The organism is Kitasatospora sp. NPDC056731 (genome assembly GCF_040687675.1).
Taxonomy (GTDB): Bacteria; Actinomycetota; Actinomycetes; order Streptomycetales; family Streptomycetaceae; genus Kitasatospora.
The window spans coordinates 1-212,127 of sequence record NZ_JBFBNR010000012.1; the positions used below are offsets into that span (position 1 = coordinate 1).

Sequence of the window (212,127 nt, forward strand, 5' to 3'; positions counted from 1 at the left end):
CCGGGAGGATGCGAAGGGCGCCGAGCGGGTCGTCGCGGGCATCACCGCCGAGGGCGGCCGGGCGATCGCGGTCCGGGCCGACGTGGCCCGCAGCGCCGGTCACCGCCCCCCTCGGGGTTTGCGGGGCCTACCGCAGCGCGGCGAGCACCGCGTCCGCCATCACCTTCTCGCCGGTGGCGTTCGGGTGGAACGGCACGGCGGGCGAGCCGGGCAGCGCGCCCTCGATCCAGCGGTCGTCCGAGCACACGTCGTGCCCGGCGGTGGGCGTGGCGGTGTCGACGTACGTCGCGCCGCCGGCCGCCGCGGTGGACTTGAGTGCGGCGTTCAGCTTGTCGAGCACGCCGTGCATGTACTCGACGTCGCCCGGGGTCACGGGCTGGCGCAGGATGCACGAGCGGCCGTCGGCGGGCAGCACGGACGGGTAGCCGACCAGCAGCACCCGGGCCCGCGGCGCCTTGGCGCGGATGCGCCGCAGCGTGTCGGCGACCTGCGGCGCGATGCTGCTGGTGATCCGCTCGGCCAGGTCGTCGTTGCCGTACTGCCAGGACCAGCTGCTCCAGTCCCAGTAGCCGTGGTGGTAGACGTCCTTGCAGGGCGTGCCGAGCGGGTTGACGACGGCGCCGGCGATGCAGGTGGCGACGAGTTCGCCGAGGCCGAGGTCGCTGGCCGCGAGGTCGTTGCCGCCGATGCCGAGGGTGACCAGGTCGGTGTCGGGGGTCACCGCGTCCAGCTGCGGGTCGTTGACCCGGATGAAGGCGTCGTACTGCGGCTGCGTCATGGCCTTGACCTTGGCGGCGGCGCAGGTGACGTCGGTGTAGGCGCCGGCCTTGAGGGCGGCGGCGACCAGGTGGCCGTAGTTGCGGTCGGAGCGCAGGCACAGGCCCGCCGACTGGCCGGGCACGCCCGCGCCGGCGGCGTAGGAGTCGCCGAGCGCCACGAGGTGCTTGGGCGCCGGGGTGGCGGCCTGGGCGCTGGTGGAGGTGAGCGCGAGGGCGGCGCCCAGGGCGACGGAGGCGAGCGCGGTGGAGCTGCGCAGGCGTCGGGGTTTCCGGGCAGGGCGGAGCACGGTTCCTCCTGGGGGGAGAGAAACGACGGGTGGGGGTCGGGCCGGGCCGCGGCTACTCGCAGGTAAGTTACTTGTTGGTTTCGTGGACGTCCATGCCGTGCGCGGAAATTTCCGAAATTCCGTCAGATCGCATTTCGCATTTCGCTCCACCGTGTATCGAAGACATTTCCGAAACGGTGTGGAGCGGAATTGCCGCACTCGGTTGTTACCGGCCGGTTGACCGGACGTCACCGCAGGCCGCAGTATCGGGCGCACAGCGACGGCGCCCACCCCGCGCGCGCCGTCCCGCCCGCCGCGACGGAGGACTGCGCATGGCCCTGGACGCCGACGTCATCGTCATCGGAGCAGGACTCGCCGGACTCGCCGCCACCGCCGAACTCGCCGACGCCGGACGGAAGGTGATCCTGCTCGACCAGGAGCCCGCGGCCTCGCTCGGCGGCCAGGCGCACTGGTCCTTCGGCGGCCTCTTCCTGGTCGACTCGCCCGAGCAGCGCCGGATGCGGATCCGCGACTCGCACGCCCTCGCCCGCCAGGACTGGTTCGGCACCGCCGGCTTCGACCGGCCCGAGGACGCCTGGCCGCGCCGCTGGGCCGAGGCCTATGTCGACTTCGCGGCCGGCGAGAAGCGCTCCTGGCTGCACGGCCTGGGCGTCCGGTTCTTCCCCGTCGTCGGCTGGGCCGAGCGCGGCGGCCTCCTCGCCGACGGCCCGGGCAACTCGGTGCCCCGCTTCCACATCACCTGGGGCACCGGGCCCGGACTGCTGGAGCCCTTCGTCCGCCGGGTCCGCTCCGCCGCCGCCCGCGGGCTGGTCGACCTGCGCTTCCGGCACCGGGTCACCGGCCTGGCCGCCACCGCGGGCGTCACCGACACCGTCACCGGCGAGGTGCTGGTGCCCAGTTCGGCGGCCCGCGGCGAGGCCAGCTCGCGCGAGGCCGCCGGACGGTTCGAACTGCGCGCCCAGGCCGTGATCGTGACCTCCGGCGGCATCGGCGGCAACCACGACCTCGTCCGCAAGGCCTGGCCCGCCCGGCTCGGCACCCCGCCCGCCAAACTGCTCTCCGGCGTCCCCGCCCACGTCGACGGGCTGATGCTCGGCATCGCCGGCGACGCCGGTGCCAGCCTCATCAACGGCGACCGGATGTGGCACTACACCGAGGGCATCGAGAACTGGGACCCGATCTGGGCCCGGCACGGCATCCGCATCCTGCCCGGCCCGTCCTCGCTCTGGCTGGACGCGCGCGGCAACCGGCTGCCCGTCCCGCTCTTCCCCGGCTTCGACACCCTCGGCACGCTCGACCACATCATGTCCACCGGGTACGGGCACACCTGGTTCGTGCTCAACCAGCGCATCATCGAGAAGGAGTTCACCCTCTCCGGCTCCGAGCAGAACCCGGACCTGACCGGGAAGTCCGTGCGCGGCGTCCTCGGCCGCGCCCTGCCCGGCGCCCCCGGTCCGGTCCAAAGCCACCTGCGGCACGGGCCCGACTTCGTCGTCGCGGGCAACCTCGCGGACCTCGCCCGCGGCATGAACGCCAGGACCCGCGAGGCGCTGATCGACCCCGCCGAACTGCGCCGCACCGTCGAGGCCCGCGACCGGCAGTTCGCCAACCCCTTCGCCAAGGACCTCCAGGTCACCGCCGTCCACGGCGCCCGCCGCTACCTCGGCGACAAGCTGATCCGGGTGGCCCCGCCGCACCGCATCCTCGACCCGGGCGCCGCCCCGCTGATCGCCGTCCGGCTCAACATCCTCACCCGCAAGTCGCTCGGCGGCCTGGAGACCGACCTCTCCGCGCGCGTCCTGCGCCCCGACGGCGAACCCCTCCCGGGCGTCTACGCCGCGGGCGAGGCCGCCGGCTTCGGCGGCGGCGGCGTCCACGGCTACCGCTCCCTGGAGGGCACCTTCCTCGGCGGCTGCCTCTTCTCCGGCCGCACCGCCGGCCGCGCGGCGGCGCAGGCCACGGCCTAGTGGACGCGGGCGGGTGCGGCCTCAGCGCTCGTCGGTGAGGCCCAGCCGCAGGTGCTCGACGTGGTACACGGCCTGGTCGAGGAGGGCGGCGACGTGGTCGTCGTGCAGGGAGTAGACCACCGAGCGGCCCCGGCGCTCGCCGACGACCAGGCCGAGGTTGCGCAGCAGCCGCAGCTGGTGGGAGCAGGCCGACTGCTCCATGCCCACGGCGTCGGCGAGTTCGGTGGCCGCGCGCGGTCCCTCGCGCAGTTCGGCGAGGATCAGCAGCCGGGAGGGGGTGGCCAGCGCCTGGAGGGTGGTCGCGACCTTGGCCGCGTTGGAGGCGTCCAGGCGCATCCGCGGTACGGCTTTCTCGGTGGTCGCGTGTCCCATGGGGGCATCCTACGGACCGCCGCCGAACCCCGGCACCCGGTACCCGGCAGTGCCTCTTGGCATGCCAGGTAGGCTGCGCGTGCAGCGTGCCCCGTGACCAGGAGGAGTTCCAGAGCCGATGAGCCGCCGAGACCGGGACCGCAAGCAGGCGGCCGCCTCCCCGGTGACCGTCACCGTCTGCCGGGGCTGCTGCTGCGGCACCGAGGCCAAGCACCCGGGGGTGGACCACGCCGGGCAGTACGAGCGGCTGCGGGCGGCGGTGGGTGCGGCGGGCCGGGTCCGCGCGGTCAAGTGCCTGGACGTGTGCACCCAGTCCAACGTGGTGGTGGTCGGCCCCTCCGGGGAGGGGCGGGCGGCGGGCGGGCGTCCGGTCTGGCTGGGCTTCGTGCTGGCGGACGACATGATCGACGAGATAGCCGCCTGGGTGCACGCGGGCGGCCCCGGGCTGGCCGACCCGCCCGGGCTGCTCGACCTCCAGCTGATCTCGGTGTCCCGCCGGGTCCGCGAGGGCCTGGCGGAGTAGCGGACGGTGGAGTCGATCCGTCCTCATCACGGTTGGGACGCAGCGGGGTTGGCCGATCCGGCGGCCGAGCAGGATCCGCTGGACGCCGCCCTCGGCGGTCCCACTACCATGACCGGTGGCTGCCAGCGGTTCCGCCCAGGGAGGACGACGATGACGACGGTCTGCCGGATCTGCGCGGGCACCGGCCGGACCGCCGGCCTCAGCTGCCGGACCTGTCAGGGCACCGGGACCACCGAGGTGGGCGGCGGGGGCGGCAACTGCTTCCTCTGCGACGGCACCGGGGTGTACGTCCGCTACCGGGTGGACGCGACCGGCGCCAAGCACGCCTACCGGGACGAGATCTGCCGCACCTGCGACGGCACCGGAAACCGGTCCCCCTCCACCTGGGACGAGCCCTCCGGCTGAGCGCCCCCGTCCGCGGCGGCGCCGACGGTGGCTCAGGCCGCGCCGCCGGCCGGGGCCATGATCCGGGGTCGGTCCGGTGCGGGCGCGCTCCTTTACCTGATCATGGTCGAACATTGGCGTTCGAATGGGCGGCGCGCTGCGGCCCGTTCACCCCGCGTCCGTGTGCGGTCAACACGCCGCTGGAAGAGTCCCGCGCATGGATATCCCTCACATGGGCGTACCGGCCAAGCTCGCCGACCGCATGAGCACGGCCGAGCAGCACGAGTACCTGCGGGCCCGCTTCTCCCGCCGCCGGATGCTGCGCGCCGGCGCCGTGACCGTCGGTGCCGTCGCCGTCGGCGGCGCGCTGGGCAGTGGAACGGCCTTCGCCGCGCCGGCGAGCCCGCAGCTGCTGACCGGTGCCACGACGGCCGGTGTCGACGGTTCGCTGGTCGCGCCGATCGGGCGCCACCTCCAGTTCGGCCCCGAGCCCGACACCCAGTTCCGCATCTCCTGGCAGGTCCCGGCGCCGGTCAAGAAGCCGTTCCTGCGCTTCGGCAAGACCCCGTGGGAGCTCAGCCACAAGCTCCAGGCCGAGGTCCGCACGCTGCACACCCCGGCGCTGAGCCCGAACAGCCAGCCGGTGGACCAGTACTACCTGCACGTGGCGCTGGAGGACCTGCACCCCGACACCACCTACTACTACGGTGTCGGCCACGAGGGCTTCGACCCGGCCTCGCAGCAGCAGATCTCCACCCTGCACACCTTCCGCACCGCGCCCTCCCGCGACCACCGCTGGGGCAAGGTCTACGAGCCGTTCACCTTCACCGCCTTCGGCGACCAGGGCGTCAGCTCGCACGCGGCCGGCAACGACCACGTCATCCTGGCCCAGAAGCCGTCCTTCCACCTGCACGCCGGCGACATCTGCTACGCCGACCCGGCGGGCTCCGGCACGGACCCCGACAAGTCCGTGTACAACGCCAGGACCTGGGACGACTTCCTGGTCCAGACCGAGACGGTCGCGGCGACCGTGCCGTGGATGGTCGCCTACGGCAACCACGACATCGAGGCCTGGTACTCGCCCAACGGGTACGGCGGCGAGAACACCCGCTTCTTCCTCCCGGACAACGGCCCGGACCCGCGCAAGGTCCCCGGTGTCTACACCTTCCGCTACAAGAACGTCGGCGTCATCTCGCTCGACGCCAACGACGTCTCCTACGAGATCCCGGCCAACCTGGGCATCTCGGCGAACAAGCAGACCAAGTGGCTGGAGCGCACCCTCAAGGACCTGCGCAACGACGAGACGATCGACTTCGTCGTGGTCTTCTTCCACCACTGCGCCTTCTCCACCACCGTCGCGCACGCCTCCGAGGGCGGCGTCCGCGAGGCCTGGGTGCCGCTGTTCGAGAAGTTCCGGGTGGACCTGGTCATCAACGGCCACAACCACATCTACGAGCGCACCGACGCGATCCTCGGCAACAAGGTCTCGAAGCAGGTGCCGAGCGGCGCCACCATCGAGCCGGCGAAGGACGGCGTCGTCTACGTGACCGCGGGCGCGGCCGGCCGCAGCCTGTACAAGTTCGACGTGCCGGACACCTACGAGGGGCACGAGAACCACCAGGACGAGGTGAAGACCTACTACTGGGGGAAGGGCAAGGTGAAGGTCCCCGAGACCATCCAGTGGTCGCGGGTGCGCTACACCGGCTACTCCTTCATCAAGGTCGACGTCACCCCGGCCCACCTGGGCCAGAAGTCGTCCATGAAGGTGACCGCGCTGGCCGAGGACGGCACGCAGATCGACAACTACACGATCCTGCGCAAGGTCGGCGAGGGCTGGGACTCGGACCACGACGACGACGGTCAGGGCGGCGGCTGGGGCTGGTAGTCCCCGAACCGGCTTGCCGGGCCCCGGCGTCGAGGAGTCCGCACCTCGATGCCGGGGCCCCGTGCGTGGAGGGCCCGGTGCGTAGGGGGCTCAGCGCCGGGGCCCGTACATGATCACCGCGACCCCGGCCAGGCAGACCAGCGCGCCCACCACGTCGTAGCGGGTCGGCCGGAAGTCGTCCACGACCACGCCCCAGAGCAGCGACCCGGCGACGAACACCCCGCCGTACGCGGCCAGCACCCGGCCGAAGTGGCTGTCCGGCTGGAGCGCCGCGACGAAGCCGTACCCGCCGAGCACCACCACCCCCAGCCCGGCCAGCCACCACGGCCGCTGCTCGCGCACGCTCTGCCAGATCAGCCAGCAGCCGCCGATCTCGGCGAGCGCGGCGACGACGAACAGGGCGACGGAACGCAGGACGGTCATGGCCGACAAGCCTAGGACGTGTCGTGTGCGCTCAGCTCTGCCGGTACGTCGCGAGGAAGCGGCCGATGCGGTTGATGGCCGTCTCCAGATCGTCGGCGCGGGGCAGGGTGACGAAGCGGAAGTGGTCCGGGCGGGGCCAGTTGAAGCCGGTGCCCTGAACGACGTGGATCTTCTCGCGGAGCAGCAGGTCCAGCACGAACTGCTCGTCGTCGACGATCCGGTGCACCGCCGGGTCGAGCCGGGCGAAGGCGTACAGGGCGCCCTTGGGCTTGACGCAGCTGACGCCGGGGATCTCGTTGAGGGCCTTGTAGGCGACGTCACGCTGCTCGGTGAGCCGGCCGCCGGGCAGCACCAGGTCGTTGATGGACTGGTGGCCGCCGAGCGCGGCCTGGACGGCGAACTGGGCGGGCACGTTGGGGCACAGCCGCATGCCGGAGAGCATGGTCAGGCCCTCCAGGTAGTCGGTGGCGTGCTGCTTGGGCCCGGAGACGACCAGCCAGCCGCTGCGGAAGCCGGCCACCCGATAGGCCTTGGAGAGGCCGTTGAAGGTGAGGGTGAGGACGTCGTCGGCGAGGGCGGCGAGGCAGTGGTGCTCGGTGTCGTCGTAGAGGATCTTGTCGTAGATCTCGTCGGCCAGGACCATCAGCTGGTGGCGGCGGGCCAGGTCGAGGATGCCCTCCAGCAGTTCCTTCGGGTAGACCGCGCCGGTGGGGTTGTTGGGGTTGATGACGACGATGGCCTTGGTGCGGGCGGTGATCTTGGCGGCGATGTCGTCGAGGTCCGGGTACCAGTCGGCCTGCTCGTCGCACAGGTAGTGCACGGCCTTGCCGCCGGCCAGCCGGACCACGGCCGTCCACAGCGGGTAGTCCGGCATCGGAACGAGCACCTCGTCGCCGTCGTCGACGAGCGCGGTGACGGCCATCTGGATCAGCTCGGAGGCGCCGTTGCCGAGGTAGACGTCGTTGACGCCGACCCCGGTCACGCCGCGCTGCTGGTAGTACTGCACCACCGCGCGGCGGGCGGGCAGGATGCCGCGCGAGTCGCTGTAGCCGTGCGCCTTGGGCAGGTTGCGGATGATGTCCTGGATGATCTCCTCGGGCGCCTCGAAGCCGAACGGCGCCGGGTTGCCGGTGTTCAGCCGCAGCACGCTGTGCCCGGCCTCCTCCAGGGCGTTGGCCTGGTCGACCACCGGGCCGCGGATCTCGTAGCACACGTTGTTCAGCTTGCTGGACTGCCGAAACTCCACTTGCGGCCTCCCGACCGTCACCACCGCATCGTTGCTGATGCTTTGTTCTACCAAGTTGTCACTTGGAAAGTCCAACCTTTTGGCTATGCTGATCCACATGTCACGCCGAAGCTACGACCAGTACTGCGCCGTCGCCCGCGCCCTGGACGCGGTGGGGGAGCGCTGGAGCCTCCTGATCGTCCGTGAACTCCTCGGCGGCCCGCGCCGCTACACCGACCTGCACGCCGACCTGCCCGGCGTCTCCACCGACATCCTCGCCGCCCGGCTCAAGCAGCTGGAGGGCGACGGCCTGGCCCTGCGCCGCCGGCTCGAACGGCCCGCCAACGCCACGGTCTACGAGCTCACCGAACGCGGCCGCGAACTGCGCCCGGTGATCGAGGCGCTGGGGGAGTGGGGCCTGCCCGCCCTCGGCGAGCAGCGGCCCACCGACGCCGTCCGCGAGCACTGGTTCACCCCCCGCACGGCGGACGACGGGGCGCCCGTCGCGGGTTAGGGTCCGGTGCCGGTGCCGGTGCCGGTGCCGGGGTCCGATGCCGGGGCCCGGACCGGCCGCGCGTAGCATCGTCGGGCCACGGAGCCATCGGAGGAGAGCGGAGACCGCCCGTGCCCACCACCTACCGCAGTTACGTCGCCGTCGGGGACTCCTTCACCGAGGGCATGTGCGACGACCTGCTGCCCGACGGCCACTACCGGGGCTGGGCCGACCGGGTCGCCGACGCGCTCGCCGCCGAGGCCGGCGGTGACGAGGTGTTCCGCTACGCGAACCTCGCCGTCCGCGGCAAGCTCATCGGCCAGATCCACGACGAGCAGCTCCCCGCCGCCACCGCGATGGGCGCCGACCTGGTGACCCTCGTCGGCGGCCTCAACGACGCGCTGCGCCCCGGCTGCGACATCGCCCGGGTCGAGCGGCTGCTCGGCCGCTGCACCGAGGAACTGCGCGCCACCGGCGCCACCGTGGTGCTGTTCACCAGCACCGACCCGACCCGCAGGATGGCGGGCAGCGCCCGGCTGCTCCCGGCCATCCTGCGGATGAAGGCCTTCGTGCACGAGCTCGGCCAGGACGAGGGCGTCGCCGTCGTCGACCTGTTCGCCGCCCCCTGCTTCGACGACCGCCGGCTCTGGGGCGAGGACCGCCTGCACCTGTCGCCCGAGGGTCACCGCCGGGTCGCCGAAGGGGTGTTGGAGGCGCTCGGCCGCCCCGCCGCCTTCGACTGGCGCGCCCCGCTGCCGCCCGCCGCCCCGCCCGGCCGGGCCGAGCGGCTGCGCGCCGACGCCCGCTGGCTGGGCGGCCACCTGGGGCCGTGGATCGGCCGCCGGCTCACCGGGCGCTCCTCCGGCGACGGCCGGCCGCCGAAGCGGGCCGAGCTGCTGCCCTACTCGGCTCCCGGTCCGGCGGCGGACTCGGTGGCGGGTTCGGGCGCGGGCTCGACTGCGGGCTCGTAGAACAGGCTCGCCATCGGGGAGCGGGTGGTCCAGCCGAGCGCGGTGTAGAGCGCCCGGCCGTCCGGGGTGCCGACCAGGACGGCGGTGTCGGCGCCCGCCTGGTGCCCGGCGTTCTGCAGGGTCCGCATCACCAGGGCGCCCAGGCCCCGGCGCCGGTGCTCGGGCGCGGTCAGGATCTGGTCCGGGACGGCCACGGGGCCGGCCAGACCTGCCTGGCCGCGTGCGGCGAGGTGTCCGGCCTCGGTGCGGACCAGGGTCCGGACGATCCCGCCCCGGGTCCAGGTGGTCACCGTGTAGCCGGCCGGCACCTCGGGCCGCTCGGCGCCCAGCGGGGCGGTCATCAGGTACCCCGGCTGGTCGAGCCGCCACTGCGGGCCCAGCCAGGGCCGGACGACGGCCTCCTCGGTGAACAGCTTCAGCCAGGTGCCCGGTGCGGTGGTGGCCTCGGCGATCTTGCGGACGTCGGGCTCGGCCGGCTCGAGCAGCACGTGCCGGGCGACGTGGCCGACCACGCCGACGTCGATCGTCCAGCCCCAGGGCTCGTCCACCGCTTCGGCCGCGCCGCGCGAGACGCTCCAGCCGGCGATCCACATCCGGACGAGTTCGTTGATGCTCGGGTCCTGCACTCCTACCCCCGTATGCCATGGGCGCACTGCGCCATGGGTGCACCTCGTAATAGGCGCACTGCCGATTGACACCTTACCGGGGGTGGGGTGGGTGTGACCAGCGCCCAGTAGGCTTGGCGGTTCGACGCACCGGACGGCCGGTGCCCACGCTGGAAGGACCACGCGACGTGCGCGAGACCGAGCCGCCGCAGCACCCCACGGCGGCTCAGCCGACCGAGCTGCGTTCCGACTGCACCAGCTGCTTCGGCCTCTGCTGCGTCGCCCTGCCCTTCGGCGCCGGTACCGACTTCGCCGTCGACAAGGCCGCCGGCAGCGCGTGCCGCAACCTGCAGACCGACTTCACCTGCGGCATCCACGAACGCCTTCGCGACCGGGGCTTCCAGGGCTGCACCGTCTACGACTGCTTCGGCGCCGGGCAGCGCGTCTCCCAGGTCACCTTCGGCGGCCGCAGCTGGCGCGAGGCGCCGGCCGACGCCAAGCCCATGTACGACGTCTTCCCGGTGGTGCGCCAGCTCCACGAACTGCTCTGGTACCTCACCGAGGCGCTCGGCTACGCCCCTGCCCGCCCGGTCCACGCCGACCTGCGGCAGGCCCTGGAGGAGACCGACCGGCTCGCCGGCGGCACCCCCGAGGAGATCCTCGCCGTCGACGTCCCCGCCCACCGGCAGCGCGTCAGCGACCTGCTGCTGCGCGCCAGCGAACTCGTCCGCGCCGCCGTCCCCCGCCGCCGCGAACACCGCGGCGCCGACCTCTTCGGTGCCCGCCTGCGCGGTGCCGACCTGCGCGGGGCCAACCTGCGCGGCGCCCTGCTCGTCGCCGCCGACCTCAGCGGCGCCGACCTGCGCCTCGCCGACCTCGTCGGCGCCGACCTGCGCGACGCCGAGCTCTCCGGCGCCGACCTCACCGAGGCGCTTTTCCTCACGCAGGCCCAGCTGAACGCGGCCCGCGGCGATGCCACCACCCGCCTGCCGGCCACCCTCACCCGGCCCACCCACTGGCCCGCCACGGCCCCCGCCCCGGCGGCCGCCGCCACCGGCGCGCGCGGCCCCCGCAAGCCGCGCAACGGCGGCCGCCCGGGCGGCCCGCGCCGCCGCTGAGGCCCGCCGCGCCAACGGTCGAGCCCGCCCGGCAGGTGTCTGCCGGGCGGGCTCGGTGTGCCTGGTGCCTGGTGCTAACAGCTGTGCGCGGCGGAGGGGCGCTTCGCCGCGATGTACGGCTTGCCCATGTGCGCGACGACGTCGGCCGGGCAGGTCTTGATCCAGTTGGAACCCGCGGTGTGGTTCTTGACCTTGGCGTCGCTGCAGTACTCGACGCGGTCGGCGGTCTTGAAGCACTGGTAGCCGGGGTACCCCGCCGCCGAGGCGGTGTTGACGCCGGTGAACAGGCCGGCCGCGGCCAGCAGGGCGACGGGCAGAACGGAACGCATCCTCATGGGTTTCTCCCGTTGGTTCGTCTGGGCAGTGGCCCGATCCTGGCAGCGCGGCGGAGGCGGGGGCAATGCGACATGACATGTTTAGGTCAACCTGTGTTCGAGTGAACTCCATTCACCTTCTTGGCCGTTGACGATCTATCAGGCAAGGTCAGGCCGTGAGCAGGCGGGAGCGGAGGGCGGCTATCCGGGCGGGGGAGAGGCCGAGGGCGCCGGTGGCGTAGTCCTCGACCGAGCCGTGGCGGGCGGCGAGGTCGGCGAGGGCGAGGCGGATGACCGTCTCGGGGGCGCGTCCGTAGCCGGGCCAGCGAAGGGTGCGGCCGGGGTGGGCGGCGTGCCACTCGGCGATGAGGTGCGGGGTGGCCAGCTCGGTGAGGGCGAAGTCGGCGGCGATGTCGTCCTCGGAGACGCCGAGCAGGGTGAGGACGAGGGCGGCGATGAGCCCGGTGCGGTCCTTGCCGGAGGCGCAGTGGAAGGCCACGGGCTCCTCGGCGGCGGTGATCACCTCCAGGGCCTCGCGGATCTCCTCCACCCCGTCCTCGGCGACCTCGGCGAAGCGGTCGGCGAGGTACCGCCAGGGGTCGACGTCCGGGTCGATCTCGGCCTGGTCGTAGGGGCGGTGCTCGATCGAGAGGTTGTGGTAGACCAGCCCTTCGTAGTCGGGCACCCGGCCCTTGGCGGCGATCTCCCAGGGGTAGCGGAGGTCGATCACGGTGCGCACGCCGAGGGCCTGGAGCCGGTCGAGGTCGGCGGGCGAGGTGAGCTTGCCGAGCGAGTCGGAGCGGTAGAGCAGGCCCCGGCGGACGGACCGGCCGTCGGTGGCGGGGTGGCCGCCCAGGTCGCGGAAGTTGTGCAGCCGTTCGAAGGTGAGCTGACGCATTGTCATGCGCGGCACTCTAACCAGCGGTGCCCGTGGGGCCGGTGGGGCCTCCGTGTCAGGCGGGGCCCCAGCGCCCGGTGGGCCCCGGGTGCCCGGCGGTGCCTTCGTAGCCGGCGGTGAGGAGTTCGAAGGCGCGGTCGGCGTTGGTGGCGGCCTCGAAGTGGAGTTCGTCGGCGGTCTGGCCGTCGTCCCGGATCCGGTGCCAGTTGTGTTCGGCGAGGACCCGCTGGGTGGCGGTGACCTGGGCGGCGAGGAGGGGGGCGGTGAGGCGCCGGGGCGGGGCCAGGTCGGGGGCCTCGTGCAGCGCCCGGGCGAGGGACTGTTCGGCGCGGGCGAGGTATTCGGCGCCCCGGGCCTTCAGGCTCGGCGTGGAGTACACCAGATCGCTGAACGCCAGGACCCGGGGGTCGTCGTTGAGCCCGGTGATGGGGTCGCGCCGGGCGAGCCCGTCCAGGAAGTCCCGGTGCAGGGCGGCCAGCACCGTCTCGCCGGCCGCCCGGCCGCGGACCACGCCGGCGGCCTGGTCCTGGTGGTCGGCGAAGCGGTGGACGACCAGGTCCTCCTTGGTGGAGAAGTAGCTGAACAGCGTCGGCTTCGACACCTCGGCGGCGGCCGCGACGTCCGCCACCGGGACCGGGTCGAAGCCGTGCTCCAGGAAGAGCGCGATCGCGGCCTCGGAGATCGCCCGCCGCGTCCGCTCCTTCTTCCGTTCCCGCAGTCCGCTCATGGCGTCAGGCTAGCAGGATTCCTTGACTGAGGAAGGTCTCTGACCCGGTGTGACTTTCGGGCCTGGCCGCCCGCCGTCGCTCAGGAACTCAGCGAGTCCAGGATGCGGCGAATCGACTCCACCACCGGGGCGCCGGCGGCGGCGAGGGTGGCGACGCCGGAGATGTTGCGCAGGGCGCGGCGCAGGGTGGCGGGCGGGGTGGCCTGCCCGTTGCCGAGGTCCGCCAGCGACTCGTCCAGCACCTCGCGGTCCTCGGCCGGCACCTGCTCGCGCAACTGGCGTACAGCGGCGATGAGTTCGCGCATCGCGGCCTGCGGGTCGGCCGGGCCCTGGTGCTTGATGATGCCGATGTTGTGGTCGCCGTGCTGGGTGACCGAGTCCCCGAAGTGGATGCCGCCGCTCACAGGCTGACCTTCTTTCCGGTGTTGTGGTCGCCGTACTGGTTGATCTGGTCGCCGATGTGGACGTTCTCCACCTGGAGCGCGAACTCGGCCAGCGGGTTGTCGATCGCTTCCATGATCAGCTGGATCAGGTTGCCGACCTGCTGGGCGTCGTGGCTGACCACCGCCGTGTTCGAGGAGCTGGAGGTCTCGATGATCAGCTGGTAGACCGTGCGCATCTGCAGCCGCTTGACCAGCCGGTAGAGGCTGGCCGCGAAGAGCGCGAGCGCCACCAGGCCGATCACGTTCTTGGTCGTCTCCTGGTTCGCGCCGCTCCCGAGCAGCGAACCGAGGAGGGCGGTGGCCACCAGCAGGCCGATCACCTGCCGGACGAACCGGATGATCACCCGCGCGCGCTTGGGCGGCAGCAGCTGGAACTGCCGGGCCCGGGCGATGTTGTGGAGCGGATAGGCGTCGCCGCCCACCCACAGCACCCGCCGGCTCACTCTGACGTCGATCACACTGCTTCTGCGTGCCAAGTCGTCCCCCTACCCGTAGTGGCGGGGAGAACCATAGCAACGGCCGCCGCTGGTGGCAGCCCCCGTCAGTGCAGTCGGCCGGTGCGGACGGCGTCGATGAAGGACTGCCAGGCGACGGGGCTGAAGTCGAGGACGGGGCCCTCGGGGTCCTTCGAGTCACGGACGAGCCGCCCGGGGCGGGTGGTCGCCACCTCGACGCAGTTGCCGCCGTTGTTCCCGCTGTAGCTGGACTTGCGCCATGGGGCGTCGGTCTTGGTGGCGATCATGTTGAGAAGTCCTTCCCTGACGCTGCGGATCCGATCGGCGCTCTCACGCGGCGACAGCGCGTTTGCCTGGAGCAGATCATAGGCCCGCTGCTTGCGCTGGACTTCCATGGGATCTTCGATGAAGTGTCCCTGGTCCAGGCTCTCGGAATAGAGCCTCGTCCGGCCGTCGGGGGAGGTGAGGAAGGAGACGAGAGTGTCGAACGGGATGCGTTCGCCGAGGCTGAACGGCGCGATCTGAATGACGACATTCGGCATCCGACCAACCGTCAACAGGTGGCCGAGCTGCTCGTACATCACCTCGGGACCGCCGATGAGCGAGTGCAGTGCGGCCTCGGAGTGGACGACCATGAGGAGCGGGCCCCCAGGGGCCGTCAGTCGGTGCTGGCGGGCGATACGTGAGGCCACCAGCTCCTCGACAAGTTCGGGGTTGCCCGCTGCGTCACCCGATCCAAGCAGTGCGCGGGCGTACTTCTCTGTCTGGAGGAGTCCTGAGATGAGGGCCACCTGGAACTCGCCGATCTTCGAGGCCTTGTTCTCGTAGCCCGCGTAGCGTCGGAACCAGTCGGGGTGTTCCACCCGTGCGTACCAGTCGATCTCCTTCCAGAGATCGATCAACTGGCCGCCCGTCTCCAGCAGTCGGTCCGCTGCGAGGACGAAGTCCTCCTGCGGGTTGCGGGTGCCGGCCTCGATGCGGGAGATGTGCGGGCGGCTGCACGGGATGAGGACCGCCAGCTGACCCTGTGACATCCCCTTCGACTCTCTCAGCTGCTTCAGCACCGCGCCGAACACGGCGCCCGCACTCGATCGCAGGTTTGGGTTCGTGAACTTCTTGCGGGTCACGGCGCAGGCCCCCTGTGTCAGGACGTTCCCTGGAACCGGCTGATCACTCGTCACCAGCACGGTGACCGCCGATGCTTAATCATGGAACTGATCGCGCAATCGCACTAGTGAGTGCACGAAGCGGCCTGCCCGCGCGCGAAATCCTCAATGCATCCAAAGGTGGCACCGCTATGCCCGAAGCCCTTGACAGAGCCCTCGCCGATCAGCTGTGCACGCTCCCGCGACATCCTTCCTCGCCGACCGCCGCCCGGGTGGTGCTCCGGGGGTTCCTCTCCGACCTCAAGGACGGTGAACACTACGCGGGCGACGGCGAGTTGATCGTCACCGAGCTGGTCGCCAGTGCGGTCCGGACTCCCCCCGCACACCACCTCATCGACGTGCTCTTCGAGTACTCCGCCCCCGCCGGCCTCTGGATCGAGGTCACCGCCATCGGGCAGTCCGACCGCGCGGGGCCGGACTGCCCGGGTCTTCGGCTGGTGCGGCGGCTCTGCGCCGCCTGGGGGTGCGACCCCGCCGAGGGCCGCTCGTGGGCCCGGTTGGCCCCGCCCGTCGCTCAGTAGCCGATGGTGAAGCGGCGCTGGACGAACCGGGGGAGTTCGGCCTCGTCGACGAGGGCGACGGCGGCGTCCTCGGCGGAGATCCGACTGAGGCCGTCGGCGTCGAGGACGGGCTGGTCGCCGCCGATGCGGAAGCGGTCGGTGCGTTCGCCGGGGGCGATCTGCTCGGCGGGGCTGAAGTAGGTCCAGAGCCGGTTGGAGGTGCGCAGGACGTTCAGGGCGTCGCGGTGGCCGCGGACGGCGGCGGCGTACTCGCGGGGGATGCCGATCTCGTCGAGTGACTCGTGGATGAGGTCGTCGTGGTCGGCGCGGGCGACTCCGGGGGCGATTTCGAGGCTGCCGGCGCCGCCGATGACGATGAGCCGGGTGCGGGGTTGGCCGTTCAGGGCCTTGAGCAGGGCGCGGGCGGCGGTGGCGTAGACGGTGGGGTCGGCGATGGAGCGCTGGATGGTGTCGGCGATGTCCTTGGCGCCGTTGCCGGGCTGGAATCCGCTGATCAGGACGTCGAGGCCGGGCAGGGCGGCGGCGATGCTGTCGGCGTCGAGGGCGTCGATGCTCGCCCAAGTGAGGTTTTCGCGCTGGTCGTGGATGGCGGAGGCGTCGCGGCTGAAGGCGGTGACGCGGTGTCCGCGGCCGAGGGCTTCGGTGACGATCCGGCTGCCGATGGTGCCGGTGGCTCCGATGACTCCGATGTGCATGGTTCTCCCCTTGGTCATGCTGGTGGGCGGCCCGAGAATCTCACGCCGTGCGAAAACTATACGGTGTGAAGTTTTCATACGGCAATCGGCATGGTGACGCTGTAGAGTGAGCGCATGGCAGGCACCCGAAGCACCGGGCGGCGTGAGCGGCTGCGGGCCGAGACGACCGCCGAGATCAAGAGCACCGCCCTGGAGCTGATGGGCTCGGGCGGGCCCGACGCGATCACCCTGCGGGCCATCGCCCGCGAGATGGGCATGACGGCCAACGCCATCTACGGCTACTTCGCCACCCGGGACGACCTGGTCACCGCGCTGATCGCGGACGTCTACACCGCGCTCGCGGACGCCGTCGAGGCCGCCTGGAGCGCCGCCCCGGCGAAGGATCCGGCGGCCGGGATCCAGGCCTGGGCGCACGCCTTCCGCGACTGGGCGCTGGCCAACGCCGAGGGCTTCCGGCTGATCTACGGCGACCCCGTTCCGGGGTACCGCGCCCCGGAGGGCGGCGCCGCGCCCGACGCCGCCCAGCGCGTCTGCGTCGGTATCGCCGGCCTCGCGGCGACGGCTTGGCCGAAGGTCGGATCACCGGGCGCGGACGGCGACTTCGTCTGGGCGGACTTCGACCCCGGCCTGCTCGACAAGGTCCGCCCGGCCTTCCCCGAACTGCCCCCGGCCGGGGTGGCGCTGGCCCTGCGGATCTGGGGCCGCCTGCACGGCCTGGTCTCGCTGGAGGTCTACGGCCACCTGCGCGCCCAGACCGCCAGCCCGGACAAGCTCTTCGGCTCCGAACTGGCCCAGCTGCTCGGCTCGTTGGGCCTCAAGGCGGACTGATCAGGTGCTGCGGTCGGCGAGCACCTCGCGGACGACGTGACGGGCGTTGGCGGTGAGGCCCGGATTGGTGTGACGGTAGTAGGGGATCGTCACCAGCGCGATGGAGAAGGCCCAGGCGCGGCCGCGGGCCCACATGGCGTCATCGGCGCGGAGGGCGGCGCGGAAGGCGGGGCGGGCGGAGGCGGGCAGCAGGTTCCAGGCGACGATCAGGTCGGCGGTGGGGTCGCCGACGCCCATCAGGCCGAAGTCGAGGACGGCGCCGAGCCGGCCGGACCGGTCGAGCAGGAGGTTCCCGGGGGTGAGGTCGCCGTGCATCCAGGAGGGCGGGCCGGCGTACTCGGAGAGGCGAAGCGCCTTGTCCCACAGGGCGGTTGCGGCGTGGGTGTCGACCGCTCCGGCGAGTTGGGCGATGGCCGCGCGGGTGGCGCCGTCGCGGGAGGCGAGCGGGACGCTCCGGTGGCCGGCCGGGCCGCCGGCCGGGTTGACGGCGCGCAGGGCGTTGACGAAGGCGGCGAGGTCGCGGGCGAGTGCGCCGGGAGCGGCGAGGGCGCCGGCGACCGGGTTGGCGCCCTCGAACCAGCGGAGCACCGACCACTCCCAGGGGTAGCCGGCGGCGGGCCGGCCGACCGCGACCGGGGCGGGTATCGGCCGCGGCAGTCGGGGGGCCAGCGCGGGCAGCCACTGCTTCTCGCGGCGGACGTCCCCGGCCGCCCATTCCACCCGGGGGAGCCGGACGGCGAGTTCGGGCCCGAGGCGGAACATCGCGTTGTCCGTCCCGGTGGAGGTGACCGGCGTGACCGGCAGGCCGACCCAGTCCGGGAACTGGGCGGAGATCAACCGCCGTACCAGGGCCGCGTCGATGACCAGTCCGTCGGGGTGCATCCGGGTGGCAGCGCACATGCCCGGCAGCGTACAGCGCGGATCGGTGCCCTTCAGCGGATTCCCGGAATGCGTACGGCCGGCCTCAGTTCAGCGTGACCCGCACGCCGATCGTCCCGCCCTTGCCGAAGCGCAGCACGTTCGCGGTCAGCGCGATCGCGCACAGCAGCCCGTACTTGCGGCGCAGCAGCTTCCGGTAGGCGGGCGCGCGGCCGGGGTCGAGGACGGCGGTGGCCGGGACCTGCTCGCCGAGCAGGGTGCCGCGGATGTCGCTCGGCCCGACCAGCACGTCGGAGCGGTTGCGCAGCCGCTTGACCTTGCCGGTGCGGGTGACGGTGGTGAAGACCAGCGCGTCGCCGTCGCGCGCCACCCAGACCGGCGTGGGCACGGGGGTGCCGTTCTTGCGGTGGGTGGTGAACAGCAGGTACTTGGCGGCGGCGAGTTCGCTCAGCCGGGCGGCGGCGTCCGGCGAGGGGCCGGCGTTCGGGGCGGGGGAGGCGTCCAGTGCGGGGGAGGTGTCCATGCGCGTCAGCGTAGGAAGGTGCAACGGGGCACTGCTTGAGTCTGGTTGGGGCCGCGGGCGGACGGCGCCACGCCCGGCCGCCCCGGGTGCGGCCGGGAGCTGTCCCCGGCACCTGCCAGAATGCAGGGCGTACGGCGAAAGCACTGAAGGAGAAGGTGACCGGCTTCGTGACCACGCCAGTCGAACAGGTGGCCCGGCAGGCCCAGCAGGCGATCGAGCGCAAGATCGCCGAGGAACTGGGCGTTCGCGACGGGCAGGTGAAGTCCGCGGTCGAGCTGCTCGACGGCGGCGCGACCGTGCCCTTCGTGGCCCGCTACCGCAAGGAGGTCACCGGCTCCCTGGACGACGCCCAGCTGCGCACCCTGGAGGAGCGGCTGCGCTACCTGCGGGAGCTGGAGGAGCGCCGGGCGGCCGTCCTGGAGTCGATCGGGGCCCAGGGCAAGCTGGACGACGCGCTGCGCGCGCAGGTGCTGGCCGCCGATTCCAAGGCCCGGCTGGAGGACATCTACCTGCCGTTCAAGCCGAAGCGGCGCACCAAGGCGCAGATCGCCCGCGAGGCGGGCCTGGAGCCGCTGGCCGAGACGCTGCTCGCCGATCCCTCGCAGGACCCGGCGGCGCTGGCCGCCCGGTTCCTGAACGAGTCCGTCGCCGAGCCGGCCGCCGCGCTGGAGGGCGCCCGGGCGATCCTGGTGGAGCGCTTCGGCGAGGACGCCGACCTGGTCGGTTCGCTGCGCGAGCGGATGTGGACCCGGGGCCGGCTGGTGGCCACCGTGCGTGACGGCAAGGAGCAGGACGGCGCCAAGTTCGCCGACTACTTCGACTTCGCCGAGCCGTACACCAAGCTCCCCTCGCACCGCATCCTGGCGATGCTGCGCGGCGAGAAGGAGGAGGTGCTGGGCCTAGACCTCTCGCCGTACGACGGCGAGGAGGGCGATCTGCCCGGCGAGAACGACTACGAGCGGCGGATCGCCGCCCGCTTCGGCATCGCCGACCACGGCCGCCCGGCCGACAAGTGGCTGGGCGACACCGTCCGTTGGGCCTGGCGCACCCGCGTCCTGGTCCGGCTCGGCATCGACCTGCGGTCGCGGCTGCGGGCCGAGGCGGAGGAGGAGGCGGTGCGCGTGTTCGCCGCCAACCTGCGCGATCTGCTGCTGGCCGCGCCGGCCGGCACCCGCGCCACCATGGGCCTGGACCCGGGCTTCCGGACGGGGGTGAAGGTCGCGGTGGTGGACGCCACCGGCAAGGTCGTCGCGTACGACACGATCTACCCGCACCAGCCCGCCAACAAGTGGGACGCCGCGCTCGCGACCCTGGCCGCGCTGGCGAAGAAGCACGGCGTCGACCTGGTGGCGATCGGCAACGGCACCGCCTCCCGGGAGACGGACAAGCTCGCCGAGGACCTGCTCAAGCGCCACCCCGAGCTGAACCTCACCAAGGCGATGGTCAGCGAGGCGGGCGCCTCGGTCTACTCGGCCTCCGCCTTCGCCTCGCAGGAGCTGCCGGAGCTGGACGTGTCGATCCGCGGCGCGGTCTCGATCGCCCGCCGCCTCCAGGACCCGCTGGCCGAACTGGTCAAGATCGACCCGAAGTCGATCGGGGTCGGCCAGTACCAGCACGACCTGAGCGAGGTGAAGCTCTCCCGTTCGCTGGACGCGGTGGTCGAGGACTGCGTCAACGCCGTGGGCGTGGACGTCAACACCGCCTCGGCGCCGCTGCTGACCAGGGTCTCCGGCATCACCGGCACGCTCGCCGACAACATCGTGGCCCACCGCGATGCCAACGGCCCGTTCCGCACCCGCCGGCAGCTCAAGGACGTCTCCCGGCTGGGCCCGAAGGCCTTCGAGCAGTGCGCGGGCTTCCTGCGCATCCCCGACGGCGACGACCCGCTGGACGCCTCCAGCGTGCACCCCGAGGCGTACCCGGTGGTGCGCCGGATCCTGGCGTCCACCGGCGGGGAGCTGAGCGGGCTGATCGGCAACGGCGAACGGCTGCGGGCCCTGCGCCCGGGCGACTTCGCCGACGAGGTCTTCGGCATCCCGACCGTCACCGACATCCTCGGCGAGCTGGACAAGCCGGGCCGCGACCCGCGCCCGGCGTTCCGCACCGCGACCTTCAAGGAGGGCGTCGACAAGATCGGCGACCTGGAGGTCGGGATGGTGCTGGAGGGTGTGGTCACCAATGTGGCCGCGTTCGGCGCCTTCGTCGACGTGGGCGTCCACCAGGACGGACTGGTGCACGTCTCGGCGCTGTCGAGGACCTTCGTCAAGGATCCGCGCGAGGTGGTCAAGCCGGGCGACATCGTGAAGGTCCGGGTCGTCTCGGTGGACGTGCCGCGCAAGCGCATCGGGCTGACTCTGCGGCTGGACGACGAGGTCGGTCGCGACCGGGGCGGCGACCGCGGTGACCGGGGCGAGCGCGGCGGTGACCGTTCCCGGGGCGGCGAGCGCGGTGAGCGGCAGGCCCGCCCGCCGCGCCAGGAGCGCCGGGGCGGCGGCCAGGACCGGCGCGGTCAGGGCGGCGGCTCCGGTGGCTCCGGTGGCTCCGGCGGTTCGGGCGGCTCGGGCGGTTCCGGCGGCGGCGCGTCGCTGGCGAACAGCGCGATGGCGGACGCGCTGCGCCGGGCGGGCCTGACCGGCGGCGACGCCTCGGGTGACCGCCGCTCCGGGCGGCGCTGAGCGGCTCAGTGGCTGAGCGGCTGAGGCGCTGAGACGCTGAGCGGCTGGCCGCCGCGGCCGGGGCCGGTGGACGTCTGCGCGTCCGCCGGCCCCGGCCGCCGTGCGGGTCGGGCCGGGTCAGGTCAGGCCAGGAGCTTGTCCTTGGCCTTCTGGTACTCCTCCTCGGAGATGGCGCCCTTCTCCTTCAGGTCCGCCAGTCTCGCCAGGTCGTCGACGTGGCTGCCGCCGCCCCCGGGTGTGCCGGTTCCGGCCGCGTCCCGGATGTAGGCCTTGACGGCGGCCTCGCTCTGTCGGACCTGGGCGGCGTCCCGCTCGCTCATCGACTTCCCGCGGGCGATCACGTAGGCCAGCACACCGATCAGCGGCAGCACGATCACCAGGAGCAGCCAGCCGGCTTTGGCCCAGCCGCCCAGGTCGTGGCTGCGGAAGATGTCCGTGATGATCTTGAACAGCAGGAAGAACCAGAGGATCCAGAGGAACAGCTCCAGCATCGTCCAGAAGATGTTGAGCACCGGGTAGTCCACGGCCAGCATGTTGGTGTCCATGGCCGAGTCATATCACCGTAAAACGGACAATGCTCTCTGTTGTTCGGCCGTTCCAGTGGTCTTCCGGCCCGGCGGGAATATCTCGGAGCGGGGGCTCGGAGGGGCGGGGGATCAGCCCCGCCCGGCCCGCCGCCGCAGCTCCACGGCCAGCCCGATCAGCTCGCCCCACCAGGCGTCGTGCCCGGCCAGCAGCAGCCGCTGCGCCTCGTGCGCCGGCACCGCCCGCACCTCGACCACCTGCTCGCCGTCCGCCGGGTTGGTCGGCGTCGAGTCCACCGCGACCTCCGCCCAGCCCCACAGCCACGCCTTCTCCGGGTGCGGCTGCCACGGCCGGTACGGCGTCGGGTCCTCGGTGCGGCAGCGGTGCGCGCCGAGCCAGTCCGGCTCGCCGAGCAGCCGGGCGCCGGCCTCCTCGCGCAGCTCGCGCGCCAGGCAGGTGGCGATGCTCTCGTCCTGCTCCCGGGTGCCGCCGGGCAGGAACCAGTGGTCCCGGTCGTCCCGGCAGAGGACCACCTGGTCGTCCGCGAAGCCCACCAGGTGGATGTTGGTCACCAGCTCGTCCGGCGGCAGCACGGTGGAGAACAGTGCGTCGTACCGGCCCCAGGTCCAGTACTGCGGGGCGTGCAACGCGGGGAAGAGGGTGGCGAGTTCGGCGGATCTGTCGTCGGTGTCCGCCTGGTGCGTGGTGTCAGTCATTCGGTGATCGTAGTGCCGGCCGGGAAACGCCGGGGGGCGCTCGGATGGACGAGTGTGATGTCCGAGGTGGAGATGGCCCGCGGCCGTCGGCGGGCGGCCTCGACCGGCTCGCCGACCCAACTCCCCAGCGAGATCTCGGCGGTGATGCCCGGACCGAAACCGGCGATCAGGCCGGTGGTGCCGTCGGCCACGCCGCCGTCGGCGAACAGTCGGGCGAGCGCGTCGAAGACGACGGCGCTGGCGATGTTGCCGCGCTCGGTCAGCGTCGCGCGGCTGTACCGGAAGGTGGCCGGCTCCAGGTTGAGGAAGTGGCAGAGGTCGTCGAGGATGCGCGGGCCGCCGGCGTGCACGATGTAGAAGCCCAACCCGGAGACGTCCCAGCCGTGTTCGACGGCCAGGCCGCGCAGCGCCGGGGCGAGCATCTCCATGGTGCCGGGCACCCGCTTGTCCAGCTGGAAGTGGAAGCCGGTGTCCTTGACCCCGTAGGAGATCCAGTTCTCGGTGTCCGGGACGAGGTGCGAGCCGTTGCGCTCGACGTGCACGCCGGTGCCGCCGTGTCCGCGCATCACCACGGCGGCGACGGCGTCCCCGAACAGGCCGTTGGAGAGCAGTGAGCCGACGCCGAGGTCGGTCGGCTGGTAGCAGAGCGAGCAGAACTCGCAGGAGACGATCAGCACGTTGGCGCCCGGGTAGGCGCGGCAGAAGTCGTGCGCGCGGTTGACGGCGGCGCCGCCGGCCGCGCAGCCGAGCTGGGCGATCGGCATCTGGCGGGTGTCGGAGCGGAAGCCCAGGGCGTTGATCAGCCAGGCGGTCAGCGACGGCATCATGAAGCCGGTGCAGGACACGTAGATGATCAGGTCGATGTCCCGGGCGCCCAACTCGGCGTGACCCAGGGCCCGTTCGACCACCTCGGGGACGCGGAGCTTGGCCTCCCGCTCGTAGACCTCGTTGCGCGCGGTGAATCCCGGGTGGGTGAGGGTCTGCTCGATCGGCTGGACCAGGTGCCTGGTCCGCACCCCGGTGTTCTCGATCAGCCGCAGGGCGAGGCCGAGTTGGGGGTGGCCGGCGTGCAGGCTGCGGGCGAGGTCGAGGGTCTGGTCGAGGGTGATGACGTTCTCGGGTACGGCGATGGCCGGGCGGCAGAGTGTTGCCATGGTGCGGGTCTCCCCTGGGTGGCCTGGCCGGGCGGGCTGGTGAGCGGCCCGGGCAGGCGGCCTACGGATGCGTCGGACGGGCGCCGCGCGGTGCTCCGTGGCGGAGCCGGTGGCGCGGGGAGGAGGTCACCAGGCGAGCGGCAGGGTGCGGGGGTAGCGCCAGATCGACCCGGTGTGCCAGTCGAGTTCGGACGGCGGGACGGCGAGCCGCAGGCCGGGGAAGCGCCGCAGCAGGGTGCCGATGGCGACCTGGAGCTCCATCCGGGCCAGGTGCGCGCCGGGGCAGTGGTGCTGGCCGTAGCCGAAGGCCATGTGGGTGGGGGCGCCGCGGTCGAGGTCGAGTTCGTCGGGGCGCTCGTACATCGCCGGGTCGCGGTTGGCGGTGAGGTAGGAGACGTGGACGGCCTCGCCGGCCCGGATCAGCACGCCGCCCAGCTCGACGTCCTCGGTGGCGACCCGGGCGATGCCGACGCCCTGGCGGAACGGGATGAAGCGCAGCAGCTCCTCCAGCCCGCGCGGCAGCAGGTCGGGCTGGGCGCGCAGCTTGGCGAGCTGTTCGGGGTGGGTGAGCAGGGTGTAGGTGATGTTGCTGAGCTGGTAGGTGCTGGTGTCGTGGCCGGTGACCAGCAGGACCATCGCCATGACGGCCAGCTCCTGGTCGTCCAGCAGTTCGTCGCCGTCGCGGGCGGTGGCGAGGGCGCTGATCAGGTCCTCGCCGGGGTGGGCGCGGCGGGCGGCGGTCAGTTCGGTGAAGTAGCCGCGCAGCGCGGCCTTGGCGGCTTCCTGGCCGGCCCGGCTGCCGGGGCCCATCGTCATCATGGCGACGGCGTGGCCGCGCAGTTCGGCGCGGTCCTGCTCGGGGATGTCCAGCAGCTCGCAGATGGTGGTGAGCGGGAGCCGGCTGGAGAGGAAGTGCACCAGGTCGGCGGGGGAGCCGTGTTCGGCCATCTCGTCGAGGTAGCCGTCGACGATCCGCTGGGTGGCCGGGCGCATCCGCTCGACCTGGCGGTTGGTGAAGCCCTGGGCGACGAGGCGGCGCAGCCGGTTGTGGCCCGGCGGGTCCATCAGGTTGATCGCCTCGGCCTGGGCGATCGGGGCGGGCGTCATCCGGGGCAGGTCGCGCCCGATGCCGGCGGCGCGGCTGAACCGCCGGTCGGTGGTGACGATCCGGACGTCCTCGTAGCGGGTGGCGAGCCAGGCCTCGCCCTCGCCGTGCGGCAGCCGGATCCTGGCGATCGGGGCCTCGGTGAGCAGCCGCTTGAGGAGCGGGTCGAACTCCAGGCCGTCGGTGTGGTTGAAGGGGCAGTCCCACACGGGGGCGGAGGTAGTCACGGGCCTGTCCAAATGTCTTGAAAATGCCGCCCGAACGGTCATTTCTCGTTCGGGCGCGGACAGAGAGATGTTCCCCCATGAACTGGCAAAAATGTGAATCGGACCGGGAGTTACCTCTAACGAGTTAGCTAGATGATTGTCATGCGAATCAAGGGAGTTGACTGAACATCAGTTGACACTGCCCCCTGGTGAGACCAGCCCGGTCTCGTACGCGAGGACGACCGCCTGGGCCCGGTCGCGCAGGTCGAGCTTGGCGAAGATCCGGGCGACGTGCGTCTTCACCGTCGACTCGCTGAGCGTCAGTTCGGTCGCCAACTCGCTGTTGGACAGCCCGCGTCCGAGCAGCGCCAGCACCTCCGCCTCGCGCGGGGTGAGCGGGGCGAGGTTGCGGTGCAGCGGCGGGCCGTCGGCGCCGGGGGCGGGGCGCGGGGCGCCGGCCGCGAAGCGTTCGACCAGCCGCCGGGTGATCGAGGGGGCGAGCAGGGCGTCCCCGGTGTCCACCAGGCGCACGGCGGCGGCGAGATGGGCGGAGGTGACGTCCTTGAGCAGGAAGCCGCTGGCCCCGGCGGCGAGGGCGGCGTAGACGTAGTGGTCGAGGTCGAAGGTGGTCAGCATGATCACCCGGCAGCCGGGCGCCCGGGCGAGGATCCGGCGGGCGGCCTCCAGGCCGTCCATGCCGGGCATCCGGATGTCCAGCAGCGCGACGTCGGGTCGGTGCGCGACGGCGGCCGCCACCGCCTCGGCGCCGTCGGCGGCCTCGGCGACCACGTCGATGCCGCGCGCGGTGAGGATCATCCGGAAGCCGGTGCGGACGAGCTCCTGGTCGTCGGCGATCACCACCCGGGGGCGGCGCTCCCGCTCCGGCTGCTGCTCCGGCCCCCGCTGCACCTCGGCCCCGGTCACGGCCGGTCCAGCGGGATGCGGGCGCGGACCCGGTAGCCGCCGCCGAGCCGGCGCCGGGCGTCGAGGTCGCCGCCGTACACGGCGACGCGCTCGCGCAGGCCGAGCAGCCCGCGCCCGGCGCCGTCGGCCGTCCGGGCGGGCGCGGCGCCGGCGGGCTGCGCGGGCGCGGCGGGGGCGCCCGCCAGCACGCTCGGCCCGCTGTTGAGCACTTCCACCCGCAGGTAGTGGTCCGCGTAGCGCACCGTCACCTCGGCCGTCACCCCGTCCCCGTGTTTGAGCGCGTTGGTCAGCGCCTCCTGGATGATCCGGTACGCCGTCACGTCGACGCCGCCGGGCAGCGGTCTCGGCTCGCCCGAGATCCGCACCTCCACCGGCAGCCCGGCGAAGGCGAACCGGTCGATCAGCGGCCCGAGCCGGCTCAGGCTGGGCTGCGGCGCGAAACCGTCCGCCGCCTCCTCCTCGGTGCCGTCGGCGGCCGGGGCGAGCAGCCCGAGCAGGTGCCGCAGCTCGGTCATCGCGTCGCGCCCGGCGGCCTCGACGGCGCCCATCGCCGCCGCCGCCTCCGCGGGCATGGTGGCGATCACCTCGCGCGCGGCCCCGGCCTGGACCACCATCAGACTCACGTTGTGGCTGACGATGTCGTGCAACTCGGCCGCGATGCGCGCCCGTTCGGCGTCCACGGCGGTACGGGCGGCGCTCTCCCGCTCCCGTTCCAGCAGCCAGCCGCGCTCGCCGATGGCCGCCCGGTGCAGCCGCCGCGCCCGGGCGAGCGCGACGCCCAGCCAGCCGGCCCCCGCGACCGCCGTACCCGCTACCGCCGCACTCGCCACCGCTATGGCGGCCCAGTTCGTCCCCGTTCCCCACACACCGCCAGTTTCCCAGCCCACGCCATGATCGACATCATCCGGGGGTGCCGCCCGCGTACATCCCGGGTACTACGGCCGCCCCGGCTACACCCCGGGTGGGACGCCCGGCCCGGGGGCCCGCGCCTACCGTCGTCCACCATGAGCAACGACCACGACGGGACCACCCCGCCGAACGACGCACAGGCCGTCGTCGAGCTGTCCGGGGTCCACAAGGAGTTCGGCGACGCCAAGGCGCTCGACGGCGTCGACCTGCGGATCCGGGCGGGCGAGGCGGTCGCCGTGATGGGCCCCTCCGGGTGCGGCAAGTCCACCCTGCTGAACATGGTCGCCGGGCTGGACCGGCCGACCTCCGGCACCGTCCGGGTGCACGGCCAGGACCTCGGGCAGCTGAACGAGACCGGGCTGGCCCTGTTCCGCCGCCGCCACATCGGCATGATCTTCCAGTTCTTCAACCTGATCGACGACCTGCCCGCCCTCGACAACGTCGCCCTGGCCGCCCAGCTGACCGGCACCACGGCCCGCCAGGCGCGCCGCCGCGCCCTGGAACTGCTGGACGAACTCGGCGTCGCGCACCGCAAGGACACCTACCCGGCCGCGCTCAGCGGCGGCGAGCGCCAGCGGGTCGCGGTGGCCCGGGCCCTGATGAACCGCCCGGCGCTGCTGCTCGCGGACGAGCCGACCGGCGCACTGGACAGCCGCTCCGGCGAGCAGGTGATGGACCTGCTGATCGACCTCAACCAGATCGGCCAGACCCTGCTGATCGTCACCCACGACCCCAACCTGGCCACCCGCTGCGCCAGCCGCCTGGTCGAGGTCGCGGACGGCAAGGTGGCGCGCGAGCGGGCCCTGGAGGCGTCCGCATGACCGGCGCCGTGTGGCGGGCCTCCCGGGCGGCCGTGAAGCGCCGCCGGGTGCAGACCTTCGTGATCGGCCTGGTCGTCTTCTGCTCCACCACGACCGTGCTGCTCGCCCTCGCCGTGATCAGCGCCGCCCGGGCGCCCTTCGACGACGCCTTCACCGCCGAGCGCGGCGCCCACGTCGTCGCGGCCTTCGACCCGGCCAGGGCCTCGGCGGAGCAACTGGCCGCCACCGCCCACCGGCCGGGCGTCGAGGCGGCCGCCGGGCCGTTCGACCAGGCCGTGGTGGAGATCCCCACCGACTGGGTCGGCCGCCCGCCGGGCCCGCTGACCCTGGTCGGCCGGGCCGACCCGGCCGGGCCGGTGGACCGGGTGCAGCTGCTGGGCGGCCGCTGGGCCACGGCGCCCGGCGAGGTGGTCATCCAGCAACCGGGCGGCGGCGCCGCGACGACGTTCCTCGGCACGTCGCTCACCACCGCCACCGGGCTGAAGCTCACCATCGTCGGCTTCGCCAGCGGCATGAGCCAGTCCGCCGGCGGCTGGGTCGTCCCCGAGCAGGCGGCCGCCCTGCACCCCACCGGCCGTCAGATGCTCTACCGCTTCGCCGACGCGGACACCGAGCAGCAGCTGACCGCCTCCCTCGGCACGGCCACCGAGGGCCTGCCCAAGGACGCGCTCGCCAGCGCGCAGTCGTACCTGGTGCTCAAGCAGGCCTTCTCCGCCGGCGCCGACGCCTACCTGCCGCTGATGACGGTCTTCGGCGTGCTCGGCCTGGTCGTCGCGGCACTGATCGTCGGCAACGTGGTGAGCGGCGCGGTGGTCTCCGGCTACCGGCACATCGGTGTGCTGAAGTCGATCGGCTTCACCCCGCGCCAGGTGGTCACGGTCTACCTGACCATGGTCTCGGTGCCCGCGGTCGTCGGCACGGTCCTCGGGACGGCGGCCGGCTGGGCGGGGGCGTACCCGATCCTGGAGACCGCCTTCAGCGGCATCTCGACCGGCACCGCCGTGATCGAGCCGGCCGGCTGGCTGCCCGCCGCCACCCTGGTCGGCGTCCCGCTGCTGGTCGTCGCCGCCGCGTTCGTCCCGGCCTCGCGCGCCCACCGGCTCTCCGCCGCCCAGGCGATCTCGGCTGGCAGCGCGCCGCGCACCGGGCGCGGGCTGAAGGTCCAGCGCCGGCTGAGCGGCACCCGGCTGCCGCGCGCCGTCAGCCTCGGCCTCGGCCAGCCCTTCGCCCGCCCGGGCCGGACGGCGCTGACCATGGCGTCGATCGTGCTCGGCGTGGTCACCGTGACGGTCACCACCGGCCTGAGCAGCACCCTGGCCAGGAGCATGGCCCCGGTAGACGACAAGATCCACGTCAACGTGCAGACCGGCCACTTCCAGGGCAACACGGTCGAGCCGCAGCTGACCCCGGCCCAGACCGAGGCGATGCTGCGCGCCACCCCCGGGGCCGCGCAGGTCGTCACCCGGGGGCTGGTCCGAGTGGGCGTGGTCGGCCACACCCAGCCCGTCTTCATGGACTTCTACGGCGGCGACGACATCGCCGGCACCAGGTGGCTGCGGGTGGTCAAGGGCCGCCCGGCGACCGGGCCGGACGAGGTCCAGGCCGGGCCGGCCTTCCTCGACCAGCGCGGGCTCAGGCTCGGCGACCGGATCACCCTGACCCTGGAGGGCCGACAGCGGGCCGTCACCATCGTCGGCGAGGAGATCCAGGGCAACGCGAACGCGATCACCTCCAACGACGCCACCCGGGCTGCGCTCACCCCCGACCCGCACACGGTCGAGTACGACGTGCGGCTCGCCGACGGCGCCGACGCCGCCGCGTACCAGAAGGCGGTCGGGGCCGCCGACCCGAGCCTGACGCCCTCGGTGGTCGTCGAGAGTTCGGCGGGGCCCGTCGTCGCGATCCAGACCTTCAGCACGACCTTCACCGTCCTGCTGTCGGTGGTCGCCTCGCTGGGCGTCTTCAACACCCTGCTGCTCACCATCCGCGAGCGCCGCCGGGACATCGGCATGCTGAAGTCCATCGGCATGACGCCCCGCCAGGTCGTCGCGATGACGGTCACCTCGGTGGCCTGGCAGGGCGCGCTCAGCGGCGTCATCGGCATCCCGCTCGGGATCGTGGTGCACCGGCTGATCGCCGAGAACGTCCGGATCCTGGCCTTCCCGGAGCACATGATCGACGTCTGGGGCGCCCCGCTGCTCGCCGGGCTCGCACTGGCGGGCGTCGCGATCGCCGTCCTCGGCGCCCTCGTCCCGGCCCGCTCGGCGGCCCGGCTGCCGATCGCCGAGGTGCTGCACAACGAGTGAGCGCGGCCGACACGCGGGCGGCACACGGATGGTCGGACGGTTCTTCGCCCGGCCGTCCGCGCGCCGTCCGGGTGCCGTCCGACGGGCCTTCGGCCGCATGGCTGACGCCGGGTCAGGGCCCGGCGTTCGAGCGCCTATCATCGCGCCATGGCCACCGCTGAGCTGATCCGCATCGTCTCCCGCTCCTCGCCCATGGCGCTCGCCCAGGTCGAGCGGGTCCGCGCCGAACTCGCCGCCCTGCACCCGGGCCTGCGCACCGAGGTGGTGCCGGTCACCACCTCCGGCGACCGCTGGATGGGCGACCTCGCCCGGCTCGGCGGGAAGGGCGCGTTCACCAAGGAGGTCGACGCCGCGCTGCTCGCCGGGGAGGCCGACGTCGCCGTGCACTGCCTCAAGGACGTGCCCGCCGACCGCCCGCTGCCCGCCGGCACCGTCTTCGCCGCCTACCTGCGCCGCGACGACATCCGCGACGCCCTCGTCCACCCCGGCGGCCTGACCCTCGCCGAACTGCCGCCCGGCACCCGGATCGGCACCTCCTCCGTCCGCCGGGTCGCCCAACTCGCCGCCTCCCACCCGCACCTGGTGTGCGTGCCGATCCGCGGCAACGCCAACAGCCGGCTGGCCAAGCTGGCCGCCGGGGAGGCCGACGCGCTGCTGCTCGCCGCCTCCGGGCTGGAGCGGATCGGCGAGCAGGCGCGGATCACCGAGATCCTGGACCTCGACGCGATGTGCCCGCCGATCGGCGCCGGCATCCTCGTCCTGCAGTGCCGCGAGGACGACGTCGTCACCGTCGACGCGGTCGCCGCGCTCGGCCACCGCGACACCTGGCGCGAGGCGGCGGCCGAGCGGATGTTCCTGCACGTCCTCCAGGGCCACTGCAACAGCCCGATCGCCGGCTACGCCAGGGCCGAACCGGACGGCCGGCTCTCGCTGCGCGGCCGGGTCTTCAGCCCGGACGGCAAGCAGGTGCTGGACGCCCATGAGTGGGCCGGCGCGCTCAGCCCCGAGGACCTCGGCACCTCCACGGCGCTGGCGCTCAAGCGGCAGGGCGCACAGGAGCTGATCGCGGGCATCCCGCACTGATCTCCATCTCTCCGGCCTTTACTGGAACAGCAGTTCGGCGAAGCGGTCCACCTGGTCCACCTCGGGGGACCAGCAGTACAGCATCACCTCGTCCGCGCCGATGGCCGTGAAACCGGCCACGGCGGCCCGGATCGCCTCCGGCGTGGTGAGCAGGCCCTCCTCCATCCGGTCGGCGCGGCCGCTGGACTCGTAGTACGCGCGGATGTTGCGCCGGGCCTGCTCGACCGTCTCCGCCGGGCCGAGGACGGCGTTCGCCTGGGCGACCAGCCGGGGCCGGCCGTCCCGGCCGTGCCGCTGCCAGGACTTCTCGACGTCCTGGAACAGCCCGGCCATCGCCTCCGGCGGCACTCCCGCGCCGAGGAAGCCGTCCCCGAACCGGCCGACCCGGTCCAGCGCGGCCGGGGCGAAGCCGCCGAACAGCACCTCGGGGCCGCCCGGCGTCGCCGGCGCGGGTCCGACCGGGCCGACCCCCTCGCCGAACGGCTCACCGGCCCAGAGGCGGCGCAGCACCGCCATCCGCTCGTCCAGGAGCCGGCCCCGGCGGCGCGGGTCGATGCCGGCGGCCAGGAAGTCGTCCTCCCGGCCGCCGACGCCGAGGCCGAGCGTGAACCGCCCGCCGGAGAGCAGGTCCAGGGTGGCGGTCTGCTTGGCGAGCAGCGCGGGGACGTGGTGCGGCGCGAGCAGCACCTCGGTCTGCAGGCGGACGCGGGACGTGGCGCCGGCCAGGGCTGCCAGCGTCACCAGCGGTTCGGGGTTGTCGAACACCACCCGGTCCGCCAGGCCGAGCGTGCTGAACGGGCCGGCGTCGGCCCGCCGGGCCCACTCGAACAGCAGGACGGGGTCGTGGAGGGGCAGACCGAGGCCGATCTTGACGGCCTGCGGGGCGGCTTGCGGGGCGGGCTGCGAGGTGGGCTGAGGGTCGGGCTGCATGGGGATCATCCTCCGGAGGGCAGGCCGCATACGGGCGCCGCCCCTCCGCGGGCCCGCGCGCGGTGCGCGGCCCTGCTCCCCGTCCTGCGGCTCGTCGTTCCGGGGAGCGTGCTCGTCGGAGTGCGGCGACGGTTGCGCGAGGTGTTCCCCGGGTCCAACGCCGTTCCCCGCGCGTCCGTGCCTGGAATGATGCCCGGGAATCGCCGGGCAACTGACGATTCATCAAGATTCCCGGCGGCGTGCCGGAGTCGGGCGCGGCGCCGGAGAGCTCCCACCCGACCCGGCCCTGGGGGCGGATCGACCGCTACGCCCGGTGCTCGGGCAGCCAGTGCTGGGCGTAGGCGACGGCGTCGCGGAGGCGGAAGAGGCGGGTGGTGGCGGCGCCGACCGTGGCGTGGCGGACGGCCTTCGGGTGGTCGGCCTCGAAGGCGGTGCCGAGTTCGGCGAAGTCGTCGGCGTTGATGGCCCGGTCGCGGACGGTGAGCCATTGCCGGCCCTCGGGGGTGAGGGCGGCGAAGGAGACGTCCTCGCTCGGGCCCGGGACGCGGTACTCGGCGAGGTGGAAGCAGGTGCAGGAGCCGAAGTCGGCGCCCAGCAGCAGGACCTGGGCGTCGCGGTCCTCCAGCCGGGCGAGCGGGCTGGACTCGCCGAGCAGGCAGTCGAGGGCGTGTCCGTCGGTGGTCTCGGCGGCGCCCGGGCCGAGGGCGGCGAAGGAGGTCTGCGGGTGGGCGCTGCGCCGGGCGCCGGGCCAGATCCGGACGGCCTCGGGGATGGCGCCCATCCCCAGGGTGGGGCTCACCTGCGGGTCGTACGCGGGCCAGGACGCCCGGATGTCGGGCCACCAGGCCTCCGGGACCGGCGGGTTGGACCAGCCGGCGGGGTCGGAGTTGTCCCCGGTGTGGGTGGGGACGGCGAGGGTGCCGGTCGGCCCGAGGGCGTCGAGCAGGGCCTGGACGACGGTGACCGGCCCGCCGGAGACCCAGCCGAGGGAGCGCAGCGAGGAGTGCACGAGCAGCGTGCCGCCGGGTTCGACCCCCGCGGCACGCAGGTCGGCGGCGAGGGACTGGCGGGTGCAGAGGGGGCCGTTGACGCGCATCAGGCCAGCTTGCAGGTCGGCGGGCCGGGTGCGCCAGCGGGTTTATTTCCCTCGCCTGGACACCGCCCGCGTGCCGTCTCTGACGCGTCGCCAAATTGGTCTTGACCATTGCTTGGGGTTCGGGAGTGGAGGAGGATCACCGCGAAGCGCCGGGCGGCCTGACCCCGAGTTCCCTGTGAAGGTTGACGGTCGCGGAGCAGGAAGTCGGTCCCGCCGACTTCCGGCTCCGTCTGTGTGCGGCCCTGCCTCTCGGCGCCCCCCGGCGCCCCTCCGCGCCCGTCAGTGCTCGTCCGGGAGGAGCGGGAAGAGGCGGGCCACGGCGGCGACCGGGCGGGCGCCGGCAGGACGGCCGGCCGGGTCGGCCTCGCGGTCGCGGTAGCGGGCCAGCACCTGGCGCACGGCCTCGCCGACGGCGGCCAGTTCGGCGGGGGTCAGGTAGAGGACGGTGCTGAACGCCTCGTCCTGCCGCCAGTCGGCCGGCGCCGTGTCGCGGCGGGCGAGCCAGCGCTGGTAGCTCTCGTCCTCCAGGCCGCGCGCGAGTTCCCCGAACTCGTCTTCTGCGGCTGGCTGGTGGGGTTGGTGTGGTTGCTGCGGGAGTCGCCAGGGGCGGGCGCGGCCGTCGGTGGAGGGGGCCTCCTCGATGAGGCCGTGGCGGGCCAGTTGCCGCAGGTGGAAGGAGCACAGGCCGGAGCTGTACCCGGTGGCGGCGGCGGCCTCGGTGGAGGTGAGGGCGGCCTTCTCGGCGAGGAGGCCGAGGAGCGCGGTGCGTACGGGGTGTTGGGGGAGGGGGCCGGTGGCGGGCGCGGTGAGGCCTTTGGCGTCCTCGGCGGCTTTGGCATCTTCGGTCACTTTGCAAAGTCTGCTACTTTGCAAAGTCGATGACAAGCCGTCATCCGTGCCGTCGTGTCGACGGTGTCGACGAGGGAGCGCCGATGTCCGAACTGCGTGAACGCCCGACCGTCCTGCGGATCACCGAGGTGGGGGAGGACATCCTCCGCCGCACCTGCCGCCCGGCGACCGGGGAGGACTACGGCAGCGAGCGGCTGGCCCGTCTCATCGAGGACATGTTCGCCACCATGCAGGTCGCCGACGGCTGCGGGCTCGCGGCCAACCAGGTGGACGTGAACCTGAGCCTCTTCGTCTACGACTGCCGCGACGACCAGGGCGTCCGGCACGTCGGCCACGTCCTCAACCCGGTCGTCGAGCCCCGCGAGCCCGGCCGCCGGCTGATCGAGGACACCGAAGGCTGCCTCTCCGTCCCCGGCGCCAGCACCGAACTCGCCCGCCCGGCCGAGGTGGTGGTGCACGGCTTCGACCAGTTTGGCGCCGCCGTCACCATCGAGGGGGCGGGCTACTTCGCCCGCTGCCTCCAGCACGAGACCGACCACCTGAACGGGCAGTTGTACATCGACCGGCTGTCCGGTCGGGACCGCAAGCGCGTCCTGCGTCAGACCGCCGACCGCCGGGAGGACGTCTTCGCCCAGCGGGCCCGGCGCGCCGCCCGCCCGTCGACCCGCTGACCGCGCCCGACCAGGACCTCGGGTGCGGGCCGCTCCGGGGGCGGCGCACCCGGACAGCTGGGGACTGTCGGCATTCGGCGTCGACGTGTCGGGTGAGATGGCCGCGTTCCTCTGCGGCCCCCATCCCGACCGGCCGCAGCCGCACCCGCAGGGCTGTCGGCGCGAACTGGCGTTCAGTAACATGAACTCGCCAACGCCCGTGGCTCCGAAGGGACGAGTGACAGTCGAGTGCCTACCGTGACCGCAAGCAGCCTGGCCTTCGACGTCGTCGACATCGACGTGGACGCCGATCTCGCGCTGGACGCCGACACCGCCGCGGACCGGCCCTTCCGCCAGGTCGGCCGGACGGACTTCGACCTGGCCGGCCCGATCCTGACGGAGCCCACGCCGCAGATCACCCAGATGGACTTCGAGGTGGACGCCCCGGGCCTGATGGAGCCCACGCCGCAGATCACCCAGATGGACTTCGAGGTGGACGCCCTGGTCCTGATGGATCCGCCGCCGCAGGTCGTCCAGCTGGACTTCGCCGTCGACGTCGCCTGACGCCGCCGACACCGACTGACGCCGCCCGATGGACCCGAACCGCCCGTACGGCCGCCCCTTCGACCGCTTCCCGACCCGCCGCGAGCATGAGGACCGCTGGGCGGAGCTGGCCCGGGCCATCGCCGCCGCCGCCCCCGCGCCGCGCCGCCCCGAGCGGGACGGCGAGCCCGCCGAACCGGCCACGCCCAAGGGCGAGTTGACCGTACTCGGCTCCGGCATCGAGGCGGCCGGGTTCACCCGCGCCGACGAGCGGCTGCTCCGCGAGGCGGACCACGTCTTCCACTGCGTCGCCGACCCGGTGACGGTGGTGCGGATCAAGGCCTGGCGGCCCGACTCCTACGACCTCGGCGTCCTCTACGACGACGCCAAGGACCGCTATCTGACGTATGTGCAGATGTCCGAGGCGATCCTGCACTTCGTCCGGGCCGGGCGGCGGGTGGCGGCGGTCTTCTACGGCCACCCGGGTGTGTTCGTCCTCTCCAGCCACCGCGCCGTCCGGATCGCCCGCCGCGAGGGCCACGCGGCCGTGATGCGTCCGGGGATCAGCGCGCTGGACGTCCTGTGCGCCGACCTCGGCGTGGACCCGAGCAGCCCCGGCATGCAGACCTTCGAGGCCTCGGACCTGCTGATCCGCGGCCGGCGGATCGACCCGGGCCTGCACCTGGTGCTCTGGCAGGTCGGGCTGGTCGGCGAACTCGGCTACCAGCGGACCGGGTTCTTCAACCACCGGCTGCCCGTCCTGGTCGACCGGCTGGAGGAGGTCTACGGCCCGGACCACCCCGTGGTCAACTACATCGGCGCCCGCTACCGGGGCACCGCCCCCGTCACCGACCGGCACACCGTCGCCGGGCTCCGGGACCGGGCCGTGCAGCGGACCGTCACCAGCGCCTCCACCTGGTACCTCCCACCGGCCGTCGCCGCCCCGGCCGATCCGCGGATGCTGGAGCGGCTGGGCCTGATCCGGCCCGGCCAGACCGTGCGGCCGCCCACCGGCCCGGTCCGGAACATCGACGAGTACGGGCCGCGCGAACTCGCCGCCCTCGACGGCTTCACGGACTTCCACGTCCCCGGCGGCTACCACTGGCAGGAGGACACGCCCGCCGCCCGCTTCGTCCTCGCCCTGGGGGAGGACGGCGCCCTGCGCGAACGCTTCGTCCGGGAGCCGGAGGCGGCGGTGGCGTCCTGGGCGCCGCCGGACCTGGCCGACGCCGAACGCGCCCTGCTGGCCCGCCGCGAGGACGCGGCCATGCAGGCCGCCGCCAAGGGCCGCTACCGGCGGCCGACCCCGGAGGCGGCGCGGCGGCTGCGCACCCTGCTCACCCGCAAGTCCGAGGCGCGCGCGCTGCTCCGATCGGTGCGCGACGGCGGGCACGGGGGCGGCGAGCTCGGGGGTGGCGGGCTCGCGGGCGGGGGGAGCAGCATCCGGCGCGACCTGGACACCGTCCTCGCCGAGGCCCTGTATCCGTGGACGGGCCTGTACGGCACACCGGACGGCGACCTCGACGTCTACGTCCTGGGCCGCGCCACCGACCCGCCCCGGCACCGGATCCACGTCAACGGGCGGCGGATCACCGCCCCGCACCACGCCCACGGCGTGCTGCGTTGGCGGGTCGAGGACGGCAACGACTGCGGCGGCGAACTGCGCACCGAGGTCGGCCGGGACGGGCGGCGCCGGCTGGTCGGCGCGGTGTGGCCCGCCGGGCGGGTGGCGTCGGCGGAGTTCTCGGTGCAGCTCGCCGAGTACGCCCTGCCGGACGTGCCGCCGCTCGCCGACCTGGTCGGCGACTACCGGGCGGCGGACGAGGCCGGGCGCGAACTGGTCGTCTCCGTCGGGCCGGGCGAGGACGGACCGGCGTTGCGGGTCCGCGTCACGGTCGGCGGCGTGCCCACGGCGGCCGCCGTCGTGGTCGGCCCGGCGGGCTTCGAGGTGGACGGCGTCGCCGTCCCCTACGCCCAGGCCGTGGCGGCATCGACCGTGCCGCCGTATCTGTACGGCTGCTACCGGGTGCAGCTGCCGGGCGGCCGCGGCGCGGAGCTGAGGGTGGCCGAGGACGGCATCACCCTCGACGAACAGCCACTCCTCCACACGGAGTTCACCGGCAGGCGCCTCACCTGGCGCGACGGCCCCGCACCACTGCCGTCCGCCGAACTGACCTTGCTGCTCGACCCGATCACCCTGCACCCGATGCTCACTGGCACCGGCACCATGTCGACCACCGGCACCGTGCCGACCACCGCCCCCGCCCCCGGCCGCGCGCCCGGCGGCCCACGGCTGCCGGTGGTCGGCATGGTGCCGGTCGCCGCCGAACAGGCCGAACGCCTGGCCGTCCGCCCGCAGTTCGGCCTCCCGGCCGGGCCGTGGGCGCACCTGACGGCGCTCGCGGCCGAGGCGAGCCACGGCGGGGGCCTGTTCTGGTGGCACGGCTGGGAGCAGTCCGCCACCGCCCTGCACACGGTGCGGCGCGCACTCTGGGAGGCGGGCCTCTAGCCTCGCCGGCGAAGCCCTGCCCACGGACGTCCGAGCAGCCGCCGCGATCACCCCGAGGGCGGCGGCAGTGCTGCCCCGGGGCTCGATCGGGTATCAGCGGCGGGTTTCGACCTTCAGGTCGCCGTGGGTCACCGTGCGCATCCTGTCGCTGGCGAGCAGGTCGTGCGGGAAGCCGAGTTCGATCGCGCCGGCCTCGTCGAGGCGGGCCAGTTGGGAGGCCGTGAAGTCGACCTCGAGGGCACCCAGATTGTCCTCCAGCTGCGCGAGAGTGCGGGCGCCGATGAGCGATGCCGTCACATCCGGGTTCTGCAGGGTCCAGGCCAGCCCGACCTGGGCGGTTGTGCGGCCCAGCTCCGCGGCGACCTCCTTCACGACATCAGCGATGTCCAGGTTGTGTTCGGTGAGCCCGCCGTTGGCGATATTGAAATTTTTACGGGTGCCGTCGTCGACCGCGGTGTTCGTCGTGGTCAGGTCGTCGCGGCTGTACTTGCCGGTGAGCACCCCGCCGGCAAGTGGCGAGTACGGCACCACGCCCAACCCCATCTCGCGTGCCATCGGGATCAGGTCACGTTCCCCGGTACGCTCGATCAGGTTGTATTCGATCTGCAGGGCGACCAGCGGCGACCAGCCGCGCAGGTCGGCGATCGCCTGCATGCGCGACACCTGCCAGGCCGGGGCGTTGGAGATCGCCACGTACAAGACCTTGCCCTGCCGGACCAGATCGTCCATGCCACGCAGGATCTCCTCGACCGGTGTCGTGAAATCCCACACGTGCAGGTAGAGCAGATCGATGTAATCCGTATTCAGCTGTCGCAGACTGGCTTCCACCGACGCGAACAGGCTCTTGCGGTGAGGGCCCCCGGAATTCGGGTCGCCGGGCCGGCGCAGCGTGGTGTATTTCGTTGCCAGCACCAGGCTTTCGCGGTTGTCGCGGGTGAATTCGCCCAGCAGGCGCTCGGAGCTGCCATTGGTGTAGGTGTTGGCGGTGTCGACGAAGTTGCCGCCGCGCTCGACGTAGAGGTCGAACAGCTTACGCGCCTCGTCCTGCTCGGTACCCCAGCCCCACTCGGTGCCGAAGGTCGCCGCGCCCAGCGCCAGCGGTGAGACCCGCAGCCCGGAGCGGCCCAACAGCCGGTAGGTGTCGAGGGTGAGCGACATCGTGTCCTCCTGTGCTTGTCATCCGTTGTCGAGAACAAGTCTGTGACCGCCGCGAGCCGGGGATAAGGGAAAGAAGTTCCTGGGAACACCAGTCCTACCCTGGCTGTTGGGTCGAACATGATGACCCGCACCGTGGACACGGCAAAGGAGCTGGCCGCGTTCCTGCGGACCCGGCGCGAGCGCCTCGACCCGAAGGACTTCGGCCTGCCGTCGCGTCAGCAGGCCCGGCGGACCCCGGGGCTGCGTCGTGAAGAGGTCGCCGAACTGGCCGGGGTCAGCATCGACTACATCGTGCGGCTGGAACAGGCCCGGGGACTGCGGCCCTCGGCGAACGTGGTGGAGGCGTTGGCCCGGGCGCTGCGCCTGGCCCCCGACGAACGCGCCTACCTCTTCAACCTGGCCCGGCAGCGCCCCCGCAACGCCGACAAGCCCGCCACCACTGCAGCACCCCCGCTGGCCCGGCTGGTCGCCGACCTGTCGCCGCTGCCGGCCGTGCTGATGAACCACCGCTACGACATCCTGGCCTGGAACGGCGAAATGGCGAGGCTGCTGCTGGATTTCGACACCCTGCCGCCGTCGCAACGCAATGCCATGTGGCTGTGCCTGGTACACCCGGAAATACGCGAGTTCTATGTCGACCGCGAGCGCGTCGTGCGGGAGGGAATCGCCCACCTGCGCGCAGCGTGGGCCGCGCACCCGGAGGACCGGGCGTTGACCGACCTCATCACCGAATGCACCACCCGTAACGAGGAATTCGCGCGATTGTGGGCCGAGGGAGACGTGAAGGTCAACGGCCGCGGACACAAGGTGATGCGGCATCCGGACGCAGGTGTGATCGCCGTGAACTTCGAAGTACTCATGCCACTCCAAGATCCGGACCAGCGGTTGATGATCTGCCGTGCCGCGGACGATGAGAGCCAGTCGGCATTGAACCGGTTGTGCTCACGGTGACGTCGAACCCTCATTCCGGCGTGCCTCGGAGTCCATCGGTGAGATCCGGGCCGAAAGCATGCCGGGTGCCCGGACGGCGCGGTGTCCATGACGCTGGTCGCCTTGAAGGCGACCCCAGGGGTCCACGGCGGTCAGCATCGGGAGCGTGAACTCGCCCTGGGCGGTCTCCGGCCGGTCTGCGAGGAACGCGCGGATCCGGCCGAGTCTGGCCTCCCGCTCCTGCTCCGGCATGACGAGCAGGCCCGCCCCTTCACCGTCGAAATCAGGGACTTGTCGGGGGTCCACCCGGATGCCGCGCCCCCGCGCCGGTGGAAAGAATCGCCGTCATGAAGACAATCCGGTGGGCAACCAGATACGCGGTGAGCTGCGCCACCGCTGTGGTGCTCATCCCCCTGAGCGTGTCGGCCCCAGCTGTCGCGGCACCCGCCGCGGCACCGTTGACGGCGTCCAGTGTGCCGAAGGCCCAGACGGCGAGTGCGTTGTCGTTGCCTCGGCCGACCGGACCGTACGCGGTCGGTCGTGACACCCTGCACCTCGTCGACGACCAACGCGCCGATCCGTGGGCACCGCAGTCGGGACCGCGACAGTTGATGGTCGACCTCTACTACCCCGCCCGCACCAACAGCGGCACGCCTGCCGCGTACATGAGCACCGCCGAGGCGTCGGCGTTGATCACCTATGCCGGTCTGTCGGGGGCCCTCGAACCGGCCCGCCTCGCCGACACCCGGACCTGGGCCCGGGCCGACGCGGCACCGGCGCGGGGCCGCTACCCGCTCGTCGTGCTGTCGCCCGGTTTCACGGTGCCCCGCTACACCCTCACCGCGCTGGCCGAGGAACTGAGCAGCCGGGGCTTCGTGGTGGCGACCGTCGACCACGCCCACGAATCGGCGGCCACCCGGTTCCCGGACGGCATCCTGCCCTGTACGGCGTGCGACGCGTACAACTCCGGCGCGGCCACCCAGGAACAGATCGCCGCGGGCCGCGCCCGGGACGTGTCCTTCCTGCTCACCGAGCTCACCGGTCCGCGCCCGGCGTGGCGGTACTCCACACTCATCGATCCGGCGAGGATCGGCATGGCCGGACACTCCATCGGCGGCGATGCGACCCTGGCCGCCATGGGCGCGGACCGACGCGTGCTGGCCGGCGTCGACCTCGACGGCGCCATCACCCCACCGGTTCCCGCGACCGGCATCGGGGGCCGCCCGGTCCTGCTGGTCGCGGCCGCGGACCCGAGCGGCCCGGACATCGTGCCGTCCTGGACCAGCAGTTGGCCGAACCTGGACGGATGGAAGCGGTGGCTCACCGTCGCCGGCGCCGACCACTACACCTTCACCGACCTCGACTACCTGGTCAACGAGAGCGGCGTGCTGCCCATCCCGAACGCTCCCCGGTCGATCGCGATCACCACCAGCTACGTCGGCGCCTTCTTCGAACGCCAACTCAAGGGCACCTGCGAGCCGTTGCTCAACGGCCCCAGCCGGGACTTCCCCGAGGTGACCTTCACCCGCCCCTGACCGGCACGGACGGCAGAAAGGGCTCCGGCGCCACGGAGGCGGCCCGCCCGCATCAAGGCGCGAGGAACGCCGACTCCCTGCGGAGCTCCGCCCAGCAGTTGAGCGCGCGGACGCAGCAGGCCCAGGCCGTCATCTCGAAGGACGGCGCCGCCGGCTGGAGACCGTCTTCAGAGGTCAGGTCCCGCCCCCTGCCCCGCCCCCCCAGAGGTCGGTGGCGACGGGCAGAATGTTCGTCATGTTCGACGGACTCCACGACATCGACTGGTCGCAGATGCATCACGCCTACGGCACCGCGGAGGAGGTGCCCGGGCTGCTGCACGCGTTCGCCTCCTCCGACGAGGAGGAGCGCAGGAACGCGCTCGACAGGTTCTACGGCGCCGTCCACCATCAGGGCGATGTCTACCAGTGCACGGCCGCAAGCGTGCCGTTCCTCTTCGAGCTGGCCGGCGACGCCGCCGCGCCCGTACGGGCGGCGGTGGTCGAACTGCTGGTCGGCATCGGCAGCGCGGCGCTCGCGTACGGCGCGACCGAGGAGAACAGCTGGGACTTCTCCGGCCACTACAAGGCCGCGGCGCTGATGCGGGAGCAGGCCGAGACGTTCATCGGGTTCGCCACGGACTCCGACCGGCTGGTGCGGCAGGCGGCGATACCCGCGCTCGGGCTGTTGGCCGACGATGCGGAACGCGCTGCCGCGGTGCTGCGGGAACGGCTTCCCGCAGCACCGGGGGTGGTCGAACGGCTGCTGCTGGTCGAGGCGATGGCCGAGCTGGCTCTGCCCCGGCCGGACATGCTGGCGTCCGCATCGGCCTGGCTCACCTCCCTCGCCGACGACACCGCGCTCGATCCGACCACCCGGCTGGCGGCCCTGATCCAGCACGCCCGGTGCACACCGGACTTCCACGCCCAGGAGGCGACCCGCACCGCGGTCGCCCTGCTGCGTGAACAGACGGCCCCGACCGGCGACTGGTGGCTCACCCCCACCCCGGCGACACCGGCACCCACGATCGAGCCGGGCAGCGCACCGGTCGAGGTCATCGCCGCGTTCGAGGACCTCGACCGGCACGCAGCGGTCCACTCACCGGTCACCGGGCTGCTGCGCACCTTCCACGAGGTTCTGGGCGCGCGGGTGCCCGAGCGCACGATGCTGCTGGCGGAACAGCTGCGCAGCGCTGACCCCGGTACCCGGCTGGACGCCCTGCGGATGGGCTCGGAGATCATCAGGTCCCGGAGCGGTGGCCACGGCCCGCTCGTCGCGCTGATCGGCGCCCAACTCGCGGACCCGTACCTTGAGGTCGTCGCCGAGGCCGCCTCCGCCCTCGGCGCCTGCCATCCGGTCCCCGAGCCGGCCCGCCCGGTGCTGGTCGCCTTCGTCGCCGCCCAGCACGCGCAGTACGGACCACAGGCGTGGGCCTCCCCGCAGCGCCATCTGCGCCGGGCCCATCAGGAGGCCGTCCTCGCGTTGGCACGTCTCGGTGACGAGCGGGCGCTGCCGAGTCTGCTGGTGGCGCTGGACGGCGGGGTCGACGCCTGGCGGGCGGTCCAGGCCGCGAAGTGGCTTCCGGGTGCGGCAGGGCAGTTGGTGCCCAGTCTGGTCGAGCGGCTGCTCGGCTTCGACCTGGACCAGCAGTGGATCGAAACGGAGGTGAACTCGACGCTGCAGGCGCTGGGGCACCTCGGGGGCACGGCAGCGCTCGGGGCGGTCGAGGAGGTACTCGATCGGGCAGTGCGGGCGGAGAAGTGGGGGATCGTCTGCTCGGCACTGGCGGCGTTGCGGCAGTTCGGCCCGGCGGCGGCACCCGCACTGCCGGTGATCCGTGAGCTGGCCGCACTCGGCGCGGCCGTGAACTCCCATGTGGCGCCCGCCGCGGTCGCCGCGCTCCGGGCAATCGAGGGCGACGCACAGGAGGGGACTGCCACTGCTTCCGGGCCTACTGGATGACGCCGACTCGTTCCGGGCCTACGAGGCCGCGGACGCCCTCCCGCGCGGCCCCTCCTGTTCGTCGGCCCGGTCGGCAGCCGGTCCGCCGAGCCCGAGCGGTGCGCCCTGGCGGCCCTCAGGCGGCCGTCGGGGCGAAGTCGACGAAGGCCTGCCAGGCGGCGGGGGAGAAGGTGAGCTGGGGGCCGTCCTTGTCCTTGGAGTCACGGACGTGGACGGCGGCGGTCGTCTCGGCGACCTCGACGCAGGCGGCATCCTCGTTGCTGCTGTAGCTGCTCTTGCGCCAGGCGACCTCGACGCATTGGGCGCCTTCGTTGGTGCTGTGGCTGCTCTTGAACCAGACGAGTTCCATGCTTTCTGACGGTACGCCAACGGCCCACCGCTGCCTAGCGGTGGGCCGTTGGGGGACTGCTCAGACCTCGGCGGTCGCGGCGAAGCCGACGAACGCCTTCCACGCGGCGGGCTCGAACGCCAGCTGCGGGCCGCTCTTGTCCTTCGAGTCACGCACGTGGACGACGCCGGGCGTCTCTGCCACCTCGACGCACTCGGCGCCCTCGTTGCTGCTGTAGCTGCTCTTGAACCACGCCAGCTCGGCCATGCTCACCGCTCTCCCAGGATCATCTCGATCAAGGCCAAGGACTCCCTCATGTTGAGCGCCTGCCCCCTGAGGGTGCCGTACCGTGCGGCCATCTTACGGACTTCCTCCGGGTCCGTGATCAACCTGTTGACGTGCTGGACCTCCACGTACGCGATCTGCGCGCGTCCGGGCGGGGTCAGCAGCGTGAACGGACCACCCATGCCGGCGTTCTCCGTGCTACTGAGGGGCATCACCTGCAACTCAAGGCCGCGGATCTCGGCGACCTTGAGCAGGCGTAGAAGCTGCTCTTGATGGACATCCCAACCGCCGAGTGGCCGACGGAGAACGCTTTCGTCGATCACCCAACTCATGGTTGGCAGCGGCCACCGCGTCAGGATCTCCTGGCGTGCCAGTCGAGCTGCCACCCACTGGTCGATCTGTTCGACGGAGAGCCAGGGCCTGCGCATCTCGTACAGCGCTCGCGCGTGGGCCTCCGTCTGCAGCAAGCCGGGGATGAACAACGTGCTGAAGCCGTGGATTTCCACGGCCCGTCCTTCCTCGTACGTGAAGGCCTTGGAGAACGCAGGGTGCCGCGTGCTGATCCGGATCTTCGCCTTCATCACGTCGTCGGCGACGATCCTCAACGCGCCACCCGCGTTGAGGACTTCCTCCGCCCTCGTCAGGATCTCGATTCTCGGCGTCCGCTTGCCGCGCTCGACCGCTCCCAACTGGTCCTCGCTGTACCCGAGCTTCTCGGCCAGCTCGCGCTGGGTCAGCCCGGCCCGCTCCCGGAAGAGCCTGATCAACTTGCCCACCGCCGCATAGAACTCCGCGACCCCGTCGGAGTTCTCCGCCGTCTCGCCGTCATCGAAGACCGTGCGCTCGACGCCACCCACGACAATCACCCACCCTTTCGACCGATTGATCTGGGCCGGCCGACAGGCCAACCCTCCGCATCCGCACAGGCACTCTCAGTGCTCGCCGAATCCGTGGTCAGCGTACGTCCGGGGCGCCACGATTTTTTCCATGACGACCGACATCCCCCTCGACAGCCCCCGCCGTCACACCAGCACCCTCGCCGCCACCCCCAAGGGCGCCGCCATCTGCCGGCGCATCGCCAGGCGTCAACTCACCACCTGGGGGCTGAACTTGTCCCACACCGAGCCGTACTACTCGGCGCTCCTGATCGTCGCGGAGCTCGCCGCTAACGCGACTACCCATGGCCGCGTTCCGGGGCGCGGCTTCGAGCTTCACCTCTGTCTCACCACCACCGTGCGCCGGGGCACAACCTTGCGCATCGAGATCTCGGACTGCAGGGGCGACCGTTTCCCCGCCCTGCCCGCCGTCCTCGCCCCCAACTCCCAGTCCGGGCGCGGCCTCACCCTCATCGACGCCCTCGCCGACCGCTGGGGCACCATCCCCCGCCACCCCAACGCGAAGACCGTCTGGGCCGAGCTCGACCTCCCCATCGCCCCCGATGCGTCCTGACGTGACCCCGGGCGCCGCGACCGCCTACACCCTCCTCCCGTTCGCACTCCTCCTCGCTCTCCTCGCCTGGATCTACCCCCTCACCGCCCATCACCATCCCCGCCCGGGCCCCAGGCCCACCGCAACCCCAACCCCTGTTCGCTGACTGCGGCATGGGAAGTCGGCCCCACCGACTTCCCGCGCCGAACCTGTCCCGGACTCAGCTCCCCGGCAGCCGCCCCTGGCACGAATACACCGGCGGAGCGCCGTCCGTGAGGACGGGCTCCTCGTAGCACTCGACGCGCAGGTCGCCGTGCAGGTCTTCGAGTTCGTAGAGCGCCTCCTCCAGGAAGGCGTCGGCCCAGGCCTCGATCGACATCGTCGTCAGCGCGTGGTTCGAGACCGGGGTGAGCGGTCCGCGATCCATCGGCTCCCACTCCGGTGCGACGTCCGAACGGAACGTCAGTCGCCACCAGTACGGCTGCCAGTACGGCTTCTTCCGCTGCAACGAGACCAGCTCCCGGTGTCCTTGAGGCGAGGCGGTCGTGCCCCGACATCCGTGAAATGACGGGTTCCGCAGCCGAACGGTTGCTCTGGCATCCGCCCGTGCCAGATATATGGGCCCCTGGACGGTATATGCCTATGAACGGTATATGTATCCGCATGACATTACGCTCCATGCAGGAGCCCACGTTGCTTCTGCTCACCGCACTGGCCGACGCGCCTCGGCACGGCTACGCCCTGATCCAGGAGGTTGCCGCGCTCTCGGACGGTCGGGTCAAAATGCGCACCAGCACGCTCTACAGCGCGTTGGACCGCCTGCTCCAGCAGGGGCTGATCGAGGTCGAGCGTGACGAGGTGATCGACGGCCGTGCCCGCCGGACGTACGCACTCGCCGACGCGGGACGAGACACCCTCGCCGCCGAGGCCGACCGGCTGCGCGCGGTAGTGGCCGAGGCCGACCGGCGCCTGCGCGCCACCCGTTCGACGGCCAGGGGGGCCCTCGCGTGAACACCGCCGCCAGCGCCACCAGCAGCACCACCGGCACCGCCTTGCGAGGACTGCGACTGGCCCTGCGGGCCTACCCCGCCGCCTACCGGGCCGAGTGCGGCGAGGAGATCACCGCGGTCCACGCCGACTCCACCGCCGGCGCCGGCCGACTGGCCGTCATCCGCGAGACCGTCGGCGTCGCCGCGTACGGCCTGCGGGTGCGCACCGGCATCACCGCGAGCAGCACCGCCGGACGCCTGCTCGCCACCACCGCCCCGCTGGCCGCCGCCATGGCGCTCGGCCAGCAGCTGACCGCCCTCGTGTTCCTCCCGGAGAAGTGGCGGCAGGCCACGGCCAACCACTCCTACGCGTTGCAGCACCCCGGAACCGCTTTCGTCGACTGGCACTCCCCGCTGATCGCCCAGACCGTCACGCAGGTGCTCTGGTTGCTGGTCGTGGTAGCCCTGTTGTTCCGCCGGTGGACCACCGTCCGGACCCTGGCCGCCCTGGCCGGAGTGGCCGCCATCGCCCAGTGCTTCGTCCAGCAGCATGAGATATGGACCGTGGTGCCGGGCTTTCCGCCGGACTACACCCTCCTGATCATGTCGTCCGGCGCGAACGTGTTGTGGTCCCTGCTGCTCTTCGCCGCCCCCGGCGACCTGCTGGAGAGTACGATCGCCCGCCGACCGCGCGCCGCCGTCCCGCCCGTCCTGGTGCTGGTCGCGAGCCTCATGGTGTCCAACCTGGGCCGCCTCAGCGCACTTCTTTACGAGAACACCCTCCCCGTACTTCCCCAGCCCGTGCTGACGTTGATGGGGGCCTGCATCCCGCTGGCCCTGCTCTCGCTCGCATTCCTCCGCTGGGGCCGGCTGCTGCCGGCCGCGACCGCACTGGCCGTCCTCCCGCCGGTCCTCAGCCTCGGCCTCACCAGCAACGAGCTCTTCAGCTGGTACGACAACGAGCTCGGCAATCTCGGCCTGCTCTGCCAGTACCTCCTCACCGTCACCCTGATCGCCCTGGTGACAGCGGCCGCCGTCCGCTACCTGAAGCCCGCCCCGGGAGCCCCGAGCCGCCTCGGCGCGGCGTAACCCGCCCCCGCACTCTCTCGACGCTCTCGACGCTCCCGACGCTCCCGACGCTCCCGACTCTCCCGGCGAACGCCGCGCATGACCTCCCCGGTCGGCGCGGCGTTCCGCTTCGCGGACGTTCCCGGCGGTGCCGCGTCGTGCAGTGGGCTTGTTAGGCCATGTGGGTGACGGTGGATCAGGCCGTTCCGGTTGCCGGTGGGACGCGTGTTCGGGTGGGCAATTCGGTCCAGGCGGGACGTAAGGCGGATCGGTTCGCGCCAGCGGTCGCGTGCCGTGGGTGGTGGTGGGGCCGGTGGTCCCGCCGGGCCGTTGATCATGGCGGGCGGTCCTGCCGCGTCGTGCGGCGGGCCGCATCCGTGTCCCGCCTGTGAGGAGCGCCCCTGTGCCCGACGCCACGATCGACCTGCCGATCAGCTTCCAAGTCCCGGAGGCGTTCACCGACCTCGACTTCTCCGTGTCGGCGGAGGTGAACACCAACCGGCTGATCGAGCGGCTGAACATGGTCGACCCGAAGCCGTCGCAAGAGGAGATAGCGGCGGCCGTCCTGACCCAGCAGACGATGTACGAGCTGCTGTCCGCCGCCGGCGCCGTCTACGCGGGCACGCTGCTGTACGGGCCGACGAAGGAGAAGCCCGAGGAGAAGCTGGCCTCGGCGATCCTGACCGTCACCGCCCGCCCCAGCGAACTGTCCAACGAGCAGACCGTCCACCGCCTGGCCCGCACCATGGGCGCCATCTACCCGGACGCCGAGGTCGGCGTGGTCCGGCTCGAAGCCGGCCCCGCGGTGCTGCTGACCGAGGAGCGCAAGGTCGAACGCCCGGTCAACCTGCTCGGCGACGGCGGCGGGCCGACCGTGGTCCGTCAGCTGCACGTGTTCGTGCCGATCCCCGGCCGCCTGGCGATGGCCGACTTCGCCATCGCCACCGAGAACCTCGCCGAGTGGGACTCCTGCGTGGAGATCCTCGCCGAGGTCTGTCGCACCATCGCCTTCGACACCGCCGCCGCGGCCTGACCGGGAAAAGGGGACAACCCATGAAGATCGAGTACGGGCTCGACGTCAGCCTGCCGAACCTGGGCTACGGGCCGGGCCACGACAAGATCGTCTTCAATGTTCAGAGCGAGCTGAACATGTACACCACCAACAGCAAGGACGCGATGAAGATCTGGGGGTGGGACCCGTCGGCCCTGCGCCCCGAGGACCACTACCGGATCGATCAGCTCCTGCGCCTGTACGTCTTCCAGCGCGACCAGGTCATAGCCGCGCTCAAGCGCCTGGATGTGGAGCTCGGCACGTACACGGGGGCCCAGCAGAGGCTGAAGGCGCTGGGTCTCGACGCGGGAAATCTCGGGGCGCTGGGTCTCGATGCGCTGGATCTCGTGGCCGACTTTGAGCAGACGGCGGAGGCCGGGTCCGCCGCCCCCTCCCCGGAGTCCGAGATCTCGAAGCAGTTGAAGGCCTTCAAGACCTTCCTGCGCGAGAACACGTGGCAGGACCTGGAGAAGTGGGCGAAGGAGAACGACCTCTACGTCGAGCGTCCGAGCGACCCGCTCGCCGCTGCCCTGATGAGTGGCTTCGAGGGCCAGGCGTACGAGGACGGATTTCCGGATGCGGAGGGCGTGATCGCCTTCAAGCATCCCGTCGTCGCCCGCTACCTCGGTCCGATCTCGTCCCTGGCCATGGGCGGGCGTTCGGGTGAGGGCGTCTACTTCCGGCTCACCGACAGCAGCTACCCCCGGGAGTGGATCAAGGACGGGCGGCTGTACGACCTGGTCGACATGGCCCTGGCCCTCCAGGCCGAGCTCCAGCTGCAATGCCTGCTCACCGACCGCGAGTTCACCCGGGTCATCCAGACCCGGGGCCAGGAGTTCGAGTACCTGAAGGCCGAGGCCGCCCGGAAGGCGGCCGAGGAGCAGGGCAGCAGCTTCTGGTCCGTCTTCGGGGACATCCTCGGCATCGTGTCCGCCGTCGCGGGCGTCCTGGCCCTCATCCCGATCCTCACGCCGATCGCCGGCCCGGTCGCCGCCGTCACCGCCATCGCCGCGCTGGGCGCCCACACCGTGGACGCCGCGATCAAGGGCGACTGGGACGCGGCCACGATCGTCGGCCTGGGCGCGGACGCGCTCGCCGCCCTGCCCGGTGTCGGCGCGGTCGCCAAGAGCCTCAAGGCGGGCAAGGCCATCGTCAAGACGATCGGCACCGGCGCCAAGGCCTCCTACAAGGCCAGCGTCGGCGTCCGCAGGGCCGGGCTCACCTTCCTCGCCGAGACCGGCGGCTCCGGAGCCTCCGACGCGACCAAGGTGTTCAACTACCTCGGCACCAAGGGCGCCAAGGTCGTCGGTGCCACCGAGAAGTCCGGGAAGATCGCCGGCAAGGTCCTCCAGGGCTCGGTCAACCTCGCCACCCAGGTCCCGCTGGTTGTCGAGATGTCCACCGGCAGGGACATGTCCCAGGCGAAGGAGGGTGCGAGCGGCGCCGCGCTGACCGCCAACTACGGTCAGAGCATCGGCAGCTGGGGCATCGTCGGTGATGCCGCCAAGAAGACGGGTACCGTCTCGCTCGCAACGTTCTCCAAGATCATCGGCCGCCGCTGACCTCCAGGCTGCCGTTCAAACCCGCCGCCCGGCCCTCCCGGGCGGCGGGCCGGCGGCCCCGTGCCGGTCGGTGCCGCCTGCTCAGCCGATGTGGTGCCGGTCGAGCCAGGTGAGGGAGTGGTCGGCGAGTTCGGTCCAGCCGTGGTCGACGGTGAGGGAGTGGCCGCGGTCGTCGAAGCGGTGGTAGTCGGTGACGGCGGACGACTTGCGGTACTGCTTGTGGGTGGAGCGGGTCAGCACGTCGGGCACGGTGTGGTCGAGCTTGCCGGACAGGAGGAGGAGCGGTCCGCGGTCCTCGTTGCGGGTGTCGACCTTGGCGGGGGAGTGGGGGGCGAAGTTGCTGAGGGCGAGCTGGAACAGCGGGCGGGCGGGGCTGGGGATGGTCCACTCGTCGAAGAGCTCGTCGGATTCCTGCTGGGGGACGGCGTTGGCGAACGCGTAGCGGAACTGCTCGGGGTTGAGCGAGACGGCGCGCTTGGTGTTGGCCGGGTTGCGCAGGAACGCGAAGGCCGACTTGGCCTGGGCCGGCCCGACGGCCTTGACGCCCTTGATCTGGCCGGGGCCGATCGCGACGGCGGCCCGGGCGAGGTTCTGGCCGAGGAGGTGCTGGGCGATGAAGCCGCCGACGGAGTGGCCGACGAGGACGGGCGGGGTGTCGAGGTCGCGGATGATCCGGGCGTGGTGGGCGGAGATCTCGGCGAGGCCGATGCCGCCCTGGGGGTCGGGGTTCCTGCGGGCCTGGGCGACGGTGGTGGGGACGCCGGGCCATTCGGGGAGGATCGGCTCGTAGCCGGCGTCGCGGAACCGGTCGGCCCAGCCCTGCCAGCTCGTGGAGTGCAGCCAGAGGCCGTGGATGAACATGACCGGGGTGCGGTTGCTGGGCATGGCGGGGTCTCTCCTGGTGCGTGAGGGTTGGGGGCCGGATCGGGATCGGCGGCCGGTCGGGGCGCGGTCGTCCGGTCCGAGAAGTAGAAGGATCGTTCTCTCTACTTCTCCAAGGTAGAACGATCCTTCTGTTAGCGTCAAGCCATGACGACGAGAGACTCCGCGCCACCGCGCGCTCGCATCCTGGCCGCGGCGATGCGGCTCTTCTACGCCCAGGGCGTGCGCGGGGTGGGCATCGACCAGCTGATCCGCGAGTCGGCGGTCGCCAACGCGACCTTCTACCGGCACTTCCCGTCCAAGGACGACGTCGTGCTCGCCTACGTCCACGAGCACGACCGGCTCTTCCGCGCGGCCGCCGCCGCAGTGGCGGACCTTCCTCCGCGCGAGGCCGTGACGGCCCTGTTCACGGGCATCGCCGACGAGTTCTGCGCCCCCGGCTTCCGCGGCTGCCCGTTCATCAACGCCGCCGCCGACTACCCGGACCCCGACCACCCGGTCAGCCGCGCGATCCAGGAGCACATGGACTGGTTCCGCGCCCTGCTGGCCGGCCTGCTCGCCGCCGCCGGCCACCCCGACCCCGACCGGGCGGCCGACACCCTGCTGATCCTGCGGCACGGCGCGATGAACCAGAGCCGCTTCACCGCCCCCGCGGCGGTGCGCGAGGCGCTGGCGGCCGCCGTGGACTCCGTCCTCGGCTAGGCCCTGTCCGGCCGAGAAAGCAGGCAGAGTGCGCCACCACTGGTGGCGCACTCTGCCTGCTTTCTCGGCCGCTACGCCCGGCGCGTGCGGCGCGTGCGTTGCGTGCGTCGCCGGGGCCGGCCCGGGTGGTGGAGGGTGGTCACTCTCCGGAGCGGTCCTGGCGCAGGCGGGCCGAGGCGAAGGCGGCGATGAGCCAGCCGAGGCCCAGCAGCGCGCCGCCGCCGAGGCCGGCCATGGCCACCGGGGATCCGGCGTTCGCGAGCATCAGGGCGGGTTCCTGCACGGCGGTGTCGCGCGGGGGAACGGGCGCGGGGCGGGTGCCGGCGGGGTGTTCGGCGGCCGACGTGCCACCGGGGGCGGTGCCGCCGGGGTGGTTGTCCCACTGGCCGGGGCCGGGGTGGCGGTCGCCCCAGCCGCCGTGGCCGCCGGAGTTGTTGCCGTCGCAGCCGCCGTGGTCCTGGTCCTCGCAGGGGGTGCAGGCCACGATGGTCACGGTGTTGCTGGTCGCCGTCACCCGGGTGCCGTCGGGGGTGGTGCCGGTGACGGTCGCGGTGTCGGTGATCCTCCCGGCCTGCACGTCGGCGTCGGCGGTGGAGTACGTCGCGGTGCAGGTCGTGGACGCGCTCGGGGCCAGGGTGGTCACCGGGCAGGAGACGGCCGGGGTGCCCGGACCGGAGTCCGTCACGGCGAGCGAACTCAGCGCTGCATCACCGGTGTTGGTGACGGTGAAGGTGTAGTGCAGGGCCTGGCCGGCGGCGGAGAACGAGGTCTCCTGGACGGCCTTGACGATCTTCAGGCCGGCGAAGGGCACGGTCACCTTGTTGCTGGTCGAGGTGACGGTCCGGCCGCCGGGGGCGGTCCCGGTCACCTGGGCGGTGTCGACGACCTTGCCCGCGGCGACGTCGGCGTCGGTGGTGACGTAGGTCGCGGTGCAGTTCTCCGAGACGCCCGGTGCGAGCGGGCCGGGCGGGCAGGTGACGGTCGGGGTGCCGGGGCCGTTGTCCACCACGCCGATGTTGGTCAGCGGCTGGGCGCCGGTGTTGGTGACCGTGTAGGTGTAGTGGATGGTCTGGCCGGCGGCGGTGTACTGCGCCTCGGCGGCCTTCTTGACCACGGTGATCGCGACCAGCGGGGTGTTCACCTTGTTGCTGGTCGTGGTGACGCTCTGGCCGCCCGTGTCGGTGCCGGTGACCTGGCCCTGGTCGGGCACGTTCTGGGCGGCTACGTCCGCCGCCGTCGTGACGTAGGTGGCCTGGCAGGTGGTGGACTGGCCGGGCGCGAGCTGGTTGGTTCCGCAGCCCGAGACGGTGACGCCGGGCGTCAGGTCGGTCACCGTCACACCGGTCAGCGCGATCTGGCCGGTGTTGGTGACGGTGTACGTGTAGTTGAGCGTCTCGCCCGGGGCCTGGAAGTTCGGCTGGACGGCCGACTTCGTGATGGTCAGCGCCCGCAGCGGCACGACGACCTGGTTGCTCGTCGAGGTCACCGTCTGGGTGCCCACGGTGGCCGTCAGGTTCGCCGAGTCGGTGATCGTGCCCGCCGCAGCGTCCGCGGCCGTCGCGGTGTAGGTGGCGGTGCAGTTCTCCGTGGCGCCGGCCGCGAGCGGGCCCGCCGGGCACATGACCGTCGGGGTGCCGGGGCCCGTGTCGGTGACCGCGATGTTCGTCAGCGGCACCGAGGCGTTGTTGGTGACGGCGTAGGTGTAGTGGATCGTCTGCCCCGCGACGAACGAACTCTCCGCCGCGGACTTGTCGATCTCGGGGGTGGGGACGTTGACCAGCACGGTGGTGGTGCAGCCCGTCGCGGTCGCGCAGGTGCCGCCGGCGATCGTCGGCGCGACGTTGTTGGTCAGCGCGAAGTTGCCGGTGTCCGGGCTGTTGACCGTCACCTGGTACTTCACGGTCACGGTGGACCCGGCGGCGGGCGGCGCCGTCAGCGTGCCCGACCAGGTCAGGGTGTTCCCCGTGACGGCGGCCGTTCCGGAGGTGGCCGTGACGGAGCCGGCCACCAGCGTGCCGTCCGTCAGCACGGCCGAGAGGTCGTCGCTGAAACCCGCGAAGGTGGCCGGGTTGGTACCGGTGTTGGTGACGGTCTCGGTGTAGGTCAGGGTGTCGCCCTGGTCCACCGGGCCGGTCGGCGACACCGACTTCGCGACGGTGTAGGAGGTGCCGGTCGGAAGGTTGCAGTTCCCGCTGTCCTGGGTGGAGGAGGCGCCGTAGAAGGGGTGGCCCGTGTTGGCGACGACGGTGGTGGGGATCACCGCGGTCGAGGGACCGGCCGGGATCGAGTTCAGGGTCTCGATGGTGCCGTTCGCACGGAAGACGTACACCTGGCCGCCGGACTGGGCCAGACCGTACGTGGAGCCCGGCACGTTGCCGATCTCGGTGATCGTGTTGTCCGGGTGGATACGGAAGTAGAAGGTCGGGTTCTGGAAGAACGAATCGAACGCCGCCCCGAGGATGTCACCGTCGGGCAGGGTGATGAAGTCGCCCGAGGAGACGAGCGTGGCGGGGTAGGCGGCGGGGAACAGCGTGCTCACCCCGGTGGTCGGGTTGAGCGTCCAGATCAGGTTCGAGAAGAACGACCCGATGAACAGGGTCCCGTCGGGCCGGGAGCTCAGCGCGTTGAAGTCGAATCCGTCGACCGCGGCCGGACCGGTGATCACCACCGAACTCGTCTCCGCACCCGTGGCCGGGTTGATCGTGTACAGCGTCGCCGGGCTCTCGTGCCAGGACACCCCGTACAGCGTCGTACCGTTCGCACTCCACGCGATGTCCCCGTAATCCCGCACCAGCGGCACGTCGGACAGCTGCGTACCCGTCGGGCTGTACGAGTACAGCTGGTCACCGCCGCCGCCGGTGTTCGCCCACACCGGGACCGGCGGACAGGTCAGCGCCCGGGGGCCTGACTTTCCGTCCGCGCGGTCCGCACCGTTCGCGTCGTTCGCGCCGTTCGCGCCGTTCGCGCGGTCCGCGCCGTCCGCGGGTGAGGCGGCGGCAGGTCTGACGGATGTCGTCTCCCGTGCAGGGAAGGCGTGCGCCGGGAAGGCCTGTGCCGAACCTCCTCCCCAACCCGCCGTCATGCCGATGACCGCCAGTCCGATCGCTGCGGCGAGCCTGCCGCGCGACCGACCGCGTCTGATCCCTGCCATACCGTCTCCGTTCCAGTCGGGCGTGGTCACCGCAAGACGCCACGCCGCAGCATTGGGACAACACAAGGTGTTTTTGTGAACACTTTGAGTAACGTGGCATGGGTTGGCTCGGGCCGCCATCCGGACCCGAACCGCTTGCGACCGCTGGGTGTCGGCCACCTGGCCCCATCGCGCCGAGCGTCCGCTACTTCGGCACGCCCGTCGTCCTGCTCTCCACGGAGAACGCGGACGGCAGCGCCAACTCGCACCGCTGAAACCGCCGAAGCTGCTGAAACCGTTGAAACCACTGAAACCGTTCTGTCGCCTGCGCGAGAGAGTGTCAGACCCAGCTGCCAGGGTGACGGGCATGGACCTCGACACCTTCTGGCAGATCATCGACGACACCCGCACCGGCGCCGCCGACGAGAGCGAACACGCCGACGCGCTCACCGAGTACCTCGCCGGCCTGGCACCCGATCAGATCGCGGACTTCGACCGGCACTACGCGCAGCAGAAGGCCCGCTCCTGCACCTGGCTGCTCTGGGGCGCGGGCTACCTCGTCAACGGCGGCTGCAGCGACGACGGCTTCGACTACTTCCGCGACTGGCTGATAGGCGCCGGCCGCACCCTCTTCGAACAGGCCCTCGCCGACCCGGACAGCCTCGCCGAACTCCTCACCCCCGACCAGGAGGAACTGGAGGCCGAAGACCTCGCCTACGCGGCCACCCACGCCTACCGCCAACTCACCGGCGCCGACCTCCCCTCCAGCGACATCACCTCCGTCCCCCCGACCGGCGAACCCTGGGAGGACGAAGACCTCCCCGCCCTCCTCCCCCACCTGTCAGCCCGCTTCGCCGACTAGCCCCCCGCCCACCGGACGTCACGCGCCGTCGTTTCCATCTCGGGGAATTATGTAGACCGACCGTCATATTCCTCGCCCCCCAGCCCGCCAGCCTGGGGGGCGCGGCGCAGGAAGTCGACCAGGCCGACTTCCTGCGCGCACCGGAGGCGGCGGCACCGCTCGCCGCGCACGCAACTATGTAGACCGACCGTCATCGAAGGTGGTCGGCGGATGGTACGTGGGAGAGAGTTCTGCTGGCCGTCCTAGCCGACGCCGATGCCGAGGGCCGAATCGACTGGAGCATGGTCGGCGTCGATTCCACGACTTGCCGCGCTCATCAGCATGCGGCCGGCGCCTCCATTCCTGCCCCGAGGGTTCCGGGCCGGCGAAGGAGACTGGCGCGTCACCGTTCTGATGAGGCCCTGGGACGCTCGCGAGGCGGTCGCACCTGCAAGATCACCTTGTGGGGGGAAGGGGACACTCCGCAGATGATTTCCGTGTTGGAAGAGATCCGTGTGTCCCGGCAGGCTGGTGGGCGACCGCGCACCCGGCCCGACCGTGTCGGGGGCGATGAGGCGTGCTCGTCACGCCGCAACCGGCTTCACCTGCGCGGGCGCCAGATCAAGCACACGATCCCCGAGTCGAGAGACCGGCGGGCCGACCGCCAGCGCCGCGGCCGCCGAGGCGGCCGGCCGACCGGGTTCGACAAGACGGCTTACCGCCGCCGCAACGAAGTCGGGCGAACCATCAACCGGCCCAGGGACTTCCGAGCCGTCGCCACGCGCTACGACAAGAGGGCGCATGTCTTCCATGGGACGGTCACCATGGCCTCGATCCGCCTATGGCTCCGCCCGGCGTGAGAGGCCCCGCTCAGAGGTCTGTTGCACCCGGATAGTGGCGGCGAAGTTCGCTGAGTACGCGCTCGTCGACAGCCCTGACGTCCCACTGCGAGCTGTCCACTTCGGTCAGGGCGACCATCACCCCGTCCCCGGCGAACCCAAGCGCTTCGGCGTCGATCAGCTGGAGGAAGGGGGCCGTCAGCGACAACAGCGTCAACGTGTCCATGCCGCCGTCGGCAGACTGCCTCTCCATCTCGACGCAACGAGGATCGACGATTTCGTCGAACTCGACGCGCCACTGCAGGTCCAGGCCGAAGCTGCCCAGGCGGACCAGTAGCTCAGCCAGCGTCACGTAGTGCTCTCCGTGCCAGGCAGGAAACGTGATCCCCTTCATCCCCGCCTCTGCTTCGGCTGTATTGCGTGACAAGCGACCCCCTTCGTTCAACAGCAAACACTAGGGCGCGGCCCTGACCAGCTCACACGACCCATCGCACAGACCCCTAGCCCCCGCCTGCTGGACGTCACACGGCGCCCCGCCCGACTCCCTGCGCCGGCACCGTTTCCATCTCGGGGAATTATGTAGATCGACCGTCATATTCCTCGCCTCCCAACCCGCCAGCCTGGCGGGCGGCGCAGGAAGTCGGCCAGGTCGACTTCCTGCGCGTGGGGGAGGGCGCTCACGCCTGCCGTCGGCCGGATATGTAGACCGACCGTCATATTCTGCGCTGCGCACGGTGGATTCCGCACAGGAAGTCGATCAGGCCGACTTCCTGTGCGCACCGGAGGCGGAGGCGCCGCTCGCAGCGCACGCAACTATGTAGACCGGTCATCATATTCGGTCCCGTGCTGGATGGGTGTCGCGCAGGAAGTCGGGCCGGCCGACTTCCTGCGCGAGGTGCGAGGTGCGAGGTGGGTGGTGGGTGGTTGGCGCGCAAGGGTGTGAATCAGTAGACCGGTCGGCATATTTTTCCGAGGCGGCGCCGGGCGGTGCCTGGTTAGTGGGTGTGGTGGTAGGTGGCGAGGGTGGTGAAGGCGGCCTTGGGGTCCCAGGGGAGGTCGGGGTAGGTGGTGCCGGGGCGGTCCTCGTAGACCTTGACGATGCCGTAGCTGGCGAGGTCGAGGTCGTCGCGGGGGTCGGCGTCGGGGCGGTGTACGTGGTCGTAGAGGGCGAAGGTGAAGACGAAGGTGGCGTCGATGCCGCCGGCGTCGAAGGCCTCCAGCAGTTCGCGCAGGTAGGCGGCCTGGCCGGCCTCGTCGCGCTCGTGCGCGGCCTTCAGGCGGACGGGGCCCTCGGCGTCGTACTCGACGATGTCCAGGCCGAGCGCGCCCCGGTCGCCCGCGCCGAGGTAGCCGGCGGAGCCGAACTCGGTGATGGCGACGGGCTTTCCCTGCGCGGCCAGCTCGTGGACGCCGTCGGCGAACCGGTCGGCGGTCTCTGCGGAGCGGTAGAGGTCGAGGGAGATGAGGTCGAAGGGCGTCCAGTCGACGCGCTCCAGCGGTACGGCGGCGTAGGTGACGCGCCCGCCGAAGTGTTCGCGGACGGTGGCCACGGCCCGGTCGAGGAACGCGTTGACCCGGCCGCTGACCGGTCCGAGGTGTTCGCGGACGAGCTCGGGTCGGCTGAGCAGGGCGATGCGCTCGTCCGTGGTGTCGCCGGGCAGGAATCCCGGGTTCATCAGGCTGAGTTCGGCTCCGGTGACGAACACCACCTCGGCGCCGCGCCGCCGCAGCCGTTCCGCGCGCTCGGCGCAGTCGGCGAACAGGGCCAGCAGCTCGTCGGCGGTGAGTTCCAGCGGGTACGGGGAGTACCAGACCTCCAGTCCGAGGTCGGCGGCGAGTCCGGCGGCGAGTTCGATCCGGTCGGGGTCGCCGCCCATGATGCGGACCGCGTTGCAGTGCAGGTCGTCGCGGATGATGCGCAGTTCGCGTTCGACCTCCTTCGGGTCGAACCGGCTGCGGGAGTACGACCCGTTCCTGACGAATCCGGTGTCGTAGCTGATGCCTTTGGCGCGCACGGTGTCCTGCCTTCCTGGGGGTGGGGCGGGGCGGGGCGGAAAATACGGTACGGCCAGTACCCTAGTTGGCGCGGGCCGGAGAGGGCAAGAAGGATGGGAGGGTAGGGGCGGTATCAACGGCGGTATCAACGGCGGTACCGGCGACGGGATCGGACTGGATCGGACGGGACGAGGGCCATGGCCGGGCAGACACGGCGGCGCGGGGCGGCACTGGAGGAGGCGATCCTCCAGGCGGCGGTGGCGGAGCTCACCGAGTCCGGATTCGCCGGGCTGACCATGGACAAGGTCGCCGCCCGCGCCGGCACCAACAAGAACGCCCTCTACCGCCGCTGGCCCAACCGCCTGGCCCTCGGTCTCGCCGCCTACAAGCAGCTGGCCACCACCGCCGTGCCCCCCGACACCGGTGAACTACGCGGGGACGCCCTGGAGTTGCTCCGCGAGGCGAACCGGCACTGGAGCTCCCCGCTCGGCGCGATCCTGCGCGAACTCCTGGCCGCGGCCGGTGGCGCGGCGGAGTTCCTGGCGCAGCTCCAGGACCAGTCCGGCGAGGCCGCGGCCGCCCCCTGGCTCACCGTCCTGGGGCGCGCGGTCGCCCGTGGTGAAGCGGCCCCCGAGGCGCTCCACCCCAGGGTCGCCACGGTGGCGGTGGTGCTGCTGCGCAACGAGTTCGTGGTGCGGGGCGTGCCGACCGCGCCCGACGACGTCCTGGTCGAGATCGTGGACGAGGTCTACCTGCCGTTGATCCGGCGCCGCGGGCCGGCGGACGTCTGAACGGGCACGGCCCCGGAGTGGCGCCCGGCGGGGCTCGGCGGACGGACTGAGGACGGGCGAGGTCGGGCTGAGGGCGGCGCGGGTCTCCGGGGTCAGGAACCGCCGAGGTGGCGCGCCTCCAGGTGCGCCGTCCGCCCGGTCTGCCCGGGGTCGGCGAGGAAGCGGTCCACGCAGTCCTTCGGAGCCTGGAAGCTCAGGTTCAGGACCTCCCCGGGGTACTTCGCCGATGCGTGGAACCCGGCGCCCTGAAGGTCGCACGCGGGCAGGTCCAGCCCGAACGCCTTCGTCACCTTTTCGAGGGTCTGCCCCTTCGGGCTGCCCGGGTATGTCCTCGGGTCGGGAACCGGGCCCCGGCCGGGATCCGAACGGCCGCGCTGTGCCTCGCCCTTGCGTGAGTGCCCCCTCGTCGGACGGCGCCGTCCCGCAGGGAGGGCCCCACGGGGCGGCGCCGAAGGCGGATCGGGTGATCAACCGGCTCGGGTGCCCGGCAGGATCCGCCGGACGGGTCCTAACTGTTCCCGGTGACCAGGGAGTTGGTGAGCCGGTCGGCGACGGTGGCGTCGAGGGGGGCGTGGCCGAGGAGGAAGCGGTACCAGAAGACGCCGTAGACCTGGTCGACGATCAGATCGAGGTCGGTGTCGTCGGCGAGTTCGCCGCGTTCGCGGCCGCGGGCGAGGAGGTCGTGCAGGGCGGTGCGGCGGGTGGCGGTGAAGGTCTGCATGAGGTCGGCGAGGTGGGGGTCGCGGGCGGCTTCGCGGACGAGGGTGCGCAGGGCGGGGGCGGTGGTGTCGCGCTGGGAGCCGTCGAAGGTGGTGGCGATGAAGGCGTGGAGGTCGGTGCGCAGGGTGCCGGTGTCGGGGCCGGGGGCGTCCTGGTCGGCGCGGTCGGTGAGGGCGTCGAGCAGGACGGCGCCCTTGGAGGGCCACCAGCGGTAGACGGTCTGCTTGCCGACGCCGGCGGTGCGGGCGATGGCGTCGATGGTGACGGGGGTGCCGTCGGATTCGGCGAGCAGGTGCAGGGCCGCGTCGAGGATCGCCTGGTGGGCGGCCTCGTTGCGGCGGCGTCCGGTGTGCGGGCGGGCTTCGGTCATCGTGTTTCCTTTCCTCTTCCCCCACTTGACAAGACTAGCAGTCTCGATAACATTATTGACGGAACTAGCGGTCTCGACAAGATGAAGGACACGCCACCATGAGCACCACGTCAAACCTCTTCACCGGACAGCGCGTCGTCGTGATGGGCGGCAGCTCGGGCATCGGCGAGGCCGCGGCCACCGCCTTCGCCGCGGACGGCGCCGAGGTCGTGATCACCGGTCGCGGCCGGGACCGGCTGGACGCCGCCGTCGCCCGGATCGGCGGCAAGACCACCGGCCACCAGCTGGACGCGGCCGACCCCGAGGCCGTCGCGGCCTTCTTCGCGCAGTCCGGCACCGTCGACCACCTGGTCGTCGCGGTCAGCGGCGCGGCCGGCAGCGGCCCGTTCGCCCAGCTCGACCTGGCGGACCTCGCCACCGGGTTCGACGCCAAGTTCTGGCCGCAGGTCCGCGTCCTCCAGGCGGCGCTGCCGCACCTGCGGTCGGACGGATCCGTCACGCTGATCACCGCCGCCTCCGCCCGCGCCGCGATCCCCGGCACCGCCGGACTCGCCGCCATCAACGGCGCGCTGGAGGCGATGGTCCCGCCGCTGGCCGTCGAACTCGCCCCGCTGCGGATCAACGCCGTCTCGCCCGGCGTCATCGACACCCCGTGGTGGGACCGCGTCCCGGCCGAGCAGCGGACGGCACTGTTCGACGGCCTCGCCGCCACCACCCCGGTCGGCCGCGTCGGCCGGGCCGAGGACGTCGCGCAGGCTATCCACCTGCTGGCCGCCAACACCTTCGTGACGGGCGTGGTGTTCGACTGCACGGGCGGGGCCAACCTGCCCACCGGGCGCTGAACGAACCGTCGGCCGACCGGGCCCGGCCGAAGCAGCGCCCGGCCCGCAGCCGTCTCCGGGCCGGGGGTTGTCACAGCTCGGCCGTACGGTTCGGTCATGAGCGTTCCCGACCTGATCCCGATCCGGTACGAGCCCGACTACCGCACCCGCACCATCGGCCGGTGCGAGGGCGGCCAGTTCCTCGCCTCCGTCACGGCGGCCTTCCCGGAGGTCGGGGCCGACGTCGAGAACTGGCAGGCGCAGAAGCGCTGGTTCGCGGTGCTCCACCGCTTCGACGACGCCGGCCGGCACCTCGACTCGCGCATCCGCTCGACCGGCACGACGGCGGACGGCGAGAAGGCAGCCGTCGAGGCCGCCCGCGCACTCCTCGCCGACTGGCTCGACGCCCTCCCCGGCCGCGCGTACGGGGACATCGCCATCGCGCCGTTCGCCGTCCGGGTCGAGGGGGCGCTGTTCGGGCTGGTCATCGAGACGGACGAGGAGGACGAGGAGGACGAGGAGGAGGAAGAAGAGGGCGAGGACGGCGAGGGCGGGGTCTGGGCCGAGCTCTACCCCGACGGCCTCGGCTTCCACGCCCCGTGGGACGGCTGCTACGACACCTGAGCCGCGGCCGCCGTCACCACTTCGCCTCCTGGCGGTCCTTGAGGAACACCCCCGACCGCCGGGCCGACCCCCGCCCGCCGAGGCGGGGGTCGGCCCGTGTGGCGCGGTCAGCCCGCGTACTGGGCGAAGATCTTCGCGAACTCGTACGGCTGCTGCGCGATGTTGGTGCACTTGGAGAGCGAGCCGCCGGTGCAGGCGTTGGCGTCGCGGGTGGCGTCCCAGAAGGCCAGCAGACCGAGGTGGTTCTGCCGGGCGAAGGTCACCAACTGCTGGGCGGCGGCCTGGTTGTAGATCTGGTGGTCGTCGTTCTCGCCGATCATCGGGGTGACGCCGACCATGGCCCACAGCTGGGCGTCGGTCTTCGCCGGGTAGAGCGCCTTGAGCTGGCCGAACAGGGCCTGGGCGGCCTGCACGGCGGCGTTGCCGTAGTCGGTGCCGGTCCGGTAGTAGTCCATCGCCATGATGTTCACCAGGTCGACGGCGACCCCGGCGTCGCGGGCGGACTTGACGATGGCGACGCCTTCGGAGGTCAGGCCCTCGGGCAGGACGGGCAGGGTGAAGGAGACCTTGAGGCCGGGGTGGGCCTGCTGGAGCTTGGCGAGCGCGGCGGAGCGGCGGTCGTTGGAGGCGGTGTCGGCGATGGCCGCGCCCTCGATGTCGAAGTCGACGTAGCGCAGGTTGTAGGCGTTGACGACGGCGTCGTACTCGGCGAACAGCGAGTCCACGGTGGTGCAGGCGGCGGCGAGTTCGGTGCCGCTGGCGCCGCCGAAGGAGAGCTTGACGTCGCCGCCGGCCGCGCGCAGCGCGTCGATCTGGTCCTTGGCCCAGCCGGTGCGCGGGTCGTAGGCGTTGAACCAGCTGGCCTTGCAGCCGACGCCGGTCACGAAGCCCATGGTGTAGGCCTTGAGGTTGCCGGACTTGGCCATGTCGGGCATGGACGGGGTGGGCCAGGCGCCCATGTCGATGTAGGGCGCGACGGGGACGGCGACGTTCGGCGGCGGGGTGCTCGGGCCGCCGGTGGGCGTGCCGGTGGGGCCGCCGGTCGGGGTGCCCGAAGTGGGCGGCGGGGTGGTGGGGTTGCCGCCGCCGGGGCCGGTGAGCGTGATGTCGTCGGCGAGGTAGGCGCCCTGCCCGTACCAGCCGTGCAGGTAGACGGTGACGCTGGTGGTGGCCGGGCCGGTGGTGAAACTGGTGGACAGCTGCTGCCAGTTGGCGCCGCCCGGCGTCCAGGTGGCCGGGTCGGTGACGCCGCTGCCGGTGGCGCCCAGGTAGACGTACTGGCCCTGCACCCAGGCACTGAGGTTGTACGTGGTGTTGGGCTGGACGGTGACGGTCTGGCCGCACTGTGCGGTGTCGCTCGCGCCGACCGCCCCCTTCAGTGCGTAGCTTCCGCTGTGCGCGCCGGAGTTGACGACGCTGCCGGTCCCGCCGGAACAGCTCCAGGGGCTGAGCGCGCCGCTCTCCAGGCCGGGGTTGGCGAGCAGGTTGCCGTCGGCGGCGCCGGCGTTCCCGGCGAGCGTGGCGAGGCCGCCGGCGGCGAGCGCGGTGGCGGCGGCGAGGCTCAGCAGCTTGGTGCGACCGGCGGGGCGGCGGTGCGTGGGGGCGGGCTGGGGCGCGCTGGGCATGGGGGTGCCTCTCGGGACGTGGGGCCGCCCGCGCCGCGAAGGGGGAAACGCGGGGCGGGCGGCAGCATGGGGGCTGGTCCGGTGCGGGGGAGGAGCGCGGTGCTGAGCATCAAACTGGACTAGACCAGCTGTGCACGTCAAGCACTTCCGGGGCATCGGAAGCCCGCTGTGGGAAGGTTTTAGGAACGGTTTAAGGCTCTGGAACCCCGTTCTCGGAACACCGCTTCGCACCTTCGGGTGGCACCCCTGTCGACCTTCGGCACCCTGGCAGGAGGATTTTCGGCTCCCGGCAGGCGGCGGCCGTGAAAGCGACGGCGGCGAAGACCGGACCGGCAGCCCCTCCGGGGAGGAGGCTGCCGGCCCTCATGGCGTCAGAAGCAGGCGTCAGAAGCAGGCGTCAGAAACAGCCGTCAGAAGCAGGCATCAGAAGCAGCCGTCAGGAGCAGGTGTAGTTCACGGGTCGGGAGTTCTCGTTCCCGATGAGGGTCTTCTCGTCGGTGCTGATCGCCCTGATCGTGAACGAGTCCGAGACTGCGGACAGCGAGTCCGCCACCACGCCGTCACGCCACAGGACAGGCCGTCGAATCGACCCGACGAACGCCGTCCCGCCCACGATTCCGTTGCCGCCGATGGCATTTGCCGAGATGGCGCCCGCGCCGATGGTCCGGATCAGCGAACCCTGGGCGTCCCATTCGGCTTCGGCGTAGCTCGTGTCGTTCTGCGTGCCGCCGACGATGCGCCCGTCCCGGACCGCCACAGGATCGCTGTAGGCGTTGGAGCCCTGCGCGGCGAGCGCGTGCCACTGGCCGTTGATGTCCGAGACGAAGCCGAACGCGGCGGTGGACCCGACGATCCTGCCTTGCTCGTCGATGCCGTTGAGGAGGAGGAAGCTGCTTGCCGGGAGGGGCAGTTCGCGGTACGTTCCCGGCGCGTTCGCCGGCCACACCACCAGGATGAAATTCGTTCCGACTTTGGCCATCCCGGCGATGTCACCGGCGTTGTTGACCACGCTGGCGGACGAGCTGTTCCAGTTCGGATTGAAGGGCAGCGCAGTCGTCGTCCCGGTGTGGCTCACCGTCACGGCCCTGAACTTGTTGTTGACGAGGTCGTCGCCGACGATCAGGCCGGCCGCGTTGACGCCGGACAGGTTGGGATTGCCCGCGGGGAGCCGCAGCACGACCTTCCCGTTGTCCCACAGCGTCCCGCGCCCGTTCGTGATGTCGGTGGGCCAGCTGGGGGACCGCGTTCCGGTGACGCCGACTGCGTACCGGCCGCCGTCGCTCGAGTACACCGTGCCGACCGTCGTGGTGGGCGGCAGCTCCCACGCCGTCTTCTGCCATTGACAGGCCGCCGCCTGGGCGGTGCCGACCGGCACCAGACCGAGTGCCGCCGTGAGCGTCGCCACGGCGAGCGCGGAGGCCTTTCGTCGGTTCAATCGGTTCAATCGGTTGAACAAGGGATCCACCCTTCCTCACAGGGAGTGCACCTTCCGGTAACTGACCCTGTCAGGGCTCGCCGTGCGGGGTGAAGCACTTTAAGCGAGGGGGAAACAACGGTCGGCAAGGAGGGGGAGGCCCGCCCGCTGGTCCCGGACCGGCGGGCGGGCGGTTCAGCGGATCACCCGCAACACGGCTTGCACTCCTTGACCTGGACGTCGTCCACGACCGGGCCGGCCGCGCCCGCGTTGGTGCTGGCGAAGGTCAGCGTGGTGGAGGCGCTCCGCGCGACGAAGCTGAACTGGCGCCCCACGTAACCCATGTTGGTCGGCGTCTTGCCGGTGATGTCGAAGGAGAAGTCCTGGAAGTCCTGGCCGTCGACGAGCACGCGGCCGGTCTTCACGGTCGGCGCGGCCGCCGTGTTGCCGGCCAGCGCGTACGTCACGGAGTAGGTGGTGCCCGGGACGGTGGCGAAGGTCTGGGCGACGGCGCCGGTGGTGGCGCCGTTGAGGTCCACCGACTGGTCGCCCTCGGCGGCCTGCCAGAATCCGGCGCCGATCAGGTCGACGCTGCCGCTGGTGACCGTCCACGGGCCGATGGTCTGTCCGGCGTTGAACTCGGCGAAGCTGTTCGCCGGGGCCTTGGGCGACTCGAAGCTTCCGTCGTCGAAGCGGCTGAGGGCGCGGTGGCCGCCGGCGGCCTGCGCCGGGACGGTCACGGCGGTGGCGGCGGCCACGATCACGGCGACGGCGGCGAGGCGGGTGCGCGAGAACGTCATGGGTTCCTCCCCAACGGAATACCGACTGGATGAGCCGATGATCGGCTGTGCCCAGAGGGTCCGCCGTCGCCGTGAGCCCTGCCAAGACCGGGCGGATGGCGCCCGGTGGTGCGGAGGTCTCGTCGACGGGCTCCCGCACGCCGGTTTGACGGGTGACCACCCGGTGCCGGCCGGGCGGCCGGCCTGCGCCCGCCCGGCGGCGGGCCGTGGTGCGGACGCACGGTTCAGACGGTCGTGTCCGCGCGCATGGTGGTGAAGTCCGACGTACGCGCTCCACCTGCGCCTCGGGCGCATCCCACCTCCGGGTGAGCCGAGGGCCGCTCATACGATCAACGCCCCCTCTGGCGGTCGGCGGACCGGAGGCGGATCGGAGGTGGACCCGAAGCGGGTCCGAAGCGGATCCCAAGCGCGTCCGGACGGGCTTGACCTTGAGTGCACTCCAAGGTGAAAGCTGGACGCGTTGATCCACCGCAGCACCCCGCGAGCGGGCAAACACACCACCACGATCGGAGCACCGTCATGCGCAACGCCACGTTCGGTACCAACGGACCGGAGACTGGCGTCATCGGCCTCGGCTGCATGGGGATGACCTGGGCCTACGACGTGCAGAACCGGGACGACGAGAACTCCGTCCGGGTGATCCGGCAGGCGCTGGACCTCGGCGTCACCCTGATCGACACCGCCGACATGTACGGCCCCTACACCAACGAGGAGGTGGTCGGCGCCGCGCTGGCCGGCCCGTACCGGGAGCGCGCCTTCCTCGCCACCAAGGTCGGCATCGTCCCGGGCGGGTCCGGCCAGTCGGCCCGCGACGGCAGCCCCGAGCACGTGCGCCGCTCGATCGACGACAGCCTGCGCCGCCTCGGCACCGACCACGTCGACCTCTACCAGCTGCACAGGGTCGACCCGGCCGTCCCGATCGAGGAGACCTGGGGCGCCCTCGCCGAGACCGTCGCGGCCGGCAAGGCCCGCCGGATCGGGCTCTCCGAGGCGACCGTCGAGGAGATCAAGCGGGCCCAGTCGGTGCACCCGGTGGCGTCCGTGCAGTCCGAGCTCTCGCTCTGGACCCGGGACGTGCTGGCCGAGGTGCTGCCGTACACCGAGGAGCAGGGCATCGCCTTCCTGCCGTTCTCGCCGCTCGGCCGGGGCTTCCTGACCGGCAGCATCGCCTCCTTCGACGAGCTGCCCGCCGACGACTTCCGCCGCCGGCTGCCGCGCTTCCAGCAGGACGCGCTGAAGGCGAACCTGGCACTGGTCGGCAGGGTCAAGGAGGTCGCCGAGCGGATCGGCGCGACGCCCGCGCAGGTCGCGCTGGCCTGGGTGCTGGCACAGGGCCGGTACGTCTTCCCGATCCCGGGCACCAAGACGCCGCGCTACCTGGTGGACAACGCGGGCGCGGCCGAGGTCGTGCTCTCGGCGGCCGACCTGGCCGACCTGGACGCGCTGCCGACGCCGACGGGCGAGCGGTACTGAGCGGCGAGGGGTGCTGAACGGCGGAGGTCGCCCGGGCCCCGGCCCAGGTCACCGGCCCCGCCTCGGAGCGCCGTCACGCCTCCCGGACCCAGATCAGCTGCCGCCCCGTCTCGGCGGGAGCCCGGACGGCGGCCTCGGCGACCCGGTCGAGCCGGTAGCCGAGCTTGCGCGGGACGGCCGCGCTGGCGCCGTTCGCCTCGTCGCAGTGGATCTCCACCCGCGCGATGCCGGGCAGCGCCAGGGCGGCCTCGGTCAGCGCCCCGGCCGTGGTGGTGGCGATGCCGCGGCCGGCGTGCCGGGCGGCGACCCAGTAGCCGATCTCCAGTGCGCCGGGGCCGATCCGGCCGTGCAGGCCGAGGGCGCCGACCACACCGCCGGGTTCGGCGTCCAGGCCGACCAGGTACATGAAGTCGGTGCCGGCCTCCCAGGCGAGGGAGCCGGCCCGGGCCAGCTCGGCGGTCTGCGCCCGGGTGGGGGGCTCGGCCGCCCACTCCATCCAGGGCCGCAGGTGGTCCAGGTTGGCGCGGACGGCCTTGTTGAGCGCCACCGCGTGCGTGCTGCGGCGGCGCAGCAGCGAGATCCCGCCGGGCAGCCGCAGTTCCTCGGGCGGCCGCCCGGTGGTGACGGCGGTGGGGCCGGGCACGTGGAGCGGGGCGGGCGGGTACTTGCAGGACCGTGACTGCGGGTGGCTCATGACCGCGATTATGTCCTTGGCCGGGACCTGTCACCAATGAATTCCGGACGGCCTCCCACCAGGCCTCTCACCAGTCCCCGCCGCACCCCGGCGCGCCCGGCCGCACTCCCGGCGCACCGGGGCGCGCACACGCCCGGCGGTCAGAGCCTGATCAGCACCTCGTCCAGCTCCTTGCGCCGCAGATCCGGCACCCGCGCCCCCTCGGCCGGGTAGCCGACCGGGATGACGTACGCGGCGCGCTCCTCCAGCGGGCGCTCGCAGACCTCGTTGAGGAACTTCATCGGGCTCGGCGTGTGGGTCAGCGTCGCCAGCCCGGCCTGGTGCAGCGAGGCCAGCAGCAGTCCGACCGCGATCCCCACCGACTCCTTGGTGTAGTACGGGCGCGGCGAATCGGGCCCCTTGTGCACCTCGAACACCACGATCACCGCCGGCGCGTCCTCCAGGAACGGCTTGCGCCAGTCGGTGCCGATCGGCGCCAGCGCGGCCAGCCACTCCTCCGACGCCCGGTGCGCGTAGAACTCACGCTCCTCGGCCTCGGCGGCCTCGCGCAGCCGCCGCTTGCGCTCCGGGTCGGTGATCACCACGAACCGCCAGGGCTGGACGTGCGCGCCGCTGGGCGCGGTGTTGGCGGTCCGGATCGCCCACTCGACGACCCCGTCCGGGATCGGGCGGGTCGCGTAGTCGCGGACGGTCCGGCGCTGCGCCATCACGTCGTGGAAGGACTTGCTGCGGGCCTCGGCCTCGTGGGCCGGCACCGTCATCGGGGTGAGGGGGACGGTCGGGTAGGGCGTCCCTGCCACTGCACTGTCAACCATGGCCGACAGCACAGCACATGACGGCCGCGCCGGGAAGAGGTCGAGACCAATCCGCAGATCAGGTCCATCCGGCGGGGCCGCTCGGCGGGTCCGTCCGGCAGGGCCGCCCGGCGGGGCCGCCCTGCCGGACGGGACTACAGCTCGTGCACCCGCCCGTCCCGGACCTCGATCCGCCGGTTCACCGTGACGGTGTCCAGCATCCGCCGGTCGTGGGTGACCAGCAGCAGGGTCCCGGTGTACGAGCCGAGCGCCGCCTCCAACTGCTCGATCGCCGGCAGGTCCAGGTGGTTGGTGGGCTCGTCCAGCACCAGCAGGTTGACCCCGCGCGCCTGGAGCAGCGCCAGCGCGGCCCGGGTGCGCTCGCCGGGGGAGAGGGTGCCGGCCGGGCGCCTCACGTGCACCGCCTTGAGGCCGAACTTGGCCAGGAGGGTGCGCACCTCCTCCGGAGTGAACTCCGGGACGGCGGCGGCGAAGGCGTCCGCCAGCGGCTCGCCGCCGAGGAACAGCCCGCGCGCCTGGTCCACCTCGCCGACCACCACGCCGGAGCCCAACGAGGCGCTGCCGCCGTCGAGTTCGAGCCGGCCGAGCAGGGCGGCCAGCAGCGTCGACTTGCCCGCGCCGTTGGCGCCGGTGATGGCGACCCGGTCCGCCCAGTCGATCTGGAGGTCCACCGGGCCGAAGGCGAAGTCGCCGCGGCGGGCGACGGCCGCGCGCAGGGTGGCGACCACCGAGCCGGAGCGCGGCGCGGTGGCGATCTCCATCCGCAGCTCCCACTCCTTGCGCGGCTCCTCGACCACGTCCAGCCGCTCGATCATCCGCTGGGTCTGCCGGGCCTTGGAGGCCTGCTTCTCGGTGGACTCGGCGCGCTGCGCCTTTCCGATCTTGTCGTTGTCGGAGGACTTGCGGCGGGCGTTGCGCACGCCGTGCTCCATCCAGCCGCGCTGCATCCGGGCCCGGGCCTCCAGCCCGGACTTGGTGTCGGCGTACTCGTCGTACTCCTCGCGGGCGTGCCGGCGGGCCACCGCGCGCTCCTCCAGGTACGCCTCGTAGCCGCCGCCGTACAGGTTGACCTGCTGCTGGTGCAGGTCCAGCTCCAGCACCTTGGTGACGGTGCGGGCCAGGAACTCGCGGTCGTGGCTGATCAGCACGGTGCCCGCGCGCAGGCCCTTGACGAAGGCCTCCAGCCGCTCCAGGCCGTCCAGGTCGAGGTCGTTGGTGGGCTCGTCGAGCAGGAAGACGTCGTAGCGGGAGAGCAGCAGCGAGGCGAGGCCGGCCCGGGCGGCCTGGCCGCCGGACAGCGCCGTCATCGGCAGGTCGAGCGAGACCTTCAGACCGAGCGAGTCGGCGACCTCCTCGGCGCGCTCCTCCAGGTCGGCGCCGCCCAGCTCCAGCCAGCGGTCCAGGCTCGCCGCGTACGCGTCGTCGGCGCCCGGGCGGCCCTCGACCAGGCCCTCGGTGGCCTCGTCCAGCGCGGCCTGCGCGGCCGCCACGCCGGTGCGGCGGGCCAGGAAGTCGCGCACCGACTCGCCCTCGCGCCGCTCCGGCTCCTGTGGCAGGTGGCCGATGTTGGCGGTCGCCGGGCTGAGCCGCAGCGAACCGCCCTCGGGGGTGTCCAGCCCGGCCAGCAGCCGCAGCAGCGTCGACTTGCCGGCGCCGTTCACGCCGACCAGGCCGATCACGTCACCGGGGGCGACGACCAGGTCCAGGCCGGAGAAGAGGGTGCGTTCGCCGTGACCGGCGGCGAGGTCCTTGACTACGAGTGTGGCGCTCATGATGAGCCCGATTGTAAGAGGAGCGGGCCGGGTGGCGGAAAAGCCCGGGGCCGCGGCGCGGCTGCCGCGGCCCCGGGGACCGGCCACGCGGGCCGGTCAGGACCTACCGGACCCGGGAGGCCACCCGGGCCTCAGTGGTGCTCCGGGCCTCAGTGGTGCTCCGGACCTCGGCAGTGCTCCGGGCCTCGGTGGTCACTTCGACTTCTTCGAGAAGTAGTCGAACATCCGGGCCGCCACGTCGTCCAGGTACGGGCCGGCCTCCCAGGTGCTGGCGCCGTTGCCGATCGAGGTGTCGCTGACCAGGGCCGGCTTGCCGTCCTTGGTCGCGACCCAGCCGCCGCCGCTGCTGCCGCCGGTCATGTTGCAGCCGATCATCAGCATCGCCGGGCGGCTCGGGTCGCCGGTCTTCTTCGCCGGCTTCCCGCTGTCGCAGTGGTCCAGCTCGACGCCGTCGAACGGCTTGCCGGCCGGGTAGCCGTAGGCGCTGACGCTGTTGAACTGCTCACGCGGGGCGTTGAACCAGATCGGCACGGAGCCGCCGACGGTCTCCTCCAGCGACTTGCCGTTGCCGCTCGGGTTGGCGACCTTGATGATCCCGAAGTCGTACTGGCTCCACGGGCCGCCGTGCTCCGGGTCGGCCTCGGCCGACCACTGCGGCGAGACCATGCCGGCGGTCGCGCCCCACTCGCCGTACGGCTCGGCGTCGGTCTCGTTGGCCTGCTTGCCGCCGCTCAGCAGGCCGTTGCTGTTGTAGGCCGGGGCGAAGGAGATGTTGGTGTAGTACTGGCCGCCCTTGCCGCCGTTCAGGCAGTGGCTGGCGGTCCAGACCAGGTTGCTCTTGCCGGGGTTGGCCGGGTCGGAGACGACGGTGCCGGAGCACACGTAGTCCTCGTTCCCGTCCTTGAAGAAGAGCTTGCCGTTGACGTGCAGGTTCTTCGCGAACGGGTGCTGGGTCGGCTTGGCCTCGATGACGGTGGGCAGCGCGTCGCCGGTGCTCGGGGGCTGGGCGGTGGTGGGCTGCGCCGGGGCCGGGGTGGCCGGCTTCGAGGTCGGCTGGGCCGGTGGCTGCGTCGGGTCGGGCTGCGGCTGCGGCATCGGCTTGGGCTTGGCGTTCAGGATCCGCTGCAGGGTCCAGTAGCCCTTGACCGCCGGAGTGATCACGTTCTGCTGGGCCCACTTGTCCCAGTCCTCGAACTTCCAGGTCTTCAGCTCTTCGGCGGTCGGCAGCTTGATCGGCGCCGCGCCCGGCTTGCCGGTGGCGCCGGCCGCGACCGCCGGAGCCGTGGTCTGGGCCACGACCGGGTCGCTGTTGTCCGGGCCGCACGCGGTCGCGGCCAGCACGGTCAGCGCGGCGACGGAGGCACCCAGGACGGCACGGTTCGGCCGGTACATCGGTGACATGAGTTCAAATCCCCCTGTGAATAACCGCCATGCGACCCCTTCCTCGGGTACGGCTCCGGGGAGCCGCAGGCATGGCAGGGGAGGAGTCTGCCATGCGGATAAAGGCCTCCTTACGCACACCCCCGGACTGGGGCGGGGCCGTCACCGGATCGGCACCGGACCGGCACCCGCCCTCCTCCGGGCGCCCGGAATCCGGCCGGGTCCCGCTCCGGGCGGCCGCTTCCCGATGCGGGTCCAGAGCAGGTGCATGCCCAGGTCAGGTGCGCGTCCAGGGTGCTGCCCGGTGCGCCGAAATTCGGTTGCCCACGTCCGGCGCCGTGCGTAGCGTGGACGGAGTCGCCCGCCAGACAAGGAGAAGGCCGTTGCTCTACTGAGGTCCCGAGACACCGCCCCCGCCGCGCAGGCCCTTCGCCGCGCGGTGTGCGAGTGTGCGACCTCAGTCACGGCCCCGTGGCGAGCCCGATCCGGCTGATCCGGATCCGCCCCGCCCTCCCCCCGGCCGTACCGGCCCGCACCCGCGGTGTCTCCCCGTGTTGCTCATCGTTCCCTTCGGCAACCACCCGGGAGGCCCTCCATGGCACAACCCACCACCGCCGTCCTCTGCACCGATCTCACCTTCGAGTGGCCCGACGGCAAGCCCGTCCTGGACGGCTTCCACCTCGCCGTCGGCCCCGGCCGCACCGGCCTGATCGGGCTCAACGGCGCCGGCAAGTCCACCCTGCTGCGGCTGATCGCCGGCGAGCTGACCCCGACCGGCGGCACCGTCCGGGTCGACGGCGAACTCGGCTACCTGCCCCAGGGGTTGACGCTGGACACCACCGTGCGGGTGGACGAGGCGCTCGGCATCCAGGCCACCCGCGAGGCCCTGCACGCCATCGAGTCCGGGGACTCCGACCAGCGCCACTTCGACGCCGTCGGCGACGACTGGGACGTCGAGGAGCGCGCCCGCGCCACCCTCGACCGGCTCGGCCTGCACCGCCTCGGCCTCGACCGCACCACCGGGGAGCTCTCCGGCGGCGAGGCCGTCCTGCTGCGCCTCGCCGCCCTGTTGCTGCGCCGCCTCGACGTCCTGCTGCTCGACGAGCCCACCAACAACCTGGACCGGACGGCCCGGGAGCGGCTCTACGAGACGGTCGCCGGCTGGCACGGCGTCATGCTGATCGTCAGCCACGACCGCGAACTGCTCCAGCACGTCGACCAGATCGCCGACCTGCGGGACGGCGCGGTCACCTGGTACGGCGGCAACTTCGCCGAGTACGAGCGCACCCTCGCCGCCCAGCAGGAGACCGCCGAGCGGCTGCTGCGCAACGCCGAGGCCGACGTCGAGCGCCAGAAACGGGACTTGACCGAGGCCCGCACCCGGCTGGACCGCAGCGCCAGCTACGGCAAGAAGCGCTCGGTCACCCGCAACGACCCGCACATCTTCGCGGGCAAGCTCAAACGCCAGGGCCAGGAGACGGCCGGGCGGCTCCAGGGCATGCACACCGAGCGGTTGGAGGAGGCCCGGCAGCGGCTCACCGCCGCCGAGGAGGCGGTGCGCGACGACGCCGAGATCCGGATCGACCTGCCGCGCACGGCCGTCCCGGTCGGGCGCACCGTGCTCACCCTGCAGAAGGTTCGGCTGCCCTACGGCACCACCGCCGACCTCGACCTGCGCGGCCCCGAGCGGATCGCCCTGGTCGGCCGCAACGGCTCCGGCAAGACCACCCTGCTGCGCACCATCGCGGGCGAACTCGCCCCGCTGGAGGGCGAGATCAGCACCCCGGTGCCGTTGCGCCACCTGCCGCAGCGGCTCGACCTGCTGGACGACAAGCTGACCGTGGCGGAGAACGTCAAGCTGTTCGCCCCCGCCGCCGGGGACAACGCGATCCGTGCCCGGCTGGCCCGCTTCCTGTTCCGCGGCGGCCGGGCCGACCAGCCCGCCGCGACCCTCTCCGGCGGCGAGCGGTTCCGGGCCACCCTGGCCGCGCTGCTGCTGGCCGACCCGCCGCCGCAGCTGCTGCTGCTCGACGAGCCGACCAACAATCTGGACCTCGCCAGCGTCCGCCAGCTCACCCAGGCGCTCGCCGCCTACCAGGGCGCGCTGATCGTGGCCAGCCACGACGTGCCGTTCCTGCGCGGCCTGGGCCTCACCCGGTGGCTGGAGCTGGACGGCGAACTGCGGGGGGTGGATCCGATGTAGCCGGTACGGCGCGGGCAGCCGCTGCCGCCGGGGTGGCCGGTACGGCGCGGGCGGCCTCGCCCGCGATGCGGCCGCTACTGCTCGCCGAGGACGCGGCGGGCCGTGCTCAGGGCGGAGTCCTTGAGCCCGGCCGGCTCGTCATCGGTGAACACCGGCGTGCGGATGTCCGGCGGGATGCCGGGGCCGTCGAAGGTGCTGCCGTCGGGCGTGAGGTACTTCTCGTTCGGCAGCACCACCATGAAGTCCGGCGAGAGGGTCTTGATCAGCACGTCGGAGAAGACGCCCTGGGTGTTCTCGCCGATCCGGACGACGTGCGGGGAGCGGCCCATCAGGGTCTGGGTGAAGGTCTCGGCGGCGCTGATCGACAGCGAGGAGGTGAGCAGGGCGACGGGGCCGGTGAAGTGCTCGGTGTGCGCGGGCCGCACCACGACCGGCTGCGGCCGGGTGAACTTCGTGGGGTCGGCCGGGTCGTCGCGGGCCACCTTGCGGTAGGCGACGTACGGGCGGTCGGTGAGCCGGGCGGCGATCTGCTGCCCGAGCGCGTCCGAGCCGCCGCCGTTCAGCCGGACGTCGATCACCAGGCCGTTGAGCCGGTCGGGGTCGGCGAGCAGGGCGTCCAGCGCCCGGTCGAGCTCCTTGGCCTGGGCGGCGAACCCGCCGGTCGCGTAGCCGTCGAAGCCGCTCACCCGCAGGTAGCCGACGCCGTCCGGGAGCCGGCCCACGCCCAGCCGGCTCACTCCCTGGTCGTTGACGGCGAACTCCTGTTCAGGGCCGGTCAGTTGTGCGTCGACGGCCTTGCGGGCCGCGTCCCGCAGGGCGGGCGTCGACTTCAACGAGCCGTCGCGCCGGCCGGAGTAGACGCCGGTCGGGCCGGTACTGGTCACCCGGGCCAGACCGGTGTGCGCGTCCTTGAGCGGGGTCAGCAGGTCGATGAAGATCTGCTGGAGCTGGTCGGTGGTGGTCGCCGGAGTGATCTTCGCGCGCTGCTCGTCGCGGGCCGCGTGCCAGTCGATCCCCTTGGCGGCGAAGAAGGGGTAGTTCTCCTCGAAGGTCTCCCAGAACCGGTCGAAGACCGCGAGCGGGTCGTTGGGGGCGGGCCGGGTGCACAGCGCCGGCAGCGCGTCCAGGCGGCGCAGCGTCTTGCTGCCCGTCCCGCCCTCCTCGGCGTCGATCGCCCGGCGCCCGCCCGGCTGCGGGGTGAGGGTGAGGGCGTTGTCGCCCAGGACGTACCGGACGGTGCCGTCCCGGCCGGGGGCGCCGTCCTGCGTCCCGGTGACCCACCCCGGCACGCAGCTGTGCGTCGTCACGTCGTAGGTGGCCAGGCTGCTCCCGGAGACCACGGCCACCAGGCCGTACCCGTCCATCTGCCAGACCCCCTGGAGGGACCTGCCCCGCCTGTCCTGGCCGTCGGCCTGCGTCGCGGCCACCCCCGGCGCCGCCACCGCGACCGTCGTCGCGAGCGCCACCGCCGTGGCCGCCACCGTCCTGCCCACTGCCGCTCTGCTTGCCGTCGTCGTGCCCACTGCGGTCCTGCCCACTGCCCTGCGCGTCATCTCCGGCCTCCGCCGAACCGCCCGGCCTCCCCCGCGGAACCGCTCCGCCGCCTTGCCCCAGACGCTACGGCGGCCCCCACCGCCCCGGCGTCATCCCGCGCGCCCGACCCCCGCCCGACTTGGGGGCTACCCGCGGCTGCGCCGAAACCACTCCGCGGGGGTATCGACAGCAAACCCTTTTGACGGCGGGTGAAAATCCTCCGTTGGTGGTCCCAACTCCGGTGCGCTCCAGTACCATCGGCGCCATGCCTGCGCTCAACATCGAGTACACGGAGCACGAGCTCGCCGCGATCCGCGAGGCCGCCGCCGCGGACGGTAAGAGCATCAAGGCGTACATCCACGACCTGAGCGTGCGGGAGCAGCAGCGGCGGGTGTTCGTGGACCACGCGGTGGCGTTCTGGAAGTCGCACCGGGCGGAGTTCGACGCCGCGTTCCCGGAGGACGCGCCGGCGGCGTGAACGGCGCGGCGGGGGTGCGGGGATGATGCTGTTCCACGTCGACCTGCGCTGGCTGCTCGATGTGCAGGAGCTGGCCTCGCCGGAGGACCTCAGCGTGCGGGACTACTCCGCGCTCCAGGCCGCCGTCGCCCGGCACCGGGTGAACACCGCGCAACTCGGCCACGACGCCGACGCCGCCTGGTGCGCGGCCACCCTGATGCACACCATCGTGCTGCTGCGCCCCTTGCCGGTGCGCAACAACCTGTACGCCTGCATGACGACGGCCGCGTACATGCACGCGGCCAAGGAGGGCGTCGACCCGCCGTACGGGGCGCTGGTCGAGCTGGCCCGCGACATCGCGGCGGGCGGGGCGGACGTGTTCGCGGCGGCCGACCGGATCCGCTCCTGGCGGATCTGAGGCCGGCCGCCGCGCGGACGGTCACCCGGGAAAGGGCGTCCCCGGAAAGCGCCCCGGCGAAAGGGCAGCCCCGGGGAGGCCGTCATCCGTGCCCGGGCGTTCAGGACTTGGCGGACCTCAGCTTGCCCGCGACCAGCGTTCCCAGCCGGTCCAGCCCGACCACGGCGGCGGCCAGCACCACGAACTCGACCGTCAGCAGGGCTATCTGGCCCCAGACGTAGCCGTAGCCCTTGGTGGTGGGGTCGAAGAAGAAGTAGGGGTAGGGCGTCGGGTAGTCGTCGAACAGCGCGTTCCGGGCGAGCACGATCGCCGCGTAGCCGAGCGGGAAGGCCAGCCAGAGCGGGATGTCCTTCCAGGCCGCCGCGTTGCGCGGCTTCAGCACCAGCCAGTCGGCGATCACCATCACCGGCGTCACGTAGTGCAGGAAGAACGACGACCAGTGCGCGAGCTTGTCCGGCCCGCTGACCAGCCCGGGCAGCGGGTTGGCGCCGTGCTGGAGCAGGACGTGCGAGACCAGACCGGTGATCAGGATGTACAGGGTGGCGGCGCCGCGCAGCCGGGGCGCGGGCGCGTCCACGGTGTCGCGCTTGAGCATCCAGTACACGGCGCCGATGAAGTAGCCGAGCACGATGACGTTGCTCTGCACGGTGAAGAACACCAGCGGCGCGGTTCCGAGGGTCAGGCCGAGGCCCGCCGAGAGCACGATGCCCATGCGCCACCACAGCGCGGGGCGGGTCCGGACTGTCATGCGGCCACCAGTTCGTTTCAGGCGATACGGGAGGTATCGGACGGCTAAGGGGGAACGCCGCACTCTACTCGCAGGTAGCAGCGGGACGGAAGAAACGGTCCTGCTCGGGGCGGTGGCCAGGTCGGCCCCCCGGCTCAGGCCATCCGGTGGATCAGCCGGTCCTCGTCGTCGGTGCGGCCGTCCGGGTCCGGCAGCAGCCCGAGCCGCTCGGCGAGCCGGCGGGACGGCACGTTGTCCGGGTGGATCAGGGCGACCACCGGCACGCCGGGGAAGCGCGGCAGCGCCTCCGCCATCGCAGCCCGGGCCGCCTCGGCGGCGTAGCCCAGGCCCCATGCGGACGGCCGGAAGCGGTAGTAGAGGTTGAACACCCGCTCGCCGTCCAGCGTGTGCAGGTAGAGCCCGGAGAACCCGATGACCGCTTCCGGCTCCTCCCGGGTGGACACGGTGCAGTACCCCACCCCGTCCCGCGCCCAGTCGGCGACGAAGCCGTCCAGCATCTCCCGGCTCGCCGCCCGGTCGCGGTGGGGCCCGTTGGGGTTGTACCGGTTGGTCTCCGGATCCCCGTGGATCGCGAACACCGCCTCCACGTCCCCCTCCTGAGGCCGGCCGAGCACCAGCCGCTCGGAGGCGGTGACGATCGTGCGGGTGGCGTGTCCGGTGGCGTGTCCAGTGGTGGTCATGGCGCTTCCCCCGTGTCGTGCGTAATAGGTCTACCGCACCATAGGCCATTACCCTGACAGTCGCCCGACCATTTCCGCCCACCCGCCCCGGCTACGGGATCGGTTCACACCCGGTCGCCTTGCCCCCGGCGGTGATGAACCGGCGCAGTCGCTCGGGCGGCAGGCGGCGGCGAAGTCCTCGGCGGCGGTGTTCATGGTGGGGGAGGAGGTCTTGTTACCGGCGGGTCGCTTCTCTATCATCGCGGGTGTTACAGCTTTACTGTCAAACCCAGAAGGGTTCTGCAGCCAGTGCGTGACACGAGCAGTCCGCCGGGCGTCACGGCCACCGGCCCCGGCCCGTTGGCGGGGGTGCGGGTGGTCGAGCTCGCGGGGATCGGGCCGGGGCCGTTCGCGGCGATGCTGCTGGCCGACCTGGGCGCCGACGTGGTGCGGGTGGACCGGCCGGATCCGTCGCCGCTGGGCATCGATCCGGCGTACGACGTGACCAACCGGAACAAGCGGTCGGTGCTGGTCGACCTCAAGTCCCCGGCGGGGCCCGGCCTGGTGCTGGACCTGGTCGAGCGGGCGGACCTGCTGATCGAGGGCTACCGGCCCGGGGTCGCGGAGCGGCTCGGGGTCGGGCCGCAGGACTGCCTGGCCCGCAACCCGGCGCTGGTGTACGGGCGGATGACCGGGTGGGGGCAGCAGGGGCCGCGCGCCGCCAGTGCCGGGCACGACCTCGGGTACGCGGCGGTGGCCGGGGTGCTCGGCCTGGTCGCGGGGCCGGGCGGGCCCGAGGAGGCGCCCGGCATCCCGGCCAACCTGCTGGGCGACTACGCGGGCGGCTCGCTCTACCTGGTCGTCGGCCTGCTCGCCGCGCTGCACCACGCCAGGAGCACCGGCGCCGGCCAGGTCGTCGACGCCGCGATCGTGGACGGCGCGGCGCACCTGTCCAGCATGCTGTGGGGGCTGCTCGCGGCCGGCCACTGGCAGGACCGCCGGGGCGCCAACCTGCTGGACGGCGGCGCGCCGTTCTACGCGGCCTACCGGGCGTCCGACGGCGGACACCTGGCTGTGGGGGCGCTGGAGCCGCAGTTCTACGCCGAGTTCGCCCGGCTGCTGGAACTCGGCCCGCAGGCGCCCGGGCAGTACGACCTGGCCCGCTGGCCCGAACTGCGGGCCCTGATCGCCGACCGCTTCGCCACCCGGACCAGGGCCGAGTGGGAGGCCGTCTTCGCCGGCTCCGACGCCTGCGTGGAGCCTGTGCTGACGATGCGTCAGGCAGCCCGGGAGGAGCACCTGTTGGCGCGCGGCACCTACGTCGAGGCGGGCGGTGTCACCCAGCCCGCCCCCGCCCCGCGCTTCTCCGCCACCCCCGGCGCGCTGCGCCGCCCGCCGGCCCGGCCGGGTGCGGACACCGCCGAGGTGGCCCGCGACTGGGCCGTCCCGTCCCTCAACTCCGACAACTCCGATGCAGGACAAGGAGCGTAGCGTTGCAGCGCGAGATCTTCACCGAGCAGCACGAGGACTTCCGGGCCGCCGTGCGGGCCTTCCTCGCCAAGGAGGTGCTGCCGCACTACGACCGCTGGGAGAAGGCCGGCATCGTCGACCGCTCCGCCTGGCTGGCGGCCGGCCGCCAGGGCCTGCTCGGGATGGCCGTCCCCGAGGAATACGGCGGCGGGGGCGCCCCGGACTTCCGCTACGCCGCCGTGCTGGCCGAGGAGTTCGCCCGGGCCGGCGCCTCCGGGCTGGCGATCGGCCTGCACAACGACATCATCGGCCCCTACCTCACCTCGCTCGCCACCGAGGAGCAGAAGCGCCGCTGGCTGCCCGGCTTCTGCAGCGGCGAGCTGATCACCGCGATCGCGATGACCGAGCCCGGTACCGGCTCCGACCTCCAGGGCATCCGCACCCAGGCCGTCGACCGAGGCGACCACTACCTGCTCAACGGCGCCAAGACCTTCATCTCCAACGGCATCCTCGCCGACCTGGTGGTCGTGGTCGCCCGCACCACCCCCGAGGGCGGCGCGCACGGGCTGAGCCTGCTGGTGGTCGAGCGCGGCACGCCCGGCTTCGAGCGCGGCCGCAACCTGGACAAGATCGGCCAGAAGTCCCAGGACACCGCCGAGTTGTTCTTCGAGGACGTCCGGGTGCCGAAGGAGAACCTGCTCGGCGAGCTCAACGGCGGCTTCGTCCACCTGATGCAGAACCTCGCCCAGGAGCGGCTGACCATCGCGGCCGCGGCGATCGCCGGCGCCGAGTACCTGGTCGAGATCACCACCGACTACGTCAAGCAGCGCGAGGCCTTCGGCCGCCCACTGGCCAAGCTCCAGCACGTGCGCTTCGAGATCGCCGAACTCGCCACCGAGTGCGCCGTCACCCGGGCCTTCGTCGACCGCTGCATCACCGAGCACAACCGCTACGCGCTCACCCCGGCGGACGCCTCGATGGCCAAGTGGTGGGCCACCGAACTGCAGAAGCGCACCGCCGACCGGTGCCTCCAACTGCACGGCGGATACGGGTACATGAGCGAGTTCCCGGTCGCCCGGGCGTTCACCGACGGCCGGATCCAGACCATCTACGGCGGCACCACCGAGATCATGAAGGAGATCGTCGGCCGGTCCATCCTCGGCTGAGGCCTCCCGCGAACCCCCCTGCCCCGAAAGGCGTTTGACCGTGACCACCGAAGCGTACGTCTACGACGCGATCCGCACCCCGCGCGGCCGGGGCAAGGCCACCGGCTCGCTGCACGGCACCAAGCCGATCGACCTCGTCGTCGGACTGATCCACGAACTGCGCAACCGGCACCCCGAGTTGGACCCGGCGGCGATCGACGACATCGTGCTCGGCGTGGTCAGCCCGGTCGGCGACCAGGGCTCCGACATCGCCCGGATCGCGGCCATCGCGGCCGGCCTGCCCGACACGGTGGCCGGCGTCCAGGAGAACCGCTTCTGCGCCTCCGGCCTGGAGGCCGTCAACCTGGCCGCCGCCAAGGTCCGTTCGGGCTGGGAGGACCTCATCCTGGCCGGCGGCGTCGAGTCGATGTCCCGGGTCAAGATGGCCTCCGACGGCGGCGCCTGGTTCGCGGACCCGATGACCGCGTACGAGACCAACTTCGTCCCGCAGGGCATCGGGGCCGACCTGATCGCCACCATCGAGGGCCTCTCCCGTACCGACGTGGACGCCTTCGCCGCCGAATCCCAGGCCCGCGCCGTCAAGGCGCAGGCGGACGGCCTGTTCGACCGCTCGGTGGTCCCGGTCCGCGACCGCAACGGCCTGGTCGTGCTGGAGCGCGACGAGTTCATCCGCCCCGGCACCACCGTCGAGACCCTGGCCGGCCTCAAGCCCTCCTTCGCCGGCATCGGCGAGGCCGGCGGCTTCGACGCCGTCGCCCTGCAGAAGTACCACTGGGTCGAGGCCATCGACCACGTCCACCACGCCGGCAACTCCTCCGGCATCGTCGACGGCGCCGCGCTCGTCGCCATCGGCAGCCGGGAGATCGGCGAGCGGTACGGGCTGCGCCCGCGCGCCCGGATCGTCTCCGCCGCCGTCTCCGGCTCCGAGCCCACCATCATGCTCACCGGCCCCGCCCCGGCCACCCGCAAGGCGCTCGCCAAGGCCGGGCTCACCGCCGCCGACATCGACCTGGTCGAGATCAACGAGGCCTTCGCGGCGGTCGCCCTGCGCTTCATCCGCGAACTGGGCTTCCGGCCCGAGCAGGTCAACGTCAACGGTGGCGCGATCGCCCTCGGCCACCCGCTCGGCGCCACCGGCGCGATGCTGCTCGGCACCGTGATCGACGAGTTGGAGCGGCGCGACCTGCGCTACGGCCTGATCACCCTGTGCGTGGGCGGCGGCATGGGCGTCGCCACCATCGTCGAGCGCATCTGACCCACTGTCCCTCGGATCCCCTCGGAGACCCTGAACTCATGAGCGACACCACCACCATCCGCTGGGAGCAGGACCAGGACGGCGTGGTCACCCTCGTCCTCGACGACCCGACCCAGTCCGTCAACACCATGAACGAGGCCTTCACCGCCGACCTCGACGCCGTCGTCGACCGGCTGGCCGGCCTCGCCGCCGACGGGCTGCGCGGCGTGATCGTCACCTCCGGGAAGAAGACCTTCTTCGCCGGGGGAGACCTCCGGCTGCTCTCCGCCGCCCGCCCCGAGGACGCCGCCGCCGTCTTCGAGAAGTCCCAGCGGATCAAGCGCGCGCTGCGCAGGCTGGAGACCCTCGGCAAGCCGGTCGTCGCCGCCGTCAACGGCAGTGCGCTCGGCGGCGGCCTGGAGATCGCCCTCGCCTGCCACCACCGGATCGCCCTGGACAACCCCGCCAGCCGGCTCGGCCTGCCCGAGGTCACCCTCGGCCTGCTGCCGGGCGGCGGCGGAGTGGTCCGCACCGTACGGCTGTTCGGCATCACCGACGCCCTGCTGAAGTTCCTCCTGGAGGGCCGCCAGTACCGCCCGGCGCAGGCCCTGGAACACGGACTCGTCCACGAACTCGTCGCCACCCCGGAGGAGTTGACCGCCCGGGCGCGGGCCTGGATCGAGGCCAACCCGGCCGCCGTCCAGCCCTGGGACGTCAAGGGCCACAAGATCCCCGGCGGCACCCCCGCGACCCCGGCGTTCGCCGCCAACCTGCCCGCCTTCCCGGCCAACCTGCGCAAGCAGCTGAACGGCGCGCCCTACCCGGCCCCGCGCAACATCCTGGCCGCCGCCGTGGAGAGCGCCCAGGTCGACATCGACACCGCGATGGCGATCGAGGCCCGCTACTTCACCGAGCTCGCCTGCGGACAGACCAGCAAGAACATGATCCAGGCGCTGTTCTTCGACCTCCAGGCGGTCAACTCCGGCGCCGGCCGCCCCCAGGGCGTCGAGAAGCGACTCGTCCGCAAGGTCGCCGTGCTCGGCGCCGGGATGATGGGCGCGGGCATCGCCTACACCTGCGCCAAGGCCGGCATCGAGGTCGTGCTCAAGGACGTGAGCATGGCCGCCGCCGAACGCGGCAAGGCCTACTCCGCCGGGCTGCTGGACAAGGCGATCGCCCGCGGCCGCTCCACCGAGGCCAAGCGGGACGCGCTGCTCGCCCGGATCACCCCCACCGCCGAGGCCGCGGACCTGGCCGGCTGCGACGCGGTGATCGAGGCCGTCTTCGAGAACACCGAGCTCAAGCACAAGGTGTTCCAGGAGGTCGAGGGCGTCCTCGCCCCCGACGCGCTGCTCTGCTCCAACACCTCCACCCTGCCGATCGGGCTGCTCGCCGAAGGCGTCGAACGCACCGCGGACTTCATCGGACTGCACTTCTTCTCCCCGGTCGACAAGATGCGCCTGGTCGAGATCATCCGCGGCCCGCAGACCGGCGACGAGGCCCTCGCCCGCGCCTTCGACCTGGTCCGGCAGATCGACCGGACCCCGATCGTGGTCAACGACTCGCGCGGCTTCTTCACCTCGCGGGTCATCGGCCAGTTCCTCAACGAGGGCGTCGCCATGGTCGGCGAGGGCGTCCCCCCGGCCAGCATCGAGCAGGCCGCCGCCCAGGCCGGCTACCCCGCCAAGGTGCTCTCGCTGATGGACGAGCTCACCCTCACCCTGCCGCGCAAGATCCGCGACGAGTACCGGCGCGCGGTCGAGGCCGCCGGCGGCAGCTGGACGCCCCACCCGGCCGACGCGGTGGTCGACCGGATGGTCGACGAGTTCGGCCGCCCCGGGCGCAGCGGCGGCGCCGGCTTCTACGAGTACGGCGAGGACGGCAAGCGCGGGCGGCTCTGGCCGGGGCTGCGCGAGCACTTCGGCGAGCCGGCCGCGGACGTCCCCTCCGAGGGCCTCCCCTTCGAGGACCTCAAGGAGCGGATGCTGTTCAGCGAGGCGCTGGACTCGGTGCGCTGCCTGGAGGAGGGCGTGCTGACCTCGGTCGCCGACGCCAACGTGGGCTCCATCCTCGGCATCGGCTTCCCGGCCTGGACGGGCGGCGTGTTCCAGTACATCAACGGGTACGAGGGCGGCCCGGCCGGCTTCGCGGCCCGGGCCCGCGAACTCGCCGCCGCCTACGGCGAACGGTTCGCGCCGCCGGCGCTGCTGGAGCGGATCGCGGCGGAGGGGCGCACCTTCACCGACTGACCGTCAGTCCTGAGCGGGTGGGGGCCGGGTGCCGGACGGCCCCCACCCGGCTCCTCCTGCGGTTCCCGGCCCAGGTCCTTGCCGAGTTCCTTGCTCGGCTCCCCGCTGAGCTCCCGTTCAGCTCCCCGCCGAGTCCTCCCGCAGTTCCTCGCCGAGTTCCTCCCGCAGTTCCTCGCCGAGTTCCTCCCGCAGCGAGCGCTGGAACGCCGTGACCAGTGCCTGCGCCACCATCGGCTGGATGTGGTCCGTCAGCGCCCTCATCAGGGCCAGCTCGTCCGGCGCCGGCTCGCTCTCCCGATAGGGCCGCCACACCGTCTCCCGGAACAGCCGCTGCAACTCCCGGGCCGTCGCCCGGCTGTGCTCCAGCACCACCGCCCGCGCGGCCAGCAGCGTCTCCAGCGGGATCGGCACGTCCAGGATCCGCACCCCCAGCGGCAGCAGGCCCGGATCCACCCGGAACAGCTCCGGATCGGCCGTCCGCTCCAACGCCCCCATCGCGACCAGGCGTTCCACCTGTTCCTCCGACAGCCCTCGCCCGGCCCGCCGCTCCAACTGCGCCCGGCCCAGTTCCTCCGCCGCCTCGGGCGTCCAGGACGCCACCAGCGCCCGGTGGATCGCCAGGTCCAGCGGCGTGCTGTCCTCCGGCAGCCGGGCCAGGTACCGCTCGATCGCGGCCAACGTCAGCCCCTGGCGCTGCAACTCCTCGATCAGCTCCAGCCGGTCCAGGTGCGCCGCCCCGTACAGCCCGACCCGGCGCGGCCCCAACTCCGGCGGCGGCAGCAGGCCTTTCGTCCCGTAGAACCGGACCGTCCGGACCGTCACCCCGGCCCGCGCCGCCAGTTCATCGACCGTCAGCCGCACCCCGCCCCCGTCTCCCACGGCCCCGAGCTCCCCCATCTGCCGCCTCCTGCACTGGCACACTTCCACTGTGACAGCAGCAGTGTGACAGTGCCCGTCCCCCTGGTCCACCGGCTGCTCCACCGGCGACGGTGGCCCGCCGCACACGTGAGTCCGCCCCGCCGCTGGGGAGCGGCGGGGGCGGACTCGGGGTGCTGGTGCCTCTGGCCGGGGCCGGCTCTGGCCGGTGCTGCTTCTGGCCGGGGCCGGCTCTGGCCGGTGCTGCTTCTGTGCTGCGGCGCGACTGGTCTCGGCCTCCGGGGTGTGGGGCTACCGGGAGGCGGCGTCGGCCAGGTCGGCGTGGTGGCGGCGGGTGACCTCGGGGTGGGCCCGCGTGTAGCCCTTCCACTCGTTGAGGCCGAACTCGGCGAACAGCGGGTTGTCCGGATCCTCGGTGGCGCCGGGGGCGTGCCGGGCGAGCGGGAAGTCCAGCGGCTCGATGTGGGCGTCGAGGCGGGGGTTGTAGAAGAACGGGACGGAGAAGCGCTCGCGGGCGCCGACCGGGCTGACCACGCGGTGGTTGGTGGCCTTGAGGTAGCCGTCGGTGGCCACCTCCAGCAATTCGCCGAGGTTGACGACGAAGGCGCCCGGCATCGGTGGGACCTCCAGGAATGTGCCGTCCGGGCGCTCGACCTGGAGGCCGCCGACGGTGTCCTGGAGCAGCAGCGTGATGAAGCCGTAGTCCTTGTGGGCGCCGACGCCCTGGCCGGCGCCGTCCGGAGCGGTGCCGGGGTAGCGGACCAGCTTGAGCCGCAGGTGGGGGTGGCCGGCGAAGGCCTCGTCGTAGAAGTCGGGGCGGGCGCCGATCGCGGTGAGGAGCTCGTGCAGCAGCCGGCGGGCGGTGTCGCTGAGGTGGTCGATCCAGCCGAGCGCGGCGGTGCGCAGATCGGGGAGTGCCGCGGGCCACTGGTTGGGGCCCTCCAGCCACCAGTACGGGGGCTCGCCGGTGCCGGGCACGTGCGGGGGCAGCTCGGCGCCGATGTCCAACTGGTCGCGCCAGTCCTGGCTGCCGCCGGTGCGCTCGTCGCCGGTGCGGGTGTAGCCGCGGTAGTGGGGGGAGTTGAGGTTGCTCACGGCGAGCCGGTCGGCCTCGGGGAGGGCGAAGAAGGCGCGCATCGCGTCGGTGAGCGCGGCCGTCTCCTCCGGGGTGATGCCGTGGCCGACGAGCTGGAAGAACCCGACGTCGGTGGCTGCGGCACGGAGTTCGTCGTGCAGTCGGCGGCGGTCGTCCGGGCCGCCGTCGGCGAGCGAGAGGTCGATCACCGGGAGGGAGTCGGATATGGGGGTGTACTGCTGCGACATGTGTGACATCCGCTGGTCTCGTCCCGGCCTGTCCCGGTGATCGACCGGGGGATGGCCGGAGTGGCCGCCTGGTGCGGCGGGTGCTCCGGGAGCCGGGAGGTGGAGGCGGCCGGGTGGAGGCTGCCCTTGAGGGTGGGTGGCGCGAGGTTCAGCTGGAGCGTCGACAGGACATGCTTGTCACGCGGAGCAGGTCCACGTGGCGACGGCGAACAAGGATGAGCACGTCACCAGCGTAGATGACCTTGACCGGAGCGGGCGAGCCCCCTGCAGCGGAGGGCGGTCTCTCACTTGGCGGTGGCCCTTCAAGGGGTGGATAGGGTGGAAAGCCTTGGTGTGTCGCCCCTCTCAGCCGTTGTTGAGGTAGGCCAGCACGGCCAGGACGCGGCGGTTGTCGTCGTCGGAGGGCTGGAGGTCGAGTCGGACGAAGATCGACGCGGTGTGCTTGGCGACGGCCCGCTCGGTGATCACCAACTGCTGGGCGATCGCCGCGTTGGAGCGCCCCTCGGCCATCAGCGCCAGCACCTGCCGCTCGCGGGGGGAGAGGGTGGAGACCGGGCCGGCCGAGGAGTTGTGGGTGAGCAGCCGGCTGATCACTTCCGGGTCCATCACGGTGCCGCCCCGGGAGACCCGCTGCACCGCGTCGATGAACTGGGCGCCGTCCAGCACCCGGTCCTTCAGCAGGTAGCCGATCCCGCCGGTGCTGCCGGCCAGCAGCTCGCGCGCGTACAACTGCTCCACGAACTGCGACAGAACCAGGACGGGCAGCCCCGGGTGCGCCTGGCGGGCGGCCAGCGCCGCCCGCAGCCCCTCGTCGGTGAAGCCGGGCGGCAGCCGGACGTCGACCACGGCGATGTCCGGCCGGTCGGCGGCCACCGCGGCGAGCAGTTCGTCGCCGGTCTCGACCGCCGCGGTGACCTCCATGCCGCTGGCCTCCAGCAGCCGGGTCAGGCCGTCCCGGAGGAGGAAGAGGTCTTCGGCGATGACAACGCGCACGGGATCTCCAGGTTCACAATGGTCGGGCCACCGGAGGGGCTGCTGATCGCGAGCACCCCGTCGAAGGCGGCCAGTCGGCGTTCGGTTCCGCTGAGGCCGGTCCCCCGGGACGGGTTGGCGCCACCGCGCCCGTCATCGGTGACCGATATCCGCAGCAGCCCGCCACTGTGCCCTATCTCGATCCACACGTGCGAGGCGCCGGCGTGTTTCACCACGTTGGCCAGCAGCTCGCTCACCGCGAAGTAGACGGCGGACTCCACCGGGGCGGGCGCCCGGCCGGGCAGCCCGCCGGTGAAGGTGACCGGCAGCGGGAGGTCCAGCGCGGTCGCCTCGACCGCGTCGGCCAGGCCGCGGTCGGCGAGCACCGGGGGATGGATGCCCCGGACCAGGTCGCGCAGCTCGCTCAGGGCCTTGACCGAGGACATCCGGGCCTCGACCAGCAGGGGTTGCAGGGCCTTCGGGTCGTCCTTCACCTGCTCGGCCACGGTCAGCAGCATGCCCAGGGCGACCAGCCGGGCCTGCGCCCCGTCGTGCAGGTCCCGTTCGATCCGGCGCAGCTCGGCCGCCCCGGCGTCGATGGTGTCCGCCCTGGTCCGGGCCAGATGACTGACCTGGCGGGCGAGTTCGCTCCGCCGGGACGGGCCGAGCAGGGCGCGGGCGGCCCGCTCGTGCACCCGCAGGACCGGCGGCGCGGCCCACAGGGCGGCCAGCGGGGAGATGTAGAGCCCCATCATGTAGACGGGCCCCAGCGGGAGGAACGGCCCGTTCCGGCCGAGTACCTGGAGGGCGATCGGGGTCAGCACGACGATCACGGCGGTGATCGGGACGGCGCAGCCGGAGACGAGCACCCAGAGGAGGTCCCGCCAGGTCGCCGGATCGGCCAGCCAGCCGCCGGCGCGCATCCGCTGCCACGGCCCGGCGTCGACGCGGTGGTACGGCACCGGGATCGGCCGGCCGCTCCACCGGCCGACGATCCGCCGGTTCTCCGTCGCGATCCAGCGCGTGCCGAGCAGGCCGAGCACCAGCATCGCCGGCCCCAGGCAGAGCGATCCGGACCGGCCGCCGGGCGGGGCGCCGCCGTAGAGGTCGGTGGCCATCAGCGCGAGCGCGCCCGGCGCGAACAGGACGGCCCCGGCCGCCCGGCCGCCGCCCCCGGTGGCCCAGCAGAGAGCCCAGAGGGCGACCGGCGTCAGCGGCACCAGCAGGATCAGCGGCCCGCCCGGACCGTGGGCGAACGGCTCGGCGTCGTCGGGGCCGAGCAGGGCGGCGGCCAGCAGGACCGGCCCGGCCAGCAGCGCCATCAGCCCCGTGACGGCCAACGTGACCATGTAGAGCGCCCGCACGCCGGCCACGACGGCACCCTCCAGCTGCGTGACGGCCCTGGACACTGCGCTCGTCCTCATCCCGCGCCTCCCCTCCGGTCGGTGGCCCCGCGGCCCCGGTTGATCATCCGGCGTCAGTCTGCCGCGCCGTGACGTGCAGCGCTCTAGGTCTGCGCCCCCAATCCGGGGTGTACCTGGATACACCCCCGAGAGGCCGTCCAGACGGCTGTCCGCGCCCCGCCCCGAATTCGTAGCGTCATGTCCCGTCAGCCGGCCCGGACTTCCGGTGCCGGACCTCGAATCGTGGAGGGCCCGTGAACGCGCCGATCATCCGGATCCGCGGCGTCAGCAAGACGTACGACCGATCCGACGCCGCCCACCCCGCGCTGGCCGGGCTCGACCTGGAGGTCCGGGCCGGCGAGGCGCTGGCCGTGCTCGGCCGCTCGGGCAGCGGCAAGTCCACCCTGCTGAACCTGGTCGCCGGCCTCGACCGCCCGAGCGAGGGCACCGTCGAGGTGGACGGCGTGGCCGTCCACGAGCTCGGCGAGGCCGCCCTGGCCGAGTACCGGCGGAAGCGGATCGGCATGGTGTTCCAGTTCTTCAACCTGCTGGACGATCTGAACGTCGAGGACAACGTGCTGCTCCCGGCCCAGCTCGCCGGGATGCGGCGGGAGCAGGCCCGGGCCCGGGCCGGCGAGCTGCTGGAGCGGCTCGGGGTCGCCCGGCACGCCAAGGCCTTCCCCGGCCGGCTCTCCGGCGGCGAGCGCCAACGCGTCGCGGTGGCACGGGCCTTGATGAACCGTCCGCCGCTGTTGCTCGCCGACGAGCCGACCGGGGCGCTGGACACCGCCTCGGCCGCCGACGTCCGCGACCTGCTCCGGGGGCTCAACGCGGAGGGCCAGACGATCCTGCTGGTCACCCACGACACCGCGCTCGCCGAGGCCTGCGCCGACCGGACCATCGAGCTGCTCGACGGCCGGCTGGTCCGGGACACCGCGGCCGTGCCGGCCCCCGGCGGTGTGCGATGAGCGAACGCCGTGCGATGAGCGAGTGGTGGGGGTGCCCCCGGCCGGAGGCCGGGGGAGAGCGGATCACGGGAGGGCGCGTGTGGGCGAACGCCCCCGCCGGGCGAAGGGAGGCGGGCGCATGAGCGTACTGGGCAAGGTGGTTCGCGCCGGCGTCGGCCGCAAGCGGGTGCAGACCCTGGTCATGGTGCTCACCACGATGGCGGCCGTGACGGCGTGCATCCTCGCCACGGGCCTGCTGGTCGCCTCCCAGGGCCCGTACCAGCGCACCTTCGCCGACCAGCGCGGCGCGCACCTCAACGTGCTGTACGACCCGGCCAGGGCGAGCCCCGCCCAACTCGCCGCGACCGCGCACGCCCCCGGCGTGACGGCCTCGGCCGGTCCCTACCCGGCGCTCACCGTCCAGCCGCGCGCCGGCGACGAGCTCCGGATCCCGCCGGCCGGCAGCCTGCTCCCGCCGGTGACGCTGGTCGGCCGGGCGAAGGACGGCCCGCTGGACGGCCTGCGGATCACCATGGGCCGCTGGCTCGCCGGCCCCGGCGAGGTGGTGTTCCTGGACGGCCACTCGCCGCTGGGCGTCGGCGACAGCATGCAGTTCCCCGACCTCCCCGGGCACCCGACCCTCAAGGTCGTCGGCCTGGCCGCCTCCCCCTCCTGGAGCGCGGACGGCTGGATCGCCCCCGAACAGGTCGCCGGGCTCACCGCGCCCGGTGCGGCGCCCGCCGCCCAGTACCTCTACCGCTTCGCCCACGCCGACACCGACGCCGAGGTGGAGGTCGACCGCGCGGCGCTCGCCGCCGCAGTGCCGGGCGGCGCCCTCGCCAGGGCCACCTCGTACCGGCCGGCCCAGACGGAGGCCAACCGGACGGCCGCGACCTTCGTCCCGTTCGTGACGGCCTTCGGGGTGCTCGGCCTGGCCATGTCGGTGCTGATCATCGGCGTCGTGGTCAGCGGCGCCGTCAGCGCCGCCACCCGGCGGATCGGCATCCTCAAATCGCTCGGCTTCACCCCGTCCCAGGTGGCGCGCGCCTACGTCGGCCAGGCACTGATCCCGGCCGGGGTCGGCACGGCGCTCGGCGTGCTCGGCGGGAACCTGCTGTCCGTACCCGTCCTCGGGGTGGCGCACAAGGCCCTGCGCGGCGGCCTGCTCGGCATCCCGCTCTGGGTGGACGTCGCCGTTTCGGCGGTGGCCCTGGCAGCCGTGGCGGGCACCGCCCTGGTGCCCGCGCTGCGGGCCGGCCGGCTGCGCACGGTGGAGGCGCTCGCGGTCGGCCGGACGGCGCCGGGCGCCCGGCGGGCAGCCTCCCGCGGCGGCTCGGGCCGTCCGGGGGCTTCCGGTCAGGCGAGTGCGTCTGGTCGGGTCGACACGTCGGGCCCGGCCGGGGCGTCGGGTCCGGTCGCCAGGGTCCAGCAGTTCATCGGCCGCCTACCGGTGCCGCGCGCCCTGAGCCTCGGGCTGGCGACCCCGCTCACCCGGCCGGGCCGCTCGGCGACCACGGCCGCCGCGGTGGTGCTCGGCACGGCCGGAGTCACCCTGTGCGTCGGCCTGACGCTCTCGCTCGGCTCCTTCCAGGACGGCCTCCAGGCCGGGCGCTCCGGCAAGGTCGTGGTCCAGGCCCCGATCGAGAGCTCGACGAAGGCCCCCGACCACGTGGACGAGGCCGCCGCGACCAGGGCGATCGCCGACCGCCCCGGTACCCGGGCCTGGTACAGCACCGCTCCGACACCGGTCGCCGTGGCCGGGAACACCGGGCGCACCGCGGTGATCGCCTTCACCGGGGACGCCTCCTGGGGCGGCTACCAGCTGATCTCCGGCCGATGGTTCCAGGGCCCCGGCGAGGTGGTCGTCGCCACCGCCTTCCTGCGCGCCAACCAGGTGCGCGTCGGCGACACCGTCACCCTCACCGACCACGGGCGCAGCACCCCAGTGCGGATCAGCGGCGAGGTCCTGACCACCAGCGACCAGGTGTTCGTCGACCGGGCCGCACTGGCCCCGCTCGGCACCGCCGTCCAGGCCGACACGGTCGCCTTCCAGATCGACCTCACCCCGGGCACGGACGCGCAGGCGTACGCGGACGGGCTCGACGACGCCGTCCGGCCGCTGGGCCTGAGCGCCGAAGCGGGCCGGCAGCAGATCAGCATCGTGATGCTGGCCATGAACACCCTCGCCGGGACGCTCACCCTGCTGCTGGCCGTGGTGGCCGGCCTGGGCGTGCTCAACACGGTGCTGCTGGACACCCGGGAGCGGGTACACGACCTCGGAGTGCTCAAGGCGCTGGGGATGTCGCCCCGGCAGACGGTCGGCATGGTGCTCACCTCGGTCTGCGGCAGCGGGCTGGTGGCCGGGCTGATCGGGGTCCCGATCGGGATCCTGCTGCACCACCAGGTGATGCCGGCGATGGCCCGCGCCGCGGGGGTCGGGGTGCCGGAGGCGGACCTCACCGTGTTCCACCCCTCGGTGGTGGGGCCGCTGATACTCGGCGGCCTGGTGCTGGCGCTGCTCGGCGCCCTCCTCCCCGCCGCCTGGACCGCCCGCACCCGGACGGTCACGGCGCTGCGCACCGAGTGACGGCGGGGCGAGGCGGGGCGGGCCCTCCCTGCCACCCCGACTGGGGCGGCAGGGAGGCCGGGCCCTGCCGCCCCGCCCCGCCGGTGGCTCAGGCCAGTCGCGCCTCCGCGTACGCCTCCATGGCGGCCCGCTGGTACGCGGCCAGGCCCGGGGTGATGGCCTCGTACACGGCGCTCCACTGGGCGTTCTCCGTGCAGGAGCGCGCGATCGTGCGGAACTCCTCGACGGAGACCGTCCGGAGGGAGGTGAGCGCCAGGTATTCGGCGTCGATGTGGCTCTGCACGGGCTCGGCGTCCGCCGGGTGGCCGGCCGCCAGCAGCTCCGCCAGGCGGATCATCCGCGCCGTCCGCTCGCGCTGTCCGGCCTCGACGTCGGCCTGGCTCATCGCGGCGGTGGCGCGCCGCGCCGCCTCGGCGTGCTCGGGGAAGTCCCGCAGGCTCTCCTCGACGTCGCCGGGCTGGATGCCCTCGAACAGGTTCTCCGGGCGGTTGATGCTGGTCATGGATGTGCCGTCCTTTCGGGAACGTTCCAGGTCGGCGATCGTGCGGGAGACGGTGGCGGCCAGGGTGTCCAGCCGGTCGCGCTCGGCGAGCAGCCGGTGCCGGTGGTCCCGCAGGGCCTCCAGCTCGTCCACCTGGTCGCCCAGGATCCGGGCGATCCCGGTCAGCCCGACCCCCAGCGCCCGCAGCACGAGGATCTGTTGCAGCTGGAGCAACTGCCGCTCCTCGTAGTAGCGGTGGCCGTTCGAGCCGATCCAGGCCGGGGGCAGCAGCCCGATCTCGTCGTAGTGCCGCAGGGTCCGGGCGGTCACGCCCGACATCCGGACGACTTCCGCGATCGGCCAGGCCGTTGCCATGCGCCGTCTCCCTCGTTCACGTTCGCGTGGACCAGGGCCGGTTCCTCCGGCCCTGGTCACGACGGTAGAAGCTGCCGCTGCGGCAGCTTCAAGCCCCGAGACCGTCCCGGGACCGGAACCAGTGGAGGGACTGCCCGTGCGGTCCGGTGAAGGCCACCGGCCGCTCGTCCAGAGCGAGCGCGAACAGCCCGGATCCGGCGGGCGCCGGACGGGGGAGTCGCCGCTCGACGGTCGGCAGCACCGAGACGGCCTCGTTGGAGATCCAGTGCCCGGGCAGGCCGCGCATGGTCACCGCGAACTCCTCCCGCGCCTCCGGGGACAGGTAGGCGAGCACCGCGCTGTGGAACACCACCGGCGTGGCACCGGCAGGCACCTGCGCCACCAACTCCCGTACTGTCGCGTTGAGATCGCCGCGCACCAGGTGCGGCGGCTCGGCCCGGGCGACCTGGACGGCGCCGCGCAGCCGCTCCAGCCGGTGGGCCTGCTCGGGCCAGACCAGCGACTCCAGCCAGCGCACGTCCTCCTCGTCCCGGACGTCCAGCGGGTTGAGGTCGATCCCGGCGCGCCACACCACCTCGGGCAGCCGCTCCCGCAGCGACGCCGGCAGCGGTACCGGCCCGCGCACCGCGCACTCCAGCGTCACCGGGCTCTCCTGGGCACCGAACTCGACTGCCGGGTCGCCCACTTCGCCCGCTTCGCGCACGTCGCCCACGTCAACCGTGTACCGATACCGGTACCGGTCGGGGTAGAGGCAGAGCCCCGCCGAGGCCCCCACCTCGATCAGCGCGAGCGGCTGCGGCAGCGCCGACAGCAGCGGCAGCAGGGTGGCGCACCGGCCGGCCTCGTTGGTCTGCGTCCGCCGTCGCAGCATCGTCGCCGCGACCTCGTCCCAGTGCGCCGATACCCACGTGCGGAAGGCCGGATAGCCGGCCGTCACCGGTCCACCGAGGTGGCGGACCGAACCGAACAGCAGGTTCGGCTGCCGCTTCGCGACCGGCAGCCCGTCCAGCAGGGCGCACAACTCCTCGTCCCCGGCGACGCGTTCGGCGAGGTCCTGGTAGCTCGCCGAGTTGCCGCGGGCCTCCCGCTCCGCAAAGGCCCGGTAGAGGTCCCCGGTAGCACTGTCCACGTTCCGCACTTCCTTTCCCTTCAGCTCTCTTCGACTCTCTTCAGCGAATTGGCGCAGCCTTGTCCGTGCCTTGTCCGTGTCCTGTCCGTGCCTTTGCCGTCCGCTGTACGGGCGCTAACCCGGCCCCACGAGAGTGAGATCACACCGCCACCGCCCGGAGGCGGCCGGGCCGGTGGTGCGAGGTCCTGTCCGGTCGGTCTTCGCGGGCCCGGCAAGATCGGCCGGTGGTACTACGGCTGCGCCGCCGCCCGCAGCGCGGAGACCAGCGCGCCGAGCACCGGCTGCCCCCAGGCACCCTCGCGTACTGCGGCGTGCAGTGCACGGACCGGCTCCGGGCCGCGGAGCCGACGCACGGTGATGCCCGGGTGGCGCTGGGCGAGTCCCAGGGCGGGGACCAGGGCGACGCCCAGTCCGGCCGCGACGAAGCCCTGCGCCGTCGCGTAGTCGGCGCTGTCCACCGCGACGGACGGCCCGAACCCGGCCGCGTCGCAGGCCCCCCGGACGACCTCCCGGCACGGGCCGGGCGGCTCGGCCCCCACCCAGGGCTCGTCCGCGAGCTCGGCGAGGTCCAGGACGCGCTTCGCGGCGAGCCGGTGGCCCCTGGGCAGCACCGCCCGGTACGGGTCGTCGCGCAGGTGGACCAGCCGCAGGCCGGGGTGCGCGGCGCCGTCGGACCGGACCACCACCGCGAGGTCGGCCCGGCCGTCCAGTACCTCGGTGAGCGGGTCCTCCGGGTCGGTCATGCCGAGGTCGAGCCGTACGCCCGGGTGTGTTCGGCGGAACGCGGCCACCGCCGGGGCCACCAACGCGGCGCCGGCCGTGGCGAAGTAGCGCACGGTCAGGCTGCCGCTGCGCCCGGCCCGCAGGTCGGCCAGCGCCGCGCCGGCCTCCGCGACCTGCCGCTCGATGACGGCGGCGTGCCCGGCGATCAGCAGTCCGGCGGCGGTCGGCCGCACGCCGCGCCCGACGCGTTCCAGCAGGGCCGTCCCGGTCTCCCGCTCCAGCACCGCCACCTGCTGGCTGACGGCGGACGGGGTGTAGCCGAGCGCGCCGGCCGCCGCGCTCACCGAGCCGTGGTCGACCACGGCCCGCAGGACCTGCATCCGTCGGACGTCGAGTACCTCAGTCATGTAGCTCAGCTTAAAGGTGGTGAAGAACATTTCGCTTGTGCTACCGGGTCCTGTCGCGGGACCGTCGTCGAACACCCCGACACCGATACACACCCCCGACCCCGACACACCCGACCCCGACACACCCGACACCGACACACCCGACACCGTCACCTCGACAGAAGGAGCACCGCCCGTGCTGCGGATGGCCGTTCTCGCCCTGTTCTGGGGCTCGGGCTTCCTCTGGATCCGGCTCGCGCTCCAGCACGGGCTCACCCCCGTGCAGATCACCGTGCTCCGTTCGGCCCTCGGCGCCGCCGTCCTGCTGCTGCTCGCCCGTTCCGCCCGGCAGCGCCTGCCGCGCGGCGCCGCCGTCTGGCGCCGGCTCACGTTGGCGGCGCTGCTCTGCAACGCGCTGCCGTTCCTGCTGACCGCGTACGGCGAGCGCGGCGTCGGTTCCGGCCTGGCCGGGGTGCTGCACGCGACCACCCCGCTCTGGTCCCTGCTGGTCGGCCTCGCGCTCGGCACCGAACGGGCCCTCGGCACCGAACGCGCCCGCGGTCCGCTGCGGTTGGGCGGTCTGGTGCTCGGCTTCGCGGGCGTGCTGCTGATCTTCTCCCCGTGGCGGGACGGCGGCGGCCTCCCGGTCCTGTCGGCGCTCGCCCTGCTCGGCGCGGCGGCCAGTTACGCGATCGCCTTCGCCTACATGGCCCGTGCCCTCACCGGCACGGGAACGGGCCCGTTGGCGCTCTCCGCCGCCCAGCTCACGGCCGCGGCTGGGCTGAGCACGCTCGCGCTCCCGGTCAGCGGCTCGCTCGGCCCGGTCGCGGGTGCCGATCCGCTCGGACTCGTCGCCGTCGCCGTCCTCGGCGTCGCCTGCACCGGGCTCACCTTCCACCTCAACTACCGTCTCATCGCCACGGAGGGCCCCACCAGTGCGGCGACCGTCGGCTATCTGCTGCCGGTGGTCTCCACTGCGCTCGGCGCGCTCGTCCTCGGCGAGGAGCTGACGATCCGGACCGTCGCCGGAATGATCGTCGTACTCGCCGGTGTTTTTCTGACGAAACATCACCGGGCCCAGGCCCCCGCCCCCATGCCGACCCCCACCGCTTCACACGACTGAACGGACCATGCACCCCCACTCCCTCTGGCGAACCGCCGACTTCCGCACCCTCTTCACCGCGACCGCCCTCGCCCAACTCGGCACCAACGTCGGCTACGTCGCCGTCCCGCTGATCGCCGTCGAGGCGCTCGACGCGGGCCCGGGGCAGGTCGGCGTCCTCGCCACCCTGAGCACCCTCGCCTTCCTGCTCATCGGCCTGCCCGCCGGCGCCTGGGTGGACCGGATGCGCCACCGCCGCGTGCTGATCGTCGCCGACCTGGTGAAGGCCGCGTTGTACGCCTCGATCCCGCTCACCTGGTGGCTGGGCGGGCTCACCCTCTGGCAGCTGTACGCGGTCGCGCTGCTCACCGGCTGCGCGACGGTCTTCTTCGACGTCGGCTCGCAGAGCGTGCTGCCCCGGTTGGTCGGCCGCGGGCACCTGGTGCAGGCGAACGCCGCCGTCGTCGGCCTGATGGCGGTCGGCAACGTCGCCGGGCGCGGCGCGGGCGGCCTGCTGGTCCAACTGCTCACCGCGCCGTTCGCGATCGTCGCGACCGCGCTCAGCCACCTCGGCTCGGCGCTTCGCCTGATCGGGCTGCGCCGCACCCCCGCCCCCACCCCCGAGCCGATCGCCGACGGGGGCGGGGGCGGGGGCGGCGGCGGCGATCGGCCCGGCGGCGGCGGGCTCGGAGCACAGATCGCCGAGGGGCTGCGGCACGTCCTCGGCAACCGGGAACTGCGCGCGCTCGCTCTCACCGGGGCCCTCACCAACCTGGGCTTCCAACTCGTCAACACCCTGCTCCCGGTGCTGTTCGTGCGGGAACTCGGCCTTCCCGCCGGGGCGTTGGGCCTGTTCTGGGCGGTCGGCGGGGTCGGCACCCTGCTCGGCTCGCGCTGCGCCCGCCCGATCGCCGCCCGACTCGGCTACGGACGCACGCTCGGCCTGGCCGGCGTCTGCGTGGCGCCCGCCGGGCTGCTGGTGCCGCTGATCGGGCACGGCCCCTGGCTGTTCGCGGCGGGGGCGGGCTGGCTGCTGGTCTCGCTCAAGACCGGGATGGACAACGTCCTCGGGGTGAGCCTGCGCCAGCGGATGACCCCGGACGCGCTCCTCGGCCGGATGAACGCCACCTTCCGCTTCCTGCTCACCGGCGCGCTCGCGATCGGCTCCGCGCTGTCCGGGCTGCTCGGCGAACTCGTCGGCCTGCGGGCCACCCTCTGGTTCGGCGGAGCCGTCCTTGCGGTGGCCTTCCTGCCGGTCTTCCTCTCCCCGATCCGCACCCGCCGCCGGCTCCCCGACGCCGACGCCGAAGCCGAAGCCGAAGCCGAAGCCGAAGCCTCCGAAGGCCCCGTCCCCACCCAGCCCCGACAGGCCTGAAGGCCTACCAGCCCGGCCCGTGCCCCGGCTGCCAGTCCAGCCCCAGGTGCGGGCGCGGGCGGTGGATCCGCAGCAGCGCGGTCACCGACCAGACGACCAGGGTCAGCAGGGCGTAGAACAGCAGCAGCGCCCAGAACGGCGTGGTGGACATGCTCCCGTCCTCGAACCGGCACCACGCGTCCGGCGGCAGCCAGGACGCGCCCGTCTCCAGCAGCCGTCCGCCGCCGGGCACCAGGCCCTGTTCGCAGCGCTCGCCGAAGTCCAGTGACCGCAGGTACAGCAGCCCGTACAGCGAGCCCGCCGCCGCGAGGGACAGGACGGCGCCGAAGGTGAGCAGCACCGCCCGCCGTCGCCCGGTCGCCGTACGGATGTTCGTCACCGGGGCAGCGTACCGGCGCACTGTCCGGGGCGCCGCCGGGATCACCCGAGCAGGCCGCCCATGTGCGCGTCCTCGGCGAGCAGCCGCCACGAGCACCCGGGCGAGGCGAACGCCTCCGGGTCGACGGCCTCCACGAGCCGGTCCACCACGGTGCTCAGCAGCGACTGCGGGTCGAACACCGCCCAGGTGTCCCGGCCCCGTCCGCAGTCCCAGCGTTCCCACTCGGCGCGCAGCCGCTCGTACGTCCACAGCGCGTACAGCAGGGCGGACAGGTCGCGGTTGAGGTAGGCCTCCGGCTGGCCGTCGTCGTACCAGTCCGGCAGTTCCAGGCGGCCGGTGGCACCGTCCAGGGCGATCGTCAGATCGGTCGGCCAGTCCCCGAGCGCCAGGAACTCCCGCTGGTACGGGCGCTCCTCCTCGCCGTCGAAGTACTCCGGGTACGCCTCCGCCATCGTGACCAGCGGCTCCTCGCAGACCCCGAACATCGCCCCGCCCAGCGGCAGTCCGATCTCGGTCAGCAGCCGCCGGGTCGGCTCGTGCACCAGCCCGGCGGGCAGTTCCTCCGCCCGGTAGCGGTGCACCAGGCCCGCGCCGTCCTCCTCGCCCGTCAGCGCGGCGAGCTCCGCCACCAGCTCCGGGCCGACCTCGTACGCCGGACCGCCCGGACCGCCCGGCAGCGCGCCCCAGCCCAGCGTCCGTACGAGCAGTGCCGTGCCCCAGTGCGCGGGCGGCGTCGCGGACCGTCCGAACAGCCCGGGGTCGATCTCCCGCATCCGCCGTTCGGCTCCGGCCGTCACCTCGGCGACCACCGCGGGGCCGCGCCGCCCGTTCAGCGCGTCCGCGCGTCGGGCCGCCTCTGCGACCGCCTCCACCTCCCGCACCAATCCGGCCAGCGCGGGCAGACCGGAGGCCAGCAGGTCCCGCCGTGGGCCCGGTTCGCCGAGGAACACCTCGCCGGTCGTTCCGTCGAGCAGCACCAGGCCGCCGGCCGCGGCGAACGGCGCGCAGTACTCCGTCTCGCCCAGGACGAACAGCCGCTCCGCCTCCGGCAGTGCCGCCAACGCCCCGTCGCCGAGCACGCCGAAGTCCAGGAACGCCCCCGAGAGCGGCAGCCCCTCCCGGATCAGGAACTCCCGGCTCCCCGGGTGCACCACCCCACTCGGCAACCCGTCCGCCGCGACCCGCGCACACCCCACGTCCCCCATGCCCCCCACGTCCCCCGCCTTCCACCGCCCCGACCCTTGACCCCCAGACCCTAGCCGCCCCATCCGACACCAGCGCGGACAAGCCACCGCAAGCTACTGCAAGCCACCGCAGGGCTCCAGCCTGTACCGGGCGGGGTCAGACGAGCCCGCCGGCCTCCCGGGCGGCCCGCTCCACGCGGGCGTGGTGGGCCTGCCACCAGGCCGCGTCGCCGGGGGCGGTGTTGATCCCGTCGGGGCGCTGGCCGGTGGTGCCGTCGACGAGTTCGCGGAGGAGGTCGGCGTGGCCGGCGTGGCGGTGGGTCTCGGCGATCATGTGGACGAGGATCCGGTGCAGGGTCTGCTCGGCCCGCTGGCCGAACGGTATCCGGCCGATCGCGTCCAGCGGCAGCGCCTCGATGGTGGCGTCGGTGTGCGCCCAGACCCGGCGGTAGCGCCCGGTGATCTCTTCCGTGGTCTCGTCCGCCCGTGCCCACAGGTCGGCGTTCGGCTCGGCGTCGCCGGTGAACCACAGCGGCGTCGGTTCGGGGAACGGCCGCCCGAAGGTGTGGCCGAAGTACATCGCCTCGGCCCCGGTGACGTGCTTGACCAGCCCCAGCAGGTTGGTCCCGGTCGGGGTCAGCGGGCGCCGGAGGTCGTACTCGGAGAGGCCGTCGAGCTTCCACAGCAGGACGTCGCGGGCGTCCTGGAGGTAGATCCGGAGGTCGGTCTTGGGGTCGGTTGCCGTCATGGCATCAGTCTGTTGATCGCGTCGGACCTGTCCATCGATTTCCGTGCACCCAGGGGTTGGCAAGGGGGAACTACGGAGTGTGACGGGCGGGGGCGGGGAGGGTGTGGACTTGAATCTTTACGAACGAATGTTCGATCCTGGGGTTGTGTCCGTTTTCGAACCTGCTTTCGATTCCATCGCCGAGCGACCGACGCTCCGGCCGGTGGCGCCGGCCGCCATGCCGGCGGCCGGGCGGGGCGGGCGGGGCGGGCGGGACAGGCGGGGCGTGGTGCCGGTGGTGCCGGCGCTGCGGGAGGTGCTGCCGGACGGCGGGCTGCGGCGGGGGACGGCGGTGTCGGTGGCGGGCGGGGACACCGGGCTGCTGCTGGCGCTGGCGGCCGGGGTGAAGGAGACCGAGGGCGGCTGGGCGGCGGCCGTCGGGCTGCCGGACCTGGGGCTGGCCGCGGCCGAGGGGTACGGGCTGGACCTGCGGCGGCTGCTGGTCGCGGACGACCCGGGGCCGCACTGGGCCGAGGTGGTGTCGGTGCTGGCCGGCGCGGTCGAACTGGTCATGCTGCGCCCGGACGGCCCGGTGCCGCCGAAGCTGGCCACCCGGCTGGCGGCGGTGCTACGGCGCAGCGGCTGCGTGCTGCTGGTGGCCGGGCCGTGGCCGGGGGCGGCCCTGCGGCTGGGGGTGCGGTCCGGGCGCTGGTTCGGGCTGGGGGACGGTTACGGGCAGCTCGCCGGGCGGCAGGTGGAGGTGGTGGCCGAGGGGCGCGGTTCGGCGGTGCGCGGGCGGACCGCCCGGCTCTGGCTGCCGGACGAGCACGGCGCGGTACGGCCGGTCCTGGACCGGCCGGCCCTGGCGCGCCCCGTCCTGGAGCGCCCCGTCCTGGAGCGTCCCGTTCCGGGACGGCCCGGGGCCGTCGAGCAGCCGCTCGAACGGGTAGCGGTGGTGTGAGCGATGGCGGACGACAGGACACCGCGGGTGCTGGTGGTCTGGTGCCCGGACTGGCCGGTGGCGGCCGTCACCGGCGACGACCCGGTGGCGGTGACCGAGGGCGGGCGGATCCTCGCATGCTCGGCGGGTGCCCGGGCGGCCGGGGTGCGGCAGGGGCAGCGGCTCAAGCTGGCCCAGCGGCTCTGCCCGGCGCTGGAGCTGCGTGACCGCGACCCGGAGGCGGAGACCGGCCGCTTCGAGCCGGTGGTCGCGGCGGTGGAGGCGTTCACGCCCCGGGTGGAGGTGGTCCGCCCGGGCCTGTGCGCGATCCCGGTGAAGGGGCCGGGCCGCTACTTCGGCGGCGAGGAGGCGCTGGCGGCCAAGGTCCGGACGGCGGTGGCGGACGCGTTGGCCCGGGAGCCGGTCCCGGACGCCGCCCCCGGCGCGGTCGCCGTGCCCGGTACGGATACCACCCCTGCGACGGAGCACCCCCCGCCCCCGCCCGCCCAGGTCGGCGTCGCCGATGGCCTGTTCGCCGCGGTGCTCGCCGCCCGCGCCGGAGTGCTGGTGCCGGCCGGGCGGACGGCGGAGTTCCTCGCGCCGTACCCGGTGGGCGTGCTCGGCGACGAGGCGCTGGCGGAGGTGCTGGGGCGGCTCGGCCTGCCGACCGTCGGGGCGTTCGCCGCGCTGCCGCCCGAGGCGGTCGCGGACCGTTTCGGTCCGGCGGGGGCGGTGGCGCACCGGCTGGCCCGGGGCTTGCAGCCGCGCCCGCTGGTGCCGCGCGACCAGGAGCCGGACCTCGCCGTCGAGCAGCGCTTCGACCCGCCCGAGCCGCTGGCGGAGCCGTTGGTGTTCGTCGCCCGCACGCTGGCCGAGCAGCTGCACCAGCGGCTGGCCGGGGCCGGGCTGACTTGTCGCCGGGTGGCCGTCGAGGTGGCCTGCGCGGACGGGCGGACGGCCTCGCGGCTGTGGCGGCACGAGGGCGGGCTGTCGGCGACGGCGTTGGCCGAGCGGGTCCGCTGGCAACTCCAGGCCTGGCAGGGCGCGGGCACGTTCGCCGCGCCCGGGGAGGCGTCCGGGGAGGCGCCCGGCGCCGGGTTCGTCCTGCTTCGGCTGGCCCCCGACGGCCTCTCCCCGGACCAGGGGCGCCAGTTGGCGCTGTGGGGCCAGGCGGTCGCGGACGACCGGGTGGAGCGCGCGGTGGCCCGGGTGCAGGCGGTGCTCGGGCACGCCGGGCTGCGCCGGATCGAGCCGGCCGGCGGGCGCGGTCCGGGCGAGCAGGCGGTCAAGGTGCCGTGGGGCGAACCGTACGAGGCGGCGGGGTCGGTCGGCGCGCCCTGGCCCGGGCGGCTGCCGGACGTGTGGCCGGCGGTGGTGCTGCGGGAGCCGGTGCCGGTGCGGGTGCTGGACGAGGCCGGGCTGCCGGTCACGGTGGACGGCCGGGCGGGGGTGTCGGCCCGCCCGGCCCTGGTGGTGTTCCACGATGGCCCGTCGGGCAGGGAGGGGCAGGGGCGACAGGAGCGGGTGGACGGCTGGACCGGCCCCTGGCCGGCGGTCGAGTACTGGTGGGACCAGTCGCTCGCCCGCCGCCGGGCCCGGTTCCAGGTCGTGCTGGGCGGTGGCCGGGCGCTGCTGCTCACGGTGGAGGGGGGTGCGTGGTACCTGGAGGCCGGCTACGACTGACGGCCGCCGGCCCGAGGGGGGAGATCCGAGGGGGCCGAGGGGGGGAGAGGTGACGAACCGCGAGAACGAAGGCGACCCCCGATGGGCTTCACCAGCCACCCCACCCTCCCCTGGAGCGAGCTGCACCGCCGCCTGACCGGCGCCGCGCCGGACCGTACGGTCGTCCCCCTGCGCCGCCCCGCCCAGGAGGAGCCCGCCCCCGGAGCCGCCGGAGCCCCCGGAGCACCCGGCGACGGCAGCGAGCCCTGGGCCGAACTGCACGTCCACTCCGCCTTCAGCTTCCTGGACGGCGCCAGCGACCCGGAGGACCTGGTCGCCGAGGCGGCCCGGCTGGGCGTGGAGACGCTGGCGATCACCGACCACGACGGCCTGTACGGCGCGGTCCGGCTGGCCGAGGCGGCCCGGGGGACGGGCGTGGCCACCGCGTTCGGCGCCGAACTGACGATCCGTCACAATGGCATAGAGGTGGAACACTTGCTGATCCTGGCCCGAGATCCGACCGGCTACCGCCGGCTGTCCGCCGCGATCGCCGCCGCCCAGCTGGCCGGCGGCGCGAAGGGCCGCCCGGCGTACGACCTCGCGGCGCTGGCCGGGGCGCACGACGGCCACTGGGCGGTGCTCACCGGCTGCCGCCTCGGCCGCGTCCCGGCAAAGCTGGACGACGGCACGGCCGGGCACCAACTCCACACCCTGACCGAGGCGTTCGGCCGCGACAACGTCCACGTGGAGCTGATCGACCAGTGGCTTCCCGGCGACGACCGGCGCAATGACGCCCTCGCCGCGCTCGCCGCCGAGCAGGGCCTTCCGGTGGTCGCCTCCACCAACGCCCACCACGCCGGCCCGGCCCAGGGCCGGCTGGCGCAGAGCCTGGCCGCGCTGCACGGGCGCCGCACCCTCCAGGACGCGGTCGGCTGGACGCGGGCAGCGGGCACCGCGCACCTGCGCTCCGGCCGGGAGATGGCCGCCCGGCTGGCCCGCTTCCCGGGGGTACGGCGGGCGACCGCCGAACTCGGCCGTTCCTGCGCCTTCGACTTCACCAGGCTGGACCCGGAGCTCCCGGGCTTCCCCGTCCCGGAGGGCGAGAGCGAGATCAGCCACCTGCGCGCCCTGGTCGCCGCCGGGGGCCCGGCCCGCTTCGGGCCCGGCAACGCGGCTGCCCGGCGCCAGCTCGCCCTGGAGCTGGACGTCATCGAGGACCTCGACCTGGCCGGCTACTTCCTGATCGTGCACGACATCGTCGACTTCTGCCGGAGCCAGGACATCTGGTGCCAGGGCCGCGGCTCGGCCGCCAACTCGGCGGTCTGCTACGCCCTGGGGATCACCGCCGTCGACCCGGTCCACTACAGGCTGCTGTTCGAACGCTTTCTGTCCACCGCCCGGGACGGGCCGCCCGACATCGACCTGGACATCGAGAACCGCCGCCGCGAGGAGGTCATCCAGTACGTCTACCGCCGCTACGGCCGCGAGCACGCCGCGCAGGTCGCCAACGTGATCACCTACCGGCCCCGGCTGGCGATCCGCGACGCGGCCAGGGTGCTCGGCTACCCGCAGGGCCAGGTGGACGCGTTCAGCCGGCAGACCGACTTCCGCTCCGCACCCGGCGCGGACGCCGTGATCCCCACCGACGTGCTCTCGCTCGCCGCCCAACTCCACGGCCTGCCGCGCCACCTGGGCATCCACTCGGGCGGCATGGTGCTCACCAGGGAGCCGATCGGTGAGATCTGCCCGACCGAGTGGGCCCGGATGCCCGGGCGTTCGGTGCTGCAGTGGGACAAGGAGTCCACCGCCGGCGCCGGGCTGGTGAAGATCGACCTGCTCGGCCTCGGCATGCTCGCCGCGCTGCACGACGCCTGCGACCTGGTCGCCGAGCACCACGGCCTGCGCTACGACCTGGCCACCATCCCGGACGGCGACGCGGGCGTGTACGCGATGCTGCGCCGGGCGGACACCGTCGGCGTGTTCCAGGTCGAGTCGCGGGCCCAGATGGCGACGCTGCCCCGGCTCAAGCCGGACCACTTCTACGACCTGGTGGTCGAGGTCGCGCTGATCCGGCCCGGCCCGATCCAGGGCGGCTCCGTGCACCCGTACCTGCGCCGCCGGGCGGGCGCCGAACCGGCCGGCTGCCCGCACCCGCTGATGGAGAACGCGCTCGGCAAGACCCTCGGGGTGCCGCTGTTCCAGGAGCAGATGATGCAACTCGCCATCGACTGCGCCGGGTTCACGCCTGCCGAGGCGGACCGGCTGCGGCAGGCGATGGGCGCCAAGCGCTCGCACGAGCGGGTCGCCCGGCTGCGCGAGCGGCTGCTCGGCGGGATGGCCGAGCGCGGCATCCCCGAGGAGGTCGCCGAGGACGTCTACGGCAAGATCGAGGCGTTCTCCAACTACGGCTTCCCGGAGAGCCATGCGATCAGCTTCGCCTACCTGGTGTACGCCAGCGCCTGGCTCAAGTACCACTTCCCGGCGGCCTTCACCTGCGCCCTGCTGGCCAACCAGCCGATGGGCTTCTACTCGCCGCTGAGCCTGGTCGCGGACGCCCGGCGGCACGGCGTGCGGGTGCGCGGGGTGGACGTCAACGCCAGCGCGCCGCGCCCCGCCCTGGAGCCGCACCGGGGGCCGACGCCGGAGCCGCCGCTGACCGCGGGCCGCCCGCAGCCGGCGATCCGGCTGGGCCTGGAGACGGTGCGCGGTATCGGCGCCCCGCAGGCCGCGGCGATCGCGGCCGGGCAACCGTACGCCGACCTGGAGGACTTCGCGCGCCGCACCGGTCTGCCCGCGCCGGCGCTGGAGGCGCTGGCGACGGCGGGCGCCTTCGATTGCTTCGAACTGACGAGGCGTCAGGCACTGTGGACGGCAGGGGCGTTCGCCGGGATCTCGGCCGCACTGATCCCGGGGACCGCGCCCGGGACGGAGGCGCCGCCGCTGCCCGGCATGAGCCCGGTCGAGGAGACCATCGCCGACCTGTGGGCCACCGGAACCTCCGCCACCAGCCACCCGCTCCAGCACCTGCGCGCCCGCCTGGAACGCGGCGGCGCCCTGTCCGCCGCCGAACTCCCCGACGCGGCGCCGGGATCGGAGGTGGTGGTCGGCGGCCTGGTCACCCACCGGCAGCGGCCGCCGACGGCCGGCGGGGTGCTCTTCCTCAGCCTGGAGGACGAGACCGGCCTGATCAACGTGGTCTGCAACCGCCCGGTCTGGGAGTCCCAGCGCCGCACCGCCCTCGACCGGGCCGGCCTGCTGGTCCACGGCCGCATCGAGCGCGACCGCGGCGCCACCAACCTGATCGCCACCCGGCTCACCCCGCTGCGGATCGGACTCTGAGCGGGGTGAGCCGAGGGCGGGATCCTGGACTGCCCTCCACACCAGGGGATGTGACGATCAGTCAGCTCAGGCGGGCGTCCGTCCCTTGCCCGGGGCGCCGGCGAAGACCTGGGCGATGGGGAGCCAGGCGGTCGCGGTGGGGCCGGTGGCGGTGAGGGCGAGGTCGTCGCGGTGGCGGCGCTGCGTCACCAGGAGGCAGAAGTCCAGGGCCGGGCCGGTCACCCGGTCCGTGGCGCCGTCCGGTCCGAAGGTCCACAGGCCGCCGTCGGGCGCGGTCAGTTCGAGCCGGACGGGCGATTCGGGGGCGGGCAGCCCGTGCAGGGTGAACGCGAAGCCGAGGGTGCGCAGCCCCAGGTGGGCGATGTGCCGCAGCCGGGCGGTGGGCTCGCGGGCGGCGCCGAGCGCGTCGGCGACGTCCTGGCCGTGCGCCCAGGTCTCCATCAGTCGGGCGGTCGCCATCGAGGCGGGCTTCATCGGCGGGCCGAACCACGGCAGCCGGGTGCCGGCCGGGGTGGCGGCCAGTGCGGCCGACACCTCCTCCCGGCCGGCGCGCCAACGGGCGAGCAGGTCCGCGGGTGCGGCGGCCGCGCCGCTCGCCGCGCCCTCGTCCACCGGGTCGACGCCGGCGGCTGGCAGCGTGCCGAAGCGCTCGTCGAGGGTGGCGGCGAAGCCGTCCGCGTCGCGCGCGGCCAGCGCCGTCCAGTCGTCGGTCCAGGCCAGGTGGGCGATCTGGTGTGCGATCGTCCAGCCCTCGGCAGGCGTCGGGCGCGCCCAGCCGGCCGGGTCCAGCCCGGCCACCAGGGCGTCCAGCGCCGCGCTCTCGGCCCGCAGGTCGTCCAGCAACGCGGTCAGGACGTCCGCCGCGGGCGTCGTCGGGGTGTTCGGGTCCGTCATCGGTTTCCGTCCTTCCGGGTCCGGCGCGTTACCTGCCGGTAAGCCACGGCCGCACCCTACGCCCGGCCCGGCCGCCGTGCCCGCCACTGCGTCGAAGACGCGGGGAACACCCATGTCAGCACTCTCGCCAGCGGCCGTGCCACGTGTGACAATCTCGCGATGACAAGGGCGAAGACGGGCCCCGGGGCCGCGGACACCCTCACCACCCCGGCGCACTCGGACGATCCCGGGCTCGCCGCCCGCGCCGCCGAGTTGGTGCGGGACGCCGTGCTCGGCGACCTTGCGCGGCGGGTGGTGGCCGAGTGCGGGGCCGACGTCGGACTGGTCGGCGTGCCGCAGCCGCCGGCCGGGCCCCGGGGGCGCGACGCGGGCATGGTGTTGCGCCACTGGGCCGGCACCCGGGCCGACCTGCTGCACGACCGGGCCGTCCCGACCGGCACCGGCCTGGGCGGGCGGGCACTGGCAGAGCGGGCGCCCAGCTGGGTGCCCGACTACCGTGCCGCCACCACGATCTCGCACGACCACGACGCCGCCGTCAGCGCCGAGGACCTGTACGCGATGCTCACCGTGCCGCTGCTGCACGGCGACACCGTGTACGGCGTGGTGTACGCGTCGCTGCGCGCCGTCGTCCCGTTCGGGGACGTGCGGATCGCCGCCGTCGGCGAACTGGCCGCGACGGCGACCCGGGCCCTGGCCGGGGCGGCCGCCTGGCGGTCCGCGCCGCCCCGACGGGCCGCCCCCGTACGGCCGTTGACCCCGCGTGAGCACGAGGTGCTGCGCTGGGCGGCGACCGGCCGGACCAATCCGGAGATCGCCGCCCGGCTGGGCCTCACCTGCAACACCGTGACGGGCTACCTGAAGTCCGCGATGCACAAGCTCGGCGTCCGCAACCGCACCGAACTCGCCCTGGCGGCACGCGAGTCCGGCCTGGTCGACCGGTGAACGTGCCTGGTCGGGGCCAGTGGGTGCGCCTCAGCCGACCTGCCGCTCCCGCCCCGCCCAGTACGGCTCGCGCAGCCGGAACTTCTGCAGCTTCCCGGTGGCGGTCCGCGGCAGGGCCGCCCGGAACTCCACCGAGGTGGGCGACTTGTAGCCGGCCAGCCGCTGCTTGCAGTGCGCGATCAACTCGGCCTCGGTGACGGGCCCCTGGCCCTCCCGGAGGACCACCAGCGCCTTGACGGTCTCGCCCCACTTCTCGTGCGGCACTCCGATCACCGCGGCTTCGGCGACCGCCGGGTGGCTGTACAGGCAGTCCTCCACCTCGATCGAGGAGACGTTCTCCCCGCCGCTGATGATGACGTCCTTCTTCCGGTCCGAGATGGTCAGTTGGCCGTCCTGGCCGAGGACGCCGCCGTCGCCGGTGTGGAACCAGCCGTCCCGCAGGGCGTCCGCGGTGGCCGCGGGCTGCCGCCAGTAGCCGTCCAGCACGGTGTTGGAGCGCACCAGGATCTCGCCGGAGGCGTCGACCCGCAGCCGGGTGCCGAGCGCCGGGGCGCCCGCCTGCACCAGCTTCTCGGCCCGTTCGGCGGCGGGCAGGGTGTCCCACTCGGCGCGCGAGCGGTTGACCGTGACCACCGGGGAGGTCTCGGTCAGGCCGTAGAGCTGCATGAACTCCCAGCCCAGCTCGGACTCGACCTGCTGCACCACCGAGGTCGGCGGCGGCGCGCCGGCCACCACGATCCGCACCCGGTCCCGGCCCGGCACCGGGCCGTCCCACTCGGCGGCCGCGTCCAGCACCATCTGGACCACGGCGGGCGCGCCGCTGAGGAAGGTCACCCCGTGCCGCTCGACCCGGCGCAGGATCTCCGCGCCGTCGACCTTGCGCAGCACGATGTGCCGGGCGCCGAGCCCGGTGAGGGCGAACGGCAGGCCCCAGCCGTTGGCGTGGAACATCGGCAGGGTGTGCAGGTAGACGTCCCGGTCGCCGGCGCCGTAGTGCAGGCCCATCAGTACCGCGTTCAGCCAGATGTTGCGGTGGGTGAGCTGAACGCCCTTGGGGCGGGCGGTGGTTCCGCTGGTGTAGTTGATCGTGGCGGTGTCGTTCTCGGCGATCTCGTACCGCCGGGGGGAGTTGTCGAAGTCGTGGAGCAGCGCGTCGCTGTCCGCGCCGAGCACGAACTTGTGCTTGGCCACCACCCCGCCCAGTGCGTCGGCGAGTTCGGGGTCGACCAGCAGGACGGACGCGCCGCTCTGCTCGACGATGTACGCCACCTCCTCGGCCTTCAGTCGGAAGTTCACCGGGACCAGCACCCGCCCGTACCCGCTCACCCCGAACAGGGAGGTCAGCAGCCGGGCCGAGTTGTGCGACACGACGGCGACCCGCTCGCCCGGCCCGACGCCCAGCCGGTCCAGCCCGGCCGCCTGCGCCCGGGCCAGTTCGGCGACCCGGCGGTAGCTCAGCTCGCCCCAGGATTCGGCCGGCTGCACCGGCTCGTCGACGATGCCGACCCGGTCGCCGTAGACCAGCTCGGCCCGGTCGAGGAAGTCCATCACGGAGAGTGGAATCTGCATGCGCCCACTGTCCTCTCCCACCCGCCCGCCGGACACCCCCGATCGGGGGTGTCGCCTGTCGGGAGCAGAGTGGAAGGAGCGGATTCCGTTTGCTGAGCCCGTCGCGAACAGACGGGCGACCGATGCGGCGGGCCGGCCGGCCACCTGCTAGGAAGATCGCACCGAACGGCCATGCACCCACGGGGAGAAGCACCATGAGCGACCGACGACCGGGCAGCACCCGCCACGAGGCCGGGGGACTGCGGTGACCGCCCCCGTCACCACGCACCCGAGGGCCGAGGGCCTGCTGCTGCGCCCCTTCGAGGACGCGGACGCACCGGCCCTGATCGAGGCGTACCGGGACGAGACGCTGCGCCGCTTCACCCGCACCCCGGTGGGGAACGCCGAGGAGGCCGCGCACTGGCTCGGGCTGCAGTACAGGGGCCGGGCGGAGGGCCACCGGTACAGCTTCGCGGTGCTGGAGCCCGGCACGGGCGAACTGCTCGGCAACGTCGCGCTCAAGCGCGGCACCCCGGGCGGGGAGGCGGCCGAGGTGGGCTACTGGACGGCGGCCGCGGCCCGCGGCCGGGGGGTGGCCCCGCGCGCGGTGGTGGCGCTCACCGCCTGGGCCTTCGAGGTGCTCGCCGACGACGGCCTGGTCCAGATCGACCTGCTGCACCAGGTGGACAACGCGGCCTCCTGCCGGGTCGCGGAGAAGAGCGGCTACGCCTTCCAGGAGGTGCTGACGGCCTTGCCGCCGGAGTTCCCGTTGGACGGTCACCGGCACTCCAGGAAAAGGCTGGACGGAGCCGAACACGGCAGGTCAGAGTAGCCGGATGGGATCTCTGGTACGACACGTGACGATCGACTGCGCCGACCCGCACGGCCTCGCGCAGTTCTGGGCCCAGGCGCTGGACGGCACCCTGGGCGAGGACGACAACCCGGGTGACGAGGAGGCGGTGGTGGAGTCTGCGGGCGCCTCGCTGCTGTTCATCCGGGTGCCCGACGGCAAGTCGGTGAAGAACCGGGTCCATCTCGACCTCCAGCCGCAGGACCGCAGCCGGGACGAGGAGGTGGAGCGCCTGGTCGCGCTGGGCGCGACGGTGCTCGGCGACCACCGCACCCCGGACGGCAAGGGCTGGGTCACCCTGGGCGACCCTGAGGGCAACGAGCTGTGCGTCGAGCGCAGCCAGGCCGAGCGCATCGCCACCGGCAACGCCTGAGCCACCGCCTGGACCAACGTCTGAGCCACCGCCCGGGCCACCGCCTGAACGACCGGCCGCCGAGTCCACGAGGACTTGGCGGCCGTTCGGTTCGCCCCGCCCGGCGCACCCGTCACACGACAGGCCGACGTCTCGGGCCGTCGCAGTGGAACCGTCCGATAATCGAACCTGGCTGATGCCACGTCGCGGCGACCTTCCCCGACCCCACCACCCGAGAGACAGGCAGGTACCCCATGGCCAGAATCGCCGTGATCGGCGCCAACGGCACCATCGGCAGCGCCGTCGTCGCGGAGGCGGCCGCGCGCGGGCACGAAGTCACCGCGGTGGTCCGCGACCCGGACCGCTACCAGGGTGAGGCGGCCTTCGTCGAACGCGCGGACGTCCTGGACCCGGCCCAGATGGCCCGGGTGGCGGCCGGCCAGGACGTCCTGGTGAGCGCGGTCGGCGGCGGCGACGGCCCAGGCCACCTGGCGCTGATCGGGCCGGCCGCCCGTTCGCTGGTGGAGGGCCTGCGCTCGCTCGGCGACGTCGCGCCCCGGCTGATCGCGGTCGGTGGCGCGGGCAGCCTGGAGACCGCGCCGGGGGTGCGGGTCTGGGACGCGCCGGGGCTGCCGGAGCCGGTGCTGGAGATCATGCATGCGCACGGCGCGGCGCTGGACTACTACCGGGCGGTCTCCGACGTCCGCTGGACGGTGCTCAGCCCGGCCGCCGAGATCGGCCCGGGGGAGCGGACCGGCCGCTACCGGACGGGCCTGGAGCAGCTGCTCACGGATGCTGCCGGGCGCAGCCGGATCTCGGTGCCGGACTACGCGGTCGCCCTGGTCGACGAGGCCGAGCAGCCCGAGCACATCGGCGAACGCTTCACTTGCTGCGCGCTGTAACCCTCAGTTACGGCGCGCCCGGTCAGCCCAGCTGGATCGACCGCTTGGCGAGCCCCATCCAGAACCCGTCGATGACGCTGCGCTGGCTGCCGAGGTCGGCCTCGCCGGCGCCGAGGGTGACGAACAGCGGGGCGAAGTGCTCGGTGCGCGGGTGGGCGAGCCGCCCGGCGGGGGCCTTGCGCTCGAAGTCGAGCAGCGCGTCCAGGTCGTGGGCGTCCAGGGCGCGCCGGCCCCAGTCGTCGAACTCGGCCATCACCGAGCTGATCCGGCCGTCGTTGCTGAGCGCCCGCAGGTTGTGGGTGAAGAAGCCGCTGCCGACGATCAGCACGCCCTCGTCGCGCAGCGGGGCGAGCCGGCGGCCGATCTCCAGCAGCCGCTGCGGGTCGAGCGTGGGCATGGAGATCTGGAGGACGGGGATGTCGGCCTCCGGGAACATCTCCACCAGCGGGACGTACGCGCCGTGGTCGAGGCCGCGGTCGGGGATGTCCTGGACGGGCGTGCCGGGGGCGCGCAGCAGCTTGCGGACGCGGTCGGCGAGCGCCGGTGCGCCGGGGGCGGCGTACTGGACCCGGTAGTAGTGCTCGGGGAAGCCCCAGAAGTCGTACACCAGCGGCACGGTGGTGACGGCGCCGAGGGCGAGCGGTGCCTCCTCCCAGTGGGCGGAGACCATCAGGACGGCCTTGGGTCGGGGCAGGTCGGCGGACCAGGCGGCCAGTTCACCGGGCCAGACCGGGTCGTCGGCGAGCGGCGGCGCGCCGTGCGAGAGGTACAGGGCGGGCATACGCTCGGGGGCCGCGGTGCTCATGGCGTCCTCCTCCTGGGTCGACGGAACGGGTGGCTCAAACAAGTAGTTCAAATTTGAACCTCTACTCGCTGACCGTACACCTTCGTTCGAATTTGAACAACAGGAGTAGGCTTCACCACATGTCCACACTGAACGAACCCCGCTGGCTGGACCAGGACGAGATGGCTGCCTGGCGGGGCTTCGTCGTCGCGAGCAACCTGCTCAACCGCCGACTGGAGCGCCAGCTCAAGGAGGACTCCGGCCTCTCGCACCAGCAGTACGAGATCCTGGTCCACCTGTCCGCCGCCCCGGCCCACGCGCTGCGGATGACCGAACTCGCCGACAAGCTGGTCACCTCCAAGAGCGGCCTCACCTACCAGGTCACCCAGCTGGAGCGGATGGGCCTGGTCGCCCGCCGCTCCTGCCCCAGCGACGTGCGCGGCGTCATCGCCGAACTCACCGACCAGGGGCGGGAGTCACTGCGGCAGGCCGCACCCGGGCACGTCGCCCTGGTCCGCGAGCTGCTGATCGACGTGCTCACCCGCGAGCAACTGGCCGTGCTCGCCGAAAGCCTCGGCGAGGTCAGCGCCCGGCTGCGCCTCGACGACACACCCTGAAGCCCCTCAGTCAGTTCCCCTGCGCTGCCCCCCCCCGCAGCAGCCGCCGCTCCCGTTCGGCGGTCTACCGAGCCTGAGCCCGGACCGGCTGCGGGGCGCAGAGCAGGGCGGTCCGCAGGTCGAGCCGGTCCCGCAGTCGGGCCAGGCTGCGGCCGGTCAGCTCCTCGATCCGGCGGATCCGGTAGTGCACGGTGTTGACGTGGATGCACAGCGCCTCGGCCGTCCGCGCCCACGAGCCGTCGTGGTCCAGGAAGACCGCCAGGGTGCCCAGCAGCGAGACGCTGTTCTCCCGGTCGTGGGCGGCCAGCGGGGCCAGCAACCGGGAGTGGAAGGCGGCCGTCACCTCCGGCGGGATGCCGCGCAGCAGCCCGTCCAGCGAGTCCAGTTCGGCGGCGCTGCCGACCGGGCCGGCCGAGCCCTCCAGCACGTAGCGGGCCTGCACCAGCGCCGCCCGCAGTGCGGCGGGGGCGGGCGGGGCGGCCGGGCCGACGCCCACCCGCAGGGTGCACCGGCCGGTCAGCCGGCACTGCAGCGCGGGCCGGGCCCGGCGCAGCCGTTCGGCGACCTGCTCGACCGGCGCGGCCACCAGCGCGGCGGACCGCCCGCCGCGGTCGGTCCCGGCGGCGTACGGCACGCCGAGCGGGTGCAGCGCCTCGGCCAGCGCGTACGCCGCCCAGGCGACGGGCGGGCCGTCGCCCGGCGCGGCACCCGCCTCGCCCGCCCGGCCGCCGTCGATCCGCGCGGTGACCGCCACCAGCGACTCGGCCCCGCCCAGCCCGCAGGCCGCGAGCGGCTCGGCGAGCCCGGCCTCCCCGGCGAGCGCGTCCAGTAGCCGCCCGGCGGCCCGGCGCCGTGCGCCCGCGTCGGCGTGGGCGCGGACGGCGAGCGGGGCGAGCAGTTCGGCCAGGGCCTGGAGTGCCGGTTCGGCCGCCGCCGAGCGCAGGTGCGGGCGCAGCCGCCAGCCGTCGAACGGCGAGCCGTCCTGCGGCCCGACGGGCAGCCCGGTGTCGCCGCGCCCGGCGGGCGGGACGGGTGCGGCGGTGGTAGGTACGGCGGTGACGGCAGTGGCGGGTGCGGCGGTGGCGGCGACGGCCCGGCCGCCGGCGGTGGTGATCGAGCAGTCCGGCACCCCGAGCCGGCCGACCGCGTGGGCCAGCACCTCGCCGGCCCCGGCGTCCGCGTGCAGCAGGTCGAGCAGTTCGTGCCGGACGGTCTCCGGGATCGCCGCGGTGTCCTGGGCGCCGGCCCGCAGGTCCCCCCAGAGCCGCAGGTAGACGCGGTCGGTGACGGCACGGAAGCTGACTCCGGCGGGCACCGCCAGCAGCGGGATGCCGTGGGTGCGGCAGGCGTCGGCGAGGCTGTCCGGGACGCTGCCGTGGGTGCCCTCGCCGGCCAGCAGCGCCGCCACGCCCGCGCTGCGCAGGGCGGTGGCGAAGCGCAGCGCGCCGGAGGCGTCGGCGGGCTGCCACCAGACCAGGCCGGTGAGGACGAGTTCGCCGGGCTGGAGGTAGCGGGCCGGGTCCTGGAGGTCGGTGGAGCTGAGCCCGGTGACCGGGCGGTCGAGCAGGTCCGGGGTGCCCCAGGCCAGGCGGATGTCCAGGTCGTCGAGGTGCAGCAGGTCGCCGACGATCATCTCTCGCTCATCTCGCTCTCGCCTTTGTGCGCCGCGCACGGCTGCTCCTCGCAAGTGCAAGTTTCAGGTGCGTATGGGCATCGTAAATGCAAGTCATGCGGCGGCGATTCTTCTTGTCGGATCATCCAGTGCGGGCACCCTCCGCGGGTGTGCGGAACCAGTCGTCCGCCCGATTGCGGTGCTGCTTCCATCGGCTTTCGCGGCTTCCGCCGGCTTCCACCGGTGCGGGGCGCGTCGAGCCGCCTCCTCGGACGTGCCCGCCCCCGCCCCCGCAGTTGCCAGCTGAAAGTGCTCCATCTCATCGCAGATGCCGCTGAAATCATCCTTTCAGCACCGCAGCTGCGAATGCCCGGGCCCTCCCTCGGGTAACCCCCTCCCGGGTCGCAGCGGCGCGGCCCGGGAGGAGGGAGCACCATGACCCCGTCGAGCCCCACCGTCCGGCTGCACGGCCACTTCGACCGGCCCGCCGAGCTGTCGGTCGACCAGCTGCGCGCCCTCACCGCGCACCGCGTCGAGGTCAGCTTCGACTGCCTGGCCGAGGGCGAGCAGCGGCACGACTACGAGGGGCCCGCGCTCTGGGACGTGCTGTGCGCGGCCCGGCCCCGGATCGACTTCTCCGGGCGCAAGCAGCGGCTGCGCTTCCTGCTGTCGGTCAGCGGCGCGGACGGCCACCGGGCCGTCGTCTCCTGGGCCGAGATCGACCCCGACTTCGGCGGCCAGCGGATCCTGCTGGCCACCAGCATGGACGGAGCCCCGCTGGACGCCGCCGGCCCGCAGCTCGTCGTCCCCGACGACCACTGCGGCGCCCGCTACGTCAGCGGGGTCACCGCCGTGTGGCTCGGCCCGCTGGGTGAACCGGCGGCCTGAGCCCCGGCCGCGCGCGGGCCTTGACCCCGCCCCGGGGCCCGCTCTCGCCGAGGGCTTCGCGGTGGAGCATCGTCGCTGCTCGGAGGGGGTGCGGGCGATTGCGGGGAATACCGAAAAACAGCTCGCCGGATGCCTGTTTCCGTGCCAACATGCCCCATATGGGGACGATTCTGCACGGCACCCTGGTGACCCTCCGCACCGCCGGCACCGACGACATCCCGGCGCTCGCGGCCATCCGCGGCACGCCCGAGGTGTTCGCCCGCTGGCGGGGCGGTGACGACCTCGCCGACGCCGTCGCCAGCGACCTGGAGGAGCCCGACACCGAGACCCTCGCCGTCGAGGTGGGCGGGAAGATCGTCGGTGCCATCCAGTGGTACGCCAACAACGACGACGAGTACCGGCACGCCGGCATCGACATCTACCTCGACCCGGAGGTCCACGGCGTCGGCCTCGGCGCGGACGCCGTCCGCACGCTGGCCCGCCACCTCGTCGACCACCACCACTACCACCGGCTGATCATCGACCCGGCGGCCGACAACACGGCCGCGATCCGCTGCTACGCGAAGGTCGGTTTCCGCTCCGTCGGCACCATGCGCCAGTACGAGCGCGGCCCGGACGGCACCTGGCACGACAACCTGCTGATGGACCTCCTCGCGGACGAGCTCCGCTGACCGGCGCGCCCGCGCGGCGGTAGGCGGCCCGGCAGCGGCCCGACCGGCCCGGAGCGCGCGTGGCGCGGAGTCAGATCGCGGCTGCTCCCGCGGTCGCCCGCTCCGGCGCCGGGCAGCCGCAGGTGCGTCGCAGCACCAGCCGGGCCGGGAAGGTCCGCGCGCCGGTGGAGCGCCGCTCGGCCCCGCCGAGGACCAGATCGACCGCGGCGCGGGCCATCTCGTCCTGCGCGGTCGCGACGGTGGTCAGCGCCGGGCCGGCGATCACCGCCTCGGCGATGTCGTCGAATCCGGCCACCGCGAGCTGCTCCGGCACCCGGATGCCCAGGTCGTCGGCGGCCCGCAGCAGGCCGATCGCCTGGTCGTCGGTCGTGCAGAACACGGCGGACGGCCGGTCGGGCCGGGCCAGCAGGGCGAGCGCCTCGGCGTGCGCCCGGACGCGGTCGAACGGCGCCGGCACCAGCCGCCCCTCGGTCGCCAGCCCGGCCTCGGCCAGCGCGGCGGCCCAGCCGGCCGTCCGCCCGGTGACCGGGTCGTGCGGGCTGAGCGCGAGGGTGCCGCCGAAGCAGTGCACCTCGGCGTGGCCGTGCCCGAGCAGGTGCCGGACCACCTCGCGGGCGCCGCCCTCGTCGTCCGCCACCACCGCGACGCCGTCGGCGGTCTCCGCCCGGTGGTGCAGCAGTACGACCGAGGTGCCGTCGCCCACGTCGAAGCCGGTGAGCCCGGGGGTGGCCGGGTCCTGGGTGACGAGGATCAGCCCGTCGACCTGCATGCCGAGGAACGCGCGGATGTAGTGCGCCTCGCGCTCGTCCACGTAGTCGGAGTTGCCGATCAGCAGGAGCCGGCCGTGGTCGGCGGCGGCCTGCTCGACGGCGTGCGCGAGCCCGGCGAAGAACGGCTGGCGGGCGTCCGGCACGACCATGCCGAGCAGGTTGGTCCGCCGCCGTGCCATCGCCTGGGCGACCCGGTTGGGGCGGTAGCCGAGCTCCTCGACCGCCGCGAGCACCCGCGCCCGGGTCGCGGGCGCCACCGGCCGCGGCCCGTCGTTGATCACATAACTCACGACCGCCGTGGACGTCCCCGCCACCCGCGCCACATCGTCCCGTGTCACCCTCGCCATGCCCGCGAGCCTACACAGCGCCTCCGACAGCTCCGGGCTGCCGTCGCCGCCGGGCGCCCGCCGTGGTCAGTACGTGTGGTCCGCGGTGATGTCCGCCGAGAGGCCGAGGGCCTGTTCGGCGGGTCGCCCGCGCAGCGCCAGCAGGGTCTGGGCGAGCGCGTCGACGGCGGCCAGGTGGGCGAGCCGGCTGGCCGTGGTCTCCAGGCCGAAGACCAGGTCCTGCCCGCCCGCGACCAGGGTGTGGGTGGCCGTCTCGGTGAGCGGCGAGCGGGCGTAGCTGGTGAGCGCGACCACGGCCGCCCCGGCCGCCCGGGCCCGGCGCGCGGCGTCGATCACCAGCGGGGTGGCGCCGCCGTGGCTGACCGCGAAGCAGACGCCGTCGGGCGGGAGCTGGGCGGCGGCCAGCTGGGCGGTGAGCGGGTCGGCGGGGGCGTCGACGCGCAGGCCGAGCGCGCGCAGCCGGTAGGCGAGGTCGAGCACCACCGCGCCGGACAGCCCGGAGCCGACCAGCACCACCTGGCCGGCGCCGGCCAGCACGTCGGCGGCCGCCCGCAGGTCGTCGGCGGTGAGCGTGGCGGTGATCCCGTCCAGGGCCGCGCGGGCGGCCCGCAGGGTGTCGGCGAGGGCCCGGGCGGCCGGGTCGCGTGCGTCGTCGTCGGCGGGGGCCGGGGCCGTGGCGGGGGAGTGCCGGGCGGCGGCGATCTTCAGCTCCTGGTAGCCGCGGAAGCCGAGCCGCTGGCAGGCCCGGACCACGGAGGAGGGGGCGGTGCCGGCCAGCGCGGCGACGTCGCTGACGCTCAGGTGCACCAGGCCGGCGCCCCGGTCGAGCACCACCTCGGCCACCCGCGCCTCGGCGCCGCGCAGGTCGCCGAGCCGGGCCCGGATCCGCGCGGCGAGCTGGGACTCCAGGGGCGTCATGTCGGAATGTCCTTCCATGGCGCTAGGGTAGCGTGGAATTCGGTTCCAGGCCGTGCCGGGTCGCCGGAAGGCCGTCGGAGGGGAGCTTCGCCATGCCCGAGATCGTGCCGGCTGTGCCGGTGGCCGTGCTCGCCGCGGCCGTGCTGCACGCCGTCTGGAACGGCCTGGCCCACCGGATTCCGGACAAGCTGGTCGGCTTCGCGCTGATCAACCTGACCTACACCGCGTGCGCGCTGGTCCTGGTGCTGCTCAACCCGCTGCCGGCGGCCTCGTCCTGGCCGTACCTGCTGGCCTCGGTCGCCGTCCAGACGACGTCGACGGTCCTGCTGCTGCGCGCCTACCAGCTGGGCGACTTCGGGCAGATGTACCCGATCGCGCGCGGCTCGGCGCCGCTGCTGGTGGCCCTGCTGTCGGCCACCGTGCTCGGTCAGCACCCGGGCGCGGGCGAGCTGTTGGGCGTCGTGGTGATCTCCTGCGGCCTGATCGGGCTGGCCTTCGCCAAGGGCGTCCCGGGGCGGGCGCAGCTGCCCGCGCTCGGGGCCGCCGCCGGGACGGGCGTGATGATCGCCGTCTACACGGTGCTGGACGGCAGCGGCGTCCGGCACGCCGGGACGGTCGGCGGCTACGTGGCCTGGCTGTTCCTGTTGCAGGGGCCGACGCTCGCGCTGATCGTCTGGGTCCGGCGCGGCCGTTCGCTGCTGACCGGGGTCGGCAAGGTGGTGCCGGTGGGGATCGCGGGAGGCGTGCTCTCGCTGACGGCCTACGGCCTGGTGGTGTGGGCGCAGTCCCGGGGGGACTTGGCGACGATCGCGGCGCTGCGTGAGACCAGCATCGTGATCGCCGCCCTGATCGCCACTGTGGTGTTCCGGGAGCGGCTCGGCCGTCTGCGGCTGACCGCCAGCATCACGGTGCTGGTCGGGATAGCCGTCCTGGAGCTGGCCCGGCCGTAGGGCGTGCCCTAGCTAGGTCTGTCCGGCCGATCGCGGGCTGATCCACCAGGACCGGCCGGACAGGGACTGGTGGCCGTCAGCTCTTCTCCGGCACGATCACGGTCAGCTTGGTGTTCAGCAGCTCGAAGCCCAGGGACTCGTAGAGCCGGCGGGCCGGGTTGCCGTCGGTGACGGCCAACTGCACCTCGACGAGCCCGCGTTCGGCGGCGTCGGCGAGGGCGCAGCGCAGCAGGTCCGCGCCGAGGCCCCGGTAGCCGAGCTCCGGGTGCCGGAAGACGTCGGCGATCCACGGCAGGCCGCCGCGGTCGGTGAGGACGAGCCCGGCCACCACCCGGTCCTGCGTGTCCACGGCGAGCAGGCTGGACGGCAGCACCGGCCCGATGACCTCGCCGGCGAGCAGCGGGGCGATCCGCTGCGCCAGCGCCTGCCGGTCGTCGCCCGCGAAGTGGTCCGGGTGCCCCGGGGCGAACGCGGCCCGCCAGGCCTCGAACAGGTCCTCGGGCGCGCGGTCGCAGGGTACGGCCCGCAGGCCGCCGCGCAGCGGGGCCCCGGTCCAGTCGGCGGGCGGCGGGTCGGCGACCAGGTCGCGCCGCATGGCGTGGGAGTGCCGGAGCACGGTGGCGCCGTGCTCCAGCAGGGCGAGGCCGAACTCGGGGGTCCCGGAGACCACCCACCCGGCCAGCTCGGTGCGGACGAACTCCACCGGGTCGGTGCCGCTGTTCCCGTCCACCACCTCCAGCAGGTCGGCCCAGGGCCGCCCCTCCCGCTCGCCCGGCAGGTAGCGCACCACCGGTACGCCCTCGCCGTTTCGCCCGATCACCCAGTTCGTTTCGGTCACACCCAGCCCCATTCGCACGGTCGTTCGTCCGCCGCCATGGTCGACGAGAGCGCGCCCGGGGGCAACCGAATTGTCAGGCCACCACCGCGGCGCGGACGCAGAGCACGTCCGGCAGGTGGGAGAGCAGCGGTGACCAGCTCTCGCCCTCGTCGTGGCTGCCGTAGACGTCGCCGGTCCGGTTGCCGAAGTAGATCCCGGCCGGTTCGGCGTCGTCGGTGCGCAGCGCGTCGCGCAGCACGATGCCGTAGTGGTCCTCGCCGGGCAGGCCGTCGGCGAGCGGCTGCCAGCTGGTGCCGCCGTCGGTGGTGCGGAAGACCCGGCACCGGCGGCCGGGTGGGATGCGGTCGTCCCCGCCGCCGAGCGGGAACAGGTAGGCGGTGTCGCCCCGGCGCGGGTGGGCGGCGACGGCGAAGCCGAACGCGGCGGGCAGCCCGTCGGCGACGGAGCGCCAGCTCGCGCCCCAGTCGTCGCTGCGGTAGACGCCGCCGTGGTTCTGCAGGTACAGCCGGTCGGGGTCGACGGGGTCGGGGGCGATCTTGTGCACGCACTGGCCGAACTCGGGGTACTGGCCCTCCTCCGGGAGGAACTCGGCGCGCAGACCGGTGTTGGCGGGCTCCCAGCTGTCGCCGCCGTCCTTGCTGCGGTAGACGCCGCCGGTGGAGACGGCGACCAGCAGCCGCTGCGGGTCGCGCGGGTCGGTGACGACGGTGTGCAGGCCCTGGCCGCCGTAGCCGGCGCCCCAGTCGGTCCGGTGCGGGTGGTTCCAGAGCGACTCGACCAGGCGGAAGGTCTCGCCGCCGTCCTCGGAGCGGAACAGCGCGGCGGGCTCGGTGCCGGCGTAGACGACCCCGGGGGCCTCCGGGCCGGCCGGCTGGAGCTGCCAGACCCGGGTGAGCGAGGCGCCGGTGGCCTCGGGGAAACGGATCGCCGGCTGCGGCGGCTCGTACCAGGTGGCGCCGAGGTCGTCGGAGCGCCAGACGGACGGCCCCCAGTGGCTGCTGTCGGCGCCGACCAGCAGCCGGGTACGGCCGTCGCGGCGGTCGATGGAGACGGAGTAGATCGCGTTCATCCGGAAGTGCGGCCCGCTGAACTCCCAGTCCAGCCGGTCGCGGCTGCGGCCGAGAAAGAGGCCCTTCTCGGTTCCGACGGCCAACAGCACTTCGGTCATGCCCACACCACCTGGTGACGAGTACGGCCCCCCGGGACGGCCCCCGCCGCCCAGTGTCCCGCCGTCCACCGGCGGCCACATCTCGCCGCGCCCACTCACCCGGAAGGCTCTCTCGTCAGGAAGGCCCGTCCGCCCGGCTCATCCCCGGCAGCCCTCCAGCAGCCGCAGCCACACCTCGCTGATCGTCGGGTAGGAGGGCACGGCGTGCCAGAGCCGGTCGATCGGCACCTCGCCGACCACGGCGACGGTCGCCGAGTGCAGCAGTTCGGCGACCCCGGGGCCGACCAGACAGGCGCCGACCAGCACCTCGCGGTCCAGGTCGAAGACCACCCTGGCTCGGCCGCGGTAGTGGTCGCCGTACAGCGAGGCCCCGGCGACGGCGCCGAAGTCGTGGTCGACGGCCTTGACCCGCAGCCCGGCCCCTTCGGCCGCCGCAAGGGTCAGTCCGACGGCGGCGACCTCCGGATGGGTGAACACGACCTGCGGCGCGCCCGCGCTGTCGGCCGACGCGGCGTGCGCGCCCCAGCGGGAGGTGTCCAGCGCACGCCCCTGGGCGCGGGCCGCGATCGCCGAGCCCGTGATCCGGGCCTGGTACTTGCCCTGGTGGGTGAGCAGCGCCCGGTGGTTGACGTCCCCGACGCCGTACAGCCACTCGCCGTCGACGCCGAGCACGGTGCAGCTGTCGTCCACCTCCAGCCAGCCGCCCGGCTTCAGCCCGACCTGCTCCAGCCCGACGTCGGCGGTGCGCGGGGCCCGTCCGGTCGCGTACAGCACCTCGTCCACGGTCAGCCGCTCGCCGTCACCGAGCGTCAGGACCACCGGCCCGGCGCCGTCCGCCCGCTCCAGCGCGGTGGCCTCCGTCCCGAACCGGAGGTCCACCCCGGCCTCGCGCAGGCCCTCCGCGACCAGCTCGCCCGCGAACGGCTCCATCCGCGGCAGCAGGTGGTCGCCGCGCACCAGCAGTACCACCTCGGAGCCGAGCGCCCGCCAGGCGGTCGCGAGCTCGACCCCGACCACGCCGCCGCCGACCACCGCCAGCCGCCCGGGCACGGCCGGAGCGGCGGTCGCCTCCCGGTTGGTCCACGGGTGGGCCTCCGCCAGCCCCGGCACGCCCGTGGGCAGCACCGGACGGCTGCCGGTGCACACGGCGACGGCGTGCCGGGCGGTGAGCACCCGCTCGGTGCCGTCCTCGGCCTCCACGGTGACGGTCCGCACGCCCGCCAGCCGGCCGTGGCCGCGCACCAGCTCGATGCCGGCGTCCCGCAGCCACTGCACCTGGCCGTCGTCGTTCCAGTGCGAGGTGAAGGAGTCCCGCCGGGCCAGCACCGCGGCCGGGTCCAGCCGCCGGCCGCCGACCGCCTCCCGGGAGCCGCCCACCGCGCGGGCCTCGGCCAGCGCGGCCACCGGGCGCAGCAGCGCCTTGCTCGGCATGCAGGCCCAGTACGAGCACTCGCCGCCGACCAGTTCGGCCTCCACGACCACCGTGCGCAGCCCGGCGGAGGCCGTCCGGTCGGCGACGTTCTCGCCGGTCGGTCCGCCCCCCAGGACGATGACGTCGTACTCCTCGGCGGTGCTGGTCATACCCGGTCCTCCGTGGTGTCGATGGCCACCCCGGCCCGCAGGGCGAGGGTGACGGGCGTGTGGTCGCGGACGTCGAGCAGCCGGGCGCGCCGGGCGTCGTCCAGCGCGTCGTCCAGGGCGCCGGTGAGGGCGGCCTTCCGGGAGGTCGGCCCGTGGCTGCCGTTCGTCTCGTACCCGAGCCTGGCCCGAACGGCCTCCAGCGGCCACTTCTCGCGCTCCGCGTGCATCCGCAGGGGCTCGCTTTCCCGTGGGATCCGGCCCCCGGCCGGACGGGCGCCGGGCCGTGTGCCCGGCGCCGTGCCCATCCTGCGACGTCGACGGGGCTTCGCGCAGACGAACCCGCAGACGAACGCGCGGACGAACCCGCCGACGGATCCGGGCCGAGGGCGGGTCAGAGCGCCGCGAGCTCGGCCAGCACCGCCGCCGTGTCGGCCGGGCGGGAGAACATCGGCCAGTGCCCGGTGGGCAGTTCGCGCAGCTCCCAGTTCGGCCCGTCGAGCCCGGCGAACCACGGGTGCCCGGCCGTGATCATCGCCTGCACCTGGGCGAGCGGGAAGGAACAGGTCACCAGCGCCTGCGGCAGCGCGGCCGAGGCGCCCGTCAGCCGCAGCCGGTCCCGGTACGCCCCGGCCGGGTGCGGGGTGGCCCGCTCGCGGATCCGGGCGAGCGCGGCCTCGTCCAGGCCCTCCACACTGGCGCCGTCGGCGGCGAGGTCGGCCCAGGAGGGCATCGGGAGGCGGCCGTCGACCACCGAGGCGTCGGCCGCCGCGCGGTGGTCGGGCTGCCAGAGGTCGTACAGCGAACCGCCGTCGATCATCGGGCCGCTGTCCAGGTAGACCACCCGGCGGATCCGCTCCGGCATCCGGTCCGCGATGCCGCCGGCCGGGACGCAGGCGCCGCTGTGCGCGACCAGCACCACCTCCCACAGGTCCTCGCGGACCAGCAGGTCGGCCAGCGCGGCGATGTGCTCCGCCAGCCCGATCGGCTCGGCCTCGCCCGCGCGCTCCGCCAGCCCGGGCAGCGTCACGGGGTGGACGGTGTGCCCGTCGGCGCGCAGCGGCCCGGCGACCTCCTCCCAGGCCCAGGCGCCGAGCCAGAAACCGGGGACCAGTACGAACGTGCTCATGGTGGATCGCTCCTCGCGGTCGGGCGGGATCTCCGTCGCCGACGACCCTAGGGCGTGTCGTCAAACCCCCGCCTGCGCGCCGACGCTCCCCCAGCCTTCGGCCGGGAGGTACCCCCAGGGCACAAACGCACCTCGCGGCGTTGTCGTCGGTCGCCGATGGCCCCCAGCCTCCGGCCGGGAGGTGCCCCCACCGCATGGACTCCCTCCTCCGCCTTGCGATGCACGCACCCCAGCGCCGCCACGCCCGCCCTCCGGGCGGACGACGGGGGTTTGACGACACGCCCTGGGACCGACCCCGGCCGGACTTCGCCCGGATTTTCGCCCGGATTACTGAGCGACCGGGCCCGGGGAGTCACACTCCCCGGGCCCTCGGACAAGCGGACGTCCGGACGCCCGGACGGGTCAGGCCTGGCCCTCGGCCGCCTGCTCCTGGGCCACCTTGCGCTTCACCTCGGCCATGTCCAGCTTCCTGGCCTGGCCGATCAGGTCCTCGAACACCGACTCCGGCAGCGCACCGGCCTGCGAGAACACGAGCACGCCCTCACGGACGATCGCCAGCGTGGGGATCGACTGGATCCCGAACGCGGAGGCCAGCTCCTGCTGCGCCTCGGTGTCCACCTTGGCGAAGACGAGGTCCGTGTGGCGCTCGGCCGCCTTCTCGTACACCGGGGCGAACTGGCGGCACGGCCCGCACCACCCGGCCCAGAAGTCGATGAAGACGAAGTCCTGGCCCTCCGGGCCCGGGACGATGTCGTCGAAGTTCTCCTTGGTCAGCTCGACCGTGCTGCTCATCTCGCGATTCCTTCCCTTCCGGAGGCGGCGCTGCCGATCACGTGCTCGCGACAACCGTGCGCCCCGACGGGGTATTCCGGAGCCGCCCGCGCCGAGGCTGCCCGCGCCGAGGCTGCCCGCGCCGCAGCCGTCCCCACCGGTAGCCGCCCCCCGCCGGTTCAGCGCCCGGGCGCCGCTCACGGCGTGGAGCGAAAACCCCACGGGTGGGAGACCTGGTACGCCGCCAGCCGTTCGATCCGGGCCGGCCCCTGCACGCCGGGCCAGCGCGGGTTCGGAGTGCCGTCGCCGGTCAGGTGCTCCCGTCGCCAGATGCCGTTCCAGCCGACCCGCAGGGCGGGCTCGAAGCTGTGCCACCGCCCGCACGGGCACGGCTGCCGCACCCAGGCGCAGGTCCGGCAGAGTTCGGCCAGGCCGTGGCCGGTCGAGCGCGACAGCACCGGCCCCTCGTCCCCGCAGGCCGGGCAGCCGGGCAGTACGGCGCCGTCCAGCAGCGCGTTCTGCCGCCGGACGTAGTCGGGCAGCCGCAGCGGCGGGTGGAGGAAGGGGTCCGCCCGCCAGGCCGCGTCCGGTGCGCCCCACCAGGGGCGGTTCCACCACACCGGCTCGGACGGTTGCCGCTGCCCGGCCCGCTTCTCCGCCCGGCGCCGCGCCGCGTACTCCTGCGCCCCGGCCAGCCACAGGACCCGTGCCTCGTGCAGCTCCTCCACGGCCCGCACCAGCGAGTCCGGGTCGGCCTCCAGCAGCCGGGGCATCCGGGCGCTGAGCGTGAGGTGGTGGTAGGTGGCCCGGAAGCCGTACGGCGCGAAGCAGGTCAGGCAGGTCCGCAGGGCGTTGAGCCGCCGGCGCGCCGGCAGCCGCTCGTCGTGCACCCGGGCCCGGTGGGTCAGGAAGCTGGTCACGGTTGCCCTGCGGCGACATCGAGGGCCGGCTGCATGCGTATCACCGGGTGATCATCCCGGACGGCCCGCCCGTCGGGCCAAGGCATTACCCCGCGTCCGCCGCGATCCGGGCCAGGACCCGGCCGCAGCGCCGGGCGAAGGCCCGCTGCGCGAGCGGCAGCAGCGGTCCCGCCAGCCGGGCGTACCGGGCGACCGGACGGCTGAAGGCGGTCACGCTGAACCAGACCGCCCCGTCCGCCTCCAGTTCGACCAGGAACGTTTCTTCGCCGCACGCCAGATGGCCGGCCCGGGTGCCGTAGGTGAAGCCGTACCGGTCCGGGCCGTCGACGGTGGCCAGCACCCGGTTGGGGGCGCCGGCCCGGAGCGGGCCGACGCCGATCGCGCAGTGCACGGCGACGCCGGGGGCGGCCCGGTCCGCGTCGGCGTCGATCCGCACGCCGGCCAGCCGGTGCATCCGCCAGCCGAGCAGGGCGGCCCCGGCCACCTCCAGGGCGGGGCGGCCCCGGCCGACGAGCGCCCGGTGCCGCAGGTGGCGGTACCCGCCGGGCAGGTGGCCGGTGGCGCTGGCGCCCTGCTCCGGGTAGCTGAGGTCGGTCATCGGTGGTCCTCCGTGGTGGTGATCCGGCGCCAGGCGAGCAGCGAGCAGAGCGCGAAGCCGAGCGCGTTGCCGACGCCGTGGGTGGCGGCCATCCAGGCCAGGGTGGGGTGGGGGAGCCCGGACGCCTGGCCGAGGGCCCACCACAGGGCGAGCAGCATGGTGAGGGCGAGGACGGCCGAGGAGGCGGTGAGCAGCCGGGCGGTGACCGGGTCGGCGGCGCGCGGCCGCAGGTCGCGCCAGGTGACCAGGCCGACCAGCCACATCCCGGTGGTGAGCACGCAGGCCCCGGCGAACTGGACCCAGGTGCCGAGGAAGTACCCGGCGAGCACCAGCAGCGTCCCGGCCGGCACGCTGAGCGCGGCGCAGCGGGCGGCGCCGGAACCCGCCCGGGTGCTGCGGCAGACCAGCCCGGCGACGAGGGCGGCGGTGAATCCGGCGTAGTGGAAGTGCGGGACGGTCAGCGCCAGGACGTGCGGTTCGAAGCCGAACAGCGGGTAGCCGGAGCGCTCGGCGACCAGGGCGGTGCCGGCCACCGCCGGGGCGGCGAGCGCGGTGAGGACGGCGAGTTCGGCGGGCGCGAGCGAGCGGGTCCGGCGCAGCCGTAGCGGCGCGTGGAGGGCGACGGCCAGGGTGCCGAGCGCGTAGAGGGCGGCGCTGCCGGTGGCGAGGCCGCCGCGCGGGAGCCACAGCGAGAGCGCGCCGGGGACGGCGGCGAGCGGCCAGAGCCGGCGGACGCGGGCGAGGCCGGGTTCGCCGATCAGGGCGAGGCCGAGCGGGACGACGGCGCCCATACCGAGCAGGACCAGCAGGTTCACCAGCTCTGTTGTGCCCTTGCCCATGCCGGAAGCACCTCCTTGAACGTGTTCAAACCTTGGTCGTGGACGACTCTACGCCGCAGAGTTGAACGCGTTCAACTTGCCTCCGGTCCGCCTGCCCTGGTGTTCACGGTGGGTGCGGCGCACTCTGGAGGAGTAACCGGAGGAGTAATCGATGGAGGTGATCCGCCATGCAGACTCTGGTCGGTTGGCACATCGAGATGGAGTTCCGCGAGGACGGCCCGCGCACGACCGCCGCGGCCATGCTGCGGCTGCGCGACGGCAGGGAACTACGGGCCCACGGCTACAGCAGCCGCCACCCCTCGGACCCGGAACAGCTGCGGGTTGGCGAGGAGATCGCGGGGGCCAGAGCGCTCAACGACCTGGCCTCGCAGCTGCTCACCAAGGCCCACGGCGAGATCCAGGAGGTCAGCCCGGTCCCGACCCACCCGTTGACGTGAGCGCCCCGCACCCGGACGGCGGCCACGCCGGCGGCCGGGAGCACCGTTCGCGCATCCCGCTGATCTGCCCGCGCTGCGGGCACGAACAGCGGGTCGTGCCCGGCGGCCCCGACCGGTCGGTCAGGGTCGTGCACCTGGCGACGGGCCGGGAGGCGTGCGAACCCGGGGACCTGGCGAAGGCACCGGACGACGGGCCCTGAGAGCGGTCCCCGCGAACAGCGCCGGGGGGCCGGGCAAGTCCGTGCCCGGTCCCCGGCCCTCGGCGCCACCAGGTCGCCCGACGGAGTCAGTTGACGCAGTACGTCGTCGGCAGCTGCCACTCGGGCCCGACCAGCCGCTGCTCCAGCTCGTTGAGCGTGATCCGGATGCCGACCGTCCCGGCCAGCCCGACCCGGAACCGGCTGCGGGCCAGCACGATCAGCGCCGTCAGGCCGTACTTGTTGATCAGCGAGGTGCGGTAGCGGGCGGTGTCGTCCGGGTCGCAGAGCCGTGCGCGGGCCGGCACCGGGCGTCCGGTCGGGCGCCCGTGGGCGTCGCACGGGCCGACCAGCACCCGGGGGTGGCGCCGGATCCGTTCGGCCTCGCCGGAGTGGGCCGGGGTCCAGACGCCGAGCGCGGTGCCGTCGGGCACCACCCAGATCTGCGAGTCCTGGCGGGTGCCGTCCTCGCCGAAGGTGGTGAGCAGGAGGTATCTGTTGTCGGCGAGCTGGTCGGATCGGTCGTGCATCTGTCCTCCCTCTGGCGTGGGGGCCGGGGCCGCGGGTCAGTGCCCGTGGCCCTCGGTGATCTCGCGGCACTCCTCGGCGGCGGGCTCGGCGATCCGGGCGTGTTCGCCGTGGAATCCGCGGGACAGCCGGGCGCGGTTGCGGGTGAGCGCGCCCGCGCTCCGGGCGACTCCATTCTCGTCGACGGGGGCCGCCAGTTCGAGGGGGGCAGGGCTGCCCGTGTGCGATCGGCGCCTGAACGGTCAAGAAGGACGAGCCGATCCGCAGGGCGGGCTACGACCGACTCGGTGACGGCGGACCAGAAGCCGACGCTGCGGCCCACCGTGTCCCACCAGCTGTACGGCTTTTCGCCCATCGTGACCCGACGGGTGTACGAGACGACCTACTACTACGACGATGGGGGACGGTGGCCAAGACGTGGGGGACCGTCTACGTCAGCAACTGGGCCCCGGTCCTCTACCAACCCGGGGCACCGGTACAGGACATCAGGGAGCTGTGGCAGTGCTGGACCGATCGTGACCCAGCACCGCTTGACAGGGGTCGAAGGAGGGGAATGAGCTGCGCGAGGGGTATCTCCGGGAAGCTTCGCGCCGTTGTCGCGGGTTTGGCGTTCAGCGCCTGCGCGTGCACCACGGTGTCCGGGCAGACCGGCACCGGCGCCGGGGCGACTCCCGCGCCGACGGTGTCGGACCGGTCCGGCCAGATGACGCAGTTGATCCTGCAAACGGCCAAGGAGAGAGGGACGGCGCCTGCCGGTGACGCGTTCACGGAGCTTCGGTTCAGCAACGGCTACGGGCCGGAGCTGATCTGGCAGGCGGAGAAGACCGGTGACATCTGTACGGCTTCGGATCGGGTGCTGTCCCGAGGCTGCGTGCCGCTCGCGGAGATTGCCAAGCGGCCGACTCCAGGAGTCGGCACCTTCATCGGTGCCAGCCTGTTCGAAGGCAACTGGTCGGTGCTGTTGATGGCCAACGGTGAAACGGTCGATCGCCTCTCGTGTCAGGGGCGGGACTTCCCGGTTCAGGCCGGGTACTCGATTCCCGTGGACGGCGTGCTCCACACCGTCTACGCCGTCGCCATCCCCAGGAACCTCCAGGGCCGGTACCGGGTGGCCGTCCAGCGGGACGGCCAGTCTGCCGAGGAGCGACTCGACGTCAACATGGAGGAGAACTACGGCAACGCCGCTGTGCAGTGCTGAGCGGCCGACCGTGACCCTGCGGTGCCCCGCCTTGTCGTCTGCCGGGTGGGGGTGGGGCCAACGCCCGGCCCCGGAAACGGCGAGCGGCCCGCCCGGCGCCCCAGGAAGGGGACACCGGACGGGCCGCGTACGCACCCGAGTAACCCGCAGGCGTCAGTGCACCATCACGGGCACCTCGTCGTTCTTCGCCGCACCGGCGCCCGAAGCCGACGCCGCGTCCGGGCGACCGGCGTTCACGAGGGTGAAGGCGATCGCGGAGGCCGCCACCAGGATCCCGAAGGACACCCAGATCGCGGTCGTGAAGCCGTGCACCATGCCCTGGAACTGCAGGGCCTGGGCGGCCGCCGGCGACGTGGCCGCCGCGGCGGTCGCGTGCGAGGCCAGCCAACTGGTGGTGGCGCTGGCCGCGATGGTGTTCAGCAGCGCGGTGCCGATGGCGCCGCCGACCTGCTGCGAGGTGTTGACCATCGCCGAGGCGACGCCCGCGTCGCGCGGCTGGACGCCGTGCGTGGCCAGGCTCATCGCCGGCATGAACGCGGTGCCCATGCCGAGGCCCATCAGGACCAGGCCGGGCAGGATCAGCATCGGGTAGGAGGTGTCCAGACCGATGTTGCTCAGCAGCAGCATGCCGATCGAGGCGACCAGGAAGCCGGGGGCCATCAGGAACCGCGCCGGGACGCGGGTCATCAGCCGGGCGCCGATCTGGGTCGAGCCGGTGATCATGCCCGCCACCATCGGCAGGAACGCGACGCCGGTCAGCACCGGGCTGTAGCCGCGCACGAGCTGCAGGTAGTAGGTCAGGAACAGGAACAGGCCGAACATGCCGATCACAGCCAGGCCGAGCGACAGGTACACCCCGCCGCGGTTGCGGTCCAGCACCACGCGCAGCGGCAGCAGCGGGGCCTTGACCCGGCGCTCCACCAGGACGAACGCGGTCAGCAGCACGACGGCCGCGACGAACAGCCCCAGCGTGCTGGCGGCCGTCCAGCCGCTGGACTCGGCGCGGGTGAAGCCGTACACCAGCGAGACCAGGCCGGTGGTCACCAGCAGCACGCCGGGGACGTCCAGCCGGTTGCGGTTGCGGCCCTCGGCGGGCTCGCGGATCACCAGGACGGCGCCCGCGGCGGCGACGATGGCGAACGGGACGTTGACGAAGAAGGTCCAGCGCCAGTTCATGTACTCGGTCAGCAGGCCGCCGAGGATCAGGCCGATCGCGCCACCGCCACCGGCGATCGCGCCGTAGATGCCGAAGGCCTTGGCGCGCTCCTTGGCCTCGGTGAAGGTCACCGCCAGCAGCGACAGCGCGGCCGGGGCGAGCAGCGCGCCGAACACGCCCTGGAGGGCGCGGGCGCCGAGCAGCATCGCGGTGTTGGCCGCGGCGCCGCCGAGCGCGGAGGCGAGTGCGAAGCCGGCCAGGCCGACCACGAAGGTCCGCTTGCGGCCCCAGAGGTCCGCGATCCGGCCGCCGAACAGCAGCAGGCCGCCGAAGGCCAGCGCGTAGGCGGTGATCACCCACTGGCGGTTGCCGTCGGAGATGCCCAGGTCCCGCTGGGCGGACGGCAGGGCGATGTTCACGATGGTGGCGTCCAGGACGACCATCAGCTGGGCGAGGCCGATGAAGATCAGCGCCTTCCAGCGCCGGGGATCGGGCAGCGTCGCCGCTCGGGCGTCGGTTTCAGGCATGGAGGTACTCACTTCGGGGTGCGTGGCGTGCGACAAGGGTCGACCGCCGTACGGGGACGGCTGGTCGCCGTACGGGGCGTCGGTGCGGGGCGTGCGGGGATCAGCTCCTGGCGGGCCGGTGGTCGGCGCGGTCCGGAGGGCGGGTCGGTCGGTCGGGGTACCGCTGGTGGGTCAGTGGTGGGGTTGGAAGTCCTCGAAGGTCGCGGCCCGGCCGGGCAGCACCGAACGGGCCGGCGTGCGCAGCCCGTCCAGGAACAGCTGCAGGTGCCGGTGGACGAAGTCGTCGAGCAGCCGGCAGGACGTCCCCGGCAGCGGCCGGGTCAGCTGGCTGATCGCGATGAACAGGTCGCCGTGGTCGACGTCCGCCCGCAGTTCACCCGCCGCCCGGGCGCGCTCCATCAGACCGCTCACGGCGGCCGTCAGGCGCTCGCGGGCCTCGGTGAGGTCCGGGTCGAACGGGTCGACGTGGCTGGTGAACATCGGGCAGAGCGCGCCGAGCTTCTCCGCGACGGTCGCGTGCGCGAACCGCTGCAGGGCGTCGAACGGGACGCCGTCAGGGGCGTCCGCCTCGACCGTCGCCGTCTCGGCGAGGGCCAGGATACGGTTCTTGACGAGCAGCGCCACCTCGCGGACCAGCGCCGAGCGGTCCGGGAAGTTCCGGTACAGCGTGGCGTTGCCGACCCCGGCCCGCTTCGCGATCTCGTCCAGCGGCACGTCCGCGCCGTGCTCGACGAAGGCGTCGCGAGCCGCCAGGACGATCCGCTCCCGGTTGCGGGTCGCGTCAGCGCGCAGCTTGGGCGCACGGACGGTCTCCACGGGTCGGACCGGCTCGGTGGCGGCGGTGGTCACGGCGACTGCTCCTTCAGGATACCGGGGAGGTTCTCCCCGCTTCTGCCTACGAAAGACCAAACGGGGATTCCCTCCCCGGAAATTTCGCCTTTCGATGTGACCTGGGTCACATTTCCCGCGCCGCTCTTCCGAGCCACCCGCAACGCGCCCCCGGCCCGGACCGGCGCTGTCGGATCGTGGCTCTACGGTCACAGACATGAGCCCCGACCCAGGAATGAGCGTCGAGATCGACGGCCCCGACCGACCACAGCTGCTGACCGAAGAATTCGAGGAACTCGCCCGGCTCGCAGCCCGCACGATCGAAGGTGTCCGGTTGGAGTTCCTCAACGGGAGGCTGGGAGTCAAGCCCCTGCGGGACGGCAACCACGGCCGCGTCCTCGAATGGCTGGTCCGCAGCTGCCTCCAGGCGCGGCCTGAGCTCTGGCTGCACAGCCATGGCCTGAGGGTCCAGGGCGCCCGAGGCGGCCGCGCGCACCCGGACGGCATGCTGGCCCCCTCCGAGGCCCTTACCGGGCAGGGGGAGTGGGTGAGCGCGGACGAGGCACTGATGGTTGCCGAAGTCACCTCTTACGAATCCGTGGCCGACCATCGCGTCCGCGTCGAGAAGCCGCGCGCCTACGCCGAGACCGGCATCCCCGTCTACCTGTTGATCGACCGCGACTCCGCCGAGGTCACCGTCTACAGCCAGCCCGACGGCGTCCGTTACGAGACCGCGCAGATCCTCCTGTTCGGCAAGACCGTCCACCTCCCCGAGCCGGTGGGGATCTCGCTGGACACCGAGCCGCTCAAGAACTGGGTGCGCTGATCCCGGCCATGCCTCCCGGAACGCGCTACGCCCATCACCCTAGGCTGTGGGCGTCCCGGGCGGCCGGTGGGTCGTGGGAGTCGGGAGGGGCCCGGCGGCCGGGGGGCGAGGAGGTCCGCGATGGGCAGCGGTGAGACCGCCAAGGTGCGCTGCGTGGCGGCCGTTCCGTGCTGGGTGAGCCTGACGGCCCGGGACCTGGAGGGGGCGAAGGCGTTCTACGGGCCGCTGCTCGGCTGGGAGTTCGAGCCGGGGCCGGACCGCTTCGGCCCGTACCTGCACGCGGTGACCGGCGGGGAGGCGGTGGCCGGGCTGGGGGTCGCGGGCAGCGACTGGGCGATGCCGGTGGCGTGGACCAGCTACTTCGGTACGGAGAGCGCGGACGAGGCCGCCGACGCGGTGCGCGAGCGCGGCGCGACCCTGGCGGTGGGCCCGCTGGCCTTCGACGCCGGGCGGGTGGCCTTCGCGGCGGACCCGGCCGGGGCGGTGTTCGGCATCTGGGAGGGCCCGCTGGGCCGGGCCCGGCGGCTGGACCTGCCGGGCGCGCCGGTCTGGATCGAGCTGCGCACGCCGGACCCGTTCGCGGCGGCGCTGTTCTACGGGCAGGTGTTCCGCTGGGACGGCCGTGACCCGGAGCGGTTCGACGTCCGCTGGGAGCACGACCGGGTGGTGCTGCGGGCGGAGGGCCACAGCGTCGCCGCGCTGGCGAGGGAGCAGGCGGGCGGTGCGGCGGGGCTGTCGCCGCACTGGGAGGTGTCCTTCGCCGTTCCGGACGCGGACCGGGCGCTGGCCCGGGCCGTGGAGCTGGGCGGTTCGGCGGTGGGGGCCGCCTTCGACTCCCCGTACGGGCGGGTGGCCCGGTTGCAGGACCGGGAGGGCGGCCGCTTCGCGGTGATCAGCCCGAAGAACTGACGTTCACGGCCCCGCTGCGCCCGCTTCGGCAGGCCCGGGGCCCTCGGCGTCCTCGGCGGTTTCCGCGCGTTCGGCCCGCAGTCGGTCGCCGAGCGCGGCTCGGGAGGTGGCGGGCAGGGCCTTGCGGGCGGCCGGGAAGAGCTGCTTCTCCTCGACGGCGAGGTGGCGCCGCAGGGTGTCGGCGAGGCCGCGCAGCAGGGTGTCGAAGGCCGGGTCGGCCGGGCCGAGGCCCTGGAGGTCGGAGAGGTACTGCCCGATCGCCAGGTGCTCGTGGATGCTGCCGAACACCAGCGCCCCGCCGTCCGGCACGTCGTGCTGCACGAGCGGGAAGAGGTGTTCCTCCTCGGCCGCGCAGTGGGTGAACAGCAGGTCGGTCAGCCGGGCCAGCAGGTCGGTGCGCTCGGCGGCGCCGGCGGGCGTCCGCTCGATCCGGTCGAGCAGCTCGGTGACCGCCCGGTGGTCGGCGGTGAACTCGCCGAGGATGTCCGGCCTGCGGCTCATGGCGTGCCCGCCTCTCGCACGGATCGCGGCCCCCGCTCCTTCCAGTATCCGGCGTCGGGCACCACGCCGGTCGCCGCAGGTCAGGGCCGGTCGCGCCACGCCGGCCGCCGGAGATCAGGCCGGTCGCGCCGCACCCCAGCCGTGTCAGGGCCGGTCGCGCCGCCCGGTGAGGGCGAGCAGGCGGGTCTGCGGGCCGGCGTCGTCGGGGACGGGCAGGGGCGGGTCGAACAGGCCGCTCCCGGAGAGGTCCCCGTAGCCGGCGAACTCGCCGAGGGCGAAGTCGACGAGTTCCGCCGGGAGCCGGGTGTGCCGTCCGATGGCTTCGGCGAGGTCCCAGCTGTGGATGACGAGGTCGGTGGTGAGCTGGTCCAGGTAGTACTGCCCGGTGACGTCCCCGAAGGAGAGGTGGACGGTGAGTTCGGTGGCGCCGGGGACGGCGAAGGCGTCCCGGGCGGCGTCGGCGGCTTCCGTCCAGGCGGTGACCGGGTCGTCGCCGAGGACGTCGCCGTCGAAGCGGCCGCCGACCTCGGAGATGGTGGCGCCCATCAGCAGTTCGGGGATCCACAGCTGTTCGCCGGTGAGGTGGTTGACGAGCTCGCGGACGGACCAGTCGGCGCACGGGGTGGGGGCGTCCCACTGGCGGGGGGTGGTCAGCCGGACGCGTTCGCCGAAGGCGGCGAGGGCCCCGGGGTAGGGCGTGCCGGGTGTCGTGGTCCGCCGGTGCTGCCTGCGTTGAGCCATGTTTCCACCCTGCCCCGGGCGGGGTCGGGCCCGCGAGTTGTCCACGATCCGTCAGTTGTTCAAATTCGAACTCCAAGGTACGGTCGAGGAGTGGCCGGTTCAAATTTGAACAACAGCCGCGGGACGACCCGCCCGGCCGCGCCACCACACCCCTACGACCGATCCCGATCGATGGAGACGCGCATGCCGAGCAGCAGCCCGAGCACGACCGCCCCCACCACCACCGTCCTCCCGGGCCGGGCGACCCCCGACTCCGCGACGACCTCCCCGCACGCCTACGACGCCGGACTCCTGCTCCTGCGCCTGGCCCTCGGCCTGACCATGGCCGCGCACGGCAGCCAGAAGCTGTTCGGCTGGTTCGGCGGCGGCGGGATCGACGGCACCGGTCAGTTCTTCACCATGAGCGGCTACCCGGCGGGCAACGCCATGGCCGTGGTCGCCGGCCTCACCGAGACGCTCGGCGGACTGGCCCTCGCCGTCGGCCTGCTGACCCCGCTGGCGGGTGCCGCGATCGTCGGCACGATGGTCAACGCGATCGCCGTCACCTGGGGCGGCGGCTTCTTCGCCCCGAAGGGCAGCGAGTACGAGCTGCTGCTCACGGCGGGTGCCGCCGCGCTCGCCCTGACCGGTCCGGGCCGCTACGCCGTGGACCGCTTCCTGCCGGTGCTGCGCGCGCACCGGCTGGCGTACGGCGCGGCGGCGGTCCTGGTCGGCCTGGTGACGGCCGGTGTGATCCTGCTGCTGCGGAAGTAGTAGAGCGGGGCGTCAACCCCCAAGCGCAGGGGCCGTGTCGGCGATTCGCCGGCACGGCCCCTTCGTCGTTCCCCCGCGAATCGCTCACATGAGCGGGGCTACCCAACGTCATGTGATGTGTGCCATGGTACATGTCACACTCCCCACCGTGTGTACGACGGAACCGCCCACGAGGCGCCGTCGCCAACGGTCCTCACCACCCCACCGGTCGCACCCCCAATGCGGCCGACGACGGCCCGGAGGCCCCCACGTGAGTTCCGCGCGTCTGCTGCGACTCCCGCAGCTGGCAAGGCTGTTAGTACTCGCCCTGACCATGTTCCTGACGATCGGCCTGTTCGCCCCACAGAGCAAGGCCGCCCCCGCCGCCGCCCCCGGCGGCGCGTCCGCCCCCACCACCCCCGCCGGACCGGCGCCGCAGCCCGCCGCAGGCGCCCCCGAACGCGGCCACGCCGACCGGCAGTTCGCCTCTGCCGACCAGCGGGCCCCGCTCCCGCTCGACACCCGGCCGGCCGAGGCCCGGCCGACCGCCAAGGCCTTCGCCCTCGGCGCGGCGGCCGCACAGCCCTGCAGTGTCGGCGACTTCACCGGCCGGACGGGCGGCGACCTGGTCCAGCACATCAAGGCCGCCGACATCCAGTGCATCAACGGGCTCTTCCAGCTCACCGGCGCGGACGCGAGGGGCGCGTTCCGTGAGGAGCAGATGACCACCGTGGCGTACGCGCTGCGCGACGCGTCCGGCAGCTACCCGGGCGACAACTCGACCTCCGTCGAGCAACTGGTGCTGTACCTGCGCGCCGGGTACTTCGCGCAGTGGTACCACAAGGACGACGTCGGCACCTACGGCACCGCCCTCCAGACGGCGATCCGTTCCGGGCTGGACGCCTTCTTCGGCGGCGCGCACGTGCGGGACGTCGCCGCGGGCAACGCACCCATCCTGGGCGAGGCCGTCACCCTGATCGACAGCGCGCAGGAGAACATCCGCTACCTCCCGGTGGTCAAGCAGCTGCTGAACGACTACAGCAGCGCCACCTGGAACCCGGCCGGCATGGCCTGGGCGGTGAACCCGGTCTTCACGGTGCTGTTCCGCGGTCACCAGGTGAACGGCTTCGACGCGGCGGTCGAGGCCGACCCGAGCGTGCTGGACGCGCTGTCCGCCTTCGCGACCCGCAACAACGACCAGCTCGGTGGCGACTTCGGCGTGCTGGTCTACAACGCGGCCAAGGAGCTGACCCGCTTCCTGAAGGACACGGCGCTCCAGCCCAAGGTCCGTCCGCTCGCCAAGTCGCTGGTCGCGCAGTCCGCGCCGAACGGTCGCACCGTCTACCAGTGGGCCGCGGTCGCGGACGGGGTCGGCTACTACGACGCCGCCAACTGCGCCTACTACGGCACCTGCAACGCCTCCGACCAGCTCAAGGCGGGCGTGCTGACGGTCAACTACACCTGCAGCCCGAGCATCAAGCTGATCGCCCAGGCGCTGGACAACACCCAGCTGGGCACCGCCTGCACCAGCCTCACCGGCCAGGACGCGTACTTCCACTCGGTGGTGCGCGACAACGGCCCGGTCAAGGACGACAGCAACACCACGATCGAGGTGGTGGTCTTCCACTCCTCCCTGGACTACCAGGTGCTGGCCGCGGCCATCTACGGCATCGACACCAACAACGGCGGCATGTACCTGGAGGGCGACCCGGCCAAGGCCGGCAACCAGCCGCGCTTCCTCTGCTACGAGGCCGAGTGGGCCCGCCCGTCGTTCGAGATCTGGAACCTCAACCACGAGTACACCCACTACCTCGACGGCCGGTTCGACATGTACGGCGACTTCAACGCCGGCATGACCACCCCGACCGTCTGGTGGGTCGAGGGCTTCGCCGAGTACATCTCGTACTCGTACCGCAAGGTGACCAACGACGCCGCCATCGCGGCCGCCGCCCGGCACACCTACAAGCTGAGCGACCTCTTCGACACCGCCTACGGTGACCAGGACCGGGTCTACCGCTGGGGCTACCTCGCCGTCCGCTACATGCTGGAGCAGCACCGCGGCGACCTGGACTCCGTCCTCGCCAAGTACCGGGCGGGCGACTGGGCCGGCGCCCGCACCCTGCTCAAGACCACCATCGGCACCCGCTACGACGCCGGCTTCGACAGCTGGCTGACGGCGTGCGCCAACGGCGCCTGCGCCTCCGACGGCGGCACGCCCACCCAGCCGCAGCTGCCGGAGTGCGCCGGCACCGACATCCGCAAGCTGGACGCCAACTGCGCCCGCAGCAACATCGCGGCGACCACCGGCAACTACGCGCACTTCTACCTCCTGGTGCCGGCCGGCACCAAGCAGGTGAAGGTCACCACCAGCGGCGGCACCGGCAACGGCGACCTCTACTACAACCCGGCCTCCTGGGCGTACACCGACGCCAGCACGGCGCACTCGTCGGGTCCGGACAACTCCGAGACCCTGACGATCACCAACCCGCCGGCCGGCTACGTCTACTTCAGCCTCTACGCCCAGCAGGGCTTCAGCGGGGTGAGCGTCACGAGCGAACTCTGACCGGACGCTCGTCGAGCGACCGAAAACGGACAGGTGACCGCCCCGGCGGAGCGCTTCGGCGCCCCGCCGGGGCGGGTCCGTTCCCGCCGGAGGCTCGGCCGGACCGGGCCTATTCGCCGATCCGGACCAGCGCCAGAGTGATGTTGTCCGGCCCGCCGGCCGCGATCGCCGCCTTCCAGAGCTCGAACGCGGCCCTCCCGTCGGCGCGGTCGGAGCCGTCGTGCGGCCGGGCGAGCAGCGCGGCCAGCTCCTCCTCCGGCACCGGGTCGGTCAGGCCGTCGCTGCACACCAGGTAGCGGTCGCCGGCGGCCAGCGGTGCGGCGCGCACGTGCGGCTCGACGAAGGTCAGCCCGAGCGAGCCGCCCAGGGTCTGGGTGACCACCGAGGTGGTGCGCCGGCCGGGCGGCAGCGGCGGGCTGTCGTCCACGCTCACCCGGTGCAGCCCGTCCGGGGCGACCTGGTAGACCCGGCTGTCGCCCACGTTGAAGGACACCGCCCGGCCGGGCAGCAGCACCAGGCCGGCCACCGTGGTGCCCATCGCGGCCAGCTCGGGTTCGCCGGCGGCGGCCGCGTACACCGCCCGGTTGCAGTCCTGGAGTTCCTCCCGGACGGCCTCCTCGCTGTCCAGTCCGGCGCCGTCGGCGGCCAGGCGGCGGGCCACCAGGGCGCTGGCGACCTCGCCGCCGGGGTGGCCGCCCAGGCCGTCCGCCACGGCGACCACGCAGGGCGGGCCGAGCGGGAACAGCAGGGTCTGCGGGTTGCCGGTCACGGTGGCGCAGAGTGTCCACGGCCCGACCGTGAGGCTGTCCTCGTTGTGCTGCCGCACCAGGCCCTCGTGGCTCAGCGCGCTCACCGCGATGTACGTCGCCATCGGTTCGCCGCCCTTCCGGAGTTCCTCCCTCAAGTGTGGGCGGGAATAACGATCCGCACCCGGATGCTAAGGAGGTTGAAAGTTTAACGATCCGCCCCGAGAACCCCGTGCGCCCCGAGCGCCCGGGCGAGGGGCCGACCTGGAGTGTGGTGAGCAGCATGCAGTTCGGAATCTTCACCGTCGGCGACGTCACCCCCGACCCGACCACCGGCCGCACCCCGAGCGAGCACGAGCGGATCAAGGCCATGGTGGCCATCGCGCGCAAGGCCGAGGAGGTCGGCCTCGACGTCTTCGCGACCGGCGAGCACCACAACCCGCCGTTCGTCCCGTCCTCGCCGACGACCATGCTCGGCTACATCGCCGCGCAGACCGACCGCATCATCCTCTCCACCTCGACCACGCTGATCACCACCAACGACCCGGTGAAGATCGCCGAGGACTTCGCGATGCTCCAGCACCTCGCCGACGGCCGGGTGGACCTCATGATGGGCCGCGGCAACACCGGCCCGGTCTACCCGTGGTTCGGCAAGGACATCCGCCAGGGCATCCCGCTCGCGATCGAGAACTACGCGCTGCTGCACCAGCTCTGGCGCGAGGAGGTGGTGGACTGGCAGGGCCGCTTCCGCACCCCGCTGCAGTCCTTCACCTCCACCCCGCGCCCGCTGGACGGCGTCGCGCCGTTCGTCTGGCACGGCTCGATCCGCAGCCCGGAGATCGCCGAACAGGCGGCTTTTCGAAAACAGGGGATGGTAAGGGGATGGTACCGAAGCACAGATGAGCCCCCGCCCGGAAGGGGCGGGGGCTCATCTGCGTCTAGGCGATGGCCTTGGTCAGCGACCTCCGAAGGCGGCCGGCCAGTACCTGCAGTTCGCGGCGGTCCATGACCGCCAGGTTCGCCTCCTCTGCACCCTGCAGCTCGAACTGCTGCCAAGAGGGGATCCCCGCGAGGCTGAACATGTCGGACAGGGAGCTACGAAGGTGCTCTACGAGAAGGACTAACTCGGCTGGCGTTAGCGCGGCGAGTGCCTCGTCTTGCGCGGCCGCCAGGTGTGTCCGCGCCGACTCGATTCGCAGGGAAGCCATGATCGACAAGGGGGTCCTGTGCGTGACGCTCTGCGGCTCGGGTCGCTCGGCGACGGGAGAGGGAAATTCTATGACTGCACGTGCCGCACGCATGTTCAGGGACAGTCCTTGGTCAGCTGAGGGCCGGGTCGCCGGAGGGCCGCGGCAAGGGAATGCCGAACGATGCCTTCAAGTCCGCGCCAATAGGCCCGAGTTCCGGTTGGCCACTCTGAAGGACGATGTGCACGGCAGCGTCGAGGGTAAGGTCGCGGCCAGTACTCCCCGATACTCCGAGAATGGGGCCTGGGCGCGGGTGTCGCCGTGGTTTTCAGCCGGTGCGGTTGTGGATGCCTGGCGACCGTGACGGCTCCGGAGCGTTTGAGTGCTGCTGTGCGGCGGGTTCCGGGCAGCGGTGAGGCCCGTGGGACTTCAACGGCCTCATTGCCCCGTGTAGCGCCCGATTGTGCCGGGCAGCCCCTGTAGAGCTCAAGGGTCCGGCCGGTCGAAGAGCAGCCGCCGGCCGGGCCTGCTGGCGTCTCAGCCGCCCCAGTTGGTGTCGTTGACGACGTAGGAAGCCGTGGGTGTCGGGGTCGCCGCAGGGGCGGGGTCCGGCGTGGGGGCCGCGTGTGCGGCGCCGGCCAGGCCAACGAGGGCTGCCGCAGCGGCGGCAACGAGGGCCATCAGGGCCTTCTTGAGCATGGTGAACTCCTTAGCTGGGCGGCGGACTTAGGGCAACCAGGCCGGGAGGGGTGGGTTGTTGAGTGCTCACCAATCCGTTGTAACCATCTCGCGTGATTCGGTTGTGTCGCAAGGGTTCCCGTGGTTCATTTTGATGCAGGTTCACTTGAGTGAAGGTTGAGTATGTATAAGTCGGACAACCCGGGCAGGTTTGAGATCAGCCGGGACGCCAGAGACGTTTACGTTCGATTCGTTGCCACTGGCGAGCCGATTCGCGAAGAGGACGGGGGGGCCCGTAGCGAACTTCTCAACCTCGGCCTGCTGCGGGATGACCCAGTGAATGGAGTCACAGCCGTCGACCCGAGCTATGTCGGCGCCCAGTGGGAGGCGTCGTTCCACACCTGGGCCGCCGGAATGCTCACGGAGGCTGCGGCCATCCCTGACGTCCTGCGCGACTTCCGGGACGCCTTCGACAACCGGGCAACAGATGCCCGTGCCGGCGTCATGGAGCTCCTACGCGGGTCGGCAGCGATCAATGCCCGCCTCGGCCAGGTTCTCGCCGGGTGCGCGCAAGAACTGCTGGTATGCCAACCCGGCGGTGAGCGCCGCCGGGAGATCCTGGCCGAGACCAAGGACCGAGACCTTGGCGTGCTGCGGCGTGGCGTGATCATGCGGACGCTGTACCACGCGAACGCCCGGTCTGGATCGGCCGCGCATGAGTGGGTTCGCGAGATGACGGCGGCGGGTGCGGAAATTCGTACCCTCTCCGAGCCGTTTCAGCGGATGATTGTTATCGACCGCCAGATCGCGGTCATTCCAGGAGACACCATTCTGGCCACGAGCAAGGACGCACTGGCCTACATAGTCCATGACCGGGGCGTCGCCGGGTTCCTTGCTGAAATCTTCGAACGGGACTGGGCTCGCGCCGAGACCTGGGCCGGTGAAACTTCTCATGGAAAACTCACTGACCGGCACGAACACATACTTCGTGAATTGGCCCAGGAGCGGGATTACGAAGCCATCGGCAAGCAGCTTGGCGTCAGCAAGAGAACCGTTGCTCTGCTCGTAGCAGAGATCAAAGAAATCTATGGCGTAGAGACCCTGTTCGGTCTGGCTTGTGCTTGGCGAGACGAGCAGTCGTCAAGGCTCTGAGTGTGGGTCGGCATCCGCTGCCTGACGAAGAGCGGCGGCCAGCAGGCGGACGGTCGCTGCTGGGGTGGAGCCGAGCTGGACCAGGGGATAGCCCGCAGCAACGCCTGCCACATCCAGGCCGAGGGCTGGCAGCGTGATCCCGTGCAACGTGCAGGCCTCGCGAAGGTCGTTCGCGGCGGCCTCCGCTTCGGCGCGTGGTGGCAGAGTCATGGTTCACTCCGATTTCCGTCCCCCCGGATCTCGGCGGGTCGAGTGTATCGAACGTGTGAGCGATCAAATAGTGGCTTTGGTATGCAGACTTTCGGTCATGGTCCCGCCAGCGTCAAGGGGTGCCAACCCCTCGCCAACGTCAACCCAACGCCCGTCAACTGCAGGAACGTCGCGAGGTCGGCGATCGGATCAGGTTCTTACGTCGCCAGCAGAGTGTGAGTCAGGAACGACTGGCCGAGATGATCGGCCGGGACCGGCAGTCCGTGTCCAACTGGGAACGCGGCGCCACAGCACCCACCCTCGACGACCTCGGCGCGATGGCCCGCGCTCTCAGCGTCCCAACCTGGCGCCTGCTCTACGGGTAGATCCTGGCTAGCCGAACCGCCGTACGGCTGGCCAGGAAGTTCACCGGGAATGGCGGCGCGGGCGTGGCTCGCGCGGGCGGCCCGGGCACCCCTTGTGGCCGTCGACCAGTTCCCGTCGCTCATCCACCGTCGCCACCAGCCGACCTCGCACGTGGGCGCCACAGCCCACGCAGGTTCCCGTCGTCATCACGACCGCTGGCCGCCTCCCGCCGGCGGCACTCACGCGCCGTCCTCCATGGTCTGCCGATAGCCGCGGTACCCGGCGAGCGATACACGACGGTTGATCCAGCCGCGGGCACTGTCCTCGATCGCAAAGTGCAGGACGCGCCCGTCCTCCTCGACCAGGCTGTCGGACTGGGTGTCTCGCACCGCCCATAGCCCTGGGACGCCGCGACCAGGGGCCTGCACTTGCTCGGGCATGTAGCGGGCACCGATGCGCTGACTGGCGGTGAGGCCATCCCCCCGCCACACCCGCACGATGGCCTTGTCGCCGCCGGTCAGGTCGAGCGGAAAGTCGACCAGGCCTTGGCCGTCGAGGAACTTCTCCATCTCCACCGTGGTGCCGGCGCCCAGGAGGCGGTGCATCGCGCGGTGCTGGTATTCGCCAATCGGCAGTTCACGTAGCGTCCGCCACAAAATATCCAGCGCCTGCAGTGCCGGCGCGGACGTCGGCTTCAGGTGACCGTCTACCGAGACGGTGAGCTCATCGGTCAACATGCCGTCTCCTCGATGCACGCCAGGTGGGCAACGACGGCCCAACCGAGCGGCGCCCCGGACGTCGGTGTGTAGGCGTGGCCGGCCGGACCCAACGGCGGTTCAGGCCGACCGCAGCAGATGCAGGCCTCGCCGCGGCACTGCCGGGCGGTGTAGTCGGCAGCCAACGTGGTCTTGCCGAGCCAGAGGTGCCGAGAAAGCAGTGCTGTCTGTAGGTACTCCTCGACATCGATCCGGCGCGCGCTCGGGTCGAGGTAGCGCTGCCCCATCAGGATGACGATCGCGCCCCCGCGCCGAACGAAATCGCTCCAGCCGTCGTCCGCTGGTACCCGAATGGCCCCGGTTGTCCTGGGCAGCAGGACGAGCGCGTCTGGGCCGTCGAGAACGATCCGAATCCCGGGCGAGGGAAGAGGCTGGTCCGGCAGCGCCAGTCCTGCGGTGCTCGCGAGCGCCCGCAGGCCGCGGGCTTCGCCGCTGGACGGGGTGATCATCATGAACGCGACCAGCCCGTCCGGCGTCGAGTCGATCCATGTCCATGCCGATAACGACAGGTCCGAAGCAGTGCGGTCGGCGGCCGTCAACACGGCTCCCCTCCTTGCGTGGTGGGATTACCATCACCACCAAGGGTCGACCTGTGATCACCGGACCGTAAGCGCTGGAGGGGTGGCACAGGGTGGCACTTCTGCACGGGGTGGCAGCAGAGGGTAGGACAGGGACATGACGACGACGAAGACGCCGAACACTCAGCTCGCCGAGTGGCTGGCCCGCGCGGGTCTAAGCAACGCCGAGCTCGCACGGCGCGTCAAAGCTGCAGCTCACCAGGCCGGTCACCCTCAGGTCGCACCCGACGCGACCGCCGTACGGCGCTGGCTCCAGGGCAATCAGCCCCGCCGCCCGATTCCCGGGATCGTCGCGGACATCGTCTCGGATGCGGTCGGATACCGGGTCACATCGGCAGATCTCGGGCTTGGTGAGAGCCACGCTGAGGACCGCTCCCTGCTGTACAACCGGGACTGGGTAGTTACGGTGGAGACCGTCTCTGACCTGGGGAGAGCAGACGTGGACCGCCGCCGTTTCCTTGCCGCAGCACCGTTCGCCGCCGTCGCCGCCACCGGCCCGTCCCGAGACTGGCTCCTGGCCACCCTTGACCAGGAGCCCGAACCCGGCCCCCGTGTGCGCCTCGAAGACGTCGCCGCGGTCAAGAACATGTTCTCGGAGTTCCAGAGGGTCGACATCTTCCAGGGCGGCGGTAGCGGGCGACTCATCCTCGCCGCCTACATGAACGTCCACGTCTACCCCCTTCTCCGCCGCCCACAGGCAGAAGATGTCCGCCAAGCCCTCTGCGAGGCGGCAGCCGAACAGACCTACCTGCTCGGTTGGATGGCCTACGACAACGGCGAACACGGCACCGCCCAGCGTTACCTCATCCAGTCGCTGAGGCTTGCCGAGGAGTCCAGGAACGTGCCGCTCGGCGCCCACGTCCTCGCAGGAATGGCTGACCAGGCAACCCTCCTCGGACACCCCGAGGAAGGACTTCGGCTCGCCCAGTCCGGCCGACATGGCCTACGCGGTTCGTCCGCCGCCGCCCTCGCCGACCTGTGGGCCCTCGAAGGCCGGGCGCTCGCGGCCATGGGCGACAAGGCGGCCGCCACTCGCGCGGTGACTCAGTCGGAGGCCGCGGCCGAACAGGTTCACCCTGGCGAGGAGCCCGAGTGGGCGCTCTTCATCGACCCGGCCTACCTCCACGGCGAGCACGCAATGACCCTCCGGGACATCGGAGATCACTCCGGCGCCGCCGAGCACGCCAAGCGCTCCATCGACCACGCTCGCCAGCAGAAGCGCGCCCGCCGCGGTGCACTTTCTCAGGCCGCGCTCGCCTCTACCCACCTGCAGAAGCGTGACCTCGAACAGGCCTACGCGGCTGGGCTGCGGACGCTCTCTTTGGCGAGCAAGGTCAAGAGCAGCCGAGCCGTTGAGGCGGTAGCCGACCTGCAGCGGCGCATGGAGCCTTTCGGTCGAAGCCGGCTCGTGGCCGACTTCGCCGAGCGGGCGCGCGTCCTGACGGCCGCCTGACCTGCGCTGTCCGACCCCGGTCGTACGATGGCGGCATGGCCGACCTCGAACTTCCCGCCGACCTGCTGCCCCTGCACATCGCTGCCCTGCGTGCGGACCGGGCGATGACCGAAGCGCGCCTGGCCGGCGGCGACGTCGACGCCGCACGCGCGGCCTTCCTGGAGGCGGCGGCTACCCTGGAGGCCCACCCGTTCTGGGAGGAACAGCGCCAAGCTGGTCGACGCCAGGCAGTCTGGCAGGCCAGCCTCGACGCCGCGAAGAAGGCAATCGCCGACGAGGCATGATGGGCACCGTCGTTGACACCGCCGACCCCGACCCAGGCACCGCCCTCGTCAGCCCCCACGGCCAATACGCCGGCGGCCGGTCCTGGTACGAGCCGGACGCGTCCGGCGTGTGGCGGTGGGCGCACGACACCCCGTAACGACGAAGCGCCCCCGCCCTCCCAAGGAGAGCGGGGGCGTTCTGCTACCTATGATCGCGGGGCCTACTGCATGATCAAACACGGCCAAGAGCCATCCCCGCGAACGCGGGGCCACTTCAGAGCATCTGGTTGATCGCCTGCACGGAGACGCCAGCCAGCCCGGCCAGTTGCCCGTTGTCGATCTCACCGTAGCGGTCCACGACACGGTCCGTCTTAGCCTGCCTGAGACGGTCGGCGAACCGGTACTTCAACTCGGCGGCACGAGCCCGAGCCACCCGGTGGCCCAGCCACAACGCGCCCAACTCGCTCACCCGGGAACCGCGGGCACCGGAGGCGGTCAACTTGGCGACCAGCCGGTCCGCGGCGGCCAACGCAGCCTCCACCGCCTCTTCCCTGCTGGGGTGATACGAGACCTCCGCCGTACGGTCGTCGAGCAGCGCGGCGGCCCAGCTCGCAGAGCTGTGCGGAGTCACCCCGACCCGGTAGCGCTCCCCCCACCCGAGGAACAGCCCGGCGTCAGGTCCGGAGTACCAGTCCACGGGGTTGGTCCTGGCGTGCGCCACCGTGTAGAGCATCTCCTCGCGAGCGGACTCGGCGCTAGGGTGCACCACGATCTCGGCGTTTCGCATGATCGTGTACGGGCGTCCGTCGGGATCGTGGGTCTCGCCGTGGACCCGGGTGTCCTCCGCCACGGTGACGTGCCGGCCGTCCGGCGAGATCCCGATGCTGACCGAGTCGACGGGCACGTCCGGGAGGGTGGGGTCGCTGAACGTGTGTGTCTCGGCGCGGCCCACGTCGACCGGGTCGATGTCGTCGGCGTACGGCACCTCGGGCTCCTCGGTCGGCGGTTCGGGCAACTCGCCGCCCTCCAGGGCCGCGCGGCGCTCGTTCCCTCGGATTTGGTACCTGATGGCGTCAGCGCGCCGACTGTCGTGCTCGTCGGGAGCGCTGGGCAGGTCGCTGTAGAGGGCCCGGGCCGCGCCCCGCCACGCATTCGCCGCAAGGCTGTAGACGCGGGCGATGTCGGCGACCTCGCGGCTGTGTCGGCGGTTCGCGGGATTGCGCTTGACCTCCTCGATTGCCGTGATGCAGGCCGTGGCCTGGGCGAGGTAGTGGGTGGTGAGCCGCTCTGCTGACGTCATGCCGCCTCCTCTAGTTGAAAGCATCCTTGCATGAAGGTCGGTCTTGATGCAAGGATGCTTTCAATTGGATTGCGCAGTCCTCGCAACGAAGCAGTCTGAGACTGTAATGTCCTGCGTATAGGAACACGGCAACAGCAGGGGAGAACACGATGGCCGTCAGCGACCGCGAGGCCGCCGAGATGGCGGACGAGTGGACCTCTCGGCAGTGCGCGGATTACTGGGGAGTGAAGCTCAAGACCTGGCACGGCTACGTGGCCCGCGAACAGGCCCCCCAACCCTCCAGAAGGATCGGCCGCACGCCGATCTGGGACGCTGGCACGGTCACGTCCTACCCGCGCCCCGGACGTGGCGCCCGCACCGACCTCCGTTGACGACGAAACCGACCGATCGGGAGCAACCATGGCTGAGCCCAAACCCGCCAAGCCCCTGCTGCTACAGACCAGGACCCTTGAGCGGCAGGCGCCGCTGGGACTTGCACCCGGACCCGAGCGCTACGAGATGACCCTCCAGGAGCGCCGGGCCCGCGACCTTCTCGATACCAAGGGCTGGGAACCGCTGACGGATTGGCCCGGCTCGACCAAGGAGACCTGGCCGAGGCGCTGCCTGGCCTGCGGATTCGTCGTCCGCAGGCCATCCACCACGCTGGAAGTCGGCGCTTGTGCGCACCCGACCCCCGAGCAGGAGCAGGCCACACTGGAACTGCTCGTCGATACCGGCTGGGAACCGATCGAACCGTGGTCCGGCGAGCTGGGGCAGAAGCGCCAGGTCCGCTGCCTCACCTGCGGGTTCGAGACACGGCGTGCAATCAAGCCAAAGACGTTGCGGCCATGCGACCGACACGCGCAGACCGGACCCGGAACCCCGGTACCGCCGTCCGCCGAGTGGATCCTGCCGGCCCCCGTTGACCCGGAGACCGTGTCCCCGTCGTTGGCCGCGTACAACTTGCGGCAGATGGCCGAGGCGCGCGTTGAGTTGCGATGGGGCCAGGCGTTCACGACCACCCAGCTCGACCCGACCTGGGTGCAGCTCTGGGCCGTGACCACCAGCGAGGCCGTCGCCCATACTGGTCGTCGCCGCCTCGACCCTCAAGTGCGCCACGAAATCCTGTCCGAACTCGCCGAGGCCCTACGGCGGCCAAGCGAGGTGCGGTGGCCCCGCATGTACGTGGAGGAGCACCTCGACGACGAGTTGTTGGCGGCGTTGCTGGTTCGCCATCTCAGCCCTGCCGAGCAAGACGCGGACAACGGGTAAGCGTGAGAGCGCCCCCACTCGGCGGAGCCGAGCGGGGGCGCGATGGTTCACGGACGGACCAGAGCGATCACGGCGGCCGCCGTGACGTCACAGACTCATCACACCGCTCACATGCTGAGGCCAGCATCGATACGGTCCCCCCACCACCCGCACCACGTCCCAGGGGGGACCATGCGCCGCACCACCCTCGTCTTCCTCGCCGCCGGCCTGCTCGCCGCGACCGCCGCCTGCTCCAGCAGCAGCTCGACCGACAAACCGGCCGCGGCAACGACCGCACCCGCAGCCCCCGCGACGGTGCCCGCCGCTGGCGCAGCAGCTACCTCTGCCGCACCGGCGAGCCCGAAGCAGGCCGAGCCGGCCAGCGCCCCGGACGCCGCAGCCGTTGCCGCCAAGATCAAGAAGGCGGTGCCGAGTGCCAAGACCGTCACGGTCATCACCGCCGACACCGACTCGAACCACCTGCTGGGCAAGCCCCACCAGTACACAAGCGCGGCACACATCATCGACACCCGTACCGACAGCACCACCAGCGGAATCGACAGCGGCGCCACCGTCGAGGTCTTCGCCAACGAGGCCGACGCGAAGACCCGGGCCGCCTACATCGACGGCATCGGCAAGGCCCAGCCGATGTTCGCCGAGCAGGACTTCGTCCACGGCGCGGTGCTCGTCCGCGTCACCAAGGCATTGACCGCCACGCAGGCAGCCGAGTACGACAAGGCCGCCTCCTAAGGGAACGACGAAGCGCCCCCGCCGACACGTGGCCGCACGGGGGCGCGGTGGTTCAGTGGATGAGCGGAGCCACGGAGGCGACGACGGCGATGATGGCGCCGACCGCCGAGATGGTCGGCAGCGGCCAGCGGTTCGCCTCCAGGTGACGCAGCCGGGCTTCGTGGTCGGCGAGTCTGGTGTCGACGTCCGTCCGGTCGGCCGCGAGGGCGTCCAACTTCGACTCCAGGCGGATCAGGCCGTCGCCGATCCTCCTCACCTCCTCGTACATCTTGGCGGGCGAGACAACGACGCCCAGGTCCGGCGGCGGGGTACTCACTCGCGGCTCCCGGCCGGAGGCGCAGGCGGCGCCGGCTCCGTGACCGGGGGCAGCGGCGCCTTCGGCGACGTCATCTGCAGCCAGGACGGCAGCCACGCATTGACCTGCGGCAAGGCCATGACACGGGTGATGGCGGCCGCCACCGCGAGGACGGCGCCGAGGCCGGGCAGCGTCTCGGGCAGGCCGGCGGTACGGACGAGCAACGGCAGCCCGGCGGCCAAGGCCAGAGTGACGGAGAAGACCGTACGGGCAGTGCGACGTGCAGAGTCAGACATCATCAGTTCCCCTTGGTGGTACCGACAGTGAGGGTGATGCCGCCGGCAAGGGCCTGGGCCACTGCGGCCGGGGCCGCGTCGACCTTCTGCGCCAGCCCCGCCACGCCGGCCGCGCCGAGCTTGTAGTCGATGACGGCGGCGGTGTTGGACTGGCTGCACTGGTGGTACCAGTCGAGCAACCACTTCAGGTTGTCATCGGCGCCTGCCGGGGCCTGGCCGGCCAGTCCCTGAGCGAGCAGGTAGACGACCCGCTGAGCTACGCGGTTGACGTCGTCATCGGTGAGGGGCATGTCAGTCTCCAGAGAGTTGGCGGGTCGTGGTGCTCCGGCCTGAACCCAGGTGTAGAGGACGTCACCGGGGCAGTCGGTCTGGTAGCCGTCCTTGTGGCCCTTAATCTCAGGACCAGCCGGACCCTGCTGCTGGCAGTACTCGATCGCGTCCCGAAGGCCCTGCAGCTGTTCCTGCGTGGGTTCGGTCGACCCGGCAGAGCCGAGAAGAGCGCAGACTGCATAGTGAGCCCCGTTCAGCGGGACGTCCCCGTTGGCGGAGTTTCGATGGTTCAGGCCGCGGCCTTCGAAGACGACGCCGTGCTCGCAGACGACGAACGAGTAGCCGATGTCAGACCAGCCGTTGCCGTCCATGTGGGTGGCCTGGATCTTGCGAATGTAGGCGGGGCAGGTGTCGTGGCTGCCGAAGGTGTAGGCGTCCCCGAGATAGTGGATCTTCACTCCGGCCCGCGGTCCGGCGTACGGGATCGAGCCGTTGGGCTCTGTCCACGGACGGGCGCCCCACTGGTCGCGGGAGACCAGCTGCAGGCCGGGCCACGGCGTGGGCGACGCTGGCGCGCTGGGGGCCGGGACGGGAGCTGCCGCGCCAGCCCAAGCCCGCAGATCGCCGATCGTGCCGTCGTACACGTCGGTGTCGAGTGGCCTGTCCGCGAACTGGTGGAAGCGCCACGAGGCTTGGATCCGCGGGGAGCCGGCCTGCACGTAGTCGGCGATCCACAGGAAGTCCGCGCAGTTGTCGTCGGTGCGGTGCCACCAGTCGACGCTCGTGTACAGACCGACCCGGTTGTTCGGGTAACGCTGCTTGACCGCCGCCAGCCAGGCATTCTTCGCCGCCGTTGCGGCCGCGTCGGTGACTGGCTGCCCGTACGGCTCGAAGTCCAGCACCAGCAGCTCGCCAGCCGGTACAGCACCGACCACCCGGCAGAAGTGATCGACCTCGCCGGCCACGGGATTCTCCGCGTGCAGGAAGTGGTAGTGCCCGACGACAAGCCCACGACTCCGGGCGTCGACGAGCTTGGCCGCGTAGTTCTGCTGGCCGGTGCGGGCGCCCTCGCTGGCCTTGATGAAGACGAACTGGGCGTCCGCCGGTATCGAGGACTGGTAGTCGGAGACGTCGTAGCCGATCGCAGATGTCATGGCGTGACCTCCCCGGGCTCGGAGGCTTGCGCCTCAATGTGGCCCTTCAACTGCTCGTGGCGGTCGACCTGACGGGCCTCGGCGCGTTTCTGCTCGGCCAGCACCAGCAGGGACACCGTCGCGCTGATCACGTTGGTGTAGTTGCCGCCGATCAGCTCAAACGCCTGGTTGCCGCCCTGGGTCAGTAGGCCGGCCCCGAGGAACAGCAGGGCGAGGATGTGCCACCGGCTGATGGACACGGCCTCGACCGCCGCCAGCAGCCGGTCGACGGCCGCGCTGAGGCGCCTCACGTGATCAGCCCCGGGACGTAGAGCTGGGCGGTCCAGTCCGAGTGGGACGCGGTATGCGCGCCACCGTGGCCGCGGTGGTGGAAGCTGCACAGCCATCGGAACTCACCCGGGCTGGACTCCAGCCACTGGGCGACCTCCTCGGCCGTGGCGTGCTCGCCGATCTCCGGGAAGTCCCGGTGGAGGGCGGCCGGGTCCGCCGCGTTGGCGGTCGCAAACTCCAGAACCGCGTGGTGCAGTTCCAGGCCGCCGGAGCACTGCTCGTGGCCGGCGCGTTCGCCGACGTAGCAGACGGCGCCGTCGCGGTGGTGCCGGCGGAAGGCCTCGAAGGCGGCGTAGTGCGGGTCATCGGCGCGCGGCTCGTGGGACGGGTAGTGCATGGTGTAGCGGTGGGTCACGGCCTGATCGTGGGCCGCGACCTCGCCGTGCTGGTGAGCGGCGGGCATGGTGTCTCCGGGCATGAAGAAGTCCCCGGCCAGCTGGGCGGGGACCTGGCGGTTAGAGGGAGGACGGCGCCTGCGGCACTGACGGCATCGCGGTGACTACCGGTGCCGCGGTCCTGACCACGGGGATAGTCCAGCCGGTCGGCAGGGTCTGAGTGGCAGGATCCGGCATTCGTCCCGGGGGCAGCGGTTCCGGCGTGCAGTTGCAGGCCGGCACCCGTGCCGGGTCGGGGGCTGTGCACGTGGGGACGTGGACGTGCGCCGCGGCATCCACCGTGATCGCGTGGACGGGGCAGCCGAACACAGCGTCAGTTCCACCGCTGGCGTTGCGCCGACGCCACTGGACCGCGGCGGGACTGGAGCAGGCGGCGGCACTGCACCCGAGGGAAGCGAGGGGCGTGGTCATGCGTGCTCCCAGATGACGGTCATGCCGGTCGCCACCGGATTGGTGGAGAGAGCGGCGCCGGAGGTCTGGTAGACGTAGCCCTCCACGTAGTCGCCGGCGGCTAGTTGGACGATGGCGGTGCACTGTAGGGCGGCCGCGATGTCGGCGCGGCTGTCGTCAGTGCCGGAGTAACCCAGCTTGATCACCACGCCGTTCTTGTGGATCTCCAGCGCGCGTGCACCGTTGGGGTTGGCGACGAATCCGGCGGTGGACGTCACCTGGTACCAGCCCGCCGCGCCCGGTTGCACGGTGTACCGGCTGTTGTTGGTGGCGTTGGAGTGCCCGCCGTAGGTGTCAACAATGGTGGTGTCGATCGCGAGAGCGATCAGAGAGCCGCTGCCGATGGACTGGGCAGCGGACTGGTACCCCTCAAACAGCGGCCGGTTGAGGAGATAGAACAGCCCGTTGTAGACGTTGGCGTTCCACAGGGCACCGGTGATGAAGTTGCCAGGTGCGACGCTTGCCGGGGTCGGTATAGGGAGTCCGGGCATGGCGGGTGCCTTTCAGTAGGAGAAGGCCGCCGCGTCGAACTTGGCTGAGGCGTCCCAGGTGGTCGCGTTGGTGGTTCCGGCCGGGAGCGGCTCGCAGACTGTGTCCCCGGCGGCGTGCGGGTTGAGGGTGGCTCCGGTCAGCGTGAGGACCGCAGCCGTCCAGCCAGCGGTGGTGGGACTGACCGATTGGACGGTGACGGTCTCCTGGGTGGCGGTGCCCAGGCCGAGGATGAGCTGCTGGCCCTGGCCGATCTGGGCGGCGGCCGGATTCGTGGCGTCCGCGCCAGCGTTGATCGTGATGGCGGTAACGCCCGCGGCCGTTGAGATCGTGAGGGTGGTGTGGAAGCTGGCGAAGACGCCGTAGGGAGTCAGGTCGGCAGGCGAGCACTGGAGAGAAACGACAGCGTTGCCGTCGGCCCCGAGCTCCCAGTCGATTGCCTCGATGAGGCAGTCGATCTGCGAGGGTGGGGCGGGGGCCGGTGGTCTTCGCATGACCCTGACCCTCGTGCCGAGCTCCAGCGCCAGGCAGGCGCCCCAAGCGCTCGGGTTGGCGCTGGGGCGGATCTGGAGGGTGGCGATGCGGGGCGCGGGCTTCTTGTACCGGCTCAGCAGGTAGTTTGCGGCGTCCTGACACTCCTGTGTGGAGGAGGTGTTGATCGTGCGGGAGAGGGTGCGGGGGAAGTAGGCGACCTGGGAGGGCGTGTCGGTGGCGCTGAAGGTCTGGCTGGTGGACGCCTGAACGATCTTGACGATGTTGGCCAGCCGGGTCGGGTCATAGTCCAGTTGGCACTCCTCGTACGGGATCTCGCCGAGGTCGGCTCGTTCCCCGAAGGTGGTGGTCGGGGTGAGCACGTTGTAGCGGGCTGAACGGGCCCTGAACGTCAACACGCCAGCCCTGTCGACGAAGTGAGCGCCGTTCTCGGTGTCTACGACCGCCTGCAAGGCGCTCAACGCGTCCTGGCCGCCGACGGCTGCGGGCCCCATGGACGTGGTCAGGCCGGTGGAGATCGCGGTCGGCCCCGCGTAGCCGGCCCATCCGAGGATGCGGCTGTAGCGGGCGTTGGAGGAGTCCCCGGTGAACGAGTTCCTCCAAGCCCTGTAGAGGGAGGTGAAGCTCGCAGGGCCGATGAACCCGGGCCACTCGACGGCGTAGGAGATGTCGCCCTGATAGGCGTTCCAGGTGGAGTTTCCTCCAGCGCCGTCAACGAAGCCGCCGATGCTGTCGTAGACGAGGCCGGTCGGAGCGGCAGTTGACGGGACGCTGAAGAAGTAGGCAGCTGCGCCGGAGCCGTCCTGAGACGCCAGGATGGTCCCGGAGGCCTGGTCGTATCCGAAGATCAGCAAGTGCCAGGCGCCGTCCACGACGTTCGTCGCGCCGCCGAATACGCCGAAGAGGCCCGTTCCGCCCGGACCGTACACGGTGATCTGGGGAAAGCCAGACGGGCCCACCTCAACCCGGATCTGCGACCCCGAGGGATAGTTCCCGGCGTGCTGGCTGTCGACAGAGTGCCAGATCGTCGCCGAGTAGCCGGGAGCCGGCGTGGGCCCGGTGTAGCGGAAGGCGATCATGCGGGTCCAGGACAGGGGATTCGCGGGACCTGTGATGCCCGAGTTGTTCAGGCTGATGAACGTGGCCGGGCCGAACACGCCGGCACCAGGGTTGGGGTTGGCGACCGTCACCACTGTCCCGGTTGACCCGGTGTAGGCCCCGCCTGGCGACGTAGAGGTGATCTGGTTCCCGGCCGTCAGCGCTCCCGCACCGGACTTGCTGACCCCGACGGGCGCTGGGGGGAACGCGCCGACGGAGTCCGTGAACGCTTGCGAGCTCTGCGGGTCACCCAGCGTGAAGACGAACCGCGGGTTCAGCTTGAAGATCTCCTCGGTCAGGGGGTCCCGCAGGACACGCTGCGACAGCAGACTGAATGGGTCCACGCTCGTGGCCTCCACACGACCATAGGTGCCGTTGAACGTCCACGACTGCGGGTACCGCTCGATGAACCCCCCGAAGATGGGGTAAGCGACCCCGGGCTGCACCCAGGTCGATGCTGAGGCTCCCTTCTCGACCTGCCAGCCGTCGATTTGGAGGTTTGCTGACACGGTGAGCACGGCGAGCAACTGCACGCCGTGCACCATGCCATAGGCGCTGGCCGGAGCGGTGGCCGTCACCGTAAGACGGTTCCAGGCCGCGGTGGGAGAACCGGTCAGGGTTACGGGGCTGCCCGCCGTGTACGTGATGGTTCCGGCGGAGGTGACCCATCCGATGACCGGCTGGATCTGCAGCGGAGTGCTGCCCGCGGTGACGTTGCGGACCTGCATCTGCAGCGTGTAGGTGGTGCCTGGCTCGGCCGCAACCTGGCCGCTCCAACAGGGCAGCTGGCCGATGACGCCGTTGAACGTGATGCCGAACTGGAAGACGCGGCTGCCCTGCCACGCGCCCGCGTCCGCGACGATCAGGCCGGTCGTCGGGTCCGTGTCGGAGTACACGGCGATGTCGGTTGAGAACGCCGCGTTGGCCTGCAGGAAACCGAGCGGGTAGCCGCCCGCATCTCCGCCGGTCGCCTGTGTGGGGGTCAACAGGTTGATACTCGGCGGCCACTGGGCCCGCACCCGGATCGGCTGGTAAGGGGTGACACTGCCTGCCCACGGTCCGGCGGCGTTGTTCGGGTCGAAGGCGCCGTCGCGATTGGCCAGGACGATCGTTGCCTCGCCGGCGCGCACCTGGTCAAGCTCGAACTGCCGCCCCCGGCGCAGGCCGACCCGGTTGCGGGTGCGGGTGGAGATCTCTACGTACCGGGACTGGGGCACGCCGCCCCTGTTGGCGCCCCAGGCCGGCCCCCAGGCGTACTCGATGACCGGCCAGTTCGGGTTGACTGCCATGGCACCCCATTCCCTGGACTGTCAGTGGCGGCCATAGTTCTGCCAGGTCGTGGAGTTGCGCATGCCGAGCCGGTACATCTGCCGCTCGATGACGTCGCGAAGGTCGGACTCGCTGAGGACCGAGCCCTGGACGGTCACGTTGACGACGACGGTTGCGGCGCCCGGGGCCGCCTGCTGGCCGCCGGCCAGGGCGAGGCCACCGGCGGTGCTGCCTCCCCACGGGACCGCGAGTGAATCAGCCAGGTCGCCGACGGCGTCCACGGCGACGTCCCGGTGGTCGTCGATCCCCTGGGCGATGCCGTGCGGGATCCACCGGCCGACTTCCTGTGCGAAGACCTTCGACGGGCTGGAGATACCGAGGAAGCTCTTCGCGGCGTCCAGTGCGTCGTGGGCCAAGTTTTTGACCCGGTCCTTGAGCCAGTTCCAGCCCGAGGCCAGGCCCCTGCCGATTCCGTTGATGATCTCGATACCGACGTTGGCGAAATCCCCCGCTATGCCCTTCGCGGTGTTCCACGCGTCGATGAGGCCGTTTTTGATGGAGGAGGCGATGCTGCTGACCCAGTTGGCGACGGCGTTCGCGGCGTTCTCGACCGGGCCGACGATGGCTCCTCGGATCCAGTCCCACACGGAGCGGGCGACGGCGAGGATGCCGCTCCAGGCGGCAGACAGCCAGCCGGAAACGAGGTTCCACAGGGCGACGATGCCCTGCCACGTGTCCTCCATCGGGTAGATCACGGCCCACTTGACGAGGTCCCAGACGGTCCGCGCGGCTGGCACGATGATGCCGTTCCACAGCCAGGACAGGAAGTCCCAGACCGCGTTCCACACGGTGACCGCGGTGTTGATGATGTCCTCGTGGAAGTGGGTCCAGATCGCTACGACGATCGCCACGAACGGGAAGAAGATCACCAGCAGCAGTGGCCACCACGTCGCGAAGAAGTCAGCGATCGCATTCCACACTGTCGAGGTCACCGAGGCGATCGCGTTCCAGGCGGACTCGATCCCGTGCCACACCGCCGTGGCCGCGCCGACCAGGGCAGCCCAGATCGATTGAAGGGTCTGCCACACCGCCGACGCGGCCTGCGCAACGCCATGAAACGCTGCTTGGACGATGTTCCGGAACGTCTCACAGTGGTTGTAGGCGTAGACCAGCCCGACAGCGAGCGCCCCGAGCGCGACGACGATCAGCAGGATTGGATTGGCGTTCATGACCGCGTTCAGGACGGCCTGGGCAGCCGCCATGGCCCTGGAGGCCGCCGCGGCGAGCTTCTGTCCGATCTCGAAGTCCCGGACTGCCCTTGTGGCGGCTGCGAGGCCGGAACCGATGTCCGCGATGCCCTTGACCGCGCCGACCACCGCGCCGGTCGCGAAGGAGATGACGGCAGCGGTCAGGACGCCTGCGATGACCGCCGCCAAGGCCACGACGACGGTCTTGTGCTGCATGAAGAAGTTGAGGGAGGCCAGGACGACGGGGATCAGCTTGGTGCCGATGGTGATCGCCGCGGTCTCCAGACGCTCCTTCAGCTGGGACATCTGGAAGTTGAACGTCCGGGTGACTTCCTCCCAGCCGTGGATGTCCTCGCCAGCACCTTCTCCGGCGGCGGCCACCGTCTTGACGTTCTTCTGGAAATCGCCCATAGACTCGCCGCCGAGCATGAGGGCGGTGTTCAAGCCGACGGCGCCACCCATCATCTTCTTCATGGCGGCGTTGAACGTCTCTTCGGCCGGCCCTCCGGCCTTCAACTGCTGATTGAACCCCTGGGACTTGTTGACGAGGTTCGAGAACTGGGCGGCGAGGTTGGCCTGGTCGACGGGAAGACCCTTGAGCTGCTTGCGCCAGTCCCCGAGGGAGACCTTCCCAGCCTGAAACTCCTGCGCGACAGCCTGCAAAGACTTCGGCATGGCCGCGATCATCGCGTTCGCGTCCTGGGCGGCCTGCTGGGAAGAGTTGAACGTGCCGAGCAGGACGGTCCCGGCCGGACCCATGTGCTCCAGCACGGTGCGCTGCAGCAGGTCGATCGTGCCGGTCAGACCGCGCTCGCCGAGCTTGGTAGAGATGTCGGTCGAACTCAGTCCGAGTCTCTGCATCTCCTGCACCGCGACATTGTTCGGCGCTTGCAGGTTGCGGATCGCGAAGGCGAGTTCCTGGGTCGCTTCCCGCGCGCTGGTGCCGTGGTTGGTGAGGGTGGCGATCGCGCCTCCGACCTCCGCGAAGGAGACGTGCGCCGACGATGCGATCGGCAAGACGGTGGCGAGGCTGCCCGCGAACTCGCCGAACGTCGTCTTCCCGGAGCCGACCGCGGCAACCATCTGGTTGGTGATGGTCGTGGCCTGCTCGGCCGGGAGGTGGTAGCTCTTGAGCGCCGACGTGACCGCGTTGGACACCTCAGCAAGCGGCGCCTGCTCGGCGCGAGCGCCCTCCGCCGCCGCCTTCAATACGACCAGGCCATCGGCCCCGTGAAAGCCCGCGCTCTCGACGAGGTACATGCCGTCGGCCAACTCTTTGGTGGCTGTGCCGGTGTCGACGGCGACCCGCTTGACGCCCTCCGACACCATGTGGAGGTTGGCCTGGGACTCGCCGGCCGTCGTGGTCAACTTGACCATGCTGGCCTCGAAGTCCCCGGCCATCTTGAGGCTCACGCCGGCGACGGCGACGCCAGCCATGGTGGTGGCCGCGCCGATCTTGCTCAGGGCGGTGCCGATGCCGCCGGACCGGGCGGCGAACGACTCGCCCTCCTCCGAGGCTGTCCGCAGGCCCGCAGTGAACGGGGCGGTCTCCACCCGGAGGATCGCGTACAGGTCCGCAACCTCGGTAGCCATCCCGACCCCCTCGTCTGCGTCGAGAGGGTCGGGAGGAGAGGCGGATCAGAGGTGCGGCCACCCGGAGCGGAATACGGCGACCATGACCTGTGGCAGAACGATCACGCGCACGAACCGCACCGCGGGCCCCAGGAACGGATACGTGGCACCGTTCCGAAGGCCCGTCTCCAGGGCCAGGCCGTAGCGGCTTGACGTGGAATTCCTGCTGTACGGGGGGACCTGGCCGGGCATCGTCCCAACACGCGCCTCCCAGCCGGCTGAGACCCGCAGCGGCTCCGTGTGGATCAGAGACCGTCGCAGGGTCCCGGAGATGATCGCTGGCCCCGACCCGGGCCGGGCCGGGGTCTTCGTTCCTCGCGCGTGGGAACCGGACGAGGCATTGATCTTCGCCTGGCGTTCAGCCGCGGCGCCGAGCTGCAGCAGCGCTTCCCTCGCCTTGAGCTCGGCGGCGGCTCCGAGGGCAGAGCCCAGCTCGACGAAGATTCCCGGCCTCAGCTCAGCCATGCCGCACCCTGCCTTCACCCAGTCATGTGGTGGGCCTGAGCGGCATGGGCCCGCTGGCGCTCGGCCTGTTCCTGCTCGGCGATGAGCCCGAGGAAGTCGGCGCAGTAGCGGCGAACATATCCGGGTGTCTCCTGCAGTTCCGCCCAGGACCAGTGCATGCGCCGCATCAGCAGGAAGTCCACCCACTCGGAGGGGGCGGCCCCTGATCCCCACGTGCCGTCGAGGATCGACTCCACCGGCAGGAGGACGTCCTCGAAGTAGGGGGAGCCGGGGCCTACCGGGGGTTTGCGGCGTTGCCGATCTCCTCGGCCAGCCGGTTGACGACGGCGATCGGCAGCCGCGCGACGGTCTCCGGGCTCGGCGCGCCGAGCTGCTGCTGACCGCTCTCCTCCAGACGGGCCAGCAGGTCACCGAGGTCACCGCCTGCGGGGAGGTCCGCGGGCACCTCGTCTGACGCTGCGTCGTACATTCCCCGCCAGGCGACGATCAGCTTCGAGAACACGGTGTGCATCGCACGCCGGGCGGCCTCCCGGTCCACGGGCTCGCCCGCCGCGTCGAGTTCGATCGGCTCCGGCTCCAGAAGGTCCGGAGGGACGAGTCGGGGGTTGCGCAGCAGGATCGACGCGTCGTCGCCGACCTCGGGGAACGTGATGAGGAGGAAGCGGTCGCGGTAGCCAGGCATGAGGGGTGCGCTCCTTGCGGGGTGAGGGCGGTGGCTGGTCAGTAGGCGGTGGTCTGCCAGTTCTGGAGGGTCGCCTGGACGGCCCCGCCGTCAGTGGTGTTGTAGATCCCGACGATGCTGAAGTCGGCCTGGGCGTATGTGGATCCGAGGTCCCGCTTGCCCTTGAGGTAGCCGCTCTTCGACATGGTCAGGGAGAGGGACTGGCCGCCGCGGGCAACGGGCTGTTGAAGGGTCGCGGTGGTCGCGGTCTGGGTGTAGGTGAGGTACAGGTTCAGGTCGACCTGGCTCTCGAAGATCGCTTTGTAGGTGCCGTCGACTTCGATGGGCCCCGCGAAGATCTCGCGGGGCGCCTGCACCCCGTCGGAGCTCTGGATGGCCTCGACGGCGCGCTTGACGGTCATATCTAGCGTGAGCCCGCGCGTTGAGGCCGCACCGGCGTTGTTCATCAGCCACGACCAACCGAGCAGCGGGTCGTAGGTGCTGAACGCCGGGGTCGCCGAGGTCTGCACGACCGACGGCATGCTCGTCGCCTTGACGGAGACCTGCAGGGCGCCCTTGGGGTCGACTTTGATCTGAAGGTCGGACCAGCGGACGTAGCTGCAACTGACGGTCTGCGTGGTGTCGTACAGCGTCAGCGAGTACGTCGGCAGCGGCGACGTGGACTGTTTGAACGAGTGCGTCGTCGGAGTGGTCACAGCGGCGCTCGACGCATGCGCGAGCGAGAGTCCGACCCGGTTGGCGCCGGTGCGGCCGAGCACCGTGGTCACGTTGGTGGTGTACGGTCCCGTGCCGGTGGCGGCGCCGTCGGTCCAGGCGTACTCGGTGTTGCCGGCCGTGTCGATTCGGATGATGGAGCCGGCCGGGAGGGCGACCGCAGTCTGAATGGCGCTGGCGCCTGCGGTGGTTGGCGCCGACAGGGTTGTTGTGGTGGCTGCGGTGACGGTGTCCGGGCCGATCAGTGCGGCCAGGAAGTGGCCGACCAGATCCGGGTAGGCCATCACATCGAACGACCACGTCGCATGGACCGTCCCCTGGTAGACGCCCTGCAAGATCGTGTCGTTACCGCGGATCGACTCGTCCTTGATCTCCTGGTAGGCGTCCTCGAAGTCGGCCTTGAGGAAAGGGATTCCGACGGTCGGCGCGACGTAGGTGCCGGCCACCGTCTCTCTTGCGAGGCCGACAGTGGCGAGCCTGGAGAGCTGGGTCACGGCGCGGACTCCTCACTGGGTGAGGCCTGCACGGTGGAGGCCTTCCTGGTGGACTTGGATACCGACACGGAAGCCGGCTCGGTGGGCACCGGTTCGAAGCCGGCGATGGGGGTGGGCCAGTCGACGATCTGTCCCGGTGCCACCGTGGCGGGGATCGCGGGGACGTCGACCGGTGACTCGTGCAGGGATCGCTGCAGCACGAAGGGCCTCCGGGCGGGGTCGGGGGTCAGCCGTTGAACTCGGCGTCGTCGGCCGAGTAGGTGATCTCGGCACGGAACTCGGCGTCGGCAGGCACGGTGATGGCGGGGTCTTCGAAGCGGACGTCCACCCAGTGGGGGCTCTCGGCGACGGAGCGGAAGCGGCCTCCATGGGAGTGGTCGCCGGGGTAGCCGCCGATGCGGGTGAGGACGTCGTCGACGGCGACGTCGAACGCCCGCTGGTCGGCCTCCGATGAGCCGGTCCCGTTGGACAACGGCCATACCAGTTTCAGGTGGAACTCGTGGACAGCCATGCGGCGTTGGTTGGCGAATCGCTCCTCGCGGATCGCCCGCCGCAGCACGTAGACGTTGGATCCCCGTCGCCCTGGGGAGCGGGGCATGTAGGCCTGCACGTTCTGCCACTGGCCGCCGGCGCCGGTCAACAGGGCGGGCAGGCCGTCACCGGAGGAAGTGAGCCATGCGACCTCGCGGTCGACGGCATCGGCGGTGGACACGGCTCACCTCCTGCGGCGGGTACGCCAGGTGTGGGGCCGACGGTGGACGACCGTCGTTCGCCGGTAGCGGCGGTGGATGGAGCGGGTACTGCGGCGGGGGTGGTAGCGCACCTGCAGCGTCTTGAGTGAGGCGTTGCGGCGACTGCCCCTGGGGTGATGGACACCTTGTCGGCGCGCGCCGGGGTGACGGGTGCCCGTGCGGTGTGTTCGCGCCTTGAGGCCGTTTCCGTGTTTGCGGCCGGCCGGTGCCTTCCGTACAGCTGGCCGGAGTTGCCGGGTGGCGTGCCGCCGGGGGTGTGGGGAGTGCCGCGGATGGCGGCCCTTGAGCCGGGCAGCGATCTTCGCGCGGGTCGTGGCGCTGAGCCGGTGCCCGGGATGGTGACGGCCGCGGAGCTTCGCGGAGATCTTCGCCCTGGCGATCGCCGACAGCCTGTGTCCCTTTGGGTGCCGTCCCCTGAGACGGGCCGAAATCTTCGCCCTGGCGGCAGCCGACAGACGATGGCCCTTGTGAGGATGCTTCTTGCCGCGCATCCGGGCCGACAACTTGGCCCTGGCCTGGACGGACAGGTGCCGACGGGCGGCCATCAGCGCCTCGTGTACGGGGCTAGCATCTCCAGGGCGTCCGCCCGCAGGGCATCCGGGTCGTGGCCGCTGCGCCCGTCAACCGGGTCGAGCTGCTTCACGGCCATGCTCGCGGCCATGTACTGGCAGGCCTGCACCAGGTCTGCGGGGACGGTGCTGTAGCCGCCAGAGTACGTGACCTGGATGGTGGTGCCCGGCGGCACGAACGTTCCCAACTGGAAGCGGACGTGGCCGGTGTCCGGCTCGTACTGCAGCGTCGAGGGGCTCACGGTCTGCGTACCCGAGTACGAGCGGGCCAACGACAGGGCGGTCACCGCGCCGGACCACATCTCCGGGTAGCGGGCCGGAAACTCACGCACCCAGAAGTGGCGGACCAGCAGCGTCGATCCGAGCGACTGCGCCCGCGAGAAGCCGAGCTGCGCCGTGGGGTCGAGCGGTACGTAGGCGTCGAGCGCGTCCTCGACGTCCATGGCCTCGGCGCGCTGCGTTTCCACGAGGCCCGTGAACGGCGTGAGGCGCCGGTCGCACGCCGACTCACAGGCACGGGTGGCCTGCAGCATCAGGTTGGACTTGGCCTGCGTGGTGTAGCCGGACACCAAGTTGGCGAACGGCCCTTCGGTGAAGTTGGCCACCGAGGCGAGCGGCGTCGGACTGTCGGTCGGCACGACTGCTCACCGCCTCTCGGGTCTGCCCTGGGCGGGACTAGTCGGTGGTGTTCTGCTGCTCGCCGGTGCGCCGCGTGTACTTGCGTTTCGGTATCTCGGCGACGCTTGGGGCCTCGACGGTCCGGACTTCGGTACTCACCGGGAGGTGCGGCACGTACTCGAACCCGGCGCCAGGGATGGCCAACAGCTCGACTGCCAGCTCGTCGGGCACCTCGACCACGTCGTCCGGCGTCGACCACACCAGGCCGCCGGGGGCCGCGCCGGGCGTGTGGGCCTTGCGGAGCTTCATCGGGTCACCCTTCATCGTGTGGGGGCCGGCCGTGCGGCGCCCGCCCGGTTGGTGGACGGGCGCCCGGCGGGCTACAGCGTGGCCGAGAGGCGGGAGAGTCGGCCGACGTACTTCGGCGCGCGGCAGGCGAGCGTCGTGTCGGTGACCACGGCGAACGGCAGGGTGTCCGGGGCGGAGACGGTCGGCGCGAGCGGGATGATCTGCATGTCGCGGGTGTGCGGGCGGACGAGGAAGTTCTCGTCGCGCGGGATCAGGTACACATCCTCCTGCGGGGTGTTGCCGGTGCGCGGCAGGGCTCCGGTGTTGGTGGCGACGTAGGCGGCCGGGCCGGTGTTGCCGGAGGAGTTGGTGAGGAGGTTGGCGCCGGTGTCGATGATCGACGTGACGGCGGTGCCGGTGGTGTCGAACGCGTCGACGGTGCCGATCAGGGACTCGGTGCCGGTCGCCGTGGACCGGTACACCTTGTACATGATCGGGGAGAGGCCGTCGGGCAGGTTCGACGGGGTGCTGAACGACAGGGTGACGGTGCTGGCCGAGCCGGTGGTGGTCTGCGACACCTCGGCGGCGCAGAGCGTCTCGCCGAACCGGGCGACGACCGCGGAGACCCGGTAGTAGTACGTCGCCGCTGCGAGCGAACCGCCGCTGGTGGCGGTGGCGGTGGAGACGGTGCTCATCGCGGCCGAACGGGTCGACAGGAACGACGACTTGATGATCGGGATGTCGCGGTAGGTGGGCACGTTGAGGCCGGCACCGATCGTGGTGGTCGGCGCCTGGAAGCGCTGCTGGGCGACCAGAGACTGGCCGACGGCGGACGCCATGCGCGGCGACATGACGAACATGTAGTTCGAGCCGATCGGCATCGCGGCGTTGGTCTCGACGAGGTCGATGAGCTGGTCGAGGTAGTGCAGCGCGAAGCTGTTGTTGATGTCGAGGGCGTTGACGTAGGCGTTGGATCCGGTGCCGGCAGTCCAGTTGGAGACCAGGTAGTCCAGGCCGGAGCTGATCGGGTACTGGCCGGCGGCGGTGGCCGGGTCACTGCCCCAGATGAACGCGTTCTCCAGCGTCCACAGCATGCTGGACATGGTGCCGTCGAGTTCCAGCTGCCGCAGGTCACCGACGATGTCGCGGGTGACGACCTGGGCGTAGCCGGTGACGGAGCCGACCGCCTGGTAGAGCCGGACGTTGAACACGGCCTGCTCGTAAGTGGAGTTGCCGATCGGGCGGGCCCCGCCGTCGACGACGCCGCCGGAGTCCGGCCGGTTGGTGCGCCGGTTGAAGAAGTACTGGGTACTGCCCCACTGCTTCGTCGGGATCGCCGCGAGGAGCGGCGCGTACCGGCGCTGGTACTCCAGCAGCAACGGGGAGATGGCCTTCTGGATGAGCGGGGAGACTGTGCCCGCGGTGGTGATGGCTTCCTGCAGCTCGTTCGGCACCGGAAGCTCCTCCTGTCATGCGAAAGCCCCGCTCGGCTCGGCCGGCGGGGCGTTGGTGTGTGGGGGTGGGGTGCTGCCGGTGCTAGGCGGCGGGCTTGGGGGTGATGCCGAAGGTGCCGAGGATGGTGTCGGCCCGGCCGGCCCACATCTCGTCGCTGGTCGGCTCGGCGGGCCGGTCGGATTCGCCTACGCGGTAGCCGCGGCGCCCGGGGGTGCCGAACTCGCGCAGGAGTTCCTCGCGGAGTTCGTTGCGCAGGGCGGTCTTGAGGGCGTCGCGCTCGTCGACGGCGTCGGCCTGCGCGGGGGTGGCCGCGGTCTCGGCGACGGCGCCTTCGGGGGCCTTGGTTTCCTTGGCGGCCTTGTCCTTGCTCTTCTTGCGGGACTCCTTGAGGGCCGTTGCGACCGGCGCCAGCTGTTCCTGCAGGGCTGCGCCGATGATGGTGCCGAGTGCGGTGATGTCGGCGTCGGTCAGGGACCGGGCCGGGGCCGCGGTCTCCTGGGTGGTGGGCTCGCTCACGGCGGGCTCCTCCTCCTGTGTGGTGGGTGCGGCCTCGCCCTGGCCGGGCAAGGTGGTCTGGGTGAGGGCGTGGGCCTCGGCGGCGACGGCGGGGGTGATCACCGTGCCGGGCTGGAGAAGGCCCCGTTTGTGGGCCGCGTTGAGTGCTACGGCGTCCGCGTAGGTGAGGTGGTCGGCCGGGGGCTTGGCAGTGCCTTCGGCGACCGGCTCCGGCCGCTGTCCAGCGGTCTCCTTCGAGGCGGGCGTGGCCTTCGCCGGGGAGTCGCCGTCGGTGTCGGCGTTCGGGGCGCCGGCGAGGTCGATGTCGGCGTCCATGTCCGGGTCCATGGCGGCCAGCGCGTCGCATGCGGCCTGCATGGCGGCGGCTGTGATCGTCCGCAGCTCTGCCGGGTCGATGCCGCAGGCCCGCAGGGTGATGTTGAGCGGTCCGTTGTAGGCGTCCACGCAGAATCCGGCCTGGCCGCCAGGCCCATCGGGGTAGTGCTCTCGGACATCCGAGTAGCGGGTCGTCTCCTGCATGGAGCCGTCCTCCATCCAGTGAGAGGGGATCAGGTCGGTGTGACCGAGCGCCTTGGCCCGTTCCATGACGTGGAGGCGGAAAGCGGGTGCGTTCGCCTCGCGAACGGCGCGACGAACGCCGGCCCGGCTGCGGATCGGCGGGGCCTCCTCGTGGAGGGACTCCAGCAGCGCCTCGGCGTGCTCGCTGATCGGCATACGGCCGCCCGCGCTCTCGCCGGCCGCCGGGGCATCGGGTGTGTAGGAGGCGGACGTCACCGAGGCGCCCAGGACGCCGGGGGTGGCGGTGAAGTCGAGGGCGTCGATCTCCAGGCCGTCGGCGGTGGTGACCTGCTGCCCTTCGTGGGTGACTCGCCTGACGGGGCCGCTCCAGTAGCCGTGGATGGACACCGACCGTAGGGCCGGCGCCTCGCCCTTGGCGGGGACGACGAGGGCGGCGATGTCCCGGCCGTGGTTGGTGTCGTAGAGGACGGCCTTGTAGCGGGCGGAGCCGTCCTTCTCCGTGGTGACGTCGGTGAGGCGGCCGACGATGCGGGCCGAGTCGTCGCCGGCGTCGTGATGGGTGCGCATGACGATCGGCAGCCCGTCGGGGTCGGCCATGCGCTGCCGCATCGTGTCGACGGCGGCGGCGATGATCTCCGGCGTGTAGAGGCGCCGATTGCGGGAGACGCCGGGGCGGAGCATCGTGCCGGAGATGGTCGCGATCGTGCCGGCCATCAGCGCCCCCTTCCGGTCTGGCGGATCGGCGGGGTGACGGTGGGCCGGGTCCGGCGGGTGCGGGTGGTGGCCAGGAGGCGCAGGATCGCGGTGCGGACGTCGGGGTCGTGCTCGATGGCCTCGGTCAGTGCCTCACGGAAGGCGGCTCGTTCGACATCGTCCGCCGTGACCGCGCGGGGGCGCTTGGGGCGCTCGTACACCTTCTACCTGCCGATCGCGGAGGCCGAGAACGTGATTGCGGTCGGGGCGCCGGTGGAGGACCAGCCGAAGCGGGCCGTGCCGGTGAACACGGCGGTGGCGATCCCGGCTCCGGCCGGGTAGGGGCCGACCTGGACGCTGGTGGCCCCAGCGGAGTTGAGCGCCGAGGAGGACCAGATGCGGTACCACACGGAGTCGGCGCCGAGCCTGTCGATGAAGAACGTCACCGTCGGGCTGGTGCCGCCGGCGAACGACGCGAGGGTGATGTCGACGGCCAGGCCGGTCACCGCGGCTGTCGAGAACGACACCCCGGCATTGGAGACGGCCTGTGTGCCGGACAGGTAGGTGAGGAGCGTGGTCAGGGTGGACGCCGCGCTTCCGTCGACCTTGACAGCGCCGGCCCCGGTGAGGGCGAGGGCGTTGCCCGAGCCGTCGGCCAGCGTAACCGCGGGGTAGGTGGACACCGGGTTCCTCCTCAGGCAGGGGCGAGGCAGCAGCGGCAGTTCGGGTGCTGGGGAAGCCTGGGTGCGGCCAGCAGGGGGTAGGGGCTTCCGGCTTCGGCGTCGGAACAGGCCGTGCAGACGCGGCCGTCACCGGCGGTCATCCAGTCGACGGACCGGCAGCCGGTGGCGTAGTAGGCGGAGAGCATTCCGAGCCCGTAGGCGGCGGACACGGCCACGTCGACAGCGAGTTGCAGGTCGTGGCCGTCCCGGACGGTGCGGGTCGCGGCATCGGGGTCGTCGGTGTCGGCGAGCGTCCGGCCGGCTCGTCGTGCGGTCGCCGTGATGACCGTGGTCAGAGTCACCGCGGCTGTGTGGTCGGCCTGGCTGTCGGTGAGGTCGGCTCCTGCGACGGCGGTGTCGTCGTCCGGGTAGTCGCCGTCGTCGCCCGGCTCGGCCGCGACGTGGAGGCCGGCGGCGAAGCCCGCCCGGTGGGCGTGTACGGCCGCGGTGCGGATGGCTGCGCGGGTCCGGATGAACGGCCACGCGGCGAGCGCTGCCAGGGCGACCGCGCCGGCGGCTTCCCGTTCGTCGCGGGTCGCGGCCTCCGACGCCCACGGCTCGGACCGGTCGAGGGTGAAGGCCTCCGTATCCAGGTGCCAGGCGGCGAGGACGGTGTCGTCGGCGGCGCGGTGCAGGGCCAAGCGGCGGGCGTAGACGGCCCGCCACACGCCGTGGGGGGAGTAGAGCTGGATCGTCGCGTCGCCCACCGCTTGCCTCCCCCGCGGCTACTGTCAGCCGATCTGCTTGGCGATGAGCGGAACGACGTCCTGAGCACGGGTGGGGCGTCCACTGCCCACGATCCTCACCCCCCTCCTACGCGGCGACGGGGACGAGGAACTCGTCGGGCCGGCCCAGGTTGAGGCGGGCCATGTAGATCTCCACCTCGGCCATGGCGGCGAACGCGATGCGGCGGCCGTCCCGGTGGCCGTACCAGCGGCACTCGAATCCGCCGAGCGCGTCGGGGGCGAGCACCTCGTCAACGCCGCGGACGGGGGTGAGCGGCGGGTAGTGGCCGCGTTCGCAGTCCCTGGCGAGGGAGGGCACCGGCCGGTGCCGGTCAGACAGGGAGACGGGCGAGTGCCTCGTCGAGGTGCCGCCGGTAGTGGTCATCCCACGCCTCCTGTTCGGACTCGGACCGGTGGAACTGGGAGGAGTGGATCTGATCCCACTGGCCGTGGTCCGCGGCGACGGTGCCGATCCAGGCGTAGATCGGCTTGCCGCGCTTGCGGTAGGCGAGGGAGCGGTGATGACCGTCGATGATGACCATCTTCGGGTTGCCCGGGGTCTTGATCAGCACGACGGGCTTCGTCTTGCCGCGCTTCCTGATCTGCTTGACGAAGTGCTTGACGCGCTTCGGCTCCTGGGACGCGGCCCACTCGTCCTCGTGGGAGAAGTCGACCTCGTCGAGCGACACCCGTTGCGGGCCGGACCACGAGGCCTGGCTCACCCAGTCCAGCACCGCGGGCGGGTAGTTCTGCAGCAGCTGGTCGCGGACCCGGTCGGCCACGGGACGGTCGTCGGCCTCGGCGAGGGACTCGCGGGGCGCCGCGCCCTGGGCGGCGTCCTTGGCTAGGCCCGGCTTGTCTTCCGGGTCCGTGGTGGCCCCGGGCGCATCGGACCCCGCCGCTGCCCCGGTGTCGGCGGGCTGGGCCGGCTCGGGTTGGATCTCCACGCCCGGAACCTGGACGCCGGCCGCGACGCCGGGGGCGGCGGCCTTGGCGACCTGCGCACTGGACATACTGGCCATGTCGGCCCACAGCACCAGGTTCTGACGATCCACCAGAATGGCGTCGTCTCCGCCGGGAACTGGCGGCTCCCCGATCTCGTCCCGGTACCGGTTGAGGGTGTAGGAGCCGTTGCGCAGCCGGATGTCGCGAATCTCCTCCACGACCTTGCTGTCGCGGTAGTCGATCTCCGCGAACTCCAGGTGGAAGTCCGAGATCCCGAAGCCCTCCTGGAGGAGGTGGTAGTTCAACTTCTCCAGGAGCAGGTTCGCGATCGGGATGATCGTGTTGACCCTGAAGGTCTTGTCCTGCTGCTCCCCGGTCCCGCCACCGAGGTTGCCGGACTCGATGATCCCCAACTTGCTCGGGGGTGTGCCGAAGCAGCTGATGATCTCGTCCCGCAACTGCCTGGTGGCGTCCAGGTAGTCGGTCACCTTGCGCGGGTCCAGCACCTGCACGCCGCCGCCGGCCGTGGTGATGACCGGCGTGCCGACAGCCTTCGGGCCGAGGTTGTGAACGGTGTACTGCTCGCGCCACCGCTGGACGTCACTGTCCTGGTAGTGGGCGAGGTCGACGTGCAGCCTGGGTGGGTCGCCGCGGCGCCCGCACTCCTTCAACGTGGCCTCCCAGAACAGCCACGCCGTCACCGGCAGCAGGGCCTTCGCCGCCGGGGAGACCCCGTACAGGCCGCCACGTGGCGCGTCCAGGCTGATGTGGATGACGTCCTCGGGGACGAACTCCGCCGACCTGACGCCGTCGACGTCCTGCCGGTACCCGGTCACCTCGCCGTGCTGGTCCGACAGGACCGTCATCGTGGTCGCGTCGAGGGTGTAGATCGCCACCGGCTCGCCCAACAGCCGCACGAGCTCCAGGTAAGCGTCCCCGAACAGCTCCAGGTCCGTCGCGACGTTGCGCAACAACTGGACGATGTCCTCGTGAGGGTTGGTGAACCGCAGCAGGCGCTTAAGTCGCGTCATCTCCGGCCGGTCCGGCGGAAGCTCTCCTTCGGGGATGTCCTCGTTGGAGACGATCTGCAGGCCGCCGGCGGTGACGGTGCGCGCGATCAGGTCGATCGGGCTGCTCACCCAGATACAGGTCAGGTAGGCCTGGTGGAGCTGGGTGAGGATCTGCTGCCGCTCGGAGGTGGCGGCGACCTGCGCCGAACTGGAGATGTTGCTCAGCGGGATGCCGTACTCGTACCCGGTGCGGCGGACCTGCGCAGCGGTAGGTGCTTCCCGGGACTTGGCGACCTCGTCCACAGTCGGTGCCGGGGTGCGCCGGAACGCTCCGGTGATGCGGCTCAGAACACCCACGGTTCACCCCCAGCAAGCGGGAACCCGCCGATCATCGGAACCTGGGTGCGCTCGTGGTCATGCCTGCCTGTTGCGTCCGGGGAGAGGCCGGGCTCTGTGACCGGGTCGGCGGGGAAGTGGAAGCGCGGTTCGTTGCCGAGGTTGGTCAGGAGGTACCGCAGCGCGTCCGCGGCGTGGTCGTCCGCTGTGGTGTCCGCGTCCTCCGGATCGCCCTTGGTGGCGTGCGGCAGATCCGTGAGCTCCCGGATCAGGTCCGGGGCAGTAGAGAACACGTGCAGACGCGGGCACAGGTCCCAGCCGAGTTCGCGGTGGTGGGAGCACGCCGGCCCGTCCTTGAGGTAGGAGCGGACGCGCTGCCAGCCGATGATCCGGGACCCGGCGCCTTTGCCGGCCGGGGCGAGGTGCACGCCCTCCTCGGAGTAGACGTGCGCGATGGGCTTGGCCGCGCCGCGGGTGGCCCACATCGCGTCATCGGCGTACCGGGCGGTGATGTGTTCTCCCGGCGCCTCGGCGGCGAGGATCTGCTGTGCCTGCTCGGCTTCGCCGATCTGCCGCCGGTAGATCTCCCGGTAGACCCAGATCCGTCCGTCCTCATCCTCGGCGGCCCACAGCACTGCCCAGGGCTTGGTGAAGCCCCAGTCGACGCCGTTGTAGCGCCGCCACGACCTGGGCAGCTGGATGGGCGCGAGGACGTGCCGGTCGCGCTTGAACTCGGTGAACATCTGCCCGGCGAAGACGTCCCAGTCGCCGTCGAGGAATGCCGAGCGGAGCTTGCCGTCGAGGGCCTGCAGGTCGGTGGCGTACTCGGGGTTGACGTGCGGGTTGTCGGAGAGCTTGGACGGGATGAACCGCACCGTGCGACCGCGTACATCGGTGATGACCCGGGACCCGTAGTCGGTGGGCTTGATGTAGCGGGTCTTCACCGCCCCGTGCCCGGGACCGCCGGGGTTGGTGCCGGAGCGGATCCCGACGACGGGGATGTCCCGGCGCCCGGACCGCAGCCGGGACTCCAGGAACGAGCACACGTCCGGCGGGGTCAGAGTCCTCTCGTCGAACGTCAACTTCTGGTACTGACCGCCCTGACGGCGGGTGGCGTCCTGGATGGACTCCGCGTACCGGTACATGATCAGCGAGCCGCTGGCGAATCGCAGCTCGTACTCGGTGCCGTTCCACCGCGCCCCCAGCGCCCGCGCGAACTCGGCCTGCGCCAGCTCCGCCAGCAGGGACTCCTTCAACTCCCCGAAGGTCCGGCGGAACGCACCAATGCGGATCCCCGGGTAGCGCACACAGTCCCGAAGGTCGTCCATCAGCAGGGCCCGAGTCTTACCCCCGCCCGCCGCACCGCCGTAGAGGACGTCGAACTCGCCGGCGTCGTGGAACTCCCGCTGCTTCGGTGTAGGCACGTAGCCCAGGTCGGCGAAGACGTCAGGCTCCGGCGCCTCCAGGCTGTCCGCGAGAAGATCGAAGGCGTTCCGCCGCACGGCTCACCGCCCTACGCGACCGCCCGAAGCTTCCGAGCCATGACCTGCTTGACCGTCGTCGCCTGCTCGCCGGTGACGCCGATCGCCGCGAGGCCGGCCTGCACCGCATTCATCAGGAATTCGGCCTTGGCCTCCTCAATGCGGGCCAGGCGCCCGTCTATGTCGAGGCGCGCGATCGTGGACAGCACGGTGTTGGTGCGGTCCATCGCCCGTTCGTAGAGGCCGACTTCGGCCCGTAGCTGCTCAGCACCGGCCCTGCCCTCGTAGCGGACGTCCTCGCCGAGGCGGTTCACGATCTCGGCGATGGCCTGCTGCCAGGCGACGACCTGCCCGGCCAACTGCGCGAGGGCGGTGAGGGGGTCGTCGACGGGCTGGACGTCGAGTTCGGCGAGCACGGCCCGAACCTCCCGCTCGGCGATCTGGTGGGCGGCCTTGATGTTCTGGCCGGGCGTCCTGCCGCCGTGCAGTTTGCATCTGCCGGTTCCGGGGTGGTCGGTTCCCCAGCCTGCTCGAAGGCCGCAGTGTTCGGCGGATCCCTCTTGGCGGGTCTTCGCGCCGCAGACCGGCTTGCTGCCGTTGGCCATGGTCAGGCCTGCGGGCCCGGGTTCTGGATCTCCTCGGCTGCGGCCTTGGCGTCATCGATGGCCTCGGTGCCCATGACCTTGACCTCCTGCGCGAGGTCTCCGCGGATGGAGGCGGCGTCGGTCTTGACCTCGGCGATGAGCGGGCCGGCGTCGACGGCGATCTTCCGGGCGTCGGCACCGACCTCGGCAGTGAGCGTGGACTCGTCGCCCAGCAGGCGCTCCCAGAGGCTGTGGGCCTCGGCGGCGAGGTGGTGGCCCTCCGCCTTGAGCTTGGTGACGAGGGCATGGAAGTCGTCGGCGATGGACATGGGATTCTCCTTGGAGTGAGGGCGGTTGATCAGTGCTGGTCGGGGATGAACTCGGCGGTCACGGGGGCGGTGATGTGGTCGGTGCGCCGGGCCCGGCACGGCGGCCCGTCGTGCCACCAGTGGCTCTCGCCGAGCCAGGCGGGGCGTCCGCAGCGGGAGCAGGTTCCAGGGATCGGATCCCAGCTGCCGGCGCTGAACGGGGCGTCGATGGCTCGCCACTGCCTGGGGTCCAAGGGCACCTCCGAGTTGGGGCTCGCGGCCTGGCCGGACGGTGGGGTGCCAGGCCGCGAGCCGGGGCCCGCCGCCCTCAGGGCGGGCCATCCCCGCCGGCCGGCTCACGCGGGCGGCACACGGCGGGGAGTTCAGGGGATCAGGCTGCCTGCGGCCGGGCCGTGCGCATCTCGGCCTCGACCTGCAGTACTTCGGCGGCGCGGTAACGGGGCCTGCTCGCGCGCGGGTTGACGGGGCGGAGCTTGCCGCGGTGCGCCCAGATGCGGATCCGGCCCTCTGGGACTCGGGCGGCTTCGGCGGCCTGCTGGGTGGTCCAGGTGGTGCTGCGGAGGTCGGCGTCGAGGTGGATCACGGTGGCCTCCTCCGGGAACGACGAAGGCCCCGTGCTGCGTAGGGCAGCCGGGGCCTGGTCGAAGACATGGGGGTACGGGCAAAAGTGTTACACCGATTTCGGAATCGTCAAGCTGCGTTCCGGTTCGGCGTGTTCGCGGCGACCTCGCCAGCCCAGTCCTGGTACTCCGCCGGGGTCATCAGCAGCCCGCAGTTCCGGCATTCGACATAGTCGGCGCCGTCGGCAAAGGCCAAGGCCCGCCACGAGCAGCGCTTGCACGGCGCGGCCTTCTGCTCCATGCGGCCATCGCGGGCGGTGAACCGCTTCGCCGCGCGGTTGAAGGCGCGGATCTGGGCTGCGGGGTTGCCGCTCTGGGGCTCGTGGGTCTCGCCGGCCGCGGGGTGGCGTTCGAGGATCCAGTCGAGATGGGCTTGGAGGAAGTGGACTGCCTCGGTGGCCGCAGAGCCCTCGCGGATGTGGGTTGGTCGCGGGTCGAGTCCGCGCAAGTCCCTTACGTCGTCCTCGATTTCGGTGAGGCCGCCGATGATGTGGTCGGCCAGGAGCCGGGACGCCTGGCCGGGCCACGGTGCGATGCCGGCGGGCCGGCTGGTGGTGACGTCGGCGGGCCGAGCGGTGCCGTGTACGGCCTCCAGCCATATGGCGGCAAGGAGTTCGGGAAGCTCTGCGAGTTCGGCCCGGGTGCGGTCCTGGCAGGTCCGGCAGTGGACGGCCTGGCCCCAGGTGGGGGTGCAGTCGTGGGGGAGGTCGGTCTGTTCAGCGGCTCGCCAGGTGCGGTTGCAGGGGCCGGGGCAGGCGGCGGGGGCTGGGTGCATGATGATCCCTCCCGGGGCGGCGGGGTGATCAGCCCAGTGTGGCACCGATCCGGAATCTGTCACCCCGGTGCCGCAGTCGGATGAACTGAGGTGCAAGGTTCCGCTGCGGCACCCTGCACCTCAGGTTCAGATCTCAAGCATCAGAGTGTCGAAACCGGCGGGGATCGTTCCCGGGTCATCCTCGGTCACCAGGTACACCAGCTCGTCGGGGCTGTCGTCGTTGTAGGGAATCGCGTTCAGCCAGGCTGTGACATCCTGCCGTTCCAGCAGACCGGGGAAGTGGGCACTTGGGCAGTCTGGGTCGGCCAGTTCGTGGCCAGGGACGCGGTCGCCGGGGGCAGCGGACACGAGGTAGATGGTGGGCATGTCGGACTCCTGAAATCGCATCGGATACGGACGCCCACCAGGGCTGATGATGAGAGCAGCGTAGTGAGGAGTTTAGCTGCCGGGCGACCATCCGGGCCGTTAGTCGAGCTCGGTTCCGTCGGTCGTGATGACCTCAAGGCCGCGCCGTTCGGCGGCTTCCTTGAGGGCCACGGCTTGCTCCCGCTGCGTCTCGGGCTCTTTCTGGTCGACGAGTTGCCAGGCGCGCGGGATCGCCTCCTTGAAGAGGAGGTCGCCCTGCTCAGGACGGAGGGCCTTCTTGTCGATGTGGTGCATGCCTTCCAGCACGGCCCCGGCTTGAGCGGAGATGCTGCGGACGCCTAGCGCCTTGTAGAGCTCACCGAGGGTCTTTCCGTCGGCGATGGTGACGTTGGGGTGGGTGAGGATGGCGAGGGCGTCGTTGAACAGTGCGCGGTCCTCGCTGTTGCGGATCCACTCGTCGAGGGTGGGCCGTGTGATGCCCAGATTGCGGGCGATCGCCTCCTTCGTGGCTCCGCGCCGCTGCGCCTCGGTGATCGCGTCGAGCTTGCGGCGGTGGGCGCCGGCAGCCCAGACCTTGTCCTCGTATGCGAGGGTGCCGAGGGCGTCAAGGCTTGCTCGCTGCGCGTCTTCCTTGCGCTGTTCGATGGCGATGTCGACCTCGGACCGGATCCAGTCGAGGAGTTCGGTGCGGGTTTCCTCGGGGCTGGTGGCGATGGCGACGGTGGTGCTGTCTTCCAGGTCGGCGAGGTAGGCGTCAGCGATGGAGGCGACCGGCAGGGTGCCGTCGATGAGCTGGTCGAGTTGCTCGGGCGTGGCGTAGTCCTGGAGCCCGGGGCCCTGGTGGTTGAGCAGGTCGATGATGGTTTCGTACTGCTGCATAAGACCCTCCCGATCGATGTAAGGCAACCTTACGTCGACTCCGCTTGAATGTAAAGTCACTTTGTGTCGATCGGAAGGGTTGGGTGGATCGGGCAGCCAGGGAGAGCGCCACTGTTGCCCCTTCGCGCGAAGGGCCGCCCCGTCACTCGAACGGGGCGGCCCAGGTAGTCAGTTGCTGCCAGTTGTCCTCTCCGGCAGGGAGAACTGCTCGACCTTCCCGACCTTCTCGGACAGGACGCCGTGCTGTGCCCAGATCTCCAGGGCCCGCCGGGGGGTGTCACGGCTGCTGAACTGCCCGTGGTCGACGAGGTCTTGTTTCGTGGCATGACCCCGGTCCTCGCAGAGCTGCACGAAGACCTTGTACAGGCCGGGAAACTCGTCGTGGTGGACAGGGTCGCCATCGGGGTAGGTCAGCGACGGCCGCGCCGGGGCCTTCGACATGGACACCGGCTGACCCTGCGGAGCGAACCGGCCGAGCGGTTCCCGGGCTGGCCTCCTCGCGTGCAGGTGCGCTACGTCCACGGCGATGTCCTCGTCAGAGACGTACTCGACGCGGATCCGGGGTGTCACGCCGGCCTGCTGCGCTTCCGGGCAAGCCAGGAACACCTCGCCGGGCCGCCGTAGTCGCGCAGGGTCAAGCCCAAGAGCCTGGTACCGCTTACCGAAGACGAACTGGGCATGGTCCGGGTCCGCGACCCGGGTCGACAGCCGGTTCACGTAGTTCCCGCGGGCATCTGTCCGGCCACCGAAGACGGAGCTGGAGGGCTGCTGCGTGGCAGAGACGAAGTGCATGCCGAGGAACCGAAGGATGGCGAGGCCGGACTCGTAGAGCTTCGCGACGGGCGGCTCCGGAGGCAGGCCGTCGGGTGCGATCTTCCGGATCTCGGCCTCCTCCTTGCGGAGCTCCTCATCCTGTCGGATCAGCTCGGCGAGCTCATCGGTGACGAGGAACTTGACGGTGCCGTGCTTGCCGCAAACCCACTTCCTGACCGCAGGGCCCCCCTTGGAGAGCGACTGAAGCGAGAGTTCCTCCAGCTCGGCGCCGCGACGGTGGCCTTCGGCAATGAACTCCTTGAGGAGGTCGCGGGCCTCTTCGGGGGTGCGGGCGAGCTTCGTGAGGAGCGGCTCCCAGGGACCCAGCTCCGGGGCTCCGGGCTTGAGGTCGATGCCGTAGATCTCGACGTGCTTCTTCTTGAGGAGCTTTTTGATGATCAGGTTGATGATGCCGGACTTACCCCAGTCGCTGGCGCCGGCGACGAGAGTGTGCCGGTACATCATGGTCAGGTGGACCGGGCGGCCGTACTCGTCCCAGCCGATGCGGATCGGGTCGTTGACGTCGTCGGAGTCGTCGTCGGCGTAGGGGATCACGCTGTCGAAGAACGGGCCGCGCGGGTGCAGCGGCTCGGGAGCGTCATCACCGGCAGTGTCATCATCGGCGTCGACCATGTCGTTGTCAGCGTCAGCATCTACGCCGGGCTGGGCCTCGGCGACTGCCTCAGCCTTCCACTGGGTCTTACCCCGGTCCATTTGCAGCTGCACGTCGACGCTCGCTGACGCCGCAGAGTTCACGGCGGCCGGGGCCTTCGCCGGTACCTCCTTGCGGTTCTTGCGGTGCTCGATGAGCCACGGCACGTACACCGCGTACGCCGCGCCCGTCGCGATCGCCGCGGCAGTGAAGGAGGTCCCGCCGGGCCCGGCGCCGACGGCGGCCGCCACGTCGGCGAACGCCAGCGCCATGCCAGTACCGCCACGGATCAGCATCTCGTTCTTGCGCTCCACGCCAGCACCCGCGATGACGGCGGACAAGACGGCCAGGCCGCCGTACGCCGCGGTTGCCAGTCCCCCGGCGCCGGCCAAGTTCTGCCACCAGCCCAGGGCGGTGACACCTCCGACGGCCAGGGTCGGCGCCAGCTCGATGCGGTAGCGCACGACCAGGGCGCTGGCCCGGTTGGCGACGGCGATACAGGCGGCGAAGAACCGCCGGGAGACGGCGGCCTTGGCCCGGATCGGCAGGCCGACTCGGCCATCGACTACCTCAGAAGCTGGTGACGACGGCGCCGAAAGGGCACCAGTTTCCGGCGTTTCCGCAGGTCGCGGCTCCAGAACTGTCGTCGTCGTCGGCATCGTCGTCACGGTCGTCGTGCGCTGGGGGCGGGGGAGGAAGGGGAGTACGTTGTCGGCCCCGGCGGGCGTGTACTGGGCCACGGGGGCCTCCTTCAGGTAGTTCCGACGTAGGTAGCTGGGCTAGCTGATTGCCTGCGGCGGACACCCAACCTCGCGGTTGGGCGTCACCGGCGGGCCGTCAGAGTGAACGATGCGAGTCGGCATCACAGATAGCCGGCGGTGCCCTGCTGCGGCGCGGCAGACGATGCGCGAGACATCACGGTGCGCACATAGGCCGCATCAGTGGTGATGCCGTGGGGCTTCAGCGCATCAGCGATCTGCTGCGCCGATGCGTCGGGATTCGCATCACGCATCACGCGCACTGCGGCGGCCTTCGACAGTGATGCGAAGTCGACGTCGTCGGGCGCGGCAATCGCATCGCCGCACGATGCGAGTGAGGCGGTGCCCTGCGGCACGGTGATGATGCGGGGAGGCGCCTCACGGCGCTGACGTGCAGCGTCATCATGCGCATCATGCGCTTCACCGCCTTGCCGAACGACAGGTGATGCGGTGATGGCCTGCGGCTGTTGTAGCGTGATGACGATCTGCTGCGCATCTGCGGCGGGCGATGCGATGATGCCGTGACGCGGTGCGGTGATGCGCTCGACGTGATGCGCATCGTCCCCTGATGCGGCCGCATCAGCCTGCTTGTCGATGATGCTGAGGCGCGCGCCGACGGTGCGGCGCATCACCTTGTGTGACCGGCCGGGGAAGAGGATCCATGCGAGTCCGGGGATGACCGGGAGCGCTGTGGGGACCCGGCCCTGCTTCCGGAGCGCCTCGCGGTGCTCGTAGCGGTGCCACATCTCGAAGGAGAGTTCGGCGATGACGGGGGCGGCGGCAAGGATGACACCACCGACGAGACCCCACTTTTCGATCCTGGCGTGCGTCCAGTTCACCCAGGAGCTGGTGCTGACCATAGCGAGCATGGCGAGGCGAGGAACGAGGCCACTGTCGGGGCTGGCAGCGTACTTCTGGGAGAGAAGGGCGAAGAAGAGCGCGGCGACATCGAACATGCCGGCGCCGAAGACCGCGACCTCTCGGGGGGCCTGGAACTTACTGGTAAGGAGGGTGTAGATCGACCAGGTACCGACGGTGAGTGCTGCGCCCATGACGAGGAAGAGGGTGCCGCGGATGAGCTTGTCGGTCCCGTTGGTGTTCTCGTGCACGGGCTCGGGGCCTTTCTAGCGGGTGGTGGGCGGGTGGTTGGGGGCGATGGCGTGGGCGGCCTGGGTGAGGGCCCACAGGACAGCGGTAGTGGTGGCGCGCAGGGTGAGGGCGGCGGTGAGGAGGATCGCGGCCGCGGTGGCACGGAGTTGGCGGTGGTGGCCGGCGAGGAGGCCGGGAAGTTCGAGCCGGAGGCCGAGGGCGGCGAGCGCGAGGACGGCGTAGTGGGCGAGGACCGCGATGAGGAGGGTGGTGACCGCCGCCCCGGGGGTCTGGGTGGCGGTGAGGCCAGCGAGGGCGATGCTGATCGTGCTGAGTGCCTGCTGTTCGGCTGGGGCGGCGGTGCGGGCCATGACGGCCTCCGGGTGGGTTGGCTACTGGGTGAACAGGGCGTAGGTGTTGGCGGCCAGGGCGAAGGCCAGGAGGGCGAATCCGGCGAGCTGGGCGATGCGCATGGCTTCGTCGGCGGTTTCGTCCTGGGTCTTGATGAGGAAGCGGAGGTACTCGTTCACGGGGGTCTCCGGGCTTGTCAGCGGGTGCGGTAGTTGATGGACGCGATGAGGGCGGCGAGGAAGGCGATCGCGGCGAGGTGGGCATCGCGGAGGGCCTTGTCGTGGGGCTTGATGAGGAAGCCGAGGTACGTGGTCACGTCTCGGCTCCTACTTGGTGGTGACGACGAGGTCGTTGACGTCGCCAGGGATGTCGAAGTGCTTCTTGATCGCAACGATGAGGCTGCCAAGGTCCATCGGACGCTTGAGCGGCAGGTCCCCGTCGGCGGTTCCCGTGGTGGTGTGCAGGGTGAACTTGATCGTCCCGGCGGGGACGACGACGGACAGGCCGTGGTGGCGGCTGGAGTAAGTGGCCATGATGTGCGGCTCCTTGGGGATGACGTGAGGTACTGGTTTGGGCGTCGGCTCTTGGCGGGCTGCCGCCGACGTTGATCAAGGTCTGGTTGCCGTTAAGAGCTACGAGCGCCTCGACCAGCAGTCCCGGCAGTAGTCGCTCAGCGAGTGCCGCGAGTCGCCTCGCTGCTCCCCGAAGGGGCCGAAGGGGCGGCCGCAGACACGACAGCGGGGCATGTGAGCATCGGGGCGGTCGCGGGGTGTGGTGTCGGCCACAGTGGGCTCCGATCGGAGGGTTGGCGGATCCAGCGTCAAGTACTGGACGTCACTGCAGGCTGCACGGTCACGCCCGCGGAGTAATGACCAGGTCGACGACCGTGCCGGGCAGACGCAGGAGGGTGGCGAGACCGGTAGCGAGCGAGCCCAAGGTGTGCGGGGTGGTGACGCTGGTAGTGGTCTCGTTCCACCCCCTGTCGGTGGTGAGGGTCATCAGATAGCGGCCGAGCGGGACAGGGGTGGAGGCTCCGTGGTGGCGCATGGACAGGGTGGCCATGGCATGGTCCTTTCAGTTGGTGGCTGCGGTGCGTAGCAAGTGGTGGATGTCGGCTTGGGTCCGGCCGGGGAGGTCGTTCCAGGTGTCGACCGGTATGCCTTGGCCCTGGTAGCCGAGGGCGTTGCCCAAGGCGAGGCGGGCCTGCCAGGCGGTGGCGGGAGTGCCGTAGCCGGCGGCTAGGACGCGAATGTGGGCGCCGAGGACGCACACCGCGCCGGTCTCGTCCCAGAGTTGTCCCTGGGTCCAGCCGTGCTGCCGGATGTAGCGGTCCATCAGCTGCAGATGCTGGCGGACGGTGACCTGGACAGCAGCCGGGGCGCGGCCCCGGAGTCGGCCGAGGAGCGTGGTGGCGGGCTGCGGGTATCCGTCCCACCAAGGCTCCGTCGAAGTGGTGCTGCTGCGACCGAATCGCGGGGCGGCTCGCGTCTCAGTGATCGCCTGGCGAAGGCGGGTCTTCCACACCGGCGCGGGGGCGACGGCCTTGAGGTAGGCCTCGACCTCGCGGACCAGGAGGGGGCCGTACAAGTCGGGGTCGAGTTCGAGCGTCGCGGTGGCGGCCATGTCCGGCCTCCCTTCCTGGTCTGGCGTGAACTACGTGGGTGAGATGGGGGGCGAGCAGATCGGCGACGTCGTCGTCTGCCTCTCGGAGATCCGATGCGCTGGGGTGTCAGATCGCCCGGCAGGTGTCGGCGTGGTCCTGGGCAGCCTTCTGGTAGTCGCTCAGCGAGCCCCGGGACATGCGCCCCTCCGTTCGGCAGCCGGGGCAGAGCCAGGTGTAGGTTTCGTAGTCGTCGGGGAAGTCCTTGTGGCTCTTGACCTCGATGACACGGCCGCCGGCAGTGCGGTAACGGGCTTCGATCTTGCTACGCATGGTCTGTCCTGTCTGTGTGAGGTGGTTAGGCGGCGTGCAGAGACACGGAGGAGGGGTAGAGGCGCTCGACCTCAGCCAAGGCCTGCTCGGCGGTGAACCGGTCCCACGACGCCCCCTGCAGATCGGCACCGAGGCTCGCCGAGAGCTCCTCGTCCCGTCGGTGCTGATCCGCATGCGTCCACTGCGCGGCCAGAGTCAGCGGACTGACCTGAAACCAGATCTCCCACGACGTCGTGCCGGAATCGGTCTCCAGCTGGCCGCGGAACCGGCCGTGCCTGACCCGCCGGGTGAATACGAAGGCGGAGTGGGTGGGGGTGCCGGCCGCGGCGCCGGACGTCGGGCGGACCGTGTAGTAAGTGGCGCCGAGCGTGGCGTCGGCAGCCCACCGGGCGTGCTCGACGTGGACCTCGCGGAGGAGAACCTGGCTACGGCCGGCGTCGACTGCCCTGGCCGCCGCGTTGTTCAGGCTGCTGAGTATTCCCATGATCCTGATCTCCTGTCGGTGGTGGTGAGGGCGGGCGGAGAGGCTCAGAGCTGGCGCAGGCCCACGCTGTAGCGGTAGCCGGGGCGGCGGTGGCTGGAGTCAAGGCCGTCGATGATCGACTGGCAGATCTGGTCGTGGATCCGACGGTCGTCGGTGACGACGCTCTCGCCGCTGACGGTGGCGACCGGGCGGCCGTGGGCATCAGCGACGGTCACGGTGAAGGCAAAGCGGCGCGACATGGTTCCTCCGGTCGGTGACGATAAGTTGGTGGCGTGGCCCGGGGCGGCCGGCTGTGCTTGGCGGCTAGTGCGGCCGCCCCGGGGCGAACTCAGTAGGCGCGGTGTGCGGCGCCGGGGTTGGTGTGCATCGGGTCGCTGGCGCAGTCCTTGGCCCAGCACTGGTGGGTCCAGCAAGTACTGCGGTCATCGCCATGCATCCCGGCATCCTCCAACCGGTTGTCGCGCTCGATGGCGTCGGCGAGCTTCCTGTCCATGCGACTCCTTCCTGATACTCGCGGCAGACCAGGTCAGCGCTTGACCGGCTGATTGGCCCTGCACCAGGAAGCGTGGTCCTGAGCGGCCTGAAGGATTTCGCTGTCGAGGGCGGCCCAGGGCCTGGACGTCTCCGTCCTGCACCCGCTGCACTTCCAGTAGCCGTCCTCCCTGAGGGTGACGGTGGAGCCGCTGGCGGTGGTGTACGTGGCCCGGATGGCCATGTGATCTCCTCTGGCTGGGGCTGTGTTGATTCGGCGTTACGACCAGTGCCACACCGAGTTCGTGCGGCCGGCTTCAGCAGCCGCGGCACCGAGCTCGTAACAGGCAGGCCGCCACGATCGGTCGGCCAACGGGGCCAGGGTCTTGAACGCCTCACCCATACGCCGGGCCTGCTCCGGCGGTACATCGAACGGATCTCCGCCGCCTCGGTTGAAGAGGAGGCTGATCGCCTCCCACTCCCGGCGAGTCGCGATCCGGCAGAGATGCTCGCCAAGTTCCGCATGCGTGCCGTAAGAACGGGTCCCGCCGGTCTGGTTGTGATCCCAGGACCAGCCCATCAGGCAACGCGGGACCGGTAGACGTCGACCTGCCCGGCCGGCAGGTGCAGCTGCTGCTCGGCGAACGCCGCGACCTCGGCGTCAGTGATGGCACCGTAGGTGTGGACCGGCTTGAACAGCGGGTCCCGGCCGTCGGGGTGGCGCAGAATCAGGTTGGCGGGGGTGCCGAGGATCCGGTCGATGATGGCCATGGCGGTGATTCCTTCCGGTTGGTGTGGGATCAGGCGGCGGCCGGGTAGCGGTTGCCCGCCCCGAGCCGGTAAAGGAGCTCGGTCGCGTGGGCGGCGGCCAGGTCGTCGTTCGCGTCGAGGACCTCGTCGATCGCCGCGTCACGCTCGGCAGCGGTGGCGTCAGGACGCAGCCGACCGAGGGCGACCTCAATACTGGCGATACCGTCACGGCGTTCCTGCATGGTGGCCATGCGAAAGTCCCTTTCAGGGGAGGGTGGTTGAGGAGGTCACGGCCGAAAGGAAGCCGGCCGAGAGGTCCAGAAAGTCGCTGCGGATGGCGCCATCGGCGGTGACAGCCTCGTCGAGGTACCGCCAGGCCAGGTACAGGTCGGCGCCGACGTCCCGCCGGCTGCTGAGGCTGGAGGACAACAGTCGCCGGGACGCATCGCGGACCAGGTCGGCGAACTGCCTGGGGGAGAGCCCGGCGAGGTACTCAGGCGTGCCGGGCGTGCAGGTGATGCTGGCGATCGCGGGGCCGTAGGTGTCGATGACCCTGCTGAAGGTCAGAGGCCGCGGCATTCCGGGGCCAACTCGGCCGTTGCGATCAGTCCGTGAGACCGGGCATTGGCGACCATCTCGTCGCGCTGAGCCTCGCTGTACGCGGCGCGGGCAAACCCGTCGACCTGAACGCCAGCATCTGCGAAAGCCCTGTCGACATCGGTCAGGTACGGCGTGCCGTCCGGGTTGAAAACCCTGACGACCCAGATCAGGCGATCTGCCACTCGGCGCCCTCCTCGTCGTCGGCCTCGACCAGCAGGTCGAGGTAGCTCGTCCCGTCCGTGGCGGTCACGCCGGCCAGGAGCTCGGCAAGGTCCCGGCCAGTCAGCGTGGTGTCGCTGGCCGGCGCACTCACTTCTTGGCCAGCGGGGTGTCGCGGTTCGCCCGGCAGAGGGCCGTGATCTCGCTGCCGTCGGTGGTGCGAGTGTTGAACCTGTCAGTGACCTCCTTGAGGATCTCCTGGCACGTCGCGTCGTCTCCGGCGCGCCGGGCGGCACGGTAGGCGTCCGCAGTCTTGTGGGGCTCCACAGGTACCTCCATCCAGTGGTTGGTCAGAACTGGCCGAAGCAGCCGCTCGGGCCGGGCTCCGCATAGGGGCAGGCGTACTCACCGACGCCCCACTCGCCGTGCACAGTGCAGTGCCAGTCAGGGCCATCAGCGCCAGCCTGAAGATCGGCGAGATCCCGACCCGACACCAACTCAGAGATGATCCCGACCGCGTCGAACTCCGGCTCCTCGAACAGGCCGTCCATCGTCGCGTCATAGGGCACGTCCATGACGCCTACCCCTCGAACGGATTCTGCGACTGGACCGCGCGCTGCGCCCTGAGCCGGCTCACTTCGCAGGCCCCGGGTTCGGCAGCGGCGGCAGCGGCTGGTGACCGTAACCGCCATTCGCCGAGTAATCACCCTTCGGATCATCGTTCGCAAGCACAGGGACCTCCTTGAAGTGGCGCTGGCCGATATCAGGTGCGCCATAGGCGGGGGTGGGACGAGAGGGCTGGGGGCTGGGCTCGACAGGGTCGAGGCCGGACCACAGGCGGGGGTTGAGGGCAGCCATTAGGCGGCCTGACTGAGGCGGAAGTCGTCCTCAAGCGCGATCACGTGGGCTTCGTCGATCTCGATCGATCCACGCACGTTGCGCTTGGGCTTTACCGCGCTGGGCTTTCTCTTTCGGGTGGCCGGGAGGGCGCCGTCATCGACCCACCGGTAGACGGTGGACGGGCTGACGCCGAGGCGATCGGCCACCTCCTTGACGGTGAGCACAGGTGTCTCCGGAGGGGTTGTTTGGTGCCTTCCAACGCTTGAACCTTATCGCCTTACCGCTATGGACACAAGGGGCTGGGTCGTGATGCTTCCCCGGTAAGGGCACAAGGAGCTACCTTGGAACGAACGAGCGAAATTGAGGTGTGTCGTGACCAGGGCAGATGGCCAGTGGGTAAGCAGTTCAGCTGCCTATCTGCGACCGCAAGCAGGACCCGATGCGTGGACGATTGAAGCCCAGCGGGCTGGCCGCTCCGGCACTCAGGCCCTGTTGGCGGCGGGTGTGACGATGCCGCCACAGCACATACAGCGCAGTCTCGGCCTCGGCGTTGCCGATCAGGCCGTGCTTCGGCGCCGGCTCATCTCGCTCGATGGGCGCCCCGTCGAGCTTGCGGACTCCTGGTACCCGGCCTCAATCGCTGAGGGCACTGGGCTGGCAGAGCTTCGCAAGATTCGGGGCAGCTCGGTGCGACTGCTGGCTGACCTGGGCTACCTGATCGCCCGCGCCACGGAGGACGTGGAGAGTCGCTTGGCGACCAGCGAAGAAGCAAGTCATCTGGAGATCGACGAAAAGACCCCCGTGCTCGTCCTGACTCGCCTGGCGTACGACAAGGACGACAGGCTGATCGAGGCTAGCGTGATGGTCACGCCAGGCAGTGAGCGACTGCTCCGATACGAGATGAAGGTCGACTGACGTGGGACTGCGAAAGACACCAGAGGACCGGCAACGGGCAGTTGACGGCGACCTGCGGGCGGCAAGCCAGCGGATCGCCGCAGACATTCGCGATCAGATCTTGTCTGGCGACATCAAGCCTGGCGAGGACATTCCCTCGACCAGTGAACTGGTTAGGGAGTTCAACGCCTCCACCACAGCAGTGCAGAACGCCATGCGCACTCTGAAGGATGAGGGACTCATCACGAGCCAGAAGGGGCGGACAACGATCGCCAGGGAAAGCCGCATGAGAGTCATGAGGCCGGCGAACTTCTTTGCCCCAGCTGAACCCGGTCAGCCCTACCGTTGGATCGCCGAGGCGCAGAAGAAGGGCCTGGCCGCCGTGAGCGAGTTGCTTGATGTCGAGGAGGTCGTTCCCCCGGCTTCCGTGGTTGAGGCGCTGGGTATCGCGCAGGGCGGGACTGCCATGCTGCGTCGGCAACTATTGAAGCTCGACGGGGAACCAGCCGAGTTGGTGGAGAACTACTATCCGATCGAGATCGCGCGAGGCACTCCCATTGCTGAGGGGAAGAAGGTCAAGGGGGGAGTGCCGACCTTGCTTGCTGAACTGGGTTTCCCATTCCGGCGGTCGGTCGACCGAGTTTCAGCCCGCACCCCTACTGCGGATCAGGGTGTGTACCTCAAGATGCCGGTCGGTGAACTTCCCGTACTGCGTACGTTCCGGACCGTGTACAGCGACAATGACCGGGTGATCGAGGTGACCATCATGGCCAAGGCTGGCCACCTCTACGAGCTTGAGTACGAGATCACAAATGATCAGCTGACTCACTGAGTTCAGTGGGGACTCTCGGTGAGTCAATCCTGCGAGTCGAACGGATGAGTGTGATGACTGACCTTGCTCAGAGGCGCACCGCCCTCTACCGGCTCTACGGCCCCGATGGCGGCCTGCTGTACGTAGGCATAACGCACGACCTTGAGCAGCGTTGGGAGGACCACCGCTACTGGAAAGAGTGGTGGCACCTCGTCCACCGGAGCGCGATTGAGTGGTTCCCTAGCCGCGCCTCAGCACTCTCAGTCGAGCGCGCAGTAGTAGCAACCGAGAGCCCTCGATTCGACAAGACCCATCGCCTTGGGCGGGGCTGGCGCGACCACCCGCCGGTCACCTTCACCGACCCTGCCGAACCACACGTGAAGCGCGCGCTTCGAGCAGCTATCGAAGGCGAGCGCTTCCCGCATGGCCGGGCCCTCCCGTGTCGACGTGACCTGGCAACGGAGTTCACAACATCAATTCCGACCGTCACCAGAGTGCTGGACGAGCTGGTAAAGGAAGGCTTCCTGGAGTCCACGACTCGGAGGAGTTACTGGCGACGGGGTGAACGCCCGGCTCCGCGCAAGCCAAAGCCCTGCCAGGGGTACTTCGACGCCGACTGTCGCTGATTCTGCCGCAGCTTGACCTCCCGGTACGGTGGGCCAGCCGCTCGTGCTTCGAAGGAACGTGAGCGCATGCGGCCTGCCCGTTTCCAGCAGTTCCTGCTCGACGCCGCCACCGCCCTGTCCCGGGCCGTGGCGAAGACCCTCGCCGACGCCGGCAACAACAAGCGCCCGTTCGGTGTCGTCGCCGAGGCTGGCGGCCGGACGAGCCTGCGATGCCGGAGCAGCTGAACAACCTGGCCGCGGTCGAGCATGGCCCCATCGCCGCCTTCCTGGCCGCGGACCCGGGCGAGATCGCCGACGTCCAGATCTACTCGGCGCGGCCCGCCCCGCCAACTGCCGGCCACGGTGGAACTGCACGACGACTCCAAGGCGTTCATCAACCACGTCCGCTGAAGACACAGCTGCGCCCCGCCGGGTCTGTCCGGCGGGGCGCAGCTGGGTTGGTCAGTCGGTCGCTTTGGGGTGCCCCGGGCTGGCGACAGTGACCCAGCAGGTGCGTTCTGCTTCATCGTGCAAGTACCAGATACGGCCCCCGCCGGTGACCTCGATCTGCCACTGCGGTAGAGCCTTGCCCTTGGAGTGCCCAAAGGCCAGGACGCCCCGAAGGCGGTGATGCCGGGGCGCCTGTATGACAGGGCTCGGGTCGGTCCGCATGGCTTCCCACGCCGCCAGAGTGTTGTCGGCTGCGATGTTGCACAGCTCACCCCACCCCTTCGCAGCCTCGTTCGACGCGAACCGCACTTCGCAGCGGTTCCGGCCGGCGGGCGGGGCGACCCGGTCGCCTCTCTTGGGAGTCACTTGCCATCCACGATCGGCTCCGGGACCTCGCCGAAGTCGTCGTGTGACGGCGCGGTCAGCTGGGCGTACAGCTCAGGGTCGGCATGCACCTCGGCGGTGTGCTTCCATGCCGCGATTACAGTCGCGATAGGCGTCAGGATGCCGAGGTCGGTGCTGGCTCGCATCGTGTCGATCAGCTCGACCAGGAACGCTCTGACATCGTCCTCGGGAAGGAACCTCACCCAGGGGAACGCGTCAGGGAAGACGCGGGTGAGCAGGCCTACCGCGGACGGGTCGCTCTTCATCATGGCGACGAACATGCGGGTGGTGGAGTCGACGACCTGGACCGCCTGTTCGGCCTGGGCTGCCGTGGTCAGGTAGAGGTCTTCGTCGCCGCGTCGGACAAGCCTGAGGCCCCGCGTGGAACTGCTGCCGAGCTGGGCCACAGTCGCGTTGGGTCTCTGTAGGAATTCAGAGAAGGTGGCTGCGTGCTGTGTGGCGCTCATGACTTCAAAAGTACTTCAAAGGTCTACGAGCTGTCCAAGGGAATCACCCATCCGGCGCACAAGCGAAAGGCCCCGCCCTCCCTGGGGGAGTCGGGGCCTGCAATGGTCAAAGCTCAGGCTACGGGGGCGACTTCGAAGATGTAGATCTGCTTCCTGGACTCCCGAACGGTGAGCGCTGCAACGACCCCGTCGGCGAAGAGCAGCCGCTTCTCGACAGGTCCCCACTGGACCGTGGCGCCGAACGGGTCGGCACAGACCTCTTCGATCGCCAGTGCGAGCGCGGCGGCGACGTCCTCAGGCAGCGACGCCCAGACCGCCTGAGCGGAGGGCCGGCACAGCAGGTCGTAGATCATTCCCTGTCCCGATACTCAAGAAACGCACGGATGGCATCCTGTGGCAGATGGGCTACCCAGCGTGAGGGTAGCGTGCGTCCTTGACCGTCGTCACCCGAACAGCTCGATCAGACGTCCCCGCGCGCCCGGGCCCGGTCCGCTTCCAGTTGGACCTGCTCTGTCCGATTGATCCACTCGCCCGGGATCGGCGCGCCGGCCGCCTCGGCCTCGATGGCCGCTCCCATGTCCTCGGCTGCCGCCGACAGTTGCTCGACGATGCCCTGCCACTTTGCGAAGATCGTCAGTATGTCGCGCGCGGGAGCACTGTAGATCTCACCGATGAACCGCTGCGACAGCTCGGGACTGCCAAGGGCTTCCGAGATGCGTTCGATGGTCCACGGCTGATCAGCGACAGTCATGACCTCTCCCGATGCTCCTTCGGTGGCGGGTGCCGCACGTTGCCTCGGGCTGGTGGAGCCCGTGTCGGGTGGCGAAGAACGGCACGCTCGGACACCGTAGCGCGTTGCAGTGCGATGTCGTGGCAGTGCCAGTGAATCTCACCGTAAGGCCTCATTAAAACCCCCGGATCCGGGCGAGAAATCGCACTGTTCGACCACTTGTGTCACCTTCTGGCCGGGGCGGAAACTGCCGCTGCCAAAGCTGGCGACCTGCGGCAATGGCTCTAGAGCCCATCCCGGGAACCTGATCTGGTTCCAGGCTTCGTCACCTCAAGGGCTTCGATAACCCGTCCGTGCGAATCCGTGGCGTTCGCAGAGTCGGCTCACGTGTCGTCATTCGGGGTCGACGAGTCCAATGGTTGGTCGGCAGAGCTGCCATGGCGTCGCCCACTCGCCACGCCGGAGCGGGGTGAGGAGCCGCGAGCAGCTACACCCCCGTCCTCGCGTCGGTGAGGTTGCGCCTCCTGAATCCTCGGCCGTGGCGAAGGTTCCCGCGTTCCCACCTTGTACCCATTCCGCATAGGCGGTAATGTCGATGGTGCTCCAACGCAAACGGCCCCGCAGATGCGGGGCCGGCGACTTCACCGTGCGCGCCACCAGGCCTGATAACCGCAGCGCGCACAGATCGGAGACACCATCATGGCACCTTCTGCCGTCAACCCCAAGCCTGCCCCGGCGGCGCTGACCGGGCTCCTTCCGGACGACGCCCCGTACCCGATCCGCTTCGAGCGCTTCGGCGCTGGTGTGATCGCCGCATTCTCGCCGGCGCAGATCAAGCGCAGTGACGCCTGGGCGGTCCTGACCGGCCTGTTCGGTGACCTGCTCGATGTCACTCCGGAGGCGGCCCGATGAGCGCCTCCCACGTGGTCCGGCCTACGGAGAACCTCGCGATCGGGCGGGCGATCCTGCGTCCGACCCCGGCCCGTACGCCCGCTGACATGTTCTTCCTCCACCTGGAAGCGAAGTTCCGCAGGGACGCGCATGGCGCTGACCTGTTCTACCGCCGTTACGAGCGGCTGCTGGCTGCGGGGAAGGTGGGGGAGTGAGCGCCGTGCAGACCGCCCTGAGCGCTACCGGCCCGCGGATCACCGCTGGCCTGATCGCTGTCACCCTCCCCGACGGCGGGCCCGCGATGCGCACCGTCTGGACCGCCCCGGACATGGTCTTGGTCGGCTTCGACCCGCGGTTCCTCACGGAGGAGCTGGTCGTCATGGTCCTGGAGTCCGTGCACGGCGATGGCGTCGTGGTCGTCGAGGGGGTGTCGGCGTGAGGCTGTTGCAGTCCCTCCACAGGGACAAGCCTGGTGCTGCCGCGCAGATCACGGCGACTGCCGACGATGCGCGGGCCCTCGGCTTCGAGAACGTCGAGACGCACTTCGAGCCGCAGACCGGCCATCACACGGTGACTGCTGACCTGCCGGCGGCGACGGCGCAGCGGACGATCGACCGGATCCTCGGCCGCTGAAGTCGTCTTGGGCCGCCCCGCGTTGGGGCGGCCCCCTTTCGCTCCCCTTCACCTGCCGCGCCCTCTCCAGCGGCACTCCTTCCCGGAGCACACCGTGAACTACGGACGGATCCGCCGCGGCCCCATGGCCGCCGACGCGTTCACCCAGATCCGCAACGCCCTCTTCCGTGACACCCACCTGTCCTTCCGCGACAAGGGCGTCTTCGGGCTCATCTCCACCCATCGCGACGGCTTCGGTGTCAGTGCCGAGTCGATCGCCGCGATGTCACCGAGCGACGGCCTCACCGCGGTGAAGACGTCGCTGCGGAACCTGGAGAAGCGGGGCTACCTCCAGCGCACGCGGCAGCGGAATGCGAACGGCACTCTCGGTGGCGCCGTGTACTACATCACTGACCAGCCGGAGGCTTTTGAGGCGGCCCGGGAGCTGGAAAGTCCCAGCTCAGAGCCTGCGGTGGCTCAGCCACCGTTGGTTCAGCCTACGTTGGGTGGACCTACGTTGGCTGAACCAGCGGTGGTTTCGCCTACGTTGGCTGATCTGCCGCATAAGAAGAACAATTCCAAGCACATCAAGTCGAAGAAGACTCTCCCTCCCTCTGGCCCCTCCCAGCCAGCCGCTGCCGACGCGTCGGCTGCGCCCCGGGACGAGAGAGAGATGATCTCGCAGGTTGCGGAGACGGTGGTCGCTGCCTACGCTGCCGCTCTCGCCCGCCCGGTCAGCCCGGCCACTCGCCGCAAGCTCGCCGGCCAGGCAGGCGAACTGGCGGGCGCCGGTTTCCCCGTCTGGTGGCTTGCAGACCGGGCCCGTGAGCTCGCCGACCGCGGCTGGACGGACCTGGCCCAGCACTGCGACCGCTCCACCGTCCCTACTGCCCGAAAGGCTGTCGACAGCCGCACGGACTGGTGCGGTAACTGCCAGGACCCGGCCTACCGGATGCGTAAGGACCCGGCCCGGGACAACGAACTCGTCGCCTGCGATGACTGCCACCCCGCCGCAGTGGCCCGTCGGCGCCGTATCGCGACAGGAGCTGCGGCATGACCGAGCGCAACCCGTTCGACGACGACGCCGGCGAGCCCGGGCCGGGCGCCGAGTTGCAGGAGCCGCGGGATCTGTCCGCGGAGCGTGGCATTCTCGCCTCGATGCTGTTCGACCGGCACGCGATTGACGGCGTCACGCAGATCATCAAGGGCAAGCACTACTTTCGGCCCGCTCACGAGCTGATCCACAACGCCATCGTGGACCTGAACGCCGCTGGCGAGATCGCTGACCCGATCACGGTCACCAATGAGCTCAACCGTCGCGGTGAGCTCGTCAAGGTCGGCGGCCCCGGGTACGTCCACGGTCTTGCCTCGGATGCGATCCGGGTCGGTAACGCCGAGACGTATGCCGAGATCGTCCGGGAGCGGTTCGTGGCCCGCGACTTCGCGAAGGCGACCCGCCGGGCCACGCAGGCGCTCCTCGAAGGCCGCGAGGACCCGCGGGCGGTGATTGCCGAGGTTCAGGCGCAGATCGCCGCAGGCGAGGCGGAGCAGGCCGAGGACGGTCTTCACCTCGTCGCCGACTCGATGAGTGGCACGCTCGACCACCTGGAGGAGATTGCCACGAACAAGGGCCGGCTCACCGGCGTGCCGACGGGGTTCGTCGACCTCGACACGCTCACGCAGGGTTGGCAGGGCGGGCAGTTCATCATCGTTGCGGGGCGGCCCGCGATGGGGAAGTCGACGCTCGCGGATGACTTCCTGCGGGCCTGCTCCATCAAGTGCGGCCTGCCGAGCGTGATCTTCTCGCTGGAGATGGGCCGCAATGAGCTCAACATGCGGATCCTGTCTGCTGAGGCCCGCGTCGGCCTGCACCTCATGCGCTCCGGAAACCTCGACGAGGATGACTGGACTCGCATCGCCCGGTGCATGCCGGCGGTGAGTGGCGCGCCGCTGTACATCGACGACTCGCCGAACCTTGACCTGGCGCAGATCCGGGCGAAGGCCCGGCGGCTGAAGGAGCGCCAGGGCCTGAGGCTGATCGTCATCGACTACTTGCAGCTCCTCGGGTCCGGTACCAGTCGGCGCTTCGAGTCCCGGCAGGTTGAGGTCTCGTACATCTCCCGGAACCTGAAGCTCCTCGCGAAGGAGCTGGACGTGCCGATCATCGCGCTGGCGCAGCTGAACCGCGGCCCGGAGCAGCGTACGGAGAAGAAGCCGATGGTTTCGGACCTGCGCGAGTCTGGCTCGCTGGAGCAGGACGCCGACCTGGTGATCCTGCTGCACCGCGAGGACGCCTACGAGAAGGAGTCCGCTCGGGCCGGCGAGGCGGACGTGATCGTCGGTAAGCACCGCAATGGGGCGACGGCGACGATCACCGTGGCCGCGCAACTCCACTACTCGCGCTTCGTAGACATGACCCGCGACGCCAACTAGCCAGTCCTGGAGGAAGGGGAACACGAGCATGAGCGTCACCTGGCATCACGACCTGTACCTGGACGGCGAGCCCTACCCGACCCGGCACCCGCTGGCGGAGCGGTTCCAGGATGGCGTCGACATGGTGGACATCCTGGAACTGACGGAAGGGCAGCTGCTCAACGCGATCGCAGCGCACGAGCTGGGCCACGCGGTGCTGTGGCTCGCTGGGGGGCTGCACGTGTCCCGGGTCTCCATCAACCTGACGGGGCAGTCGGCAGGTCACGCCCAGGCGCTCTGGACCGGGGTGGACGACGAAGCCCGCCTGCGGGCGGTCGGCACTGCTGGCGGGGAGCGTGCGATGGACCGGTGGCTGCGGGAGGCAGGCCTGTGGACCCCGGACCGGGCTGCCGCGGTCGAGCTTGGTGCCCACGGCGACCGTGTCCGGCTGCTGGAGGGCACTTCTCCCCGACCGGTGTTCGGTACGGGCGGCGGCCCGGACTTCGCGTTGCTGCACGACATGGCGGATGAGGCGCTGGACCGGGTTTGGGGGCGGCTGATGGCCGCGTTGCCGGTCCTGGTTCGGCAGCGGGCCATGTCGGGCGGGCGGCTTGCCGAGTGCACCGGCCTGCCCCTGCCGGTGGCTGCCGCCCGGTAATTGGGGTGCCACGGGCGCTGTTGAGCGCATTTCGTCACGTCAGCGGGCTACCCGCACGCCCTTAGCAATGGAACAATCCACCGCATACTAGGAGGTATCCACCATGGAGGCGCTCCCTATCCCGCTGAGTCGCTGGCGTTCCCGAACTCCCGTCCGCCACGGCCACATCGACAAGCCGCGGCGGGGCCGCATCATCGGCCCCGCCAGGTCCACGGTCGAGGCCCGTCTCCGCGAGGAGGAGTACGAGCGGAAGCGGTGCGAGCTCAATCCCGTCCTCGCCCCCGGCATGCTCGTCATCCACCAGCGTGCCCCGTTCCGTGTCATCGAGATCCACGAGGTCCCGTTTGACCTGTGGCCTGACCCGTACGACAAGCAGTGGGCGACGCACTTCGACTTCTGGCTGCGCAGCACCGGGGTCGATCCGGCGCCGGACCCGGCCGTGTGGCGCGAGCGGCCCGTTGTCGTCCTGGTCGAGCCGGACGGCGGCGGGAAGGCCATGCATCTGCAGGCGCCGGCGTCGACGGCGTGGGACGTCCTGCCGGAGCACTACGCGGTATGCCGCTCGTGCGGTGAACTCCCGCCCTGCCGCGAGGAGGAGATCGACAAGGCGACGGAGCGGCAGATGGCGGAGACGCTGCGGCTGTTGGCGATCCGCCCGGGCGCGTGCATGGGCTGCGGGGAGGCGATCAGCGGCCGACAGAAGCCGGTGGCGTTCCCGGGCCCGAACCTGTGGCGTCCGGACCTGCCGGAGGGTACCGCCAGATTCCACGCCCGGAAGGAGTGCGAGGACTGGGTGGACCGGTATCGGGACCAGTGGATCGCCCTGGGGGCCCCTGTGAGCGCCGAACAGCCCGCGCTGCCACTGGGGGAGGGGGAAGCCGCGTGAGGCCCTTCACGCCCCCGCCAGAGGGCATCTGCGGCCCCTGTGAGCAGACCATCCCCATCCGCAAAGACGGGCGCATCAAGAACCATCCCGTCCCGTACGACCCCGACGGGCCGATCGTCTACACCGACTGCCCCGGCGCCGGCCAACCCCCGGCCATCCGCCTCGACATGACGTTCGCCCGCTGGCTCCACGCCCACGTGGCCCGCCGCGACTACCGCGCCAACCCGATCACCTTCCTCGCGCAGCACATGTTCCGGCCCTGCTCCCGCACCCGGAAAACGCCGGCCGACGTGACCTGGTCCAGCCCCGAAGAGCTGCACCTGCAGTTCCATGAGCCCGCCGGCGAGTGCGGCTGGCAGTGCCGCTACATCGACCAGGCCGCGGCCGCGTACAGCGCGTACGACGACGGCCGGCGCGGCGTCTGAACGGCCAGCTATCCCGCACCGGAGAGGGGCGGCAGGGGCTTGCGGGCGGGGCGTTTGGCGATCCGGGTGGCGGCTTGACGGGCGTTCTCGTGGTTGATGCCGGCGGCGGTTCCGATCTCCCGCCAGGAGAGGCCGTTGGCGTGGGCGAGGAGGATCTCGTCGTCGAGGGCGTCGAGCTGTTCGCGAATCTTGAGGGCGCGCTCCCTGAGTGCGTGGGGCCAATGTTCGGTGGTCATGGGGCCATGGTCTCAAAGGGTTCGTCTATTTCCTAGACAAGCGAGCCGCGATGGGCAATGCTGAGGGTGTCTAAAAAATAGACATGATCCGTCAAGCGGCAAGGCCCCAAGCTTGACCCCAGCCCGCCGTGCACCACTCACCACGGAGACCCACCATGACCGAGCTCGCCGCCCGCCAGCGTCTCACCGACCTCCTCGGCAACGACGACGCCAAGGCCCTTCTCGCCGAGCTGACTGCCACCGCCTACCGACAGGCTGCTGACGTCCTGGAACTCGGCAACCCCGACCGCAGCCCCGAATTCAGCGACGGCGTCGACTGGGCCGTCGACACGCTTCGCTCCGCCGCCGACAAGACCACCGGCGGTGCCCGGTGACCGGGACCCAGGGCCTCCACCTGGCCGCCACCCTCCCCGGGACGCCGCCGCCGACGACCCCACTGCCCGGACTTCCTACCTCCCATCAGGGAGAGCACATCACCTGGGGGCGCTGGGCCCAGGCCCGGGCCGTGGCCCGCAGCGGATGGGGACGCCCCGCCCGGCCCACCCCGTGCGAGAACTGTGGTGCCGAAACCCGCTGGTACATCACCGGATCGGTCGGGAAGCCGGGGAAGTCCTCCGGTGCGTACTGCAACTTCTGCCCCGCCTGCGGGGACGTCGCGGTGCGGTGCGTACGCCATCCGATGGTCGGGCAGGTGCGCCCGCACACGGAGGAAATCACTCGCCCATGAGTTGACGCGGCCAACCGGCGAGCGTCAAAGGCCCTTCCCCAACCTAGCCCGCAAGGAGCATCCCGATGAGCACCAACTTCTACGCCTTCGGTCCTTTCCCCGGCGGCGACCCCAACGGCGAAGGCCTCCACATCGGCCAGGCCGCTGGCGGCGTCCGCTTCCTGTTCCGCTCCCACCCCGACCTCGGCCTCACCACCTACGCCGCCTGGTCCGAGTTCATCCGCCGCCCCGGGGTCGCCGTCCGTGCCGAGTCCGGCTACGACCTCAGCCCCGAGCAGATGGACAACGTCATGACCGAGGCCCGAGACAACAGGGGCTGGCCGCTGCGCCCCCGCGAAGCCGCGATCAAGGGACAGGTCGGCTACCACCGCGACGGCCCGCACGCCTTCCTCAACGCCGACTTCTGCTGAGGGGCGCGGTATGAGGCACTTCAAGAGGCTCCGATGACCAACCTGCCCGCCGACCTGCTCGACCACCTCGCCGACGTCGGCAACAAGGCCCTCGGCGACTGGAACCACGAGAACCTCTGCGCCTGCGGCCGGTGGCCCGACTCCTGCGCCTCCGGCTTCACCGCCGGAAACTGGGACACCGTCGCGTTCGACATCGCCCTGCCCGCCATCATCGCCGCCTACGAGCAGCACAAGGAGCAGCAGTGACTAGTCGGTTCCGCCAGCTCCTCGACGCCATCACCCACACTGGCCCCAGCTACCAGCCCGAGCCGCTGCCCCGCCGCGGCGACCAGTTCGAGCAGTGGCTCAAGGCGCGGCGTGATGAATGTGCACGTTCCTCCGAGCAGTGGCAGGCCCTCGACGGCCTCCTCGACACCTATCGGCTCCATGCCGACACCGGCACCCCGCTCGACGAGCACACGTGCGAGAGCGGCACGCCCGACGACTGCTACGCATGCTACGAGACGGCCGCGAAGGAGCAGCTGTGACCACCAAGGCAGAAGTACTCCGCTATGCCACCCAGTTCCGCCTGCCGCTCACCAACACCGTCGGCGGCTACGGCGAGGTCACCATCCAGCGAGGCGAAAGCCAGTACCGCGACAAGTGGGCCGTCACCGACGGCGCCTTCACCGGCCTCCGCGCATGGACCGACCCTGACGGCTGGCAGTACATCAGCGACATCGGCCGCGCCAACGCCTACCGGTACACCCTGGAGGAGGCCTTCGAGGTTGGCTGCCGCGTCGTCGAGATCGAAAGCGCCTGCTACGAAGCCGAGATCAACGCTGTCTGCGCCGAGGCGGGTGAGTGGCAGTGAGCGCCGAATCTGCTCTGTACTGCACCGACGAGCAGTGCATCGAAGACGAGTGCAGCCTCCAAGATCCGTGCTGCATCAGCGTCTGCAGCTGCCCCATCGCCGAGAATCACTGTGCCTACGCGGGCAAGAGCGGCGAACAGTTCGAAGACCTTGACTGCGCCATCCGGGACATCTGGTACTGCCCCGAGCACAAGACGGAGTGGATCGGGCCGTGATGATCCTGGCCACAGACAACTGTGGCCCCATCCGCCGCTTCTGGGGCAACGACTACGCCATCACCCGGACCATTGACGGAGGCCGGCAGCTCAAGGTCTCCGGTTGGGGTTCGATCGGTGCCCGCATCCGGCAAGGCGACTACCTGACCCGCTACAAGGTCGCCGAAGTCGAGTACAGCCTCGACCCGGACGACATGTGGCACGCCACCCTCGACTTTGCGCCGCGGCAGGACATCAAGGAGCAGCAGCAGTGACCGACGAAGACCGTGAGCCGGTGTACTGGTTCTGCAACTCCTGCGGCGAGGAAGTCGACGGCCAGTTCGATGACTGCTGCGACGACGGCGAGATCGAAGCGTCCTGGGACGAGTAGCCCTGGGCCCAGTACGCCTATCCCCGAGACCCATTCAGGTCGGATGGAGGGAGCATGCGATGTTCAACGTGAACGACAAGGTCTTCATCAAGTCCTGCAAGGACGACCCCCGCACCGTCGGGCGCACCGGCTACATCGTCGACGAGGTCCCGCCTGGCCCGCTCACAGATGGCCGCTGGACTGTTCACCGGGTCGGCTGGTTGATAGGCCCGGTGCTGTGCCACGCCCATGAGTTGGAGCTGCAGAAGCCGCCCGTGCGGTAGCCGCGGCGGGTTTAAGGGCTCAACCCGTTCCTCCCTGGAGCCGCCAGCCATCTCGGTTGGCGGCTCCGACGCCTGGCCCGAGCCGCTGCCGACGGCTCGTGGTTCGCCGGGGCGAAGTAGTGTCGCAAGCCCCGGTGGCATGAACGCTCAATCAGCCCAAGGACTTTGCCCCACCGATGCAGGAGATATCGATGACCAACCAGGCCGGCCGCAGCGCCCGCCGACAAGCCGCCCGCATACGGGGAACCCGCCCCGCTACCACCGTGCGCGAACGGGCCCTCGTCCTCGCCATAAGCGTCGTCGCCTGCTGCACCGCCACAGGCCTCATCTGGCCCGGCTACGGACTCGCTGGCCTGCTTCCCGGCGTGGTCGGTGCCGCCCTCTTCGTCTCCATGAGGGCCGGCGATCTGGGAAGCGCCAGTGATGCCGCCCGACGCTGGGAGGCCGGAGCCCGCGGCGAAGAAGCCACCGAGCGGATCCTGCGGTCCCTCGCCGCGAAGGGCTGGACCATCCTCCACGACCGCGCGATCCCGGGCAGCGCCGCGAACCTGGACCACCTCGCCGTCGGCCCGGCCGGCCAGGTCGTGCTGATCGACTCGAAGCAGTGGTCCGGCAAGAACGGCGCCGCCGTGAGCCGTCGGGGCGGCCGGCTCGTGTGCGGCGGCTACGACCGGCAGAAGAGCGTCGAGACGCTCCTGTGGGAGGCGCAGCGGGTCCAGGAGGAACTTGGCGTGCCCGTCACCGCCGTGATGGTCGTCCACGGGGCCAAGGTCGCCGGCGGAAGCCTGCGGGCCGGGTCCGTGCATGTGGTGGGCCCGGGAGGGCTCGTGGGCGCGGTAGCGTCGGCCCCGCGCGGGGCCGAGGTGGCGGGAGTGCTCGCCCGCCGGGCGCAGGTCAGCTTCCCGTCGTACACGTGAGGTTCGCGGCCGTGCTGGAACCGGAGGCCGGGCCATCACCTGGCCTCCTCCATTCAGCCGTGCAGAGTGTTCAGCAACTCCTGAGCCTGGGCCCGAAGATCCGCCGTGAAGCAGTTCGGGTTCTGCACGACCACCTGAGCGAACAGACGCCCGTTGCGCTGCGCCTCGGAACTGCCGTTCGGTGAGTTCGTCGCCGCGGTCATGAACTGTGAGACCGCCGCGTTGGGGCCGTCGCACGCCGAAGACGGCCAGGACGGAGCAGACGAACTGGATGCGGTGACCCGGCCGATGGCTATACCCGCGAGCAGCACGGCGATCGCGTCGACAGCGAGGAACACTGTCTGCCGGGACTCCAGCGGCCGCTTCAACTCGGCGGGCCGTGCGGGGGCCGGCCGGTCGGATTCCTGGTCATAGACGTCTGTCACGGCGGCCATCCTCCCAGAGAAGCACAGCGTCCCGCCTCGTGGGACCCGAGGCGGGACACAACCAAAGGCGCTTCCGCTGTCAGCCGCGCTGGATCCGGCGGAGGTCGTCCAGCGTGAGCTCCTGTGGCCGCTGCGCCTCCTTGCTCGACGTCCAGGCGACCAGTTTCCGGTCCGGCTTTTCGTCGAACCTGTGCTCAAGCGGTGCCGCGTCCTCGCCGTCCGTCTCGATCAGCTTCCGCAGGTACGAGGCCAGGGCGTTGGGGCCTCCGCCGCTGTACCCGACGCTGTAGCCGCCGTGGCGGGCTTCGGGCAGGATTACGAGGACGCCCGCAGTGGTCCTGATCCAGAAGTTGGTGGCTTCGTCGATGATGAACGACGCGAAGGAGTCGCCGGGGCGCAGGTCCGTGGGGGCCAGCGTTCGGTACGTCCAGTGATCGATGTTCCCGCTGACCGTCCGGTGGTGGTCCGCCACGACGGGCAGGCCGAACTCGGGGTCGTAGGAGGCCTGGAAGCAGACACAGCCGTCCTGCGCGACGGCGGAGGGGCTGTTCCGGTCCTCGTACACGCAGGGGTGGAACAGGCTGGGAATCTTGCGGCTCTCCACGAGGAGCGTGTGCAGCGGGTTCGGCTCGCACTTCTGCAGCCTGTCCTGCCACTCCTTGACCCGTCGCGTGGGTCGCTCGAAGGAGACCGACCCGTGGAGTCCGCTGCTTGCGATCCCGTACTGGGGTTCGGAGTACAGGACGAAGTGGGACCACCCCTGGTTGGGGTCGTAGGTGGTCTGCAGGTCGTGCTGGGTGCGGCTCAAGTGCTCTCCTTCGAGTGACCGGTCCGTCGCGGAAGGTGCCGGCGACCATCCCACAGTGCCCCAGGGGAACGGCCGCCAAAAGCGCTTCCAGGCCAACCTTGCGGTGCGAGGATGCGCACCACGGGAGTGGGAACCGTGTCGCGCAGGCCGGGCCAGTGCTGGCCGCAGTCACGGCGGGGGCCGGGACCGTTGCTGCCGGAGTCGGCTTCGGGCATGGGAGCAGCATGGCAGGCGGGTCCGACAAGAGGCCTTCATGTCTTGATATTCAAGACATTCTTGATAGGTTGGAGCCACGTCAACCAACCCGGAGAACCAATGCCAGAGATCCCCACCCCCAACGGCTCATGCTTCTGCGGCTGCGGATCTGAAGCCAAACCCGGCAACTACTTCCGCGTCGGCCACGACAAGAAGGTCGAAGGCGACCTCAACGCGATCTTCCACCAGGACCGGGTCGCCCAACGCCTCGTCGACCGCGGCTTCGGCCCCAACGGCAAGAACCTGCACCAAGAGGCCATCCGCCTCGGCGTCCGAGAGGCCTGCGGCGTGACCGGCTGCCCCGCCAGCGGCGTACCCGGAAGCGCCGGGCTCCGCCGGCATCGCGCAACACACCAAGCCAGCCCCAGGGAGATGAACGCGTGATCCAGATCCTGTTCGTCCTCCCCGACGACCGCGAACGCACCCGCACCATGCCCGCCGTCCCCCGCGTCGGCGACCACATCGGCTGGCAGCCCGATCCGGACGGCACCCTTGAGGAGCACACCGTCGCCTCGGTGTACTGGGAGCTCGACGGCCTGCGAGAAGGCGGCCAGGTGACCATCACCCTGGAGGACCGCCTGGTGGACGGGAAGTCGGTGAACGGCCAGAGCGCCCCTTGGCCGAGCCTCTGAGGCGGACGTCGTGTTTGAAGCGGGCCCCACTAGTGGGGCCCGATTTACGTGCCGCAAGTACACCATTGATCGAACATGCATTCGACTAACCTGATACGCATGACCATGCTCCACCCCACCTGGTGCGACCCCGCCCACTGCGACGTCCCCGACCAGCAGGCCAGCCTCAGCGCCCGCGGCGGCGCCCACCGTTCCAAACTGGTCTCCCTGAATTTGGAGACCGAAGCCCGCGGCGAGCAGGGCTGGGTCTACGCCGGCCTGTCCCAGTCCGCGAAGCCCAGGGCCGGCGCGTTCCTCAAATGGATCATCAACGGGCAGCCCGTCGGCCACATCCCCATCAACGACGCCGAACCCCTCACCTGGCTCATCGCCGACGCCCTCGCCAACCTCCGCGGCGACGACCAGCCCATCGAACACGCGAAAGCGCCCGGCCAGTAGGCCGGGCGCGAGGCCTGCACCATTCCGCAGCAGGGTCACCTGCGGGTGATCAGCTAGGGCGTCTGCTGGAGCTGGGTGCGGAGGCGGTCGAGGTGCGGGGCGGGGAGCATGTGCCGGTCTCCTGGTCTGGGTGGGTCAGGTTGGTGGGGCGCCGCTCGTAGGGCGCCCCTTCGTCCGGCTGGTTCAGCGGGCCGCGGTGAGGGTGGCGGCAAGGGAAATGGCGGCGATGGCGGCGATGGTGACGTCGGTGGCCCAACGCAGCGACTTCATCTTGTGGTCGGCAATCTTGCAGAGAGTCAGCAGCTTTTCGGCGCGCCGGTCCTCGACCAGGACCTCCACGAGGGCGGGCGCGCTGAGAGTGGCGTAGTGCGGGTAGCTGGCCTTGTCCGTCTTCTTGAGGCGGGGCCGGATGACGAGCGCGGCGAGCACAAGGGCGGCGCCGAGCACGATCGCGGCGGTGATCGTGGCGGCGGCGTGGACGTGGCCGCCGTTCACAATCAAGCCGAGCACGGCGCCGAGGAGGCTGTCGGCGGAAAGCAAGGCCGAGGCTTTGGTGTCGGTGCGGGCGATCTCGGCTGCGACGATGGCGAGTTCACGGTCGATGGGGTCGGTGGTCACGGGGCTCCTCGGGTGGGTTGGTGGTTGTTGGGGCTGGTTACGACTGCACGTGCCCGCGGTGGATGTGGGCGATGCACTCGGCGTAGGCGGCCTGCACCTCGGCCTGCGGTTGGGCGGCCTGCTCGCAGGTCTCGGCCGGGTGGGCGGGGTGGTGGCAGGTGGGGCACAGGTCGATGTGGATGGTTCCGGTGTCGTTGCTGGTCATGCGGCGCTCCTGGGCTGGTGGGTGGCCGTGTCGAGGTTGAGTTGGCCGGTGCGGTGGGCGAGGACGACGGCGTGGGTGGTGCTTCGGGCGTCGAGCTTGCGGCGCGCGGCGGCAGTTCGGTCGAGGACAGATTTACGGCTGATGCCGAGACGGCGGGCGGTCTGCTCGCTGGTGTATCCGTCAGCGGCGAGAGTGAGAGCCTCGATCTCGGCGGCGGTGAGGGAGGCCCCGGGGCGGGCGTGGATGGTCACGGCTGCGGCTCCTCGGTGTCCTGGACGAGCGCGTAGCCGGTGCGACGGGGCTTGCCGGCCTTGGTGACGGCGCTGACATGGAAGGTGTGGACGAGGATCTGGCGCTGGCGTTTGCCGGTGGTCGCGTCGACGACCTGGGCTCGGGCGTCGCCGGGGGTGTAGTCGACGATGCGGATGGTGATGCTGCTGCGGGGATCGCAGTCGGTGTAGATCTGGCCGGGCTTGATCACGTTGACGTTCCTTGCCTGGGGATGAGGCCACTGGTCTCGGCCTGCTGGCGTACGGGGTCGGTCGTCTCGGGTGGTTGTTGGGAGCGGCCGTGTGGGTAGCAGGCGATGAGGACGGTGCTGGTGCCGGCGCCGAGGAGAGCGCCGGCCACAGCAAGGAGGTACGGGGTTGTCACTCGGTGGCGTCGAGGTGGCAGGGAGCGTCGGAGCGGTGCACCACGTCGGGGCTGGACGGTTCTCCACATACGCACTGCTGATCGCCCTGGCCGAGCAGTCGGAACAGTGCTCGGGCGACCTGCTCGGGGTCGCTCGCGTCGGCCACGTCCAGCGGCTCACCAAGTGTGGCGAGCCGCTGCGCGACATCCCTGACGGTGGCGACCATGACGGCGGACTCCGCGGTGGCCCAGGCCGCCCGGATGATGCTGGGGAGATCGGCCCAGGCGGGCATGGGGTTGCCCTGGTAGTTGCGGAAGTTGGTGACGGTGCCGTACGCCTCGTAGGCGAGCTGGGCGCCGGGCTTGTCGGTCATTGCTGTTCTCCGTTCGGCTGGTTGATGAGCTGGATGGCCTGGTCGAGGGTGAGGTTGCCGAGGGCGCGGCAGGCTCGGGACCGGGTGGTGCGTACCGAGGCCTCGGTGATGCGGAGGGCCTGGGCGATGGTGTGCACGCTGAGGTCCTGGGCGGTGTAGCGGAGGATGTCGCGCTCGCGCGGGGTGAGCGGGCGGGTCACGGTGCACTCCGGGGGTTAGGCCTGTCGGCAGCGAGGACGGACCGGCCGAGGTCGGTCACCAGCACCGGCCGGCCGCGGAGCGGCTGGTAGTCGTCGAGCCGGACCAGCTTGTCGGCGAGGAGCCGGTCGAGGGTGGGCCGGGAGATGCCAGCGCCGGGCCGACTCGGGTAACCCGGGTCGCGGTACACGTAGACGTGCTGGTCGGCGTCCTCGGCGTCCGCGAGCCGCTTCAGTTGGCGGTGGCCGGCGGCGGTGGTGTGGGGCAGGTCGGTCATGGTGCGCTCCGAGGTTGGTGGTTGGGCCTGCCGTCGGGTGACGGCAGGCCGGAGCGGATCAGCGGGGTGTACGGCGCGCGCTGAGGCGGGCGGCCCGCCACTCGTCCGGAATGTCGTACAGGGCGGCGAGCGCGGCGCGGATCGGGGTGGCCTGCTGCTCGGGCAGATCGGCAAGGACGGGGGTGAGCAGGCTTTCGAGGTGGGTGATGCGGTCGTCGGTGGTGATGCGGGTCCAGGCCGCGAGGTCGGTGGTGGGCATCTCGATCTGGTGACCGGTGTGGTCCCGGAGCCAGGTGCCGTGCTCCAGTCGGGCCTCCTGGAGTCTGCTGGCGCCGTGGAGCAGGCGGGTCTCGATCCAGGTGGTGCCGGCGGGGTCGCGGTAGATGCGGTGCACGGTGCTCCTCGGTTGGACCGCCCGCGGTCACGGGCGGTGTTGACGGGCGTCAGCGGGTCCTCAGCTGGTCGTGTCGCGGGCGGCGAGGAGGAGGTCGGCGGCGCGCTTTCCGCCGTTAAACTCGAAGATCTTGTTGTCGCTGTACGAGCGCTGGTACTGCTCTTCGGCGCGCCGCAGGATCAGCTCAGCGCCCTCGGCGAGCGTGGCGTTTCGGGCGGTGGCCAGTTCGACACGGAGCCGTTCAATCTCGGCGTCGCGGCGGTCGAGTTCGGGCTGGACGATGGCCAGCACGACGGCGGCCACGTCGGTGGGCTCGCAGAAGTCGCATCCGTCGCGGCAGTACGGCACTGCCTGGGCGATGCGCTCGCGGAGGCTGGGCGGCGGGGTGGCGGTCACCGGGCACCGCCCCCGGCGGCGAGGCGCCCGAGGTTCTGGACCGTGGCGCGGATGGTGGCCGCGCTGTGCCGGTGGGGCGCACGGGCGACGCTCTCGCCGATCAACAGCCAGGCCTGCTCCGCCTGGGATTCGACGTCGCGGACGGCGGCCATGAGGCACGGACGGTCCGGGTTGGCGTGGACGTGGCCGCGCAGGCCGGGAAGGCGGAGGCTGTCCTCCAGCACGATGGGCTCGTGGCACATGGTGCACTCGGGCTCCGTGCCGTCGTCGCCCCAGGGGACCTCGGGGACGTGGATGGTGATCTGCATGGTGGTCTCCGTGGTGGGTGTGTGTGGCGGCCGGTGGGTGCCGGCCGCCGGGGTGTTGGGTGCGGGCATCAGGTGGAGTTCGTCATCCGATTGGCACGTCCGATGAGGAACCTGGGGCCAGCAGCCTCCGACAGCTCTCCCTGCACCTCCCAGCCATGGCACCGGATCTCGGCGATGAGGTCCCGGTGGGAGTCGAAGGGCAGCCACTTGTCGAACACCTTGGTGCCGTCGGATTCGCTGACGACGGTGATCACGTCGCACCTCTCGGTGCCGCCGCGCGGGGTCCGCACGAAGCGGTCGATCTCGACGCGGTATGGCACGCGCTTCATGGGGCAGCGGCGGGACCAGTCGGCCAGGCGGATGACGGCCCGCTTGCCGAGCCGGTTGCTCTCGCAGTCGATGACGAGCGTCTTGGCGGTCACCTTGGTGACGGTTCCGGTGCGCCAGATCTCGCCTACGCCGCCGTACCCGTTGTCATTGGTCCAGAACTGGATGGTGTCCCCAGCCTGAAAGTCGCGGAAGGCAGCGGGCTCAAAGTCCTCAGTCATTGCCAATCATCCATTCGTGGCAGATCAGGGGTGGTTGACCACCCATAGCTAAGCACCTTCTGGACAGGTGGTCAACCACCCTGCGATGATCTGGCCATGGCCAACATGCACAAGCACCCCGTCCGTGGACTCCGCGGCATCGAGCAGCAGCTCTGGGACGACTTCGAGAAGTCCGCCCAGGCCGTCGGCTCGGACCGGTCTGCCCTGCTCCGGCGGTTCATGGAGTGGCACACCGGTCGGCCCGGAGCCGAGCTGCCCAAGCGCCCGGAGCCGACAAAGGCCTGACCCGCTCTCTTCCGCAGCCGCCGGCCGACGCCGCGCGGCCCTTCGTGCTGCCCGCGCACGGGGCGGCTCGACGGAGTCTGCTGACGCATCGTCGTCCTCCGGGGCGTGGCGGCCCTTCTGGGGGCCTGTGGGTGTCGGGTGGCACTCGGGATGCCTGCGGGCGTGCGCGGCCGTTAGGGGTCCGGTCCTGGCCGCGCACGGGGCCTCACAGTTCGTCGAGGATGATCCGGCCGAGCTGGGTGAGGAACTGCTCGCGGTACGGGTCGGGCATGTCGGGGGTGAAGGCGAAGTGGAGGCGGACGAACGGGGCGTCGTCGGCGTCGAGGGTGAGGGTTCCGCCGTAGGGAGTGAGGCCAGCGTCTGCGAGGCCGGCGGCCCAGCCGGTGAGCGTCGGCTCGGTGGGCGGGTTGGGAGCGTCGAGGGCGTTCTCCCAGGGGCAGTTGTCGGACGAGTGTTCGCCGATAACCTCGATGGGGGCGATGGCGGCGGCGAGTCGGTCGGCCATGTCGTGGAAGGCATCTCGCTCGGTGAGGATCTGCGTCATCTCGCGCTCCTTCCGGGTGGCCTCGGCGGTGAGCCGCTGGACGTCCTCGGCGAGGAGCTTGGCGGCGCGCTGGTTGGACTCGGCGACGGCGCGCTCGGTCGCCAGCTCGGCCTGGAGCTGTTCGACGGCCTCGATGGCGCGGTCGCGGCCGAGTTCGGTGATGTCGAGGTGCTCGCGTGTGGTGGTGGCGCGGGTGCGGGCGGAGTGCCAGGCGGTGCGGTAGCGGTCGCGCTCAGCCCGGAGTTGGGCGTTCGCCAGGGCTCGGTCGGCGATGTCGCTGGTGCGCTCGTCGAGGCGGTCGCGGAGCTGGTCCTGGCGGGTGATGGCACGGTCGCGGAGGTCGGTCATGCCGACCAGCTCGGCCTCCAGTTGCCGCACCCGGGTGAGGAGCTGCTCGACGTCGGTTCGGGCGGCGGCGATGAAGGTGGCGTTGGTGAGGCCGCCGTCGGGGGTTCCGGGGTTGGCACTCTCGCCGATCCAGGTCGGGTTCGGGTCGCAGTCGTCGGGGGTGCCGACAAGGATGTCGGTGTCGTCGGCCCACCAGGGGCCGGGAGTGGCGTCCTCGGTGCGGGCCTGGATGGCGTCGAGGTCGAGGGGCGCGTCGGGCTGGGGCTGGCTCATCGGGTGTCCTTCGCGGTGGTCGGCTGCTGACCGGTGCTGGCACACCACGGGGTGCGCCGTCCGGGCTGGGCCGTGCCGTAGCGGGTGTGGCGGGCGATTCGCCCGTTTCGGTAGGTGACTGGGTGGCTGCAGCTCGGGCACGTGACGGTCAGGGCGGCGGCCCGGCGTGGGGCGTTGATGCGGGCAATCGCGTCGGGGCTGAGTCCGGCAGAGGCGAGGATTCGGTCGAGTTCGGCGGCGTAGGCAACGGGCTCAGGTTGGGGCTGGTTCATCGGGTGGTCTCCTCGACGGCGTGCTGGACGGTCCAGGTGCCGTCGGGTTGGTGGGTGATGGTGTCGCCGAAGCGGGCCCAGGTTCGGGGCTGATCGCCGTGGGCCCAGATGGTGAGGCCGTCGATTTCGACGCTGAGGTCGTACGGGCCAGCGGGAGTGCGGGACCCGTAGTGCGGCTTGGACGGTTCGATGAGTTCCATGAGCTGGGTGAGGTTGTCCCGGGTGAGGGTCCAGGTGGGGCGGGGCACGGCAATCTCCTCAGGCGGCGGGGCGGTCGGTGTTCTGGTGGGTGAGCCAGGCGTTGTACCGGGACGGGTGGCTGCCTGCTCGGACGCGGCGGGCGATCTTGACCATGCGCTCGACGTCGGCGCGGGTCAGGGCGGTTCGGTACCAGTGGTGGCCGGGGGTCTGGAATCGCAGGGTGAACAACGCGGTCTCCTCGTGGTGGGGCGGGTGAGTGGGGAGGTCAGGCGGCCAGCGCCAGGCGGGCGAACAGGTCGGCGGCGGCCTTGTTGCTCTTCGGCCGGTAGATGGCGAGCGCGGCGTCGATCTGGTCGGCGGTGAAGGCCTTCGCCGGGAAGCGGAGGACGACCAGGTGGCCGACGGTCTTGGAGCGGCGCAGCTTCAGCACGGTGACCGTCGAGACGCCGGGGCCGGCGGCCTTCGAGAAGGCGGAGGCGAAGCGGTCGGCGGTGGCGGGGTCCATGCCGCGCTGGATGAGGGCGGTCTTCGCGGTGAGGGGGCTGCCGTTGCGCAGGGCCCGGGAGGTCTGGCGCTGGTTGTGGGTGCGGGCCTTGATGATCTGGCGGGCGGTGCGGGCGGCGGCGTTCACAGGCTTCCCCAGGGACCTTGAGCGCTTCTTTGCAGCGCTTCTTTGTATCCATAGATTAGGCGGATGCCTTCCATGATCGCAAGTATGTAGCGATAAATAAATGCGCTCTATCGCAGCGCTACACGCCAGCGATACTCTTGACCCATGACAGCCAACGAAGACCCACACGTCGAAGCCGTCGCCGTAGCCACCAGGCGATTCACCGAGGCCCGCGACGCCCTGGAGAAGGCCATCCTCGAAGCCCTTCGCCAGCCGAAGGCCAAGCCGACCAAGATTGCTGCGGCATCACCCTGGACGCCCGCCTACGTGCGCTCCTTCGCCCGCAAGAACGGCATCGAGCCCGACCCCAGCTACAAGAACCGCACCGCAGCCCGGCAGGCCGAACCCGCGAACTGACCCGCCCCACCCCGCAAGCCGCCGGCCCGCTGCGCCGCGCGGCCCTTCGTGCTGCCCGTACGCGACCATCAACCACGACGGTTCGCCCCGGCCACTCATCGCCGACCCCAGAAGTCGAACCGCACACGGCCTTCGTCGTCACGCGACACGAACCCGGCTTCATCCCGCAGGGCCTCGTACACCACCCGCTCCAGGAACCTCGGTGGCGATCCCCAATCGGCCACCGACAACTGCCCTCCGACGGCGCCACGAGGAACAGCCGCGGGCTAACGTCGTTCAGCAGAGCCTGCGGGAACGACTGCTCGCGACCGTCGTACGGACCCCCAACCAGCCGAGCGAGCGCCGAGGCCGGCGCGTCGTAGAACCGATCCAGGCTGTCGGCGCTCACCGGGTCTCCTCGAACCGCTTCACCGGGATGCCGGCCGCCTCCGCGCGCCGCACGCAGTCCTCGGTCCCGCGAGAACTCGGCAACACGAACGCCAGGCAGTGCCGCGCACCTGCGTTGACCATCGCCTGATTCCGCCGAGGACCAGCAGCCCGACCGTGCCGCGACCAATCAGCCGGCCACGCCTCCACCTCCACGCCAGCCCGCCGCGCCCATGCCGCCGCCATAGCGTCCGCACCTGTAGGGCAGGCCCCGTGCACGATCACGATCGGCCGGAACACCAGGGCAGCACCCAGCGCCCACTCCAAGCGGGCCCGATCCGACCAAGCCCGTGAGCCGGTCACCAGGATCCGAGACGTGTTCACGACCGCACCTCCGCATCCGCCAGGCGCACCACGTGCAGAGTCCTCGGCGCGACGGCGCCGTCCACCGGCCGACACCACACGCCGACCGCGGCCCCGCACCGCCGGCACCCCACCCCGAGCCCCGGAGTCCGGAGAACCCGCAGCTCGGCGGCGTGCTCCTCCTGCACCCGCTCCGCATCCCGGATCGACTGGCGCAGCTGCGCCCCGGCGTTCGCCAGGCAGTGCGTCAGGTGCTCCACGCCCCGGCGAAGTTCGGCAGCCTCCGTCGGGGTCAGGAACCGGCGCTCCGCGGTATCGAGGAGCTTCGCGAGGTAGGTTGCGGACGGCGGAGAGGTGGTCGATCGGGGCGCCGGCTTCGGAGTCGCAGTGGCACTGTTCGCCATGATGGCCTCAAATCGGGGCGAGAAGGGGCCAAGAAGGGCCCGGTAGGGATGGGTTGGAGTCATTGCCCGAAGCGGGCATTGCGAGGGCCCTGATGGGCCTTGAAGGTCTTTGAGTGGTTCGAAGCCGCTGCCGAACCCTCAGAGACAGCAACGTCATGACCGTCCAACCGACGGCTCAACAGTCACGAAGCTCGTCGGACCCGTCGCCCGCGTACGCCTCCGTCAGGTACTCCGTCTCCCACTGCTGGAAACAGCTGGAACAGCGCCACACGGTGCTCGTGTGGACGCCGTCGTCGTGCTCCTGGACGATCCGGGCACGGGACAGGCAGGCCGGGCAGTGCTCGATCAACGTCACGAGAGCGCCCCAGTGGGGGAGTGGCCGGTGAACGGGTCCGCGTCGACGGGCTTGTAGGTGCGCCACGGCCAGCCGCCCGCTGCGCCTTGGCAGACGAATCGGGGCCATGCGCGTTCGTCGCGCGCACCGCGCCAGGGCAGGACCCGGCGGGCGCGGTCGTCCTGTGCGGAGCGGGCGTCCTCGACGGGGCGCAGGCCGAGGCCGAACTCGGGCCAGCGCAGCCACAGGGAACTGCCGACGGGACGCAGGGCGCGCGGCCCCATCGGTCCGCCCTGCGGGGAGTGGGCCTCCATCGACAGGGCGCAGCCGGCGGTGGCACGGGCCTCGTCGAGGACGACGGTGACCTTGCGGGCGAGTTCCTCCGAGTTGGCGTCACCGTTGTGCAGTCGGTAGATCGGGCCGACGATCAGCAGGTCCGGCATGACAGCCTCGACGCGGCGCATCAGCCAGGCCCTGCCGTCCCCACGAGACAGGTCAACACCCTCCGGGCGAAGGTCGATGTGCAGTTGCCCCCGCTTGACGGGAGCGCCCATGCGCTCGGCAACCTGGATCAGGCCCCGGTAGTGCCGCCGGGACTGGCGCACCGAGTTCTCGCAGTCCAAGATCAGTGCCTTTTGCGGGCCCAGCGGGTTGGTGTCCCCGAACGGCAGCAGGCCGGCGGACGCGGTGACGCCGAGCTGGCGCTGGAGGAAGGACTTGCCTCCACCCTCGCCCGCGGTCCACACGATGCGGTCGGTGTGCTCCAGGTAGCCGGGCAGCGCCCAGTCGTAGCCGGGGTCGTCCCCGGCAAGGAAGTCGTGGATGTCCTGGACGGGGGAGTCCTCGGCCGCCCGGCCGGCGTCGCGGACTTCCCGCAGCCGGGTGACTGCGTGTTCGGCAAGCTCGCTGGGCTCGCCGTCAGCAGCAAACCCGAGTTCGCGGATCTCGGCGCCGGCGTGAACGAGAGCACGGCGCAGGGCGAGGCTCCGAAGGCGGTGGTTGAGCCAGTCGAGGCTGGGCCCGTGTTGGGCGGCGTCTATGCAGGTGTTGATGTAGTCGCGGCCACCGCATCGGGCGAGGTCGCCGCGGGCTTCGAGGGCGGCGACGATGGTGATCGGGTCGATGGGGTCACTGGTCTCGGCGATCGCCGTGATCGCCCGGTGCATGAGGGCGTGGGCGGGACGGTAGTAGTCCTCGGCGGTGACGGTGGTGTCCCTCAGGGCACGGCGGGCATCGCGGCTGAGCGCGATGGCGCCGAGGAAGGCCTGCTCGGCGGCCAGGTCGTTGGGTTCGGCTCGGGTGAGGTCGGTCTCGGTATCGCCGCTCATCAGAAGACGCCTTGTTCGGTGGGGTCGGTCCAGGAGTTGCCGTGGGTGCCGGTGGCCGCGCGTGGCGTGAAGTCTGGAACGCGGCTCATCCACGTGCGCCAGGCGGCAATCCAGTCCTTGAAGGTGGATCCCTTGGCGCGGTGGTGGTCGAGGAAGCGCTCGGTCTCGGTGTCGAGACGGGCGGCGGTGATGCCTTTGCGGGTGGCCCAGGCGCGCATGGCATCGGTGACGACGAGGTGGTCGGGCGCGCTGGTGCTGGTACGTGCTTTGCATTCGCTCGGCGTGCTCGCGCGCTTCCCTCTATCCCTGTTCCCTACTCCCTGCTCAGGGGCGAAGGTCTCCGGAACGCTCAGGAGGCTTTCCGGAAGACTCTGGAGGCCGTTCGGAGGAACGAGTTGTGCCTGGCCAGGAGGGGTGTCGGTGGGATGATCGGCCTCGCCGGGGCCCGGATAGCGCGGCCTGCCCGGATGGGAGATCTTCTGGTGCTCGGACCAGCTCCGGATAGCCAGGAATGGCCTCCCGGAGACGGTGTACCGAGTGACGAGGAGAGCTTCCTGAAGACTCCGGAGGTCGTCCCGAGTCCTCTGGAGAATGCCCGGAGACTCATCCAGCGGCCACACGGAGGCGCGAATGAGGCGGGCCTCGTCAATGCCGACGCCGTTGTCATCGACGTAGCACCACAAGCCGATGAACGTCAGCCGCGCGGAGAGCGGCAGGTCGGCGACGGTGAGCGACGTGAAGAAGTCCGGCTTGATCGTGCGAATCCGTGCCATGAGGTCATGAGTCCTTTGAGATGAGCAGACAGGATCAGAAGGGGGCTTCGGCCTGGCCCTGTGGCGCTCCCCAGCCGGTCTGCACGGCCGGCTTCGACTGAGCCCACGGGTCGTCGACCCGACCCGGCTGCTGCGCCCCGCCCTGCCCTCGGTTCGCCCGAGTCACCTTCGCTGTGGCGGTGCGAAGGGACGGGCCGACCTCCTCGACGTCGACCTCGAAGACCGTGCGCTTCTCGCCCTGCTTGGTCTCGTACGAGCGCTGCAGCAACCGGCCCTGCACGATCACGCGCATGCCCTTGGTCAGGGACTCGGCGGCGTTCTCCGCCGGCTGCCGCCAGACGTTGCATGTGAGGAAGAGGGGCTCCTCATCCACCCAGGTGTTGGTGTTTCGATCGAACCTGCGCGGCGTTGAGGCGAGCCGGAACTTCGCCACAGCGGCCCCCGCAGGCGTAAACCGCAGTTCCGGATCGTCGACTAGGTTTCCAACGAGGGTGATGACGGTCTGGCCGGTCATGCTGCTTCCTTCCGGGGGCGTCGGCCAAGCTGGCCGGGCTTTCGGGTCGGGCCGCCTAGGTGCTTCCAGCGGCGGCCGTTGACGATCTGGCTGATGGTGGATCGGTTGACCCCGTGTTCGAGGGCAAGGGCGGATATGAGCTCGCCGGCTTCGAACCGGACACGGATTGCGATGACCTCTTCGTCGGTCAACTTGGCGTGGGAGTTGGCCATGCCAAGCGGGCCAAGATTGGCTGCACGGCCTTTGCCGTGCATGTCTTGCGTGTTGTCTCGCGCTGTTCCGAGCCGTAGATGGCTCGGCCGGACGCAGCCTGGGTGGTCGCACCGGTGGAGGACGAAGAACCCAGCCGGAATCGAGCCGTTCGCCATCTCGTAGGACCACCGGTGCGCGATGTAGTCGCGCTTATCCACGCGGAGCTTGCCGTAGCCCCAGTAGTTCGTCGCTCCAATCCAGATCCAGCAGTTGCCGAGCCGCGGCAGGTGGATAGGGATAGGCCCGTCGCGGTCCACCTTCGACCAGAATCGGGTCTCGGGAGTGATCGGGGATCGCTCAGCTGGAGGAGTCCGCCTGCGCCACGCGACGTAGCGCGTCTTGCACATCCCGCGCGCGAGCGCAGGCCTCCCGCAGCCTTCGCAGGACCGCTTTTGGAGGGTCATCGGAGGGTTCTCCTGTTCTAGGTGAGGGGGGTGTTCCCGGGTCCGTTAGGCGCAGATCCCGTGAGCGGGACGGCGGCCTTTCGTCGCGTAGATGCAGAGGCCGCCGCAGTACTTGCAGGGCTCGGCCTGGAATACCCGGTGGGACCGGTTGTCCCAGGCCGCCGTGGTCATGCGGCGGGAGTGAGAAGGCTCTTGCTCAACGCCGCCCGCTCGGCGGGGGTCTTGCCACCTCGGACGCCGTACCGGTACTTCTCGCTGATAGTGCCCTCCTTGGCGAGTTCCTCAGCCAGGCAGCGGTCCCGTACAGGGCAGCGGGAGCAGTAACCGAGTGCCTCGTCGATTTGCGCGAGGCCCTCAGAACTGCTGTAGGACTTCGGATAGAACAGGTCATTGGCCGCGTTCTCGGCGAGACAGGTCGCCTGCTCCCACCAGCTCATCGCTGCTCTCCGAGCTGCCAGAGCCGGATGACTGCGCCGGGCTGGTCCAGGGCGTCGACGCCTTCGCCGGGGTGCATCTTGCGGGCGACGACTTCGACGATGCGGGAGTCGTCGGCGATCGCGCCGGCGGTGGTGAGCGAGTCGAAGGTGGAGCGCAGCAGTTTGTCGATGTCGCCGCTGTCCCGGGTGGTTGGCCAGGTGATGCGGGTCTTGGGGGCGGAGGCGGGCTTGCGGAC

Annotated in this window: 253 protein-coding genes and 3 pseudogenes (1 of these 256 only partly in view); 95 read left to right on the forward strand and 161 right to left on the reverse strand. The window is 71.6% G+C overall.

The window, feature by feature from the left end; all coding sequences use genetic code 11:
• Positions 1-127: 127 nt before the first annotated feature.
• Positions 128-1,066 carry an SGNH/GDSL hydrolase family protein gene (locus AB0R04_RS14495; protein ID WP_363371087.1) on the reverse strand — a complete coding sequence of 313 codons (939 nt, stop codon included), beginning with the start codon at positions 1,064-1,066 and terminating at the stop codon, positions 128-130.
• A gap of 311 nt (positions 1,067-1,377) precedes the next feature.
• Between AB0R04_RS14495 and AB0R04_RS14500 the strand changes: the two genes are divergently transcribed.
• Positions 1,378-3,033 carry an FAD-binding dehydrogenase gene (locus AB0R04_RS14500; RefSeq protein ID WP_363371089.1) on the forward strand — a complete coding sequence of 552 codons (1,656 nt, stop codon included), beginning with the start codon at positions 1,378-1,380 and terminating at the stop codon, positions 3,031-3,033.
• 21 nt (positions 3,034-3,054) lie between these two features.
• On the opposite strand, the gene AB0R04_RS14505 is transcribed toward AB0R04_RS14500, so the two are convergent.
• The gene (locus AB0R04_RS14505; RefSeq protein WP_063347062.1) at positions 3,055-3,405 is read right to left on the reverse strand and encodes a metalloregulator ArsR/SmtB family transcription factor; all 351 of its coding nucleotides are present in this window, start codon (positions 3,403-3,405) and stop codon (positions 3,055-3,057) included.
• Between the two features lie 118 nt (positions 3,406-3,523).
• Here AB0R04_RS14505 and AB0R04_RS14510 point away from each other — a divergent pair, with 118 nt between their 5' ends.
• From AB0R04_RS14510 to AB0R04_RS14520, 3 genes are all read left to right on the forward strand, one after another.
• The gene (locus AB0R04_RS14510; RefSeq protein ID WP_063347061.1) at positions 3,524-3,928 is read left to right on the forward strand and encodes a hypothetical protein; all 405 of its coding nucleotides are present in this window, start codon (positions 3,524-3,526) and stop codon (positions 3,926-3,928) included.
• A gap of 150 nt (positions 3,929-4,078) precedes the next feature.
• Complete coding sequence (locus AB0R04_RS14515; RefSeq protein ID WP_063347060.1) at positions 4,079-4,333, forward strand: hypothetical protein; 255 nt, start codon at positions 4,079-4,081, stop codon at positions 4,331-4,333.
• Positions 4,334-4,529: 196 nt separating this feature from the next.
• Positions 4,530-6,197: a metallophosphoesterase family protein gene (locus AB0R04_RS14520; protein ID WP_363371094.1), complete on the forward strand. Its 1,668-nt coding sequence runs from the start codon at positions 4,530-4,532 to the stop codon at positions 6,195-6,197.
• Between the two features lie 90 nt (positions 6,198-6,287).
• Here AB0R04_RS14520 and AB0R04_RS14525 read toward each other — a convergent pair whose 3' ends face one another.
• Positions 6,288-6,620 carry a YnfA family protein gene (locus AB0R04_RS14525; RefSeq protein WP_363371097.1) on the reverse strand — a complete coding sequence of 111 codons (333 nt, stop codon included), beginning with the start codon at positions 6,618-6,620 and terminating at the stop codon, positions 6,288-6,290.
• 31 nt (positions 6,621-6,651) lie between these two features.
• The gene (locus AB0R04_RS14530; RefSeq protein WP_363371100.1) at positions 6,652-7,866 is read right to left on the reverse strand and encodes a pyridoxal phosphate-dependent aminotransferase; all 1,215 of its coding nucleotides are present in this window, start codon (positions 7,864-7,866) and stop codon (positions 6,652-6,654) included.
• A gap of 97 nt (positions 7,867-7,963) precedes the next feature.
• Between AB0R04_RS14530 and AB0R04_RS14535 the strand changes: the two are divergent.
• Together AB0R04_RS14535 and AB0R04_RS14540 are read left to right on the forward strand one after the other, a co-directional pair.
• A pseudogene (locus tag AB0R04_RS14535) lies at positions 7,964-8,317 on the forward strand (helix-turn-helix domain-containing protein); the annotation flags it as partial.
• A 152-nt stretch (positions 8,318-8,469) separates the two neighbouring features.
• Positions 8,470-9,309, forward strand: coding sequence for an SGNH/GDSL hydrolase family protein (locus AB0R04_RS14540; protein WP_363371102.1), 840 nt, complete (start codon positions 8,470-8,472; stop codon positions 9,307-9,309).
• On the opposite strand, the gene AB0R04_RS14545 is transcribed toward AB0R04_RS14540, so the two are convergent.
• On the reverse strand, positions 9,240-9,935 hold the full coding sequence (locus AB0R04_RS14545; protein ID WP_363371104.1) for a GNAT family N-acetyltransferase: 696 nt from the start codon (positions 9,933-9,935) through the stop codon (positions 9,240-9,242). The genes AB0R04_RS14540 and AB0R04_RS14545 overlap by 70 nt on opposite strands.
• 167 nt (positions 9,936-10,102) lie before the next feature.
• On the opposite strand from AB0R04_RS14545, the gene AB0R04_RS14550 reads away from it, so the two are divergent.
• Positions 10,103-11,032, forward strand: coding sequence for a pentapeptide repeat-containing protein (locus tag AB0R04_RS14550; RefSeq protein WP_363371106.1), 930 nt, complete (start codon positions 10,103-10,105; stop codon positions 11,030-11,032).
• 74 nt (positions 11,033-11,106) lie between these two features.
• On the opposite strand, the gene AB0R04_RS14555 is transcribed toward AB0R04_RS14550, so the two are convergent.
• The 6 genes from AB0R04_RS14555 to AB0R04_RS14580 all read right to left on the reverse strand — a co-directional run bounded on the left by AB0R04_RS14555 (position 11,107) and on the right by AB0R04_RS14580 (position 14,996).
• Positions 11,107-11,367 (reverse strand): hypothetical protein, encoded by a 261-nt coding sequence (locus AB0R04_RS14555; protein ID WP_363371107.1) that lies wholly within the window; start codon positions 11,365-11,367, stop codon positions 11,107-11,109.
• A gap of 148 nt (positions 11,368-11,515) precedes the next feature.
• Entirely contained in the window at positions 11,516-12,250 is a 735-nt protein-coding gene (locus AB0R04_RS14560) for a tyrosine-protein phosphatase (protein WP_363371108.1), read from the reverse strand.
• Between the two features lie 49 nt (positions 12,251-12,299).
• Positions 12,300-12,971, reverse strand: a complete 672-nt coding sequence (locus AB0R04_RS14565) for a TetR/AcrR family transcriptional regulator (RefSeq protein WP_363371110.1) — start codon at positions 12,969-12,971, stop codon at positions 12,300-12,302.
• A gap of 80 nt (positions 12,972-13,051) precedes the next feature.
• A complete protein-coding gene (locus AB0R04_RS14570) occupies positions 13,052-13,375 on the reverse strand; it encodes a hypothetical protein (RefSeq protein WP_363371112.1) in 324 nt (107 codons plus the stop codon).
• Positions 13,372-13,872 (reverse strand): DUF6232 family protein, encoded by a 501-nt coding sequence (locus tag AB0R04_RS14575; RefSeq protein WP_363371114.1) that lies wholly within the window; start codon positions 13,870-13,872, stop codon positions 13,372-13,374. Before AB0R04_RS14575 ends, AB0R04_RS14570 begins: the two co-directional genes overlap by 4 nt.
• Positions 13,873-13,955: 83 nt before the next feature.
• Complete coding sequence (locus AB0R04_RS14580) at positions 13,956-14,996, reverse strand: Scr1 family TA system antitoxin-like transcriptional regulator (RefSeq protein WP_363371116.1); 1,041 nt, start codon at positions 14,994-14,996, stop codon at positions 13,956-13,958.
• Between the two features lie 170 nt (positions 14,997-15,166).
• Between AB0R04_RS14580 and AB0R04_RS14585 the strand changes: the two genes are divergently transcribed.
• On the forward strand, positions 15,167-15,556 hold the full coding sequence (locus AB0R04_RS14585; RefSeq protein WP_363371118.1) for a hypothetical protein: 390 nt from the start codon (positions 15,167-15,169) through the stop codon (positions 15,554-15,556).
• Here the strand turns inward: AB0R04_RS14585 and AB0R04_RS14590 are convergent.
• A complete protein-coding gene (locus AB0R04_RS14590) occupies positions 15,550-16,251 on the reverse strand; it encodes an NAD(P)H-binding protein (protein WP_363371120.1) in 702 nt (233 codons plus the stop codon). The genes AB0R04_RS14585 and AB0R04_RS14590 overlap by 7 nt on opposite strands.
• Positions 16,252-16,365: 114 nt before the next feature.
• Here AB0R04_RS14590 and AB0R04_RS14595 point away from each other — a divergent pair, with 114 nt between their 5' ends.
• Positions 16,366-17,079: a TetR/AcrR family transcriptional regulator gene (locus tag AB0R04_RS14595; RefSeq protein ID WP_363371122.1), complete on the forward strand. Its 714-nt coding sequence runs from the start codon at positions 16,366-16,368 to the stop codon at positions 17,077-17,079.
• On the opposite strand, the gene AB0R04_RS14600 is transcribed toward AB0R04_RS14595, so the two are convergent.
• Positions 17,080-17,979: an aminoglycoside phosphotransferase family protein gene (locus AB0R04_RS14600; RefSeq protein WP_363371124.1), complete on the reverse strand. Its 900-nt coding sequence runs from the start codon at positions 17,977-17,979 to the stop codon at positions 17,080-17,082.
• A 64-nt stretch (positions 17,980-18,043) separates the two neighbouring features.
• On the reverse strand, positions 18,044-18,481 hold the full coding sequence (locus AB0R04_RS14605; RefSeq protein WP_363371126.1) for a PPOX class F420-dependent oxidoreductase: 438 nt from the start codon (positions 18,479-18,481) through the stop codon (positions 18,044-18,046).
• Between the two features lie 167 nt (positions 18,482-18,648).
• Between AB0R04_RS14605 and AB0R04_RS14610 the strand changes: the two genes are divergently transcribed.
• Positions 18,649-21,156: a Tex family protein gene (locus tag AB0R04_RS14610; RefSeq protein ID WP_363371127.1), complete on the forward strand. Its 2,508-nt coding sequence runs from the start codon at positions 18,649-18,651 to the stop codon at positions 21,154-21,156.
• A gap of 122 nt (positions 21,157-21,278) precedes the next feature.
• On the opposite strand, the gene AB0R04_RS14615 is transcribed toward AB0R04_RS14610, so the two are convergent.
• From AB0R04_RS14615 to AB0R04_RS14640, 6 genes are all read right to left on the reverse strand, one after another.
• A complete protein-coding gene (locus tag AB0R04_RS14615) occupies positions 21,279-21,701 on the reverse strand; it encodes an SHOCT domain-containing protein (RefSeq protein WP_363371129.1) in 423 nt (140 codons plus the stop codon).
• A gap of 111 nt (positions 21,702-21,812) precedes the next feature.
• On the reverse strand, positions 21,813-22,397 hold the full coding sequence (locus tag AB0R04_RS14620) for an NUDIX hydrolase (RefSeq protein ID WP_363371131.1): 585 nt from the start codon (positions 22,395-22,397) through the stop codon (positions 21,813-21,815).
• A complete protein-coding gene (locus tag AB0R04_RS14625) occupies positions 22,394-23,551 on the reverse strand; it encodes a type III polyketide synthase (protein ID WP_363371132.1) in 1,158 nt (385 codons plus the stop codon). Before AB0R04_RS14625 ends, AB0R04_RS14620 begins: the two co-directional genes overlap by 4 nt.
• Positions 23,552-23,677: 126 nt before the next feature.
• On the reverse strand, positions 23,678-24,883 hold the full coding sequence (locus AB0R04_RS14630; RefSeq protein ID WP_363371134.1) for a cytochrome P450: 1,206 nt from the start codon (positions 24,881-24,883) through the stop codon (positions 23,678-23,680).
• A gap of 168 nt (positions 24,884-25,051) precedes the next feature.
• Positions 25,052-25,786, reverse strand: coding sequence for a response regulator transcription factor (locus AB0R04_RS14635; RefSeq protein WP_363371136.1), 735 nt, complete (start codon positions 25,784-25,786; stop codon positions 25,052-25,054).
• Positions 25,783-26,652 carry a histidine kinase gene (locus AB0R04_RS14640; protein ID WP_363371138.1) on the reverse strand — a complete coding sequence of 290 codons (870 nt, stop codon included), beginning with the start codon at positions 26,650-26,652 and terminating at the stop codon, positions 25,783-25,785. Before AB0R04_RS14640 ends, AB0R04_RS14635 begins: the two co-directional genes overlap by 4 nt.
• Positions 26,653-26,790: 138 nt before the next feature.
• Between AB0R04_RS14640 and AB0R04_RS14645 the strand changes: the two genes are divergently transcribed.
• The 3 genes from AB0R04_RS14645 to hemC all read left to right on the forward strand — a co-directional run bounded on the left by AB0R04_RS14645 (position 26,791) and on the right by hemC (position 30,905).
• Positions 26,791-27,516 (forward strand): ABC transporter ATP-binding protein, encoded by a 726-nt coding sequence (locus AB0R04_RS14645; RefSeq protein ID WP_363371139.1) that lies wholly within the window; start codon positions 26,791-26,793, stop codon positions 27,514-27,516.
• Positions 27,513-29,822 carry an FtsX-like permease family protein gene (locus tag AB0R04_RS14650; RefSeq protein ID WP_363371140.1) on the forward strand — a complete coding sequence of 770 codons (2,310 nt, stop codon included), beginning with the start codon at positions 27,513-27,515 and terminating at the stop codon, positions 29,820-29,822. Before AB0R04_RS14645 ends, AB0R04_RS14650 begins: the two co-directional genes overlap by 4 nt.
• 147 nt (positions 29,823-29,969) lie before the next feature.
• Positions 29,970-30,905 (forward strand): hydroxymethylbilane synthase, encoded by a 936-nt coding sequence (gene hemC, locus AB0R04_RS14655; protein ID WP_363371141.1) that lies wholly within the window; start codon positions 29,970-29,972, stop codon positions 30,903-30,905.
• An 18-nt stretch (positions 30,906-30,923) separates the two neighbouring features.
• On the opposite strand, the gene AB0R04_RS14660 is transcribed toward hemC, so the two are convergent.
• The 3 genes from AB0R04_RS14660 to AB0R04_RS14670 all read right to left on the reverse strand — a co-directional run bounded on the left by AB0R04_RS14660 (position 30,924) and on the right by AB0R04_RS14670 (position 33,780).
• Positions 30,924-31,835: an LLM class flavin-dependent oxidoreductase gene (locus AB0R04_RS14660; protein ID WP_363371142.1), complete on the reverse strand. Its 912-nt coding sequence runs from the start codon at positions 31,833-31,835 to the stop codon at positions 30,924-30,926.
• Positions 31,836-32,139: 304 nt separating this feature from the next.
• Entirely contained in the window at positions 32,140-32,931 is a 792-nt protein-coding gene (locus tag AB0R04_RS14665; RefSeq protein WP_363371143.1) for an AAC(3) family N-acetyltransferase, read from the reverse strand.
• A gap of 279 nt (positions 32,932-33,210) precedes the next feature.
• A complete protein-coding gene (locus tag AB0R04_RS14670) occupies positions 33,211-33,780 on the reverse strand; it encodes a helix-turn-helix domain-containing protein (protein ID WP_363371144.1) in 570 nt (189 codons plus the stop codon).
• Positions 33,781-33,863: 83 nt separating this feature from the next.
• On the opposite strand from AB0R04_RS14670, the gene def reads away from it, so the two are divergent.
• From def to AB0R04_RS14685, 3 genes are all read left to right on the forward strand, one after another.
• Positions 33,864-34,451 carry a peptide deformylase gene (gene def / locus AB0R04_RS14675; RefSeq protein ID WP_363371146.1) on the forward strand — a complete coding sequence of 196 codons (588 nt, stop codon included), beginning with the start codon at positions 33,864-33,866 and terminating at the stop codon, positions 34,449-34,451.
• Between the two features lie 237 nt (positions 34,452-34,688).
• A complete protein-coding gene (locus AB0R04_RS14680; RefSeq protein ID WP_363371147.1) occupies positions 34,689-34,994 on the forward strand; it encodes a hypothetical protein in 306 nt (101 codons plus the stop codon).
• Positions 34,995-35,022: 28 nt separating this feature from the next.
• Positions 35,023-37,482, forward strand: coding sequence for an SAM-dependent methyltransferase (locus AB0R04_RS14685; RefSeq protein ID WP_363371149.1), 2,460 nt, complete (start codon positions 35,023-35,025; stop codon positions 37,480-37,482).
• 93 nt (positions 37,483-37,575) lie between these two features.
• On the opposite strand, the gene AB0R04_RS14690 is transcribed toward AB0R04_RS14685, so the two are convergent.
• On the reverse strand, positions 37,576-38,640 hold the full coding sequence (locus tag AB0R04_RS14690) for an aldo/keto reductase (RefSeq protein ID WP_363371151.1): 1,065 nt from the start codon (positions 38,638-38,640) through the stop codon (positions 37,576-37,578).
• Positions 38,641-38,757: 117 nt separating this feature from the next.
• On the opposite strand from AB0R04_RS14690, the gene AB0R04_RS14695 reads away from it, so the two are divergent.
• The 3 genes from AB0R04_RS14695 to AB0R04_RS14705 all read left to right on the forward strand — a co-directional run bounded on the left by AB0R04_RS14695 (position 38,758) and on the right by AB0R04_RS14705 (position 43,044).
• The gene (locus tag AB0R04_RS14695; protein WP_363371153.1) at positions 38,758-39,591 is read left to right on the forward strand and encodes a helix-turn-helix transcriptional regulator; all 834 of its coding nucleotides are present in this window, start codon (positions 38,758-38,760) and stop codon (positions 39,589-39,591) included.
• Positions 39,592-39,917: 326 nt separating this feature from the next.
• On the forward strand, positions 39,918-41,105 hold the full coding sequence (locus AB0R04_RS14700) for an alpha/beta hydrolase (RefSeq protein WP_363371154.1): 1,188 nt from the start codon (positions 39,918-39,920) through the stop codon (positions 41,103-41,105).
• 235 nt (positions 41,106-41,340) lie between these two features.
• On the forward strand, positions 41,341-43,044 hold the full coding sequence (locus tag AB0R04_RS14705; protein ID WP_363371156.1) for a HEAT repeat domain-containing protein: 1,704 nt from the start codon (positions 41,341-41,343) through the stop codon (positions 43,042-43,044).
• Between the two features lie 115 nt (positions 43,045-43,159).
• On the opposite strand, the gene AB0R04_RS14710 is transcribed toward AB0R04_RS14705, so the two are convergent.
• From AB0R04_RS14710 to AB0R04_RS14720, 3 genes are read right to left on the reverse strand one after another with little or no spacing between them, the layout of a single operon-like run.
• On the reverse strand, positions 43,160-43,393 hold the full coding sequence (locus tag AB0R04_RS14710; protein WP_363371157.1) for a DUF397 domain-containing protein: 234 nt from the start codon (positions 43,391-43,393) through the stop codon (positions 43,160-43,162).
• A 60-nt stretch (positions 43,394-43,453) separates the two neighbouring features.
• Complete coding sequence (locus AB0R04_RS14715; protein WP_363371159.1) at positions 43,454-43,639, reverse strand: DUF397 domain-containing protein; 186 nt, start codon at positions 43,637-43,639, stop codon at positions 43,454-43,456.
• 2 nt (positions 43,640-43,641) lie between these two features.
• A complete protein-coding gene (locus tag AB0R04_RS14720; RefSeq protein WP_363371160.1) occupies positions 43,642-44,514 on the reverse strand; it encodes a helix-turn-helix transcriptional regulator in 873 nt (290 codons plus the stop codon).
• Between the two features lie 130 nt (positions 44,515-44,644).
• On the opposite strand from AB0R04_RS14720, the gene AB0R04_RS14725 reads away from it, so the two are divergent.
• The gene (locus AB0R04_RS14725) at positions 44,645-45,106 is read left to right on the forward strand and encodes an ATP-binding protein (protein ID WP_363371161.1); all 462 of its coding nucleotides are present in this window, start codon (positions 44,645-44,647) and stop codon (positions 45,104-45,106) included.
• Between the two features lie 199 nt (positions 45,107-45,305).
• Here the strand turns inward: AB0R04_RS14725 and AB0R04_RS14730 are convergent, their stop codons facing one another.
• Positions 45,306-45,593, reverse strand: a complete 288-nt coding sequence (locus AB0R04_RS14730; RefSeq protein WP_363371163.1) for a hypothetical protein — start codon at positions 45,591-45,593, stop codon at positions 45,306-45,308.
• Positions 45,594-45,763: 170 nt separating this feature from the next.
• Between AB0R04_RS14730 and AB0R04_RS14735 the strand changes: the two genes are divergently transcribed.
• From AB0R04_RS14735 to AB0R04_RS14750, 4 genes are all read left to right on the forward strand, one after another.
• Positions 45,764-46,096 (forward strand): PadR family transcriptional regulator, encoded by a 333-nt coding sequence (locus tag AB0R04_RS14735; protein WP_363371165.1) that lies wholly within the window; start codon positions 45,764-45,766, stop codon positions 46,094-46,096.
• Positions 46,093-47,163, forward strand: coding sequence for a hypothetical protein (locus AB0R04_RS14740; protein ID WP_363371166.1), 1,071 nt, complete (start codon positions 46,093-46,095; stop codon positions 47,161-47,163). The genes AB0R04_RS14735 and AB0R04_RS14740 overlap by 4 nt, the downstream gene beginning before the upstream one ends.
• A 382-nt stretch (positions 47,164-47,545) precedes the next feature.
• Entirely contained in the window at positions 47,546-48,175 is a 630-nt protein-coding gene (locus AB0R04_RS14745; RefSeq protein WP_363371167.1) for a hypothetical protein, read from the forward strand.
• Positions 48,176-48,195: 20 nt separating this feature from the next.
• On the forward strand, positions 48,196-49,755 hold the full coding sequence (locus AB0R04_RS14750; RefSeq protein ID WP_363371168.1) for a hypothetical protein: 1,560 nt from the start codon (positions 48,196-48,198) through the stop codon (positions 49,753-49,755).
• 81 nt (positions 49,756-49,836) lie between these two features.
• On the opposite strand, the gene AB0R04_RS14755 is transcribed toward AB0R04_RS14750, so the two are convergent.
• Positions 49,837-50,640, reverse strand: a complete 804-nt coding sequence (locus AB0R04_RS14755; RefSeq protein WP_363371169.1) for an alpha/beta fold hydrolase — start codon at positions 50,638-50,640, stop codon at positions 49,837-49,839.
• 144 nt (positions 50,641-50,784) lie between these two features.
• Between AB0R04_RS14755 and AB0R04_RS14760 the strand changes: the two genes are divergently transcribed.
• Positions 50,785-51,339 (forward strand): helix-turn-helix domain-containing protein, encoded by a 555-nt coding sequence (locus AB0R04_RS14760; protein ID WP_363371170.1) that lies wholly within the window; start codon positions 50,785-50,787, stop codon positions 51,337-51,339.
• 139 nt (positions 51,340-51,478) lie between these two features.
• On the opposite strand, the gene AB0R04_RS14765 is transcribed toward AB0R04_RS14760, so the two are convergent.
• Complete coding sequence (locus AB0R04_RS14765) at positions 51,479-54,211, reverse strand: CARDB domain-containing protein (protein ID WP_363371172.1); 2,733 nt, start codon at positions 54,209-54,211, stop codon at positions 51,479-51,481.
• Positions 54,212-54,836: 625 nt separating this feature from the next.
• On the opposite strand from AB0R04_RS14765, the gene AB0R04_RS14770 reads away from it, so the two are divergent.
• Together AB0R04_RS14770 and AB0R04_RS14775 are read left to right on the forward strand one after the other, a co-directional pair.
• Complete coding sequence (locus AB0R04_RS14770) at positions 54,837-55,331, forward strand: DUF4240 domain-containing protein (RefSeq protein ID WP_363371174.1); 495 nt, start codon at positions 54,837-54,839, stop codon at positions 55,329-55,331.
• A gap of 185 nt (positions 55,332-55,516) precedes the next feature.
• A pseudogene (locus AB0R04_RS14775) lies at positions 55,517-56,170 on the forward strand (IS5 family transposase); the annotation flags it as partial.
• Positions 56,171-56,180: 10 nt separating this feature from the next.
• On the opposite strand, the gene AB0R04_RS14780 reads toward AB0R04_RS14775, so the two are convergent.
• A complete protein-coding gene (locus AB0R04_RS14780; RefSeq protein ID WP_363371176.1) occupies positions 56,181-56,501 on the reverse strand; it encodes a hypothetical protein in 321 nt (106 codons plus the stop codon).
• Between the two features lie 643 nt (positions 56,502-57,144).
• The gene (locus AB0R04_RS14785; protein WP_363371177.1) at positions 57,145-58,164 is read right to left on the reverse strand and encodes a hypothetical protein; all 1,020 of its coding nucleotides are present in this window, start codon (positions 58,162-58,164) and stop codon (positions 57,145-57,147) included.
• A 177-nt stretch (positions 58,165-58,341) separates the two neighbouring features.
• Between AB0R04_RS14785 and AB0R04_RS14790 the strand changes: the two genes are divergently transcribed.
• Positions 58,342-58,935: a TetR/AcrR family transcriptional regulator gene (locus tag AB0R04_RS14790; protein ID WP_363371179.1), complete on the forward strand. Its 594-nt coding sequence runs from the start codon at positions 58,342-58,344 to the stop codon at positions 58,933-58,935.
• A 92-nt stretch (positions 58,936-59,027) separates the two neighbouring features.
• Here the strand turns inward: AB0R04_RS14790 and AB0R04_RS14795 are convergent, their stop codons facing one another.
• A complete protein-coding gene (locus tag AB0R04_RS14795) occupies positions 59,028-59,225 on the reverse strand; it encodes a hypothetical protein (protein WP_363371180.1) in 198 nt (65 codons plus the stop codon).
• Positions 59,226-59,443: 218 nt separating this feature from the next.
• Complete coding sequence (locus tag AB0R04_RS14800; protein WP_363371181.1) at positions 59,444-60,025, reverse strand: TetR/AcrR family transcriptional regulator; 582 nt, start codon at positions 60,023-60,025, stop codon at positions 59,444-59,446.
• 98 nt (positions 60,026-60,123) lie between these two features.
• Between AB0R04_RS14800 and AB0R04_RS14805 the strand changes: the two genes are divergently transcribed.
• Positions 60,124-60,867, forward strand: coding sequence for an SDR family oxidoreductase (locus AB0R04_RS14805; protein WP_363371182.1), 744 nt, complete (start codon positions 60,124-60,126; stop codon positions 60,865-60,867).
• Positions 60,868-60,963: 96 nt separating this feature from the next.
• Positions 60,964-61,470, forward strand: coding sequence for a hypothetical protein (locus AB0R04_RS14810; protein ID WP_063347016.1), 507 nt, complete (start codon positions 60,964-60,966; stop codon positions 61,468-61,470).
• A 107-nt stretch (positions 61,471-61,577) separates the two neighbouring features.
• Here the strand turns inward: AB0R04_RS14810 and AB0R04_RS14815 are convergent, their stop codons facing one another.
• The 3 genes from AB0R04_RS14815 to AB0R04_RS14825 form a co-directional block, all read right to left on the reverse strand.
• Complete coding sequence (locus tag AB0R04_RS14815; RefSeq protein ID WP_363371184.1) at positions 61,578-63,095, reverse strand: carbohydrate binding domain-containing protein; 1,518 nt, start codon at positions 63,093-63,095, stop codon at positions 61,578-61,580.
• A gap of 436 nt (positions 63,096-63,531) precedes the next feature.
• The gene (locus tag AB0R04_RS14820; protein ID WP_363371186.1) at positions 63,532-64,560 is read right to left on the reverse strand and encodes a hypothetical protein; all 1,029 of its coding nucleotides are present in this window, start codon (positions 64,558-64,560) and stop codon (positions 63,532-63,534) included.
• 152 nt (positions 64,561-64,712) lie between these two features.
• Positions 64,713-65,309 (reverse strand): choice-of-anchor C family protein, encoded by a 597-nt coding sequence (locus AB0R04_RS14825; protein WP_363371187.1) that lies wholly within the window; start codon positions 65,307-65,309, stop codon positions 64,713-64,715.
• A gap of 519 nt (positions 65,310-65,828) precedes the next feature.
• Here AB0R04_RS14825 and AB0R04_RS14830 point away from each other — a divergent pair.
• Complete coding sequence (locus AB0R04_RS14830) at positions 65,829-66,782, forward strand: aldo/keto reductase (protein WP_363371189.1); 954 nt, start codon at positions 65,829-65,831, stop codon at positions 66,780-66,782.
• Between the two features lie 73 nt (positions 66,783-66,855).
• Here the strand turns inward: AB0R04_RS14830 and AB0R04_RS14835 are convergent, their stop codons facing one another.
• The 4 genes from AB0R04_RS14835 to AB0R04_RS14850 all read right to left on the reverse strand — a co-directional run bounded on the left by AB0R04_RS14835 (position 66,856) and on the right by AB0R04_RS14850 (position 71,464).
• Complete coding sequence (locus AB0R04_RS14835) at positions 66,856-67,476, reverse strand: GNAT family N-acetyltransferase (protein WP_363371191.1); 621 nt, start codon at positions 67,474-67,476, stop codon at positions 66,856-66,858.
• Positions 67,477-67,616: 140 nt separating this feature from the next.
• Positions 67,617-68,291 (reverse strand): nitroreductase family protein, encoded by a 675-nt coding sequence (locus AB0R04_RS14840; protein ID WP_363371193.1) that lies wholly within the window; start codon positions 68,289-68,291, stop codon positions 67,617-67,619.
• Between the two features lie 134 nt (positions 68,292-68,425).
• On the reverse strand, positions 68,426-70,063 hold the full coding sequence (locus tag AB0R04_RS14845) for an ABC-F family ATP-binding cassette domain-containing protein (RefSeq protein ID WP_363371195.1): 1,638 nt from the start codon (positions 70,061-70,063) through the stop codon (positions 68,426-68,428).
• 192 nt (positions 70,064-70,255) lie between these two features.
• Positions 70,256-71,464: a hypothetical protein gene (locus tag AB0R04_RS14850; protein ID WP_363371196.1), complete on the reverse strand. Its 1,209-nt coding sequence runs from the start codon at positions 71,462-71,464 to the stop codon at positions 70,256-70,258.
• A gap of 574 nt (positions 71,465-72,038) precedes the next feature.
• Here AB0R04_RS14850 and AB0R04_RS14855 point away from each other — a divergent pair.
• Positions 72,039-73,646, forward strand: a complete 1,608-nt coding sequence (locus AB0R04_RS14855) for an ATP-binding cassette domain-containing protein (RefSeq protein WP_363371198.1) — start codon at positions 72,039-72,041, stop codon at positions 73,644-73,646.
• A gap of 74 nt (positions 73,647-73,720) precedes the next feature.
• Here AB0R04_RS14855 and AB0R04_RS14860 read toward each other — a convergent pair whose 3' ends face one another.
• Positions 73,721-75,139, reverse strand: coding sequence for a S41 family peptidase (locus tag AB0R04_RS14860; protein ID WP_363371199.1), 1,419 nt, complete (start codon positions 75,137-75,139; stop codon positions 73,721-73,723).
• A 305-nt stretch (positions 75,140-75,444) separates the two neighbouring features.
• Between AB0R04_RS14860 and AB0R04_RS14865 the strand changes: the two genes are divergently transcribed.
• Complete coding sequence (locus AB0R04_RS14865) at positions 75,445-75,657, forward strand: hypothetical protein (RefSeq protein ID WP_063351004.1); 213 nt, start codon at positions 75,445-75,447, stop codon at positions 75,655-75,657.
• A 25-nt stretch (positions 75,658-75,682) separates the two neighbouring features.
• Positions 75,683-76,054, forward strand: a complete 372-nt coding sequence (locus AB0R04_RS14870; protein WP_363371486.1) for a toxin Doc — start codon at positions 75,683-75,685, stop codon at positions 76,052-76,054.
• Positions 76,055-76,154: 100 nt separating this feature from the next.
• On the opposite strand, the gene AB0R04_RS14875 is transcribed toward AB0R04_RS14870, so the two are convergent.
• Positions 76,155-76,802, reverse strand: a complete 648-nt coding sequence (locus AB0R04_RS14875) for a Pr6Pr family membrane protein (protein ID WP_363371201.1) — start codon at positions 76,800-76,802, stop codon at positions 76,155-76,157.
• A 134-nt stretch (positions 76,803-76,936) separates the two neighbouring features.
• Positions 76,937-77,482, reverse strand: a complete 546-nt coding sequence (locus AB0R04_RS14880; RefSeq protein WP_063347007.1) for a GNAT family N-acetyltransferase — start codon at positions 77,480-77,482, stop codon at positions 76,937-76,939.
• Between the two features lie 288 nt (positions 77,483-77,770).
• Between AB0R04_RS14880 and AB0R04_RS14885 the strand changes: the two genes are divergently transcribed.
• Genes AB0R04_RS14885 through AB0R04_RS14900 form a run of 4 tightly spaced genes read left to right on the forward strand, consistent with a single transcriptional unit; the run spans position 77,771 to position 83,580 of the window.
• The gene (locus tag AB0R04_RS14885) at positions 77,771-78,952 is read left to right on the forward strand and encodes a CaiB/BaiF CoA-transferase family protein (protein WP_363371202.1); all 1,182 of its coding nucleotides are present in this window, start codon (positions 77,771-77,773) and stop codon (positions 78,950-78,952) included.
• A gap of 2 nt (positions 78,953-78,954) precedes the next feature.
• The gene (locus AB0R04_RS14890; protein WP_363371204.1) at positions 78,955-80,097 is read left to right on the forward strand and encodes an acyl-CoA dehydrogenase family protein; all 1,143 of its coding nucleotides are present in this window, start codon (positions 78,955-78,957) and stop codon (positions 80,095-80,097) included.
• Positions 80,098-80,137: 40 nt separating this feature from the next.
• Entirely contained in the window at positions 80,138-81,352 is a 1,215-nt protein-coding gene (locus tag AB0R04_RS14895) for an acetyl-CoA C-acetyltransferase (RefSeq protein ID WP_363371206.1), read from the forward strand.
• A 38-nt stretch (positions 81,353-81,390) separates the two neighbouring features.
• Positions 81,391-83,580, forward strand: coding sequence for a 3-hydroxyacyl-CoA dehydrogenase NAD-binding domain-containing protein (locus AB0R04_RS14900; RefSeq protein ID WP_363371208.1), 2,190 nt, complete (start codon positions 81,391-81,393; stop codon positions 83,578-83,580).
• A gap of 117 nt (positions 83,581-83,697) precedes the next feature.
• On the opposite strand, the gene AB0R04_RS14905 is transcribed toward AB0R04_RS14900, so the two are convergent.
• The 4 genes from AB0R04_RS14905 to AB0R04_RS14920 all read right to left on the reverse strand — a co-directional run bounded on the left by AB0R04_RS14905 (position 83,698) and on the right by AB0R04_RS14920 (position 88,160).
• Positions 83,698-84,477, reverse strand: coding sequence for a MerR family transcriptional regulator (locus tag AB0R04_RS14905; RefSeq protein WP_363371210.1), 780 nt, complete (start codon positions 84,475-84,477; stop codon positions 83,698-83,700).
• Positions 84,478-84,747: 270 nt separating this feature from the next.
• Positions 84,748-85,788, reverse strand: a complete 1,041-nt coding sequence (locus AB0R04_RS14910) for a 2-oxoglutarate and iron-dependent oxygenase domain-containing protein (protein WP_363371212.1) — start codon at positions 85,786-85,788, stop codon at positions 84,748-84,750.
• A gap of 336 nt (positions 85,789-86,124) precedes the next feature.
• Positions 86,125-86,772 carry a response regulator transcription factor gene (locus tag AB0R04_RS14915; protein WP_063347002.1) on the reverse strand — a complete coding sequence of 216 codons (648 nt, stop codon included), beginning with the start codon at positions 86,770-86,772 and terminating at the stop codon, positions 86,125-86,127.
• Positions 86,724-88,160, reverse strand: coding sequence for a sensor domain-containing protein (locus tag AB0R04_RS14920; RefSeq protein ID WP_363371213.1), 1,437 nt, complete (start codon positions 88,158-88,160; stop codon positions 86,724-86,726). Before AB0R04_RS14920 ends, AB0R04_RS14915 begins: the two co-directional genes overlap by 49 nt.
• A gap of 248 nt (positions 88,161-88,408) precedes the next feature.
• On the opposite strand from AB0R04_RS14920, the gene AB0R04_RS14925 reads away from it, so the two are divergent.
• Positions 88,409-89,122 carry an ABC transporter ATP-binding protein gene (locus tag AB0R04_RS14925; RefSeq protein WP_244293320.1) on the forward strand — a complete coding sequence of 238 codons (714 nt, stop codon included), beginning with the start codon at positions 88,409-88,411 and terminating at the stop codon, positions 89,120-89,122.
• A gap of 118 nt (positions 89,123-89,240) precedes the next feature.
• Entirely contained in the window at positions 89,241-91,688 is a 2,448-nt protein-coding gene (locus tag AB0R04_RS14930; RefSeq protein ID WP_363371214.1) for an FtsX-like permease family protein, read from the forward strand.
• Positions 91,689-91,776: 88 nt separating this feature from the next.
• Here the strand turns inward: AB0R04_RS14930 and AB0R04_RS14935 are convergent, their stop codons facing one another.
• From AB0R04_RS14935 to AB0R04_RS14945, 3 genes are all read right to left on the reverse strand, one after another.
• The gene (locus tag AB0R04_RS14935) at positions 91,777-92,544 is read right to left on the reverse strand and encodes a MerR family transcriptional regulator (RefSeq protein WP_363371215.1); all 768 of its coding nucleotides are present in this window, start codon (positions 92,542-92,544) and stop codon (positions 91,777-91,779) included.
• Positions 92,545-92,632: 88 nt separating this feature from the next.
• Positions 92,633-93,673 (reverse strand): DUF2332 domain-containing protein, encoded by a 1,041-nt coding sequence (locus AB0R04_RS14940; RefSeq protein ID WP_363371216.1) that lies wholly within the window; start codon positions 93,671-93,673, stop codon positions 92,633-92,635.
• Positions 93,674-93,903: 230 nt separating this feature from the next.
• The gene (locus AB0R04_RS14945; protein WP_363371488.1) at positions 93,904-94,776 is read right to left on the reverse strand and encodes a LysR family transcriptional regulator; all 873 of its coding nucleotides are present in this window, start codon (positions 94,774-94,776) and stop codon (positions 93,904-93,906) included.
• Between the two features lie 211 nt (positions 94,777-94,987).
• On the opposite strand from AB0R04_RS14945, the gene AB0R04_RS14950 reads away from it, so the two are divergent.
• Entirely contained in the window at positions 94,988-95,905 is a 918-nt protein-coding gene (locus AB0R04_RS14950; RefSeq protein WP_363371490.1) for a DMT family transporter, read from the forward strand.
• 7 nt (positions 95,906-95,912) lie between these two features.
• Positions 95,913-97,259 carry an MFS transporter gene (locus tag AB0R04_RS14955; protein WP_363371218.1) on the forward strand — a complete coding sequence of 449 codons (1,347 nt, stop codon included), beginning with the start codon at positions 95,913-95,915 and terminating at the stop codon, positions 97,257-97,259.
• A 4-nt stretch (positions 97,260-97,263) separates the two neighbouring features.
• On the opposite strand, the gene AB0R04_RS14960 is transcribed toward AB0R04_RS14955, so the two are convergent.
• From AB0R04_RS14960 to AB0R04_RS14970, 3 genes are all read right to left on the reverse strand, one after another.
• Positions 97,264-97,638, reverse strand: coding sequence for a hypothetical protein (locus AB0R04_RS14960; protein WP_363371220.1), 375 nt, complete (start codon positions 97,636-97,638; stop codon positions 97,264-97,266).
• Between the two features lie 41 nt (positions 97,639-97,679).
• Entirely contained in the window at positions 97,680-98,843 is a 1,164-nt protein-coding gene (locus AB0R04_RS14965) for an SUKH-4 family immunity protein (RefSeq protein ID WP_363371222.1), read from the reverse strand.
• Positions 98,844-98,979: 136 nt separating this feature from the next.
• On the reverse strand, positions 98,980-99,570 hold the full coding sequence (locus tag AB0R04_RS14970; protein WP_363371224.1) for a DinB family protein: 591 nt from the start codon (positions 99,568-99,570) through the stop codon (positions 98,980-98,982).
• Between the two features lie 202 nt (positions 99,571-99,772).
• Here AB0R04_RS14970 and AB0R04_RS14975 point away from each other — a divergent pair, with 202 nt between their 5' ends.
• From AB0R04_RS14975 to AB0R04_RS14985, 3 genes are all read left to right on the forward strand, one after another.
• Positions 99,773-100,510 (forward strand): hypothetical protein, encoded by a 738-nt coding sequence (locus AB0R04_RS14975; RefSeq protein WP_363371225.1) that lies wholly within the window; start codon positions 99,773-99,775, stop codon positions 100,508-100,510.
• 3 nt (positions 100,511-100,513) lie between these two features.
• A complete protein-coding gene (locus AB0R04_RS14980) occupies positions 100,514-102,172 on the forward strand; it encodes a DNA polymerase Y family protein (protein WP_363371227.1) in 1,659 nt (552 codons plus the stop codon).
• An 81-nt stretch (positions 102,173-102,253) separates the two neighbouring features.
• The gene (locus AB0R04_RS14985) at positions 102,254-105,490 is read left to right on the forward strand and encodes an error-prone DNA polymerase (protein ID WP_363371229.1); all 3,237 of its coding nucleotides are present in this window, start codon (positions 102,254-102,256) and stop codon (positions 105,488-105,490) included.
• A gap of 66 nt (positions 105,491-105,556) precedes the next feature.
• Here the strand turns inward: AB0R04_RS14985 and AB0R04_RS14990 are convergent, their stop codons facing one another.
• The gene (locus tag AB0R04_RS14990; protein ID WP_363371231.1) at positions 105,557-106,384 is read right to left on the reverse strand and encodes a TIGR03084 family metal-binding protein; all 828 of its coding nucleotides are present in this window, start codon (positions 106,382-106,384) and stop codon (positions 105,557-105,559) included.
• Between the two features lie 159 nt (positions 106,385-106,543).
• Between AB0R04_RS14990 and AB0R04_RS14995 the strand changes: the two genes are divergently transcribed.
• Complete coding sequence (locus AB0R04_RS14995) at positions 106,544-107,326, forward strand: LuxR C-terminal-related transcriptional regulator (protein ID WP_363371233.1); 783 nt, start codon at positions 106,544-106,546, stop codon at positions 107,324-107,326.
• 30 nt (positions 107,327-107,356) lie between these two features.
• Here AB0R04_RS14995 and AB0R04_RS15000 read toward each other — a convergent pair whose 3' ends face one another.
• Positions 107,357-108,895 carry an AMP-binding protein gene (locus tag AB0R04_RS15000; protein WP_363371234.1) on the reverse strand — a complete coding sequence of 513 codons (1,539 nt, stop codon included), beginning with the start codon at positions 108,893-108,895 and terminating at the stop codon, positions 107,357-107,359.
• Between the two features lie 244 nt (positions 108,896-109,139).
• Between AB0R04_RS15000 and AB0R04_RS15005 the strand changes: the two genes are divergently transcribed.
• The 3 genes from AB0R04_RS15005 (at position 109,140) to AB0R04_RS15015 (ending at position 110,978) form a co-directional block, all read left to right on the forward strand.
• The gene (locus AB0R04_RS15005) at positions 109,140-109,706 is read left to right on the forward strand and encodes a GNAT family N-acetyltransferase (protein WP_363371236.1); all 567 of its coding nucleotides are present in this window, start codon (positions 109,140-109,142) and stop codon (positions 109,704-109,706) included.
• Between the two features lie 4 nt (positions 109,707-109,710).
• Entirely contained in the window at positions 109,711-110,097 is a 387-nt protein-coding gene (locus AB0R04_RS15010; RefSeq protein ID WP_063346986.1) for a VOC family protein, read from the forward strand.
• A 233-nt stretch (positions 110,098-110,330) separates the two neighbouring features.
• Positions 110,331-110,978: an NAD(P)H-binding protein gene (locus AB0R04_RS15015; protein WP_363371238.1), complete on the forward strand. Its 648-nt coding sequence runs from the start codon at positions 110,331-110,333 to the stop codon at positions 110,976-110,978.
• A 22-nt stretch (positions 110,979-111,000) separates the two neighbouring features.
• Here AB0R04_RS15015 and AB0R04_RS15020 read toward each other — a convergent pair whose 3' ends face one another.
• A complete protein-coding gene (locus tag AB0R04_RS15020; protein ID WP_063346984.1) occupies positions 111,001-111,783 on the reverse strand; it encodes a class III extradiol ring-cleavage dioxygenase in 783 nt (260 codons plus the stop codon).
• A gap of 128 nt (positions 111,784-111,911) precedes the next feature.
• On the opposite strand from AB0R04_RS15020, the gene AB0R04_RS15025 reads away from it, so the two are divergent.
• Entirely contained in the window at positions 111,912-112,379 is a 468-nt protein-coding gene (locus AB0R04_RS15025; RefSeq protein ID WP_063350998.1) for a MarR family transcriptional regulator, read from the forward strand.
• A 64-nt stretch (positions 112,380-112,443) separates the two neighbouring features.
• Here AB0R04_RS15025 and AB0R04_RS15030 read toward each other — a convergent pair whose 3' ends face one another.
• Positions 112,444-114,012 carry a PucR family transcriptional regulator gene (locus tag AB0R04_RS15030; RefSeq protein WP_363371240.1) on the reverse strand — a complete coding sequence of 523 codons (1,569 nt, stop codon included), beginning with the start codon at positions 114,010-114,012 and terminating at the stop codon, positions 112,444-112,446.
• A gap of 414 nt (positions 114,013-114,426) precedes the next feature.
• Here AB0R04_RS15030 and AB0R04_RS15035 point away from each other — a divergent pair, with 414 nt between their 5' ends.
• Together AB0R04_RS15035 and AB0R04_RS15040 are read left to right on the forward strand one after the other, a co-directional pair.
• On the forward strand, positions 114,427-114,879 hold the full coding sequence (locus AB0R04_RS15035) for a molybdopterin-dependent oxidoreductase (RefSeq protein WP_363371242.1): 453 nt from the start codon (positions 114,427-114,429) through the stop codon (positions 114,877-114,879).
• A gap of 158 nt (positions 114,880-115,037) precedes the next feature.
• Positions 115,038-115,550: a GNAT family protein gene (locus AB0R04_RS15040; protein WP_079135490.1), complete on the forward strand. Its 513-nt coding sequence runs from the start codon at positions 115,038-115,040 to the stop codon at positions 115,548-115,550.
• 70 nt (positions 115,551-115,620) lie between these two features.
• Here AB0R04_RS15040 and AB0R04_RS15045 read toward each other — a convergent pair whose 3' ends face one another.
• Both AB0R04_RS15045 and AB0R04_RS15050 read right to left on the reverse strand, forming a co-directional pair.
• Positions 115,621-116,667 carry a LacI family DNA-binding transcriptional regulator gene (locus tag AB0R04_RS15045; RefSeq protein WP_063346980.1) on the reverse strand — a complete coding sequence of 349 codons (1,047 nt, stop codon included), beginning with the start codon at positions 116,665-116,667 and terminating at the stop codon, positions 115,621-115,623.
• 66 nt (positions 116,668-116,733) lie between these two features.
• Entirely contained in the window at positions 116,734-117,603 is an 870-nt protein-coding gene (locus tag AB0R04_RS15050) for a MurR/RpiR family transcriptional regulator (RefSeq protein ID WP_063346979.1), read from the reverse strand.
• A 74-nt stretch (positions 117,604-117,677) separates the two neighbouring features.
• Between AB0R04_RS15050 and AB0R04_RS15055 the strand changes: the two genes are divergently transcribed.
• On the forward strand, positions 117,678-118,535 hold the full coding sequence (locus AB0R04_RS15055) for a DMT family transporter (protein WP_363371245.1): 858 nt from the start codon (positions 117,678-117,680) through the stop codon (positions 118,533-118,535).
• A gap of 76 nt (positions 118,536-118,611) precedes the next feature.
• On the opposite strand, the gene AB0R04_RS15060 is transcribed toward AB0R04_RS15055, so the two are convergent.
• From AB0R04_RS15060 to AB0R04_RS15100, 9 genes are all read right to left on the reverse strand, one after another.
• Positions 118,612-119,373 (reverse strand): GNAT family N-acetyltransferase, encoded by a 762-nt coding sequence (locus AB0R04_RS15060; protein WP_363371246.1) that lies wholly within the window; start codon positions 119,371-119,373, stop codon positions 118,612-118,614.
• Between the two features lie 73 nt (positions 119,374-119,446).
• Positions 119,447-120,541, reverse strand: coding sequence for an exo-alpha-sialidase (locus tag AB0R04_RS15065; protein WP_363371247.1), 1,095 nt, complete (start codon positions 120,539-120,541; stop codon positions 119,447-119,449).
• A 138-nt stretch (positions 120,542-120,679) separates the two neighbouring features.
• Entirely contained in the window at positions 120,680-122,122 is a 1,443-nt protein-coding gene (locus tag AB0R04_RS15070) for an NAD(P)/FAD-dependent oxidoreductase (protein WP_363371248.1), read from the reverse strand.
• A complete protein-coding gene (locus AB0R04_RS15075; RefSeq protein ID WP_363371250.1) occupies positions 122,119-122,349 on the reverse strand; it encodes a hypothetical protein in 231 nt (76 codons plus the stop codon). Before AB0R04_RS15075 ends, AB0R04_RS15070 begins: the two co-directional genes overlap by 4 nt.
• A gap of 164 nt (positions 122,350-122,513) precedes the next feature.
• Complete coding sequence (locus AB0R04_RS15080; RefSeq protein WP_363371251.1) at positions 122,514-123,248, reverse strand: alpha/beta hydrolase; 735 nt, start codon at positions 123,246-123,248, stop codon at positions 122,514-122,516.
• 402 nt (positions 123,249-123,650) lie between these two features.
• Positions 123,651-124,040 (reverse strand): thioredoxin domain-containing protein, encoded by a 390-nt coding sequence (locus AB0R04_RS15085; protein WP_363371252.1) that lies wholly within the window; start codon positions 124,038-124,040, stop codon positions 123,651-123,653.
• Between the two features lie 176 nt (positions 124,041-124,216).
• On the reverse strand, positions 124,217-124,939 hold the full coding sequence (locus AB0R04_RS15090) for a hypothetical protein (RefSeq protein WP_363371253.1): 723 nt from the start codon (positions 124,937-124,939) through the stop codon (positions 124,217-124,219).
• Positions 124,940-125,024: 85 nt separating this feature from the next.
• Positions 125,025-125,537, reverse strand: a complete 513-nt coding sequence (locus AB0R04_RS15095; protein ID WP_363371254.1) for a DUF1990 domain-containing protein — start codon at positions 125,535-125,537, stop codon at positions 125,025-125,027.
• Complete coding sequence (locus AB0R04_RS15100; protein WP_363371256.1) at positions 125,534-126,376, reverse strand: YndJ family protein; 843 nt, start codon at positions 126,374-126,376, stop codon at positions 125,534-125,536. The genes AB0R04_RS15095 and AB0R04_RS15100 overlap by 4 nt, the downstream gene beginning before the upstream one ends.
• Before the next feature lie 167 nt (positions 126,377-126,543).
• Between AB0R04_RS15100 and AB0R04_RS15105 the strand changes: the two genes are divergently transcribed.
• Together AB0R04_RS15105 and AB0R04_RS15110 are read left to right on the forward strand one after the other, a co-directional pair.
• Positions 126,544-126,813: a DUF1876 domain-containing protein gene (locus tag AB0R04_RS15105; RefSeq protein ID WP_063346968.1), complete on the forward strand. Its 270-nt coding sequence runs from the start codon at positions 126,544-126,546 to the stop codon at positions 126,811-126,813.
• Positions 126,810-127,013, forward strand: a complete 204-nt coding sequence (locus AB0R04_RS15110; RefSeq protein WP_363371257.1) for a hypothetical protein — start codon at positions 126,810-126,812, stop codon at positions 127,011-127,013. Before AB0R04_RS15105 ends, AB0R04_RS15110 begins: the two co-directional genes overlap by 4 nt.
• Before the next feature lie 86 nt (positions 127,014-127,099).
• Here AB0R04_RS15110 and AB0R04_RS15115 read toward each other — a convergent pair whose 3' ends face one another.
• Positions 127,100-127,540 carry a PPOX class F420-dependent oxidoreductase gene (locus AB0R04_RS15115; RefSeq protein WP_363371258.1) on the reverse strand — a complete coding sequence of 147 codons (441 nt, stop codon included), beginning with the start codon at positions 127,538-127,540 and terminating at the stop codon, positions 127,100-127,102.
• A 551-nt stretch (positions 127,541-128,091) separates the two neighbouring features.
• Here AB0R04_RS15115 and AB0R04_RS15120 point away from each other — a divergent pair.
• Positions 128,092-128,736, forward strand: coding sequence for a hypothetical protein (locus tag AB0R04_RS15120; protein ID WP_363371260.1), 645 nt, complete (start codon positions 128,092-128,094; stop codon positions 128,734-128,736).
• Between the two features lie 153 nt (positions 128,737-128,889).
• Here the strand turns inward: AB0R04_RS15120 and AB0R04_RS15125 are convergent, their stop codons facing one another.
• On the reverse strand, positions 128,890-130,419 hold the full coding sequence (locus AB0R04_RS15125; protein WP_063346964.1) for an MFS transporter: 1,530 nt from the start codon (positions 130,417-130,419) through the stop codon (positions 128,890-128,892).
• A gap of 171 nt (positions 130,420-130,590) precedes the next feature.
• Entirely contained in the window at positions 130,591-131,268 is a 678-nt protein-coding gene (locus AB0R04_RS15130; protein ID WP_363371261.1) for a TetR/AcrR family transcriptional regulator, read from the reverse strand.
• A 196-nt stretch (positions 131,269-131,464) separates the two neighbouring features.
• Here AB0R04_RS15130 and AB0R04_RS15135 point away from each other — a divergent pair, with 196 nt between their 5' ends.
• The gene (locus AB0R04_RS15135; protein WP_363371263.1) at positions 131,465-132,073 is read left to right on the forward strand and encodes a Uma2 family endonuclease; all 609 of its coding nucleotides are present in this window, start codon (positions 131,465-131,467) and stop codon (positions 132,071-132,073) included.
• A 120-nt stretch (positions 132,074-132,193) separates the two neighbouring features.
• Positions 132,194-132,982, forward strand: coding sequence for a VOC family protein (locus AB0R04_RS15140; protein WP_363371264.1), 789 nt, complete (start codon positions 132,194-132,196; stop codon positions 132,980-132,982).
• A 3-nt stretch (positions 132,983-132,985) separates the two neighbouring features.
• Here AB0R04_RS15140 and AB0R04_RS15145 read toward each other — a convergent pair whose 3' ends face one another.
• Both AB0R04_RS15145 and AB0R04_RS15150 read right to left on the reverse strand, forming a co-directional pair.
• Positions 132,986-133,483 carry a hemerythrin domain-containing protein gene (locus AB0R04_RS15145; protein WP_363371266.1) on the reverse strand — a complete coding sequence of 166 codons (498 nt, stop codon included), beginning with the start codon at positions 133,481-133,483 and terminating at the stop codon, positions 132,986-132,988.
• 144 nt (positions 133,484-133,627) lie between these two features.
• On the reverse strand, positions 133,628-134,224 hold the full coding sequence (locus AB0R04_RS15150; protein WP_363371267.1) for a TIGR03086 family metal-binding protein: 597 nt from the start codon (positions 134,222-134,224) through the stop codon (positions 133,628-133,630).
• A gap of 183 nt (positions 134,225-134,407) precedes the next feature.
• On the opposite strand from AB0R04_RS15150, the gene AB0R04_RS15155 reads away from it, so the two are divergent.
• Together AB0R04_RS15155 and AB0R04_RS15160 are read left to right on the forward strand one after the other, a co-directional pair.
• Positions 134,408-134,977, forward strand: a complete 570-nt coding sequence (locus tag AB0R04_RS15155; RefSeq protein WP_063346958.1) for a DoxX family protein — start codon at positions 134,408-134,410, stop codon at positions 134,975-134,977.
• 313 nt (positions 134,978-135,290) lie between these two features.
• Positions 135,291-137,519, forward strand: a complete 2,229-nt coding sequence (locus tag AB0R04_RS15160) for a M9 family metallopeptidase (RefSeq protein WP_363371269.1) — start codon at positions 135,291-135,293, stop codon at positions 137,517-137,519.
• 109 nt (positions 137,520-137,628) lie between these two features.
• Here AB0R04_RS15160 and AB0R04_RS15165 read toward each other — a convergent pair whose 3' ends face one another.
• Positions 137,629-138,390: a PP2C family serine/threonine-protein phosphatase gene (locus AB0R04_RS15165; protein ID WP_363371271.1), complete on the reverse strand. Its 762-nt coding sequence runs from the start codon at positions 138,388-138,390 to the stop codon at positions 137,629-137,631.
• 158 nt (positions 138,391-138,548) lie between these two features.
• On the opposite strand from AB0R04_RS15165, the gene AB0R04_RS15170 reads away from it, so the two are divergent.
• The gene (locus AB0R04_RS15170) at positions 138,549-139,274 is read left to right on the forward strand and encodes an LLM class flavin-dependent oxidoreductase (protein WP_363371272.1); all 726 of its coding nucleotides are present in this window, start codon (positions 138,549-138,551) and stop codon (positions 139,272-139,274) included.
• Between the two features lie 715 nt (positions 139,275-139,989).
• Here AB0R04_RS15170 and AB0R04_RS15175 read toward each other — a convergent pair.
• Positions 139,990-140,151 carry a hypothetical protein gene (locus AB0R04_RS15175; RefSeq protein WP_363371273.1) on the reverse strand — a complete coding sequence of 54 codons (162 nt, stop codon included), beginning with the start codon at positions 140,149-140,151 and terminating at the stop codon, positions 139,990-139,992.
• 162 nt (positions 140,152-140,313) lie between these two features.
• On the opposite strand from AB0R04_RS15175, the gene AB0R04_RS15180 reads away from it, so the two are divergent.
• Positions 140,314-141,282: a hypothetical protein gene (locus AB0R04_RS15180; RefSeq protein ID WP_363371275.1), complete on the forward strand. Its 969-nt coding sequence runs from the start codon at positions 140,314-140,316 to the stop codon at positions 141,280-141,282.
• A gap of 329 nt (positions 141,283-141,611) precedes the next feature.
• Entirely contained in the window at positions 141,612-141,857 is a 246-nt protein-coding gene (locus AB0R04_RS15185) for a helix-turn-helix transcriptional regulator (protein WP_363371277.1), read from the forward strand.
• Positions 141,858-142,076: 219 nt separating this feature from the next.
• On the opposite strand, the gene AB0R04_RS15190 is transcribed toward AB0R04_RS15185, so the two are convergent.
• Positions 142,077-142,574 carry a hypothetical protein gene (locus AB0R04_RS15190; protein ID WP_363371279.1) on the reverse strand — a complete coding sequence of 166 codons (498 nt, stop codon included), beginning with the start codon at positions 142,572-142,574 and terminating at the stop codon, positions 142,077-142,079.
• Positions 142,568-143,155, reverse strand: a complete 588-nt coding sequence (locus AB0R04_RS15195) for a hypothetical protein (protein ID WP_363371280.1) — start codon at positions 143,153-143,155, stop codon at positions 142,568-142,570. Before AB0R04_RS15195 ends, AB0R04_RS15190 begins: the two co-directional genes overlap by 7 nt.
• Positions 143,156-143,288: 133 nt before the next feature.
• Between AB0R04_RS15195 and AB0R04_RS15200 the strand changes: the two genes are divergently transcribed.
• The gene (locus tag AB0R04_RS15200) at positions 143,289-144,644 is read left to right on the forward strand and encodes a transcriptional regulator (protein ID WP_363371282.1); all 1,356 of its coding nucleotides are present in this window, start codon (positions 143,289-143,291) and stop codon (positions 144,642-144,644) included.
• Positions 144,645-144,679: 35 nt separating this feature from the next.
• On the forward strand, positions 144,680-144,928 hold the full coding sequence (locus tag AB0R04_RS15205) for a hypothetical protein (RefSeq protein WP_363371283.1): 249 nt from the start codon (positions 144,680-144,682) through the stop codon (positions 144,926-144,928).
• 253 nt (positions 144,929-145,181) lie between these two features.
• Here the strand turns inward: AB0R04_RS15205 and AB0R04_RS15210 are convergent, their stop codons facing one another.
• On the reverse strand, positions 145,182-146,207 hold the full coding sequence (locus tag AB0R04_RS15210) for a hypothetical protein (RefSeq protein WP_363371285.1): 1,026 nt from the start codon (positions 146,205-146,207) through the stop codon (positions 145,182-145,184).
• Positions 146,208-146,356: 149 nt separating this feature from the next.
• Between AB0R04_RS15210 and AB0R04_RS15215 the strand changes: the two genes are divergently transcribed.
• From AB0R04_RS15215 to AB0R04_RS15225, 3 genes are all read left to right on the forward strand, one after another.
• Entirely contained in the window at positions 146,357-146,578 is a 222-nt protein-coding gene (locus AB0R04_RS15215) for a hypothetical protein (protein ID WP_363371287.1), read from the forward strand.
• A gap of 28 nt (positions 146,579-146,606) precedes the next feature.
• Positions 146,607-147,458 (forward strand): hypothetical protein, encoded by an 852-nt coding sequence (locus AB0R04_RS15220; RefSeq protein WP_363371288.1) that lies wholly within the window; start codon positions 146,607-146,609, stop codon positions 147,456-147,458.
• Positions 147,459-147,629: 171 nt separating this feature from the next.
• Entirely contained in the window at positions 147,630-148,187 is a 558-nt protein-coding gene (locus AB0R04_RS15225) for a hypothetical protein (RefSeq protein WP_363371290.1), read from the forward strand.
• 52 nt (positions 148,188-148,239) lie between these two features.
• On the opposite strand, the gene AB0R04_RS15230 is transcribed toward AB0R04_RS15225, so the two are convergent.
• The 51 genes and pseudogenes from AB0R04_RS15230 to AB0R04_RS15480 form a co-directional block, all read right to left on the reverse strand.
• On the reverse strand, positions 148,240-148,503 hold the full coding sequence (locus AB0R04_RS15230; RefSeq protein ID WP_363371292.1) for a hypothetical protein: 264 nt from the start codon (positions 148,501-148,503) through the stop codon (positions 148,240-148,242).
• Positions 148,500-148,778: a hypothetical protein gene (locus AB0R04_RS15235; protein ID WP_363371293.1), complete on the reverse strand. Its 279-nt coding sequence runs from the start codon at positions 148,776-148,778 to the stop codon at positions 148,500-148,502. The genes AB0R04_RS15230 and AB0R04_RS15235 overlap by 4 nt, the downstream gene beginning before the upstream one ends.
• Before the next feature lie 2 nt (positions 148,779-148,780).
• Positions 148,781-150,202 carry a GH25 family lysozyme gene (locus AB0R04_RS15240; protein WP_363371295.1) on the reverse strand — a complete coding sequence of 474 codons (1,422 nt, stop codon included), beginning with the start codon at positions 150,200-150,202 and terminating at the stop codon, positions 148,781-148,783.
• The gene (locus tag AB0R04_RS15245) at positions 150,199-150,492 is read right to left on the reverse strand and encodes a hypothetical protein (RefSeq protein WP_363371297.1); all 294 of its coding nucleotides are present in this window, start codon (positions 150,490-150,492) and stop codon (positions 150,199-150,201) included. The genes AB0R04_RS15240 and AB0R04_RS15245 overlap by 4 nt, the downstream gene beginning before the upstream one ends.
• Positions 150,489-150,950, reverse strand: a complete 462-nt coding sequence (locus tag AB0R04_RS15250; RefSeq protein ID WP_363371299.1) for a hypothetical protein — start codon at positions 150,948-150,950, stop codon at positions 150,489-150,491. Before AB0R04_RS15250 ends, AB0R04_RS15245 begins: the two co-directional genes overlap by 4 nt.
• A gap of 384 nt (positions 150,951-151,334) precedes the next feature.
• Positions 151,335-151,868 (reverse strand): hypothetical protein, encoded by a 534-nt coding sequence (locus tag AB0R04_RS15255; protein WP_363371300.1) that lies wholly within the window; start codon positions 151,866-151,868, stop codon positions 151,335-151,337.
• 12 nt (positions 151,869-151,880) lie between these two features.
• Positions 151,881-154,745 (reverse strand): hypothetical protein, encoded by a 2,865-nt coding sequence (locus AB0R04_RS15260; protein ID WP_363371302.1) that lies wholly within the window; start codon positions 154,743-154,745, stop codon positions 151,881-151,883.
• 21 nt (positions 154,746-154,766) lie between these two features.
• Positions 154,767-157,565: a phage tail tape measure protein gene (locus tag AB0R04_RS15265; RefSeq protein ID WP_363371304.1), complete on the reverse strand. Its 2,799-nt coding sequence runs from the start codon at positions 157,563-157,565 to the stop codon at positions 154,767-154,769.
• A 45-nt stretch (positions 157,566-157,610) separates the two neighbouring features.
• The gene (locus AB0R04_RS15270; protein ID WP_363371306.1) at positions 157,611-158,069 is read right to left on the reverse strand and encodes a hypothetical protein; all 459 of its coding nucleotides are present in this window, start codon (positions 158,067-158,069) and stop codon (positions 157,611-157,613) included.
• 14 nt (positions 158,070-158,083) lie between these two features.
• Positions 158,084-158,305: a hypothetical protein gene (locus AB0R04_RS15275; RefSeq protein ID WP_363371308.1), complete on the reverse strand. Its 222-nt coding sequence runs from the start codon at positions 158,303-158,305 to the stop codon at positions 158,084-158,086.
• Between the two features lie 38 nt (positions 158,306-158,343).
• On the reverse strand, positions 158,344-158,751 hold the full coding sequence (locus AB0R04_RS15280; RefSeq protein WP_363371309.1) for a hypothetical protein: 408 nt from the start codon (positions 158,749-158,751) through the stop codon (positions 158,344-158,346).
• Positions 158,752-158,789: 38 nt separating this feature from the next.
• Positions 158,790-159,959 carry a phage tail tube protein gene (locus tag AB0R04_RS15285; RefSeq protein ID WP_363371311.1) on the reverse strand — a complete coding sequence of 390 codons (1,170 nt, stop codon included), beginning with the start codon at positions 159,957-159,959 and terminating at the stop codon, positions 158,790-158,792.
• Positions 159,956-160,159 carry a hypothetical protein gene (locus tag AB0R04_RS15290; protein ID WP_363371313.1) on the reverse strand — a complete coding sequence of 68 codons (204 nt, stop codon included), beginning with the start codon at positions 160,157-160,159 and terminating at the stop codon, positions 159,956-159,958. The genes AB0R04_RS15285 and AB0R04_RS15290 overlap by 4 nt, the downstream gene beginning before the upstream one ends.
• A 26-nt stretch (positions 160,160-160,185) precedes the next feature.
• Positions 160,186-160,671 (reverse strand): hypothetical protein, encoded by a 486-nt coding sequence (locus AB0R04_RS15295; RefSeq protein ID WP_363371315.1) that lies wholly within the window; start codon positions 160,669-160,671, stop codon positions 160,186-160,188.
• 3 nt (positions 160,672-160,674) lie between these two features.
• Positions 160,675-161,256, reverse strand: coding sequence for an NUMOD3 domain-containing DNA-binding protein (locus AB0R04_RS15300; RefSeq protein WP_363371317.1), 582 nt, complete (start codon positions 161,254-161,256; stop codon positions 160,675-160,677).
• Positions 161,256-161,918: a hypothetical protein gene (locus AB0R04_RS15305; protein WP_363371318.1), complete on the reverse strand. Its 663-nt coding sequence runs from the start codon at positions 161,916-161,918 to the stop codon at positions 161,256-161,258. Before AB0R04_RS15305 ends, AB0R04_RS15300 begins: the two co-directional genes overlap by 1 nt.
• A gap of 37 nt (positions 161,919-161,955) precedes the next feature.
• Positions 161,956-162,207, reverse strand: coding sequence for a hypothetical protein (locus tag AB0R04_RS15310; protein WP_363371319.1), 252 nt, complete (start codon positions 162,205-162,207; stop codon positions 161,956-161,958).
• A 71-nt stretch (positions 162,208-162,278) separates the two neighbouring features.
• Complete coding sequence (locus tag AB0R04_RS15315) at positions 162,279-163,640, reverse strand: hypothetical protein (protein ID WP_363371320.1); 1,362 nt, start codon at positions 163,638-163,640, stop codon at positions 162,279-162,281.
• Between the two features lie 82 nt (positions 163,641-163,722).
• Positions 163,723-165,390, reverse strand: coding sequence for a hypothetical protein (locus AB0R04_RS15320; protein WP_363371321.1), 1,668 nt, complete (start codon positions 165,388-165,390; stop codon positions 163,723-163,725).
• Positions 165,390-165,590 carry a hypothetical protein gene (locus tag AB0R04_RS15325; protein WP_363371322.1) on the reverse strand — a complete coding sequence of 67 codons (201 nt, stop codon included), beginning with the start codon at positions 165,588-165,590 and terminating at the stop codon, positions 165,390-165,392. Before AB0R04_RS15325 ends, AB0R04_RS15320 begins: the two co-directional genes overlap by 1 nt.
• 3 nt (positions 165,591-165,593) lie before the next feature.
• The gene (locus AB0R04_RS15330) at positions 165,594-166,052 is read right to left on the reverse strand and encodes a hypothetical protein (protein WP_363371324.1); all 459 of its coding nucleotides are present in this window, start codon (positions 166,050-166,052) and stop codon (positions 165,594-165,596) included.
• Positions 166,053-166,063: 11 nt separating this feature from the next.
• On the reverse strand, positions 166,064-166,798 hold the full coding sequence (locus AB0R04_RS15335; RefSeq protein WP_363371325.1) for a hypothetical protein: 735 nt from the start codon (positions 166,796-166,798) through the stop codon (positions 166,064-166,066).
• Positions 166,799-166,904: 106 nt separating this feature from the next.
• Positions 166,905-167,201, reverse strand: a complete 297-nt coding sequence (locus AB0R04_RS15340) for a hypothetical protein (protein WP_363371327.1) — start codon at positions 167,199-167,201, stop codon at positions 166,905-166,907.
• Entirely contained in the window at positions 167,149-169,128 is a 1,980-nt protein-coding gene (locus AB0R04_RS15345; RefSeq protein WP_363371328.1) for a phage portal protein, read from the reverse strand. Before AB0R04_RS15345 ends, AB0R04_RS15340 begins: the two co-directional genes overlap by 53 nt.
• Positions 169,116-170,609: a hypothetical protein gene (locus AB0R04_RS15350; RefSeq protein ID WP_363371330.1), complete on the reverse strand. Its 1,494-nt coding sequence runs from the start codon at positions 170,607-170,609 to the stop codon at positions 169,116-169,118. Before AB0R04_RS15350 ends, AB0R04_RS15345 begins: the two co-directional genes overlap by 13 nt.
• A gap of 11 nt (positions 170,610-170,620) precedes the next feature.
• Entirely contained in the window at positions 170,621-171,193 is a 573-nt protein-coding gene (locus AB0R04_RS15355) for a hypothetical protein (RefSeq protein WP_363371331.1), read from the reverse strand.
• 2 nt (positions 171,194-171,195) lie between these two features.
• Positions 171,196-171,501: a hypothetical protein gene (locus AB0R04_RS15360; RefSeq protein WP_363371333.1), complete on the reverse strand. Its 306-nt coding sequence runs from the start codon at positions 171,499-171,501 to the stop codon at positions 171,196-171,198.
• Positions 171,502-171,530: 29 nt separating this feature from the next.
• Positions 171,531-171,734, reverse strand: a complete 204-nt coding sequence (locus AB0R04_RS15365; protein WP_363371335.1) for a hypothetical protein — start codon at positions 171,732-171,734, stop codon at positions 171,531-171,533.
• Positions 171,735-171,871: 137 nt separating this feature from the next.
• A complete protein-coding gene (locus tag AB0R04_RS15370; RefSeq protein ID WP_363371337.1) occupies positions 171,872-172,084 on the reverse strand; it encodes a MerR family transcriptional regulator in 213 nt (70 codons plus the stop codon).
• Between the two features lie 107 nt (positions 172,085-172,191).
• Positions 172,192-172,896 carry a hypothetical protein gene (locus tag AB0R04_RS15375; RefSeq protein WP_363371338.1) on the reverse strand — a complete coding sequence of 235 codons (705 nt, stop codon included), beginning with the start codon at positions 172,894-172,896 and terminating at the stop codon, positions 172,192-172,194.
• A 126-nt stretch (positions 172,897-173,022) separates the two neighbouring features.
• Complete coding sequence (locus AB0R04_RS15380; RefSeq protein ID WP_363371340.1) at positions 173,023-173,262, reverse strand: hypothetical protein; 240 nt, start codon at positions 173,260-173,262, stop codon at positions 173,023-173,025.
• Between the two features lie 99 nt (positions 173,263-173,361).
• A complete protein-coding gene (locus AB0R04_RS15385; RefSeq protein WP_363371341.1) occupies positions 173,362-174,141 on the reverse strand; it encodes a hypothetical protein in 780 nt (259 codons plus the stop codon).
• A gap of 168 nt (positions 174,142-174,309) precedes the next feature.
• Positions 174,310-176,346 carry an FtsK/SpoIIIE domain-containing protein gene (locus AB0R04_RS15390; protein WP_363371343.1) on the reverse strand — a complete coding sequence of 679 codons (2,037 nt, stop codon included), beginning with the start codon at positions 176,344-176,346 and terminating at the stop codon, positions 174,310-174,312.
• A gap of 122 nt (positions 176,347-176,468) precedes the next feature.
• The gene (locus AB0R04_RS15395; RefSeq protein WP_363371344.1) at positions 176,469-177,473 is read right to left on the reverse strand and encodes a DUF2637 domain-containing protein; all 1,005 of its coding nucleotides are present in this window, start codon (positions 177,471-177,473) and stop codon (positions 176,469-176,471) included.
• A 15-nt stretch (positions 177,474-177,488) separates the two neighbouring features.
• Positions 177,489-177,824: a hypothetical protein gene (locus tag AB0R04_RS15400; protein WP_363371345.1), complete on the reverse strand. Its 336-nt coding sequence runs from the start codon at positions 177,822-177,824 to the stop codon at positions 177,489-177,491.
• 21 nt (positions 177,825-177,845) lie between these two features.
• Positions 177,846-177,983 (reverse strand): hypothetical protein, encoded by a 138-nt coding sequence (locus AB0R04_RS15405; protein ID WP_363371347.1) that lies wholly within the window; start codon positions 177,981-177,983, stop codon positions 177,846-177,848.
• 147 nt (positions 177,984-178,130) lie between these two features.
• Positions 178,131-178,337, reverse strand: a complete 207-nt coding sequence (locus tag AB0R04_RS15410; RefSeq protein WP_363371348.1) for a hypothetical protein — start codon at positions 178,335-178,337, stop codon at positions 178,131-178,133.
• Positions 178,338-178,656: 319 nt separating this feature from the next.
• Entirely contained in the window at positions 178,657-178,866 is a 210-nt protein-coding gene (locus AB0R04_RS15415; protein ID WP_363371350.1) for a hypothetical protein, read from the reverse strand.
• Between the two features lie 12 nt (positions 178,867-178,878).
• Positions 178,879-179,427, reverse strand: coding sequence for a hypothetical protein (locus tag AB0R04_RS15420; protein ID WP_363371351.1), 549 nt, complete (start codon positions 179,425-179,427; stop codon positions 178,879-178,881).
• 106 nt (positions 179,428-179,533) lie between these two features.
• Positions 179,534-179,737: a hypothetical protein gene (locus AB0R04_RS15425; RefSeq protein WP_363371352.1), complete on the reverse strand. Its 204-nt coding sequence runs from the start codon at positions 179,735-179,737 to the stop codon at positions 179,534-179,536.
• 25 nt (positions 179,738-179,762) lie between these two features.
• On the reverse strand, positions 179,763-180,221 hold the full coding sequence (locus AB0R04_RS15430; RefSeq protein ID WP_363371354.1) for a hypothetical protein: 459 nt from the start codon (positions 180,219-180,221) through the stop codon (positions 179,763-179,765).
• 44 nt (positions 180,222-180,265) lie between these two features.
• Positions 180,266-180,460 carry a hypothetical protein gene (locus tag AB0R04_RS15435; RefSeq protein WP_363371355.1) on the reverse strand — a complete coding sequence of 65 codons (195 nt, stop codon included), beginning with the start codon at positions 180,458-180,460 and terminating at the stop codon, positions 180,266-180,268.
• Between the two features lie 89 nt (positions 180,461-180,549).
• A complete protein-coding gene (locus AB0R04_RS15440) occupies positions 180,550-180,714 on the reverse strand; it encodes a hypothetical protein (RefSeq protein ID WP_363371356.1) in 165 nt (54 codons plus the stop codon).
• Positions 180,715-181,271: 557 nt separating this feature from the next.
• Entirely contained in the window at positions 181,272-181,463 is a 192-nt protein-coding gene (locus tag AB0R04_RS15445; RefSeq protein WP_363371358.1) for a hypothetical protein, read from the reverse strand.
• 29 nt (positions 181,464-181,492) lie between these two features.
• Positions 181,493-181,693 carry a hypothetical protein gene (locus AB0R04_RS15450; RefSeq protein WP_363371360.1) on the reverse strand — a complete coding sequence of 67 codons (201 nt, stop codon included), beginning with the start codon at positions 181,691-181,693 and terminating at the stop codon, positions 181,493-181,495.
• A 13-nt stretch (positions 181,694-181,706) separates the two neighbouring features.
• On the reverse strand, positions 181,707-182,021 hold the full coding sequence (locus AB0R04_RS15455) for a hypothetical protein (RefSeq protein ID WP_363371362.1): 315 nt from the start codon (positions 182,019-182,021) through the stop codon (positions 181,707-181,709).
• Entirely contained in the window at positions 182,006-182,224 is a 219-nt protein-coding gene (locus AB0R04_RS15460) for a hypothetical protein (protein WP_363371363.1), read from the reverse strand. Before AB0R04_RS15460 ends, AB0R04_RS15455 begins: the two co-directional genes overlap by 16 nt.
• A complete protein-coding gene (locus tag AB0R04_RS15465; protein ID WP_363371364.1) occupies positions 182,209-182,355 on the reverse strand; it encodes a hypothetical protein in 147 nt (48 codons plus the stop codon). Before AB0R04_RS15465 ends, AB0R04_RS15460 begins: the two co-directional genes overlap by 16 nt.
• Positions 182,352-182,528 carry a hypothetical protein gene (locus AB0R04_RS15470; protein ID WP_363371366.1) on the reverse strand — a complete coding sequence of 59 codons (177 nt, stop codon included), beginning with the start codon at positions 182,526-182,528 and terminating at the stop codon, positions 182,352-182,354. The genes AB0R04_RS15465 and AB0R04_RS15470 overlap by 4 nt, the downstream gene beginning before the upstream one ends.
• Before the next feature lie 23 nt (positions 182,529-182,551).
• Complete coding sequence (locus AB0R04_RS15475) at positions 182,552-182,776, reverse strand: hypothetical protein (protein ID WP_363371368.1); 225 nt, start codon at positions 182,774-182,776, stop codon at positions 182,552-182,554.
• 282 nt (positions 182,777-183,058) lie between these two features.
• Positions 183,059-183,271 (reverse strand): annotated as a pseudogene (locus AB0R04_RS15480) (helix-turn-helix domain-containing protein); the annotation flags it as partial.
• Between the two features lie 142 nt (positions 183,272-183,413).
• Here AB0R04_RS15480 and AB0R04_RS15485 point away from each other — a divergent pair.
• The 4 genes from AB0R04_RS15485 to AB0R04_RS15500 all read left to right on the forward strand — a co-directional run bounded on the left by AB0R04_RS15485 (position 183,414) and on the right by AB0R04_RS15500 (position 185,597).
• Positions 183,414-183,956: a UTRA domain-containing protein gene (locus tag AB0R04_RS15485; RefSeq protein ID WP_363371369.1), complete on the forward strand. Its 543-nt coding sequence runs from the start codon at positions 183,414-183,416 to the stop codon at positions 183,954-183,956.
• Position 183,957: 1 nt separating this feature from the next.
• Complete coding sequence (locus tag AB0R04_RS15490; RefSeq protein WP_363371370.1) at positions 183,958-184,767, forward strand: GntR family transcriptional regulator; 810 nt, start codon at positions 183,958-183,960, stop codon at positions 184,765-184,767.
• Between the two features lie 53 nt (positions 184,768-184,820).
• Positions 184,821-185,372 carry a GntR family transcriptional regulator gene (locus AB0R04_RS15495; RefSeq protein WP_363371371.1) on the forward strand — a complete coding sequence of 184 codons (552 nt, stop codon included), beginning with the start codon at positions 184,821-184,823 and terminating at the stop codon, positions 185,370-185,372.
• Positions 185,373-185,438: 66 nt separating this feature from the next.
• A complete protein-coding gene (locus AB0R04_RS15500) occupies positions 185,439-185,597 on the forward strand; it encodes a hypothetical protein (RefSeq protein ID WP_363371372.1) in 159 nt (52 codons plus the stop codon).
• Positions 185,598-186,163: 566 nt separating this feature from the next.
• Here AB0R04_RS15500 and AB0R04_RS15505 read toward each other — a convergent pair.
• From AB0R04_RS15505 to AB0R04_RS15515, 3 genes are all read right to left on the reverse strand, one after another.
• Positions 186,164-186,652 carry a hypothetical protein gene (locus tag AB0R04_RS15505; RefSeq protein ID WP_363371373.1) on the reverse strand — a complete coding sequence of 163 codons (489 nt, stop codon included), beginning with the start codon at positions 186,650-186,652 and terminating at the stop codon, positions 186,164-186,166.
• Between the two features lie 113 nt (positions 186,653-186,765).
• On the reverse strand, positions 186,766-187,005 hold the full coding sequence (locus AB0R04_RS15510) for a hypothetical protein (protein ID WP_363371374.1): 240 nt from the start codon (positions 187,003-187,005) through the stop codon (positions 186,766-186,768).
• 107 nt (positions 187,006-187,112) lie between these two features.
• A complete protein-coding gene (locus AB0R04_RS15515; RefSeq protein WP_363371376.1) occupies positions 187,113-187,403 on the reverse strand; it encodes a hypothetical protein in 291 nt (96 codons plus the stop codon).
• A gap of 678 nt (positions 187,404-188,081) precedes the next feature.
• Here AB0R04_RS15515 and AB0R04_RS15520 point away from each other — a divergent pair.
• From AB0R04_RS15520 to AB0R04_RS15560, 9 genes are all read left to right on the forward strand, one after another.
• Positions 188,082-188,294 carry a hypothetical protein gene (locus AB0R04_RS15520; protein WP_363371378.1) on the forward strand — a complete coding sequence of 71 codons (213 nt, stop codon included), beginning with the start codon at positions 188,082-188,084 and terminating at the stop codon, positions 188,292-188,294.
• Positions 188,291-188,488: a hypothetical protein gene (locus AB0R04_RS15525; protein WP_363371380.1), complete on the forward strand. Its 198-nt coding sequence runs from the start codon at positions 188,291-188,293 to the stop codon at positions 188,486-188,488. The genes AB0R04_RS15520 and AB0R04_RS15525 overlap by 4 nt, the downstream gene beginning before the upstream one ends.
• Positions 188,485-188,712: a hypothetical protein gene (locus tag AB0R04_RS15530; RefSeq protein ID WP_363371382.1), complete on the forward strand. Its 228-nt coding sequence runs from the start codon at positions 188,485-188,487 to the stop codon at positions 188,710-188,712. The genes AB0R04_RS15525 and AB0R04_RS15530 overlap by 4 nt, the downstream gene beginning before the upstream one ends.
• Positions 188,709-188,906 (forward strand): hypothetical protein, encoded by a 198-nt coding sequence (locus AB0R04_RS15535; protein ID WP_363371383.1) that lies wholly within the window; start codon positions 188,709-188,711, stop codon positions 188,904-188,906. The genes AB0R04_RS15530 and AB0R04_RS15535 overlap by 4 nt, the downstream gene beginning before the upstream one ends.
• 94 nt (positions 188,907-189,000) lie before the next feature.
• Complete coding sequence (locus tag AB0R04_RS15540) at positions 189,001-189,942, forward strand: hypothetical protein (protein WP_363371385.1); 942 nt, start codon at positions 189,001-189,003, stop codon at positions 189,940-189,942.
• Positions 189,939-191,318, forward strand: coding sequence for a replicative DNA helicase (gene dnaB / locus AB0R04_RS15545; protein ID WP_363371387.1), 1,380 nt, complete (start codon positions 189,939-189,941; stop codon positions 191,316-191,318). The genes AB0R04_RS15540 and dnaB overlap by 4 nt, the downstream gene beginning before the upstream one ends.
• A gap of 28 nt (positions 191,319-191,346) precedes the next feature.
• Entirely contained in the window at positions 191,347-191,955 is a 609-nt protein-coding gene (locus tag AB0R04_RS15550) for a hypothetical protein (RefSeq protein ID WP_363371388.1), read from the forward strand.
• 103 nt (positions 191,956-192,058) lie between these two features.
• A complete protein-coding gene (locus AB0R04_RS15555; RefSeq protein ID WP_363371390.1) occupies positions 192,059-192,841 on the forward strand; it encodes a hypothetical protein in 783 nt (260 codons plus the stop codon).
• A complete protein-coding gene (locus tag AB0R04_RS15560) occupies positions 192,838-193,266 on the forward strand; it encodes a hypothetical protein (RefSeq protein WP_363371392.1) in 429 nt (142 codons plus the stop codon). Before AB0R04_RS15555 ends, AB0R04_RS15560 begins: the two co-directional genes overlap by 4 nt.
• Positions 193,267-193,274: 8 nt before the next feature.
• On the opposite strand, the gene AB0R04_RS15565 is transcribed toward AB0R04_RS15560, so the two are convergent.
• A complete protein-coding gene (locus AB0R04_RS15565) occupies positions 193,275-193,502 on the reverse strand; it encodes a hypothetical protein (RefSeq protein WP_363371393.1) in 228 nt (75 codons plus the stop codon).
• Positions 193,503-193,657: 155 nt separating this feature from the next.
• Between AB0R04_RS15565 and AB0R04_RS15570 the strand changes: the two genes are divergently transcribed.
• The 9 genes from AB0R04_RS15570 to AB0R04_RS15610 all read left to right on the forward strand — a co-directional run bounded on the left by AB0R04_RS15570 (position 193,658) and on the right by AB0R04_RS15610 (position 197,257).
• On the forward strand, positions 193,658-193,876 hold the full coding sequence (locus tag AB0R04_RS15570; protein ID WP_363371395.1) for a hypothetical protein: 219 nt from the start codon (positions 193,658-193,660) through the stop codon (positions 193,874-193,876).
• Positions 193,877-194,294: 418 nt separating this feature from the next.
• Positions 194,295-194,639 carry a hypothetical protein gene (locus AB0R04_RS15575; protein WP_363371396.1) on the forward strand — a complete coding sequence of 115 codons (345 nt, stop codon included), beginning with the start codon at positions 194,295-194,297 and terminating at the stop codon, positions 194,637-194,639.
• 33 nt (positions 194,640-194,672) lie between these two features.
• A complete protein-coding gene (locus AB0R04_RS15580) occupies positions 194,673-194,885 on the forward strand; it encodes a hypothetical protein (protein ID WP_363371398.1) in 213 nt (70 codons plus the stop codon).
• Positions 194,882-195,166 carry a hypothetical protein gene (locus tag AB0R04_RS15585; RefSeq protein ID WP_363371399.1) on the forward strand — a complete coding sequence of 95 codons (285 nt, stop codon included), beginning with the start codon at positions 194,882-194,884 and terminating at the stop codon, positions 195,164-195,166. Before AB0R04_RS15580 ends, AB0R04_RS15585 begins: the two co-directional genes overlap by 4 nt.
• A complete protein-coding gene (locus AB0R04_RS15590; protein WP_363371401.1) occupies positions 195,163-195,492 on the forward strand; it encodes a hypothetical protein in 330 nt (109 codons plus the stop codon). The genes AB0R04_RS15585 and AB0R04_RS15590 overlap by 4 nt, the downstream gene beginning before the upstream one ends.
• Complete coding sequence (locus tag AB0R04_RS15595) at positions 195,489-195,707, forward strand: hypothetical protein (protein WP_363371403.1); 219 nt, start codon at positions 195,489-195,491, stop codon at positions 195,705-195,707. Before AB0R04_RS15590 ends, AB0R04_RS15595 begins: the two co-directional genes overlap by 4 nt.
• On the forward strand, positions 195,707-195,961 hold the full coding sequence (locus AB0R04_RS15600; RefSeq protein WP_363371404.1) for a hypothetical protein: 255 nt from the start codon (positions 195,707-195,709) through the stop codon (positions 195,959-195,961). Before AB0R04_RS15595 ends, AB0R04_RS15600 begins: the two co-directional genes overlap by 1 nt.
• A 175-nt stretch (positions 195,962-196,136) precedes the next feature.
• The gene (locus tag AB0R04_RS15605; protein WP_363371406.1) at positions 196,137-196,340 is read left to right on the forward strand and encodes a hypothetical protein; all 204 of its coding nucleotides are present in this window, start codon (positions 196,137-196,139) and stop codon (positions 196,338-196,340) included.
• Positions 196,341-196,531: 191 nt separating this feature from the next.
• Positions 196,532-197,257 (forward strand): nuclease-related domain-containing protein, encoded by a 726-nt coding sequence (locus AB0R04_RS15610; protein ID WP_363371407.1) that lies wholly within the window; start codon positions 196,532-196,534, stop codon positions 197,255-197,257.
• Between the two features lie 53 nt (positions 197,258-197,310).
• On the opposite strand, the gene AB0R04_RS15615 is transcribed toward AB0R04_RS15610, so the two are convergent.
• Entirely contained in the window at positions 197,311-197,682 is a 372-nt protein-coding gene (locus AB0R04_RS15615) for a hypothetical protein (protein WP_363371408.1), read from the reverse strand.
• 79 nt (positions 197,683-197,761) lie between these two features.
• Positions 197,762-198,490 (reverse strand): hypothetical protein, encoded by a 729-nt coding sequence (locus tag AB0R04_RS15620; protein ID WP_363371409.1) that lies wholly within the window; start codon positions 198,488-198,490, stop codon positions 197,762-197,764.
• Between the two features lie 315 nt (positions 198,491-198,805).
• On the opposite strand from AB0R04_RS15620, the gene AB0R04_RS15625 reads away from it, so the two are divergent.
• From AB0R04_RS15625 to AB0R04_RS15635, 3 genes are all read left to right on the forward strand, one after another.
• Positions 198,806-199,129: a hypothetical protein gene (locus AB0R04_RS15625; RefSeq protein ID WP_363371411.1), complete on the forward strand. Its 324-nt coding sequence runs from the start codon at positions 198,806-198,808 to the stop codon at positions 199,127-199,129.
• Positions 199,126-199,377: a hypothetical protein gene (locus tag AB0R04_RS15630; RefSeq protein ID WP_363371412.1), complete on the forward strand. Its 252-nt coding sequence runs from the start codon at positions 199,126-199,128 to the stop codon at positions 199,375-199,377. Before AB0R04_RS15625 ends, AB0R04_RS15630 begins: the two co-directional genes overlap by 4 nt.
• Positions 199,378-199,476: 99 nt before the next feature.
• A complete protein-coding gene (locus AB0R04_RS15635) occupies positions 199,477-199,815 on the forward strand; it encodes a hypothetical protein (protein WP_363371414.1) in 339 nt (112 codons plus the stop codon).
• Positions 199,816-199,998: 183 nt separating this feature from the next.
• On the opposite strand, the gene AB0R04_RS15640 is transcribed toward AB0R04_RS15635, so the two are convergent.
• The 11 genes from AB0R04_RS15640 to AB0R04_RS15690 form a co-directional block, all read right to left on the reverse strand.
• Complete coding sequence (locus AB0R04_RS15640; protein ID WP_363371416.1) at positions 199,999-200,433, reverse strand: Pycsar system effector family protein; 435 nt, start codon at positions 200,431-200,433, stop codon at positions 199,999-200,001.
• Positions 200,434-200,470: 37 nt separating this feature from the next.
• Positions 200,471-200,638, reverse strand: a complete 168-nt coding sequence (locus tag AB0R04_RS15645) for a hypothetical protein (RefSeq protein WP_363371417.1) — start codon at positions 200,636-200,638, stop codon at positions 200,471-200,473.
• Entirely contained in the window at positions 200,635-200,889 is a 255-nt protein-coding gene (locus tag AB0R04_RS15650) for a helix-turn-helix transcriptional regulator (protein ID WP_363371418.1), read from the reverse strand. The genes AB0R04_RS15645 and AB0R04_RS15650 overlap by 4 nt, the downstream gene beginning before the upstream one ends.
• Positions 200,886-201,119 (reverse strand): hypothetical protein, encoded by a 234-nt coding sequence (locus tag AB0R04_RS15655; protein WP_363371420.1) that lies wholly within the window; start codon positions 201,117-201,119, stop codon positions 200,886-200,888. Before AB0R04_RS15655 ends, AB0R04_RS15650 begins: the two co-directional genes overlap by 4 nt.
• A 169-nt stretch (positions 201,120-201,288) precedes the next feature.
• Entirely contained in the window at positions 201,289-201,645 is a 357-nt protein-coding gene (locus AB0R04_RS15660; RefSeq protein ID WP_363371421.1) for a hypothetical protein, read from the reverse strand.
• Positions 201,642-201,845 (reverse strand): LuxR C-terminal-related transcriptional regulator, encoded by a 204-nt coding sequence (locus tag AB0R04_RS15665; protein ID WP_363371423.1) that lies wholly within the window; start codon positions 201,843-201,845, stop codon positions 201,642-201,644. The genes AB0R04_RS15660 and AB0R04_RS15665 overlap by 4 nt, the downstream gene beginning before the upstream one ends.
• Positions 201,842-202,120 carry a hypothetical protein gene (locus AB0R04_RS15670; protein WP_363371425.1) on the reverse strand — a complete coding sequence of 93 codons (279 nt, stop codon included), beginning with the start codon at positions 202,118-202,120 and terminating at the stop codon, positions 201,842-201,844. Before AB0R04_RS15670 ends, AB0R04_RS15665 begins: the two co-directional genes overlap by 4 nt.
• Before the next feature lie 58 nt (positions 202,121-202,178).
• The gene (locus AB0R04_RS15675; protein WP_363371426.1) at positions 202,179-202,514 is read right to left on the reverse strand and encodes a hypothetical protein; all 336 of its coding nucleotides are present in this window, start codon (positions 202,512-202,514) and stop codon (positions 202,179-202,181) included.
• Positions 202,515-202,574: 60 nt separating this feature from the next.
• Complete coding sequence (locus tag AB0R04_RS15680; protein WP_363371428.1) at positions 202,575-202,910, reverse strand: hypothetical protein; 336 nt, start codon at positions 202,908-202,910, stop codon at positions 202,575-202,577.
• Positions 202,907-203,287: a hypothetical protein gene (locus tag AB0R04_RS15685; RefSeq protein ID WP_363371429.1), complete on the reverse strand. Its 381-nt coding sequence runs from the start codon at positions 203,285-203,287 to the stop codon at positions 202,907-202,909. The genes AB0R04_RS15680 and AB0R04_RS15685 overlap by 4 nt, the downstream gene beginning before the upstream one ends.
• Complete coding sequence (locus AB0R04_RS15690) at positions 203,287-203,766, reverse strand: hypothetical protein (RefSeq protein ID WP_363371431.1); 480 nt, start codon at positions 203,764-203,766, stop codon at positions 203,287-203,289. The genes AB0R04_RS15685 and AB0R04_RS15690 overlap by 1 nt, the downstream gene beginning before the upstream one ends.
• A gap of 96 nt (positions 203,767-203,862) precedes the next feature.
• Here AB0R04_RS15690 and AB0R04_RS15695 point away from each other — a divergent pair, with 96 nt between their 5' ends.
• Positions 203,863-204,051: a hypothetical protein gene (locus tag AB0R04_RS15695; protein ID WP_363371433.1), complete on the forward strand. Its 189-nt coding sequence runs from the start codon at positions 203,863-203,865 to the stop codon at positions 204,049-204,051.
• A 205-nt stretch (positions 204,052-204,256) separates the two neighbouring features.
• Here AB0R04_RS15695 and AB0R04_RS15700 read toward each other — a convergent pair whose 3' ends face one another.
• From AB0R04_RS15700 to AB0R04_RS15720, 5 genes are read right to left on the reverse strand one after another with little or no spacing between them, the layout of a single operon-like run.
• Positions 204,257-205,216 carry a hypothetical protein gene (locus tag AB0R04_RS15700; protein ID WP_363371435.1) on the reverse strand — a complete coding sequence of 320 codons (960 nt, stop codon included), beginning with the start codon at positions 205,214-205,216 and terminating at the stop codon, positions 204,257-204,259.
• A complete protein-coding gene (locus AB0R04_RS15705; protein WP_363371437.1) occupies positions 205,213-205,488 on the reverse strand; it encodes a hypothetical protein in 276 nt (91 codons plus the stop codon). The genes AB0R04_RS15700 and AB0R04_RS15705 overlap by 4 nt, the downstream gene beginning before the upstream one ends.
• A complete protein-coding gene (locus AB0R04_RS15710) occupies positions 205,485-205,736 on the reverse strand; it encodes a hypothetical protein (RefSeq protein WP_363371439.1) in 252 nt (83 codons plus the stop codon). Before AB0R04_RS15710 ends, AB0R04_RS15705 begins: the two co-directional genes overlap by 4 nt.
• Positions 205,737-205,746: 10 nt before the next feature.
• Positions 205,747-205,917, reverse strand: coding sequence for a hypothetical protein (locus AB0R04_RS15715; protein WP_363371440.1), 171 nt, complete (start codon positions 205,915-205,917; stop codon positions 205,747-205,749).
• Between the two features lie 37 nt (positions 205,918-205,954).
• A complete protein-coding gene (locus tag AB0R04_RS15720) occupies positions 205,955-206,320 on the reverse strand; it encodes a hypothetical protein (RefSeq protein WP_363371442.1) in 366 nt (121 codons plus the stop codon).
• A 144-nt stretch (positions 206,321-206,464) separates the two neighbouring features.
• On the opposite strand from AB0R04_RS15720, the gene AB0R04_RS15725 reads away from it, so the two are divergent.
• Positions 206,465-206,716 (forward strand): hypothetical protein, encoded by a 252-nt coding sequence (locus AB0R04_RS15725; RefSeq protein WP_363371444.1) that lies wholly within the window; start codon positions 206,465-206,467, stop codon positions 206,714-206,716.
• Between the two features lie 384 nt (positions 206,717-207,100).
• On the opposite strand, the gene AB0R04_RS15730 is transcribed toward AB0R04_RS15725, so the two are convergent.
• The 9 genes from AB0R04_RS15730 to AB0R04_RS15770 all read right to left on the reverse strand — a co-directional run.
• A complete protein-coding gene (locus AB0R04_RS15730) occupies positions 207,101-207,574 on the reverse strand; it encodes an SLOG family protein (protein WP_363371446.1) in 474 nt (157 codons plus the stop codon).
• A complete protein-coding gene (locus AB0R04_RS15735; RefSeq protein ID WP_363371492.1) occupies positions 207,463-207,705 on the reverse strand; it encodes a hypothetical protein in 243 nt (80 codons plus the stop codon). The genes AB0R04_RS15730 and AB0R04_RS15735 overlap by 112 nt, the downstream gene beginning before the upstream one ends.
• 319 nt (positions 207,706-208,024) lie before the next feature.
• Positions 208,025-208,204 carry a hypothetical protein gene (locus AB0R04_RS15740; RefSeq protein WP_363371447.1) on the reverse strand — a complete coding sequence of 60 codons (180 nt, stop codon included), beginning with the start codon at positions 208,202-208,204 and terminating at the stop codon, positions 208,025-208,027.
• Positions 208,201-209,511: an AAA family ATPase gene (locus AB0R04_RS15745; protein ID WP_363371449.1), complete on the reverse strand. Its 1,311-nt coding sequence runs from the start codon at positions 209,509-209,511 to the stop codon at positions 208,201-208,203. The genes AB0R04_RS15740 and AB0R04_RS15745 overlap by 4 nt, the downstream gene beginning before the upstream one ends.
• Positions 209,511-210,284 (reverse strand): hypothetical protein, encoded by a 774-nt coding sequence (locus AB0R04_RS15750; RefSeq protein ID WP_363371450.1) that lies wholly within the window; start codon positions 210,282-210,284, stop codon positions 209,511-209,513. The genes AB0R04_RS15745 and AB0R04_RS15750 overlap by 1 nt, the downstream gene beginning before the upstream one ends.
• A gap of 34 nt (positions 210,285-210,318) precedes the next feature.
• Positions 210,319-210,798 carry a single-stranded DNA-binding protein gene (locus tag AB0R04_RS15755; protein ID WP_363371452.1) on the reverse strand — a complete coding sequence of 160 codons (480 nt, stop codon included), beginning with the start codon at positions 210,796-210,798 and terminating at the stop codon, positions 210,319-210,321.
• Positions 210,795-211,454 (reverse strand): HNH endonuclease, encoded by a 660-nt coding sequence (locus tag AB0R04_RS15760; RefSeq protein WP_363371454.1) that lies wholly within the window; start codon positions 211,452-211,454, stop codon positions 210,795-210,797. The genes AB0R04_RS15755 and AB0R04_RS15760 overlap by 4 nt, the downstream gene beginning before the upstream one ends.
• 167 nt (positions 211,455-211,621) lie before the next feature.
• Entirely contained in the window at positions 211,622-211,891 is a 270-nt protein-coding gene (locus AB0R04_RS15765; protein WP_363371455.1) for a WhiB family transcriptional regulator, read from the reverse strand.
• Positions 211,888-212,127, reverse strand: the 3' portion of a protein-coding gene (locus tag AB0R04_RS15770; RefSeq protein ID WP_363371456.1) for a RusA family crossover junction endodeoxyribonuclease. 225 nt of this gene lie beyond the right edge of the window; 240 of the gene's 465 nt are visible here — the last part of the coding sequence; the start codon falls outside the window, past its right edge; the stop codon is at positions 211,888-211,890. The genes AB0R04_RS15765 and AB0R04_RS15770 overlap by 4 nt, the downstream gene beginning before the upstream one ends.

Bases quoted from the DNA above. Each gene is read 5' to 3' on its own strand.
- AB0R04_RS14500 (WP_363371089.1), top strand. From the start codon at position 1,378: ATGGCCCTGGACGCCGACGTCATCGTCATCGGAGCAGGACTCGCCGGA.
- AB0R04_RS14505 (WP_063347062.1), bottom strand. From the start codon at position 3,405: ATGGGACACGCGACCACCGAGAAAGCCGTACCGCGGATGCGCCTGGAC.
- AB0R04_RS14510 (WP_063347061.1), top strand. From the start codon at position 3,524: ATGAGCCGCCGAGACCGGGACCGCAAGCAGGCGGCCGCCTCCCCGGTG.
- AB0R04_RS14515 (WP_063347060.1), top strand. From the start codon at position 4,079: ATGACGACGGTCTGCCGGATCTGCGCGGGCACCGGCCGGACCGCCGGC.
- AB0R04_RS14520 (WP_363371094.1), top strand. From the start codon at position 4,530: ATGGATATCCCTCACATGGGCGTACCGGCCAAGCTCGCCGACCGCATG.
- AB0R04_RS14525 (WP_363371097.1), bottom strand. From the start codon at position 6,620: ATGACCGTCCTGCGTTCCGTCGCCCTGTTCGTCGTCGCCGCGCTCGCC.
- AB0R04_RS14555 (WP_363371107.1), bottom strand. From the start codon at position 11,367: ATGAGGATGCGTTCCGTTCTGCCCGTCGCCCTGCTGGCCGCGGCCGGC.
- AB0R04_RS14560 (WP_363371108.1), bottom strand. From the start codon at position 12,250: ATGACAATGCGTCAGCTCACCTTCGAACGGCTGCACAACTTCCGCGAC.
- AB0R04_RS14565 (WP_363371110.1), bottom strand. From the start codon at position 12,971: ATGAGCGGACTGCGGGAACGGAAGAAGGAGCGGACGCGGCGGGCGATC.
- AB0R04_RS14585 (WP_363371118.1), top strand. From the start codon at position 15,167: ATGCCCGAAGCCCTTGACAGAGCCCTCGCCGATCAGCTGTGCACGCTC.
- AB0R04_RS14590 (WP_363371120.1), bottom strand. From the start codon at position 16,251: ATGCACATCGGAGTCATCGGAGCCACCGGCACCATCGGCAGCCGGATC.
- AB0R04_RS14595 (WP_363371122.1), top strand. From the start codon at position 16,366: ATGGCAGGCACCCGAAGCACCGGGCGGCGTGAGCGGCTGCGGGCCGAG.
- AB0R04_RS14600 (WP_363371124.1), bottom strand. From the start codon at position 17,979: ATGTGCGCTGCCACCCGGATGCACCCCGACGGACTGGTCATCGACGCG.
- AB0R04_RS14605 (WP_363371126.1), bottom strand. From the start codon at position 18,481: ATGGACACCTCCCCCGCACTGGACGCCTCCCCCGCCCCGAACGCCGGC.
- AB0R04_RS14615 (WP_363371129.1), bottom strand. From the start codon at position 21,701: ATGGACACCAACATGCTGGCCGTGGACTACCCGGTGCTCAACATCTTC.
- AB0R04_RS14620 (WP_363371131.1), bottom strand. From the start codon at position 22,397: ATGACTGACACCACGCACCAGGCGGACACCGACGACAGATCCGCCGAA.
- AB0R04_RS14625 (WP_363371132.1), bottom strand. From the start codon at position 23,551: ATGGCAACACTCTGCCGCCCGGCCATCGCCGTACCCGAGAACGTCATC.
- AB0R04_RS14645 (WP_363371139.1), top strand. From the start codon at position 26,791: ATGAGCAACGACCACGACGGGACCACCCCGCCGAACGACGCACAGGCC.
- AB0R04_RS14650 (WP_363371140.1), top strand. From the start codon at position 27,513: ATGACCGGCGCCGTGTGGCGGGCCTCCCGGGCGGCCGTGAAGCGCCGC.
- hemC (WP_363371141.1), top strand. From the start codon at position 29,970: ATGGCCACCGCTGAGCTGATCCGCATCGTCTCCCGCTCCTCGCCCATG.
- AB0R04_RS14660 (WP_363371142.1), bottom strand. From the start codon at position 31,835: ATGCAGCCCGACCCTCAGCCCACCTCGCAGCCCGCCCCGCAAGCCGCC.
- AB0R04_RS14665 (WP_363371143.1), bottom strand. From the start codon at position 32,931: ATGCGCGTCAACGGCCCCCTCTGCACCCGCCAGTCCCTCGCCGCCGAC.
- def (WP_363371146.1), top strand. From the start codon at position 33,864: ATGTCCGAACTGCGTGAACGCCCGACCGTCCTGCGGATCACCGAGGTG.
- AB0R04_RS14685 (WP_363371149.1), top strand. From the start codon at position 35,023: ATGGACCCGAACCGCCCGTACGGCCGCCCCTTCGACCGCTTCCCGACC.
- AB0R04_RS14690 (WP_363371151.1), bottom strand. From the start codon at position 38,640: ATGTCGCTCACCCTCGACACCTACCGGCTGTTGGGCCGCTCCGGGCTG.
- AB0R04_RS14695 (WP_363371153.1), top strand. From the start codon at position 38,758: ATGATGACCCGCACCGTGGACACGGCAAAGGAGCTGGCCGCGTTCCTG.
- AB0R04_RS14700 (WP_363371154.1), top strand. From the start codon at position 39,918: ATGAAGACAATCCGGTGGGCAACCAGATACGCGGTGAGCTGCGCCACC.
- AB0R04_RS14705 (WP_363371156.1), top strand. From the start codon at position 41,341: ATGTTCGACGGACTCCACGACATCGACTGGTCGCAGATGCATCACGCC.
- AB0R04_RS14710 (WP_363371157.1), bottom strand. From the start codon at position 43,393: ATGGAACTCGTCTGGTTCAAGAGCAGCCACAGCACCAACGAAGGCGCC.
- AB0R04_RS14715 (WP_363371159.1), bottom strand. From the start codon at position 43,639: ATGGCCGAGCTGGCGTGGTTCAAGAGCAGCTACAGCAGCAACGAGGGC.
- AB0R04_RS14725 (WP_363371161.1), top strand. From the start codon at position 44,645: ATGACGACCGACATCCCCCTCGACAGCCCCCGCCGTCACACCAGCACC.
- AB0R04_RS14735 (WP_363371165.1), top strand. From the start codon at position 45,764: ATGCAGGAGCCCACGTTGCTTCTGCTCACCGCACTGGCCGACGCGCCT.
- AB0R04_RS14750 (WP_363371168.1), top strand. From the start codon at position 48,196: ATGAAGATCGAGTACGGGCTCGACGTCAGCCTGCCGAACCTGGGCTAC.
- AB0R04_RS14755 (WP_363371169.1), bottom strand. From the start codon at position 50,640: ATGCCCAGCAACCGCACCCCGGTCATGTTCATCCACGGCCTCTGGCTG.
- AB0R04_RS14760 (WP_363371170.1), top strand. From the start codon at position 50,785: ATGACGACGAGAGACTCCGCGCCACCGCGCGCTCGCATCCTGGCCGCG.
- AB0R04_RS14770 (WP_363371174.1), top strand. From the start codon at position 54,837: ATGGACCTCGACACCTTCTGGCAGATCATCGACGACACCCGCACCGGC.
- AB0R04_RS14790 (WP_363371179.1), top strand. From the start codon at position 58,342: ATGGCCGGGCAGACACGGCGGCGCGGGGCGGCACTGGAGGAGGCGATC.
- AB0R04_RS14800 (WP_363371181.1), bottom strand. From the start codon at position 60,025: ATGACCGAAGCCCGCCCGCACACCGGACGCCGCCGCAACGAGGCCGCC.
- AB0R04_RS14805 (WP_363371182.1), top strand. From the start codon at position 60,124: ATGAGCACCACGTCAAACCTCTTCACCGGACAGCGCGTCGTCGTGATG.
- AB0R04_RS14810 (WP_063347016.1), top strand. From the start codon at position 60,964: ATGAGCGTTCCCGACCTGATCCCGATCCGGTACGAGCCCGACTACCGC.
- AB0R04_RS14815 (WP_363371184.1), bottom strand. From the start codon at position 63,095: ATGCCCAGCGCGCCCCAGCCCGCCCCCACGCACCGCCGCCCCGCCGGT.
- AB0R04_RS14825 (WP_363371187.1), bottom strand. From the start codon at position 65,309: ATGACGTTCTCGCGCACCCGCCTCGCCGCCGTCGCCGTGATCGTGGCC.
- AB0R04_RS14830 (WP_363371189.1), top strand. From the start codon at position 65,829: ATGCGCAACGCCACGTTCGGTACCAACGGACCGGAGACTGGCGTCATC.
- AB0R04_RS14835 (WP_363371191.1), bottom strand. From the start codon at position 67,476: ATGAGCCACCCGCAGTCACGGTCCTGCAAGTACCCGCCCGCCCCGCTC.
- AB0R04_RS14840 (WP_363371193.1), bottom strand. From the start codon at position 68,291: ATGGTTGACAGTGCAGTGGCAGGGACGCCCTACCCGACCGTCCCCCTC.
- AB0R04_RS14845 (WP_363371195.1), bottom strand. From the start codon at position 70,063: ATGAGCGCCACACTCGTAGTCAAGGACCTCGCCGCCGGTCACGGCGAA.
- AB0R04_RS14850 (WP_363371196.1), bottom strand. From the start codon at position 71,464: ATGTCACCGATGTACCGGCCGAACCGTGCCGTCCTGGGTGCCTCCGTC.
- AB0R04_RS14855 (WP_363371198.1), top strand. From the start codon at position 72,039: ATGGCACAACCCACCACCGCCGTCCTCTGCACCGATCTCACCTTCGAG.
- AB0R04_RS14865 (WP_063351004.1), top strand. From the start codon at position 75,445: ATGCCTGCGCTCAACATCGAGTACACGGAGCACGAGCTCGCCGCGATC.
- AB0R04_RS14870 (WP_363371486.1), top strand. From the start codon at position 75,683: ATGCTGTTCCACGTCGACCTGCGCTGGCTGCTCGATGTGCAGGAGCTG.
- AB0R04_RS14875 (WP_363371201.1), bottom strand. From the start codon at position 76,802: ATGACAGTCCGGACCCGCCCCGCGCTGTGGTGGCGCATGGGCATCGTG.
- AB0R04_RS14880 (WP_063347007.1), bottom strand. From the start codon at position 77,482: ATGACCACCACTGGACACGCCACCGGACACGCCACCCGCACGATCGTC.
- AB0R04_RS14900 (WP_363371208.1), top strand. From the start codon at position 81,391: ATGAGCGACACCACCACCATCCGCTGGGAGCAGGACCAGGACGGCGTG.
- AB0R04_RS14905 (WP_363371210.1), bottom strand. From the start codon at position 84,477: ATGGGGGAGCTCGGGGCCGTGGGAGACGGGGGCGGGGTGCGGCTGACG.
- AB0R04_RS14910 (WP_363371212.1), bottom strand. From the start codon at position 85,788: ATGTCACACATGTCGCAGCAGTACACCCCCATATCCGACTCCCTCCCG.
- AB0R04_RS14930 (WP_363371214.1), top strand. From the start codon at position 89,241: ATGAGCGTACTGGGCAAGGTGGTTCGCGCCGGCGTCGGCCGCAAGCGG.
- AB0R04_RS14935 (WP_363371215.1), bottom strand. From the start codon at position 92,544: ATGGCAACGGCCTGGCCGATCGCGGAAGTCGTCCGGATGTCGGGCGTG.
- AB0R04_RS14945 (WP_363371488.1), bottom strand. From the start codon at position 94,776: ATGCAGGTCCTGCGGGCCGTGGTCGACCACGGCTCGGTGAGCGCGGCG.
- AB0R04_RS14950 (WP_363371490.1), top strand. From the start codon at position 94,988: ATGGCCGTTCTCGCCCTGTTCTGGGGCTCGGGCTTCCTCTGGATCCGG.
- AB0R04_RS14955 (WP_363371218.1), top strand. From the start codon at position 95,913: ATGCACCCCCACTCCCTCTGGCGAACCGCCGACTTCCGCACCCTCTTC.
- AB0R04_RS14965 (WP_363371222.1), bottom strand. From the start codon at position 98,843: ATGGGGGACGTGGGGTGTGCGCGGGTCGCGGCGGACGGGTTGCCGAGT.
- AB0R04_RS14970 (WP_363371224.1), bottom strand. From the start codon at position 99,570: ATGACGGCAACCGACCCCAAGACCGACCTCCGGATCTACCTCCAGGAC.
- AB0R04_RS14980 (WP_363371227.1), top strand. From the start codon at position 100,514: ATGGCGGACGACAGGACACCGCGGGTGCTGGTGGTCTGGTGCCCGGAC.
- AB0R04_RS14985 (WP_363371229.1), top strand. From the start codon at position 102,254: ATGGGCTTCACCAGCCACCCCACCCTCCCCTGGAGCGAGCTGCACCGC.
- AB0R04_RS14990 (WP_363371231.1), bottom strand. From the start codon at position 106,384: ATGACGGACCCGAACACCCCGACGACGCCCGCGGCGGACGTCCTGACC.
- AB0R04_RS14995 (WP_363371233.1), top strand. From the start codon at position 106,544: ATGACAAGGGCGAAGACGGGCCCCGGGGCCGCGGACACCCTCACCACC.
- AB0R04_RS15000 (WP_363371234.1), bottom strand. From the start codon at position 108,895: ATGCAGATTCCACTCTCCGTGATGGACTTCCTCGACCGGGCCGAGCTG.
- AB0R04_RS15010 (WP_063346986.1), top strand. From the start codon at position 109,711: ATGGGATCTCTGGTACGACACGTGACGATCGACTGCGCCGACCCGCAC.
- AB0R04_RS15015 (WP_363371238.1), top strand. From the start codon at position 110,331: ATGGCCAGAATCGCCGTGATCGGCGCCAACGGCACCATCGGCAGCGCC.
- AB0R04_RS15020 (WP_063346984.1), bottom strand. From the start codon at position 111,783: ATGAGCACCGCGGCCCCCGAGCGTATGCCCGCCCTGTACCTCTCGCAC.
- AB0R04_RS15030 (WP_363371240.1), bottom strand. From the start codon at position 114,012: ATGATCGTCGGCGACCTGCTGCACCTCGACGACCTGGACATCCGCCTG.
- AB0R04_RS15035 (WP_363371242.1), top strand. From the start codon at position 114,427: ATGACCCCGTCGAGCCCCACCGTCCGGCTGCACGGCCACTTCGACCGG.
- AB0R04_RS15040 (WP_079135490.1), top strand. From the start codon at position 115,038: ATGGGGACGATTCTGCACGGCACCCTGGTGACCCTCCGCACCGCCGGC.
- AB0R04_RS15045 (WP_063346980.1), bottom strand. From the start codon at position 116,667: ATGGCGAGGGTGACACGGGACGATGTGGCGCGGGTGGCGGGGACGTCC.
- AB0R04_RS15050 (WP_063346979.1), bottom strand. From the start codon at position 117,603: ATGGAAGGACATTCCGACATGACGCCCCTGGAGTCCCAGCTCGCCGCG.
- AB0R04_RS15055 (WP_363371245.1), top strand. From the start codon at position 117,678: ATGCCCGAGATCGTGCCGGCTGTGCCGGTGGCCGTGCTCGCCGCGGCC.
- AB0R04_RS15065 (WP_363371247.1), bottom strand. From the start codon at position 120,541: ATGACCGAAGTGCTGTTGGCCGTCGGAACCGAGAAGGGCCTCTTTCTC.
- AB0R04_RS15070 (WP_363371248.1), bottom strand. From the start codon at position 122,122: ATGACCAGCACCGCCGAGGAGTACGACGTCATCGTCCTGGGGGGCGGA.
- AB0R04_RS15075 (WP_363371250.1), bottom strand. From the start codon at position 122,349: ATGCACGCGGAGCGCGAGAAGTGGCCGCTGGAGGCCGTTCGGGCCAGG.
- AB0R04_RS15080 (WP_363371251.1), bottom strand. From the start codon at position 123,248: ATGAGCACGTTCGTACTGGTCCCCGGTTTCTGGCTCGGCGCCTGGGCC.
- AB0R04_RS15085 (WP_363371252.1), bottom strand. From the start codon at position 124,040: ATGAGCAGCACGGTCGAGCTGACCAAGGAGAACTTCGACGACATCGTC.
- AB0R04_RS15095 (WP_363371254.1), bottom strand. From the start codon at position 125,537: ATGACCGACCTCAGCTACCCGGAGCAGGGCGCCAGCGCCACCGGCCAC.
- AB0R04_RS15100 (WP_363371256.1), bottom strand. From the start codon at position 126,376: ATGGGCAAGGGCACAACAGAGCTGGTGAACCTGCTGGTCCTGCTCGGT.
- AB0R04_RS15105 (WP_063346968.1), top strand. From the start codon at position 126,544: ATGCAGACTCTGGTCGGTTGGCACATCGAGATGGAGTTCCGCGAGGAC.
- AB0R04_RS15115 (WP_363371258.1), bottom strand. From the start codon at position 127,540: ATGCACGACCGATCCGACCAGCTCGCCGACAACAGATACCTCCTGCTC.
- AB0R04_RS15120 (WP_363371260.1), top strand. From the start codon at position 128,092: ATGAGCTGCGCGAGGGGTATCTCCGGGAAGCTTCGCGCCGTTGTCGCG.
- AB0R04_RS15125 (WP_063346964.1), bottom strand. From the start codon at position 130,419: ATGCCTGAAACCGACGCCCGAGCGGCGACGCTGCCCGATCCCCGGCGC.
- AB0R04_RS15135 (WP_363371263.1), top strand. From the start codon at position 131,465: ATGAGCCCCGACCCAGGAATGAGCGTCGAGATCGACGGCCCCGACCGA.
- AB0R04_RS15140 (WP_363371264.1), top strand. From the start codon at position 132,194: ATGGGCAGCGGTGAGACCGCCAAGGTGCGCTGCGTGGCGGCCGTTCCG.
- AB0R04_RS15145 (WP_363371266.1), bottom strand. From the start codon at position 133,483: ATGAGCCGCAGGCCGGACATCCTCGGCGAGTTCACCGCCGACCACCGG.
- AB0R04_RS15150 (WP_363371267.1), bottom strand. From the start codon at position 134,224: ATGGCTCAACGCAGGCAGCACCGGCGGACCACGACACCCGGCACGCCC.
- AB0R04_RS15155 (WP_063346958.1), top strand. From the start codon at position 134,408: ATGCCGAGCAGCAGCCCGAGCACGACCGCCCCCACCACCACCGTCCTC.
- AB0R04_RS15160 (WP_363371269.1), top strand. From the start codon at position 135,291: ATGTTCCTGACGATCGGCCTGTTCGCCCCACAGAGCAAGGCCGCCCCC.
- AB0R04_RS15165 (WP_363371271.1), bottom strand. From the start codon at position 138,390: ATGGCGACGTACATCGCGGTGAGCGCGCTGAGCCACGAGGGCCTGGTG.
- AB0R04_RS15170 (WP_363371272.1), top strand. From the start codon at position 138,549: ATGCAGTTCGGAATCTTCACCGTCGGCGACGTCACCCCCGACCCGACC.
- AB0R04_RS15175 (WP_363371273.1), bottom strand. From the start codon at position 140,151: ATGCTCAAGAAGGCCCTGATGGCCCTCGTTGCCGCCGCTGCGGCAGCC.
- AB0R04_RS15180 (WP_363371275.1), top strand. From the start codon at position 140,314: ATGTATAAGTCGGACAACCCGGGCAGGTTTGAGATCAGCCGGGACGCC.
- AB0R04_RS15190 (WP_363371279.1), bottom strand. From the start codon at position 142,574: ATGTTGACCGATGAGCTCACCGTCTCGGTAGACGGTCACCTGAAGCCG.
- AB0R04_RS15200 (WP_363371282.1), top strand. From the start codon at position 143,289: ATGACGACGACGAAGACGCCGAACACTCAGCTCGCCGAGTGGCTGGCC.
- AB0R04_RS15205 (WP_363371283.1), top strand. From the start codon at position 144,680: ATGGCCGACCTCGAACTTCCCGCCGACCTGCTGCCCCTGCACATCGCT.
- AB0R04_RS15210 (WP_363371285.1), bottom strand. From the start codon at position 146,207: ATGACGTCAGCAGAGCGGCTCACCACCCACTACCTCGCCCAGGCCACG.
- AB0R04_RS15215 (WP_363371287.1), top strand. From the start codon at position 146,357: ATGGCCGTCAGCGACCGCGAGGCCGCCGAGATGGCGGACGAGTGGACC.
- AB0R04_RS15220 (WP_363371288.1), top strand. From the start codon at position 146,607: ATGGCTGAGCCCAAACCCGCCAAGCCCCTGCTGCTACAGACCAGGACC.
- AB0R04_RS15225 (WP_363371290.1), top strand. From the start codon at position 147,630: ATGCGCCGCACCACCCTCGTCTTCCTCGCCGCCGGCCTGCTCGCCGCG.
- AB0R04_RS15235 (WP_363371293.1), bottom strand. From the start codon at position 148,778: ATGTCTGACTCTGCACGTCGCACTGCCCGTACGGTCTTCTCCGTCACT.
- AB0R04_RS15240 (WP_363371295.1), bottom strand. From the start codon at position 150,202: ATGACATCTGCGATCGGCTACGACGTCTCCGACTACCAGTCCTCGATA.
- AB0R04_RS15250 (WP_363371299.1), bottom strand. From the start codon at position 150,950: ATGCCCGGAGACACCATGCCCGCCGCTCACCAGCACGGCGAGGTCGCG.
- AB0R04_RS15255 (WP_363371300.1), bottom strand. From the start codon at position 151,868: ATGCCCGGACTCCCTATACCGACCCCGGCAAGCGTCGCACCTGGCAAC.
- AB0R04_RS15260 (WP_363371302.1), bottom strand. From the start codon at position 154,745: ATGGCAGTCAACCCGAACTGGCCGGTCATCGAGTACGCCTGGGGGCCG.
- AB0R04_RS15265 (WP_363371304.1), bottom strand. From the start codon at position 157,565: ATGGCTACCGAGGTTGCGGACCTGTACGCGATCCTCCGGGTGGAGACC.
- AB0R04_RS15270 (WP_363371306.1), bottom strand. From the start codon at position 158,069: ATGGCTGAGCTGAGGCCGGGAATCTTCGTCGAGCTGGGCTCTGCCCTC.
- AB0R04_RS15280 (WP_363371309.1), bottom strand. From the start codon at position 158,751: ATGCCTGGCTACCGCGACCGCTTCCTCCTCATCACGTTCCCCGAGGTC.
- AB0R04_RS15300 (WP_363371317.1), bottom strand. From the start codon at position 161,256: ATGGCCGCCCGTCGGCACCTGTCCGTCCAGGCCAGGGCCAAGTTGTCG.
- AB0R04_RS15310 (WP_363371319.1), bottom strand. From the start codon at position 162,207: ATGAAGCTCCGCAAGGCCCACACGCCCGGCGCGGCCCCCGGCGGCCTG.
- AB0R04_RS15320 (WP_363371321.1), bottom strand. From the start codon at position 165,390: ATGGCCGGCACGATCGCGACCATCTCCGGCACGATGCTCCGCCCCGGC.
- AB0R04_RS15340 (WP_363371327.1), bottom strand. From the start codon at position 167,201: ATGACCACTACCGGCGGCACCTCGACGAGGCACTCGCCCGTCTCCCTG.
- AB0R04_RS15355 (WP_363371331.1), bottom strand. From the start codon at position 171,193: ATGGCCAACGGCAGCAAGCCGGTCTGCGGCGCGAAGACCCGCCAAGAG.
- AB0R04_RS15360 (WP_363371333.1), bottom strand. From the start codon at position 171,501: ATGTCCATCGCCGACGACTTCCATGCCCTCGTCACCAAGCTCAAGGCG.
- AB0R04_RS15375 (WP_363371338.1), bottom strand. From the start codon at position 172,896: ATGCACCCAGCCCCCGCCGCCTGCCCCGGCCCCTGCAACCGCACCTGG.
- AB0R04_RS15380 (WP_363371340.1), bottom strand. From the start codon at position 173,262: ATGCCCACCATCTACCTCGTGTCCGCTGCCCCCGGCGACCGCGTCCCT.
- AB0R04_RS15385 (WP_363371341.1), bottom strand. From the start codon at position 174,141: ATGCAGCAGTACGAAACCATCATCGACCTGCTCAACCACCAGGGCCCC.
- AB0R04_RS15400 (WP_363371345.1), bottom strand. From the start codon at position 177,824: ATGGCCCGCACCGCCGCCCCAGCCGAACAGCAGGCACTCAGCACGATC.
- AB0R04_RS15410 (WP_363371348.1), bottom strand. From the start codon at position 178,337: ATGGCCACTTACTCCAGCCGCCACCACGGCCTGTCCGTCGTCGTCCCC.
- AB0R04_RS15415 (WP_363371350.1), bottom strand. From the start codon at position 178,866: ATGGCCACCCTGTCCATGCGCCACCACGGAGCCTCCACCCCTGTCCCG.
- AB0R04_RS15420 (WP_363371351.1), bottom strand. From the start codon at position 179,427: ATGGCCGCCACCGCGACGCTCGAACTCGACCCCGACTTGTACGGCCCC.
- AB0R04_RS15425 (WP_363371352.1), bottom strand. From the start codon at position 179,737: ATGCGTAGCAAGATCGAAGCCCGTTACCGCACTGCCGGCGGCCGTGTC.
- AB0R04_RS15430 (WP_363371354.1), bottom strand. From the start codon at position 180,221: ATGGGAATACTCAGCAGCCTGAACAACGCGGCGGCCAGGGCAGTCGAC.
- AB0R04_RS15435 (WP_363371355.1), bottom strand. From the start codon at position 180,460: ATGTCGCGCCGCTTTGCCTTCACCGTGACCGTCGCTGATGCCCACGGC.
- AB0R04_RS15440 (WP_363371356.1), bottom strand. From the start codon at position 180,714: ATGGACAGGAAGCTCGCCGACGCCATCGAGCGCGACAACCGGTTGGAG.
- AB0R04_RS15445 (WP_363371358.1), bottom strand. From the start codon at position 181,463: ATGGCCATCATCGACCGGATCCTCGGCACCCCCGCCAACCTGATTCTG.
- AB0R04_RS15450 (WP_363371360.1), bottom strand. From the start codon at position 181,693: ATGGCCACCATGCAGGAACGCCGTGACGGTATCGCCAGTATTGAGGTC.
- AB0R04_RS15455 (WP_363371362.1), bottom strand. From the start codon at position 182,021: ATGCCGCGGCCTCTGACCTTCAGCAGGGTCATCGACACCTACGGCCCC.
- AB0R04_RS15475 (WP_363371368.1), bottom strand. From the start codon at position 182,776: ATGGACGTGCCCTATGACGCGACGATGGACGGCCTGTTCGAGGAGCCG.
- AB0R04_RS15495 (WP_363371371.1), top strand. From the start codon at position 184,821: ATGACTGACCTTGCTCAGAGGCGCACCGCCCTCTACCGGCTCTACGGC.
- AB0R04_RS15500 (WP_363371372.1), top strand. From the start codon at position 185,439: ATGCGGCCTGCCCGTTTCCAGCAGTTCCTGCTCGACGCCGCCACCGCC.
- AB0R04_RS15505 (WP_363371373.1), bottom strand. From the start codon at position 186,652: ATGAGCGCCACACAGCACGCAGCCACCTTCTCTGAATTCCTACAGAGA.
- AB0R04_RS15510 (WP_363371374.1), bottom strand. From the start codon at position 187,005: ATGATCTACGACCTGCTGTGCCGGCCCTCCGCTCAGGCGGTCTGGGCG.
- AB0R04_RS15515 (WP_363371376.1), bottom strand. From the start codon at position 187,403: ATGACTGTCGCTGATCAGCCGTGGACCATCGAACGCATCTCGGAAGCC.
- AB0R04_RS15520 (WP_363371378.1), top strand. From the start codon at position 188,082: ATGGCACCTTCTGCCGTCAACCCCAAGCCTGCCCCGGCGGCGCTGACC.
- AB0R04_RS15525 (WP_363371380.1), top strand. From the start codon at position 188,291: ATGAGCGCCTCCCACGTGGTCCGGCCTACGGAGAACCTCGCGATCGGG.
- dnaB (WP_363371387.1), top strand. From the start codon at position 189,939: ATGACCGAGCGCAACCCGTTCGACGACGACGCCGGCGAGCCCGGGCCG.
- AB0R04_RS15550 (WP_363371388.1), top strand. From the start codon at position 191,347: ATGAGCGTCACCTGGCATCACGACCTGTACCTGGACGGCGAGCCCTAC.
- AB0R04_RS15555 (WP_363371390.1), top strand. From the start codon at position 192,059: ATGGAGGCGCTCCCTATCCCGCTGAGTCGCTGGCGTTCCCGAACTCCC.
- AB0R04_RS15565 (WP_363371393.1), bottom strand. From the start codon at position 193,502: ATGACCACCGAACATTGGCCCCACGCACTCAGGGAGCGCGCCCTCAAG.
- AB0R04_RS15570 (WP_363371395.1), top strand. From the start codon at position 193,658: ATGACCGAGCTCGCCGCCCGCCAGCGTCTCACCGACCTCCTCGGCAAC.
- AB0R04_RS15575 (WP_363371396.1), top strand. From the start codon at position 194,295: ATGAGCACCAACTTCTACGCCTTCGGTCCTTTCCCCGGCGGCGACCCC.
- AB0R04_RS15580 (WP_363371398.1), top strand. From the start codon at position 194,673: ATGACCAACCTGCCCGCCGACCTGCTCGACCACCTCGCCGACGTCGGC.
- AB0R04_RS15600 (WP_363371404.1), top strand. From the start codon at position 195,707: ATGATCCTGGCCACAGACAACTGTGGCCCCATCCGCCGCTTCTGGGGC.
- AB0R04_RS15605 (WP_363371406.1), top strand. From the start codon at position 196,137: ATGTTCAACGTGAACGACAAGGTCTTCATCAAGTCCTGCAAGGACGAC.
- AB0R04_RS15610 (WP_363371407.1), top strand. From the start codon at position 196,532: ATGACCAACCAGGCCGGCCGCAGCGCCCGCCGACAAGCCGCCCGCATA.
- AB0R04_RS15625 (WP_363371411.1), top strand. From the start codon at position 198,806: ATGCCAGAGATCCCCACCCCCAACGGCTCATGCTTCTGCGGCTGCGGA.
- AB0R04_RS15635 (WP_363371414.1), top strand. From the start codon at position 199,477: ATGACCATGCTCCACCCCACCTGGTGCGACCCCGCCCACTGCGACGTC.
- AB0R04_RS15645 (WP_363371417.1), bottom strand. From the start codon at position 200,638: ATGACCAGCAACGACACCGGAACCATCCACATCGACCTGTGCCCCACC.
- AB0R04_RS15660 (WP_363371421.1), bottom strand. From the start codon at position 201,645: ATGACCGACAAGCCCGGCGCCCAGCTCGCCTACGAGGCGTACGGCACC.
- AB0R04_RS15670 (WP_363371425.1), bottom strand. From the start codon at position 202,120: ATGACCGACCTGCCCCACACCACCGCCGCCGGCCACCGCCAACTGAAG.
- AB0R04_RS15685 (WP_363371429.1), bottom strand. From the start codon at position 203,287: ATGCCCGCACCCAACACCCCGGCGGCCGGCACCCACCGGCCGCCACAC.
- AB0R04_RS15690 (WP_363371431.1), bottom strand. From the start codon at position 203,766: ATGACTGAGGACTTTGAGCCCGCTGCCTTCCGCGACTTTCAGGCTGGG.
- AB0R04_RS15695 (WP_363371433.1), top strand. From the start codon at position 203,863: ATGGCCAACATGCACAAGCACCCCGTCCGTGGACTCCGCGGCATCGAG.
- AB0R04_RS15700 (WP_363371435.1), bottom strand. From the start codon at position 205,216: ATGAGCCAGCCCCAGCCCGACGCGCCCCTCGACCTCGACGCCATCCAG.
- AB0R04_RS15705 (WP_363371437.1), bottom strand. From the start codon at position 205,488: ATGAACCAGCCCCAACCTGAGCCCGTTGCCTACGCCGCCGAACTCGAC.
- AB0R04_RS15725 (WP_363371444.1), top strand. From the start codon at position 206,465: ATGACAGCCAACGAAGACCCACACGTCGAAGCCGTCGCCGTAGCCACC.
- AB0R04_RS15745 (WP_363371449.1), bottom strand. From the start codon at position 209,511: ATGAGCGGCGATACCGAGACCGACCTCACCCGAGCCGAACCCAACGAC.
- AB0R04_RS15750 (WP_363371450.1), bottom strand. From the start codon at position 210,284: ATGGCACGGATTCGCACGATCAAGCCGGACTTCTTCACGTCGCTCACC.
- AB0R04_RS15755 (WP_363371452.1), bottom strand. From the start codon at position 210,798: ATGACCGGCCAGACCGTCATCACCCTCGTTGGAAACCTAGTCGACGAT.
- AB0R04_RS15760 (WP_363371454.1), bottom strand. From the start codon at position 211,454: ATGACCCTCCAAAAGCGGTCCTGCGAAGGCTGCGGGAGGCCTGCGCTC.
- AB0R04_RS15765 (WP_363371455.1), bottom strand. From the start codon at position 211,891: ATGAGCTGGTGGGAGCAGGCGACCTGTCTCGCCGAGAACGCGGCCAAT.